Source organism: Pseudomonas sp. W2-17, assembly GCF_041060445.1.
Taxonomy (GTDB): Bacteria; Pseudomonadota; Gammaproteobacteria; order Pseudomonadales; family Pseudomonadaceae; genus Aquipseudomonas.
This window is the reverse complement of sequence record NZ_JAUFNS010000001.1, coordinates 284,052-514,737: the sequence shown is the minus strand read 5'-3', so window position 1 is coordinate 514,737 and position 230,686 is coordinate 284,052. Positions and strand designations below refer to the sequence as shown.

General features: G+C 61.1%; 177 protein-coding genes, 2 tRNA genes, 2 pseudogenes and 1 riboswitch (2 of these 182 only partly in view). Of the genes and pseudogenes, 99 read left to right on the top strand and 82 right to left on the bottom strand.

Annotated features, from left to right (window positions below; translation table 11 throughout):
• The 12 genes from QWI20_RS02290 to hemE all read left to right on the top strand — a co-directional run.
• Positions 1 to 636 carry the 3' portion of a pilus assembly protein PilM gene (locus QWI20_RS02290; RefSeq protein WP_074890782.1) on the top strand. 429 nt of this gene lie to the left of the window's left edge, so the window shows 636 of its 1,065 coding nt (coding positions 430-1,065); its start codon lies off the left edge, out of view; the stop codon is at positions 634 to 636.
• The gene (locus QWI20_RS02285; protein WP_133774734.1) at positions 636 to 1,205 is read left to right on the top strand and encodes a PilN domain-containing protein; all 570 of its coding nucleotides are present in this window, start codon (positions 636 to 638) and stop codon (positions 1,203 to 1,205) included. Before QWI20_RS02290 ends, QWI20_RS02285 begins: the two co-directional genes overlap by 1 nt.
• A complete protein-coding gene (gene pilO / locus QWI20_RS02280; protein WP_192171213.1) occupies positions 1,202 to 1,849 on the top strand; it encodes a type 4a pilus biogenesis protein PilO in 648 nt (215 codons plus the stop codon). Before QWI20_RS02285 ends, pilO begins: the two co-directional genes overlap by 4 nt.
• On the top strand, positions 1,846 to 2,373 hold the full coding sequence (gene pilP / locus QWI20_RS02275; protein ID WP_369303971.1) for a type 4a pilus biogenesis lipoprotein PilP: 528 nt from the start codon (positions 1,846 to 1,848) through the stop codon (positions 2,371 to 2,373). The genes pilO and pilP overlap by 4 nt, the downstream gene beginning before the upstream one ends.
• Positions 2,374 to 2,426: 53 nt before the next feature.
• On the top strand, positions 2,427 to 4,511 hold the full coding sequence (gene pilQ / locus QWI20_RS02270) for a type IV pilus secretin PilQ (RefSeq protein WP_282368776.1): 2,085 nt from the start codon (positions 2,427 to 2,429) through the stop codon (positions 4,509 to 4,511).
• Positions 4,512 to 4,515: 4 nt separating this feature from the next.
• Positions 4,516 to 5,034, top strand: coding sequence for a shikimate kinase AroK (gene aroK, locus QWI20_RS02265; RefSeq protein ID WP_192171211.1), 519 nt, complete (start codon positions 4,516 to 4,518; stop codon positions 5,032 to 5,034).
• Positions 5,035 to 5,164: 130 nt separating this feature from the next.
• Positions 5,165 to 6,268, top strand: a complete 1,104-nt coding sequence (gene aroB / locus QWI20_RS02260) for a 3-dehydroquinate synthase (RefSeq protein WP_369303970.1) — start codon at positions 5,165 to 5,167, stop codon at positions 6,266 to 6,268.
• Positions 6,269 to 6,278: 10 nt separating this feature from the next.
• Positions 6,279 to 7,916, top strand: coding sequence for an SPOR domain-containing protein (locus QWI20_RS02255; RefSeq protein WP_369303969.1), 1,638 nt, complete (start codon positions 6,279 to 6,281; stop codon positions 7,914 to 7,916).
• 358 nt (positions 7,917 to 8,274) lie between these two features.
• Positions 8,275 to 12,720, top strand: coding sequence for a glutamate synthase large subunit (gene gltB / locus QWI20_RS02250; RefSeq protein ID WP_369303968.1), 4,446 nt, complete (start codon positions 8,275 to 8,277; stop codon positions 12,718 to 12,720).
• Between the two features lie 121 nt (positions 12,721 to 12,841).
• Positions 12,842 to 14,260 (top strand): FAD-dependent oxidoreductase, encoded by a 1,419-nt coding sequence (locus QWI20_RS02245; protein ID WP_369303967.1) that lies wholly within the window; start codon positions 12,842 to 12,844, stop codon positions 14,258 to 14,260.
• A 306-nt stretch (positions 14,261 to 14,566) separates the two neighbouring features.
• The gene (locus tag QWI20_RS02240) at positions 14,567 to 15,331 is read left to right on the top strand and encodes a trypsin-like serine protease (RefSeq protein WP_369303966.1); all 765 of its coding nucleotides are present in this window, start codon (positions 14,567 to 14,569) and stop codon (positions 15,329 to 15,331) included.
• Between the two features lie 132 nt (positions 15,332 to 15,463).
• The gene (gene hemE / locus QWI20_RS02235) at positions 15,464 to 16,528 is read left to right on the top strand and encodes a uroporphyrinogen decarboxylase (RefSeq protein WP_237253542.1); all 1,065 of its coding nucleotides are present in this window, start codon (positions 15,464 to 15,466) and stop codon (positions 16,526 to 16,528) included.
• A gap of 54 nt (positions 16,529 to 16,582) precedes the next feature.
• Here hemE and QWI20_RS02230 read toward each other — a convergent pair whose 3' ends face one another.
• Positions 16,583 to 16,882: a HigA family addiction module antitoxin gene (locus QWI20_RS02230; protein WP_369303965.1), complete on the bottom strand. Its 300-nt coding sequence runs from the start codon at positions 16,880 to 16,882 to the stop codon at positions 16,583 to 16,585.
• Positions 16,883 to 17,190: 308 nt separating this feature from the next.
• Positions 17,191 to 18,456 (bottom strand): MFS transporter, encoded by a 1,266-nt coding sequence (locus QWI20_RS02225; protein WP_369303963.1) that lies wholly within the window; start codon positions 18,454 to 18,456, stop codon positions 17,191 to 17,193.
• A gap of 115 nt (positions 18,457 to 18,571) precedes the next feature.
• Here QWI20_RS02225 and QWI20_RS02220 point away from each other — a divergent pair, with 115 nt between their 5' ends.
• Positions 18,572 to 19,462, top strand: coding sequence for a LysR substrate-binding domain-containing protein (locus QWI20_RS02220; protein ID WP_369303962.1), 891 nt, complete (start codon positions 18,572 to 18,574; stop codon positions 19,460 to 19,462).
• Between the two features lie 905 nt (positions 19,463 to 20,367).
• Here the strand turns inward: QWI20_RS02220 and QWI20_RS02215 are convergent.
• The 21 genes from QWI20_RS02215 to QWI20_RS02115 form a co-directional block, all read right to left on the bottom strand.
• Entirely contained in the window at positions 20,368 to 20,814 is a 447-nt protein-coding gene (locus QWI20_RS02215) for an excinuclease (RefSeq protein WP_369303961.1), read from the bottom strand.
• A gap of 97 nt (positions 20,815 to 20,911) precedes the next feature.
• Positions 20,912 to 22,138, bottom strand: a complete 1,227-nt coding sequence (locus QWI20_RS02210) for a beta-ketoacyl-ACP synthase (protein WP_369303960.1) — start codon at positions 22,136 to 22,138, stop codon at positions 20,912 to 20,914.
• On the bottom strand, positions 22,138 to 22,866 hold the full coding sequence (gene fabG, locus QWI20_RS02205) for a 3-oxoacyl-ACP reductase FabG (RefSeq protein ID WP_369303959.1): 729 nt from the start codon (positions 22,864 to 22,866) through the stop codon (positions 22,138 to 22,140). Before fabG ends, QWI20_RS02210 begins: the two co-directional genes overlap by 1 nt.
• The gene (locus QWI20_RS02200; protein ID WP_369303958.1) at positions 22,859 to 23,332 is read right to left on the bottom strand and encodes a 3-hydroxylacyl-ACP dehydratase; all 474 of its coding nucleotides are present in this window, start codon (positions 23,330 to 23,332) and stop codon (positions 22,859 to 22,861) included. Before QWI20_RS02200 ends, fabG begins: the two co-directional genes overlap by 8 nt.
• Positions 23,329 to 24,525: a beta-ketoacyl-[acyl-carrier-protein] synthase family protein gene (locus QWI20_RS02195; protein WP_369303957.1), complete on the bottom strand. Its 1,197-nt coding sequence runs from the start codon at positions 24,523 to 24,525 to the stop codon at positions 23,329 to 23,331. The genes QWI20_RS02200 and QWI20_RS02195 overlap by 4 nt, the downstream gene beginning before the upstream one ends.
• Complete coding sequence (locus tag QWI20_RS02190) at positions 24,522 to 25,010, bottom strand: hypothetical protein (RefSeq protein ID WP_369303956.1); 489 nt, start codon at positions 25,008 to 25,010, stop codon at positions 24,522 to 24,524. The genes QWI20_RS02195 and QWI20_RS02190 overlap by 4 nt, the downstream gene beginning before the upstream one ends.
• The gene (locus QWI20_RS02185) at positions 25,007 to 25,753 is read right to left on the bottom strand and encodes a class I SAM-dependent methyltransferase (RefSeq protein WP_369303955.1); all 747 of its coding nucleotides are present in this window, start codon (positions 25,751 to 25,753) and stop codon (positions 25,007 to 25,009) included. The genes QWI20_RS02190 and QWI20_RS02185 overlap by 4 nt, the downstream gene beginning before the upstream one ends.
• Entirely contained in the window at positions 25,750 to 26,997 is a 1,248-nt protein-coding gene (locus tag QWI20_RS02180) for an NAD(P)/FAD-dependent oxidoreductase (RefSeq protein ID WP_369303954.1), read from the bottom strand. Before QWI20_RS02180 ends, QWI20_RS02185 begins: the two co-directional genes overlap by 4 nt.
• A complete protein-coding gene (locus tag QWI20_RS02175) occupies positions 26,984 to 28,159 on the bottom strand; it encodes a sodium:proton antiporter (protein ID WP_369303953.1) in 1,176 nt (391 codons plus the stop codon). The genes QWI20_RS02180 and QWI20_RS02175 overlap by 14 nt, the downstream gene beginning before the upstream one ends.
• Positions 28,156 to 30,516, bottom strand: a complete 2,361-nt coding sequence (locus tag QWI20_RS02170; protein ID WP_369303952.1) for an MMPL family transporter — start codon at positions 30,514 to 30,516, stop codon at positions 28,156 to 28,158. The genes QWI20_RS02175 and QWI20_RS02170 overlap by 4 nt, the downstream gene beginning before the upstream one ends.
• On the bottom strand, positions 30,506 to 31,108 hold the full coding sequence (locus tag QWI20_RS02165; RefSeq protein ID WP_369303951.1) for an outer membrane lipoprotein carrier protein LolA: 603 nt from the start codon (positions 31,106 to 31,108) through the stop codon (positions 30,506 to 30,508). The genes QWI20_RS02170 and QWI20_RS02165 overlap by 11 nt, the downstream gene beginning before the upstream one ends.
• Complete coding sequence (locus tag QWI20_RS02160) at positions 31,105 to 31,530, bottom strand: acyl-CoA thioesterase (RefSeq protein WP_369303950.1); 426 nt, start codon at positions 31,528 to 31,530, stop codon at positions 31,105 to 31,107. The genes QWI20_RS02165 and QWI20_RS02160 overlap by 4 nt, the downstream gene beginning before the upstream one ends.
• A complete protein-coding gene (gene hutH, locus QWI20_RS02155) occupies positions 31,523 to 33,067 on the bottom strand; it encodes a histidine ammonia-lyase (RefSeq protein WP_369303949.1) in 1,545 nt (514 codons plus the stop codon). The genes QWI20_RS02160 and hutH overlap by 8 nt, the downstream gene beginning before the upstream one ends.
• Entirely contained in the window at positions 33,048 to 33,992 is a 945-nt protein-coding gene (locus QWI20_RS02150) for a glycosyl transferase (RefSeq protein WP_369303948.1), read from the bottom strand. The genes hutH and QWI20_RS02150 overlap by 20 nt, the downstream gene beginning before the upstream one ends.
• Positions 33,989 to 34,723 carry a glycosyltransferase family 2 protein gene (locus QWI20_RS02145; RefSeq protein ID WP_192171187.1) on the bottom strand — a complete coding sequence of 245 codons (735 nt, stop codon included), beginning with the start codon at positions 34,721 to 34,723 and terminating at the stop codon, positions 33,989 to 33,991. Before QWI20_RS02145 ends, QWI20_RS02150 begins: the two co-directional genes overlap by 4 nt.
• 29 nt (positions 34,724 to 34,752) lie before the next feature.
• Complete coding sequence (locus QWI20_RS02140) at positions 34,753 to 36,432, bottom strand: AMP-binding protein (RefSeq protein ID WP_369303947.1); 1,680 nt, start codon at positions 36,430 to 36,432, stop codon at positions 34,753 to 34,755.
• Positions 36,429 to 36,974: a hypothetical protein gene (locus QWI20_RS02135; RefSeq protein ID WP_369303946.1), complete on the bottom strand. Its 546-nt coding sequence runs from the start codon at positions 36,972 to 36,974 to the stop codon at positions 36,429 to 36,431. Before QWI20_RS02135 ends, QWI20_RS02140 begins: the two co-directional genes overlap by 4 nt.
• Positions 36,971 to 37,225, bottom strand: a complete 255-nt coding sequence (locus QWI20_RS02130) for an acyl carrier protein (RefSeq protein ID WP_369303945.1) — start codon at positions 37,223 to 37,225, stop codon at positions 36,971 to 36,973. Before QWI20_RS02130 ends, QWI20_RS02135 begins: the two co-directional genes overlap by 4 nt.
• A gap of 9 nt (positions 37,226 to 37,234) precedes the next feature.
• Entirely contained in the window at positions 37,235 to 37,495 is a 261-nt protein-coding gene (locus tag QWI20_RS02125) for a phosphopantetheine-binding protein (RefSeq protein ID WP_192171183.1), read from the bottom strand.
• Positions 37,470 to 38,282: a lysophospholipid acyltransferase family protein gene (locus QWI20_RS02120; RefSeq protein WP_369303944.1), complete on the bottom strand. Its 813-nt coding sequence runs from the start codon at positions 38,280 to 38,282 to the stop codon at positions 37,470 to 37,472. Before QWI20_RS02120 ends, QWI20_RS02125 begins: the two co-directional genes overlap by 26 nt.
• Complete coding sequence (locus QWI20_RS02115; RefSeq protein WP_369303943.1) at positions 38,258 to 39,013, bottom strand: beta-ketoacyl synthase chain length factor; 756 nt, start codon at positions 39,011 to 39,013, stop codon at positions 38,258 to 38,260. The genes QWI20_RS02120 and QWI20_RS02115 overlap by 25 nt, the downstream gene beginning before the upstream one ends.
• A gap of 320 nt (positions 39,014 to 39,333) precedes the next feature.
• Between QWI20_RS02115 and QWI20_RS02110 the strand changes: the two genes are divergently transcribed.
• The gene (locus tag QWI20_RS02110) at positions 39,334 to 40,116 is read left to right on the top strand and encodes a ParA family protein (protein WP_369303942.1); all 783 of its coding nucleotides are present in this window, start codon (positions 39,334 to 39,336) and stop codon (positions 40,114 to 40,116) included.
• 3 nt (positions 40,117 to 40,119) lie between these two features.
• On the opposite strand, the gene QWI20_RS02105 is transcribed toward QWI20_RS02110, so the two are convergent.
• Both QWI20_RS02105 and trxC read right to left on the bottom strand, forming a co-directional pair.
• Positions 40,120 to 40,497, bottom strand: coding sequence for a PAAR domain-containing protein (locus QWI20_RS02105; protein ID WP_369303941.1), 378 nt, complete (start codon positions 40,495 to 40,497; stop codon positions 40,120 to 40,122).
• A 136-nt stretch (positions 40,498 to 40,633) separates the two neighbouring features.
• The gene (gene trxC / locus QWI20_RS02100) at positions 40,634 to 41,068 is read right to left on the bottom strand and encodes a thioredoxin TrxC (protein WP_369303940.1); all 435 of its coding nucleotides are present in this window, start codon (positions 41,066 to 41,068) and stop codon (positions 40,634 to 40,636) included.
• A 266-nt stretch (positions 41,069 to 41,334) separates the two neighbouring features.
• Between trxC and QWI20_RS02095 the strand changes: the two genes are divergently transcribed.
• The 5 genes from QWI20_RS02095 (at position 41,335) to QWI20_RS02075 (ending at position 44,724) form a co-directional block, all read left to right on the top strand.
• Positions 41,335 to 41,625, top strand: a complete 291-nt coding sequence (locus QWI20_RS02095) for an AbrB/MazE/SpoVT family DNA-binding domain-containing protein (protein ID WP_369303939.1) — start codon at positions 41,335 to 41,337, stop codon at positions 41,623 to 41,625.
• The gene (locus QWI20_RS02090; RefSeq protein WP_369303938.1) at positions 41,625 to 41,987 is read left to right on the top strand and encodes a type II toxin-antitoxin system PemK/MazF family toxin; all 363 of its coding nucleotides are present in this window, start codon (positions 41,625 to 41,627) and stop codon (positions 41,985 to 41,987) included. Before QWI20_RS02095 ends, QWI20_RS02090 begins: the two co-directional genes overlap by 1 nt.
• A 252-nt stretch (positions 41,988 to 42,239) precedes the next feature.
• Positions 42,240 to 43,211, top strand: a complete 972-nt coding sequence (locus tag QWI20_RS02085; RefSeq protein ID WP_369303937.1) for a hypothetical protein — start codon at positions 42,240 to 42,242, stop codon at positions 43,209 to 43,211.
• Positions 43,212 to 43,334: 123 nt separating this feature from the next.
• Positions 43,335 to 43,784 (top strand): hypothetical protein, encoded by a 450-nt coding sequence (locus tag QWI20_RS02080; RefSeq protein WP_369303935.1) that lies wholly within the window; start codon positions 43,335 to 43,337, stop codon positions 43,782 to 43,784.
• Positions 43,785 to 44,061: 277 nt separating this feature from the next.
• Positions 44,062 to 44,724, top strand: a complete 663-nt coding sequence (locus QWI20_RS02075; RefSeq protein ID WP_369303934.1) for a hypothetical protein — start codon at positions 44,062 to 44,064, stop codon at positions 44,722 to 44,724.
• Here QWI20_RS02075 and selO read toward each other — a convergent pair.
• Genes selO through QWI20_RS02060 form a run of 3 tightly spaced genes read right to left on the bottom strand, consistent with a single transcriptional unit; the run spans position 44,708 to position 51,367 of the window.
• Positions 44,708 to 46,171: a protein adenylyltransferase SelO gene (gene selO / locus QWI20_RS02070; protein WP_369303933.1), complete on the bottom strand. Its 1,464-nt coding sequence runs from the start codon at positions 46,169 to 46,171 to the stop codon at positions 44,708 to 44,710. The genes QWI20_RS02075 and selO overlap by 17 nt on opposite strands.
• A gap of 48 nt (positions 46,172 to 46,219) precedes the next feature.
• A complete protein-coding gene (gene mscK, locus QWI20_RS02065) occupies positions 46,220 to 49,588 on the bottom strand; it encodes a mechanosensitive channel MscK (RefSeq protein WP_369303932.1) in 3,369 nt (1,122 codons plus the stop codon).
• 36 nt (positions 49,589 to 49,624) lie between these two features.
• Positions 49,625 to 51,367 carry a potassium/proton antiporter gene (locus QWI20_RS02060; protein WP_192171172.1) on the bottom strand — a complete coding sequence of 581 codons (1,743 nt, stop codon included), beginning with the start codon at positions 51,365 to 51,367 and terminating at the stop codon, positions 49,625 to 49,627.
• A 269-nt stretch (positions 51,368 to 51,636) separates the two neighbouring features.
• On the opposite strand from QWI20_RS02060, the gene QWI20_RS02055 reads away from it, so the two are divergent.
• Both QWI20_RS02055 and QWI20_RS02050 read left to right on the top strand, forming a co-directional pair.
• A complete protein-coding gene (locus QWI20_RS02055; protein ID WP_369303931.1) occupies positions 51,637 to 54,228 on the top strand; it encodes a DUF6543 domain-containing protein in 2,592 nt (863 codons plus the stop codon).
• A gap of 96 nt (positions 54,229 to 54,324) precedes the next feature.
• Entirely contained in the window at positions 54,325 to 58,896 is a 4,572-nt protein-coding gene (locus QWI20_RS02050; protein WP_369303930.1) for a DUF6543 domain-containing protein, read from the top strand.
• A 16-nt stretch (positions 58,897 to 58,912) separates the two neighbouring features.
• On the opposite strand, the pseudogene QWI20_RS02045 reads toward QWI20_RS02050, so the two are convergent.
• Positions 58,913 to 59,053, bottom strand: a pseudogene (locus QWI20_RS02045) (acyl-CoA dehydrogenase C-terminal domain-containing protein); the annotation flags it as partial.
• Positions 59,054 to 59,232: 179 nt separating this feature from the next.
• Here QWI20_RS02045 and QWI20_RS02040 point away from each other — a divergent pair.
• On the top strand, positions 59,233 to 62,616 hold the full coding sequence (locus QWI20_RS02040; protein ID WP_369303929.1) for a DUF6543 domain-containing protein: 3,384 nt from the start codon (positions 59,233 to 59,235) through the stop codon (positions 62,614 to 62,616).
• 56 nt (positions 62,617 to 62,672) lie between these two features.
• On the opposite strand, the gene QWI20_RS02035 is transcribed toward QWI20_RS02040, so the two are convergent.
• Positions 62,673 to 64,475, bottom strand: coding sequence for an acyl-CoA dehydrogenase (locus tag QWI20_RS02035; RefSeq protein ID WP_369303927.1), 1,803 nt, complete (start codon positions 64,473 to 64,475; stop codon positions 62,673 to 62,675).
• A 223-nt stretch (positions 64,476 to 64,698) separates the two neighbouring features.
• On the bottom strand, positions 64,699 to 68,652 hold the full coding sequence (gene putA / locus QWI20_RS02030) for a trifunctional transcriptional regulator/proline dehydrogenase/L-glutamate gamma-semialdehyde dehydrogenase (protein WP_369303926.1): 3,954 nt from the start codon (positions 68,650 to 68,652) through the stop codon (positions 64,699 to 64,701).
• 431 nt (positions 68,653 to 69,083) lie between these two features.
• Here putA and putP point away from each other — a divergent pair, with 431 nt between their 5' ends.
• Complete coding sequence (putP, locus tag QWI20_RS02025; protein ID WP_369303925.1) at positions 69,084 to 70,568, top strand: sodium/proline symporter PutP; 1,485 nt, start codon at positions 69,084 to 69,086, stop codon at positions 70,566 to 70,568.
• Positions 70,569 to 70,625: 57 nt separating this feature from the next.
• Here putP and QWI20_RS02020 read toward each other — a convergent pair whose 3' ends face one another.
• The gene (locus QWI20_RS02020; RefSeq protein WP_192171166.1) at positions 70,626 to 71,297 is read right to left on the bottom strand and encodes a polysaccharide lyase family 7 protein; all 672 of its coding nucleotides are present in this window, start codon (positions 71,295 to 71,297) and stop codon (positions 70,626 to 70,628) included.
• A gap of 316 nt (positions 71,298 to 71,613) precedes the next feature.
• Between QWI20_RS02020 and QWI20_RS02015 the strand changes: the two genes are divergently transcribed.
• The 3 genes from QWI20_RS02015 to QWI20_RS02005 are packed head-to-tail and all read left to right on the top strand — an operon-like array spanning position 71,614 to position 74,641.
• On the top strand, positions 71,614 to 73,755 hold the full coding sequence (locus QWI20_RS02015; protein ID WP_369303924.1) for a putative bifunctional diguanylate cyclase/phosphodiesterase: 2,142 nt from the start codon (positions 71,614 to 71,616) through the stop codon (positions 73,753 to 73,755).
• A 39-nt stretch (positions 73,756 to 73,794) separates the two neighbouring features.
• Complete coding sequence (locus QWI20_RS02010) at positions 73,795 to 74,313, top strand: M48 family metallopeptidase (protein ID WP_346626883.1); 519 nt, start codon at positions 73,795 to 73,797, stop codon at positions 74,311 to 74,313.
• A gap of 31 nt (positions 74,314 to 74,344) precedes the next feature.
• Entirely contained in the window at positions 74,345 to 74,641 is a 297-nt protein-coding gene (locus QWI20_RS02005) for a helix-turn-helix domain-containing protein (protein WP_065986572.1), read from the top strand.
• 113 nt (positions 74,642 to 74,754) lie between these two features.
• On the opposite strand, the gene QWI20_RS02000 is transcribed toward QWI20_RS02005, so the two are convergent.
• On the bottom strand, positions 74,755 to 75,213 hold the full coding sequence (locus QWI20_RS02000) for a GNAT family N-acetyltransferase (RefSeq protein WP_192130954.1): 459 nt from the start codon (positions 75,211 to 75,213) through the stop codon (positions 74,755 to 74,757).
• Between the two features lie 205 nt (positions 75,214 to 75,418).
• Here QWI20_RS02000 and QWI20_RS01995 point away from each other — a divergent pair, with 205 nt between their 5' ends.
• Complete coding sequence (locus tag QWI20_RS01995) at positions 75,419 to 76,156, top strand: substrate-binding periplasmic protein (protein WP_369303923.1); 738 nt, start codon at positions 75,419 to 75,421, stop codon at positions 76,154 to 76,156.
• Here QWI20_RS01995 and yccS read toward each other — a convergent pair.
• From yccS to QWI20_RS01935, 12 genes are all read right to left on the bottom strand, one after another.
• Positions 76,137 to 78,344 (bottom strand): YccS family putative transporter, encoded by a 2,208-nt coding sequence (gene yccS / locus QWI20_RS01990; RefSeq protein WP_369303922.1) that lies wholly within the window; start codon positions 78,342 to 78,344, stop codon positions 76,137 to 76,139. The two genes, QWI20_RS01995 and yccS, sit on opposite strands and share 20 nt — an antisense overlap.
• A gap of 320 nt (positions 78,345 to 78,664) precedes the next feature.
• Positions 78,665 to 79,843, bottom strand: coding sequence for an NAD(P)/FAD-dependent oxidoreductase (locus QWI20_RS01985; RefSeq protein ID WP_369303921.1), 1,179 nt, complete (start codon positions 79,841 to 79,843; stop codon positions 78,665 to 78,667).
• Between the two features lie 214 nt (positions 79,844 to 80,057).
• A complete protein-coding gene (dbpA, locus tag QWI20_RS01980; RefSeq protein ID WP_074893676.1) occupies positions 80,058 to 81,437 on the bottom strand; it encodes an ATP-dependent RNA helicase DbpA in 1,380 nt (459 codons plus the stop codon).
• 86 nt (positions 81,438 to 81,523) lie between these two features.
• Entirely contained in the window at positions 81,524 to 82,966 is a 1,443-nt protein-coding gene (gene mdtD, locus QWI20_RS01975; protein WP_369303920.1) for a multidrug transporter subunit MdtD, read from the bottom strand.
• A 244-nt stretch (positions 82,967 to 83,210) separates the two neighbouring features.
• Complete coding sequence (locus tag QWI20_RS01970; RefSeq protein ID WP_369304002.1) at positions 83,211 to 84,536, bottom strand: TldD/PmbA family protein; 1,326 nt, start codon at positions 84,534 to 84,536, stop codon at positions 83,211 to 83,213.
• Entirely contained in the window at positions 84,536 to 85,978 is a 1,443-nt protein-coding gene (locus QWI20_RS01965; protein WP_369303919.1) for a TldD/PmbA family protein, read from the bottom strand. Before QWI20_RS01965 ends, QWI20_RS01970 begins: the two co-directional genes overlap by 1 nt.
• Before the next feature lie 283 nt (positions 85,979 to 86,261).
• Positions 86,262 to 87,965, bottom strand: a complete 1,704-nt coding sequence (gene betA / locus QWI20_RS01960; RefSeq protein ID WP_369303918.1) for a choline dehydrogenase — start codon at positions 87,963 to 87,965, stop codon at positions 86,262 to 86,264.
• A 166-nt stretch (positions 87,966 to 88,131) separates the two neighbouring features.
• Positions 88,132 to 89,604 carry a betaine-aldehyde dehydrogenase gene (gene betB, locus QWI20_RS01955; RefSeq protein WP_369303917.1) on the bottom strand — a complete coding sequence of 491 codons (1,473 nt, stop codon included), beginning with the start codon at positions 89,602 to 89,604 and terminating at the stop codon, positions 88,132 to 88,134.
• A gap of 74 nt (positions 89,605 to 89,678) precedes the next feature.
• Positions 89,679 to 90,272, bottom strand: a complete 594-nt coding sequence (betI, locus tag QWI20_RS01950) for a transcriptional regulator BetI (RefSeq protein WP_122533875.1) — start codon at positions 90,270 to 90,272, stop codon at positions 89,679 to 89,681.
• Positions 90,273 to 90,469: 197 nt separating this feature from the next.
• Positions 90,470 to 91,651 carry a choline ABC transporter ATP-binding protein gene (choV, locus tag QWI20_RS01945; protein ID WP_369303916.1) on the bottom strand — a complete coding sequence of 394 codons (1,182 nt, stop codon included), beginning with the start codon at positions 91,649 to 91,651 and terminating at the stop codon, positions 90,470 to 90,472.
• Complete coding sequence (gene choW, locus QWI20_RS01940) at positions 91,648 to 92,496, bottom strand: choline ABC transporter permease subunit (RefSeq protein ID WP_369304001.1); 849 nt, start codon at positions 92,494 to 92,496, stop codon at positions 91,648 to 91,650. The genes choV and choW overlap by 4 nt, the downstream gene beginning before the upstream one ends.
• A 64-nt stretch (positions 92,497 to 92,560) precedes the next feature.
• On the bottom strand, positions 92,561 to 93,508 hold the full coding sequence (locus QWI20_RS01935) for a choline ABC transporter substrate-binding protein (RefSeq protein WP_369303915.1): 948 nt from the start codon (positions 93,506 to 93,508) through the stop codon (positions 92,561 to 92,563).
• A gap of 476 nt (positions 93,509 to 93,984) precedes the next feature.
• On the opposite strand from QWI20_RS01935, the gene QWI20_RS01930 reads away from it, so the two are divergent.
• From QWI20_RS01930 to QWI20_RS01920, 3 genes are all read left to right on the top strand, one after another.
• Positions 93,985 to 95,361, top strand: coding sequence for an L-serine ammonia-lyase (locus tag QWI20_RS01930; RefSeq protein ID WP_369303914.1), 1,377 nt, complete (start codon positions 93,985 to 93,987; stop codon positions 95,359 to 95,361).
• A 462-nt stretch (positions 95,362 to 95,823) separates the two neighbouring features.
• Entirely contained in the window at positions 95,824 to 96,927 is a 1,104-nt protein-coding gene (locus tag QWI20_RS01925; RefSeq protein WP_282371699.1) for a GlxA family transcriptional regulator, read from the top strand.
• Between the two features lie 346 nt (positions 96,928 to 97,273).
• On the top strand, positions 97,274 to 98,239 hold the full coding sequence (locus QWI20_RS01920) for a halovibrin HvnA (RefSeq protein ID WP_369303913.1): 966 nt from the start codon (positions 97,274 to 97,276) through the stop codon (positions 98,237 to 98,239).
• A 41-nt stretch (positions 98,240 to 98,280) separates the two neighbouring features.
• Here QWI20_RS01920 and QWI20_RS01915 read toward each other — a convergent pair whose 3' ends face one another.
• Positions 98,281 to 98,547, bottom strand: a complete 267-nt coding sequence (locus QWI20_RS01915) for a hypothetical protein (protein WP_369303912.1) — start codon at positions 98,545 to 98,547, stop codon at positions 98,281 to 98,283.
• Positions 98,548 to 98,877: 330 nt separating this feature from the next.
• On the opposite strand from QWI20_RS01915, the gene QWI20_RS01910 reads away from it, so the two are divergent.
• On the top strand, positions 98,878 to 99,717 hold the full coding sequence (locus QWI20_RS01910) for a 23S rRNA (adenine(2030)-N(6))-methyltransferase RlmJ (protein WP_369303911.1): 840 nt from the start codon (positions 98,878 to 98,880) through the stop codon (positions 99,715 to 99,717).
• Positions 99,718 to 100,056: 339 nt separating this feature from the next.
• Here the strand turns inward: QWI20_RS01910 and msrA are convergent, their stop codons facing one another.
• From msrA to aceE, 4 genes are all read right to left on the bottom strand, one after another.
• Positions 100,057 to 100,719 (bottom strand): peptide-methionine (S)-S-oxide reductase MsrA, encoded by a 663-nt coding sequence (gene msrA, locus QWI20_RS01905; protein WP_369303910.1) that lies wholly within the window; start codon positions 100,717 to 100,719, stop codon positions 100,057 to 100,059.
• 131 nt (positions 100,720 to 100,850) lie between these two features.
• Positions 100,851 to 103,544 carry a putative bifunctional diguanylate cyclase/phosphodiesterase gene (locus QWI20_RS01900; RefSeq protein WP_369303909.1) on the bottom strand — a complete coding sequence of 898 codons (2,694 nt, stop codon included), beginning with the start codon at positions 103,542 to 103,544 and terminating at the stop codon, positions 100,851 to 100,853.
• A gap of 368 nt (positions 103,545 to 103,912) precedes the next feature.
• Positions 103,913 to 105,592, bottom strand: a complete 1,680-nt coding sequence (aceF, locus tag QWI20_RS01895) for a dihydrolipoyllysine-residue acetyltransferase (RefSeq protein WP_369303908.1) — start codon at positions 105,590 to 105,592, stop codon at positions 103,913 to 103,915.
• Positions 105,593 to 105,738: 146 nt separating this feature from the next.
• Positions 105,739 to 108,384, bottom strand: coding sequence for a pyruvate dehydrogenase (acetyl-transferring), homodimeric type (gene aceE / locus QWI20_RS01890; RefSeq protein WP_369303907.1), 2,646 nt, complete (start codon positions 108,382 to 108,384; stop codon positions 105,739 to 105,741).
• 385 nt (positions 108,385 to 108,769) lie between these two features.
• Here aceE and glnE point away from each other — a divergent pair, with 385 nt between their 5' ends.
• From glnE to QWI20_RS01850, 8 genes are all read left to right on the top strand, one after another.
• The gene (gene glnE, locus QWI20_RS01885; protein ID WP_369303906.1) at positions 108,770 to 111,721 is read left to right on the top strand and encodes a bifunctional [glutamate--ammonia ligase]-adenylyl-L-tyrosine phosphorylase/[glutamate--ammonia-ligase] adenylyltransferase; all 2,952 of its coding nucleotides are present in this window, start codon (positions 108,770 to 108,772) and stop codon (positions 111,719 to 111,721) included.
• A gap of 252 nt (positions 111,722 to 111,973) precedes the next feature.
• Positions 111,974 to 113,008 carry a lipopolysaccharide heptosyltransferase II gene (gene waaF, locus QWI20_RS01880; protein WP_369303905.1) on the top strand — a complete coding sequence of 345 codons (1,035 nt, stop codon included), beginning with the start codon at positions 111,974 to 111,976 and terminating at the stop codon, positions 113,006 to 113,008.
• A gap of 1 nt (position 113,009) precedes the next feature.
• Positions 113,010 to 114,074 carry a lipopolysaccharide heptosyltransferase I gene (gene waaC / locus QWI20_RS01875; RefSeq protein ID WP_369303904.1) on the top strand — a complete coding sequence of 355 codons (1,065 nt, stop codon included), beginning with the start codon at positions 113,010 to 113,012 and terminating at the stop codon, positions 114,072 to 114,074.
• Positions 114,074 to 115,198 carry a glycosyltransferase family 4 protein gene (locus tag QWI20_RS01870; RefSeq protein ID WP_369303903.1) on the top strand — a complete coding sequence of 375 codons (1,125 nt, stop codon included), beginning with the start codon at positions 114,074 to 114,076 and terminating at the stop codon, positions 115,196 to 115,198. Before waaC ends, QWI20_RS01870 begins: the two co-directional genes overlap by 1 nt.
• Entirely contained in the window at positions 115,195 to 116,001 is an 807-nt protein-coding gene (gene rfaP, locus QWI20_RS01865; protein ID WP_369303902.1) for a lipopolysaccharide core heptose(I) kinase RfaP, read from the top strand. Before QWI20_RS01870 ends, rfaP begins: the two co-directional genes overlap by 4 nt.
• Complete coding sequence (locus tag QWI20_RS01860) at positions 116,001 to 116,735, top strand: lipopolysaccharide kinase InaA family protein (RefSeq protein ID WP_369303901.1); 735 nt, start codon at positions 116,001 to 116,003, stop codon at positions 116,733 to 116,735. The genes rfaP and QWI20_RS01860 overlap by 1 nt, the downstream gene beginning before the upstream one ends.
• Positions 116,732 to 117,487, top strand: a complete 756-nt coding sequence (locus QWI20_RS01855; protein WP_369303899.1) for a lipopolysaccharide kinase InaA family protein — start codon at positions 116,732 to 116,734, stop codon at positions 117,485 to 117,487. The genes QWI20_RS01860 and QWI20_RS01855 overlap by 4 nt, the downstream gene beginning before the upstream one ends.
• 80 nt (positions 117,488 to 117,567) lie before the next feature.
• Positions 117,568 to 119,019: a lipopolysaccharide kinase InaA family protein gene (locus QWI20_RS01850; protein ID WP_369303898.1), complete on the top strand. Its 1,452-nt coding sequence runs from the start codon at positions 117,568 to 117,570 to the stop codon at positions 119,017 to 119,019.
• A gap of 3 nt (positions 119,020 to 119,022) precedes the next feature.
• Here the strand turns inward: QWI20_RS01850 and QWI20_RS01845 are convergent, their stop codons facing one another.
• Entirely contained in the window at positions 119,023 to 125,073 is a 6,051-nt protein-coding gene (locus QWI20_RS01845) for a DUF6543 domain-containing protein (RefSeq protein ID WP_369303897.1), read from the bottom strand.
• Positions 125,074 to 125,601: 528 nt separating this feature from the next.
• Here QWI20_RS01845 and QWI20_RS01840 point away from each other — a divergent pair.
• From QWI20_RS01840 to QWI20_RS01825, 4 genes are all read left to right on the top strand, one after another.
• Positions 125,602 to 127,359, top strand: a complete 1,758-nt coding sequence (locus QWI20_RS01840) for a carbamoyltransferase (protein ID WP_369303896.1) — start codon at positions 125,602 to 125,604, stop codon at positions 127,357 to 127,359.
• Positions 127,343 to 128,473: a glycosyltransferase gene (locus QWI20_RS01835; RefSeq protein WP_369303895.1), complete on the top strand. Its 1,131-nt coding sequence runs from the start codon at positions 127,343 to 127,345 to the stop codon at positions 128,471 to 128,473. Before QWI20_RS01840 ends, QWI20_RS01835 begins: the two co-directional genes overlap by 17 nt.
• Positions 128,474 to 128,551: 78 nt before the next feature.
• Complete coding sequence (locus tag QWI20_RS01830) at positions 128,552 to 129,760, top strand: O-antigen ligase family protein (protein ID WP_369303893.1); 1,209 nt, start codon at positions 128,552 to 128,554, stop codon at positions 129,758 to 129,760.
• Positions 129,747 to 130,640 carry a lipopolysaccharide core biosynthesis protein gene (locus QWI20_RS01825; RefSeq protein WP_369303891.1) on the top strand — a complete coding sequence of 298 codons (894 nt, stop codon included), beginning with the start codon at positions 129,747 to 129,749 and terminating at the stop codon, positions 130,638 to 130,640. Before QWI20_RS01830 ends, QWI20_RS01825 begins: the two co-directional genes overlap by 14 nt.
• On the opposite strand, the gene QWI20_RS01820 is transcribed toward QWI20_RS01825, so the two are convergent.
• Entirely contained in the window at positions 130,609 to 131,250 is a 642-nt protein-coding gene (locus QWI20_RS01820; protein ID WP_369303890.1) for a lipopolysaccharide kinase InaA family protein, read from the bottom strand. The two genes, QWI20_RS01825 and QWI20_RS01820, sit on opposite strands and share 32 nt — an antisense overlap.
• A 121-nt stretch (positions 131,251 to 131,371) precedes the next feature.
• On the opposite strand from QWI20_RS01820, the gene msbA reads away from it, so the two are divergent.
• The 7 genes from msbA (at position 131,372) to QWI20_RS01785 (ending at position 139,689) form a co-directional block, all read left to right on the top strand.
• Entirely contained in the window at positions 131,372 to 133,192 is a 1,821-nt protein-coding gene (gene msbA / locus QWI20_RS01815; protein WP_369303889.1) for a lipid A export permease/ATP-binding protein MsbA, read from the top strand.
• Positions 133,186 to 134,082: a GNAT family N-acetyltransferase gene (locus QWI20_RS01810; protein WP_369303888.1), complete on the top strand. Its 897-nt coding sequence runs from the start codon at positions 133,186 to 133,188 to the stop codon at positions 134,080 to 134,082. Before msbA ends, QWI20_RS01810 begins: the two co-directional genes overlap by 7 nt.
• A 1-nt stretch (position 134,083) precedes the next feature.
• The gene (locus tag QWI20_RS01805) at positions 134,084 to 135,493 is read left to right on the top strand and encodes a PIG-L deacetylase family protein (protein WP_369303887.1); all 1,410 of its coding nucleotides are present in this window, start codon (positions 134,084 to 134,086) and stop codon (positions 135,491 to 135,493) included.
• Positions 135,494 to 135,626: 133 nt separating this feature from the next.
• Entirely contained in the window at positions 135,627 to 137,051 is a 1,425-nt protein-coding gene (hldE, locus tag QWI20_RS01800) for a bifunctional D-glycero-beta-D-manno-heptose-7-phosphate kinase/D-glycero-beta-D-manno-heptose 1-phosphate adenylyltransferase HldE (protein ID WP_369303886.1), read from the top strand.
• Between the two features lie 73 nt (positions 137,052 to 137,124).
• Positions 137,125 to 138,099 carry a glycosyltransferase gene (locus tag QWI20_RS01795; RefSeq protein ID WP_369303885.1) on the top strand — a complete coding sequence of 325 codons (975 nt, stop codon included), beginning with the start codon at positions 137,125 to 137,127 and terminating at the stop codon, positions 138,097 to 138,099.
• The gene (locus QWI20_RS01790) at positions 138,099 to 138,809 is read left to right on the top strand and encodes a hypothetical protein (protein WP_369303884.1); all 711 of its coding nucleotides are present in this window, start codon (positions 138,099 to 138,101) and stop codon (positions 138,807 to 138,809) included. The genes QWI20_RS01795 and QWI20_RS01790 overlap by 1 nt, the downstream gene beginning before the upstream one ends.
• A 67-nt stretch (positions 138,810 to 138,876) precedes the next feature.
• Positions 138,877 to 139,689: a hypothetical protein gene (locus QWI20_RS01785; RefSeq protein ID WP_369303883.1), complete on the top strand. Its 813-nt coding sequence runs from the start codon at positions 138,877 to 138,879 to the stop codon at positions 139,687 to 139,689.
• A gap of 8 nt (positions 139,690 to 139,697) precedes the next feature.
• Here the strand turns inward: QWI20_RS01785 and QWI20_RS01780 are convergent, their stop codons facing one another.
• The 4 genes from QWI20_RS01780 to QWI20_RS01765 all read right to left on the bottom strand — a co-directional run bounded on the left by QWI20_RS01780 (position 139,698) and on the right by QWI20_RS01765 (position 143,079).
• Positions 139,698 to 140,663, bottom strand: coding sequence for a metal ABC transporter ATPase (locus QWI20_RS01780; protein WP_369303882.1), 966 nt, complete (start codon positions 140,661 to 140,663; stop codon positions 139,698 to 139,700).
• Between the two features lie 36 nt (positions 140,664 to 140,699).
• Positions 140,700 to 141,509 (bottom strand): aldo/keto reductase, encoded by an 810-nt coding sequence (locus QWI20_RS01775; protein ID WP_369303881.1) that lies wholly within the window; start codon positions 141,507 to 141,509, stop codon positions 140,700 to 140,702.
• Positions 141,506 to 142,681, bottom strand: a complete 1,176-nt coding sequence (locus QWI20_RS01770; RefSeq protein WP_369303880.1) for an NAD(P)/FAD-dependent oxidoreductase — start codon at positions 142,679 to 142,681, stop codon at positions 141,506 to 141,508. The genes QWI20_RS01775 and QWI20_RS01770 overlap by 4 nt, the downstream gene beginning before the upstream one ends.
• A gap of 65 nt (positions 142,682 to 142,746) precedes the next feature.
• Positions 142,747 to 143,079, bottom strand: coding sequence for a multidrug efflux SMR transporter (locus QWI20_RS01765; protein ID WP_133774590.1), 333 nt, complete (start codon positions 143,077 to 143,079; stop codon positions 142,747 to 142,749).
• 164 nt (positions 143,080 to 143,243) lie between these two features.
• Between QWI20_RS01765 and waaA the strand changes: the two genes are divergently transcribed.
• Entirely contained in the window at positions 143,244 to 144,518 is a 1,275-nt protein-coding gene (gene waaA, locus QWI20_RS01760; RefSeq protein ID WP_369303879.1) for a lipid IV(A) 3-deoxy-D-manno-octulosonic acid transferase, read from the top strand.
• A 137-nt stretch (positions 144,519 to 144,655) separates the two neighbouring features.
• On the opposite strand, the pseudogene QWI20_RS01755 reads toward waaA, so the two are convergent.
• From QWI20_RS01755 to QWI20_RS01745, 3 genes and pseudogenes are all read right to left on the bottom strand, one after another.
• Positions 144,656 to 144,874 (bottom strand): annotated as a pseudogene (locus QWI20_RS01755) (type II toxin-antitoxin system RelE/ParE family toxin); the annotation flags it as partial.
• Between the two features lie 31 nt (positions 144,875 to 144,905).
• The gene (locus QWI20_RS01750) at positions 144,906 to 145,133 is read right to left on the bottom strand and encodes a ribbon-helix-helix protein, CopG family (RefSeq protein WP_074892231.1); all 228 of its coding nucleotides are present in this window, start codon (positions 145,131 to 145,133) and stop codon (positions 144,906 to 144,908) included.
• Between the two features lie 77 nt (positions 145,134 to 145,210).
• Positions 145,211 to 146,650: a TolC family outer membrane protein gene (locus QWI20_RS01745; RefSeq protein ID WP_369303878.1), complete on the bottom strand. Its 1,440-nt coding sequence runs from the start codon at positions 146,648 to 146,650 to the stop codon at positions 145,211 to 145,213.
• A 182-nt stretch (positions 146,651 to 146,832) separates the two neighbouring features.
• Positions 146,833 to 146,937, top strand: a riboswitch (TPP riboswitch).
• 170 nt (positions 146,938 to 147,107) lie between these two features.
• On the opposite strand from QWI20_RS01745, the gene thiC reads away from it, so the two are divergent.
• The gene (gene thiC / locus QWI20_RS01740) at positions 147,108 to 149,024 is read left to right on the top strand and encodes a phosphomethylpyrimidine synthase ThiC (RefSeq protein WP_369303877.1); all 1,917 of its coding nucleotides are present in this window, start codon (positions 147,108 to 147,110) and stop codon (positions 149,022 to 149,024) included.
• 162 nt (positions 149,025 to 149,186) lie between these two features.
• The gene (gene cytX, locus QWI20_RS01735) at positions 149,187 to 150,479 is read left to right on the top strand and encodes a putative hydroxymethylpyrimidine transporter CytX (protein ID WP_369303876.1); all 1,293 of its coding nucleotides are present in this window, start codon (positions 149,187 to 149,189) and stop codon (positions 150,477 to 150,479) included.
• Between the two features lie 53 nt (positions 150,480 to 150,532).
• Here the strand turns inward: cytX and QWI20_RS01730 are convergent, their stop codons facing one another.
• From QWI20_RS01730 to QWI20_RS01720, 3 genes are all read right to left on the bottom strand, one after another.
• Complete coding sequence (locus tag QWI20_RS01730) at positions 150,533 to 151,159, bottom strand: GAD-like domain-containing protein (RefSeq protein WP_369303875.1); 627 nt, start codon at positions 151,157 to 151,159, stop codon at positions 150,533 to 150,535.
• Between the two features lie 4 nt (positions 151,160 to 151,163).
• A complete protein-coding gene (locus QWI20_RS01725; protein WP_369303874.1) occupies positions 151,164 to 152,522 on the bottom strand; it encodes a DUF6861 domain-containing protein in 1,359 nt (452 codons plus the stop codon).
• A 249-nt stretch (positions 152,523 to 152,771) separates the two neighbouring features.
• Positions 152,772 to 153,518 (bottom strand): RsiV family protein, encoded by a 747-nt coding sequence (locus QWI20_RS01720; protein ID WP_108119071.1) that lies wholly within the window; start codon positions 153,516 to 153,518, stop codon positions 152,772 to 152,774.
• Between the two features lie 219 nt (positions 153,519 to 153,737).
• Between QWI20_RS01720 and QWI20_RS01715 the strand changes: the two genes are divergently transcribed.
• The 9 genes from QWI20_RS01715 to QWI20_RS01675 all read left to right on the top strand — a co-directional run bounded on the left by QWI20_RS01715 (position 153,738) and on the right by QWI20_RS01675 (position 163,142).
• Positions 153,738 to 154,355 (top strand): NUDIX domain-containing protein, encoded by a 618-nt coding sequence (locus QWI20_RS01715; protein WP_192171113.1) that lies wholly within the window; start codon positions 153,738 to 153,740, stop codon positions 154,353 to 154,355.
• Positions 154,346 to 154,798, top strand: a complete 453-nt coding sequence (locus QWI20_RS01710) for a DUF1249 domain-containing protein (RefSeq protein ID WP_065987826.1) — start codon at positions 154,346 to 154,348, stop codon at positions 154,796 to 154,798. Before QWI20_RS01715 ends, QWI20_RS01710 begins: the two co-directional genes overlap by 10 nt.
• 120 nt (positions 154,799 to 154,918) lie before the next feature.
• Entirely contained in the window at positions 154,919 to 155,728 is an 810-nt protein-coding gene (gene cpdA, locus QWI20_RS01705; protein ID WP_369303873.1) for a 3',5'-cyclic-AMP phosphodiesterase, read from the top strand.
• Between the two features lie 142 nt (positions 155,729 to 155,870).
• Positions 155,871 to 156,488 carry a YqiA/YcfP family alpha/beta fold hydrolase gene (locus tag QWI20_RS01700; RefSeq protein WP_369303871.1) on the top strand — a complete coding sequence of 206 codons (618 nt, stop codon included), beginning with the start codon at positions 155,871 to 155,873 and terminating at the stop codon, positions 156,486 to 156,488.
• Positions 156,489 to 156,576: 88 nt separating this feature from the next.
• Positions 156,577 to 158,481: a DNA topoisomerase IV subunit B gene (parE, locus tag QWI20_RS01695; protein ID WP_369303870.1), complete on the top strand. Its 1,905-nt coding sequence runs from the start codon at positions 156,577 to 156,579 to the stop codon at positions 158,479 to 158,481.
• The gene (locus QWI20_RS01690) at positions 158,481 to 159,458 is read left to right on the top strand and encodes an esterase-like activity of phytase family protein (protein WP_369303869.1); all 978 of its coding nucleotides are present in this window, start codon (positions 158,481 to 158,483) and stop codon (positions 159,456 to 159,458) included. The genes parE and QWI20_RS01690 overlap by 1 nt, the downstream gene beginning before the upstream one ends.
• Before the next feature lie 35 nt (positions 159,459 to 159,493).
• A complete protein-coding gene (locus QWI20_RS01685; protein ID WP_369304000.1) occupies positions 159,494 to 159,976 on the top strand; it encodes a TIGR02281 family clan AA aspartic protease in 483 nt (160 codons plus the stop codon).
• 10 nt (positions 159,977 to 159,986) lie between these two features.
• On the top strand, positions 159,987 to 162,254 hold the full coding sequence (gene parC, locus QWI20_RS01680; RefSeq protein WP_369303868.1) for a DNA topoisomerase IV subunit A: 2,268 nt from the start codon (positions 159,987 to 159,989) through the stop codon (positions 162,252 to 162,254).
• A 180-nt stretch (positions 162,255 to 162,434) separates the two neighbouring features.
• Entirely contained in the window at positions 162,435 to 163,142 is a 708-nt protein-coding gene (locus QWI20_RS01675; protein WP_369303867.1) for a membrane integrity-associated transporter subunit PqiC, read from the top strand.
• Positions 163,143 to 163,196: 54 nt separating this feature from the next.
• Here the strand turns inward: QWI20_RS01675 and QWI20_RS01670 are convergent, their stop codons facing one another.
• Positions 163,197 to 164,726 carry a histidine kinase gene (locus tag QWI20_RS01670; RefSeq protein WP_369303866.1) on the bottom strand — a complete coding sequence of 510 codons (1,530 nt, stop codon included), beginning with the start codon at positions 164,724 to 164,726 and terminating at the stop codon, positions 163,197 to 163,199.
• A 130-nt stretch (positions 164,727 to 164,856) separates the two neighbouring features.
• On the opposite strand from QWI20_RS01670, the gene serB reads away from it, so the two are divergent.
• The gene (gene serB, locus QWI20_RS01665; RefSeq protein ID WP_369303865.1) at positions 164,857 to 166,074 is read left to right on the top strand and encodes a phosphoserine phosphatase SerB; all 1,218 of its coding nucleotides are present in this window, start codon (positions 164,857 to 164,859) and stop codon (positions 166,072 to 166,074) included.
• Between the two features lie 43 nt (positions 166,075 to 166,117).
• Here the strand turns inward: serB and QWI20_RS01660 are convergent, their stop codons facing one another.
• The 4 genes from QWI20_RS01660 to QWI20_RS01645 form a co-directional block, all read right to left on the bottom strand.
• The gene (locus tag QWI20_RS01660; protein WP_369303864.1) at positions 166,118 to 167,902 is read right to left on the bottom strand and encodes a molecular chaperone; all 1,785 of its coding nucleotides are present in this window, start codon (positions 167,900 to 167,902) and stop codon (positions 166,118 to 166,120) included.
• A gap of 286 nt (positions 167,903 to 168,188) precedes the next feature.
• Entirely contained in the window at positions 168,189 to 169,058 is an 870-nt protein-coding gene (gene asd / locus QWI20_RS01655; protein WP_192171473.1) for an archaetidylserine decarboxylase, read from the bottom strand.
• Positions 169,059 to 169,111: 53 nt separating this feature from the next.
• Positions 169,112 to 169,927 carry a rhodanese-like domain-containing protein gene (locus QWI20_RS01650; protein ID WP_369303863.1) on the bottom strand — a complete coding sequence of 272 codons (816 nt, stop codon included), beginning with the start codon at positions 169,925 to 169,927 and terminating at the stop codon, positions 169,112 to 169,114.
• A 46-nt stretch (positions 169,928 to 169,973) separates the two neighbouring features.
• Positions 169,974 to 171,509 (bottom strand): HDOD domain-containing protein, encoded by a 1,536-nt coding sequence (locus tag QWI20_RS01645; RefSeq protein ID WP_369303862.1) that lies wholly within the window; start codon positions 171,507 to 171,509, stop codon positions 169,974 to 169,976.
• Positions 171,510 to 171,722: 213 nt separating this feature from the next.
• Here QWI20_RS01645 and motA point away from each other — a divergent pair, with 213 nt between their 5' ends.
• Together motA and motB are read left to right on the top strand one after the other, a co-directional pair.
• Complete coding sequence (motA, locus tag QWI20_RS01640; RefSeq protein WP_037015764.1) at positions 171,723 to 172,574, top strand: flagellar motor stator protein MotA; 852 nt, start codon at positions 171,723 to 171,725, stop codon at positions 172,572 to 172,574.
• Between the two features lie 3 nt (positions 172,575 to 172,577).
• Positions 172,578 to 173,633, top strand: a complete 1,056-nt coding sequence (motB, locus tag QWI20_RS01635; protein ID WP_369303861.1) for a flagellar motor protein MotB — start codon at positions 172,578 to 172,580, stop codon at positions 173,631 to 173,633.
• Between the two features lie 133 nt (positions 173,634 to 173,766).
• Here motB and rsgA read toward each other — a convergent pair whose 3' ends face one another.
• A complete protein-coding gene (gene rsgA, locus QWI20_RS01630) occupies positions 173,767 to 174,798 on the bottom strand; it encodes a small ribosomal subunit biogenesis GTPase RsgA (RefSeq protein WP_369303860.1) in 1,032 nt (343 codons plus the stop codon).
• 113 nt (positions 174,799 to 174,911) lie between these two features.
• On the opposite strand from rsgA, the gene orn reads away from it, so the two are divergent.
• A complete protein-coding gene (gene orn, locus QWI20_RS01625; RefSeq protein WP_065987811.1) occupies positions 174,912 to 175,448 on the top strand; it encodes an oligoribonuclease in 537 nt (178 codons plus the stop codon).
• A gap of 117 nt (positions 175,449 to 175,565) precedes the next feature.
• Complete coding sequence (locus tag QWI20_RS01620) at positions 175,566 to 176,177, top strand: trimeric intracellular cation channel family protein (protein ID WP_122533826.1); 612 nt, start codon at positions 175,566 to 175,568, stop codon at positions 176,175 to 176,177.
• A gap of 12 nt (positions 176,178 to 176,189) precedes the next feature.
• Here QWI20_RS01620 and queG read toward each other — a convergent pair whose 3' ends face one another.
• Positions 176,190 to 177,308 (bottom strand): tRNA epoxyqueuosine(34) reductase QueG, encoded by a 1,119-nt coding sequence (gene queG / locus QWI20_RS01615; RefSeq protein ID WP_369303859.1) that lies wholly within the window; start codon positions 177,306 to 177,308, stop codon positions 176,190 to 176,192.
• Between the two features lie 62 nt (positions 177,309 to 177,370).
• Here queG and QWI20_RS01610 point away from each other — a divergent pair, with 62 nt between their 5' ends.
• The 12 genes from QWI20_RS01610 to QWI20_RS01555 all read left to right on the top strand — a co-directional run bounded on the left by QWI20_RS01610 (position 177,371) and on the right by QWI20_RS01555 (position 192,479).
• Positions 177,371 to 178,867 (top strand): NAD(P)H-hydrate dehydratase, encoded by a 1,497-nt coding sequence (locus tag QWI20_RS01610; RefSeq protein WP_369303858.1) that lies wholly within the window; start codon positions 177,371 to 177,373, stop codon positions 178,865 to 178,867.
• Positions 178,855 to 179,325 carry a tRNA (adenosine(37)-N6)-threonylcarbamoyltransferase complex ATPase subunit type 1 TsaE gene (tsaE, locus tag QWI20_RS01605; RefSeq protein WP_192171096.1) on the top strand — a complete coding sequence of 157 codons (471 nt, stop codon included), beginning with the start codon at positions 178,855 to 178,857 and terminating at the stop codon, positions 179,323 to 179,325. Before QWI20_RS01610 ends, tsaE begins: the two co-directional genes overlap by 13 nt.
• Before the next feature lie 13 nt (positions 179,326 to 179,338).
• On the top strand, positions 179,339 to 180,778 hold the full coding sequence (locus QWI20_RS01600) for an N-acetylmuramoyl-L-alanine amidase (RefSeq protein WP_369303857.1): 1,440 nt from the start codon (positions 179,339 to 179,341) through the stop codon (positions 180,776 to 180,778).
• A gap of 26 nt (positions 180,779 to 180,804) precedes the next feature.
• Complete coding sequence (mutL, locus tag QWI20_RS01595; RefSeq protein WP_369303999.1) at positions 180,805 to 182,760, top strand: DNA mismatch repair endonuclease MutL; 1,956 nt, start codon at positions 180,805 to 180,807, stop codon at positions 182,758 to 182,760.
• Positions 182,760 to 183,731, top strand: coding sequence for a tRNA (adenosine(37)-N6)-dimethylallyltransferase MiaA (gene miaA, locus QWI20_RS01590; RefSeq protein WP_369303856.1), 972 nt, complete (start codon positions 182,760 to 182,762; stop codon positions 183,729 to 183,731). The genes mutL and miaA overlap by 1 nt, the downstream gene beginning before the upstream one ends.
• A gap of 105 nt (positions 183,732 to 183,836) precedes the next feature.
• On the top strand, positions 183,837 to 184,097 hold the full coding sequence (gene hfq / locus QWI20_RS01585) for an RNA chaperone Hfq (protein ID WP_019691505.1): 261 nt from the start codon (positions 183,837 to 183,839) through the stop codon (positions 184,095 to 184,097).
• A gap of 12 nt (positions 184,098 to 184,109) precedes the next feature.
• Positions 184,110 to 185,411, top strand: a complete 1,302-nt coding sequence (gene hflX / locus QWI20_RS01580) for a ribosome rescue GTPase HflX (protein ID WP_369303855.1) — start codon at positions 184,110 to 184,112, stop codon at positions 185,409 to 185,411.
• A 96-nt stretch (positions 185,412 to 185,507) separates the two neighbouring features.
• Positions 185,508 to 186,689 (top strand): FtsH protease activity modulator HflK, encoded by a 1,182-nt coding sequence (hflK, locus tag QWI20_RS01575; RefSeq protein ID WP_369303854.1) that lies wholly within the window; start codon positions 185,508 to 185,510, stop codon positions 186,687 to 186,689.
• Entirely contained in the window at positions 186,689 to 187,558 is an 870-nt protein-coding gene (gene hflC / locus QWI20_RS01570) for a protease modulator HflC (RefSeq protein ID WP_122533818.1), read from the top strand. The genes hflK and hflC overlap by 1 nt, the downstream gene beginning before the upstream one ends.
• Before the next feature lie 289 nt (positions 187,559 to 187,847).
• Positions 187,848 to 189,035, top strand: a complete 1,188-nt coding sequence (locus tag QWI20_RS01565; protein WP_369303853.1) for an ATP phosphoribosyltransferase regulatory subunit — start codon at positions 187,848 to 187,850, stop codon at positions 189,033 to 189,035.
• Positions 189,036 to 189,089: 54 nt separating this feature from the next.
• Positions 189,090 to 190,382 carry an adenylosuccinate synthase gene (locus tag QWI20_RS01560; RefSeq protein WP_122533816.1) on the top strand — a complete coding sequence of 431 codons (1,293 nt, stop codon included), beginning with the start codon at positions 189,090 to 189,092 and terminating at the stop codon, positions 190,380 to 190,382.
• A 162-nt stretch (positions 190,383 to 190,544) separates the two neighbouring features.
• A complete protein-coding gene (locus tag QWI20_RS01555; protein ID WP_369303851.1) occupies positions 190,545 to 192,479 on the top strand; it encodes a methyl-accepting chemotaxis protein in 1,935 nt (644 codons plus the stop codon).
• A gap of 72 nt (positions 192,480 to 192,551) precedes the next feature.
• On the opposite strand, the gene QWI20_RS01550 is transcribed toward QWI20_RS01555, so the two are convergent.
• Positions 192,552 to 192,638: transfer RNA gene (locus QWI20_RS01550), tRNA-Leu, on the bottom strand.
• A gap of 194 nt (positions 192,639 to 192,832) precedes the next feature.
• A tRNA-Leu gene (locus tag QWI20_RS01545) sits at positions 192,833 to 192,919 on the bottom strand.
• A 213-nt stretch (positions 192,920 to 193,132) separates the two neighbouring features.
• On the opposite strand from QWI20_RS01545, the gene rnr reads away from it, so the two are divergent.
• The 11 genes from rnr (at position 193,133) to QWI20_RS01490 (ending at position 209,929) form a co-directional block, all read left to right on the top strand.
• A complete protein-coding gene (gene rnr, locus QWI20_RS01540) occupies positions 193,133 to 195,751 on the top strand; it encodes a ribonuclease R (RefSeq protein ID WP_369303850.1) in 2,619 nt (872 codons plus the stop codon).
• On the top strand, positions 195,748 to 196,497 hold the full coding sequence (gene rlmB / locus QWI20_RS01535; RefSeq protein WP_133774531.1) for a 23S rRNA (guanosine(2251)-2'-O)-methyltransferase RlmB: 750 nt from the start codon (positions 195,748 to 195,750) through the stop codon (positions 196,495 to 196,497). The genes rnr and rlmB overlap by 4 nt, the downstream gene beginning before the upstream one ends.
• 258 nt (positions 196,498 to 196,755) lie before the next feature.
• The gene (rpsF, locus tag QWI20_RS01530) at positions 196,756 to 197,178 is read left to right on the top strand and encodes a 30S ribosomal protein S6 (RefSeq protein WP_065987796.1); all 423 of its coding nucleotides are present in this window, start codon (positions 196,756 to 196,758) and stop codon (positions 197,176 to 197,178) included.
• Positions 197,179 to 197,206: 28 nt separating this feature from the next.
• Complete coding sequence (rpsR, locus tag QWI20_RS01525) at positions 197,207 to 197,437, top strand: 30S ribosomal protein S18 (protein WP_037015707.1); 231 nt, start codon at positions 197,207 to 197,209, stop codon at positions 197,435 to 197,437.
• A 38-nt stretch (positions 197,438 to 197,475) separates the two neighbouring features.
• Positions 197,476 to 198,372 carry a hypothetical protein gene (locus tag QWI20_RS01520; protein ID WP_346629330.1) on the top strand — a complete coding sequence of 299 codons (897 nt, stop codon included), beginning with the start codon at positions 197,476 to 197,478 and terminating at the stop codon, positions 198,370 to 198,372.
• 19 nt (positions 198,373 to 198,391) lie between these two features.
• Complete coding sequence (rplI, locus tag QWI20_RS01515; RefSeq protein WP_122533812.1) at positions 198,392 to 198,838, top strand: 50S ribosomal protein L9; 447 nt, start codon at positions 198,392 to 198,394, stop codon at positions 198,836 to 198,838.
• Positions 198,839 to 198,987: 149 nt separating this feature from the next.
• Entirely contained in the window at positions 198,988 to 200,385 is a 1,398-nt protein-coding gene (dnaB, locus tag QWI20_RS01510; protein ID WP_065987793.1) for a replicative DNA helicase, read from the top strand.
• Between the two features lie 168 nt (positions 200,386 to 200,553).
• Complete coding sequence (locus tag QWI20_RS01505; RefSeq protein ID WP_369303848.1) at positions 200,554 to 202,854, top strand: YgiQ family radical SAM protein; 2,301 nt, start codon at positions 200,554 to 200,556, stop codon at positions 202,852 to 202,854.
• A 247-nt stretch (positions 202,855 to 203,101) separates the two neighbouring features.
• Entirely contained in the window at positions 203,102 to 206,395 is a 3,294-nt protein-coding gene (locus tag QWI20_RS01500; RefSeq protein ID WP_369303847.1) for a DUF2126 domain-containing protein, read from the top strand.
• A gap of 136 nt (positions 206,396 to 206,531) precedes the next feature.
• Complete coding sequence (locus QWI20_RS01495) at positions 206,532 to 209,033, top strand: circularly permuted type 2 ATP-grasp protein (protein ID WP_369303846.1); 2,502 nt, start codon at positions 206,532 to 206,534, stop codon at positions 209,031 to 209,033.
• Positions 209,033 to 209,929, top strand: a complete 897-nt coding sequence (locus tag QWI20_RS01490; protein ID WP_369303845.1) for a transglutaminase N-terminal domain-containing protein — start codon at positions 209,033 to 209,035, stop codon at positions 209,927 to 209,929. Before QWI20_RS01495 ends, QWI20_RS01490 begins: the two co-directional genes overlap by 1 nt.
• A 147-nt stretch (positions 209,930 to 210,076) precedes the next feature.
• Here QWI20_RS01490 and QWI20_RS01485 read toward each other — a convergent pair whose 3' ends face one another.
• Positions 210,077 to 210,307 carry a hypothetical protein gene (locus QWI20_RS01485; RefSeq protein ID WP_192171083.1) on the bottom strand — a complete coding sequence of 77 codons (231 nt, stop codon included), beginning with the start codon at positions 210,305 to 210,307 and terminating at the stop codon, positions 210,077 to 210,079.
• A 425-nt stretch (positions 210,308 to 210,732) separates the two neighbouring features.
• On the opposite strand from QWI20_RS01485, the gene azu reads away from it, so the two are divergent.
• On the top strand, positions 210,733 to 211,179 hold the full coding sequence (gene azu / locus QWI20_RS01480) for an azurin (protein WP_369303844.1): 447 nt from the start codon (positions 210,733 to 210,735) through the stop codon (positions 211,177 to 211,179).
• Here azu and QWI20_RS01475 read toward each other — a convergent pair whose 3' ends face one another.
• The 4 genes from QWI20_RS01475 to QWI20_RS01460 form a co-directional block, all read right to left on the bottom strand.
• Positions 211,180 to 212,208, bottom strand: coding sequence for a DUF1338 domain-containing protein (locus tag QWI20_RS01475; RefSeq protein ID WP_369303843.1), 1,029 nt, complete (start codon positions 212,206 to 212,208; stop codon positions 211,180 to 211,182). It lies immediately after the preceding gene.
• A gap of 151 nt (positions 212,209 to 212,359) precedes the next feature.
• Positions 212,360 to 213,187: an ammonia-dependent NAD(+) synthetase gene (nadE, locus tag QWI20_RS01470; protein ID WP_369303842.1), complete on the bottom strand. Its 828-nt coding sequence runs from the start codon at positions 213,185 to 213,187 to the stop codon at positions 212,360 to 212,362.
• Positions 213,188 to 213,247: 60 nt separating this feature from the next.
• On the bottom strand, positions 213,248 to 214,447 hold the full coding sequence (pncB, locus tag QWI20_RS01465) for a nicotinate phosphoribosyltransferase (protein ID WP_192171079.1): 1,200 nt from the start codon (positions 214,445 to 214,447) through the stop codon (positions 213,248 to 213,250).
• Positions 214,448 to 214,887: 440 nt separating this feature from the next.
• Positions 214,888 to 215,793, bottom strand: a complete 906-nt coding sequence (locus tag QWI20_RS01460; RefSeq protein WP_369303841.1) for a LysR family transcriptional regulator — start codon at positions 215,791 to 215,793, stop codon at positions 214,888 to 214,890.
• A gap of 156 nt (positions 215,794 to 215,949) precedes the next feature.
• Between QWI20_RS01460 and QWI20_RS01455 the strand changes: the two genes are divergently transcribed.
• The 8 genes from QWI20_RS01455 to QWI20_RS01420 all read left to right on the top strand — a co-directional run bounded on the left by QWI20_RS01455 (position 215,950) and on the right by QWI20_RS01420 (position 225,929).
• Positions 215,950 to 217,440 carry an aldehyde dehydrogenase family protein gene (locus tag QWI20_RS01455; protein ID WP_369303840.1) on the top strand — a complete coding sequence of 497 codons (1,491 nt, stop codon included), beginning with the start codon at positions 215,950 to 215,952 and terminating at the stop codon, positions 217,438 to 217,440.
• 188 nt (positions 217,441 to 217,628) lie between these two features.
• Positions 217,629 to 218,912, top strand: coding sequence for an NAD(P)/FAD-dependent oxidoreductase (locus tag QWI20_RS01450; RefSeq protein ID WP_369303839.1), 1,284 nt, complete (start codon positions 217,629 to 217,631; stop codon positions 218,910 to 218,912).
• A gap of 356 nt (positions 218,913 to 219,268) precedes the next feature.
• On the top strand, positions 219,269 to 220,405 hold the full coding sequence (locus QWI20_RS01445; RefSeq protein WP_192135310.1) for an ABC transporter substrate-binding protein: 1,137 nt from the start codon (positions 219,269 to 219,271) through the stop codon (positions 220,403 to 220,405).
• Positions 220,406 to 220,587: 182 nt separating this feature from the next.
• Positions 220,588 to 221,502 carry a branched-chain amino acid ABC transporter permease gene (locus QWI20_RS01440; RefSeq protein ID WP_037015668.1) on the top strand — a complete coding sequence of 305 codons (915 nt, stop codon included), beginning with the start codon at positions 220,588 to 220,590 and terminating at the stop codon, positions 221,500 to 221,502.
• A 2-nt stretch (positions 221,503 to 221,504) separates the two neighbouring features.
• A complete protein-coding gene (livM, locus tag QWI20_RS01435) occupies positions 221,505 to 222,800 on the top strand; it encodes a high-affinity branched-chain amino acid ABC transporter permease LivM (protein WP_369303838.1) in 1,296 nt (431 codons plus the stop codon).
• Complete coding sequence (locus tag QWI20_RS01430) at positions 222,800 to 223,675, top strand: ABC transporter ATP-binding protein (RefSeq protein WP_192171073.1); 876 nt, start codon at positions 222,800 to 222,802, stop codon at positions 223,673 to 223,675. The genes livM and QWI20_RS01430 overlap by 1 nt, the downstream gene beginning before the upstream one ends.
• A complete protein-coding gene (locus tag QWI20_RS01425) occupies positions 223,672 to 224,388 on the top strand; it encodes an ABC transporter ATP-binding protein (protein WP_065987777.1) in 717 nt (238 codons plus the stop codon). Before QWI20_RS01430 ends, QWI20_RS01425 begins: the two co-directional genes overlap by 4 nt.
• Before the next feature lie 770 nt (positions 224,389 to 225,158).
• Positions 225,159 to 225,929 carry an SDR family oxidoreductase gene (locus tag QWI20_RS01420; protein ID WP_065987776.1) on the top strand — a complete coding sequence of 257 codons (771 nt, stop codon included), beginning with the start codon at positions 225,159 to 225,161 and terminating at the stop codon, positions 225,927 to 225,929.
• 337 nt (positions 225,930 to 226,266) lie between these two features.
• Here QWI20_RS01420 and QWI20_RS01415 read toward each other — a convergent pair whose 3' ends face one another.
• From QWI20_RS01415 to QWI20_RS01390, 6 genes are all read right to left on the bottom strand, one after another.
• Positions 226,267 to 227,403 (bottom strand): AGE family epimerase/isomerase, encoded by a 1,137-nt coding sequence (locus QWI20_RS01415; protein ID WP_369303837.1) that lies wholly within the window; start codon positions 227,401 to 227,403, stop codon positions 226,267 to 226,269.
• A 275-nt stretch (positions 227,404 to 227,678) separates the two neighbouring features.
• On the bottom strand, positions 227,679 to 228,251 hold the full coding sequence (locus QWI20_RS01410; RefSeq protein ID WP_369303836.1) for a HupE/UreJ family protein: 573 nt from the start codon (positions 228,249 to 228,251) through the stop codon (positions 227,679 to 227,681).
• A gap of 49 nt (positions 228,252 to 228,300) precedes the next feature.
• Positions 228,301 to 228,915: an urease accessory protein UreG gene (ureG, locus tag QWI20_RS01405; protein WP_369303834.1), complete on the bottom strand. Its 615-nt coding sequence runs from the start codon at positions 228,913 to 228,915 to the stop codon at positions 228,301 to 228,303.
• Between the two features lie 58 nt (positions 228,916 to 228,973).
• Positions 228,974 to 229,648: an urease accessory protein UreF gene (locus QWI20_RS01400; protein WP_369303833.1), complete on the bottom strand. Its 675-nt coding sequence runs from the start codon at positions 229,646 to 229,648 to the stop codon at positions 228,974 to 228,976.
• On the bottom strand, positions 229,645 to 230,145 hold the full coding sequence (gene ureE, locus QWI20_RS01395; RefSeq protein WP_369303832.1) for an urease accessory protein UreE: 501 nt from the start codon (positions 230,143 to 230,145) through the stop codon (positions 229,645 to 229,647). Before ureE ends, QWI20_RS01400 begins: the two co-directional genes overlap by 4 nt.
• 208 nt (positions 230,146 to 230,353) lie before the next feature.
• Positions 230,354 to 230,686 carry the 3' portion of a TetR family transcriptional regulator gene (locus QWI20_RS01390; protein WP_369303997.1) on the bottom strand. Its footprint extends 300 nt past the window's final position, so 333 of the gene's 633 nt are visible here — the last part of the coding sequence; its start codon lies off the right edge, out of view — the gene reads right to left on this strand; the stop codon is at positions 230,354 to 230,356.

Here is a 230,686-nt window from a genome sequence, read left to right as displayed (position 1 = left end):
GCCGCCTGCCGCAAGGAAAACGTCGAAGTGCGCGAAGCTGCTCTGGCACTGGCCGGGCTGACCGCCCGCGTGGTCGATGTCGAAGCCTATGCGCTGGAGCGCTCGTTCGGTCTGTTGTCTGCGCAGTTGGGCCAGGACCACGAACAGCTGACGGTCGCGGTCATCGACATCGGCGCGACGATGACCACCCTCAGCGTGCTGCACAACGGCCGCATCATTTATACCCGCGAACAATTATTTGGCGGTCGCCAGTTAACCGAAGAAATCCAGCGCCGTTATGGTTTGTCCGTCAGCGAGGCCGGGCTTGCGAAGAAGCAGGGCGGGCTCCCCGACGACTACGTCATGGAAGTCCTGCAGCCGTTCAAGGACGCCGTGGTGCAGCAGGTGTCCCGTTCGCTGCAGTTTTTCTTTGCGGCCGGCCAGTACAACCGCGTCGACTACATCATGCTGGCCGGCGGGACCGCCTCTATTTCCGGTCTTGATCGGCTGATCCAGGAGCGCCTCGGCACGCCGACGCTGGTGGCTAACCCCTTTGCTGACATGGCACTGAGCGTCAAGGTCAACGCCGGCGCGCTCGCCAGCGATGCTCCCGCACTGATGATCGCTTGCGGTCTGGCCCTGAGGAGCTTTGACTAATGGCACGGATCAACTTACTTCCCTGGCGCGAACAGCAACGTGAGGAGCGCAAGAAGCGCTTCATCCTGGCGCTGGCGGGTGTGCTGGTGCTGGGCATCGGCGCCATTCTTTTGGCTGATCAATATTTGAGCAGTGCCATCGCCCACCAAAACGCCCGCAATCAATTCGTCAGGACTGAAATCGTCCAGCTCGACGCGCGCATCAAAGAGATCAGCGAGCTCAAGGCGCGTCGCAAACAATTGCTGGAGCGGATGAAGATCATCCAGGACCTGCAGGGCAACCGGCCGATCATCGGGCGCATCTTCGATCAGATGGCCCGCACCCTTCCCGATGGCGTCTATTTCAACGACGTGAAGATGACCGGGCAGATGATCAGCATTTCCGGCGCTGCCGAATCCAATAACCGGGTTTCGGATCTGCTGCGTAATCTGGATGCGTCTGACTGGCTTGAGTCGCCGAGTCTGACCGAGGTCAAGGCAAACACTGCAGCGGGTGGCGTGGATCAGACCAACACCTTCCAGTTGACGGTGCGCCAGACGCAGCCGGCGGTTGAGGGGGTCAGGCCATGAACATGAATGATTGGCTCGACAGCCTGAAAAAGATCGACATCAACGACCTGGACATCAATAACCTGGGTTCCTGGCCCGCCGCGGTGAAGACCATTGCCGGCGCGCTGTTGCTGGCGCTGGTGTTGGCCGGTGGGTATTTCTTCTATATCCAGGACATGCAGACTCAGCTCGATCAGGCCCGTGGCGAAGAGACCGCACTGAAAGAGCAGTTCGCGACCAAGGCGTATCAGGCTGCCAACCTCGCGGCTTACAAGAGCCAGATGGTGGAGATGGAAAACACCTTCGGCGCCTTGCTGCGGCAGCTGCCAAGCGACACCGAAGTCCCCGGCTTGCTGGAGGACATCACCCGCACCGGTCTGGGCAGCGGCCTGGAGTTTGAGGAGATCAAACTGCTCCCCGAAGAGGCCCAGCAGTTTTATATTGAATTGCCGATTCAGATTACCGTGACGGGCAGTTATCACGACCTCGCGACCTTTGCCAGCGGCGTCGCCAGCCTGCCGCGCATCGTGACCCTGCATGACTTCGAGATCAAACCGCTGGACGCCAAGTCCCCCGGGAAGCTGCGCATGAGCATCCTTGCCAAGACCTACCGCTATAACGACAAAGGTCTTCAGAACGTCGACACGAAAGGGCCAGCGAAATGAGGGCGATGCATTGGTTGTGCGTCGGCGTCACGCTGATGGGGCTCGCGGGTTGCGACAGCTCGAACGAATTTGACGATCTCAAGCAGTTCATGGCCGAGGTGCGCGCGCGGCCGGTGGGCACCATTGAGCCGATGCCCAAATTTCGGCCGTATGAAGCCTTTACCTATGCGGCGGCCAGTTTGCGCAGTCCGTTTCAGCCGCCGATCAAGATTGATCTGGTCAACCGTCCAAAGGGCTCGCACCTGGTGCAGCCTGATCCGACGCGGGTGAAGCAGTTCCTCGAAGGCTTCAACATCGACTCCTTCGAAATGGTCGGCACGTTGAGCAATGAAACCGGCACGTTCGCGCTGCTTCGCGGGGCGGGTGGCGTGCATCGGGTGAAAGTGGGCGATTACCTGGGACGTAACGATGGTCGGATCACGGCGATCACCGACTCGGCAGTGCAAGTGATGGAAATCGTTCCGGATGGCGAGGGGGCATGGCTTGAGCGTCCGCTCAGTATCTCCCTCAAGGAGCGCTCATGAAGACGGCAAGCAAGCGAAGCACCTTCGGATCGGCACAGTGGTGGAATGTGAACATGAACAGGATTCTCTCGATTATCGGCCTGTCGCTAGGGATGGCGATGCTTTCACCGGTTGTCCAGGCGGCTAACCTCAAGACGCTGGATGTCGCCGCATTGCCGGGGGATCGAGTCGAACTGAAACTGTCCTTCGACGGTCCGGTGGCGGCGCCGCGCGGCTACACCACCGAGCAGCCGGCGCGCATTGCGCTGGACCTGCCGGGCGTGACCAGCCAGCTGGCGATCAAGAGCCGTGACCTGGGTTCAGGCAATGCCCACAGCGTTGTGGTCGTCGAAGCCAAGGACCGCACGCGGGTGATCATCAACCTCACCACGCTTGCGCCCTACAGCTCGCGTGTCGATGGCAACAACCTGTTCGTGGTCGTGGGCCAGGGCGCCGCTGCGGCCCAGGGCTCACAGCCGAGCACTGCCATGGGCGCGGCGCGAGTCAGTGTGCCGAGCGGACCTGCCGCGCAATCCAAGCCCGTTGCCCGCTCGTATGCGCCAGGCCCGCGGTCGGTGAAAAACGTCGACTTCCAGCGCGGCGAGTTGGGTGAAGGCAACGTCATCATCGAGCTGAGCGACACCGGCATTGCCCCTGACATCCAGGAGCAGGGCGGCAAGATCCGCGTCGACTTCGCCAAAACGCAGTTGCCTGAGCCGCTGCGCGTGCGTCTGGACGTGAAGGATTTCGCGACCCCGGTGCAGTTCGTTAATTCCAGCGCCACGGGTGACAAGGCCAGTATCTCCATCGAACCGTCCGGTGCGTTCGACTACTCCGCCTACCAGACCGACAACAAGCTGACCATCAGCGTGCGTCCCCTGACCAACGAAGATCAGGAGCGCCGCAACTCGGAAAAACTGGTCTACACCGGCGAGAAGCTGTCGCTGAATTTTCAGGACATCGACGTGCGTTCGGTGCTGCAACTGATCGCTGATTTCACCAACCTCAATCTGGTGGCGAGCGACACCGTTCAGGGCGGCATCACCCTGCGCCTGCAGAACGTGCCATGGGATCAGGCGCTGGATCTGGTGCTCAAGACCAAAGGCCTGGACAAGCGCAAGATCGGTAACGTTTTGCTGGTCGGTCCGGCTGACGAGATCGCCGCGCGGGAGCGTCAGGAGCTGGAATCCCTCAAGCAGATTTCCGAGCTGGCCCCGCTGCGTCGCGAGTTGCTGCAGGTGAACTACGCCAAGGCCGCCGACATTGCCAAGCTGTTTCAGTCGGTGACCAGCGCTGAATCCAAGACCGATGAGCGCGGTTCGATCACCGTCGATGAGCGCACCAACAACATCATTGCCTACCAGACCCAGGATCGTCTGGACGAGCTGCGCCGCATCGTTTCGCAACTGGACATCCCGGTACGGCAGGTGATGATCGAGGCGCGCATCGTTGAAGCCAACGTCGATTACGACAAGGCCCTGGGCGTGCGTTGGGGTGGTTCGAGCAACAAAGGCAATTTCACCACGGGCGGTAATGGCACGGTCTCGGGCGCATCAGCGACCAATGGTCCTTACGTGGATATGGGTGTGACCGACGCCACCTCGTCGATCGGCCTGGGCTTCCTGACCAACAACACGATTCTCGACCTTGAGCTGACGGCGATGGAGAAGAGCGGCAACGGCGAAGTGGTCTCGCAGCCGAAGGTCGTCACGTCGGACAAGGAAACCGCGAAAATCCTGAAAGGTACGGAAGTGCCTTATCAGGAAGCCAGTTCGAGCGGTGCGACGTCGGTGTCGTTCAAAGAGGCGTCGCTGTCGCTGGAAGTGACCCCGCAGATCACCCCTGACAACCGCATCATCATGGAGGTCAAGGTCACGAAAGATGAGCCGGACTACGTGAACACGGTGCTGGGTGTGCCGCCGATCAAGAAAAACGAAGTGAACGCCAAGGTGCTGGTGGCCGACGGCGAGACCATCGTAATTGGTGGCGTGTTCTCGAATACGCAGAGTAAAGTCGTCGACAAGGTGCCATTTTTAGGCGATGTGCCGTATGTTGGCCGCCTTTTCCGGCGCGATGTGGTTTCGGAGTCAAAATCCGAGCTGTTGGTGTTTCTCACTCCGCGTATCATGAATAACCAGGCGATTGCTGTGAGTCGTTGATTCTGTGCGAAATTTAATTCTTGTGGGGCCGATGGGCGCTGGCAAAAGCACCATCGGTCGCTTGCTGGCCAAAGAGCTTCGACTGCCGTTCAAGGATTCCGACAAGGAAATCGAGCTGCGAACGGGTGCCAATATTCCCTGGATCTTCGACAAGGAAGGTGAAGCGGGCTTTCGCGATCGTGAGCAAGCGATGATCGCCGAACTCTGCGCGCTGGATGGCGTGGTCGTCGCTACCGGCGGTGGCGCGGTCATGCGCGAAGAAAACCGTCGCGCCCTGCACGCCGGCGGTCGGGTGGTGTATTTGCACGCGTCGGTTGAGCAGCAGGTGGGCCGAACCTCACGAGATCGTAATCGCCCCTTGCTGCGTACGGCTGACCCGGCGCGCGTACTGCGTGAGCTGCTGGAGATCCGCGATCCGCTGTACCGCGAGATCGCCGATGTCATCATCGAAACCGATGAGCGGCCGCCGCGAATGGTGGTTATCGACATCCTCGCCCTGCTGGCCGAGCTTCCTCCCCGTTAAAGCGCAGACGGAAATGCGCTATCCTCGGCGACCATAAAAAGTGGGGTCGCTACATGGCCTTGCGCCATAGCCGGTGTCGGCGTTTTTCAAGACCCGCACAGGCAACCAATTGTTAACAGCGTGGGGACACATGCAGACACTCAAGGTCGAGCTTGGCGAACGCAGCTACCCGATCCATATCGGCGAAGGCTTGCTGGATCAGCCCGAGTTGCTCAAGCCGTACATAGCCGGAAAACAGGTGGCGATCGTTTCCAACGCCACCGTCGCGCCGTTGTACATGGACCGCCTCACCCGATCCCTCGCCGGTTACAGCGTCTTGCCGATCGTGCTTCCCGACGGTGAAGCCTTCAAGAACTGGGAAACACTGCAAACCATCTTCGACGCGCTGCTCACTGCACGCCATGATCGCCGCACCACTGTGATTGCGTTGGGCGGCGGCGTCATCGGTGACATGGCCGGCTTTGCCGCTGCCTGTTACCAGCGCGGCGTCGAATTCATTCAAGTGCCGACCACGTTGCTGTCCCAGGTCGATTCCTCGGTCGGTGGAAAAACCGGCATCAATCACCCGCTGGGCAAAAACATGGTGGGCGCCTTCTACCAGCCTAACGCGGTGCTGATCGACACCTTGTCGCTGAACACCCTGCCTGAGCGCGAGCTGTCCGCCGGTCTTGCCGAGGTCATCAAATACGGTTTGATCTGTGACGAACCTTTCCTGACGTGGCTCGAAGAGAATGTCGACAAGCTGCGCGGGCTGGATCAGGCCGCGCTGACCACGGCGATCGAGCGTTCCTGCGCCGCCAAGGCTGCGGTTGTTGGCGCCGATGAGCGAGAGTCCGGCGTGCGTGCCACGCTGAACCTCGGTCATACCTTTGGCCACGCTATCGAAACCCACATGGGCTACGGCGTGTGGCTGCACGGCGAGGCGGTGGCAGCGGGCACGGTGATGGCGCTGGAAATGTCGGCGCGTCTAGGCTGGATCAGCGAGCAGGAGCGCGACCGTGGCATCCGTATTTTTCAGTGCGCCGGCTTGCCGGTGGTTCCGCCGGAAGACATGACGCCCGAGCACTTCCTCGAGCACATGGCGGTGGACAAAAAGGTCATTGACGGTCGTCTGCGCCTGGTGCTGTTGCGTCGCATCGGTGAAGCAGTGGTAACTGACGAATATCCACAAGAAGTACTACAGGCCACACTGGTCGCGGATTACCGCGCCTTGGTGGATCAGCTTAGAGGTTAATGAGAAATCCATGACTAGTTTGCACGCCGATGAGGCCTTCCTCGGTCATTACCAGTTGAGTCATGACCCCTTTGCAACGCGGGTTCCCGGCTTCAAATTCTTCCCGGCACAGCGCAAGCCCGTGCTGGGTCAGCTGCACCATCTCGCGCGCTACAGCCAGTTGCTGTTGGTCGTCACCGGGCCTCAGGGCAGCGGCAAGACGCTGCTGCGTCAGGCACTGGTGGCGAGCACCAACAAGCAATCGGTGCAGAGCGTGGTGGTGTCGGCGCGTGGTGCAGGGGATGCGACGGGCGTGTTGCGTCAGGTTGCCCAGGCGCTGAACGTCGCTCAAGCGGAAATGCGCCCGATCCTGGCGCAAGTCGTGCAGTTGGCGCTGACCGGTCAGGAAGTCTACATCCTGGTGGACGATGCCGAACAACTGGGCGAATCCGCACTCGAAGCGTTGTTGGGATTGGCAGCAGGCACCCCGGAAGGGCGTCCGCATGTCTTCCTGTTCGGCGAGGCTTCGATCATTGATCGCCTGGATCAGCTGTGCGCCGAGAGCGGTACCGAGGAAGAGCGCTTCCACGTTATCGAGCTCGCGCCGTATACCGAAGAAGAAACCCGTGAGTATCTGGCTCAGCGTCTCGACGGCGCAGGGCAGGGCGTGGAGTTGTTCAGCGCCGCACAGATCACTGATATCCACGAGCAGTCCGGTGGATGGCCAGGCGCGATCAATCAGGTCGCGCGCGATTCGATGATCGAAGCCATGATTGCCAGCCGCTCTGCGGTCAAGCGTCCAAGTATGGGGTTCAAAATGCCTAAGAAACACGTGTTGGCTTTGGGTGGGGTTGTTGTCGCAGCCGTTCTCGCGGCGTGGCTGATTCCAGGCCGCAGCAACGCACCTGCCACTGCGCCAGCCAACTCCCAGGCTCAACTGCCTCTGGGTCAGGGCCAGGCGCCGGCGCAACAATCGAACAACGGTGGCCCGGCCATCGAATTCGCCGGTAATTCGCAGCCGATGCCGCTGCCGATGAACGGCTCGCAACCGGCGACCCGCGCGCCGCTGGCTGAAGCTGCGGGCTCGGGCGAAGGTGATGGCGAAGATGGCGGCCCGGCAGCCAACCAATCGCTGCAGCCACCGACCGTGACCACCACTGCGCCACCGGCGGGCGCGACGGCAAGTCCTGCTCCGACCATGGCGCAGCAGCCGGTTCCGACACCGCGTCCGGCCCCGGCCGCCAAGCCAACGCCTGCTCCGGCGGCTGCTGCGAAGCCTGCGCCAGCGCCGACGCAAGTGGCAACCGCCAAACCTGCCCCGGCTCCGGCTCCGGCTCCGGCTCCGGCGGCCAAGCCAGCAGCTGCAGCGTCCGGCGCTGCGGGCAGCGGCTGGTACGCTGGTCAGGCACCGACGCATTACGTGGTGCAGATCCTCGGCACCAGCTCTGAAGCCACCGCTCAGAGCTACGTGAAAGAGCAGGGCGCCGAGTACCGTTACTTCAAGAAAACCCTGCAGGGCAAGCCCCTGTTCGTGGTGACGTACGGCAGCTTCGCTGACCGCAATGCGGCACTGACCGCTATCAAGGCCTTGCCAGAGAAGGTTCAGGCTGGTAAACCTTGGCCTCGTACTGTCGGCAGTATCCAACAGGAACTCGCCGCCGCCCGCTGATGACGCAGGGATCTTATCCAGGTCCTTCGCTTGGCCCTCCCGATATCACGCATGAGCGTGCTGCCAACGAGCAGCGCGCCTTGCGGTGTCTGCGTCTCAGACACGCATTGATCTTCGGGCTCTCATTGGTCAGACTCGCAAAAAAGCTCTGGCTAGCACGAGAATCGATATAAAACCTTTCATTAATGCGACATAAATTTGCGACACTTCGTCGTCAAATTTGTGAGGACTTGTGTCGCTGTGTACAATGACCTCCCTTTTGCTCCCGCAAAGCCGGCATACGTTCGGCGTGGATGGTAAATGGTTGAATTGAAAAGAAATTTGTCTCGTTAAGAGGCAGCCTGGTGAGAATGTGTCTATGAAAGCAGGTCTGTACCATCCAGAAGAATTCAAGGATAACTGTGGTTTCGGCCTGATCGCCCACATGCAAGGCGAGCCCAGTCATCACCTGTTGCAGACGGCTATCGAGGCCCTGACCTGCATGACCCACCGTGGTGGGATCAACGCCGACGGCAAGACCGGTGACGGTTGCGGGCTGTTGATGCAAAAACCTGACACCTTCCTGCGTGCGGTGGCCACCGAGCACTTCGGCGTAGAGCTTCCGCGCCAGTATTGCGCAGGCATGGTCTTCCTCAATCAGGACGACACCAAGGCTGAAGCCGCCCGCGAGAACATGAACCGTGAAATCCTCGCGGCCGGCCTGACCCTCATCGGCTGGCGCCAGGTGCCGATCGACACCAGCGTTCTGGGTCGTCTTGCCCTCGAGCGTCTGCCGAAGATCGAGCAGGTGTTCATCGGTGGCGAAGGCCTGAGCGATCAGGAATTCGCGATCAAGCTGTTCTGCGCACGTCGTCGCTCCTCGGTGGCCAACGCCGCTGACACCGACCACTACATCTGCAGCTTTTCCCACAAGACCATCATCTACAAAGGCCTGATGATGCCGCGTGACCTCACGGCATTCTTCCCGGACCTCAACGACGAGCGCCTGCAAACCGCGATCTGCGTGTTCCACCAGCGTTTCTCGACCAACACCCTGCCGAAATGGCCACTGGCTCAGCCATTCCGCTTCCTCGCCCACAACGGCGAGATCAACACCATCACCGGTAACCGCAACTGGGCCCAGGCCCGTCGCACCAAGTTCACCAACGACCTGATGGACCTCGATGAGCTGGGCCCGCTGGTCAACCGCGTGGGCTCCGACTCTTCGAGCATGGACAACATGCTCGAGCTGATGGTGACCGGCGGTATCGACTTGTTCCGTGGCGTGCGCATGCTCGTGCCGCCGGCGTGGCAGAACGTCGAGACCATGGACCCGGATCTGCGCGCGTTCTACGAATTCAACTCCATGCACATGGAGCCGTGGGACGGCCCGGCCGGCATCGTCATGACCGAAGGTCGTCACGCCGTCTGCCTGCTTGACCGCAACGGCCTGCGCCCTGCGCGCTGGGTCACCACTAAGAACGGCTATATCACCCTCGCGTCGGAAATCGGCGTGTGGAACTACAAGCCGGAAGACGTTATCGCCAAGGGCCGTGTCGGTCCTGGCCAGATCTTCGCCGTGGACACCGAGACCGGCCAGATCCTCGACACCGATGCCATCGACAGCCGTTTGAAGTCGCGCCATCCGTACAAACAGTGGCTGCGCAAGAACGCCCTGCGCATTCAGGCGACGCTGGAAGACCATGACCACGGTTCGGCCTTCTACAACCCGGATCAGCTCAAGCAGTACATGAAGATGTTCCAGGTCACGTTCGAAGAACGTGATCAGATCCTGCGCCCGCTGGGTGAGCAGGGCCAGGAAGCGGTCGGCTCCATGGGAGATGACACGCCGATGGCGGTGTTGTCCCGTCGTGTCCGCACGCCGTACGACTATTTCCGTCAGCAGTTCGCGCAGGTCACCAACCCGCCGATCGATCCGCTGCGTGAAGCCATCGTCATGTCGCTGGAAGTCTGCCTCGGTGCCGAGCGCAACATTTTCCAGGAGTCGCCGGAGCACGCTTCCCGCGTGATCCTCAGTTCGCCGGTCATTTCCCCGGCCAAGTGGCGCTCCCTGATGACCCTGGATCGTCCGGGCTTTGATCGTCAGATCATCGACCTGAACTACGACGAAGCCATGGGCCTGGAAGCGGCCGTGCGCAATATCGCCGATCAGGCTGAAGAAGCCGTGCGTTCGGGCAAGACCCAGATTGTCCTGAGCGACCGTCATATCGCGCCGGGCAAGCTGCCGATTCATGCATCGCTGGCCACTGGCGCGGTGCACCACCGCCTGACCGAAAAAGGCCTGCGCTGCGACAGCAACATTCTTGTCGAGACAGCAACGGCTCGCGACCCGCACCATTTCGCGGTGCTGATCGGCTTCGGCGCGTCGGCGGTCTATCCGTTCCTGGCGTACGAAGTGCTGGGCGACCTGATCCGTACCGGCGAAGTGCTGGGCGATCTGTACGAAGTCTTCAAGAACTATCGCAAGGGCATCACCAAGGGCCTGCTCAAGATCCTGTCGAAGATGGGCATTTCGACCGTCGCTTCGTACCGCGGCGCGCAGCTTTTCGAAGCCATTGGTCTGTCGGAAGAAGTCTGCGACCTGAGCTTCCGTGGCGTGCCAAGCCGCATCAAGGGCGCGCGTTTCGTCGACATCGAAGCCGAGCAGAAAGCCCTCGCTTTTGAAGCTTGGAGCGCGCGCAAGCCGATCCAGCAGGGTGGCCTGCTGAAGTTCGTCTACGGCGGCGAATACCACGCGTACAACCCTGATGTGGTGGCGACGCTGCAAGCCGCCGTGCAACAGGGCGATTACAGCAAATTCAAGGAATACACGGCGCTGGTGGACAACCGTCCGGTGTCAATGATCCGCGACCTGTTGAAGGTCAAAGAGCTCGACACGCCGTTGGGCATCGATGAAATCGAGCCGCTGGAAGGTATTCTCAAGCGCTTCGACTCGGCGGGCATCTCGCTGGGTGCATTGTCGCCGGAAGCCCACGAAGCGCTGGCCGAGGCGATGAACCGCCTGGGCGCGCGCTCCAACTCCGGTGAGGGCGGCGAAGACCCGGCGCGCTACGGCACCATCCGCAGCTCCAAGATCAAGCAGATCGCGACCGGCCGTTTTGGCGTGACGCCTGAATACCTGGTCAACGCTGACGTGCTGCAGATCAAAGTCGCCCAGGGCGCCAAGCCGGGTGAGGGTGGGCAATTGCCGGGCGGCAAGGTCAACGGCCTGATCGCCAAGCTGCGTTATGCGGTGCCCGGCGTGACGCTGATTTCGCCGCCGCCGCACCACGACATCTACTCCATCGAAGACTTGTCGCAGCTGATCTTTGACCTCAAGCAGGTCAACCCGGCCGCGCTGGTCTCGGTCAAGCTGGTGGCTGAAGCAGGCGTGGGCACGATTGCGGCCGGTGTGGCCAAGGCCTATGCCGACCTCATCACGATTTCCGGCTATGACGGCGGCACCGGTGCATCGCCACTGTCGTCGATCAAGTACGCGGGCTCGCCGTGGGAAATCGGCCTGGCTGAGACCCACCAGACCCTGCGCGGCAACGACCTGCGCGGCAAGGTTCGGGTGCAGACCGACGGCGGCCTGAAAACCGGGCTGGACGTGATCAAGGCGGCCATCCTTGGCGCCGAAAGCTTCGGCTTCGGTACCGCGCCGATGATCGCGCTGGGCTGCAAATACCTGCGCATCTGCCACCTGAACAACTGCGCCACCGGCGTGGCGACCCAGAACGACAAGCTGCGCAAGGACCACTACATCGGCACCGTCGACATGGTGATCAACTTCTTCACCTACGTGGCTGAAGAAACCCGCGAGTGGCTGGCCAAGCTGGGCGTACGTTCGCTGGAAGAACTGATCGGGCGTACCGATCTGCTGGAAATCCTGCCCGGTGAAACCGCCAAGCAGCAGCATCTGGACCTGACGCCGCTGCTGGGCAGCGACCACATTCCGGCCGACAAACCGCAGTTCAGCCAGGTGGATCGCAACCCGCCGTTCGACAAGGGCCTGCTGGCCGAGAAGATGGTCGAACTGGCGATCTCCGCCATTCAGGCCAAGAGCAGCGGCGATTACGAACTGGACATCTGCAACTGCGACCGCTCCATCGGCGCGCGGATTTCCGGCGAGATCGCCAAGCTGCACGGCAACCAGGGCATGAACGATGCGCCGGTGACCTTCCGCTTCAAGGGTACGGCCGGGCAGAGCTTTGGTGTGTGGAACGCCGGCGGCCTGAACATGTACCTGGAAGGCGACGCCAACGACTACGTCGGCAAAGGCATGACCGCCGGCAAGCTGGTCATCGTGCCGCCAAAAGGCAGCCCGTTCAAAACCCAGGACAGCGCCATCATCGGCAACACCTGCCTGTACGGCGCGACCGGCGGCAAGCTGTTCGCGGCGGGCACGGCGGGCGAGCGTTTCGCGGTGCGCAACTCCGGCGCCCATACGGTTGTGGAAGGCACGGGCGACCACTGCTGCGAATACATGACCGGCGGTTTCGTCTGCGTGCTGGGCAAGACCGGCTACAACTTCGGCTCAGGCATGACCGGCGGCTTCGCTTACGTGCTCGATCAGGACAACACCTTCGTTGACCGGGTCAACCACGAGTTGGTCGAGATTCAGCGCATCAGCGGTGAAGCGATGGAAGCCTATCGCAGCCACCTGGAGCGCGTGCTGGCCGAATACGTGACCGAAACCGACAGCGAATGGGGCCGCAACCTCTGGGAAAACCTGGACGACTACCTGCGCCGCTTCTGGCTGGTGAAGCCGAAGGCCGCGAGCTTGAAGTCGCTGTTGTCCAGCACCCGCGCGAATCCGCAGTAAAGCAGCTGCGAGCGGCAAGCTTCAAGCCGCACGCTAACGGCAGCGCGCGAGTGCCTGCGAACATGATTTTCTTGCAGCTTCAAGCTTGGCGCTTGAGGCTGTAGTCAGGAGTTTTAACACCATGGCTGAACGTCTCAGTAACGACTTCCAGTTCATCGAAGTCGGGCGTAAAGACCCGAAAAAGAAACTGCTGCGTCAACGCAAGAAAGAGTTCGTGGAGATCTACGAACCTTTCAAGCCTCAGCAGTCGGCCGATCAGGCGCACCGTTGCCTGGGTTGCGGCAACCCGTACTGTGAATGGAAATGCCCTGTGCATAACTTCATTCCCAACTGGCTGAAGCTGGTGGCCGAGGGCAATATCCTCGCGGCCGCCGAGCTGTCGCACCAGACCAACACCCTGCCGGAAGTCTGCGGCCGCGTGTGCCCGCAGGATCGTCTGTGTGAGGGCGCGTGCACCCTCAACGACGGCTTCGGCGCGGTGACCATCGGTTCGGTAGAGAAGTACATCACCGACACAGCCTTCGCCATGGGCTGGCGCCCGGACATGTCCCGCGTCGTGCCGAACGGCAAGCGCGTGGCAATCATCGGGGCAGGCCCGGCGGGTTTGGGCTGCGCTGACGTTCTGGTGCGCGGCGGCGTGAAGCCGGTGGTGTTCGACAAGAACCCGGAAATCGGCGGTCTGCTGACCTTCGGGATCCCCGAGTTCAAGCTCGAGAAGAGCGTGCTGAGCAATCGCCGCGAAGTGTTCACCGGCATGGGCATCGAGTTCCGCCTCAACACCGAGATCGGCAAGGACATCACCGTCGAGCAGTTGCTGGAAGAGTACGACGCGGTGTTCATGGGCATGGGCACGTACACCTACATGAAGGGCGGCTTCCCCGGTGAAGACCTGCCTGGCGTGCACGATGCGCTGGATTACCTGATCGCCAACGTCAACCGCAACCTGGGCTTTGAAAAGTCGCCGGAAGATTTCGTCGACATGAAAGGCAAGAAGGTCGTGGTACTGGGCGGCGGTGATACGGCGATGGACTGCAACCGCACGTCGATCCGCCAAGGCGCCAAGTCAGTGACCTGCGCCTATCGCCGCGACGAAGAAAACATGCCGGGCTCGCGCAAGGAAGTGAAGAACGCCAAGGAAGAAGGCGTGAAGTTTCTCTACAACCGTCAGCCCATCGCCATCGTTGGTGAGGATCGGGTCGAAGGCGTGAAAGTCGTCGAAACGCGTTTGGGCGAGCCGGATGCACGAGGCCGTCGCAGCCCCGAGCCGATCCCGGGTTCCGAAGAGATTATCCCGGCGGATGCCGTGGTCATTGCATTCGGTTTCCGGCCAAGCCCGGCGTCGTGGTTCGATCCGCAGGGTATTCAGATGGACAGCCAAGGCCGCGTCGTGGCACCGGAGCAGGGCCAGTTCAAGCACCAGACCAGCAACCCGAAGATCTTCGCCGGTGGCGACATGGTGCGCGGTTCTGATCTGGTGGTGACGGCGATCTTTGAAGGCCGGAATGCGGCTGAAGGGATTCTGGATTATCTGGGCGTCTGATGACGCCTGCGGCAAGCTGCAAGCTGCAAGCCACAAGCTAGAAGCAGACGCGATCTGCTTCTACTTGAAGCTTGCCGCTTGAAGCTGATCCAGTCTTGCAACTGCTTCCACATCTGTTTCGTTACCTTCCTCGACTCTCCCGTTCGTGAAAACGTCAGGCACCGCTACGAGTGTCATTACTGACAGTTCCCAACACGATTCAATAAGCTTCTAATTCGGCAAGGTCTCGAACGCTAGCGAGCCTTTCTGAAATTGAATGGAAGCACGGGCCGGTGTCTGGCGGCCTGTTGGATCACGGAGCGAAAAATGAACAAGTTAGTTTGCTGTCTTGGCCTTGCGGCTTTTTTGACCGGTTGCGGTGAATGGGCCGGTGTGAATGAAGGCAAAAAAATCGTCGGAGGAGAGCCAGCCCCGAGAGGGCAGTACCCGTTCTTTGCAGCAATTGTCAAAGAGGATGGGTCGCACCTCTGTGGCGCTGCATTGATTGCGCCGCGGTGGGTACTGACTGCTGAACACTGCATCGACGGCCAGGCGCCTCACTCCGTGAGCATTGGCCTGGAACAATACCGGCCGACTGTCGTCGAGAAGGACCGGGTCAGGATCCAGGCCACCTACGGGCATCCGCTGTTTGATCACAGCGGGCGATACGATATTGCATTGATCAAGCTGGAGCGCGCGGCCAACAGTACCGATTTCCTTGAGTTCGACGGGGCCGAGTCTGTGATGGAGCCGGGGGTTGGCTACCCCGTGACGCTGATCGGGTTTGGGAGAACCGAGACGGGATACGGGCCAGATGTGCTGTATCAAGGCCTTGGCGAGACGCTGGAGGACAAGGCGTGTATCGAAGTGCCTCCCGGCTACCCGGCCACCCACTTCGATCCATTGGTCAACCTCTGCGCCGGATACAATCAGGCGTCTGGCGATTCCGGAGGGCCTCTGCTCTACAAGTCAGGCAGCCACTACCTTGAAATCGGACTGGTCAGTCGTTCGTTGTGGATGAATGCCGGTCAGTACACCAGAGTCGCGTACTTCGCCGACTGGATCAAAGAGACGATGGCGGCCAACCCATAGGGCGTCGACGTCAGAAAAGCCGGCAGGGCATTGATGCGACAAATCGCCACGATAAATAAATGGCACGGCACCGACCGTGCCTTTTGCGTTGGTGTCTGAGAAAATGCCCGCACTTTTTTTCCGGATGCCGACATGACTGCCCTGAAGAACGACCGTTTCCTTCGCGCCCTGCTCAAGCAGCCTGTTGACGTCACGCCTGTATGGATGATGCGCCAGGCCGGCCGCTATCTGCCGGAGTACCGCGCCAGTCGCGCCAAGGCCGGAGACTTCATGAGCTTGTGCATGAACCCGGCGTTCGCCTGTGAAGTCACCCTCCAGCCGCTTGAGCGCTACCCGCTCGATGCCGCCATTCTGTTTTCCGATATCCTCACCGTTCCCGACGCCATGGGCCTGGGCCTGTACTTCGAAACCGGCGAAGGCCCGCGCTTCCGCAAAACCGTCACCACGCTTGCTGATATCGAAGCGCTGCCGATCCCTGACGCCCAGAAAGATCTCGGCTATGTCATGGACGCAGTCAGCACCATCCGCCGCGAGCTTAACGGACGCGTTCCGTTGATCGGGTTCGCCGGTAGCCCGTGGACCCTGGCGACCTACATGGTTGAAGGCGGCTCGTCCAAGGACTTCCGCAAGTCCAAGGCCATGCTCTACGACAACCCGCACGCCATGCACCTGCTGCTCGACAAGCTGGCGCAATCGGTGACGGCGTACCTGAACGGCCAGATCCTGGCGGGCGCCCAGGCGGTGCAGATTTTTGACAGCTGGGGCGGCAGCCTTTCGGCCGCGGCGTATCAGGAGTTTTCACTGGCCTATATGCGCAAGATCGTCAACGGCCTGATCCGTGAGCACGACGGGCGCAAAGTGCCGGTCATTCTGTTCACCAAAGGCGGCGGCCTGTGGCTTGAAAGCATTGCCGACGCTGGCGCCGATGCGCTGGGCCTGGACTGGACCTGCGACATCGGCGAAGCCCGCCGTCGCGTCGGCAACAAAGTCGCGTTGCAGGGCAACATGGACCCGACCGTGCTCTACGCCAACCCAAATGCCATCCGCCAGGAAGTCTCGAACATCCTCGCCAGTTACGGCAGCGGCACCGGCCACGTCTTCAACCTCGGCCACGGCATCACCCCCGAAGTCGACCCGGCCAACGCCGGCGCCTTCATCGAGGCGGTGCACGAAATGTCGGCCAAATACCACCAGTAAGCAGTTCGCAGACCTGAAAACGCCCGGCACATGCCGGGCGTTTTTGTGTGGGGTTCAGGCTGCAGTGATCGTCGGTGCGATATACAACGGCGTTATGGGCGGCTGCTCCCGGTGCTCGGCCTGCCAGAGGTCGTGGCTCATCTGTAACGCCAGCCACATTCGTGCAGTGCTCAGACCGGCGCGTTCCAGGCGGACGGCCAGATCCGGGCTGACCGGCGCACGGCAGTTGATAACCCGAGATAACATCTCACGAGAAAAGTGAAGCCGCCGTGCCATTTCGGAAATTTTGATATTCATCTCCGGCAGCATCTCCTGGATGATTTCGCCAGGGTGGGGAGGGTTGTGCATTCTCATGCGGGAGTCCTTTCTCTTGTTGGGCTGTATAGCTTGCGGTGAGCTCCGATTGCGAGCACTCAGCGCGTGCCGTCAGTGAGAGTGGCTGTGAACGCAAATGTAGGACTGGCTTTAGCCGGGAAGACGTCAGGCGTCACAATACAAAATTGACGGCGCACATAAGGGCCTCTTCCCGGCTGAAGCCGGTCCCACTAAAACGGCGCGCGCATTGCCCGAGATGGTGCTTTCCCACGCGGAGCATGGGAACCATCAACACCAAGCTTTGTGCACGAATTCTCTTTTAAAGAATGCCCGATGTGATCCTTGCCTCAAACCTGCACATTCACCGCCAACGGCTTCACTTTCGCCAGTTTCAGTGCGACGGCGAGGGCGATCAGCAGGAGGGTGCCGATGAAGGCGCCGATGCCGTTCCAGCCGGCGTAGTGCCAGAACACGCCGCCGCCGGTGCCGGCGACGCTGGAGCCTACGTAGTAGCTGAACAAGTAAAGCGACGACGCCTGGCCTTTGGCTTTGATGGCGCGGCGGCCGATCCAGCTGCTGGCGACGGAGTGGGCGCCGAAGAAGCCGAAGGTGAACATCAGCACGCCGACGATCACCACCACCAGGGGGGTGAACATCGTCAACGCCACGCCGACGAGCATCAGCACAATCACGGCCCACAACACGTTGCGCCGGCCCAGTTGATCGGCCAGTGCGCCGATCTTCGCCGAACTGTAGATGCCCGACAGGTACACCACCGAAAACAGGCCTACCACTGCCTGGCTCAGGTTGTACGGGTCGGCCAACAGGCGATAGCCGATGTAGTTGAACAGTGTCACGAACGCGCCCATCAGCAGGAAGCCTTCGAGAAACAGCCACGGCAGCCCGGCATCACGGAATTGCAGGACGAACCCTTCCAGCAGGCTTCGGCCATTGAGCGGTCGTGCGCTGAAATTGCGCGACGGCGGCAGGATCTTCCAGAACACCCCCGCCGCGCCCAGCGCAATGATGCCCATGATCAACAGTGCCGTGTGCCAGCTGACGTAATCGCTCAAGACCCCGGTGATCACTCGCCCACTCATGCCGCCGATGGCGTTGCCGCCGATGTACAGGCCCATCGCCAGGCCGATGTGCTGAGGGTGAATTTCTTCGCTGAGGTAGGTCATGGCGACGGCGGCCAGCCCGCTCAGCGACAGCCCCACGAACGCCCGCGTGATCAGCACGCCCTCCCAAGTGGGCATCAATGCGCTGGCGATGGTGAACAGGGCGGCCGAGAACAGCGAGAACACCATCACCGACTTGCGCCCGAGGCGGTCGGAGATAGGGCCGGTGATGAGCAATCCGATCGCCAGCGTCGCGGTGGACACCGACAGAATCATGCTGCTCTGGGCGGCATTGATGGAGAAGTCCCGCGACAGCACCGGCATCATCGGTTGCACGCAGTACAGCAGCGCGAACGTCGCAAAACCGCCGGAGAACAGCGCCAGCACCGTGCGGATGAAAGCGGGCGTGTCCTTCTCGATGTAGGAATCGCCCAATGGGATGGCCGCTGTGGCGAACTCGGCAGAAGCGACAGGGGATGCAGCAGTATTCACAGGTGACCTCAGACGGAAGAGCGGACGCAGTGGCAAAAGAATATAGCCGGCTAACGATTGCTTCCAATATATTGTTCGACCTGTTTGATAGGTTTGACGACCTAATGGAATGACCGTGGAATTACGACACCTGCGTTACTTCATCGCTGTCGCTGAAGAGCTGCATTTTGGGCGCGCTGCTCAGGCGCTCGGGATCTCGCAACCGCCTTTAAGCCAGCAGATACAGGCGCTGGAACAGGAGCTCGGGGCGCGTCTGTTTGAGCGAACCAATCGACGGGTGGAACTGAGCGAAGCGGGCCGGTTGTTCCTCGACGAAGCCCGCCTGGTGCTGGCGCAGGTCGAGAAGGCGTCGGACGTGGCTCGGCGAGCGCAGCTGGGAGAACTGGGCGAACTGAAAATCGGGTTCACGGCATCCGCGCCGTTCACCTCCAGCATCCCGCAGGCCATCTTCGCGTTTCGCCAGCGCTATCCGGCGGTGCACCTGGCACTTCAGGAAATGAGCAGTCGGGAAGTCGCCGAGCGGCTCGAGAACGAGTCCATGCAAGTGGGCATCATGCGGCCGCTGCCGTTGCCGGATTCACTGGTCGCCGTGGAGCTGCTGCACGAACCCTTGGTGGCAATCCTGCGCTCTGAACATCCACTGGCCGAAGGCTCGGAACGCGGCATTCATCTGCGGGAACTGGCCAGTGAGCCGTTTGTGTTCTTCCCGCGCAGTTACGGCAGCGGGCTCTACGCACAGTTGCTGGATCTGGCGCGGGAGGCGGGCTTCAGCCCGTTGTTTACTCAGGAGGCAGGGGAAGCCATGACCATCATTGGTCTGGTGGCGGCGGGATTGGGCGTGACGGTGTTGCCGGCGTCGTACCAACGCATGCGCATCGACGGGGTGGTGTACCGGACGCTGCTGGACGCGCAGGCTACGTCAGCGGTGTGGCTGGTGCAGCGCAAGGATCAGAAATCGCCCATGGCCAAGGCGTTTGTCGAACTGGTGACGCGCAAGGCGGGATAACTGACCCAGAGCAAAGCAGATGGGTTTGTGGCAGTGGGCTTGCTCACGAAAGTGGCATTACAACCACTGAAGATGGGGTGAATGTACTGACCTCTTCGCGAGCAAGCTCGCTCCCACAGGACCTGCGTCGCTCAGTGATCCGTGACGAATGCAATATGACGACCCCCATCGTTCTGACACCGCGCTCGGCTGCGGCAAACGGCGCTCATGTGGGAGTGAGCTTGCTCACGAAAGTGGCATTACAACCACTGAAGATGCGGTGAATGTACTGACCTCTTCGCGAGCAAGCTCGCTCCCACAGGACCTGCGTCGCTCAGTGATCCGTGACGAATGCAATATGAAGACTCCCCATTGTTCTGACACCGCGCTGGGCTGCGGCAAACGGCGCTTATGTGGGAGTGAGCTGGCTCACGAAAATGGGCATTACAACCACTGAAGATGGGGTGAATGTACTGACCTCTTCGCGAGCAAGCTCGCTCCCACAGGGCTTGCGTCGACCAGTGATTCGTGACGAATGCAAATATGAAGACTCCCCATCGTTCTGACACCGCGCTCGGCTGCGGCAAGCGGCGCTCATGTGGGAGTGAGCTTGCTCACGAACGTGGCATTACAATCACTGAAGATGGGGTGAATGTACTGACCTCTTCGCGAGCAAGCTCGCACACCAGGGCCTGCGTCGCTCAGTGATCCGTGACGAATGCAAATCTGATGACTCCCCATTGTTCTGACACCGCGCTGGGCTGCGGCAAACGGCGCTCATGTGGGAGTGAGCTTGCTCACGAAGACTCAGGTGGGGCGCCGATGATTTGTCGGTTGAACGACCTCTTCGCAAGCAACCTCCTTCCCACACCGCAGCCGTCCAGGCCAGTGAGCGAGGCAAGACGCCTCAACTCACTGGCAAAAACTTACTGCACCTTCGCCAGATCACCCTTCAACGCAACGCCTGCCATGATGGCGCCGGCGTGGCATTCATACGTAGCCGGGTCTTTGCGTTCGATCTTTTTGTAGTAGCTGGCGATGTTGACCACCGCGTTGGCGCCTGCGCCTTTTGCGGCCTCGTTCAACTGCAAGATGGCAGACTGCAAGACCCACTCGCAGGCCTCGTTGTCGCTCTTGTTGAAAGCATTGGTTTTCTTGTTGGTCACCACATTGGGCGACAGCACGGACACCTTGCCTTTTGGCTGTACGCCAGCGAGGTAGAACTTCACGCTGCCGTCGAGTTTCTTCTCCTGAGTCATCTGTGCGACCACCTTGTCGAACGGCAAATACAGCGCCGTGTCCCGAGCCTGGCTGATGCCCGGCAGTGTGCACAAAATGACGGCGGCCGTTGCTGCCCAGACTTTCAATTTCATGGTTTCGCTCCTTGAGGTGTTAACGGGTGTAGAAGATCAGTGAAGTGCCCCGCCGGAAGCGTCTTCCGTTGCGCCGGCGGGTTGAACGATTACGGGGTCAAGACCAACGCCGGAAGATCAACGATGTGTTGACCCCGCCGAACGCAAAATTGTTGTTCATCACGAACTCGTGGCTCATGTGGCGGGGCTCGCCGCGCAGGTAGTCCAGTTCGCCGCAGCGACTGTCGACCTCGTCGAGGTTGAGCGTGTGGATATAGCGGTCGCGGTTCATCATCTCGATGCTGAACCAGGATTCCAGCGCACCGCAGGCGCCGAGGGTGTGTCCCAAAAAGCTCTTCTGCGAACTGATCGGCATGCGCGAGCCGAACAGGCTTTGCGTGGCAAGCGTCTCGGCGATGTCGCCCTGTTCCGTCGCCGTGCCGTGGCCGTTGACGTAGCCGATGGCGTCGGGCGGCAGGCCTGCGTCTTCCAGCGCCAGTTCCATGGCCCGGCGCATGGTCACTTGTTCAGGGCGGGTGGTGTGCACGCCATCGGCGTTGCTGCCGAAGCCGACGACCTCGGCGTGAATCTTCGCCCCACGCGCCAGCGCGTGTTCCAGCTCCTCAAGCACCAGCATGCCGCCGCCTTCGCCGATCACCAGACCGTCACGCCCATTGTCGTAAGGGCGAGGGCTGGTGTGCGGCGCATCGTTCTTCAGGCTGGTCGCGTACAGCGCGTCGAACACCATGGCTTCGGTGGGGCACAACTCTTCGGCGCCACCGGCCAGCATCAACGGCAGACGCCCGAACTTGATCGCTTCATAGGCGTAGCCCACGCCCTGGCTGCCGCTGGTGCAGGCGCTTGAGGTCGGGATCAGACGGCCGGTGAGGTTGAAGAAGATGCTGATATTCGCCGCCGTGGTGTGCGGCATCATGCGCACGTACGAGTTGGCATTGAGGCCTTCGGCCACGGAGTTCAGCAGCATGTTGCCGAACGCCTTGATTTCGTCGGTGCTGCCGGTGGATGAGCCGCAGGCCACGCCCATGCGCCCGTCACGAATGATCGGGTCGCCCAGCAGGCCGGCGTCTTGCAGTGCTTGTTCTGCGGCGGCGACCGCCAGTCGCGACACCCGGCCCATGCTGCGCAGCTGCTTGCGCGTCCAGTACGAAGGCACCGCGAAGTCATCGATGGGGCCGGCCAGACGGGTGTTGAGTTCGGTGAAGCGATCCCATTCATCCATGCGCCGGATGCCGCTGCGATTGCCGCTGAAATTGGCCTCGATGCTGGCCCAGTCGCTGCCCAGTGAGGTAATGCCGGCCATGCCGGTGACGACAACGCGTTTCATCAGCACAGGCCCCCATTGACGGCCAGCACCTGGCGCGTGATGTAGGAAGCTTCCGCCGACATCAGGAAATTCACCGCGCCGGCGACCTCTTCCGGCGTGCCCATGCGTTGCGCGGGAATCATCTTCATCAGTTCATCGACCGGCACGTTTTCGTCGAGCATGGCCGTGTCGATCAGCCCGGGCGCGACGCAGTTGACGGTGATCTTGCGTTTGCCCAGCTCGATGGCCAGCGCCTTGGCCGCGCCGATCACGCCCGCTTTCGATGCGCTGTAGTTGACCTGGCCGCGATTGCCGATCAGCCCGGACACGGACGTGATGCAGACGATGCGCCCGGCAGCACGGCGGCGGATCATCGGCATCATCACCGGATGCAGCACGTTGTAGAAACCGTCGAGATTGGTGCGAATGACCATGTCCCAGTCGTCATCGGTCAGCGCCGGAAACGCGCCGTCACGGGTCAGGCCGGCGTTGCAGACCACGCCGTAATAGGCGCCGTGGGTGTCGACGTCGGCTTCAAGGATGGCCTTGCACGCAGCACGGTCGGCGACGTCGAATTGCAGCACGCGCGCCTGACGCCCGAGCGCCTCGACTTCACGCTGTACAGCGTCGGCTTCAGCGCGGCCACTGCGGCAGTGCAGCACGATGTCGTAGCCGGCCTGGGCCAGGCGCAGCGCAATGGCGCGCCCGATACCGCGGCTTGAGCCTGTGACCAGAATTGAGTCAGTCATTTACGGCTCCTTCGGCCAGATAGCTCGCCGATTGCGGCGGGCAATAAACATTGAGTCGGGCGCTGACCTGAATGCCGGCACCGCTCAGAGAGCACTCGAACAAGCCCATGCCGCTGTCATCCTGCAACGACCGCCGCGCATGGATGATCAGCTCGCTGCCGACCGGGAAGTGCTCGACATTGCATTCGAATTTGCGCGTGCCCAGCAGGAAACCCAGCTCGACCGGGTCACCCTTCACCCGTGCCTGACAGCCGGCAAACGCCGCAACGCTTTGAGCCATCAGCTCGACGCCGACCCAGGCCGGCAGGCTGCCGTCGGGGCGATTGAACAGCCCGCCGGGCCGAACGATGACGCGGGTGTGGATCTGCTCTTCGTCGAACGACAGCACTTCGTCGATGAGCACCATGTCGCCGGCGTGGGGCAGTAAATCAGCCGGCGGCCACGGGCATGAAGGTGCAGCGGTCATGGGTGCTCCCCGATGATCAGGCTGACGTTGTTGCCACCGAAGGCAAAGGAATTGCTCATCATCCGGCGTGGTGAATGGGGATGCAGGGTGTCGTTTGCCTTGACCCAGTTCAGCGCGGGCAGGCTTGTATCGGCTTCGCCATCCCACACATGAGGCGGCAGCTGATCCTCATTATTTTCAGGGACCAGCACCAGCCAGCAGAACGCGGCTTCCAGCGCCCCGGCGGCGCCCAGGGTGTGGCCGCTCATGGGTTTGGTCGACGAGCACGCCACACCATCGGGAAAGAGCGCGCTGACGGCCAGACTTTCCATCGCGTCGTTGTGCTGGGTTGCGGTGCCGTGCAGGTTCACGTAGCCGATGTCGCCGGCGGTCAGGCTCGCACTGTCCAGCGCCTTTTGCATTGCTTGCCGAGCGCCGCGGCCACTCGGTTCGGGGGCGGAAATGTGGTGGGCGTCCGAAGAGGCCCCGGCGCCAAGCAAGGCAATGCGATGATCGTCTGCTGGCTCGCGCGTCATCAGAAACAGCACGGCCGCTTCGCCAATATTGATGCCGTTGCGATTGCGCGAGAACGGGTTGCAGCGCTCGTTCGACACCGCTTCAAGGGACGAGAAGCCGTTGATGGTCAGCTTGCACAGGCTGTCGACGCCGCCGCACAACACCGCGTCGCACAGGTTCATGTCGAGCAGCCGGCGCGCGCTAAGCAGGGCGCGGGCGCTGGAGGTGCAGGCGGTGGAAATCACGTAGGCCGGGCCGCTGAGGTCCAGCCACGACGCGAGAAAATTGGCCGGAGCGCTGAGCTCCTGTTGGCGGTAGTCGTAGCTGTCCGGGAAGGTTTGATCGGCCAGATAGCTGGCGATCCCGCGGCTCGCTTCGTCGATGCCCGAGGTGCTGGTACCCAGAATGACGCCGATACGGCCACGACCATAACGCGCGATCGCCTGTTGAATATCCGGTTCGATCTGCAGGGCGGCGGCAAGCAACAGCTGGTTGTTGCGACTATTTTGTTGGCCTAGCTCGGCTGGAATGGTGGGCAGGGGGCTTTTCACGCCCGCGACCGGCACCGAGCGATCAGGTATCCAGCCGCTTTCCGTGCGCATGCAGGAGGCGTCCCCGGCGAACAGCGTCCGGGCCACGCTCTGGCGGTCATCGCCCAGTGCGCAGATCAGCCCCAAGGCATTGAGGTATGCCGTCATTGACTCGCCTTGCCTTCGAGCGGGCTGACGACGTATTTCAGTTCGCCGCTTTCCATGCTGATCTTGAAGAAGCCCTCGGAGGCGTAATCGACGAACCAGCGATCATCCAGACTGCGGCCATAGGGACGCAGCTCGACGCCAGGGTATTCAAAGCGCACTTCTTTCAGTGACGTCAGGGCAAACAGCACGGCCGCGAACAACTCGCGCGCTTCAGGATTGGGCGGCAGCAGACCGTCGGCCTTCCAGCGATCTTCGCGAAGCTGCTGGCGCGCCACCGGAATACCGAGGGGGTCCATCAACGAGAAGCGCAGGCCGTGACGTTCCTTCTGGATCACCATCACCCAGTCCTGGCGCTGACCCGCCTGTTCGCGCTGCACATGCAGCTGCACCGGGAATTTGATGTGGGGCGTTTGCGCAGGCAGTGGCGCGTGGCTGGCGCAGCCACTCACCAACAGGACGCAGAGCAACAGAAAGGCGCGAATCATAAGGCTTTACCTTCTAGGGTGGCCGAGAGAGGTTTGCGTGCGACGACATTGATCAGCGTCTCTTCACGTTCCCCAAAGGGCTTGGGTTTGACCAGTTTCAAACGTTCCAGCAGACCGAAATCTTTGGCCCGGCTCCACCAGAGGTAGGGGTATGAAACGTTGTGCGCAGTGAAATGAAAACCTTCATTGCCCAGCATGTCCAGGTATTGCGCGGCGCTTTTCTGGACGTGCATCGGATGACGGAAGAGCCAGCGAATCACCCACGTGTCGATGTAGGCCTCGGTGGACTCGGCGAACAGCAGGTAGCCGCCGGGTTTGAGCACCCGATAAAACTCGGCGAGGGATTTTTCCTGTTCGACCAGATGATGAAAGGTCTGGTGGCAGAAAACCATGTCGACGCTCCCGTCCGCCAGTGGCAAGGCTGCGCAATCGCTGCCGATCAGCTCGACGTTCAAGCCGCGACGCTGGGCTTCTTCAGCGCTGAGTTGCAGGCTAAGCGGGTCGGCATCGATGCCGAAAATCTTCGCCGGATTGAACGCGCGATGCAGGTACTGAAACGACTTGCCCTGGCCGCAACCGGCGTCCAGCAACACCGGGTTCTCTGGCAGCGGCTCACTGAACAGGCTGCGCAGGTCGTCGATGGCCACCCGCAAAACACGGTGCTGCCACGTGTGACTGCGCAGAAACAGAAACCCCAGGCGCGTTTCTTCGACGTAGTTGTCGCTGAAATACTGGCCGCTCATGGGCGAGGGCTCGCGCAGATTTCGGCGAGCATGCGCAGGCGACGCTTGGGCTCGGCGACGAACGGGTTGCGCTCATCCCAGGCGTACCCGGCCAGGATCGAGCTGATCATGCGGCGTATGTCGGGTTGGCTGTCCGGATAGAAAATCACATCCTGAAAACTGCCCTCGTACCAGCCTTCAACGTAAGCGCGGAAGGTGTCCACACCGCGTTTCAGCGGCGCTGCGAACTCGCTATCCCAGTCAACGCGCTCGCCTTGCAGCTGACGATGCAGAACACCGGCCGCCATGCTCGCCGAGCGCATGGCGATGGTCACGCCGGACGAAAACACCGGGTCGAGGAATTCCGCCGCGTTGCCGAGCAAGGCAAAGCCTTGGCCGTGCAGGGTTTTGACGTTGGCCGAATACCCGCCGATGCTGCGCGCCGGGGTGTCCCAGACAGCGTTTTGCAACACGCGGCTCAGGCTAGGGGTCTCGTCGATGAACGCGCGCAGACAGGCGTCGAGGTCATCGGGCTTGCCCGCGAAACGCTCGGCAGACGCCACGACGCCGACCGAACAACGACCGTTACTGAACGGAATCGACCAGAACCACACGTCCTTCAGGGTTGGGTGCACCGTCACCAGAATCTTTTCGCGATCAAAGCGTGGGTCGTCGATGCGGTCTTCGACGTGGGTGAACACCGCCTGACGCAGAGGGAAGTTCGAGGGTGCTTCCAAGTCCAGCAAGCGTGGCAGCACTCGGCCATAACCACTGGCGTCCAGGACGAACGTCGCTTGCACGCGGTAGGCCGTGCCGTCGTCGCGCTGCACGTTCAGGGTCGGCTGCCCGCCGGAGAAGTCCGCGGCGGTGATGGTTTCCCGGTAGCGAACTTCAACGCCCTGGCGCTCGGCTTCGTCGGCCAGCAGTTTGTCGAAGTCGGCGCGCTGCACCTGAAAGGTCGTGGGCTTGCCGTCGCTGAAGGTGTCGCCGAAGTCGAAGGCGCTGTATTGCTCACCGCAGGCGAAGGCCGCGCCGTTTTTCATCTGGAACCCGGCGGCGTTGACCGCTTCCAGCATGCCCGCTTCTTCGACGAAATCCAGGCAATGGGACAGCAGGCTCTCGCCGATGGAGAAGCGCGGGAATTCCTGGCGCTCGATGATCAGCACATCGTGGCCCTGACGTTTGAGCAATGCAGCGGCGGTGGCTCCGGCTGGACCGGCGCCGATCACGACGATCTGGCGACATTCCATTTCAGCTATTGGCACAAGGTTTCCTTTTCGAGTGTTCGACGACATCGATGTCATGCAAATCAAGAGGGCGGTTCATGCCCAGGAGGGCAGGCAACAGGGTGGCGATCAGGCTCATGAGCATCAGCGCGAAATACAGCGACGGGCTGATCAGCCTCTGTTGCAACAGCAGATTGAGAAAGACGATTTCGCTGAGCCCACGGATGTTCAGCAGCAGCGCTTCCTTCCAGCGCACCGCGCCCGCAAACGAAGGCGCCGCCCAACGCACGCCGATCCAGTTGCCCAGCAGTTTGCTGGCGATTGGCAGCACGATCAGCCCCAGCAGAGTCAGCCAGCCCAGTTCGCCGATGGCGCTGTGAATATTGATCTGGACGATGCCGAACGTGAGGATCAGCGGGATCGCCACGCAGTGCTGCATCGCCTTGAACCAGGCGGCTCGCAGCGGCAGGGCGAAGGGTTGTTTGAGCGCGTTCATGCACAGCAGATAGCCGATGCCGACGATGAGCGCGTTGAGGCGGTAGTGTTCGGCGAACATCAGCAGCACGAAGAAAACAGCCCCGTAAACCCTTGGCTGGCGAACCTGCAGCAGCCGTAACAGCAGCGGCACGCCGGCGAGCAGCAGCGGGACAACCAGACTGCTCAGGTGCAGGCTGCCCTGGGCCAGTCCGAACAAGCCCCAGCAGGCCAGATCGATGAGGATCGCGGTTTGCACCAGACGTCGCGTGGCGTGCAGCGGGTAGCCGATGTGATTGAGATAGAGATACAGCACCGGAATGGCGGTGATGGCGAACACCAGTCCCAACGCCAGGCTGCTCAGCCAGCTCGACGCCGGCAAAAGCCACACGGCGCAGGCGACGCCACAGAGAAACGGAACGCAGAAGCTGGGCAGCGCGACTTTCAGGCTCTGCGGGTCGAGACGCACATCGATCACGTCGCTGAGGATATGCCCGAGCACGACCGCGAAACTCACGCCGTACAGGGTTTTCAGCCAGACCGGCGCGACCAGTTGCGCGCCGGTGAGCTGCCACTGCGGCTCGACGAGGAACAGCATCAGCAGCGGGATGGCGAACGTCGCCAGCAGCAACTGGCTGACGATGGGGATCAGGTTCAGCCGGGCGCCGAGTCGGCTGGCCAGTGCGAACAGCCCGAGCACCAGCGCCCAGAACGCGACGATCATCACAAGCGTTTCTCGTGCTGGTTGCTCGCGGCGCTCTCATCCTGACGCGCCGCATTCTCATGCTGACGCCCTGCCCAAGGCGCCAGAATGAAGCTGAAGGCCAGTCCGAGGCTCACCGACAGCCCGAAATTGCTTACCGCCGGGGTGCTGGAGATCGCCAGCAGGCCGAACGACAGCCACGTGGTCGCCGCCGCCAGCAGCGTACCCAGCAGGCTGACAGCCGCGCCGCCAATCTGCTCGCGCATGAGGATCGCGTAGTCGACGCTGATCGCGGTGACCAGCAACAGACCGAACAGGCTGAACAGCGTCAGCGGCTGACCCAGCCAGCCGAGGCTCGCCAGACTGCACACCGCCGCCAGTAGCGGCAGGGCAATCACCCGCAGCGCCCCGCGCAGACCGAATGGCAAAATCAGCAGCAGAACGATCAGTACGCACGACGCCAGCTTCAGTTCGGCGGCGCTGATCTGGGTGGCAGCGAACACCTTGTTCAGATCGCCCAGACGGTCCACCAACTGCACCCCCGGAAGATCCTGCGCTTGCTCGCGCAGCAGCGCCGCATCGTTCAGACCTTGCAGGCTGACGATTCCGGCCACGCCTTCAGCGTTGCTGCCCAGCCACAGCAGGCGCCAGGGTTCGCCCAAAGGCCCGGCCAGAACAGCGTCGATACTTTGAACGGGAAGGGCGCGCAGGTTTGCCAGTTCGTTATTGAGCACCTCCGGTGGCACACCCAATGCGAGCAACGGCTGCCAATGGGCAGGCAGCGTGTCGAGGGCGGCGCGCGCCGCCTGTTGTTCGGCAGGTGTTGCCACCAATTGGTTGAGGGACAGATAACCCTGCAGCTTGCCCTGGGTGACCAGTTGATCGAGCCGCTGGCTCAGCGCGGTCTGACGTTCCAAGAGCTGCTGCTGATCGGCGCCCCGCACCAGGAAGAACTGGCTGGTGGGTTGATAACCGGTGATGCGCGCCACGGATCTGGCCTCGTCGGTCAGGCTCTGCGGCGCGGCGATCCACTGGCGGATGTCATTCCTGGTGGTCAATTGCAGCAGGCCGGCTGCGCAAAAAATGAGCAACGCCCCCAGCAGCACCGGCGTGCCCACGCGAGTGAGCAGTCGGGCGCGTGCGTTCATCAAGGCTTCAGCGATCTTCAGCGGCCATTGCGCAGGGCGCAACTCGACACCGTTGAGCAGCGCCGGCAGCAGGCACACCGCTGTCAGATAGGCGCCGACCAGACCGGCCGCCGAGAACACGGCGATCTGGGTCAGGGCGGGGAAGGGTGTCCAGGCGAGGGCCAGATAGCCGATGCAGCTGGTCGCCAGACTCAGGCTCAGGCCCGACAGCGTCAGACGCAACGCCTGCCAGCTACGCCAGGGTTTCAGGCTCCAGCTTTTGGAGAGGTAGTGCAGCGGATAGTCCACCGCCACGCCGATCAGGCTTGAGCCCAACACCAGCGTCATGACGTGCATCTTGCCGAACAGTGCGACGCAGGCCGTGGCGCCGAACAGCATGCCGACCATCACCGGAATGAACGCCAGCAACACGCGCCAGCGTTTGAACGCCAGCAGCAGCAACAACAGAATGCCCAGCGTGGCACCGCCACCGACCCAGGTAATTTCTCGCGTGGCCTGTTGCTGGCCGTGGGCGGCGTACAGCAGTCCGCTGGCGGCCAGCAGTTGTGCGTCGCTGGCGCTCGCCTGTTGGCGCGCCTCGTCCAGCAGCGCGGAGACATGCAGCGGCAAGCGCATGTCGAAGGCGTCGGCGCGGGTCCGGGCGCGGAGCAGGACCCAGCTTTTGCCGTCGGCCTTGGCGATCAGCGCGCCGCTGCCGATGTCCAGTTGCACCGAGCCGTGCATCGGCTGGCCGTTCTGAATGCGCCCTGTCAGCCCGAGCCAGTCTTCCTGGCTGGGCACCAGACTAAAACCGCCAAACGGATCGAACAGGCTTTGCACGCGCTGCTGAATAAACGCTTCGGGGTGTTCGATGAGTTCGGTGCGGTCCTTGGGCGGCAGCATCGCCAGACGACCGCGCAGCAATTGTTCACGCAGCGCCGGAAGATCGGCCTGCACGTTCCACTGGACCTTTTCGAAGAGCCCGCTGGCCTGCCATTTGTCGCTCAGCTGCCGCGCCAGCTCGACGGCCTTTTCGGCATCGGCGTGACCCACCAGCACAAGCATTTCGCGGTTCATCGGCTCCTGAATGCGCTGTTCAGCGCGCAACTCCAAGGCGTCCGGCGTGCTGCCGGGGACCAGTTCCATGAGGTTGGCCGACAGCGGCGCGCCATGACGCCATTGCCAGCCGGCGAGCGCGAGCACGGCCAGCAAGGCAATCAGGAAAAGGCGCGGCAGCAGGCGTTCAATCGGCAAAGTCAGCGCGCTCCGAATCGCTCAGCGGCTGGGCACTGGAGCTGTCGATCATCTTCAGCAGCGTGCTGTCGCCTTGGGTTTCAAGCAGCTCGATACGCTGCACCAGTGCGCCGCCATTGATGTTGATCTGGTTGAACACCTGTTTCAGCAACATTGAGCGCGGCACCAGGGTCAGTTGCCAGGCTTGGGCGTCACCACTCAACTGCACGTCAAAATCACGCTGCAGGCCGCTGCTGTCGCCCTGTAGAACCGCGAGAAACAGCCGGTTCTGCTCGGCGCCTGCGCTTTTGCCCGGCAGCATCTGCCAGCCGCCATCGGCGTCGCGACGGGCAATGCCGGCGGCGGTGATGCGGTAATCCTGTTTGAGCGGCGTATCGAGCAGCCAGAGCAGGCCTGAATCTTTGGCCAGCACGAAATTGCCTTTGCTGATCAGCGGCTGGGGCAGGGAACGCAGGTGTTTTTCCTGCACGAAGGCGCCGTGGATGACGGCAGGTTTGGCCAGTTGATCGCTCAGTTGTTGCAGATCGAAGGCGTGGGCCAGCGAGGTCAGCGTGAGCAGCATCAAGCTGAGGAGGACTTTGAAGGCACTCATTTCAAAGCTCTCTCGACCGCTTCCACAAACACCTTGGGGCACGCCAGTTGCATCTCGCGGGTGCTCACGTCGACGGCCACTTGCACGGTGCTGGCGCGGGTCAGCCGCTCGCCGTTCGCGATGTCGGTGATCAGGTAGTCGATCTTCAAGCGGTTCTCCCACTCCACGAGGCTGGCGCGCACGTTGATGCGCTGGCCGAACACCGCGCCGCGCACATAGCGCAGTTGCAGGTCGATGACCGGCCAGGCGTAACCCGAATCGAGCATGTGCGTGTAGTTGTGGCCGAGTTTGTCGAGCAGCGCGCAGCGCGCCACTTCCAGGTATTTAACGTAGTGCCCGTGCCAGACGACGTGCATCGTATCGACGTCGAAAAACGGCACCAGGATTTCGGTGTCTTCGTGAATCACGCCTTTGCTACGCATGCAGCCTCCAGTGATGTTCGGCGATACGTTTCAGGCACAGCCGCAGCTCGCCTTCCAGCGCGCGGTCTTCGATCACCGGCGGGAAGTCCTCGCGCAGTTGTTCGTGCATCGCGGCGAGTGCGGGCGGCAGCGGGCGCGCATCGGCATCGCGGCTGCGCAACCAGACGCCCTGATTGGCGGCGATCAGCGCGGCGGCAGCAACCTGCTCGGTCAGCTCCAGCACGCGAATGGCGTCGCGGGCGGCGATGGTGCCCATGCTCACCTTGTCCTGGTTATGGCATTCGGTGGAGCGGGAAAACACGCTGGCCGGCATGGTGTTTTTCAGCGCTTCGGCGGTCCAGGCGCTGGTGCCGATCTGCACGGCCTTGAAGCCATGGTTGATCATTGCGCGGTCCGCCGGGGCGCCGGACAGGTTGCTTGGCAGGCCGTGGTTGTAACGCTCATCCACCAGCAACGCGAGCTGGCGGTCCAGCAGGTCGGCGACGTTGGCAACGAGATTCTTCAGGCTGTCCATGGCGAACGCGATGTGGCCGCCATAGAAGTGACCGCCATGCAGTACGCGTTCGGCTTCGGCGTCGATGATCGGGTTGTCATTGGCGCTGTTCAGCTCGATTTCGATGAAGCTGCGCAGCCAGTTCAGGCTGTCCGCCAGCACGCCGAGCACGTGGGGCGCGCAGCGCAGGGAGTATCGGTCTTGCAGGCGATGCAGCGGGGCGGTCGGCGCGTCAATGGCCAGATCCTTGCGCAGCCAGGCGGCCACTTGCATCTGCCCCGGATGCGGTTTTGCAGCAAACAGGCGCTCGTCAAAGTGCTCGGGATTACCTTGCAGCGCCACGACGTTCATCGCGGTAATGCGGGTTGCCAGTTGCAGCAGATAATCGGCGCGGGCGAAAGCCAGGCATGCCAGACCGGTCATGACCGCGGTGCCATTCATCAAGGCCAGGGCTTCTTTAGGCCGCAGCACCAGTGGGTCCCAGCCCAATTGACGATGCACATCGGCAGACTGCCGACGCTCGCCGTTGAACAGCACCTCGCGCTCGCCGGACAGTGTCGCGGCAACGTAGGAGAGCGGCGTCAGATCACCACTGGCGCCCACCGAACCTTCTTCCGGAATCAGCGGCAGGATGTCGTGGTCGAGAAAGGCTTGAAGACGCTCGAGCAACTCGACGCGCACGCCGGACACGCCGTGGCACAGCGAGCGCAGACGCGCGGCCAGCACCGCGCGGGTGGCTTGGGCATCGAGCAACTTGCCGAGCCCGCAACCATGAAAGGTGTACAGATGACGAGGCAGCGCTTCGACATGTTGCAGCGGCACCGCGACCACGCACGAATCGCCGTAGCCGGTGGTCACGCCGTAGATCACGCCTTCCTTGTCCAGCAACGAATCAAGAAACTGCGCGCCCTTGGCGATGCGCTGGCGGTAGGCGCTGCCGTTCTGCAACGCCGTTGGCCGCTGGCGGTTGGACAGCGCCAGTACGTCTTCGATGCGCAGGTGGCCTTCGCCGAAAATAATGGGCTCAGGTGCTTGGTTCGTCATCGGATTTCCAGAACGGGTAGAAGTTGAACCACTGCTGCGGCGCTTGCACGCAGTAGTGCGCCAGACGGTCGGCGTAGCGTTGGGTCCATTGGGTGATCACTTGCTGGCGATCGCTGCGCCGCCATTCGATGGCCATGGCGAACGGTTCGAGAATGACCCGGTAGCCGGTCGCGCCCTTGAGGCAGAAAATCAGGTTGATCGGGCATTTCAGCAAGCCGGCCAGCAGCCATGGGCCTTGGGGGAACGCCGCCTGATGGCCGAGAAAATCGACCCGCGCGTTGCGCCCGCCGTGCAGCGGGACCCGGTCACCGGCGATGGCCAGCCATTCGCCGCGATCCAGGCGCTGACTCAGCTGCAGCATGATCGCCGGGTCCAGTTCGCTGACCTGAATCAGCCGCAAATTGGTCGCGCCGGCTTCGCCCAACAGACGGTTGAAACGCTCGGCGTGCTTGGTGTGCACCAGCACGTTCATGGTGACTTTTTCGCCCAGCTCGGCCAGCGCCCGACAGACTTCAAGGTTGCCCAGGTGCGCGCCCACCAGCATCTGCCCGCGCTCGCCGCGCAACTGGTCACGCAAGTGCGCGTCGTCGATGATTTCGATCTGCTCCAGACCGAGCTTGCCGTTCCACACGTCCAGCTTGTCGAGCAGGGCGTCGGCGAACGCCATGAACTGCCCGAACACGCGCCAGTGCGTGGGTCGCAGCTCCGGCTGCTGGGTCCAGTCGGCCAAGTGCTGTTGGTACTGCCAGGCGCTGCGGCGAGCGCGGCGGCCGAACAGGAAAAAGTACAGCACGATGCCGTGCAGGATCGGGCTGAGCACCCGACGCCCCAGGACTTTGACGCCCCAGGCGGTGAGCTTCATCAGCAGGAAACTGCCACGCTCTTCGTGGGCTGCCCAGTGCTGCTTCTGATCGGCATCACTCATGGCAACCACCGCCGCCAGAGGATCAGCGGAAAGCGCCCGAGCATGCCGAAGAACAGCTTGGCGTGCATCTTCGAGATGAGGGCGTTGTCGTGAAACAGCCGAAAATGCGAGAGGCCGTCCTGGGGGTAGTGAACCTTGGTCGGGAGCCAGCGCATCGGCTGATTGCGCCACGACAGGCGCACCAGGATTTCCGGGTCAAAGTCCATGCGCTTGCCCAGATTCACAGTGTCGATCAGGTGCAGCACCGGTTTAAGCGGGTAGACCCGAAAGCCGCACATGGAATCGGGAATCTGCAGTGACAGGCTGTTGATCCAGACCCAGACGTGGGTCAGGTAGCGCGCATACAAGCGGCCTTTGGGCACGCTGGCGTCGTACTGCGGATAACCGCAAATCAGCGACGTCGGGTGCTCGCGGGAATGATCGAGAAACACCGCGATGTCGTTCAGATCGTGCTGGCCGTCGGCGTCGACTTGCAGGGCGTGGCTGAAGCCCAGTTTCGAGGCTTCGCGCAGGCCGGCCATGACCGCGCCGCCCTTGCCCTGATTGACCGGCAGCTTCACCAGAAAGACATTGGCCTGTTGGGCGAGGGATTCAAGCACGGCGGCGCAGGCCGGGCTGCTGGCGTCGTCCACCAGCACGCAGGGCAAGCCGGCGTGCAGCAACTCCTGAACCACGGCCGGTACGGCGAGTTCGTGGTTGTAGACCGGGATTACGGCGCAGGGGTTATGCATAAGCGACCTCTTCCTTGAATGTGCAGAGCTCATGCATCCGCGTTCACCAGTAAAATCCGCCCGCTGGAGCAGGCCGCTTCGCCGTTGCGATAGGCAAAATGCAGCTTGCTGCGGTCGGGGTCGAAACGCAGGGTCAGGTTGAGGCGATCGCCGGGGCGCACCAGTTGTTGAAACTTCAGCACTTCCATGCCGGCAAAGCGCGGCGGCAGGTCCATCAGGCGCTGAGACAGGTTCATCGCCCAGTCGACCTGCACCACCCCGGGCAAAATCGGCGTCCCCGGGAAGTGGCCGGGGAAATGCGCGAGGTCCAGAGGGACGATCAACTCCAGTCGCCACTCATCGTCGTGCTGCTCCTGGGCGACCAGATCAGGGGCCTGAGTGCGCGGCGACACCAGCAGGGTCTCAATCAGCGCTTGCGGCAACTTGCCCTGGGCATTGAGGGGCAGATGGCTCAGCAGCCGCCAGCGACGGGGCAATGCCAGCGCTTCGCAATGCGGCACCAGATGCTGACGCAGCGCCTGGGTCAGCGCCCGCCGACCCTGATTGCGCAACGCGTGCACGCCGCTGGCGCTCAACACCACCAATGCGCCCAGCGAAGCCCGGTTTTCCCGGACCACGCCGAGGCGTGCTTCGCTGACCCACTCATGGGTCGCGAGCGCTTGCTCCAGAAGCGGCAGGGAGATGCGCTTTTCTTCCAGCTTGACGATGCGGTCCAGTCGGCCCAGCAGCTGGAAACGACCGTCTTCCAGAAAACGCACCGCGTCGGCTGTCTGCTCGACATGGCCGCTCGGCAGGTACGGCGACTCGATCCGCAGGGCGCCGTCGTCATCCTGGCTCAAGGTGACGTCGTCGAAAGCGCGCCACAGCGGGTCGCCCTGGCGCCAGGCGATGCCGCCGGTTTCGGAGCTGCCGAGTATTTCGCTCGGCCACTGCCCAAGCCGCTGATGCAGGCTCGCAGCGGCGTCGGCTGGCAGCGCACCGCCGGAGGAGAACACCCGGCGGACGGAGCTCAGGTGGGGCCAGTCGAGATTGTCGCCCATGCGTTTGAGCAGTGCAGGGCTCGCCACCCAGGCGAAGGATTCATGATCGCGGCTGGTGCGTTGCAGGTCTTCGGGAAACGGCAGTTGCTGGCGCACGAAACTGCGTCCGGCGCACAACGGCCACAACACCCTGAACAACAGGCCATAAATGTGCTGCGCCGCCACGCTGCCGATGATGCAGGCATCGCCCAGGTCGGCGCCCCACAAGCGTTCGAGTGCGCTGACTTCGTTGGCCAACTGGCGCAGCCGCTTCTCGATCAGCTTGGGTTCGCCGCTGGAGCCGGACGTGCACAGGCTCAAGCTGCACTCATCCAGATCGAGCGCGGCAGGGGGCAGCGGATCGGCGTTCAGTTGAGCGAGGCGAGTGTCGTCCGGCATATCCGTCAGCCACAGGTCGACATGATCTGCCCAGCGCTGTCTCGTTTGCGCCTGCAAATCCGAAGGCAGCAGCACCGCCACGCCAGCGCGCCAGGCCGCAAACAGCGCGATGGCCAGTTCTGCGGCGTCTTCGAGATGGACCGCCAGGCGTGTCACGCCACGCTGCTGCAATGCCGCGGCGACACACAGCGCGCGTTCCTGCAACGCGGCATGGCTGAACGCCGGAGCATGGGCAACGACGCGCTGTGGATGAGCGTCAAGCAACAAGTGTTCGAGATCGATCCAGCTCATGCCCGACCCCGGACGCGCTGACGAACGATCCATTCACCCGCAAACAGCAGGCCCATCAAGCCGTAGGCAATGAGCCCCGTGTATAACGTCCACCAGCTCAACGGTGCCCAGAGGGTCAGCGCGGCGGCGGCAAGGCCATTGAACAGGAAAAACAGGCACCAGACGCGGGTAACCTGCCGCGTGTAGCGGACCACGACGGGCGGCAGGTCGGGCTCCGTCAGGCGCGCCAGTCGCTCGATCAGCGGCATGCCGCGCATCAGGCTCAGTCCGAACAGGGTCAGCATGAAACCGCTGATCAGCACGGGGTACCAGCGCAGCAATTGCGGGCTGTTGAACAGCCCGAGCAGCAGGCAAAAGCCCATCGCCGTCAGCGCCATCGACACACCGCCCGGACGTCCCTCGCTGGTCAGCGCACGCACCGCCCATAGGGCACCAAGCAGCAGCGCGAATTGCCAGGGGGCGAAGTGGCCCATGCCGAAGTAGACGGCAAACGGGTACAGCACACCTGCGAGCACCAGGACCAGGCCAATCAGTCGACTCATGCGGCGCTGTGGACCAGGCGATAGACCGCCTCGACGACATCGCCCACGGTGCGCACCGACTTGAATTCTTCGGCGGCGATCTTCTTGCCGGTCTTGCGCTTGATGTGGTCGATCAGGTCCACGGCATCGATGCTGTCGATTTCCAGGTCCTGATACAGGTTGGCTTCGAGGGTGACGCGCTCGGGCTCGAGCTCGAACAGCTCAACCATCGACGAGCGCAGGGTGTCGAAGATGTCTTCACGGGATTGCATGTTCTGTCCTCAAGCCACTTGGCGCGCGCTGACGAATGCCGCGAGGCTGTCGACGCTGGTGAAGTGATTGCGAGTGTCTTTGGCGTCGGCGTCGATCTTGATGCCGTAGCGTTTCTGGATGGCCAGGCCCAATTCCAGCGCGTCGACCGAATCCAGCCCCAGGCCTTCACCGAACAGCGTCTGGTCGTTGCCGATGTCGTGGGTGCTGATGTCTTCGAGGCCCAGGGCATCGATGATCAGCTGTTTAATGTCCTGGTGCAGATCGCTCATCTGTGGCGAGCTCCTTGGTGAAGTGTTGATGCAGATAGTCGTTGAGCTTGCGCGACGCCACAGGGGCCGGGCCAAGCGCGGCAAAGGCCGCTGGATCGATATCGTTGCCCACGCGCAGGTGAAAATGCGGGCGGCGCAGGGGAATGCGGTACCACGGCTCGGCTTTGGTCAGGGTGGTCGGCGACACATGGATGGTCACCGGCGTAATGACGTGGGCGCCACGCAGGGCAATGGCCGCAGCGCCGCGATGGAAGGCGGGCGCATGGCCTGGCTGGGTCCGCGTGCCTTCGGGGAAGATGATCAGGGTTTGCCCGGTTCGCAGCAGATGCGCCGCTTGCTCCAGCATGTCAGCGCTGCCGTCGTTGCTGACGTAGCCGGTGGCCCTGACCGGGCTTCGGGTGAATACGTTTTGCCACAAGCTCTGCTTGACCACGCAATTGGCGTCACGCACCAGCCCGATGAGAAACACCACGTCGATCAGCGACGGATGATTGGCAATGATCATCTGCCCCGGGCGGCCCAGGCGCTCGGCGCCCTGGATTTCATAGGTCAGCACGCCGGCGTTGCTCATGATGCGGATAAATGCCCAGAACAGGCGGCTGATGGTCCGCCGGGCGCGGCGTTGGTGGCTGCAGGTATCGCCGGGCAGCAGCGCCAGCAGGGGAAAGACGAACACACGCAGGCACAGCCCGCCCACACCGAACAGGGCAAAGCTCAGGGCCGTGGCCAGCAGGCGCCAGTAATAGGCGTCGCGGCTTTTGCTCAGCGGTTGTGTTGCCAATGCCATAGCCGATTTTTCCAGGGATGTTGCAGAGCGCTCTGTTGTGTCGACAGCGCACGTAAAAGGTTGAGCGCGTGGGGCCATTGACTGCGCTCGGAATCTGTCTCGATCGGTTCGCGGGTCGTCAGCGAAAGCTGCCACTCATCCCCCGGCGTCAGCAGCAGGCCGAGCGCATAGGGAAACGGCACATCGTCGATCCACGGCGCGTACGCGGCAGGCGGCTGCTCCTCGGTGATCACCAGCAATACCGCCGGCGCACCTTCTTCAAGCAGAGACGCGGCCTCGACGACGCCATGTTCGAGCCCGTCGCCCGCACAGGCGAGGGCCGTCATCTCGCTGGTCTCGCCGCGCAGGATCGACCACAGGCCGATGACGGCGTTGTGCACGGACAGGCTGAACTGAGTGGGCGAGAGCGGCTCGTCTGTGGCCAGATCGCTGAGGATGTCGAAGGTCCGGGGCGTTTCGCCGTGGCGCGACACGAACACCAGCGGCAATCGCTCCAGACCCTCCGCCAGCGGCCAGCCTACGCCGAAGGCCATGCGGGCCAGACGGCTCAACCGGCGGCGCTGCATGGCCGGCAAAAATGAAACGTCCGGCGCTGCGTCCGTCGGGGCGGGAATCACGGGTTCGTGGCTCCATTGGCGCCACTCTTCGACCGACGTTAGCCCCGGCGCCCACGCGCGCCACTGTGCAATATTGAACTTGATCACAAAATTATCCTGCCCTGACACGGGCATACTTCCGGGCTTCGAGTCTCCGAAGTGGCACCAGCCATGGCGCGGCGCTATCACCGAGTGGCGGGCATTATCCCGATGCCCACGCACCGAGGCAAACGTTGAAACAAAAGGTTTGTTTACTGGCGATTATTCTTACTGGTAGGGCAGCGGCGTCTGACACTGTTTTGTAGGATCAATAGGACTGTATGCGTTGCAGGCTTCGCCCTTGCAGTCAGATTTTTCCTGGACACTCGCCCTACTCATCGCGATTGCCTAGACTCGGGACCATTCATCGGGTCGCTGGCGATCCTTCACGGCTAGACAGCAACAGGGAGTCTTACATGCGGCGTGTGGTGTTCAATCAGAAGGGCGGCGTTGGCAAGTCCAGCATCGCCTGCAATCTGGCGGCTGTCAGTGCTCATGAGGGTTATCGGACGCTGTTGATCGATCTTGATGCCCAGGCCAACTCGACGCAGTACCTCACCGGTCTGACCGGCGACGAGATTCCCATGGGGATCGCCGATTTCTTCAAGCAAACCTTGTCTTCCGGGCCTGGCGCCAAGAAGAATCAGGTCGACATCTATGAAACGCCTTTCGACAACCTTCATGTCGTGACCGCCACGGCGGAGCTGGCGGATCTGCAGCCCAAGCTGGAAGCCAAGCACAAGATCAACAAGCTCCGCAAACTGCTGGATGAGCTGAGCGAAGACTACGATCGCATCTACCTGGACACGCCCCCGGCCCTGAATTTCTACGCGGTATCGGCATTGATCGCAGCGGATCGTGTGCTGATTCCGTTCGACTGCGACAGTTTCTCCCGCCAGGCGCTGTATGGGTTGCTCAAGGAAATCGAAGAGCTCAAGGAAGATCACAACGAAGATCTGGAGGTGGAAGGCATTATCGTCAACCAGTTCCAGGCGCGGGCGAGCCTGCCCCAGCAGATCCTTGATGAGCTCATCGCTGAAGGGCTGCCGGTGCTGCCGGTCTACCTCACCAGCTCGATCAAGATGCGTGAATCCCATCAGGCCAATATGCCGCTGATCCATCTGGAGCCGCGGCATAAGCTGACTCAGCAATTTGTCGAGCTGCATCACTTGCTGGAAATGGGTGCGGGTAATCGGTAGCTGCTAGGCGAGCGGTTCGGGGCTCTCTCGACGGGCTCGCGTCATCTGCTTGGCTCGTTTGCGCGCCTTTTCGGCCATGTCCTTGGGAATGTCGATGGTCGCGTCCATGTCGGCCCGAAGCTGATCCTGGCTGGCGATCAACCGGTGGGTGCCTTCCGCGCAGCCGCAGCGCACCGCCTGGCCGTGCGTCGCCACGGCCACGAGTTCGTCGATGAAGGTCGGATTGCCTTGGGCAATGAAGCCGATCTGCGCACACCGCTCACACCAGACCGGATCGCCCATGCGCGCCAGGCGCCGGTCCTCCCATGTGTGCGAGCCTGAACCGCGCAAAACCACGCCGCCGGTTGTCGTTGAATCGCCCTCTCTGACCACGTATGTCATTGCTAACCACTCCAGGGTGCCGATAGGAATGGCGAAGCCTAGACGCAGAATTCGACGAATTCGGGGCAAAAGAGCACTTTCAGAACATACCTACAGCGCTGGCTGTCACGCACTTCGATCGCTGAAGAAACGCCCCTCATATTCCCTGACTGGTCAGCCAGGCCATCAACTGTTGCAACGGCATTGCGCCACTCTGCCGGGCAATTTCACGGCCGTCCTTGAACAGGATAAGACTCGGGATCGAGCGAATTCCCAGCTGCGCGGAAAGCTGCTGATTAGCCTCGCTGTCCAGCTTCGCCAGCCGAACGCGCCCGCTCAGCTGAGTGGCCGCTTGCTCGAACGTCGGCGCGAACGATTTGCAGGGGCCGCACCATTCCGCCCACACGTCCACCAGCAACGGCAGATCGCCCTTGATCTGGCTGGCGTAATCGCCCTGCGTCAGGTTGAACGGTTTACTTAGCAAAACCGGCTGCTTGCAGCGCCCGCATTTCGGCTGGTCGGACAGCCGCCCGGCAGGGATGCGATTGAGCCCGTTGCAGTGTGGGCAGGGGATCAGCAGTGGGTCGGACATGGGAGAGACCTGAGTAGGATTGATGACTGTTACGTGGAGTCTGGGGGATGGGTTATCAAGCTTTACAGGCTCCACTCTATTGCGGCAGCGATGCTTTACATGGATTGGTTAAGGCGACCGGGGGGATTCAGCGAATTCCTACGAACTTGGTCGTGGCGTCCGATTGGTGAAAAATCGGCTTGTGGGTATGCTTCGCCCCTGCCCCCATCGCTCGCATTGAGATGTAGCGAGTGCTACGTTCGTAGCACTTCTGGTGAGGCCCTGCTATGAATCGAAAGAGAAATAAGATGACGATGAACTCCACAATTAGGCGCCAGGGTGGCGCAGCAGTCATGACCATTCCGCCCGCGTTTCTCAAGCTGCTTGACCTGGACATCGGATCTCAGGTCGAGCTGAGCGTGGAGTCAGGAGGCTTGGTCGCAAAGCCCCTCACGCACATTGCACGCAAACGGTACTCGGCTACCGAGCTGCTCAAAGGCGCAGAGCATGTGGCTGAGCTCAACAGTGAAACGGCATGGGCCAGAGAGGGCGACTCGGTAGGAAGGGAACTGACCTGATGATTCGTCGCAAGGCACCTCGTCAAGGTGACGTGTACTGGATAGACCCAAATCCGGTTTCAGGTCGTGAAATGAAAGGGCGGCACCGCTTCGTCGTTATCACCTCCCAGCGTATTAATCAGTTGGGCCTGTGTATGGCTGTTCCGGTAACCAGTGCTGGCGTGCATGCGCGAGAGTCAGGGCTGGCAGTCGCCATCGGCGGTCACGAAACAAATGGCGTCGCGGTGTGTAATCAGGTGCGGAGCTTTGACATAGAAAGCCGGGTGCAAATGGGGTCCGCAAAGTACATTGAAAGTCTGGACAGGATCACGACCAACGACATCGTCTCTAAAGTGCTGAGTGTCATCGACTTGCAAGATTGATTGATTGATTGATTGAGCTGAGCCGAGGTGCGACCTACTGCAGCTTTCACCGCTCGTTTAAGCACCCACGCCCAATAAAAGCTCAAACCTGAAGACGCAACGAATTCCCCTTTGACCCTTCGTACCAGCCCCTGACTGCGCGGGTCAAGCCAAATCCCCGAGCGCTGATTACCCGAAAGCACCACCCGTTCGCCCAACTGTTCGCCCTGCCTGGCCGTCGCTAGTGTCGACGCCAGGGGCTGACTGACGAACATGCGCGTCGGCCCCTGTCATCTCATAGCCAGGGAGTCGCCCATGATCAGCCAGATCCAGGCCGCGGTTGCAGCGGTTGTCGCGAACAAAAAGCCAGTCGTTGACGCCGCCCCAAACAGCGAGCCCAAAACCGTCGACAAGGCCGCTCCGACGGTTACCGACAAGGCGACGTTTTCGACACTGGCGGCACAACTGAACGAAAGCGCAGCGCGATCCCAGAAGAGGGACGCGGTGATGACCCACACCGAGTTGGGGCAGTACGGGCGTAATCGCATCAATGAGTTTTTGATCGAAGGCCGCACAGTCAACAGCGGCACCCGGGCCATGGAAGTGCCCAAGACCAACGACCCTGAATTGCTGGACCGTGCGCGCGAGGCCAGTGCGTTCGTGACCCGGACACTGGCCGGCGACAAAGCCGCCAGGAGCCCGTTCGAGAACCTGTCACGCGAGCAACTGAACCTGATCGCCTTTGACGACAGCGGAGCCTTCACCTTGAACGAGCGGCGCGCGGCCTGGCAGGGCGTGCAGAAGATGGACGAGGACTGGCGCAAGGTGGCGATAAACGAGGGGGTGATCGAGCAAGCCCGAACGGGGAAGGCCACCCGGTTCTACAACGACGCGCTGAGCTACCTCAAGTCGCTGCCAGCGATTGAGAGGGCGGTGAGCTATCCCAAAGGAGCGGAAGCCATTCTGGAAGCGCGGATCAAGAGCGACCTGACGCTGCCCAGCCTGCCGGGCGCTTTTGGACGTCAGGCGGCGGACCGCAAACTGACCCTTTACGACATCCTCGCCGGCATCGTCGACACCACCAAAGACAAGAAAGCTGACCCAAACAACATCGCCTACACGAAGAAGTACGCGCCCCGTACTTCCCCGGTGCCGACTACCGCGGCTCAGGGGATTGAAAAGCCAGCGGTTTCGAGTGCCGGTACGCAAGGTTCTGTTTCACCGAAGCCTGCAGCTAAAGCCTGATCACCGAGGGTGCCTGCCGCGCTCGCTCGGCGCGCTCTAAAGTAGCTATCCGTTCGGGTAGTAGGAATCTAGCGTGATGCCTGATTAGCTTTTTTTAGATCTAATAAAAAGGAGGATCTGAAAATGAAATCTAAAAATAAAGTTAATGCTGTGTTGCTGTTTTCTACTTTGGTTACGGTTGGAATGGTGAGTGCAGGACCTCAGGTCACCGTAAACTTTAAAAATGAAACCGATGAAAATGCAGTTTATGTGCGTGGAAGTAGCAGTAATGAACTGACCACATACTCGAACGCATCACCCAAACCCGACGCCGTGGCGGCAGGCGCCTCGACCAGCTTCAACGTTCGTCCAAGCGGTGCGTCTCCAATCAGCTACGCCACCGTGCGATATCAAGCGGGGTTCAAAACCTGCCAATTTACAACCAGCTATTTAATGAGCTCTACACCGGGAGGTGTCCGCACGCCCAAGTGGAATAGAGGTGCGATATCGGGCGGCGGTGCCAAATGCGACGTTACTGTCACCTCTGTCAATTACTCCAACCACAATTGGGTGGTGGACTTCATCATGCGCTGATGACGCAAACATGAACCGGAGCTGCCTATTAGTGGCAGCTTCGGCTACGCGTGATATCAGAAAAGGGATTTCCATGCTTTCCACTATAAGTTCGGCCACACGAGGTCCTTTGAGTGCAGGCGAAGTTGAAAAAACGCCGTCTGCCGGGTTGCCAGTCTTGGACACTGAGCCGGCGCCAACTGCCTCACTAATATCTCAATCCGAGGTCGCGAGCGTGTCAGTTCTGGGGCGGCAGCTAAGCGACAGTGCGGAGCGGGCGAGTCAGCGAGAACTGACGATGTCCCGCGATGAGCTGGCGGCTTATGCGGCCAAGCAAAAAAACAGGTTTTTGTTCGATGGGTATCAAGCCGGAAAAGCCCGGCATGATCTGGAGACACCGCAAACCGATGATCCCGAGCTTCTAAATCGCGCCCGGCAAGCTACTGAATACGTGAACCGTTCCAGAGCTGGCGACTTGAACACGAAAAGTCCCTTCGCGGGCCTTTCACGGGATCAGTTGATCCTGATTGCCTATGACGACCAAGGCGGCTACACCATCAATGAGAGGCAAGCCGCTTGGCGCGGCAGTGCGCAAATTGAATATAAGTGGGCGCAAGGCGCCATTGCCCGTGCTCAACTCGAAAGCAGTATGACCGGCAAGGCGCCAGTCTTTCTGAGGGAGGTCCTGGAGTATTACAAAGGCCTCCCGATGATCGAAAGGGTTCAGGACCGTTATCCCTGGAATTACGAGGCAGAAATGGAGGCGAAAATCGCAGAAGAGCTAGCCCTGCCTGCGGGAGGGAAGCGCGAACCTCAAACGCACATACTCAACCTCTACGACATTCTCGCTGCCATGACTGATCCGGAAAAAAAGCGCTTAGAGCGCGAGGATCCGGCATTGCCCGAAACGGTGGATGTTTCGCCTGACCTCAACTCACCCCCACTCACGACGAACAACTGATCTCCAGATGCTTCCCCCAATCCGGCGGACGCTGTGCATAACTTTCCATTCCGGGCTGTTCGTCGAACGGCTTGCACAGCACCTGATGCAGGCGGCGGACTTCGCTGTCGTCGCCCTGTTCGGCCGCTTCGATGGCGCGTTGGGCCAGGTAGTTGCGCAGGATGTACAGCGGATTGACCGCATGCATGCGCGCACGGCGATCCTCTTGGCTGGACTCGGGCTCGCGGGCGATGCGGGCTTTGTAGGCGTCGGCCCAGGCGTCGAAGCCAAGCATGTCGACGAAGTCGTCGCGCAACGTGCCTGCCGCGACTTCGGCTGAATCCTCCCCCAAATGGCGGAAAAACAGCGTGTAGTCGACGCCGCTGTTCTGCATCAGTTGGAGCAAGCGCGCGATCAGGTCAGCGTCATCGTCTTCAGCCGTTGTCAGCCCCAGCCGTCGGCGCATCAGGTCCAGGTAATGCGCCTGATACAGCGGCAGGAACAGGTCCAGCGCCTCACGCAGAGCCTCGACGCTGATGAAGGGTGTCAGCGCCTGGGCGAGCGCGCTGAGGTTCCACTGGCCAATCGGCACCTGGTTGCTGAAGGAGTAGCGGCCTTCGTGATCGGAATGGTTGCAGACGAAATGCTGGTCGAAGTCATCCAGAAACGCGAACGGGCCAAAATCGAAGGTGATGCCGAGAATCGACATGTTGTCGGTGTTCATCACGCCATGACAGAACCCATAGGCCTGCCATTTGGCGATCAATTCGGCCTGACGCTCGACGATCACGCGAAACATCGCCAGGTGCGGTTCGGGCTGTTCCAGGCACTCGGGGTAGTGCAAGGAGAGCACGTGATCGGCCAGTTGCTTCAACTGTTCCGGCTGTTTGGTGTAGAAGAAATATTCCAGGCTGCCAAAGCGCACGTGGCTTTGCGCCAGTCGCAGCACCATCGCCGCACGCTCCTGGGTTTCGCGCCACACCGGGGTGCTGGAGCCGATCACACAGGCCGCGCGACTGGTCGGGATGCCCAAGGCATGAAGGGCCTCGGAGGCCAGAAACTCGCGGATCGACGAGCGCAAGACAGCCCGACCATCGCCCATGCGCGAATACGGCGTTTGCCCGGCGCCCTTCAGGTGCAGATCCCAGTGTTCGCCGGCGTCGTTGTACACCTCGCCGAGCAACAAACCGCGGCCATCACCCAGGCGCGGGTTGTACGAACCGAACTGATGACCGGAGTAAACCATCGCCCGCGGATCGGCCTCGGCCCACAGTTTGTGGCCGCTGAAAATTTCAGCAAACAGAGGTTGTTCTGCCTGAGCGAGGTCCAGATCGAGCAACGCGAGGGCCGCTTCGCTGGAAACCACCAGCCGCGGGTCGGCGATGGGCTCGGGCAGCACGGTGGTGGAAAACGCATCGCCCAGACGGGCAAAGCGATTATCGAAGGTCAGCTCGTCGAGGGCTTTCAAGGGATGCCTCCAGCAGAATGTCCGACCATTCTGCTGGGTTTTTCCCGGTCAGTCGAGCCTGGCTTCGGGCGGCTCCGGTGCATCTTTTGGCGCCGGGGGCACAGCAGCGGGCGGTGTGATGGTTTTCTGCTCGGGCTCGACAGGCACCATCTTGTACTCCTGTCCCTGCATGTTTTTGAGGTAAACCTCCATCTGCCGGAACGAGATATTGATGTGCTGCTTCTTGAATTCCTTGTTGATGAACCGGTTGATCTCGTCGAGCACCGGGTTGCGGTCGCCCAGGTCACGCACGTGCATGCGCAGCTCGTGATCAAGAGTGCTTTCGCCAAAATTGAGGAAGTAGACAATCGGCTCGGGCTCTTTCAACACTCGAGGATTGTCACGGGCAGCCTTGAGCAGCAGGTTGCGCACCAGGTCCAGATCCGAGCCGTAATCCACGCCCAGCTTCAGCGTCACGCGGGTGATCGTGTCGGTCAGCGACCAGTTGATGAGTTGCCCGGTGATGAACGTTTTGTTCGGGACAATGATGTCCTTGCGATCGAAGTCGGTGATGGTGGTCGCACGGATGCGGATCTTGCTGACCGTGCCCGACAGCGCGCCGATAGTGATGGTGTCGCCGATCCGCACCGGGCGCTCGAACAGGATCATGATCCCGGAGATGAAGTTGGCGAAGATTTCCTGCATGCCGAAACCCAGGCCCAGCGATAGCGCCGCCACCAGCCATTGCAGCTTGTCCCAGCTCACCCCGAGGGCCGATAGCGTGGAGACAAAACCCACGCCGACGATGGTGTACGACAGCAACGTGGTGGTCGCGTACGAACTACCTTGTTTGAGGTTGAGCTTCGACAGCACCAGCACTTCCAGCAGGCCCGGCAAGTTGCCGGCCAGCACGAAGGTAATGCCGATGATCACCAGGGCGCCGATCAAGTCGCCGAGGCTGATCGGCACCATGCTGATGTTGGCGCCGGTACCGCTGGTGTACTCGTACAGCGTGATGTTATCGAGGTATGAGAACACCGAAATCAGGTCGGCCCAGACGAAGTAGAGGGCGCCGATGAAGCCCGCAATCAGCGCCAGACGAATCAGTCGCAACGACTGCTGGTTGACCTGCTCGATGTCCAGCGTCGGCTCCTCGATCAGGGTCTCGCCTTCGCCGGCTTCTTTCGCCGCCTGACGTTTGCTCAGCGCGCGCTGGTAGGCCAGACGGCGCGCGGCCACGCTCAGCCCGCGTACGAAAGCGGCTTCGATCACCAGCCACAGCATCAGCAGATACAGCGTGTCGATCAGGCGATCACTGAGTTTCAGCGCGGTGTAGTAGTAGCCAAAGCACACGGCGACGAACAGCGCGACGGGCAGGGCAGTGAAGGCCAGACCGACGGCGCGGCGAAACAGCGAGGCGCTGTGGTGGGTCGGGCTGGTGAGCAGCAGGCGCGCGAGCAGCCAGGCCATCAGGGCGTAGCAGGTCAGCACCACGGCGATACCGATGACGTCGTCGGCCAGCGCCGAAGGCTCGTGTTCGGCCACGGCAACCACCGTCACCAGCGCCAGCACCACCAGCCCCAAGCGGCGGATCCAGCCGCGCAGGAATTCCACTTGTGGTTTTTCCCAGCGGAAGTGCAATTGCGCCACGCCGCCCGGCGCGAGAATCCGGTAAGCGGTGTAGAACACCAGCCAGGCCAGCGCTACTTGTAGCAGCGCTGAACCCAAGTTGACGTTTTGCCCGCGGGCGTCGATCTGCAACGCGAACGCGCACACCGCGAGGGTCAGCGACAAGGGCATTGCCAACAACACGTTGATGAAAATCGCCAGCGGCGTCTGCCATTGCCGGTCACGCTTGAAGTGGCCGATGTCGGCGTGCAGGCGATTGAGCTTGTCGTACAGCGCCTTGCGTTTCCACATCAGCGCGCCGATCACCAGAAACAGCGGCAGGAAGATCAGTGGACGCTGGGTCAGCCCGTCGTAGAGTTCGCTGACGCTGGACGTCCAGGGCAGGGTAGTGACCTGTTTGACGAGTCTCGGCTGGACGCGCTCGAACCACTCCAGGTCCAGCGGCTTGTTACTCGGAATCCAGAACATCTGCTCATCAAGGGTGGCCCGCAGGCTGTTGGCCGTGCTGACCAGCTGTTTCTGATTGAGCTGCAAGGTGATGGATTCGTTGAGCAGCGCACTCAGCTCGCGATTCAGCCGCTCCAGCAGGTCGCTGCGCGTGGTGGCCAGATCAAGCAACGTCTTGCGCAGCGCCGGTGTGACGTCCTCCGGCTTCTGCGTCGCCAGCAGCGTGTCGACGTAGGCGCTCGGGCTGCTCATCTGTTCGCGCTGCTGATTGACCTCGAACTGGTAGAGGCGAATGTCGGCGATTTCGTCGGCCAGGCCGCTGTCGAGCTTGAGCTTGGGTAAGGATTGCTTCTGTTTGTAGAGGATTTTCGACAGCAGCAGACTGCCGCTCAACACGTTGATCTGCTCGTCGAGCGCCTGATCGGTTTGCGTGATGGCATCCAGCTGGGTCTTGGTCTTGAGGTTCTGCTGGGTCAGCTCGTTGAGGCGATCGGTGCCACGCAGCAGGTAGTCGGAGAGCTTGAGGTTGGCGGCACTTTCGGTCGCCAGCAGGCTGCTGCCGCCAGCTTTCTGCGCTTCAAGGGACAACTGCGTGACGGTTTCCTGGGACTGGGCGCGACGCTTCTCGTTGATCAGCGTCTGCAGGTCCTGGATTTCCTGATCCTGTCGATTGACCTTTTCCGTGAGCAGGTCGCGCTGGCTGCCGCCCAGGTCCTGCAACTGGCTGTTGCCGGCGAGCTCCTGACGACGCAACGCAATCAACGCGTTCAATGAGGCCTGTTCCGCGTTCAACGCGTTGCGCTGGTCGGCGTTGATGGTTTTGCCGCCGTCTTTGCCCGACTTGAGGATGCCGTTGATGGCCTGAATGCGGGTCTGGCTGCTGCTGATCTCGGCCTGGGCACGCTCGGGCCGGGTTTGCGCGGTGATGGTCAGGCTGTTGGCGTCGTTGAGGGCTTTTTGCAGATCAGCCTGCTGGGCGCTGCGCTGGCTCAGCACTTGCTCAAGCTGCGGGACGTCCAGATTGGCGTAACGCTGGGCGACCGGAATGACTTTACTGGCCTTGAGCTTGGTCAGCTCGCGCTGGTTTTCGGCGGTCTGACGGGGCGCGTCGGCGAGCTGCTTTTTCAGGTCTTCCAGCTTCTGCTGGTTGTCCTTCTGGCTGGACAGGAACGTCAGCGTCTGTTCCAGCACCTGCTGCAGGGCTTTCTGGTCGTCAGGGGTCAGTTTGCGGTCGGCGATCTTGTCCAGACTGCGCTGAACGGCCTCGCTGGACAGGGGAGGCGTATCGGCGGCAAGCGCCGGTACGGATGACAGGCAAAGCCCAAGCAGGGCCGAGGCAAAAAAGTTACGCAGCGTGAACATAGACACCGGGTCGAGCGAGCAGAAATGGGGGGCAGTTTAAAGGAACAGCGCGGGCCCCGGGCTGCTTCCTTCGGGGAATCTGACGCCCACTTTGAGGATCTTGTTCCCGTCCATAACGGCAACCGTCCAAATAGTTCCATTCCATTCGATCTGGTCGCCCACGATCGGCGCACCGCGATTCTTCTGAATGATGAACTGACTCAGCGGCATGCCCGGGTCCAGCCCGTCGAGTTTCAGACCGTAGAGTGCCGCGACAGCCCCCAGCTCAGCGTCTCCCTCCAGCACAAAGTCACCGAAGAAGCGCAGGTCCAGACCGCGTTGCGGCGCTTGGCTGAACAGCTTGCCGAGGGCGGGAAGGTCATGTTCGTGACCAATGACGCACAGCAGATCGCCGACTTCCAGCACCGTACTACCCGACGGGTGGAGCAGTTGCTGACCACGAAAAAGGGCTGCGATCCGAGTGCCTTCCGGCATTTTCAGCTCACGCAACGCGGCGCCGATGCACCACTTTTCGGCGCCCAGGCGATACACGAACAGCTCCCACTCGCTGGTGACATGCACCTCCAGCGCCGCGCGGGAAATCGGCGCCGGATCAGGTGGTACCGTCACTTTCAGCCATTTCGCCACCCACGGCAGGCTCGTGCCCTGGACCAGCAGCGACACCAGCACGATGAAGAACGCGAGATTGAAATACAGCTGCGCGTGGGGCAGACCGGCCATCAGCGGGAACACCGCCAGAATGATCGGTACCGCGCCGCGCAGCCCGACCCAGGCGATAAAGGCTTTTTCGCGACCATGGAACACTCGGAACGGCAGCAGGCCCGCCAGTACCGACAGCGGCCGCGCCACCAGAATCATCCACAGCGCCAGGCCCAGGGCTGGCAGCGCGATCGGCAGCAAATCGTGGGGCGTGACCAGCAGGCCCAGCACCAGGAACATGCCGATCTGCGCCAGCCAGGCCATGCCGTCGAGCATGTGCAGGATGCCGTGGCGGCTGCGAATCGGCTTGTTGCCCAGCACCAGACCGCACAGATATACCGCGAGGAAGCCGCTGCCGTGAATGGCGTTGGTCAGTGCGAAGACCACCAGACCGCCGGCAACCACCAGAATCGGGTACAGACCATTGGCCAGATTAATCCGGTTGACCAGCTGTAGCATGATCCAGCCACCGCCCAGCCCGATAATCCCGCCGATGCCGAATTCCTGAACCAGATGGCCCAGCAGGCTCCAGTGCAGGCCGGTCTGACCGCTGGACAGCATGTCGATCAGCGTGACCGTGAGAAATACCGCCATCGGGTCGTTGCTGCCGGATTCGATCTCGAGACTGGCCGTCACCCGTTCGTTCAGGCCTTTGCCGCCCAGCAGCGAGAATACGGCGGCGGCGTCTGTGGAACCGACGATCGCGCCGATCAGCAGGCCTTGAATGATGTTCAGGTCGAACAACCAGGCGGCGACCATGCCGGTCAGCCCCGTGGTGATCAGCACCCCGACTGTCGCCAGCGACAAGGCTGGCCAGAGTGCAACCCGGAAACTCGCCACCCGCGTGCGCAGGCCGCCGTCGAGGAGGATGACCGCCAGCGCGAGGTTGCCGACCAGATAGGCCGTTGGGTAGTTATCGAAGATGATGCCGCCGCCATCGACGCCAGCCACCATGCCGACGGCGAGGATGATCACCAGAATGGGAATGCCAAGGCGGGAGGACAGCGAACTGACCAGAATACTTGCACCCACCAGCAACGCGCCGATCAGGAACAGGCTGTTGATGGTCGTGGCATCCAAGGGCGGTACTCCATAAAACGAATTCGAACAAACGAGGGCGCGAACTGACCATGCAGTCCGCGTGCCAAGGGATTTAACCTGTTGAATTGCATGGCTGTCAAAGCGTAATTCCCAGGGAGCGGCCTCATGGCAGCCGCGTTGCGCGGTCTGATCCTCCCAGGCTGCGGGGTGCATACGTTACTCAGACGACAGCGGTAATACATATTTATGCCAGTCAGCGCTGCGAACTCTGATCACCTCTGGATTCTATTTCAGGATTAGTGATCACCATGAACGCACAAGCCCACCCATTACCCGAGTCGGATGAACGTCAGCTCAAGAACATGGCGAGCCGTTACGTCACCGATTACCCCGATCTCAATGCGCTGGCGAGGTCCGCTGCGCAAAGCATCATTTTCAGGCACACGGGGAAGCATCTGGACCCCGATCAGGTGTATTGGCATCGGTTCTCCAGCGCCAGCAGCAGTTCACGGTCCTTTACCGGATGGCAGCACGCTGGCGCTACGGTGAAGTCGATGACGATGACCGAACTGGTGATTCGTCGTTTCAACGTAAGCGAGCAGCGAGCCCCGGACGAACTGGCGGTCTATGGCGGCTTCTACACCGACGGCCCGGAACATGGCTTTTATGACGAACGGAATGAAGTGCGCATGCTCCCGGCGGAGGTGCTCAACGATTTCTGGGCCCTTGATTTCAGTGCGGGCTACAGACGCCAGATGGACAGGTTCTGGGCGCAGCACAGCGACAACTTCTGCGTGCTTGCCAAGGTTCGATACCTGGCTTCTGCGGGAGAAAGCCTGAGCAGAAACCAGCTGTCGGCGACGGATTTCGACATGCTGCGCAGCGTCCTGGCGACCGGGCCGGGACCTGCAACGCTCGCGCAGCTGCGTGAGCCAATGCCTGCGACGTCAGCGGTGTCGGTGTTCCATCTGGAACTGGGCGCGTTCAAGGCCCGGGACATTCTGCGTATCGTCGATGAAAACGGACGTCAGATCCTGTATGTCTGCGGTGCGCAAACGCCGTTCTACTGCTTCGATACCCACCACCAACTGTACGAATGGTTGAAGGCGCAGTTCCTTTCCATCAGGACTCGAGAAGCCTTTTGCGCCCGCTTCCTGCATTCGGCGAGTGACTGGGAGACGCACCGCGCTGCATTCCAGCGCGATGTGGCTCAGCTGCTGAGCAATGATCACGACGACGCTGGGGCCAATCGACTCGTCAATCGCGGGGCGGAGCCGATTCCGGGGGATCCGTTTGTCTATCTGCGGGATGTCGCCCGTCACGACATGACGTCCGACGCCACCACCCTGCTGACCGATAACAGCGATCTCCGCAAGCAGATCTGGCTTGGCTATCTGAACGCCTTTCTGTCCGTGTTCGGCAATCTGGCGCCGCTCGGCTGGCCACTGGCATTGGCCGTGGTGGGCGCGAGTCTGATCAGCACGGGGTTGAATATCGATCAGGCGGTCAACGGTAAAAGCGCCGAACAACGCAGGCGGGGTATCGTGGGTGCCATCGCCAGCGCTATTTATCTGTGCTTGAACCTGCCGCTGCTGTCGCGCATGGGAGCTGATGTCAGGGAACCCATGAAGGCACCCAGCCCGATGGGGCCAAACGCAGGTGCCAATGCAATACCCACTCTTCTGGCGACCGATCCGTTGTCGGGCATGAGCGACAACGCTGTCCTTGAATCGCTGACGCCAGTGTCGGAGGAAGGGCCCTATCAAGGGGCATACCGGCTGAGCAATGGCGAAACATGGGCGATCATCGAAGGGCAGGCGCATCGTTTGAATTTCGATGAGAGCCTGGGCAGCTGGGTCATGGTCGATCCCCATAACCCGTTCGCGTTCAATGGCAGATGCCCGGTTCGATTCGACGGGCAAGGCCAGTGGGAACGGCTTCCAATCCCGGGCCTGTCTGGCGGTGCACCCATGGATGCCGGCGCCGTGACGATCAGTCCGCCGCCCGCCACGCCCGTTGCCAATGTGCAATCGGCGTTCTGGGATCGCTTCATGCAGCTCAACCTGTTTGATGAGCAGCTTTATTCCGAGGCGGCGCTGGCGCGGCAACAGGCAGCGGTCGAGGTGTTCTGCATGGAACCGCATGAAATTATCACCACCGACTCCGAGGGTGAAGACGTGCATTTCGACCAGTGGGGCGCCAGACACCGCGTGTTCAAAACCGCAGACGGTGAATTTGTCGGCTCTTCCATCACGCACTACACCCATGAAGACGATGCGTATAACCAGTTTTTGCGAACCGGCGTGGCGATCTATTCCGATCAAGTCGCGCTGGTGCAAAGGCTCGCCGAGGACGTCACCACGCTGGGGTACAACAATGATGTCGCGCTATACCGGGGCGGTAGTGGGGCGCGGGGTACGTCGGGCGCCTTTTTCCGTACCGGCGACGTCACCGTGGGTGATGTGCTGGTCAATACCGACATCACCTCATTCAGCGAAAACCCTTATCAGGCGCGCACCTTTGCCAGCAGTCAGGCAGGCGTCCATGCCTCTGCCACCGATGCGCCGATCCGCTTTGACGACACCAGCGTGGTGTTCGTGCTGCCGGAAAAAAACTACTTGAGCGCAGCACCGATCGCGCCGTTTTCTGCGAGTCCGGAAGAGGCCGAGGCTATTTTTTTACCCGGTCACTACTTTCAGATCGACAGCATCGAACAAGTCGTCGGGACGTTTTACCGGTTCATGAAAGTCCAACTGCGCGAAGTGACCGGGCCAGTCCCGGGCCGAAAATTGCTCGACATGCGGACCGCTGAGCCTTTCATTCGCCAGAATTATGCGGCGCGACTGGGAGGCGCCGGGCGGGTGCTGGTCGATCGTTTTTTTCCGATTCAACAACCCTGAACAGCCTGCTCATTTCGTAACCAATAATTATCTATAGCGGCCCTGAATGCCTGTCGGTGGACTCTACGGGCTCACTCGCTGACAGGATGTCGGGTTATGAAAGACAGAAAGGATACGACCGCTCTGGAGCGCAGAGCTAACGAGCTTCGGCGCAGTCGCGACAGCTCGCGAGTCGCGGGCTGGCGTGACCAGAGAGGCGAGGACTGGGAAGGCAGTGGCTGGAATGAGCCACGTGTGCCGCGCGACGAAAACGGGTGGCCCATCGAGCCGGCCCCCGGGAAAGAAGTCGATGCTGATGCCATGCTGCTGAGCGACTGGCTCGGTCAGCAGCACGTGCGCTACGAATCTCCCCGCGAGTTGGCGCACAGCCGGGCCGCAGATTTCGTTAGGCAGCACCTGCTCGACCTGGATCCCGATGACCTGCTCATCGCCACGTTGTACCTGAATACGCTCGACACAGCGCCCCAACGCGCCAACATCGGTCACTCATTCACGCTGACCGACGCGCTGATGCATAACTGGCAGCAGGAGGGTAACGGCGACTGGTTCGATCATCTTGGTCACTTGCAGGCGTATCGGGAGGGCGGTTATCCCGCACGCGTCTCGCCGACGCCCCTTAACCTGCCGGATTGCTTCGCCTATGAAGCCATTTACCGCAGAACTTCCCCTCAGCGATTTGATGCCTCTACTCACACGTCCATCGATCCCAAAGCGTTCAAGGCCTTCGTATGGGATAACGCATTGCTCGATCACTACGAGAGCATGCTCAATACGTTCTGGGAAACGCATGGCAGTGACTACAACCTGCTTATCAAGGCTGCCTTCCTCAAGTCGGCATACATCCAGTACTCCGAAGGCTCGATGAGCCTGGAAGACAAAACGCTGGTGCTCAAGTCCTTGGGCTTCGATCCGGCGCAGCCCTGGGAAAGGCTGACGTTCGAAACATTTCGCGATGCACCGCTCGCTTCTACGGTCACGTTCCGCGAGCTCATTTTGTATCGCTACACAGCAACCGACATCATTGTCATCAGGGATGAACAGACAGGCCGGTTAGTGGTTTATATCCCCGGCAACTCGTCGCCTTTTCATGGGTTCGAAGATCTCGTAGCGTTTCAGAACTGGATCGCGCTTCAGTGCAGAGACACCCGCAAACGGCAGGCCCTGGAGCGTCATTTCAAACTTGAAGACGACAGCGACGGACTTTTTCTGAGCGGTCTTCAGACGACTCTGGCAGGTCTTGCGGTCTTTCCGCATCTGCTGAACGGCGCGACAGGGAGCTGGCCGCCTTACAGGGAAATCTCGCTCGGTGCCGCACTTTCTCCTTGGCCTTTTTCCCATTTTCGCCAAAGTCTGCAGGATCGGCAGCGCTCTGATGCCGCGCTGAGTATCCGCACGCAAAGCGACTATCGCAAAGAAGCGCTTGCACAAGGGTTGTCCACCGCCATCAACGTCACGGGAGCCATCGCCATGGTCGTGCCCGAGCTGTGGTTGCCATTGGCGGCCATGTCGGTCGCGCTTCTGGGCCTGGGGGCAGACGAGGTGGTTGAAGGCAAGAGCTACGAAGAAAGGAAAGCCGGGGTTGGCCGTGTTGTCTTCGGTGTTTTGAATGCCGTACCCGCCATTGCCCAGGGAGCCGGCGAGATTATCGACGCAGCCGCTGCAGCGCAGCGTGCAGGCGAAGTCATTCCGGGTGCTGCAGACGAAGTGGGGCAGGTGATCGAGAGTCGGAGCGCCGAGCAGAAAGCTGCAGCGTCTGCACAGCAGCAAGAGATCGATGAAGAGATGGCGCAGCAGGCGCGCGCGCGCGCCGACGAGGATGCCAGCGCACGGGAGGCGCGATTGGCGCAGGAAGAGCAGAGTCGCCTACTGCGCAAGGCTCAACACGAAGCGGGTTATGACAGCGCGAAGGCGTTTGGTGTCGAGCCTGAGGGCCTTCGATCATTACCCCCACTTTTACGTGCTGAACTGGCCAGGTTCGAGTACAGCGAGCCCCTTGATCTTTCGGGCAGCTGGACACGCGATGACTTCGGCGCCGTGTACAAGGCCGTCGATCCAGCGTCAGGCGAGGCCGTTTATTTCGCCAGGATTCATTCAAGGATCTACCGGGTTGAGCGGGTCGATTCGGTCAAGCAGTACCGAATTTTCTCTCCCGAAGATGCGGCCATCAAAGGTCCTTATATCAAGCGTCTGAATGGATTCTATTCAGACCTGGATCTGAGGCCTGGTCTGCGTGGAGGGGAAGGCTATGGCGATGCCGTCGCAGCGGCGTCTGCGAAAGACGAGGGTGTGACTGCACCTGTCGAACGGGTTCGGGCACAACCGCGGGTTCAGATCGATGTGCCGATGGACGGAATTGAGCAAAGGACGCTGACTGACAGCTCTGGTCATCAGGTGCATCGGTTCTACGCCATGAACAGGCCGGAAGGTACAGGCGTTTATTACGATGCTGACGTCGCGTGCTGGAGAAATAAAATAACCGAGGAGCTGCTTTGGCTGGATAACAACGGCAAGTGGAGCGTGGGGGACGAGCGTCGTTATCTGAGCGTCAAAAGCCGCCTTCGCGCCGGTGTGAATGACACGGTTTACACGTTTCCGCGGCTGCCAGGCGTGTCTGCGAAGTCTTTGCCCATTGATCGCACGATTCATCAGATCTGGTTAGGCGATGGATTGCCCGGACCGCACCTGATCGAGACGATCAAACAAAATATCAGGACCAGTCCGGATCTGAAGTTTGCACTTCATATCGATATCGACTACTCCGCAACAGTGGACGGCTTGACCGCCGAGCAGCAATTGCAGGCTGAATTTGCCAGCTTTCCCCAGATGACCATTTCAAGCCTTCAAGACGAGCAGTTCTTCGATGGGTTTTCCCTGTACGAGCAGGAAAGTGCCGAGCCCTATGCCTACTTCCGCCACGGCCAGAACCAGAACCTTGCGGCGGCTGCGGATGTGCTCAGGTATCGGCTGATCAGGGAGTACGGGGGCATCTACATGAATTGCGATGACGTCCTGGCCCAGTCGTTCAAGGGGCAGGAGCTTGCCGCAGGCCCTTCTGATGTGCTGGTGGGCCGACCACTTAAATCCGAAACATTCATGCATCCGGGCCCTGCAAACAGCCACTTTGCCAGCCATCAAGGTAACCCGGTGCTCAGAGCAATGGAGAAGGAGCTGCATCAGCGATTCAAACTGGGAGAAGAGGCGTTGGGCGCCCTCAGACATTCATCCAGAGACACCCAACCTTATCTCACCGGAGTTTCTCGTATGACGGGATCCGGTCTGTTCCTGGACGTCATTAAAAAGTCTCGACCCGATTACGCAGGGCTACTGACCGGGCGCTATCGGACAACAGGCAACATACTCTCCGCCACCTATTCAGAACGCTTGGAGGAAGTGGAAAAATTCTATCTACCCTTCGCCAACCGACTGAAAATCGAGTCGGGTGGGGAGAACTTTCGGGGAGATGGGTCGGGCGTCACAGAGGATGTCTCTCCTATTGAGATCCCCGAGATCCTGCCACCGGCCCAGAGTGGTTTCTTGCAGCCGGATGCTCCCGCTATCAAGGTGGCGATTCCCATCGACGGCGTCAGTGAATCTGGCGGGCGTTACTCGATCATGCTCGATGGCAGACAGCGCGGGGTCATTTACGATGACGACGCGAAAACCTGGAAGCTTTCGGGCACCGAATCGAGAGGGCTGAGGCTGGACCAGAATGGAGACTGGCAAGCGCGAAGCGTGCTCGATGAGCCGCAGCCTATCAATCCGAACGCTAGCCTGGAGGTTGTAGAGCTGCCTCGGCTGCCCACCATGCCCAATAACCTCAGGCCGATACCGAGAAAGATTCATTACATCTGGGTTGGCAGCAAGCCGCTGGGAGAGGCGCGGATGGAAAACCTCATCAGAAACGCTAATCGCAGCCCCGATTTTCAATCCGTTTTGCATGTGGATGTGGACAGTCAGGAAGCGTTGGATCTTATCCGCGCAAGCGTAAAAAACCGTGCGCCGTCGCTGGCGGTGTCAAACCTGCATGATGAAAACTTCTTTGCCGCTTTCCTTCGCGGCAGGCATCAGGCGCTGTATCACAAGGCAAGACATGCAGCGGGCAAAAGCTATGCTGCCGCCTCCGACATCCTCCGCTACCCCCTGATCGACACCTATGGCGGCATCTACATGGATTCTGATGATGTGCTGACCTCTGCTTTCAGTGGCGTTCATCTTGAGGCGGCCCATGGCGACTTGCTGCTCGGCAAAGCGGTTGCCGTGCCCTCGCTGGAGTTTCGCGGCTATAACAACAGCCTCTTCGCCAGTCATGCGGGGAACCCTGTCCTTGCTCGCCTTGGCGAAGAGCTTGCCGTGCGAAACGATGCGCAGCCTGCGTTTTTTGAGACGCCTCCTCCTCAGGTTGATCATTCCACGCCAGTCAGCGAGTTGCTGACCTCGCAGGCGATGAAGCAATACCGCAAGACGGTGTTCGAGCTGACGGGACCAACGCTGTTCAATGATGTGTTGCGAGAGCAGCGGCCGGACTACTACCACTTGGGCATCGATCCGCCCGGCAACCTGCCCGTTCGCTGCGCAGCGTTTCAGCGGCAGCTGGAAACGTTGCAGGATCATTTCTTCCCATTCCAACGCAAGGCGCCTGTCGAAATCGGAAATGGCCATGACTGGTAGCGGGTGAGCGCAACACTCAGAACCAGGCGTCTTGCATTGCCAGACACGCATCATCCCGGCGCTCGAGGATCGCCAGTTCATGATGGCAACCCGGTACTTCCCATGTCAGGAAGTACCGGGCGGCCTGCAATCTTCCCTTGTAGAAGTCAGTGTCGGCTTCGTTGTCAGGGTTATGCGGCGCGACTGGGAAGTGCCGGGCGGGCGCTGGTTGATCGTTTTTTCCCCGTTCAACAACCCTGAACAGCCTGCTCATTTCATAAGCAATAATTATCTATGGCGGTCCTGCGTGCCTGTCGGTGGACTCTAAGGGCTCACTCACTGACTGGATGTCGGGTTATGAAAGACGGAAAGGATATGACCGCTCTGGAGCGCAGAGCTGACGAGCTTCGGCGCAGTCTAGACATTTCGCGAGTCGCGGGCTGGCGTGACCAGAGAGGCGAGGACTGGGAAGACAGTGGCTGGAATGAGCCACGTGTGCCGCGCGACGAAAACGGGTGGCCCATCGAGCCGCCCCCCGGGAAAGAAGTCGTTGCTGATGCCATGCTGCTGAGCGACTGGCTCGGTCAACAGCACGTGCGCTATGAATCGCCGCGTGAGTATGCACGCACCCAAGCTCAAGCCTATCTTTTCCAGCACCTCCTGGAAGAGACCGATCCGGACGAATTGCTGATCACCACGCTGTATATCAATGGTCAGGATGCTGCGCCCCAGAGGGCTAATATCGCGTATTCCATGACGCTGACCGACGCGCTGATAAGCAATTGGCAGCAGAGTGGCAACGGGCAGTTCCTCGAGCACCTCTCGACCCTGCGCGATTACCGGGACGGCGGCTATCCGGTGCGGATTTCCGCCGAACCGCTGGAGCTGTGGGACTGCTTCGCCTACGAAGCTATCTACCGAAAAACCAGCCCCCAGCGCTTCGACGCTTCCACCCACGTGGCGCTGGATCCGCTGACGTTCAAGGCCTACGTCTGGGAGGTGGATCTGCAGGCGCACTACCAGGCCACACTCACGCACTTCTGGGCCGAGCATGGTGCCGACTACAACCTCTTGATCAAGGCCGCACTCTTGAGGTCAGCGTATGTGCAGCACGCCGAAGGCTCACTGAGCACTGAGGACAAGTCGCTGGTATTGCGCGGACTCGGGCTCGCTCCTTCCCAGACCTGGGAGGCACTGACCTTCAAACACTTTGCCGATGCGCCGCTTCCCCACGACATTACCTTTCGTGAGCTTGTCCTGTACCGATATGTCGCCACTGACATCATCGTGCTGAGAGATGAACAGACTGACCGGCTCGTGATGTACGTCCCCGGCAATTCGTCGCCCCTGCACGGATTTTCAAACCTGCCCGCACTGCGCGCCTGGATCGCGCTGCAGTGCAAGGATGCGCGCCGACGCAAAGCACTGGAACGCCACTTCAGGCTTGAAGACGACCCGGACGGGATCTTTTACAGCGGCATCCAGAAAACCTTGGCAGGCCTGGCGGCATACCCACATTTCCTCGATCAAGCGACCGGTTACTGGAACCCCTCCAACGAGGTTCATCTCGGCGCGGCGCTCTCGCCCTGGCCGTTTTCGCACTTCAAAACCGCTCTGCAAGCCCGCCTCCAGGCGGATGGCAATCAACTTATTCGCAACCGCGCCGACCACAACAAGGAGGTGGCGGCCCAGGCCTTAAGCAATGCAATAGCCGCCACAGGCGCGATCGCTATGGTGGTGCCTTACTTGTGGGTGCCTTTGGCGGCGATGTCGCTGGCGTTGATCGGTCTGGGCGCTGATGAGGTGATCGAGGGCCGGACGCTTGAAGAGAAGAAAAATGGCACGGGCCGCATCGTCTTCGGCGTTTTGAATGCCGTACCGGCGCTTGCCGAAGGTGCTGTGACAGCCGGCAGTTTGCTGGGCGCAGCCGCGCGTGCGGGGGATCAAGCCATACCGGGAGCGGCGGATGAAGTCGCAAGCATGACCGGAGCTCGGACCGAGGCCGAGCGAAGTGTGGCGCGTGCCCGGCAGCAAGATGCCCACGCACAACAGGCTGAAGAGGCCGTTGAGCACGCCAGCGAATCGTCTGATGAAAGGGCCGCGCGCCTGATCGTGGAAGAGCACCAGAGGCTGGCAATCAAAAGCCAGCACGCGGCACGCTACGACAGCGCGATTGCCTTTGGGGTTGAACCGCAAGGACTGCGAGCACTTACCCCGGAACTTCGCACGGCGCTCGCCCGATTCGAATACAAGGCGCCACTGGATCCGTCAGGCACCTGGAAAACCGATGAACTAGGCGCCGTGTATGACGTGAGCCGCCCTGGAACGGGTGAACCCCGTTACTACGCTCGCGTGCATTCAAAGCTCTATCCCGTCGAGCGCGTCCAGGGGGCCGGCCAGTACCGGATTTACGCGCCTGACGATGCCCGGCTCAAGGGGCCTTACGTCAAGCGGGTCAAAGGCTTTTACTCTGACATTGACCTGCGGCCCGGCCTGCGGGGCGGCGACAGTTTCATTGAAGAGTTGCCCCCGGTGCCACTGCCAGTCGGGAAGGACGGAATCGTGCTGACGCGCGCCCAGCCACCCGTGACGATCGAGATGCCCATGGACGGTATCGAAACGAGGTGGGTACAGGACCAGGAAGGAAATCGAATACCCCGGTACTTCGCCAGCAACGTTCCCGAAGGGACGAAGGTCATTTACAACGCTGAGATAGCCTGCTGGGAGTCGGGCACCAACAAACTGCTCTGGCTGGATAGCAAAGGGCGTTGGCGTTCAGGAACCGAGGAGGCCTACCTGAAAGTCAGGGACAAATTGAGACCGAGCGTGGGTAACGTCTTTTACACCTTTCGGCGCCTGCCGGGCTTTCCTGCCAATCCGCAGCCCATCGAGCAGCTGGTGCACCAGGTCTGGCTGGGCCGGCGGTTGCCGGGCGAAAAACTGATCGAAAACATCAAATCCAACATGCGCATCAGTCCCGGGCTGAAGTTCACGATGCATGTGGATATTGACGACACGGCAGCGCTGGATGGTTTGTCCCCTCAAGCGCAGCTGCAAAATGCATTCGCCGACTTTCCCAACATGACCATTTCCAGGCTGCAGGATGAGCCTTTCTTCGAGGGCTTCATGGGCGATCCCCATACCTCGACAGCGTTTTCCTGCTTTCGCCGAGGAGAATTGGAAAACTTCGCCGCAGCCTCGGATATCTTGAGATACCGATTGATCAGGGAGTACGGCGGCATCTACGTGGATTGCGATGACGAAATAGGTCAATCATTCTCGGGAGCCGAGCTGCTGGCCGGGCCCCATGACGTGCTGGTGGGCAGCACGGTGGAAAGCCCGATTTTGTCATTCAAAGGGCCCAATAACAGCCATTTTGCGAGCCTCCCGGGCAATCCGGTGTTCAGGGAAATGGAGCAGGAAATTCATACCCGCTTCACCAGGCAGCGTGCCGCCCTGGAAGCATTGTCACCCTCCCGACACCAATCCAGCACGGCGATGGCTGCCTACATGACGCAGATATCGGAAGTCACCGGTCCCACGTTGTTTCTGGACGTGCTCAAAGAGACCCGTCCCGATTATGCCGACCTGCTCGACGACGGGTTCAAGATCGATACCAACGTGTACTCGTCCGAATACTTCGAGCGGCTGAATCGGGTGAAAGACTTTTATCGCCCATTCGCCTCACGGTTCAGGATATTTCCGGGCGCCGAAAACTCCTGGAACGCACCCGGGGCGTGATTCACACCTTGTCGCAGTTTGACTGCTGACGGTTTCGCCCTTGTTAGGTGGCGAGCTTAAAACCATTCGTCCTGCATCGACAGGCACGCATCATCCCGCCGTTCCAGTATCGCCAGTTCATGGTGACAGCCCGGTACTTCCCACGTCAGGAAGTACCGGGCTGCCTGCAACTTGCCCTTGTAGAAGTCGGTGTCGGCTTCGTTGTTCTTCTCCAACCCCTCTTGGGCGCGGATCGCCTGCTCCAGCCAGCGCCAGCCAATCACCGCATGCCCGAACGCCTTCATATACAACGCGGAGTTGGCCAGTGTTGCATTGACCTTGCCCTGGCTCAGATCGGTCAGCAGACCGAGGGTCACCGTTTGCAGGCGGGCGACCAGTTGCTCCAGCGGTTGCCGCAGTTCGGTCAGCGATTCATGGGCCTGGGCGCGCTCACAGGTGTCAGCGATCAAGCGAATCAGTTGCTTGAGCCCCGCGCCGCCGTTCTGTGCCAGCTTGCGCCCCAGCAGATCCAGCGACTGAATGCCGTGGGTGCCTTCATGAATCGGGTTCAGGCGGTTGTCGCGGTAGTACTGCTCCACCGGGTAATCGCGGGTATAACCATGGCCGCCGAGAATCTGGATCGCCAGTTCGTTGGCCTTCAGGCAGAACTCCGAAGGCCAGGACTTGACGATGGGCGTCAGCAGATCAAGCAGCTCGTGGGCGTGTTTGCGCACGTCCTCGCTGTCGCCCGTCTGCGTGTCGTCGAACAGCCGAGCGGCGTACAGGCCCAGGTCAAACGAACCCTCGACGTAGGCTTTTTGCGTCAGCAGCATGCGTTTCACGTCGGCGTGCTGAATGATGGAGACCGGCGCGCCGTCCGGTGACTTGCTGTCAGGCAGTCGGCCTTGCGGACGTTCGCGAGCGTATTCCAGCGAGTACAGGTAACCGGCATAACCCAGCATCACCGCGCCCATGCCGACGCCGATGCGTGCCTCGTTCATCATCTGAAACATGCAGCTCAGGCCCTGATGCGGCTTGCCCACGAGATAGCCGACGCAGTTGCCGTTGTCGCCGAAATTCAGTGCCGTGGAGGTGGTGCCGCGCCAGCCCATCTTGTGAAACAGCCCGGCCAGAATGACGTCGTTGCGCTCACCGAGACTGCCGTCGTCGTTGACCAGAAACTTCGGGACGATGAACAGGGAAATGCCTTTCACCCCCGCGGGTGCGTCGGGCAGTTTGGCGAGGACCAGATGGACGATGTTTTCGGACAGTGGGTGATCGCCCCCCGAGATAAAAATCTTGTTGCCGCGCAGGTGATAGCTGCCGTCTTCCGCAGGCTCGGCGCGTGTGCGGATGTCCGACAGCGACGACCCGGCGTGGGGTTCGGTCAGGGCCATGGTGCCGAAAAAGCGGCCCTCGATCATCGGTTGCAGAAAGCGCTGCTTTTGCTCGTCGGTGCCGAAGTTTTCAATGAGATTCGCCGCGCCCATGGTCAGGAAGGGGTATGACGCCGTCGCGGCATTGGCGGACTGGAAATGGGCAAAACAGGCTTGGGACAGCAATGTGGGCAGCTGCATGCCGCCGGCCTCGAAATCCCGCGCTGCGTTTAGAAAACCTGCTTCCAGAAACGCGTTCACAGCAGGTTTTACTTCCGGTATCAGTACTGCTGCGCCGTTCTCGAAGCGCGGCTCGTTCTCGTCATTTTTGCGGTTGTGGGGCGCGAAGTATTTCTCCGCGATGTTGCGCGCCGTGCTGATCGCTGCATCGAAGGTTTCCCGGCTGTGCTCGGCAAAACGTTCGCGTTGGGTCAGCGCCTCTGCGTCCAGCACTTCATACAGCTCGAAAGCCAGATTGCGGGAACTGAGCAGCGTCTCGGACATGGCGGCGTACCTTTCTTGGGAATGCCGTCGAGTCTAGGGGCGAGGAGAAGGGGTGAACAGGATGATTGATGCGGGTGATGGGGCGCTCAAACGGCGACCAAACGGCAAGAATGCATCGGCGCCACCGCAAAACGGATGGCGCCCACACTGGCCTCTTCCCGGCTGACGCCGGTCCCACTGAACAGCGCGCACTGAGTGGGACTGGCTTCAGCCGGGAAGGCCTCTAGCCGATTGTCATGAGGCTCGCGTTACCGCCCGCTGCTGCGGTGTTGACGCTCAGAGCACGCTCGATCACCAGACGCTCCAGCGCGATGTTGGTTTCGCCTTTGGACAGACCGTGCACACCGACGATCGCGCCGCTGCGTTGAGCGACCTGTTCGCAGATGGCGCGCAGCTGATCGGAATCACCGTGGTGCAATACCGCGTCAATGGCGACCTCGTCCTTGTTCCAGTCGGCGACCAGCTTGATGCGCGACTGAACGTCCTTCGGCAGGCGGTTGCGCAGCGACTTGCCCGGCTCAAAGTCCGGCACGATCGCTGTACTGCCCACCGCCATCACTGCGGCCAGTTGCGCCAGCAGATCCGTCTCGTCCTCGGCCAGGCACAACACGTGTTCACGCGGCAGGATGCTGTAGCTGTTGCGCTCGCCGGTCGGGCCCATGAGTGTGCGGGTCACGCCGCTTTGGGATTGCTCGGCGAACTGGCTGCACAGAGTCTCCAGGTCGCTGAGTTGCTGACCGCCCGCCCAGGCCCTGAGCGCATTCAGCGGCTTGAGCATCGCCTCTTGCATGCGGGTGTCCGGCGCCTGTTGCGCATCGCGGGCGGCGAAGGATTTTTGCACGGCATCGGCGGGACGCGTCGACAGCAAACGGTACAGGTACAGCGGACCACCGGCTTTCGGACCGGTGCCCGACAAACCTTCGCCACCAAACGGCTGCACACCCACCACGGCGCCAACGATGTTGCGGTTGACGTACATGTTGCCCGCGTTGACGTTGTCGATCACCTTGGCGATGGTCTCGTCGATGCGTGTGTGTACGCCCAATGTCAGGCCATAACCGGAAGCGTTAATTTGCGCGATCAACGCGTCCAGCTCCCGGCGCTTGTAGCGGACGACATGCAGTACCGGGCCGAAGATTTCCCGTTGCAGCTCGTCGAAGCTGTCCAGCTCGATCAGCGTCGGCATCACGTAGGTGCCGCGCTTGATCTCGTCGCTGTCGGCAATGGCGACTTGATACACATTACGGCCTTTGTCGCGCATGGCCTGAATGTGTTTCTCGATACCGGCCTTGGCTTCCTGATCGATCACTGGGCCGATGTCCACCGACAGGCGTTCCGGGTTGCCCAGACGGCTTTCAGCCATTGCGCCTTTAAGCATCTCGATGACGCGGTCCGCGGAATCTTCCTGCAAGCACAGCACACGCAGTGCGGAGCAGCGTTGGCCGGCGCTGTCGAACGCCGAGGACACCACGTCGATGACCACTTGTTCGGTCAGCGCCGAGGAGTCGACGATCATCGCGTTCTGGCCGCCGGTTTCAGCGATCAGCGGAATCGGCCGGCCTTGGGCATCGAGGCGGCCGGCGACATTGCGTTGCAGCAAACGGGCAACCTCGGTGGAGCCGGTGAACATCACGCCCTTGACGCGATCATCGCCGACCAGCCGTGCGCCGACGGTTTCACCGCGGCCCGGCAGCAGTTGCACCACGCCTTCGGGAATACCGGCTTCGAGGAGAATGCGGACGGCCTGCGCGGCAATCAGCGGTGTCTGTTCCGCAGGTTTGGCGAGCACCGGGTTGCCGGCCGCCAGGGCTGCAGCCACCTGACCGCTGAAAATGGCCAGCGGGAAGTTCCACGGGCTGATGCACACCACAGGGCCCAACGGGCGGTGAGCGTCGTTGCTGAAATCGTTGCGTGCCTGTACCGCGTAGTACCGCAGGAAATCCACAGCCTCGCGCACTTCGGCAATGGCGTTGGCGAACGTCTTGCCGGCTTCGCGGGCGAGCAAGCCCATCAACGGTTGTATCTCGGCTTCCATCAGGTCGGCGGCGCGCTCAAGGATTGCGGCACGTTCGGCGGGCGGCGTCGCCTGCCAGATCGGTCCGGCGCTGAGGGCGCTGAGCAGGGCGTTATCGACGTCTTCCAGGCTGGCTTCCTGTACGTGGCCAACGACGTCACGCAAATCGGACGGGTTCAGGACCGGCGTTTCAGTGCCAGCGCTGACCGGGCTGCCCAGCATCGGGCCGGCCTTCCAGTCGTTGTGCGCCGTGGCGAGCAGGGCAGAAGACAGCGATGCCAGACGATGTTCGTTGGCCATATCGATGCCGGCGGAGTTGGCGCGCTCACTGCCATACAGGTCGCGCGGCAGCGGAATGCGTGGATGCGGCAGGCCGAACCCGCCTTCCTGGGTGGCCATGCGCTCGATGCTGGACACTGGGTCGGCAACCAGTTCCTGAATGGATATCGATTGGTCTGCAATGCGGTTGACGAAGGACGTGTTGGCGCCGTTTTCCAGCAGTCGACGCACCAGGTACGCCAGCAGCGTTTCATGGGTGCCGACCGGTGCGTACACGCGGCACGGTCGGTTCAGCTTGCCATCGGCGACTTTGCCCACGACCTGTTCATACAAGGGTTCGCCCATGCCGTGCAGGCACTGGAACTCGTACTGACCGGGGTAATAGTTCTGTCCGGCGATGTGGTAGATGGCCGACAGCGTATGGGCGTTGTGGGTCGCGAACTGCGGGTAGATGACTTCCGGCACCGAGAGCAGTTTGCGTGCGCAGGCGATGTAGGAAACGTCGGTGTAAACCTTGCGCGTGTAGACCGGGTAGCCTTCCAGGCCCTCGACCTGCGCGCGCTTGATTTCGCTGTCCCAGTACGCGCCTTTCACCAGACGGATCATCAGGCGATGGCGGCTGCGGCGGGCCAGGTCGATGACGTAGTCGATCACGTAAGGGCAGCGCTTCTGATACGCCTGGATCACGAAACCGATGCCGTTCCAGCCGGTCAGTTGCGGTTCGAAGCACAGGCGTTCGAGCAGGTCCAGCGACAGCTCCAGGCGATCGGCTTCTTCGGCGTCGATGTTCAGGCCGATGTCGTATTGCTTGGCCAGCAAGGTCAGCGACAGCAGGCGCGGGTACAACTCGTCCATCACGCGCTCGTACTGCGCCCGGCTGTAACGCGGGTGCAGCGCGGACAATTTGATGGAGATGCCAGGGCCTTCATAGATGCCGCGACCGTGGGAGGCTTTGCCGATCGAGTGGATGGCCTGCTCGTAGGACGCCAGGTATTTCTGCGCGTCATGCTCGGTCAGGGCCGCTTCGCCGAGCATGTCGTAGGAGTAACGGAAGCCTTTCGCCTCGAACTTGCTGGCGTTGGCCAGAGCTTCGGCGATGGTCTCGCCGGTGACGAACTGCTCGCCCATCAGGCGCATGGCCATGTCGACGCCCTTGCGGATCATCGGCTCGCCGGACTTGCCGATGATGCGGCTCAGCGAGGAGGTCAGGCCTGCCTCGTTGTGGGTGCTGACCAGTTTGCCGGTCAGCAACAGGCCCCAGGTGGCGGCGTTGACGAACAGCGACGGGCTGTTGCCCAGATGCGGGTGCCAGTTGCCGGTGCTGATCTTGTCGCGGATCAATGCGTCGCGGGTGCCTTTGTCAGGGATGCGCAGCAGGGCTTCGGCCAGGCACATCAGCGCCACGCCTTCCTGCGATGACAGCGAGAATTCCTGCAGCAGGCCCTGGACGATGCCGGCGCGGCCACCGGCGCTCTTCTGGTTGCGCAGCTTTTCAGCGATCGACGCCGCGAGCTTGTGCGTAGCGTCGGCCATCGGGGCCGGCAGGCGAGCCTGCTCAATGAGCATGGGCACCACTTCAGGCTCGGGGCGGCGGTAGGCGGAGGTGATCGCGGCACGCAAAACCGACTGGGGAAGGATGCTTTCGGCGAATTCGAGGAACGCCTGATGGCCGTTGTCCGCGGGCAGGTCACCCTGGTCATCGGCGTCTTTGCTACCCTGACCACTGAGTTCATTCAGGGTCGCACCGCCCTCGAGCTTCTCCAGATAATTGAAGATTGCCTGCTTGATCAGCCAGTGGGGCGTCCGGTCGATAGACTGCGCCGCCGCTTTCAATCGCTCACGGGTGGGGTCGTCGAGTTTGACACCGAGGGTGGTGGTGGCCATTTCTTATCCTCATGACAGCCACGGTCATGTGGCTTAGCTGCGGCAAGATTAGCCGCGGGATTGAAAGGGTGCAACCGGGTGCAACCGCTTTTTTCAAAGTGTTTCCAAAGTGCCCTGTATTGAGTCGAACTGGCCTGGCCTCGCCCGGTTCGGGTGCCTGCTTGGCCAAGGCTCTAGCTGGCTGTTACCCTGCAAATACGGGGTATATGGCACTTTGATCTAAATTGTAAAAAAGCCATGGAATGGCGTTTTTCGGGTTGCACCTGCGCCAGAGTGTCCTCTAGGATGCGCCGCTTTGGTGCATTCAAGCGGTGTGCAGCGGCGAGGTTCTCGCCAGCCCGCAACACACGCGAGCGGCCAATCGCGAACCTGATGCCTCAGGGGGACTTCGCTCTGCTCGCGCCTATAAAAACAACGCCGGAACCTAACCGATGAGTGTCAGCAACCCTACCTTGATCACTTTCGTGATCTACATCGCCGCGATGGTCCTCATAGGGCTCATGGCCTACCGTTCCACCAATAATCTCTCGGACTATATCCTCGGCGGGCGCAGCCTCGGCAGCGTGGTCACGGCGCTTTCGGCCGGTGCGTCGGACATGAGCGGCTGGCTGCTCATGGGCTTGCCGGGCGCGATCTACATGTCCGGTCTGTCGGAAAGCTGGATCGCCATCGGGCTCATCATCGGCGCCTACCTGAACTGGCTGTTCGTTGCCGGTCGCCTGCGGGTACAGACCGAACACAACGGCGATGCGCTGACCCTGCCGGATTATTTTTCCAGCCGCTTCGAAGACAACAGCGGCTTGCTGCGGGTGATTTCCGCCATCGTGATTCTGGTGTTCTTCACGATCTACTGCGCTTCCGGCATCGTCGCTGGCGCGCGGCTGTTCGAGAGCACCTTCGGCATGTCCTACGAAACCGCGTTGTGGGCAGGCGCTGCGGCGACGATTGCCTACACCTTCGTCGGCGGCTTCCTGGCGGTCAGTTGGACAGACACCGTGCAAGCCACCCTGATGATCTTCGCGCTGATCCTTACGCCCATCATCGTGCTTCTGGCGACCGGTGGGATCGACACCACGTTCATGGCGATCGAAGCCCAGGACCCGAGCAACTTCGACATGCTCAAAAACACCACCTTCATCGGCGTTATTTCGCTGATGGGCTGGGGCCTGGGCTACTTCGGTCAGCCGCACATCCTGGCGCGCTTCATGGCCGCTGACTCGGTCAGGTCGATCGCCAAGGCCCGTCGCATTTCCATGACCTGGATGATCCTCTGCCTGGGCGGCACCGTTGCCGTCGGCTTCTTCGGCATCGCCTACTTTTCGGCGCACCCGGAGGTGGCAGGTCCCGTCACTGAAAACCACGAGCGCGTCTTCATCGAGCTGGCCAAGATCCTGTTCAACCCGTGGATTGCCGGCGCTCTGCTGTCGGCCATCCTTGCGGCGGTCATGAGCACGCTGAGCTGTCAGTTGCTGGTGTGTTCGAGTGCGCTGACCGAAGATTTCTACAAAGCCTTTCTGCGCAAAAGCGCGTCCCAGGTTGAGCTGGTGTGGGTCGGCCGGGCCATGGTGCTGTTGGTGGCGCTGATTGCGATCGCCTTGGCGGCGAACCCGGAAAACCGCGTGCTGGGTCTGGTCAGCTATGCCTGGGCCGGCTTTGGCGCCGCGTTCGGGCCGGTGGTGCTGATCTCGGTGATCTGGAAAGGCATGACCCGCAACGGCGCACTGGCGGGGATTCTGGTCGGCGCAATAACAGTGGTGGTGTGGAAGCATTTCGAACTGCTGGGCCTGTACGAAATCATCCCCGGCTTCATCTTCGCCAGCATCGCCATCGTGCTGTTCAGCGTAATCGGCAAACGCCCTACGCCGGGCATGCTGACGCGCTTCGAAGCAGCGGAAAAAGAATACAGGGCGGCGTAACGGCTGCCTGCTCAAGAGCCCGAGCGACACAAGCGCTCGGGCTCCCTTGTGCGCGCATCAGCTCTTGTTGTGGTCGGCGTCCAGGTTGAAGAACATGGTCTTGCCGCCTTCGCTGGTGTAGCCCGTGTTGTCCTGGGTGTAGACCCCGGCCTTGAAGTACAGCTGCTGTTTGCTCCAGGTGGCGCTGATCCGGTCGTTCCAGGCCATGCCGTGGGCGGTCACGCTGAGCAACCCGGCTTTATTGAGGTGGATGACGTAATTGAACGTCTCGTTCAGGCTCACGTTTTCCGCCACCGTGATCACGCGCGCTTTTTTGTCGGTGGGGTGGTAGCGGACCTTGGCGACGATGTTGCCCATGTGCGTCGCTTCCAGGTACTGATATTCGAGCTTCAACAGCGGCTGCGTGCTGTCGTAGACGTGGATCTGACCGATGACGACCCTGCCTGAAGATGGCACCTGGAGAACCTTGAGTTTGGCATTCAGATAATTGTCGGCGTCCTGGTAGTACCAGTTGTGCAGCGTGCCGTTGGACCAGGTCTCGCGTAATTCGGTGCGCGGGTAGATCGCGTTGGCGGTCTTGCTTCCGGTAACCGGAGCCCAGAATGTGATGTTCGATGAGCCGGACTTGAAGTATTTGCCGTCGTAACCTTGAAGCAGTTGTTGTGTCTCGATGGTGGCGGGGGGCGAGCCCACTGGAATGCTCAGATTCCACGTTCCCAAATCAATCATGTCTAGTCGTCCGATATGTCTCATTGCCAGCAAAGTTGCGGGCGAAAGGGGGTTGGGGGCGGCTTTTTATACGGTTCCACGACGCATTTGTTAACGCGAATCTGTCGGATGGTTGACGTCAAAGTGCCGCTATCTTTGCTGCAGCTCAGGGTGTTCCTGACATTGAGCGCCGTTACCGTTAGTCGGTTGGATGGCACTTTTCGAATCGCACTACTATGGCTACCTTCTTTTTTCTCCAATCGAAGCTAGAGTAATGGCCAATCAGTCCATCAGCGGGGCCATTCCCCGGGCAGTAAAGTGAATGATGAGTAGCAGCATGGAATGCGTGCAGTCCCTGCCACCCAGTGGCAAATCAGTATTGTTGGTTGTTGATGATTATCCGGAAAATCTGGTGACCATGTGCGCGGTACTGCAGCGCCAGGACCGGGAAATCATCACCGCCGCCTCAGGCATGGAAGCGTTGGGTATTTTGCTGGACCGAGATGTCGATCTGGTGCTGCTGGATGTGCAGATGCCGGACATGGATGGCTTCGAAGTTGCCCGCCTCATGCGCGGCAGTCTGCGAACGCGATTGACGCCGATCATCTTCCTCACCGCCAACGAACAATCCCGCGACTCGGTGCACAAGGGTTACGCCAGCGGCGCAGTCGATTACCTGTTCAAGCCCTTCGACCCCAATATTCTCAGGCCCAAGGTTCAGGCGCTTCTGGAGCAGCAGCACAATCGGCGTGCCCTGCAGAAGCTGAGCCGCGAGCTGGAATCGGCGCGGGCGTTCAACGCCTCGGTGCTGGCCAACGTGGCCGAAGGCATCCTTGTCGTCACCGAAGACGGCGTCATCAGTTTCGCCAATCCGGCGATCTGCCGGTTGCTGGGCATGACCGACGGCGAGCTGCGCGGGACCGGGTTGTGCACTTACCTGCACGAGCCCAGCGTTGGCGAATGGACAGATTCCGGCTTTTATCATCACTATCGCCGTGCCGACACCTACCGCGTCCACGACGCCGTGCTGCGAACGCCGGAGGGGCGTCAGGTCCCGGTTGCGTTGTCCTGCGCGCCGCTGCCCGCCGAACAGCGCGCGATGGTGCTCAGCGTGCTCGACATGTCAGTGGTGCGTGACCTCTATCGTCAGCTCGAACATCAGGCCGTGACCGACTCCCTCACCGGCCTGCTCAACCGCCGCGGCTTCTATCAGACGGTCGAAGGGATGCTGCTGCGCAACGAACACGCGGGCAAGTATCTGGTGGTGTTGTACCTGGACCTCGATGGCTTCAAGGATGTGAATGATTCGCTGGGTCATGACGCCGGCGATCAGGTCTTGCAGTGGGTCGGCGCGCAATTGAAGGACTGCCTGCGCCCTTATGACGTGCTCGCGCGCATGGGCGGCGACGAGTTCGTGGTGGTCATCGACGGGCTGGACTTCCCCGAACACGCTGCGAAGGTGGCCGAAAAGCTGATCGAGAGGGTATCTGCCCGGCGCATGATTGACGGGGTCGAAGCCACACTCGGCGCGAGTATCGGCATCGCGGTCTACCCGGACTGCGGCACCAATCTGGATGGCCTGCTGCGCGCGGCGGACATTGCGATGTACGAAGCCAAGCGCGCAGGGCGTCAGCAATACCGCTTCTTCGATCAGTACATGAATGGCCGCGCACGCTCCCGTCTGATGCTCGAAGAGAGTGTGCGCACGGCGATCGATGGCAAAGACTTTTCCATGGTCTACCAGCCGCAGGTCAACGTGGTCACCGGCAAGACGCGGGGTTTTGAAGCGCTGCTGCGCTGGCATCATCCGGACGCGGGCGATGTCCCGTCAGGGGTATTCATTCCGCTGCTGGAGGAGACGCGTCTGATCAACAAGCTCGGCAGCTGGATTTTCGAGCAGGGTGCGGCGCAGCGCCAACGCTGGAGCGATGTATTCCCCGAGGATCTGGTCATGAGCGTCAGCGTGAGCCCTGCGCAATTCAGCCTGCCGAATCTGGCGGCCGAGTTGCAGCGCGCGATGCAGATTCACGGCCTGAAACCCCGGCAATTGGAAGTCGAGATCACCGAGCCGTCGCTGCTCCACAACCTGGTTCACAGCCGCAAGCAACTGCAGGACCTGCATGACATCGGCGTGCGTGTGTCGCTGGACGATTTCGGCGCAGGCGACAGCTCCCTTGCCCATCTGCGCAACCTCGATCTGGACACGCTGAAGCTCGATCGGCACTTCATTGGTGGCATGCTGGGATCGTCGCGAGATCTGGCCGTCGCACGCAGCATCATTGACCTGTGTCGCATGCTCGACATCGAGGTGATTGCCGAAGGCGTCGAGACCTACGAGCAGTATGAGTGGCTGGTCGACAACGGCTGCCAGATCATTCAGGGCTTCCTGATTGCTCACCCGATGCCGCCATTGGAAGCAGAGCGTTTTGTCGAGCCGGTCGATCTGCCGGTCGCGTTACAGCTGCTCGGGCAGGACTGACGCGGTAGACTCGCATTTTTCCCGCGACCCGATCCGACCATGACTGTCACTCCCCCCATGCCGCTCAAATACCTGCAGGCTTATCCCGAAGGCCTGCAGGATCAGGTTCGGCAGCTGATCTCGCAGGACCGGCTCACGGATTATCTGCAGCAGCGCTACCCGGATCGTCACGAAATCCAGAGCGACAAGGCGCTGTACGCCTATGCGCTGGCGCTCAAGCAGGAATACCTGCGCAACGCGCCGAACATCGACAAAGTGCTGTTCGATAACCGGCTGGACCTGACCCATCGCGCGCTGGGCCTGCACACCACGGTGTCGCGGGTGCAGGGCGGCAAGCTTAAATCCAAGAAGGAAATCCGCGTGGCTGCGCTGTTCAAGGAGGCCGCGCCGCAGTTTCTGAAGATGATCGTGGTCCACGAACTGGCGCACTTCAAAGAGTCGGACCACAACAAGGCGTTCTATCAGTTGTGCGAACACATGCAACCGGGCTATCACCAGCTGGAATTCGACCTGCGCATCTACCTGACCTGGCGGGACATGCAGACGGCCGTGCGCTGATCAGCCGCTAGCGCTTTTCAAGGAAGTTTTAATGGAAGTCAGCAAGACCAAGAGCAGTTTCTACCGCCGCCTGTATGTGGCGTATCTGATCGACAGCGGCATCGCCAGCAGCGTACCGGCCTTGACCGACGTCACCGGCATGCCCCGTCGCACCGCCCAGGACACCATCGCGGCGCTGGCTGATCTGGATATCGTGTGCGAGTTCGAACAACTCGATGGCGCCCGCAATCATGCCGGCGGTTACCGGATTCGTGATTGGGGCGCGATTGACCGCCGCTGGATCGAGGGCAATCTGCAGACCATCAAGACAGTGCTGGGGTATCCCTGACGGCGTGTCAGGGTTTGTTTATTTAAGGGCTTCCCGGCTGAAGCCGGTCCTACAAGGGGTCCGAGTCCGGATGAATCCGGTCCAACAAGGACCATCGGGGTTCAGATGCCGGATCAGTCGAGATCGCGGCGCATGCTGATGTGGGGAATGCCGTCCTCGACGTACACCTCGCCCACCGGATTAAAGCCGTAGCGGCTGTAGTAACCCTGCAAATGCGCCTGGGCCGAGAGGAATATCGGCTGGTCCGGCCATTGGAGTTCCGCGTGTTTCAGCGCCTGAACCATCAATTCATGGCCCATTCCCTTGTTGCGCATTGACGGTGCAGTCACCACGCGGCCGATGGTCACGTCACCGTTCTGCTGGATCGGGTCCAGCAAACGCAGGTAAGCGACCAGCTGATCATCCTGCCACGCCATGAGATGGCAGGTATCGCCCAGCAAATCCTGGCCATCGACGTCCAGATACCAGCATTTCTGCTCCACCACGAACACCTGCGCCCTCAGTTGCAGAATGGCGTACAGCTGCTCTTTTCCAAGGTCGGTATGGTGTTTGCAAATCCAGTTGATAGACATGACGCCGGCCTGCGAGAAGAAGTGGATGCCGGATACTAAACGCATATCGGCGCAAGCCCAAATTCGCGGCGAGCAGCACTAGACACTCATTCAATCAGCGGTGAGTCATTTTGTTGAACTGCGGCACAAACATCGCAGTGTTATGAGTTGTGCAAAGCGCAAAATGAGTCTTCACTGAAGGCCAGTTGCCACAAGGAAGCTGAGCATGTCGCGTTTGCTGTGCGCCGCAGGGCTGTTGGGAATGATGCTGATAGCCCAAGGCGCGGTCGCGCAGACATTGCGTCTCGCTGGCGATGCATGGGCGCCCTATGCCGACGTGTCATTGCTTCACGACGGCCTGTCCACTGACCTGATTCGCACAGCGCTGGGCCGCGCCGGTTATGACACCGAATACGAGCAGGTCCCCTGGGCGCGGGCGATACTCGGGCTGAGCGAAGGGCGATACGACATCGTTATCAACGCCTGGTACAGCGAAGACCGCACGCGCATCGGGGTTTTCTCCGCGCCGTACCTGATCAACCGCTTGCGTTTCCTGAAGCGCAAAGACGCCTCCATCGACTTTCAGAGCCTGTCGCAGCTGCACGGCTATTCCATTGCCGTCGTGCGTGGCTACGCCTATTCGCCCGAATTCGATGCCGATGCCGAGCTGAAAAAGGTGCCGGTGGCGGGTTTCTCGACCGCCGTCAGGATGCTCGCAGCGGGCAGGGTCGACTTGACGGTGGAAGACGAGTACGCGGCGCGATTCGCCCTCAATCGCGAGCCGGCTGACGTACAGGCCAGCGTTGAATTCCTGCCCAAGTCATTGAGCGAAAACAGTCTGCACATGCTGGTCAGCCTCAAGCGCGCGGATCATCAGCAGATCGTTCTGGATTTCGACAAGGCTATCGCCGACATGAAAGCCGACGGCACTTACGACAAGCTCATCAAGCTGCACGGTCTGTGAGGTCGGGTTCTTTGACGGGATCTTTGATCAAGTGCGCTGCCAGGGTGCGCAACGGCCCCAACTGACGGCAGATCAGCGCAAGCTGGGTTTGCACCAACCGCTGGCCTTCGTCGATTTCTTCCGGCATCTGTTCCAGGCTCGTCGCCAGCGCCTCCTCTGCGTCGCTTTGCACCGCCACCGGCTCACGCATCGCCAGGCTCTGGGCGATTTCATCGATGCTCGCGGCAAGGCTGGCCCCGGCGCCCTCGATCAGTTGCTCGCGCACTTCGGGCGGCAACGGTGTTTCCCGATGCGCCCCCAGGCCCGACAGGTAACTGAGCAGGGTGTGCGACAGCACCAGGAAGCGGAAACCCACGTCGGCCTCTTTGCGGAAATGTCCGGGCTCCATGAGCATGTTGGCCAGCGTGGTGGACAGCGCCGCATCGGCGTTGTGGGCGTTGCGCCGGGCCAGTCGATAGGCCAGATCGTCGCTCTTGCCGTTCGCGTATTGCTGCATGATCTGGCGCAGGTAAATGCTGTTGCACGACAGCGTGTTGGCCAGCACCTTGTTCAGTCGACGACCTTGCCAGTCCGGCAGGAACAGGAACACCGCCAGGCCGGCGATCAGGCTGCCCAGCAGCGTGTCCAGCAGGCGCGGCAGGAACACGCCGTAACCGTCGCCGACCTGATTGAAGCAGAACAGGATCATCACCGTGATCGCCGCCGTCGACAGCGTATAGCGCGTGGTGCGGTTGACGAAGAACACCACGCCGGCCAGCACCGCGCACATCGATTGCAGGACCGGCGTGGTGATCAGGTCGAACAGAATCCAGCCCGCCGTCAGGCCAATGGCGGTGCCGATGATGCGCTGCCCGAGTTTGCGCCGCGTGGCGCCGTAGCTTGGCTGGCAGACAAACACCGTGGTGAGGATGATCCAGTACCCCTGGGACGGGTGGATCAGGTGAACCATGATGTAACCGATGACCAGCGCCAATGGCAGGCGCAGGGCGTGACGGAACAGCAGCGAGGTCGGCGTCAGTTGCAGCCGCAGGCGCGTCCAGACGTCCTTGAGGTTGCGCGGCGAGCGGTCCAGCAGGCTGCTGTCGGTGGCGTCCGCCAAGGCGTCGGGGTTGCTCGCATCGCTGAGCAGCCGGTCAAGGGTGCCAAGGTTATTGGCCAGCGCCCGCAACGAACGCAGCAGCCCGCGCCACGCCGGATTGCTCTGAATGCGCAGGTGTTCGAGGGAGGCGCGCAGATCATTCAGCGCGTGGGCGAAGCTGTCGTCATAGATGAACGGCTGGCGCAGCTGGATCGACGCCGACAGGTCACGGCAGGCGCGACCTTGCTGGCGCAGCAGGCGCTGGCAGCGAAACAGTACGTCGCTGTGGAAGAACGCTTCGGCCAGGGAGTTGTAGGGATAGTGCGACGAACTGGCACGTTCATGGATGTCCTGGGCCAGAAAATACAGCTTCAGGTAGCGACTGACCTTCGAGCCGGGGCGGCCACTGCCCACACGGTTAAGGATGATTTCCTTGGTCACGTTGAGCGCGCCGACGACCTTGCCATTCTGCTTGGCAAGCTCCAGTCGCTTGGCTTCGATATCCAGGGTGCGAATCGGCTCGAACAGCTCTGATTTGAGCTTCAGGTAAAGGCCTAACTCACGAAACAGTCGGGCCAGGGCCTGCTGCACCGGCTGATTGGAAAACAGCATCTGCCACAGCACCGACAGCAGGCCGTACCACGCCGCGCCCGCGACCAGCAGCATGGGTTCGTGCCAGAAATCAGTGACTTCGCCGCCGCGCTGGTCGACGCCGATCATGGTGTAGACCGAGAGAATCAACGTCGCGTAGGCAATGGCGCCATAGCGCTCGCCCAGCGCACCAAGCATCGTCAGGCAGAACGCCGCGAAAGCAAACGCGCAGATGAACACCACGGGGTAGGGGAACAGCAGTTCCACGGACAGCGCCGCAATGCTGAAGCACACCAGCGTCACGGCCAGCGCATTGAGGCGGCCTTGCCAGCTGTCATCGGTTTCCGACAGGGCGCTGGCGATAATCCCGAGGAACAGCGGGATCAACTGGGACATCTCGTTCTGGTACCAGCACAGCGCCATGCTGCCGGTCAGCGCGATGAAAACCCGCACGCTGTAGGAAAACTTGTCCAGCGCCCAGAGACGGCGGAATGTATTGCGCAACGATGTCGATGCCATGAACGCTGACGGCCTTGTTCGCGATTGATTTTGCTGAGGGATATGTACAGCGCCGGATGCGCGCTGTACATCCGGTTAGCAAAATTTATTCCGGGGCGGATGCCAATACCTCAAAACGCACCTTGACCCCAAGGGTGCCTCTCTCATTTGCAACACGCACTTGTAGGAGCAATCGGAGGTAACGACGGTCGCGAAGGCGCAAGGTCAGGCACTGAATGTGTATTGCCTGACCCGGCCTCTTCGCGACCGTCGTAAACTCCGATTGCTCCTACAGAGATCGCGTGCGTGTGTGACGTTGTAGGGTTGCTCGCAACGACTGCTCAGACGAACTGCGCCGCCGCATAGGCCGAGGCCCAGGCCCACTGGAAGTTGAAGCCGCCCAGATGCCCGCTGACATCCAGCACCTCACCAACGAAGTACAAGCCCGGCGATTTCAGGGACTCCATGGTCTTCGACGACACTTCACGGGTGTCGATGCCGCCCAGTGTCACTTCCGCGGTGCGATACCCTTCGGTGCCCGCCGGTACCACTTGCCAGCTCGCCAGTCTGGTGGCGATGTCGGCCAGTTCAGCGTGGGTGTACTGCTTCATCGGCTTGGACACAAACCATTGCTCGGCAATCAGGTTGGCCATTTTTTTGGTGAAAATCTCGCCGAGCAGCGTCTTCAGCTCGCTGTTCGGGCGTTCGGCCTGTTGCTCGGTCAGCCAGCTGTGGGCGTCATGGTCGGGCATCAGATTGATTTCGACCGTGTCGCCGGGCTGCCAGAAGGAAGAGATCTGCAGAATCGCCGGCCCGCTCAAGCCACGGTGGGTGAACAGGATGTTTTCGCGAAAGCTGACGTCGTTGCAGCTCACCAGGCAATCGACCGCCGTACCGGTCAGCTCGGTGCACAGCTCTTTCAACTGATCGGTGATGGTGAACGGCACCAGGCCCGCCCGGGTGGGCAAAAGGGTGTGGCCGAACTGCTTGCCGACCTGATAACCGAAACCGGTCGCCCCCAGCGTCGGAATCGACAGCCCGCCTGTGGCGATCACCAGCGACTCGCAACGGAGTTCGCCCAGGGTTGTTTTCAGCAGGTAACCGCTGTCGGTTTTCTCGATGCTCTGCACCGAGGTGTCCATGTGCAGGCTCACGCCGGCGGTGTCGCATTCGGCCAGCAGCAGATCGAGGATGTCGCTGGACTTGTTGTCGCAGAACAGCTGGCCGAGTTTCTTTTCGTGGTACGGCACGCTGTGCTTGCCCACCAGCTCGATGAAATCCCACTGGGTGTAGCGGGCCAGTGCGGATTTGCAGAAATGCGGGTTCTGCGAGAGGAAGTTGGCGGGCTCGGTGTACATGTTGGTGAAGTTGCAGCGACCGCCGCCCGACATGAGGATTTTCTTGCCCGGCTTGTTGGCGTGATCGATCAACATGACCTTGCGCCCGCGCTGGGCCGCAGTGAATGCACACATCAAACCTGCGGCGCCGGCGCCGATGATCACAACGTCAGTAACGGGCAAAGCGGTGTCCTCGGAATATCGGGAAGAAGATCGTGCCAACGCTCTGCGTTGGTATGCATACCGTGACGCTCGGCGTCACGCTTGGGCGCAGAGCGCCCGGCCCGGCGTTACCACGCAGAGCGTGGGAACGATCAATAAGCTCACTCCGACAGGTTGCGCGGCCTTGTAGGAGTGAGCTTGCTCGCGATCAGGGGGCGACGCTGTACTGGGTGGATTAAAGAATCCGCACGCGCAACGATTTGCCCTTGATCTTGCCGTTGTTCAAACGCTCCAGCGCCTGCTTGGCCATGCTGCGTTCCACGGCGACGTAGGCCTGGAAATCAAAGATCGCGATCTTGCCCACCTGAGTGCCGGGAATGCCTGCTTCGCCGGTCAGCGCGCCCAGAATGTCGCCGGGGCGCAGTTTGTCTTTGCGGCCGGAACCGATGCACAGCGTGGTCATGGGTGGCAGCAGCTTGCCGCCTTCCTTGCGTTCCAGCTGGTCGTACTGCTGCCAGTTGAGCGGCGCTTTCTGCAGTTCTTCAACGGCGCGGGCGCGTTGGCTTTCACCGGGGGCGACGAGGCTGACGGCGATGCCGGTCTCACCCGCACGACCGGTACGGCCGACGCGGTGGATGTGGATTTCCGAATCCCGCGCCAGCTCGACGTTGAGCACCATGTCCAGACCATCGATGTCCAGACCGCGCGCAGCGACGTCAGTGGCCACCAGCACCGAGGTGCTGCGGTTAGCGAACATCGCCAGCACCTGGTCGCGGTCACGCTGTTCCAGATCGCCATGCAGGCCGACGGCAGACATGCCCTTGGCGGTCAGGTGATCGACCACTTCCTGAACCTGCTGCTTGGTGAAACAGAACGCCACGCAGGACTGCGGACGGAAATGATCGAGCACGCGGACCACCGCTTCGAGGCGTTGCTCGGGGGCGATTTCGTAGAAGATCTGCTCGATCTGGCTGTCGGCGTGGAGCGCTTCGACCTTGACGGTCTGCGGATCGCGCATGAATTTCGAGGACAGTTGCTTGATGCCGACCGGGTAGGTGGCCGAAAACAGCAGGGTCTGGCGACGCTTGGGCGTCTGCTCGATGATGTCGGCGATGGCGTCGTAGAAGCCCATGTCGAGCATACGGTCGGCTTCGTCCAGCACGAGCGTGTTCAGGCCATCCAGCACCAGCGAACCCTTGCGCAGATGCTGCTGAATGCGACCCGGCGTGCCGACGATGATGTGCGCGCCGTGTTCCAGCGAGCCGATCTGCGGGCCGAAAGACACGCCGCCGCAGAGGGTCAGGACCTTGATGTTGTCTTCGGAACGGGCCAGACGACGGATTTCCTTGGCCACCTGGTCGGCCAGCTCACGGGTCGGGCAGAGCACCAGCGCCTGGCAGCCGAAGTAGCGCGGATTGATCGGATTGAGCAGGCCGATGCCGAATGCAGCGGTCTTGCCAGAGCCCGTCTTGGCCTGGGCGATCAGGTCCATCCCCTTGACGATCACCGGCAGGCTCTGCGCCTGAATCGGCGTCATCTCGGCATAACCAAGGGACTCCAGGTTAGCCAGCATGGCGGCGGAAAGGGGCAGTGAGTTAAAAGCGGTGTTAGTCACGGGACGGGCCTGCAAAACAAAATGTCGCGCAGTGTATCAGGTCGCGACCCCTGCCTTGGGGCCGCGCGCGATAAATGGTGAGTAGGTCACGCCTCGATCTCGGGCTCCGGTTGCGGTTTGCGCGGTGGCGCTTCGGGGGCCATGCGGGGCGACAGTTGCAGGAAGATCGACGCTGCCAGCATCGCCAGCACGCCGACACACAGGAAAGTCAGCTGAAACGCGCCGAGCACGTCGCTGACGTCGCCCGTTGCCACGTCGTCGCTGAATCCGCCCAGCAACGCGGCCGCGCAGGCGACACCGAGACTCAAGGACAACTGCGCGACCACCGACAGCAGACTGTTGCCGCTGGCGGCACTGGCGTCATCGAGATCGATCAGCGTCACAGCGTTCATCGCCGAGAACTGCAGCGAGTTGACCCCGCCCAGAAACGCCAGATGAATGAGCAGCAGCCAGTACGGCGTGTTGGCCGTGACCAGCGCCATGCTCGCCAGCAGAATACCCAACAGCAGCGTGTTACCGGTCAGCACGATGCGATAACCCAGTCGCTCGATGGCCTTGGTTGCCAGCGGTTTGGCGAACATCGCCGCGAGGGCCAGGGGAATCATGCTCATGCCCGCATGTGACGGTGAGTAACCCAGCGCGACTTGCAGCATCAACGGCAGCAGAAAGGGCAGGGCGCCGCTGCCCAGGCGCGCGAACAGATTGCCCATGATGCCCACCGCGAAACTGCGGGTCTTGAACAACTGCGCCGAGAACAACGGCGCCTCCACGTGACTGGCGCGCAGCCAGTACGCCGCCAGACAGGCCATGCCGCCGAACAGCAGCATCACCACCCGCAAGTGCGGCAAGTGCAGTTCGCCCAGGCCTTCCAGGGCAATGGTGATGAGCACCATCGACGCGCCGAATAAGCCGAATCCCACCAGATCAAAGCGCGTACGGCCGCCGCCCTGAAGATCGGGGATGAATTTGCGCACGGCAAAACAACCCAGAATCCCCACCGGAAGGTTGATCAGGAAGATCCAGTGCCAGCTCAGGTATTCCACCAGCCAGCCGCCGACCGTCGGGCCCATCAGCGGGCCGAGCAGGGCGGGCATGGTGATGAAGCTCAACGTGCGCACCAGCTCGGTCCGGGGGTAGGCACGTAGCACGATGAGCCTGCCGACCGGCATCATCAACGCACCGCCGAGGCCCTGAACCACCCGCGCGCCCACCAGCATGCCGATGGAGTTGGACACCGCACACAGCAACGAGCCGAAACTGAACAGCAGGATGGCGCTGAAGAAGATCCGTTTGATGCCAAAGCGGTCGGAAATCCAGCCCGACGCCGGGATCAACAGGGCGATGGTCAGCATGTAGGCGATGATCACTGACTGCATGCGCAATGGGTCTTCCGCCAGCGAACGGGCCATGGACGGCAGCGCGGTGTTGAGAATCGTGCCGTCCAGGCTTTGCATGAAAAAAGCGATGGCGATGACCCATGGCATCCAGCGCAGGGTGCGGGCGTCCAGCTGCGGTGTTGAGGTCGGCATGTGGATCGAGGGTCCTTATGGGTTGTGCGGGTAACGGGCCAATTATTTCTCAGATGTCACTGCATGGAGCACGATCCCGGTGCAAGCTCTCACTGCTGGGACACGGTCCCGGTAGAAGGTCTCACTGCCTGGAACGCTTGCCCTGTGGGAGTGAGCTTGCTCACGAAGAGGCCTTTACAGCCGCTGCATCTCTATCGCCAGCATTCGCGAGCAAGCTCGCTCCCACGGAGGGTAATTCCAAGCCTTACAACGTCAGCGTCAACCCACTCAGCAGCGCACCCGGCAGCAGATTCGAGGCGGTCTGGCGCTGACTGTAGGTGCTTGTCGACAGCAGGAGTTCCCTTTCTGTGGTCAGTTGTTCCAGTGCCGTGCCCAGCAGGCTGAAAATGCTGTCGTCGAAGCGCATGGTGTTGACCGGCGCCTTGATCTGCCCGTCCTCGACCCAGAACGTGGCAAAGCGCGTCATCCCGGTGATGCGCCCGGCGGTGCGGTCCGAGAAATTCAAGTACCACAGATTGCTGATATACAGGCCCGTGCCCAGCGCTTTCAACACCTCATCCAGCGCCAGCGAACCGCCTTCCATGCTCAGCGCGCTCGGCGACTCGCCCCAGCCTGCGCCATTGGCGACAAGGCCATATTCGGCGGCGCTGCGCGAGTCGATCATGCGATCCCGAGCCACGCCTTCGGCCACCAGCGACAGGTCCATGCGCGGATAACCCTCGCCGGAAAACGCAGGGGACAACGAGCCGCTGACCTGCTCGTTCAAACTCACCAGCGGACTCAGCGTGGATTGGCCGTCGTACAGCCGCTGCAAGGGACTGGTCTTATCCGCCAGCGACTGCGCGGAGAAACCACCCCAGCACAGCATTCCGATGACTTCCTCCAGTGCGGCAGGTGCCAGATAGGCACGGTATTTCCCGGGCGCGAGAGCGTGGGCAGGGCGTCCAAGAAACGTCAGTTGCTCACGGGCCAGCCCAAAGCGCCGTGCAAAGCCTTCGTCCGTCCACGTATGCCCGGCGTAATTGGCTTTTACCGCCTGGCCGTTCTCGTGGAACAGGCTCCAGTCGAAATTGAAACTGTTGGCCTGGTGCCAGCCCAGCGCACCGCTTGAACTGGCGAAGCCGCGATAGATCGGCCCGGCGGCGTAGATGCCGACCAGATCCAGCCCCTCGCCCAGTTGCGCGATCTGCTCGACGACATGGGCGCTGTCCGGCAATGGCGTTTCCTGCACGTTGCTGCTTTGCCAGTCCTCTTCGTTCAGCTGCAGATAAGGATCTTCCGGCAACAGCGTCAGGGTCTCGCGCAACTGAGTCAGGGCTTCGCTCAGGCGCTGTCGATCCACCTCGGCATCGCCCGACAGCGTGAGATTCAGGTTGGCGTGACGGCCTGCGGCGATCAGCTTGAAGGTCACGCTGGCCTGCTGCACGTGGCCGGCCTGACGCACCTTGGCGTGGTTGAAGCGAATGAAGTCCGACGCTTCGGCGTCATAGCTGAGGGTATAACGCTCGTCCGCTGTGACCGCGGCGTGCAGCCATTCGGCCAGGGCCTTGAATTGCGCTTGATGGGACATCATACGTCACCTCCGAAAACATCAACGCTCGCGAACACGCACGCGGGCGAGGCGTGCCCCACGCGGATCACTTGATTGGGCTCGCCTTTGCCACAGTTTGGTGTGCCGAGGACCTTGAAGGTGCTGGCGTCGCCGACCGCGCTGAGGTTGCGCCAGAACTGGGCGGAGATCGCGCGGTAGTTCGGGTTTTTCACCACACCCTTGAGCTCGCCGTTCTCGATCAATTGGCCCCACTCACAGCCGAACTGGAATTTGTTGCGCGCATCGTCGATCGACCACGAGCGGTTCGTGCTCATCAAAATGCCGTGCTCGATGCCGCCAACAAGCTGCGCCATCGACTGGTCGCCCGGCTCGATATTCAGGTTGGCCATGCGGTCGATGGGTGCGCGGTTCCAGCTCGACGCGCGGCTATTGGCGACGCCTTCCATGCCGCTGCGGTATTGCGACAGCGCGCCGCCCAACGGCCTCACCAATACGCCGTCCTTGATCAGAAACTGCTTGCTCGCCGGTGTGCCGTCGTCATCAAAGCCGTAGCTCGCCAGTTGCTCGGGGATCTCGGGATCGAAGGTCACGTTGAGCAGCCTTGAGCCGTATTGCAGGCTGCCGAAGTCGCTGGTTTTGACGAAGCTGGTCCCGGCGTAGTTGCGCTCATCGCCGAGGATGCGGTCCAGCTCCAGGGGGTGGCCGATGGATTCGTGGATTTGCAGGGTCATCTGGTCGGGCGTGAGCAGCAGGTCGCGCGGCCCGGTGGGCGTATTCGGCGCCATGACCAGTTGCAGCGCCTGATCGGCGACGTTGACTGCGGCGCCAATGATCCCGCAGGACGTGATGACTTCTGCGCCGCCTTGCTGGCCGAAGTTCTCGCGACCCAGGCTGCGCGTCTGGCTGTCCTGGCCGTCATAGGCCGTGACGGTCAGCCCGGGAAAGACGAAGCGCTGGGTCTGACGAATCTCGGCGCCGGCGTTGTTCAAGTAGATCTGCTCGACGTTCTCAAGGCCCAGACTCACCTGCCAGTTGACCAGCCGCTCGTCCCTGGGCACCGACGCCGATTCGGCGTTGAGCAGGGCATAGCAATCGCTGAGCGAAGGAAATGCGCTGTGCAGGTTAGGCGAAAGGTAGTCGGCACGGGCGGTGGCGACAGCATGGTCGTGCAGGTCGAGGAGAGAATGCGGGGCCAGTTGCCGCGCTTGAATCTCCGCCTGCTCCAGCGCGGTCTGAAGCCCGCGCTGTGAGATGTCGTTGGTGGCCGCGTAGGCTTCCACGCCATTGATGCGCACGGTGAGCATCGCGCCTTCGTCGATGCTCAATTGCGGCGGCTCGGCGACGTTCTTGCGCACCGACAGATGCTGGCTGGTCTGTTTGACGTAACGCAGGGAGAAAAACGGGGCGCTGCTCTGCAGGGCGGCGAACCGCTGTTTGAGCTGAGCGGAAAAGTCGAACATGCAGGAAGGCTCCTTGGCGATTCGGACAGGCAACGGCCCGAATCATAGCGCGGATGATCACTGCAGAGGGGAGGGATGCCGGTGGAGGCACGTCGGCGCCGGAGATGTATCTAGTGAGATATGGACTGGTGGGAGCGAGCTTGCTCGCGAAGAGGCAAGAACATCCGCTAAATTTGCGGCGGTAATAATGCCTTCTTCGCGAGCAAGCTCGCTCCCACATGGTCCGGGTGTGCTGCACGATTGCACAGCATCCCGAAGGAATCTCCAAGAGCGCTGGCGTTTGTTACTGCGCCAACGGGCCCACTTCGCGCATCGGCTTGCCACGCACCGGCGCGTCGCCGGCGACGTAGTAATCAGCAGTGCTGCGCGGCAGTGGAGCACGACCGCGGATCTTGTCGGCGATTTTTTCGGCCATCATGATCGTCGGCGCGTTGAGGTTGCCGGTGGTGATCAGCGGCATGATCGACGCATCCACCACACGCAGCCCTTCCATCCCGTGCACACGGCCCTGACTGTCAACGACCGCCATTTCATCGGTGCCCATCTTGCACGAGCAGGACGGGTGATACGCCGTCTCGGCATGTTCGCGGATAAACGTGTCCAGTTGCTCGTCGCTCTGCACGTCGATGCCCGGGCTGATTTCGCGGCCACGGTACTGGTCCAGCGCCGGCTGCTGCATGATCTCGCGGGTCAGGCGAATGCCGTCGCGGAATTCCTGCCAGTCCTGCTCGGACGCCATGTAGTTGAAAAGAATGCTCGGGTATTCGCGGGGATTCTTCGATTTCAACTGCACGCGGCCACGGCTTGGCGAACGCATCGAACCCACGTGCGCCTGGAAGCCGTGCTCCTGCACGCCCTTGCTGCCGTTGTAGTTAATCGCGACCGGCAGGAAGTGGTACTGAATGTTCGGCCACTCGAATTCTTCGCGCGAACGAATGAAACCGCCCGCTTCGAACTGGTTGCTGGCGCCGATCCCTTTACCGAGGAACATCCACTCGGCGCCGATGGCCGGCTGGTTCCACCACAGCAGCGACGGGTACAGCGAGACCGGCTCTTTGCAGGCGTACTGCAAATACATTTCCAGGTGGTCTTGCAGGTTCTCGCCTACGCCCGGCAGATCATGAACGACCGGAATGTCGAGCTTCTTCAGTAACGGCGCAGGGCCGACGCCGGAGCGCTGCAGGATCTGCGGCGAAGCAATGGCGCCGCCACACAGCAGGACTTCCTTGCGAGCGCGCGCTTCGATGCGGGTGTCGCTGTCGCCGACCATGTAGGCCACGCCGACGGCGCGCTTGTTGTCGAACAGAATTCGATCGGTCAACGCGTGAGTGACGATGGTCAGGGTCGAGCGCTTCTTCGCTTCGTCCAGGTAGCCACGGGCGGTGCTGGCACGACGGCCGAATGGCGTGACGGTGCGGTCCATCGGGCCGAAGCCTTCCTGCTGATAACCGTTGAGGTCGTCGGTGCGCGGATAGCCGGCTTGCACGCCTGCTTCAACCATCGCAGCGAACAGCGGGTTGTTGCCCGCTTTAGGTGTGGTGACGCTGACCGGGCCTTCGCCGCCGTGGTAGTCGTTGGGGCCGATGTCGCGGGTTTCGGCCTTGCGGAAGTACGGCAGGCAATCGAGGTAAGACCAGTCTTCTAGCCCCGGGTTTTTCGCCCAGCCGTCGTAGTCCATGGCGTTGCCGCGGATGTAGCACATGCCGTTGATCAGCGACGAGCCACCCAGGCCCTTGCCGCGACCGCATTCCATGCGGCGGTTGTTCATGTGCGGCTCTGGCTCGGTCTCGTAGGCCCAGTTGTAGCGACGGCCTTGCAGCGGGAACGCGAGGGCGGCCGGCATCTGCGTGCGGAAATCAGCGCGATAGTCCGGGCCGCCTGCTTCAAGCAACAGCACGGTGACGCCGGCGTCTTCGGTGAGACGGGCTGCCAGGGTGTTACCGGCCGAGCCGGCACCGATGATGATGTAGTCGTATTCCTGGGACATTTGAAATGCTCCCTCTTGAAAGTAGTCGGAGGTGCGCAAGTCCTGTAGGAGTGAGCTTGCTCGCGATGAGGTCATAGCCCCAATGTTGCTGGCGGCTGACACTCAGCAATCGCGAGCAAGCTCGCTCCTACAGTGAAATGCGTGTTGCCGGTGCGGCTTTACAGGATCAGAACACCGACGCGTAATCGCCCAGCTCGACCTGCACAGACTTGATCCGGGTGTACTGCGCCAGCGAGCTGATACCGTTTTCGCGGCCCACACCCGACTGCTTGTAGCCACCGACCGGCATCTTCGCGTCGGACTCGCCCCAGGCGTTGATCCAGCAGATACCGGCTTCCAGTTGATGGATCACGCGGTGCGCGCGGTTCAGGTCCTTGGTCACGATGCCGGCGGCCAGACCCATTTCGGTGTCGTTGGCGCGGCGGATCACTTCTTCTTCGCTGTCGTAGCTGAGGATGCTCATGACCGGGCCGAAGATTTCCTCTTTGACGATGGTCATCTCATCGGTGCAGTCGGTGAAGACCGTCGGTGCAACGAATGCGCCGTTGCCCAGCTCGCCCTCGGTCAGACGGTCGCCGCCGATCAGCAGTCGGGCACCTTCTTCCTTGCCCTTGTTGATGTAGCCAAGCACGTTTTCCATGTGCGCGAAGCTCACCAGTGGGCCGAAGTTGGTGTTGTCGTCCTGCGGGTTGCCGACGCGGATGCGTTTGACGCGCTCAAGGATTTTCGCCTCGAACGCTGATTTCAGTGCGCTCGGCACGAACACACGAGTGCCGTTGGTGCAGACCTGACCCGAGCTGTAGAAGTTGGCCATCATCGCAATGTCAGCCGCGCGGTCCAGATCGGCGTCGTCGAAAATGATCAGCGGAGACTTGCCGCCCAGCTCCATGGTCACCTCTTTGAGCGACGAGCTCGACGCGCTGGCCATGACTTTCTTGCCGGTCTGCACGCCGCCGGTAAAAGAGATCTTTTCGATGCGCGGGTGCTCGGTCAGCCAGCTGCCGACGTCGCTGCCGGCACCGGTCAGTACGTTGAACACGCCGTTCGGCACGCCGGCTGCGGTGTAGATTTCTGCCAGTTTCAGCGTGGTCAGCGAAGTGACTTCGCTTGGCTTGAAAATCATTGCGTTGCCGGCGGCCAGCGCAGGGGCGGACTTCCACAGGGCGATCTGGATCGGGTAATTCCACGCGCCGATGCCGACGGTGACGCCCAGCGGCTCGCGGCGGGTGTAGACAAACGAGGTATCACGCAGCGGAATCTGCTCGCCTTCGATCGCAGGCACCAGGCCGGCGTAATACTCCAGCACGTCAGCGCCGGTGACGATGTCGACGTACTTGGTTTCGGAGATCGCTTTGCCGGTGTCCAGGGTTTCCAGTTCGGCCAGTTCATCGTTGCGTTCACGCAGGATGTCGACGGCACGACGCAGGATGCGCGAGCGCTCCATGGCGGTCATGGCGGCCCAGATTTTCTGGCCTTTCTCCGCGCTGACGACCGCGCGTTCGACGTCTTCTTGGGTTGCGCGCTGAACCTGGGCCAGGACTTCGCCATTGGCCGGATTGATGGCGTCGAAAGTCTTGTCGCTGCTGGCGTCCACGTAGCCGCCGTCAATGTAGAGTTTTTGCAATTCGAAACGGGCCATAAAATCCTCGCAGTAATCTGGGTGGGTGACGACCGAGTGCGCCGTGCGCTGCCTTGATCGTGGTGCCGGCTGCTTCAGCTCGGCGCTTTTGCCAGTTGAAAGTCCATGTACTCGTAGGCGATCCGTTGCGCTTGTTCGGTGTCGAAGGCGTCGCCCGAAAGCGCGCCGCGCAGCCACAAGCCGTCGATCAATGCCGCCAGCCCCCGGGCTGCGCTGCGTGCTTCATCCAACGGCAATGCGCGACGGAACTGGCAGCAGAGGTTGGAATACAGGCGGTGATCGTTGATCCGCTGCAGCCTGTGCAGCGAGGGCGAATGCATGCTGGTTGCCCAGAAGGCGAGCCAGGTTTTCATCGCCGGACCGTTGACCTGACTGGAATCGAAGTTGCCTTCTATGATCACTTTCAAGTGAGCCCGCGGGCTGTCATCGTTCAATGCCCGGCGCCGCTCGGCGACGCTGGCGATCAGCGCATTCATCAGGTGGCGCATCGTCGCTGCGATCAGGCCGTTCTTGTCCTGAAAGTAGTGACTGATGATGCCGTTGGAGACCCCCGCCAGTTTGGCGATCAGCGCAATGCTGGCATCGCCCATCCCGACCTGATCGACCGCCGTAAGGGTGGCCTGGATCAACTGTTGACGCCGAATGGGTTGCATACCGACCTTGGGCATCTGTAGGGCTCCTTGATGTGCCAGGTGATCGTGAGTGGCTGTAAACGGCGTCCACTGTAAAGCTTTTTAATTGAACGTTCAATCAACAAAAAAGTGCGGGCGCAGGAAAACAGCCGCAAGCGCCAAGTTTCAAGCTGCAAGAATGGGCGTGGAAACCCTGCTCTTGCAGCTTGCTACTTGCTACTTATAGCTGACTCTCAGCCGTGATTCTTGCCCAGCAACGCGTGGTACAGCTCGCTGTCGCCGAGGATGCCGACCAGCTGGTTGTTCTCCTGGAGTACCAGCTTGTTGCCGGTGTGATAGCGGATCTGCAAGGCGTCGCGCATGCCGATGTCGGAGTGAACAACCGTCGGTTTGCGCCCGAGGGTTTCCACCGACTGGCCTGGCTCCCAGCTTTGCAGATCAAGGGCCGCGCCATGCTGGTGGGCGCCGGTGATTGCGTTGCCGTCGGACAGATCAATCCATGTGTCGTCGCTCGGGTCCAGGCAGACCTGAGAACCGTTGATGCGCGTGCACTGGGTGATCGGACGCATCAGGCTGCGGCCGCACAGTACGTTGAGGGGGTTGGTGTGGGCGACGAACGTACGCACGTATTCGTCGGCGGGGTTGAGCACGATCTCTTCCGGCACGCTGTACTGAATGATCCGGCCGTCCTTCATGATCGCGATGCGGGTGCCGAGCTTGAGCGCTTCGTCCAGGTCGTGACTCACGAAGACGATGGTCTTGTTCAGCTTCTTCTGCAGCGCCAGCAGTTCATCCTGCAGGCCCTGACGAATCAGCGGGTCGAGGGCCGAAAACGGCTCGTCCATCAGCAGAATGTCAGCGTCCATCGCAAGTGCCCGGGCCAGGCCGACACGCTGTTGCATGCCGCCCGACAGCTCGTCCGGCTTCTTGTTGCGCCATTGGGTCAGGCCGACCAGCTCAAGCTTTTCGTCCACCAGCGCGCGCCGCTCTTTCTCGGGGCGGCCCTGCATTTCCAGACCGAAACTGATGTTCTCGCGCACCGTCAGCCACGGCATCAGGGCGAACTTCTGGAACACCATCGCGATGCGTTTGGTGCGCATCATCTTCAGCTCGGCGGGGGTGCAGGCGGCGATGTTGATCTGCTTGCCTTCGTGCTCGACGAACAGTGAGCCGCGGCTGACCGTGTTCAAGCCGTTGATGCACCGCAGCAAGCTGGATTTGCCCGAGCCGGACAGGCCCATCAGCACGCAGATCTCGCCTTTGTTGATCTCCAGCGTGGCCTTTTCGACGCCGACGATCTGGCCGGTTTTCTTGAGGATTTCAGCCCGCGTAAGGCCTTGGTCCAGCAGTTTGAGAGCCTCACGCGGGTCTTTGGAGAAGACGACGTCAACCTGATCGAATTTGATGATGCTCATGCGTCGGCCCTCACTTTGGCGTCCGGTTGTTTGCAGATCCGGTCGAGCATGATCGCCAGCAATACGATCGCCAGGCCTGCTTCGAAGCCCAATGCGATATCAGCAGTGTTCAGTGCGTTGACCACAGGTTTGCCCAAGCCGTCCGCACCCACCAGCGCGGCAATCACCACCATCGACAGCGACAGCATGATGCACTGGGTGATGCCGGCCGCGATGCTCGGCATGGCATGGGGCAGTTCGATACGGGAGAGCAGTTGACGGCGCGAGCAGCCGAAGGCTTTGCCGGCGTCGAGGAGTTCTTGCGGGACATCACAGATGCCCAGGTAGGTCAGACGGATTGGCGCGGCGATCGCAAACACCACCGTCGAAATCAGGCCCGGTACTACGCCGAGGCCGAACAGGGTCAGGGTCGGAATCAGGTAAACGAACGTAGGAACCGTCTGCATCAGGTCGAGGACGGGGCGCATGCAGGTGTAGAACATCGGCTTGTGGGCGGCAATGATCCCCAGCGGCACGCCGATCACCACGCAGACCGCCGTGGCGAACAGCACCTGCGCCAGGGTCTCCATGGTTTCCTGCCAGTACCCCAGATTGAGGATCAGCAGAAAGGAAATGATCACAAATGCGGTCAGGCCCCATTTGCGCTGAATGAAGTGGGCAAGCAGGGCAATCAGGCCGATCAGCACGAAGGGGTTGAACCAGGTCAGCCCGCCGGTCAGGCCGTGAATCATGGTTTCCAGTGACGAAGCGATGGCGTCGAAGGTGCTGGCGCCGTGCTGCGTCAGCCATTCGACAAAGCCGGCGATGTACTGGCCCAGGGGGATTTTATGATCAGTCAGCATGATGTCGGTTGTCCGCGTGCGGGATGAAAAGAGGACAACAGGCGGGCGTACCCGCCTGCCTGTCGAGTTACTTCGTCAGCTCGGCTTTTGCGGCTTCCAGGCCAGGTTTTCCGTCCACGGTGGTGACACCCGCCAGCCAGGTGTCGAGTACTTGAGGGTTGGCTTTCAGCCACGCTTTGGCGGCCACTTCAGGCTTTTTCTTGTCGTCGAGGATATTGCCCATCAGCGTGCTTTCCATCGGCAGGGTGAAGGACAGATTTTTCAGCAATTGACCGACGTTACTGCACTCGGTGGTGTAGCCCTTGCGCACGTTGGTGTAGACGGTGGCTTTGCCGAAGTCGGGGCCGAAGAAGTCATCGCCGCCGGTGAGGTACTGAATTTTGAAGCGGGTGTTCATCGGGTGCGGTTCCCAGCCCAGAAACACCACGTCGGTGTTGCGTCGCGAAGCGCGGTCGACCTGGGACAGCATGCCCGCTTCGCTCGATTCGACGACCTTGAAGCCTGCGTCTTTCAAGCCGAAGGCGTTCTTGTCGATCATGCTCTGGATCAGGCGGTTGCCGTCGTTGCCCGGCTCGATACCGTAGATTTTGCCGTCGAGTTCTTTCTTGAATTTGACGATGTCGGCGAAGTCGTGAAGACCCTTGTCGTACAGAGCCTGGGGAACGGCGAGGGTGTACTTGGCGTTCTCGAGGTTGGCGCGGACGGTCTCGACGGTGCCGGCGTCGCGGTAGGCCTTGATGTCGTTTTCCATGGTCGGCATCCAGTTGCCGAGGAAGATGTCCATGTTCTTGCCATCGGCCAGCGACTTGTAGGTCACGGGCACAGAAATCATCGTGGTTTTGGTTTTGTAGCCCAACGACTGCAGCACGACGCTGGTGACGGCGGTGGTCGCCGTGATGTCGGTCCAGCCCACATCGGAAAAATTGACCATCTGGCAAGCGGCAGGCTCTGCGGCCTGGGCCAGGATCGGAAGACTCAGCGCAACGCCCAGCAATAGCCTTTGTGAACCTTTCATGTTGGACTCCTTTGGTGTTTTCTTCTCGGCATCAACCGCAGCTGATGCGTTTTCTGGTGTCGGCGAGTCAAGTTGGAAAAACAGCTCCATCACTGCGTCTGGCGATTGAGTCGACAACGATCATGTAACAGGGAAAAACAAACGCCTACAGGGGGCGTCGTATCCAGTACACAGGGCGTCGTATCCAGTATCAGTGACGTCGCTTACAGGTTTTTTCCCTGCTCGCCGAATGATTCCCGGGACAAAAGCAGAGTGACGATACGGCAAAAAGTGCCGGAATCGGCAGCCGATCGTGTTCATGTACCGGTTAAAGCAGACGCGACGTTGGTGGGCATGGGTGAGTCGGTGTGAGACGCCGCCCTGCAAAACAAAAGGCTGATGATGCCGCCATCTCGATGGATCGCTGCTTGAGCGTAGCAGCTCCATCGCCGGCCGCGTGGCGCGCCGGGAGCCCTGTTTTCGGAGGTTTGCGGTCAATGGCAATCAGCGTGTTCGACCTGTTCAAGATCGGTATCGGCCCTTCCAGTTCCCACACCGTCGGCCCCATGCGGGCTGCCGCATTGTTCGTCCAGGGCCTGCGCGAACGCGATCAGCTGGAGCAGGTGAACCGCGTTGAGGTACGGCTCTACGGTTCGTTGTCGGCGACTGGCGTCGGCCATGGCAGCGACAGCGCCGTGATCATGGGCCTGATGGGCGAGTGGCCCGACGCGATCGATCCGTCGCTGATCGGCCAGCGCATCGCCGAGCTGCGTGAAACCGACACATTGAAGCTCAATGGCAATCACCCGATTTCTTTCGTCTGGCAGCGCGACATGCTACTCATCGACGAAAACCTGCCGTTCCATCCCAATGCCATGACGCTTGTCGCGTTCAGTGAGCAAGGCGAATTTCATCGCGACACCTATTACTCAGTGGGCGGCGGTTTTGTCGTCGATGAAGCCCAGGCCGCCAGTGGCGTGCTTGATCGCGACGAAACACTGCTGCCCTATGATTTCTCCAGTGCGGACGAACTGCTGATGCTCTGCGAAACCCACGGCCTGCGGGTGTCGCAACTGATGATGGAGAACGAGAGGGTCTGGCGCAGCGAAGATGAAATCCGCGCCGGGCTCATGCACCTGTGGCGGGCCATGCAGGCGTGTGTCGAATTGGGCTTGAAGCACGAGGGCATCCTGCCGGGCGGCCTGAACGTGCGTCGTCGGGCAGCGCGTCTGCACCGCAGCCTTCTCGAGCTGAACAAGCCGAACGTGATTGGCTCGACGTTGAGCGCGATGGAGTGGGTCAACCTGTTCGCGCTCGCGGTCAACGAAGAAAACGCCGCGGGAGGGCGCATGGTCACGGCGCCCACCAACGGCGCGGCGGGAATCATTCCGGCGGTGCTGCATTACTTCGTCAAGTTCAGTGATGAGGTGAGCGAAGCCAATGTGGTCGACTATCTGCTGGGCGCCGCGGCCATCGGCATTCTGTGCAAAAAGAACGCATCGATCTCCGGCGCCGAAGTCGGCTGTCAGGGCGAGGTCGGTTCCGCATGCGCCATGGCGGCCGCCGGCCTGGCGGACATCCTGGGTGCCACCCCGGCGCAGCTGTGCAACGCGGCCGAAATCGGTCTGGAACATAACCTGGGCCTGACCTGCGATCCGGTGGGTGGGCTGGTTCAGGTGCCGTGCATCGAGCGCAACGCCATCGCTGCGGTGAAAGCCATCAACGCTGCGCAAATGGCCCTGCGTGGCGACGGCCAGCACTTCATCTCGCTGGACCGGGTCATTCGCACCATGCGCGACACCGGCGCCGACATGCACGACAAGTACAAAGAGACGTCCCGCGGCGGGCTGGCGGTCAGCGCCGTCGAATGTTGAGTCGATAACGCCCGCTTGCCGGGATAGAAGCAGGTGCATACGCAGCCGCCTGCTCGCTTTTCGCCCACGCCGCACTGAGCCCGCTACGTTTTGGCGCGCGCTTCCCCTTGAGCTGGCGCGATGCCATCTGAATCCGTAACCCATCGCTACCCGCCGAGCACCCCGTGCGTCGGGTGACACTCCCGGACCGCCTGCCGATTCGATGGTTCACACAAGTGCTACGGAATTGCTCATCCCGCCCGCCGCGTCTGCGGCTCAGCGTCCCTCGGGGTCGCGATTTGAATCGTCATGTCGCTGCCGAATAGACGCTTCGCGACGTCGCAATCAGGGGTTGTTGAATGCTCATTCAACTTTAGGCATGGCATTTGCGTTGCAATGACAAAGCTCTCCACAGATGAGGGCGATACAACAAGAGCCTCCTGCCGGGGCCATCAACCGTTTTACGCGTGAGGAGAAATTGTGATGACTTCGTTCAACTCCGGGGCTCAACCCCAGAACCGTGCGCCCCAATCCATCGGCTTCCTGCTGCTGGACAACTTCACATTGATCTCCCTCGCGTCAGCGGTCGAGCCACTGCGTATGGCGAATCAGTTGTCAGGCCGCGAGCTGTATCGCTGGACCACACTGACAGCGGACGGTGGCCAGGTATGGGCCAGCGATGGTCTGCAGATCACCCCCGACGCCGCCATGCACAAGGCGCCGGTGCTCGACACCGTGATCGTCTGCGGTGGCGTCGGCATTCAGCGCACTGTCACCCGCGAACACGTCAGCTGGCTGCAGAGCCAGGCGCGTCAGTCCCGTCGTCTGGGCGCGGTGTGCACCGGCAGTTGGGCATTGGCCTGCGCAGGTTTGCTGGACGGATTCGATTGCAGCGTGCATTGGGAATGTCTGGCCGCGATGCAGGAAGCTTTCCCCCGCGTTGCCATGAGCACGCGCCTGTTCACCCTCGACCGCAACCGCTTCACCAGCTCGGGCGGCACCGCACCGCTGGACATGATGTTGCACCTGATCAGCCGCGATCATGGTCGTGAGTTATCCGCCGCCATCTCGGAGATGTTCGTCTACGAACGCATCCGCAACGAACAGGATCACCAGCGTGTGCCGCTCAAGCACATGCTTGGCACCAATCAGCCGAAGCTGCAGGAAATCGTTGCGCTGATGGAGGCCAACCTGGAGGAGCCGATTGATCTGGACGAACTCGCGGTGTATGTCGCCGTGTCCCGGCGTCAGCTGGAAAGGCTGTTCCAGAAGTACCTGCACTGCTCGCCATCGCGCTATTACCTCAAGCTGCGCCTGATCCGCGCCCGCCAGTTGCTCAAGCAAACGCCGATGTCGATCATCGAAGTAGCGTCGGTGTGCGGGTTCGTGTCCACACCGCACTTCTCCAAGTGCTACCGCGAATACTTCGGCATCCCGCCACGGGACGAACGCGTCGGCTCCAACACCGCGCAGCAGGTGGGTATGTTGCCGATCCCGCAGTCGATCGTTCTGGCGCCGTTGTCCGGGCCGCTGTCGGCGCTGAGTCAGGCGCGTAATGAATCGACGTTTGCGAGCGTGCGATTGTGAGGCGATGATTTAGCCAGACGCCATTGGAAAAACGCTAGAACCCCGGATAGGAGCGCGCTCGCGATGTGCCGATTCAGACGATTAGGACATCGTCTGAGCCGTGCTTTTGCGGGCAAGGTTCTTATCGAGCTCGTAAATGGGCAGCCTCATTAAAAGATTATTTTCCGCTTTACGCCCTCGCGCTAAATCCTCCCGTTTTAGATTTATTTGAACCTGTCCGCTTCTGTTTATAACTGCCTTGCCGCGTCGGTCGCGGGGAGTCCTATTGTTAAGTTGTGGCAGTTACTGTCATTTCTGCCAGTTTACGCGCCTGAGCGGCCCGACGTATAAAGTCAGCAGGATCTCCGTGGCTCAGTTTCTTAAGGATTGCTCATCGAGCAAGGATGCTGAAATGAAAACATATGGCCTGATTTTTTTGATGGCGCTTATTCTGGGATGTACTAACAATCCGGATATTTCTTCCGGGTCGCGACAAGTCAATGCAGTAGATGGCAACGCCGTAGCGGCCTCTATCCAGCTTGCGTACCAGGATACCCGGCATGATTGTGGCAACGCGTCGAAGCCAGCCTTTTTATGCGCAGGCGTGCTCTTTAGAGGCACGAGCACTTCCGGTGCCCATCACGCCTGGAACCCTGCGCCGGGGAAAACCGGTGTTTCGTTCTCCTACGTGCGCAAGGACGCTAACTTTGACCATCTCGCCGTGGGTACTGATAACGGGTTTATCTTTTATCCGATTCTTTCCGCACCGTCTGGAAAAGATCATATGTATGTCCTGTGCTCGTTTCCTATTGACGGTTATACCTGGATACGGGCCCAGCCAGGTTGCGGAGAAAGCTCTCGATATCCCGGCGTGAGCGGGCGTTGCCAGTCTCAGGGCATTTCCACCGCAGATCAGTGGAAAGCCCATTTCGACAAGGGACCATCAGGTGCAGACAGAGAGCTAATCTACGGTTATGTCTGTGCTTTTGATGTAAGCACTGAGATGAATGCCTTAGGTGCCGAGTCTTTTTATCAGTCACTGAGGGCCATGCATCTTTTGCCTGCTGAACTAAAGCACCGTTACAATGAGTTAATTGTTCAAGCGTGGGCTCAGGACATTCCGGCAAAGCTTCCCATTCAAGCGTTTTTTTATACTTCTGTCAGTGGGTTAGTAAGCGCAAAGCACAATCAATGGGATTTTTTCAATAACACAGGTGGAATCTTCGTTCCGATCATTCATATGACGCTGCCAGCAGTTGTCACTGGCGACGCGACATTTACTTATAACCCGGCAGACCAATATTGCCAGCCTGATGCAACTTCCTGCTTGTGACGGGCGTTGTAAGTTTGCCGTGTTAGTACGTTAGCCAGAGCTCAAACTAGCGGGGCATTGTTTCTGTATATCGCGAGCGCCGGCAACAGCTGCTGATCAATCGCCTGGCGCACGGCTGGCAAAATCGTTGCGCTGCCGCTCAGCAGTTTCTCCACCAGTTGCCGCAATGCCCGAGCGCGATCTTCATTGAGGCCGCGCACCGCCTGTGCGCACGCCTGTTCCGCGCTGAGGCCGGAGGGTACTTCGAGACCGATCGCCCTGAGTTGGCTGATCAGGTCGTCCTGGTCGATGAGGTCTGCGTGCATCATGACGTGCGCTCCGTTCTTGAGGTTGGCCTGATTCTGGTGGTGCGCGCGTGAGCTCGGCAAGCGCTCGCGTCGCTGATGTCTGGCATACGCATCACCGTGTCGTTTTCGGCTATGTAACTGTTTAGTTCATTTGGCATAATCGCCTCACTTACATTGCACGGGGTACGGTTTGGTCACCCTCTGGCCCGCGCAGATGCCTCACCCCGGTTTTGTAACGGCTTAACCGGGGATTTTTTTGCCTGTCGTTTGGGCTCCCACGAGCGGCAGGGCATGAGCGGTCTGCGCAACGTCGGATGGTTTGATAAACTCCGCAGCCTTCCAGGAGCCGCCATGAACTACCGTCACGCCTTCCACGCCGGCAACCATGCCGACGTCTTCAAACACATCGTTCTGACTCGCTTGATCGCGCTCATGTCGCGCAAAGAACAGCCACTCGCTTACCTCGACACTCACGCGGGCATCGGCCTGTATGACTTGCAGGGCGATCAGGCCACGCGCACCGGCGAATGGATCGAAGGCATCGGCCGTCTGTGGGATGCCGAAGACGTGCCTGAAATGGCGGGCGGTTACATCGACGCGATCCGTCACATGAACCGCAAGACCGGCGAACTGCGTTACTACCCGGGCTCTCCCGAACTGGCCCGCCGCCTGACCCGCGAACAGGACCGCGTGCTGCTCAACGAAAAGCACCCGGAAGACGGCGCGCTGCTTAAAGACAACATGAAATACGACCGCCGCGTCGCCGTGCACCTGGGCGAAGGCTGGCACGTGCCCCGGGCCTTGCTGCCGGTTCACGAGAAGCGCGCAGTGATGCTGATTGATCCGCCGTTTGAGCAACTGGACGAGATGAAGCGCTGCTCCGTCGCCCTCAAGGAAACCATCGCGCGGATGCGCCAGACCGTCGCCGCCATCTGGTACCCGATCAAGGACCAGCGCGCGCTCAAGCGTTTCTATCAGGACCTGGCCGAAACCGGCGCACCGAAACTGCTGCGGGTCGAGTTGTTCGTGCACCCGCTGGACACACCAAACAGCCTCAACGGCTCCGGCCTGGCAATCGCCAATCCGCCATGGGGGCTGGAAGAAGAACTGCGCGAGTTGATGCCATGGCTGGCGAAGAAGCTCGGCCAGACGCAAGGTGACTGGAAGATGGATTGGCTGATTGCGGAGTAACCGCTCTTGGTTTCTGCGGCGTGACGGCTTACGTCTTCCCGGCTAAAGCCGGTCTCACTGAGAGCACGCGTAGTGTCAGTGGGTTCAGCTTTAGACGGGAAGGGGCCATGAAGTGATGCAGCGGACACCGTTCATGTGGGAGTGAGCTTGCTCACGAAGGCGGCATCTCAACCGCTGACTATTCAGCGGATGTAATGGCCCATTCGCGAGCAAGCTCGCTCCCACAATTCGTTCATCTGCCGGAGGATCGGCGATGTCTGCCTCCCCCGGCCAAGGCAGCCTTTGCCGATACCAGGGATGCCAGCGGGTCCAACGCGGCCGATCCCTCTATGGGGTAACTCAGTTCCCCGCCAGACTCGGCGGCATGCAGACGCCGGTGCCGCCAATACCGCAGTAGCCCTGGGGATTCTTCGCCAGGTATTGCTGGTGATACGCCTCGGCGAAGTACACGGTGGGCGCCTGGTCGATTTCGGTGGTGATCTCCCCGAGACCGGCCTTGGCCAGTTCGGCTTGATACACCTCGGCACTGGCCTTGGCCGCCTGCAGTTGCTCAGGTGTTGTCGCGTAGATCACCGAGCGGTATAGGGTGCCGATGTCGTTGCCTTGGCGCATGCCCTGGGTCGGGTTATGCAATTCCCAAAACATCGCCAGCAGTGCTTCGTAGCTGACCTTCGCGGGTTCGTACACCACGAGGACCACCTCGGCATGGCCCGTCAGGCCTGAGCAGACTTCTTCGTACGTCGGGTTCGGCGTGAATCCCCCCGCGTAACCCACAACAGTGCTGACCACACCTTCTTTCTGCCAGAAGCGACGTTCCGCACCCCAGAAACAACCCAGGCCAAAGATGGCGAACTCGACGTCATTGAAGAACGGCCCAAGCAGCGGCGTGCCGTTGACGAAATGGGTTTCGGGCAGGGTCATGGGTGTTTCGCGCCCAGGCAGTGCCTGCTGAGCGGTGGGGAGAGCGTTTTTATTCACAAGAATTTCCGAGCGCAAGACCATGAGGCACATCCTCTCTGGGGCAGGACAACCAACATGCGTTGTCAGTGAAAACCGTATATGGGGTCAGCATCGGCTGATGCAAATGCAGGGCGGCAAGTGTGCCGCACTGATGTGATGCGGGGAAGGGGGACTCAGGCCAGTGGGCCGCGCGGGTAACGACGCAACTTCTCGATCAGCTCTTCGCCCGGAATCGGCTTGTCGAACAGATAGCCCTGACCGACATCGCAGCGATGGCGACGAAGAAACGCCAGCTGTGCCGCCGTCTCGATGCCTTCGGCGACCACGGTCAACTTGAGGTTGTGGGCCATGGCGATGACCGCGGAGGTGATTTCCATGTCGTCCTGATCATCCGGGATGTCCCTGATGAAGCTGCGGTCGATCTTGATCACGTCGATGGGGAATTTCTTCAGGTAACTGAACGACGAATAACCCGTACCAAAGTCATCCATCGCCAGGGTCAAGCCGAGGGTCTTCAGCGACTCAAGTTGCAGGCGCGTGTCTTCGGTTGCCTCCAGCAGCAAGCCTTCAGTCAGTTCCAGTTCCAGCAGCGACGGGTCGAGCTGTTCGTCACGCAGGATGCTGGCCAGCGAGGAGACCAGCTCCGGATCGGAAAACTGCTTCGGCGACACGTTGATGGCCACATGCAGTTTGCCGTAACCGGCGGCGGTCAGTTGCTTGCTCATGCGGCAGGACTGGCGCGCGACCCACTTGCCGATCGGGATGATCAGGCCGGTCTCTTCGGCGACGCTGATGAACTGGTCCGGGCGGATCATGCCTTTTTCCGGATGATTCCAGCGCAGCAACGCTTCCATGCCCAGCAGACGGCCACTGCGCAGGCACAGTTTGGGCTGGTAAAAGACCTCAAGTTCGTTCTGCGTCAGCGCGCGGCGCAGGTTGTTCTCGACGAACAGCTTGTAACTCGCTTCGGCGTTCAGGGCTTCGGTGAATACCTGCACCTGATGCTTGCCGTTGGCCTTGGCCTTGTGCAGCGCCAGGCCTGCGTTCTTCATCAGCGTCTGCGGGTCGCGGCCATGGATCGGCGCGCAGGCCAGCCCCACCGAACCGGTCACGCTGATCAACTGATTGTCGACAAACATGGGCTTGTCCAGCGTGCTCAGCACCTGGCTGGCGACCCGTTGGCCTTCTTCGGGACTGGTGTCGTCGAGCAGTACAGCGAATTCGTTACTGGCGAAGCGCGCCAGAATGCCGGTCGGGCTCAGGCTGTTGCGCAGGCGGCGAGCGAGGCTGATCAGCAGCTTGTCGCCAGTCTGGTGGCCGAGGCTGTCGTTGATGCGTTTGAAGTTGTCGATATCCACCAGCAAAAGACTGATCGGCGTCGCGACGTCCCGGGCAAAGTGCTCGTCCAGGGTTCGGATGAACGCCGGACGGTTGCCCAGACTGGTCAGATTGTCGGTGTACGCCAGACGCTCGATCCGCTGCTGGGAGAGCTTGGCCTGGGTGATGTCCTCGTAGATGCCGATGTAATGGGTCAGCTCGCGGTTGTCGCCGTAGACCTTGGAAATCGACAGCTGGCCCCAGTACGGTTCCAGATTTTTGCGTCGGCTCTTGAACTCGCCCTGCCAGCTGTTTCCGCTGACCAGACTCGAATTCGCGTCGAGCAGCAGCGCGCTGAGGTTTTCCAGCGCCGGCAGCTCCGACAGGCGATGCCCGTGAACCTCATCGGCCGGGTACTGGGTGATCTCGGTGAAGCTCGGGTTGACGTACTCAACCACGCCGTCGCGGTTGACCAGCAAAAACGCGTTGGCGCTCTGCTCCACGGCACGCTGAAACAGGTGCAGGGCGCTGGTGGCGGTGCGGCGGTTGTGGTTGTTGATGGCGTGGGCAAACTGATCGGCCAGCTCACCGGCAAAAGCAATCTCATCGGACTGCCATTCCCGTGGCGTACCGGTTTGCTCGAGACACAGCACGCCCACCACCTGGCCATCGATGCGCACGGCGGCGTCGAGAATGGCGGTGATGTCCTGGGTCCGCAGTCGCTCAACCAGCTCGCGCGTACGCGGATCCTGCTCGACATCGTTGACGTCGATGGCGCGGCTGGTGTGCAGCACGTCCAGGTAGCTGGGGAATTCGCTGATGTCGATCGCGTCGGTCTTGGGGAACGTGCTGGTATCGCGGCGATACTCGGCAATAGGCTCAAGGGTCTTGCCGCTGAGGTTCCACAGGCTGGCGCAGGAGATGTTGTAGATCTCGCAGGCGCTTTTGGTGATCAGCTCTGCGGCTTCCTGCAGCGAATTGTTCGAACTGTAGCGATGGCGCGCCAGGCGCAGAATCAGGCTTTGCTGTGCGCGGACCCGCTCGAGATGCAGCAACTGTTCGCGCTGGGCGCGTTGATTGAGCTCCAGCGCAATCTGCAGACGGGAGTTCTGTACTTCCAGATCGGGGCCGATGATCAGTTCGCCGGGCTCGATCTGCCCATCAACCACCATCAGGTAGCCGCGCAACAGATGCCGGGTGTGTTGCTTGTATCCCTCACCGATTTCCACCAGATTCAATGGGCCGCGCGTCGTGTGCAGGGTGTAGCGGATCAGGTAATGGGCGCTGCCGGCCAGCTGCATCTGCACGGCGTCGTGCAGTTGATAGCGCGCTTCGGGCTCCATGAGGCTGGCGTAAGGCGTGCCCACCAGCGCGCAAAGTTCGACGGCGGGCATGCTGAATTGCTTTTCGCAGTTAGGATCCAGATAGAGCATGGCCCAGCTGGGTTCATTCAGCCGCTCGAAACGCAGCATGCCGAGCCGCGAGGGCACCGGTAATTGCGTCACGACCTCGGCCGCCGGTCTACCGGCAGCATCAGGTTGGCTTTTCATGAAGGAACTCGCTTTCAGGGTGCTGTCGCGCACGGGCAAGGAGCCCGTCTTTAAGTCGCGTGCCGCAAGGTTGCATCATGGCGAACGGGCTGACAAGTCAGCGCGATGGCTTAGTGCTATAAATCTGTCGGCAGACGGTTGATTTACTGGAGGTAATTGATCGGATTGTCGGGATGAGGGTCGAGCGGCTGGTGTTTGTGCATGATCCGTTATCGGCAGCGCGACCGAATACTGTAGGGCCTTTGGAGCTGCTGATGAATCCATTTTAAAAGCGCAAAAAAAGCCCCGCCGGTGAGCGGGGTTGAGGTACGAGCGTGGCAGCTCGAGAAAACGAAGGCCCGTTTCGCGAGAAACGGGCCTTTTACGGCTTACAGCAGGATCGTGCGGATGTCCGCCAGCAATTCGCTCAGACGCTTGGTGAAGCGCGCCGCGGCGGCGCCGTTGATCACGCGGTGATCGTAGGACAGTGACAGCGGCAGCATCAGGCGAGGCTGGAATGCCTTGCCGTCCCAGACCGGCTGCATGGTGGCCTTGGACACACCAAGGATCGCCACTTCCGGCGCGTTCACGATCGGCGTGAAGCCGGTGCCGCCAATGTGGCCGAGGCTGGAGATGGTGAAGCAGGCGCCCTGCATGTCGTTGGCCGACAGCTTTTTGGAGCGTGCCTTTTCCGCCAGCTCGGCCGCTTCAGCTGCCAGTTGCAGCAGGCTCTTCTGGTCGACGTTCTTAATCACCGGGACCAGCAGGCCTTCCGGCGTGTCCACCGCGAAGCCGATGTTGAAGTACTTCTTGCGAATGATGGCTTTGCCGCTTGGCGCCAGCGAACTGTTGAAGTCCGGCAGCTCCTTGAGCATGTGCGCGCTGGCCTTGAGCAGCAGCGGCAGAATGGTCAGCTTGACGCCAGCTTTTTCAGCCACGGCTTTCTGCGCGATACGGAAAGCTTCCAGATCGGTGATGTCGGCCTGGTCGAATTGCGTGACGTGCGGAATGTTCAGCCAGCTGCGATGCAGACCGGTTGCGCCCAGTTGCATCAGACGCGTCATCGGCACTTCTTCGGTTTCGCCAAAACGGCTGAAATCGACTTCCGGAATCGGCGGGATGCCCATGCCGCCGGCAGCGCCGCCAGCAGCAGGCGCGTCCTTGGACTTGGTCATGATCGATTTGACGTACGCCTGGACGTCTTCTTTCAGCACGCGACCGTGTGGGCCGGTTGCCGAAACAGCGTTCAGCTCGACGCCGAACTCGCGTGCCAGCTGACGAACAGCCGGGCCAGCGTGAACCTTGGCGCCGTTGTTCGCAGGTGCAGCGGCTGGAGCAGCGGGCGCAGGGGCGCTTTCAGCTTTTGCAGCCGGGGCAGCAGCGGGCGCCGGAGCAGCCGCTTCCGCCTTGGCCGGAGCCGGGGCAGCAGCTTGTGCAGGCGCCGCAGCCGGTGCAGCACCCGCCACTTTCAATTTCAGGATCAGGTCGCCCGTGCCGACCTCGTCTTCGACCTTGACGCTGATGCTTTCGACAACGCCTGCCGCGGGAGACGGGATCTCCATCGAGGCTTTGTCGGATTCCAGGGTGATCAGGGATTGATCAGCTTCGATGCTGTCGCCCACTTTGACCATCAGCTCGATGATGCGAGCCTTGCCCGACGAACCGATGTCCGGAACGTGAATGTCCTGAACGGTATCCGACGCCGCAGGTGCAGCCGCTGCGGCAGGCGCCGCTTCGGCTTCTGCTGGCTTCTCGGCTGGCTTTTCAGCAGCAGGGGCAGGCGCGGCAGCAGCAGGTGCAGGTGCAGGTGCAGCAGCAGGCTCGGCCGCCGCTTCACCTTCTACTTCCAGCTCAAACAGTTCGTCGCCTTCTTTCAGGCGGTCGCCCAGCTTCACTTTCATCGCCTTGATGACACCGGCTTTAGGCGCAGGGATTTCCATGCTTGCCTTGTCCGACTCCAGCGTCAGCACGCTCTGGTCAGCTTCAATGCGATCACCGACCTTGACCATCAACTCAATAACTTCACCTTCACCGTTGCCGATGTCGGGTACGCGAATTAACTCACTCACAATGTCTCTCCTTAGGAGAACCTGTTCCTCGACTGCGCCGATTCATCTGCGACGAAACAGCCTGGATGCTCATTTACCGAAGTAAATTCCGCATCGGCGGCTGTTTCGCGCACCTTTCAGCGCTCTATTCGATCGTTACGCAGACCTTAGCAGTCCAGCGGGTTGCGCTTTTCAGGATCGATGCCGAACTTGGCAATGGCTTCCGCCACGACTTTAGGTTCGATATCGCCGCGATCGGCCAAGGCTTCCAGGGCGGCCAGCACCACGAAGTGACGGTCAACTTCGAAGAAGTTGCGCAGCTTCTTGCGGCTGTCGCTACGGCCGAAACCGTCGGTGCCCAGAACTTTGTATTCCTTGGTCGGAACCCACTGACGGATCTGGTCAGCGAACAGTTTCATGTAGTCGGTCGAAGCGATCACCGGACCTTTACGGCCGTTGAGGCATTCCTCAACGTAGCTCAACTGTGGCTTCTGACCCGGCTTCAGGCGATTGCTGCGCTCTACGGCCAGGCCGTCGCGACGCAATTCGTTGAAGCTGGTGACGCTCCAGACGTCCGCACCGATGTTGAACTGTTCGCGCAGGATCTTCGCCGCCTCGCGCACTTCACGCAGGATGGTGCCGGAACCCAGCAGCTGCACGTGGTGCGCGGCTTCCTCGGTGTCTTCTTCCAGCAGGTACATGCCCTTGATGATGCCTTCCTCGGAACCGGCCGGCATGGCAGGTTGCGTGTAGGACTCGTTCATCACGGTCAGGTAGTAGAAGACGTCCTGTTGTTCTTCGAACATCTTCTTCATGCCGTCCTGAATGATCACCGCCAGCTCGTAGCCGTAGGTGGGATCGAAGGTGCGGCAGTTCGGGATGGTCGAGGCCAGGATGTGGCTGTGACCGTCTTCGTGCTGCAGACCTTCACCGTTCAGGGTGGTACGACCGGCGGTGCCGCCGATCAGGAAGCCACGGGTGCGGCTGTCGCCTGCTGCCCATGCCAGGTCGCCGATACGCTGGAAACCGAACATCGAGTAGAAGATGTAGAACGGAATCATCGGCTGGTTGTGGCTGCTGTACGAAGTACCCGCAGCGATGAACGACGACATCGCGCCGGCTTCGTTGATGCCTTCCTCGAGGATCTGACCCTTCTTGTCCTCGCGGTAGAACATCACTTGTTCTTTGTCGACCGGCTCGTACAGCTGGCCTACGGAAGAGTAGATGCCCAACTGGCGGAACATGCCTTCCATACCGAAAGTACGGGCTTCGTCCGGGATGATCGGAACGATGCGCTGACCCACTTCCTTGTCCTTGACCAGTTGGGTCAGGATGCGCACGAACGCCATGGTGGTGGAAATTTCGCGGTCGCCGGAGCCGTCAAGGATCGCCTTGAGGGTTTCCAGTGGCGGGGTCGGCAGGCTGAAGCTCTGCGCACGACGCTGTGGCACGAAGCCGCCCAGTGCAGCACGACGCTCGGCCAGGTAACGCGCTTCGGCGCTGCCTTCTTCAGGCTTGAAGAACGGCAGGGCTTCGAGCTGATCGTCTTTGATCGGGATGTCGAAGCGGTCACGGAAGTGACGCAGGCTGTCGACGTCGACCTTCTTGGTGTTGTGCGCGGTGTTTTTCGCTTCACCGGCGCCGGTGCCATAACCCTTGATGGTCTTGGCCAGAACCACGGTCGGCTGGCCCTTGTGGTTCACCGCTGCGTGGTAGGCCGCGTAGACCTTGTACGGGTCGTGGCCGCCACGGTTGAGTTTCCAGATTTCGTCGTCGGACATATCCGCAACCATCGCCTTGAGTTCTGGCGAGTTGAAGAAGTGTTCGCGCACGAAAGCGCCGTCTTTGGCTTTGTAGTTCTGGTATTCGCCGTCAATGACTTCGTCCATGCGGCGTTGCAGGATGCCGTCGACGTCTTTGGCCAGCAGTGGGTCCCAGAAACGGCCCCAGATGACTTTGGTCACGTTCCACTGAGCACCGCGGAACACGCCTTCCAGTTCCTGGATGATCTTGGCGTTGCCGCGAACCGGACCGTCCAGACGCTGCAGGTTGCAGTTCACGACGAAGATCAGGTTGTCGAGCTTCTCGCGACCGGCCAGGGCGATGGCGCCCAGGGATTCCGGCTCGTCGGTCTCGCCGTCGCCCAGGAAGCACCAGACTTTCTGCTTGCCTTCCGGGATGTAACCGCGGTGCTCCAGGTACTTCATGAAGCGCGCCTGGTAGATCGCCTGAATCGGACCCAGACCCATGGAAACGGTCGGGAACTGCCAGAAGTCTTTCATCAGCCACGGGTGCGGATAAGACGACAGACCGTTGCCATCGACTTCCTGACGGAAGTTGTTCATCTGGTCTTCGGTGATGCGCCCTTCCATGAACGCACGAGCGTAGACGCCTGGCGATGCGTGACCCTGGAAGTAGATCAGGTCGCCGCCGTGTTCGTCGGTCGGGGCCTGGAAGAAGTAGTTGAAGCCGATGTCGTACAGAGTTGCACTGGAAGCGAAGCTGGAGATGTGGCCGCCCAGGTCCGGGTCGCCGATGTTGGTCTTGACCACCATCGCCAAAGCGTTCCAACGTACCAGCGAGCGGATGCGGCGTTCCATGAACAGGTCGCCGGGCATGCGTGCTTCGTGGGTAACGGGGATGGTGTTGCGGTAAGGCGTGGTGATGGCGTATGGCAGCTGCGAACCACTTCGTGTGGCCAGCTCACCCATACGGGTCATCAGGTAATGAGCACGGTCTTCGCCTTCTTTGTCGAGAACCGATTCCAGGGCGTCCAGCCATTCCTGGGTTTCGACGGGATCGAGGTCTTGCATGGCTTGCTCCAGGGCGGAAAGGCTTCCAGAATCGGTTGCCTGAGTTTGTTGCGACTGGCCTTGTGGGCAGACGATATAAAATTCTTGGATGACCGGATGGGTCCCCGGCGTTGTGTAGTTTTACTACAAATCTCGGGCTAATTCAGCTTTTTGACTTGTATATACAGTAGTAAAACTACAGCTGAGCGACGTTTTCACTCGTGGTGCAGTGTCCGTTAAAGCAGTGTTCTCAGTGTAAAAATCTGACGAATCGTCGGACCTATCACGTTGAAAACCAGAAAATACCCGTCATCAGCAATTTTTAACCTTTGTTCGACAGTCCGTCCGTTGCGTGTATACAACCGCCGTGGCGGGCTGCCATTTGAACGCCGATCAAGGATAGACCATGAGCCTTCCCCTGCTGGCCGAGCTGCCGGCTGTCCTTCTGCCGTTGGTCACTCGTGCGCGTCAATCCTGGCGCACCGCTCTCGATGCCCTCACAGATGACGCCAGGCATCCATTTCAGGCTTGGCCCGAGGCGCGGCTATTGGCGTTCGATCGTGTATGTGCGGCCAGCGACTTCGTCGCCGATCAGGTTTCACGCGATCCGCTGATGCTGCTCGACCTCGCTGAATCCGGTGAGCTGGAGCGCAGTTTTGCGCCCGGCGAGCTGCTTGGGCACATCGCCAATGCCGTCATTCAGGCTGCCAGCGACGATGAACTGGGGCGTAATCTACGTCGTCAACGCACGCGCCAGCAAGTGCGAATTATCTGGCGGGATCTGACCCGACAGGCTGATCTGGTGGAAACCTGCCGCGATCTCTCGGACATGGCAGATGGCTGCATCGATCTGGCTTACAAGTGGCTGTACGAGCGGCATTGCCAGCAATTCGGCACGCCGACCGGCCGTCGGACAGGCGAGCCGCAGCAGATGGTCATCCTCGGCATGGGCAAGCTGGGCGCCGTCGAGCTGAATCTATCGTCCGACATCGATCTCATCTTTGCCTACCCCGAGGGCGGCGAAACCCAAGGCGTCAAACGCCCGCTCGATAATCAGGAATTTTTCATCCGCCTGGGTCAGCGATTGATCAAGGCGCTGGACCCGGTCACGGTCGACGGCTTTGTCTTCCGGGTCGACATGCGCCTGCGCCCGTATGGGTCTTCCGGTGCACTGGTGCTCAGCTTCAACGCGCTGGAGCAGTACTACCAGGATCAGGGCCGCGACTGGGAACGCTACGCCATGATCAAGGCGCGTGTGGTGGGCGGCGATCAGGAGAAGGGCAGCGAGTTGCTCGACATGCTGCGGCCGTTTGTCTATCGCCGCTATCTGGACTTCTCCGCCATTGAAGCGCTGCGCACCATGAAACAGCTGATCCAGCAGGAAGTCCGGCGCAAGGGCATGGCCGAGAACATCAAGCTGGGGTCCGGCGGCATCCGCGAAGTCGAATTCATCGCTCAGGCGTTTCAGTTGATTCACGGCGGTCGCGATTTGAGTCTGCAGCAGCGGCCCCTGCTCAAGGTGCTGAAAACCCTTGAAGGCCAGGGCTATCTGCCCGCTGCCGTCATCGATGAGCTGCGTGAGGGCTATCAGTTTCTGCGCTACACCGAACATGCCATTCAGGCGATTGCGGATCGGCAGACGCAAATGCTTCCGGACGACCCGCAGGATAAAGCGCGCATCGCGTTCATGATGGGCTTTGCCGATTGGGCGAGTTTCCACGAACAACTGATGTACTGGCGTGAGCGCGTCGCGTGGCACTTTCGTCAGGTTATCGCTGACCCGGACGAGGAAGAAGGCGAGCAGGACCACGGCGACGAAATCGTCGGCGGAGAGTGGCTGCCGCTGTGGGAAGAGTCGCAGAACGAGGAAAGCGCCTGCCTTCAGTTGCAGGAGGGCGGTTTCGCCGATGCGCAAAAGGCGCTGAAAAACCTGAGCAACCTGCGCAACAGTTCGCAACTTCGCTCGATGCAGCGTCTGGGGCGCGAGCGGCTTGATGCCTTTATTCCGCGCCTGCTCGCTCAGGCTGTCGAACACGACAATCCAGATCTGGTGCTGGAGCGCGTGCTGCCGCTAGTGGAAGCGGTGGCGCGTCGCTCGGCGTATCTGGTCTTGCTCACCGAAAACCCCGGCGCGTTGCGTCGATTGCTCACCCTGTGCGCCGCCAGCCCGTGGATTGCCGAGCAGATCGCCCGTTTCCCTTTGCTGCTCGATGAGCTGCTTAACGAAGGTCGCCTGTTCAGCCCGCCCCAGGCGCTAGAACTGGCCGCCGAGCTGCGCGAGCGTCTGACACGTATTCCCGAGGACGACCTGGAACAGCAAATGGAAGCCCTGCGCCACTTCAAGCTGGCTCACCGTCTGCGCGTGGCTGCGTCGGAAATCACCGGCAGCCTGCCGCTGATGAAAGTCAGCGATTACCTGACCTGGCTGGCCGAAGCGATTCTGGAGCAAGTGCTGGCGCTCGCCTGGCGCCACACCGTCGCCCGTCACGGTGCACCGCGCCGACCGGATGGCACCTTGTGCGACCCCGGTTTTGTCATCGTCGGCTACGGCAAGGTCGGCGGCATCGAGCTGGGTCACGGCTCGGATCTGGACCTGGTGTTCATTCACGATGGCGATCCCCAGGCTGAAACCGACGGGGCCAAGCCGATCGATGGCGCGCAGTTCTTCACCCGGCTCGGTCAGCGGATCATTCACCTGATCACCACCCAGACCAACTCGGGCCAGTTGTACGAAGTCGACATGCGCCTGCGTCCGTCTGGCGCGTCGGGACTGCTGGTGAGTTCCCTCGGGGCGTTTTCCCGCTATCAGGAGAACGAGGCCTGGACGTGGGAGCATCAGGCCTTGGTGCGCGCGCGGGTGCTGGTGGGCAGCACCGATGTCGGCCGGCAGTTCGAGGCCGTGCGCGCCTCGGTGCTGGGGCGGGAGCGGGATCTGCCGAAGCTGCGTCAGGAGGTCAGCGAGATGCGCGCCAAGATGCGCGACAACCTCGGCACCCGCACAACGTCGGCAGGCAAGGGGGCGAATGCGTTTGAGCCGACGGCGCGGTTCGACCTCAAGCAGGACGCCGGAGGTATCGTCGATATTGAATTTATGGTGCAATACGCGGCCCTGGCGTGGTCCAGAGAGCATTCCGCGCTGCTTCGTTACACCGACAACATCCGTATTCTCGAAGGCCTTGAGGAGGCCGGTCTGATGGCCGCCGCCGATGCCGGTCTGCTGCGTGAGGCGTATAAGGCCTACCGCTCGGCCGCTCACCGACAGGCGTTGCAGAACGATCCGGGCGTTGTGGCCGGCGACCATTTCGCCACCGAACGGCGCGAAGTGATGCGGATCTGGGGAGCGTTGGGGCTGAGTTGATTGCCATGACGTTGGATGGCAGCAGGACCGGCCCCTTCGCGAGCAAGGTGGAGCGCCACCCCGGTCGCTCCCACGTTAGGTGAGCGATCCTGTGGGAGCGAGCTTGCTCGCGAAGAGGTTGATGAGAACACTGCAGGGTTCGGATCTAACGGATCTATATAAAGCTATGACAGGGAGGCGTCAGGCGGCGTGTGCAAGCATCACGCAGTCTGATGGGCCTCCCTGCTCGTTTCTGGTCGTTTTTGGATGAGCATGAGAATTCTGATCGTAGGGCCCAGCTGGGTCGGTGACATGGTGATGGCGCAGACGCTGTTCCAGTGCCTCAAGCAGCGTCACCCGCAGTGCGAAATCGATGTGCTGGCGCCCGAGTGGAGCCGGCCGATTCTTGAGCGCATGCCCGAAGTACGCACGGCCTTGAGCTTCCCGCTCGGCCATGGCGCGCTGGAGCTGGCCACGCGCCGGCGCATCGGCAAATCCCTCAAGGGCCAGTACGATCAGGCGATTCTGCTGCCAAACTCGCTGAAGTCGGCGCTGGTGCCATTCTTCGCCGGTGTTCCCAAACGCACCGGCTGGCGTGGCGAATTTCGCTATGGCTTGCTCAACGACGTGCGCACCCTCGACAAGCAGCGCTACCCGCTGATGATCGAACGCTTCATGGCGCTGGCCTACGACAAAGGCGCCGAGTTGCCGCACCCTTATCCTAAACCCAGCCTGCAAATCGAAACGGCCAGTCGCGACGCGGCGTTGGCCAAGTTCGGTCTGAGCCTTGACCGGCCGGTGCTTGCGCTGTGCCCGGGCGCCGAGTTCGGTGAATCCAAGCGCTGGCCTTCTGAGCACTACGCCAAAGTCGCCGAAGCGAAGATTCGTGAAGGCTGGCAAGTCTGGCTGTTCGGCTCGAAAAACGACCATGCCGTGGGCGAAAGCATCCGCGAGCGGCTGATCCCGGGCCTGCGCGAAGAATCCACGAACCTCAGCGGCGGCACCTCACTGGCCGAAGCCATTGACCTGCTGTCCTGCGCGGACGCAGTCGTCTCCAACGATTCCGGGCTGATGCACGTGGCCGCTGCGCTGAATCGCCCACTGGTGGCGGTCTATGGTTCAACCTCGCCGGGCTTCACGCCGCCGCTGGCCGACGAAGTCGAGATCGTCCGCCTCGGCATCGAGTGCAGCCCGTGCTTCGAGCGCACCTGCCGCTTCGGTCATTACAACTGCCTGCGCCTGCTGGAGCCGGATTCGGTGATCCAGGCCCTCGGCCGTATTGGCGCCGCGCCGGTCGAGGTCGCCTGACTTGCGGGTACTGCTGATCAAAACCTCGTCACTGGGTGACGTCATCCACACCTTGCCCGCGCTGACTGACGCCATGGGCGCGCTGCCGGGCATCCAGTTCGACTGGGTGGTGGAAGAGGGCTTCGCCGAGATTCCGACCTGGCATCCGGCGGTCGCCAATGTGATCCCGGTGGCGATCCGTCGCTGGCGCAAGAACCTCTGGCAAACCTTCAAAAATGGCGAATGGCGCCGGTTCAAGCAGCGCCTGCGCGACACCCGCTACGATCTGGTGATTGATGCCCAGGGCCTGCTGAAAAGCGCCTGGCTGACGCGATACGTCAAAGCGCCTATCGCCGGGCTGGACAAGACCTCGGCGCGCGAGCCCATGGCCGCTCGTTTCTACGATCGCCCCTACGCCGTTGCCCGCGGCCAGCATGCAGTCGAGCGCTTGCGTCAATTATTCGGTCAGGCGCTGGGTTACCAGGTGCCTGCGGGACTGGGCGATTACGGCCTCGATCGCAGCCGCTTGCTCACTGCCACAAACGACGCGCCGTTTGTGCTGTTCCTTCACGGCACCACCTGGGACACCAAACATTGGCCCGAGCTGTACTGGCGCCAATTGGCCGAGCGCGTGATCGGCCTAGGGCTTGAAGTGCGACTGCCGTGGGGCAATCCGGCCGAGAAGGCGCGGGCCGAACGCATTGCCGATGGCCTTGATAATGCCGTCGTGTTGCCCAAACTCAATCTGGCAGGGGTTGCTCGCGTACTGGCGAGCGCCCAGGGTTGCGTCGCGGTGGACACCGGTCTTGGTCATCTGGCTGCAGCGCTGGACGTACCGACCCTGTCGCTGTTCGGCCCGACCAATCCGGGCCTGACCGGCGCGTATGGCCGGTCGCAGGTGCATCTGGCGGCCGATTACCCCGCTTGCGCGCCGTGCCTGCAAAAGAAATGCACCTATCGACCGACGCCTGAAGATCAGCGTCAGGTCGATACCGAACGCGAGTGGCCCATGTGCTTCACTCGCCTGAATCCCGAGCGGGTAGCGAACCAGTTAGGCGCGCTATTGCTGGCAAAGGAACATCCCTGATGCAACTGGCATTCGTGCTTTATAAATACTTCCCGTTCGGTGGCCTGCAGCGCGACTTCATGCGCATCGCCCTGGAGTGCCAGCAGCGCGGGCATAAAATCCGTGTCTACACGCTGATCTGGGAAGGCGACGTGCCGCCCGGCTTCGAAGTGCTGGTGGCGCCGGTCAAGGCAATCTTCAACCACCGTCGCAACGAAAAGCTCACCGACTGGATGAACGCCGACCTGGCCAAGCGTCCCGTGGACCGGCTGATCGGCTTCAACAAGATGCCCGGACTGGACGTGTATTACGCCGCCGACGGCTGCTACGAAGACAAGGCCCAGAACCTGCGCCACGGCCTGTACAAATACTGGGGCCGCTACCGTCACTTCGCCGACTACGAACGCGCGGTGTTCGCCAAAGACGCAAAGACCGAAGTGCTGATGATCTCCGAAGTGCAGCAGCCGCTGTTCATCAAGCATTACGACACGCCGCTGGAACGCTTTCATCTGTTGCCGCCGGGGATCTCCCAGGACCGTCGCGCGCCGCCGGATGCCGCCGAAATTCGCGCCGAGTTTCGTCGGGAATTCAAGCTGGCCGACGATGACCTGCTGCTCGTGCAGATCGGCTCCGGCTTCAAGACCAAGGGCGTGGATCGCAGCCTCAAGGCACTGGCCGCGCTGCCTGCTGAATTGAAAAAACGCACGCGCCTGTTTGTCATCGGCCAGGACGACCCCAAGGTATTCCAGGTGCAGACCACGACGCTGGGCCTGGGCGATCACGTCACCTTCATGAAAGGGCGCAGCGACATTCCGCGTTTTCTGTTGGGCGCCGACCTGTTGATTCACCCGGCTTACAACGAAAACACCGGCACCGTGCTGCTTGAAGCGCTGGTGGCAGGGCTCCCGGTGCTGGTCAGTGCAGTGTGCGGCTACGCCCATTACATCGCCGAAGCCGACAGCGGTCTGGTGCTTGATGAGCCGTTCGAACAGAACCAGCTCAATCAATACCTGGCCCGCATCCTCAAGGACGACACCGCGCGCAGCACCTGGAGCCGTAACGGGCTGGCATTCGCCGACACGGCTGATCTTTACAGCATGCCGCAGCACGCTGCGGATGTGATTCTGGCGGAGCACCACGGATGAAACTGATCCTTGTTGAACCCTTCAAGACCCTCTGGGCCGGGCGCGATGCGTTCGAGGCCGTCGAGGCGCTGGAAGGCCAGGTCTATCGCGAACTCGAGAACCGGCGCACCTTGCGCACGGAGGTCGACGGCCGCGGATATTTCGTCAAGATCCACCGCGGCATCGGCTGGGGTGAAGTGGCGAAAAACCTGCTGACCGCCAAATTGCCGGTGCTCGGCGCGGGTCAGGAGTGGGACGCGGTCAACCGTCTGCATGAAGTCGGCGTGCCGACCATGACCGCCGTGGCCTACGGCGAGCGCGGCAACAACCCGGCCATGCAGCATTCGTTCATCATCACCGAAGAGCTGGCGCCGACCGAGAGCCTGGAAGACGTCAGCCTGAACTGGCGCAACGAGCCGCCCGAGCCCCGCATGAAGCGCGCGTACATCGCTGAAGTGGCGCGGCTGGTCGGGATGATGCACCGCGCCGGGGTCAATCACCGCGACTGCTACATCTGTCATTTTCTGCTGCACACCGACACGCCGGTCACGCCCGACAGCTTCCGGCTCTCGGTGATCGACCTGCACCGCGCCCAGACCCGACCTGCGATCACCCAGCGCTGGCGCAACAAAGACCTGGCCGCGCTGTATTTCTCGGCCATGGACATCGGCCTGACCCGGCGCGACAAACTGCGGTTTCTCAAGGGCTACTTCCAGCAGCCGCTGCGGCAGATCCTGGCCCAGGAATCGGCGCTGTTGAGCTGGCTTGAAGGCAAGGCCGAGAAGCTCTACCAGCGCAAACTGCGCTACGGGGACGCGCTCTGATGGCGGGTTGGAATCTGGAGCCTGGCTACGCCGCGCTGACGAATGACTTCGGCACCCTCGACGCGGTGTTCGCCCTCAAAGGCGAGCGCCTGACCCGCGATCCGTTGTCCGAAGTCATCCGCGTCGAGCGCGGTGGTGTGAATTACTACGTCAAGCGCTACGTCGCGGCGGGCAAGGGTTTGCGCCGGTATCTGGGACGGCCACGGGTCAAGTCCGAATGGCAGAACCTCAAGCGCTTCGCCAAGTGGGGCATCCCGACGGCAGAAGTCGTCGCCTGGGGCCTGGAGCGCAATGGCGCTGCCTATGATCGTGGCGCGTTGATCACCCGCGAACTGCCGCGCACCGAAGACCTGTCCGAACTGGCACGGGTCAACGACACGCGCCTGGACAGCCGCTCATGGGTCAATGGCGTCAGCCAGCAGGTCGCGCGCTACACGCGGACCATGCACGATCATCACTTCACCCATAACGATCTGAAGTGGCGCAACTTGCTGGTGGACGACCAATCGACGGTGTTTCTCATCGACTGCCCCAACGGCGCGTTCTGGGTCAGCTTCATGCTGCGTTACCGGATCACCAAAGACCTCGCGTGCCTGGACAAGGTCGCCAAATATCACCTGTCGGCCACCCAGCGCCTGCGGTTCTATCTGCAATATCGTGGTCGTGAACGCTTGAATGATTCTGACAAGAAGCGCATCCGCCACATCGTCAGTTTTTTTGAGGGTCGCGAATGAGTGTTTTCATTGCTGACGCCGACCGGGGGCTGCTCGAACGGCACGGTCTGGCGGACTTCGATGCGTTGTGGAACGTAGAGCTCGATGCGGTGGATGAGCCCAACACCGGCCGTGGCGGCTGGAGCAGTGTGTTTCGCCTGGAGCTGGAAGGCTCCGGCTATTACCTCAAGCGCCAGAGCAATTACCTGACGTATACCCTGCATCACCCGTTCGGCGAGCCGTCTTTCTCCCGTGAGTTTCGCAACATCAGCCTGTATCAGAAGCTGGGCATTCCGGCGCTGCATGCAGTGTTCTACGCGGATAGGAAAGTCGACGGCGAGCGCCGCGCAATCCTGATGACCCGCGCGCTGGATGGCTGGACCGATCTGGACACGCTATTGCAGGACTGGCACGAACGGCCGGCCACTGAGCGTCTGGCGATTCTGCAAGCGTGCGGGCAACTGGCGCGCACGCTGCACAAGGCCGGTCAGGTGCACGGTTGTTTCTACCCCAAGCATATTTTCATGCGGGCCCGGGGCGGTGAGTACATGGCGCAGCTGATCGACCTTGAGAAGACGCGCAAGTCGATCTTCGGCCAGCGCGACCGGGTCAAGGACATCGAGCCTCTGCTACGCCGCGCACCGGTCTGGAACGAAACGGAAATCCGCGAGCTGCTCGCCGCTTATCTTCATGCCCCGACCGACAGCGGGTTAGTCGACGCCTGGTGGCAGCGTGTCGCCAAACGGGGCAGTCACAAGCGCCGGGATCGGTGATTTCCGGTTTTTGATGCACACGAGATTTACTGCCTGTCAGATCTGCGATCTGGATTTGGGCTTGATCAAAGAGGGCGCCGATGCGTTTGTCTGAACTGAAAAACGCCGGTCGCACCCCGGCGCTGCCGATGAACGTCGCGCTGGAGGATGCGGCCGGTCCTGCCGAGCTGCAATTGCTCAGCCTGCTGCGCGTCCTGCCTGGTCAACGTTACGTCGGCGCCGGCATCTGGCGCGGGCGCACGGTGCTGGCGAAATTACTGGTCGGTCCCAAAGCCCCTCGGCATTTCCAGCGTGAACGCGACGGCGTACAGGCGCTGGCGAAACAGGGCTTGCCAACGCCGTTGCTGTTGGCCGACGGGCTGCAGGAAGGCGAGGGCGGCTGGCTGTTGTTCGAGTTTCTGGATCAGGCTCAAAGCCTGGGCGATGCCTGGAAATCAGTGGAAAACCTTCCACCGCTGGCCGATGAACAGCAGTCAGTGCTCGGCGATGCCCTGGCCGCTGTGGGTCAGATGCACGCCAAAGGCCTGTGGCAGGAAGACCTGCACCTCGACAACCTGCTGCGTCAGGGCTCGACCTTGTACCTGATCGATGGCGCGGGCATTCGCGTCGAAGAGGCGGGCAAGCCGTTGTCGCGGCAAAAGGTGCTGGAAAACCTCGGCGTGTTCTTCGCCCAGTTGCCCAAGTCGCTGGAGCCGTTCACCGAAGAATTGCTGGTCTATTACCTGCTGAGCAACGGCGAGCACGGCTTACCGGTCGAGGCGCTGCAAAAGCAGATCGACAAGGTGCGCAGTTGGCGCTTGCGGGATTACCTGAACAAGATCGGCCGTGAATGCAGCCTGTTCAGCGTTGAAGACGGGCCGTTTGCCCTGCGTGCGATTCGTCGTGAGGAAGTCGCCGGAATGCTGCCCGTGCTGGAGCAGGCCGACGCGCTGGTTGATGGCGGTCATCTGTACAAGACCGGGGGTGCGGCCAGCGTCGCCAAGGTAGACGCCGCCGGCCGCGAGTTGGTGATCAAACGCTACAACATCAAGAACCTGGCCCACTGGCTCAAGCGTTTCTGGCGACCGTCCCGTGCCTGGCACTCGTGGCGTGAAGGCAATCGGTTGCGCTTCCTCGGCATCGCCACGCCCAAACCGCTGGCGCTGCTGGAAAAACGCTTTTTATGGCTGCGCCGCGAGGCGTATCTGGTGACCGACTTTCTGCCGGGGCCCGACATCATCGAGCGCTTTGCGCCCTACGTCGCCTCGGGCGATGCGCCGGAAGCCGAGTTGCAGGCGCTGGATGCGCTGTTTGCGCAGTTGATCCGTGAGCGCATCAGCCACGGAGATCTCAAGGGTCACAATGTGTTCTGGCAACAGGATCGTTGGTCGCTCATCGATCTGGACGCCATGTGCCAGCACGGCTCCCAGACCTCGTTCGCGACGGCGTTCGCCAAAGACCGCGCGCGGTTCATGCGCAACTGGCCGACGGACAGCGCGCTGCACCAAGTGCTGGAGCAGCGCCTTCCGACGGTTTCAAAGACGCCGGACTGACCGTCAGTCCGCGTGCTTGAGGTTCATCTCCACCAGTGCGTCGATCAATGCCTGCACGTTATCGAACGGCTGGCGATGAACCTGCGGCCACGACTCGCGCTCGACGTAGGCTTTGCCAGCGGTATTGAATCGCACCGGCGTGTGCTTGAGGGTGCGATCCCTTGAGCGATGCACGATCGTTGGCCGCAAAGGCGCGGATTCATCGAGCATGAACATGCCCGGACTGTGCAGTCTGCCGCCGACGGGCGCGGCGAGCTGAGGACGTGGCGGCAGTTCGATCTCTACGCGGAAATCATTCTTCACCCGCACGGTCTCGTGCCCCAGCGCCGCCGGGACCTGTTCGCCCGGATCGATCATGATGCCGTGGCCTTTGCCCTGCGCCACGTCCATCACCCGCACGCCAATCCCCTGTTCCAGCTCGGCAATGCCCGGGACGCTGTTTTTGAAAGTGTTGGCATGGGTTTCACCCACCAGCGCCATCCACTTGTGCGGCCCCATCACCTCCTGATGCTTGCGTATCGTGCGGGATGCAAAGTAGCTGAGCACCTGCTGGCGCGTGGTGCCGGAGTGGGTGGGCAGATGGCGGATGAAGTAACTGGCGGCGCAATCGATCGCGCGGATTTCAATGCCGTGCCGCCTGGCCTGGACCACCAGCCGTTCGAACGAGTACAGGCCTGTCGGGTCGGTCCGGAACGTCTGGTCCATGCGCTTGAGGTCGTGCAGCAGACGTTTGCTCATCAGCCCCGTTTCAGCGAAGCGGTCCAGGTCGGCCTGATGGACGTCCGTCAGCAAATGCTCCATGTACAGCGTCTTCACGTCCTGGCGCGCCAGATGCTCCATGTTGTCGAGGATGAAGCGCTTGCTGGCGCGTGCCGAATGGGATTCGCCGATGACCACACCGGATGTGTTTTCGTACAGCTCTTCGATGAACATGCTCAACGGCGTGTCGGCTTTTACCTCAGGCAGAATCACCCGTTCAGGGAGGGCGAGGTTGAGCACCGAGCGCGCATCTTTTTGCAGCGTGTTCGCCAGTTCGAAGAACTTCTCACGCACCTCCACCAGATGACTTTCGATGAAAAAGTAATCGGGGTTGAGGCCTCTGTGACGGAAGTTGGCCAGGTCATGAAAGATGCTCTGCATGTCGGCAGGCATCTGGTAGCGGTTGTCGATCAGCGATTGCTGAATGGCGCCCAGGGGGTAGTCGTTGCTCCAGGTCGCGGCATCGGCGCGGGTCCAGTAGCCGGCCGGATTCCATTCAAAACCGTGATCACCGGCATAGGGGTTCACCTCGCTCCGGCGGTGGGAAACGATGGCGCGGCGATTCGGGTCCAGACCCCACTCCAGGGGCGAACGTCGTTCGAAGAAGCCATACAGCGCATCGTCCATTGATGTGCCGGATGGGCTGACGGGCGAGGCTGCGCCGGCCCCGTTATCGATATTCGGATTGCCGATCTGTGCCTTGAAATCCGCGCGCGACGCCGCGCTGCTGATGACCGCATCGCTGTCCACGGATATCTGGATCGGCTTCCCCAACGGCACGTCTTCGACGCGCAGGCTGAGTACGCCTTGCAGTTCACTGATGCCTGGTTGTTGCTGCCAGGTGTTGGCGGTGCGGTGGTCGAGCAGCGCGATCCAGCGCCTGCCGGGGTGCTGCTGCACATCGCCGCTGATCACTTTGTGACCAAAGAACACCGCCATCTTTTGTGGCGCGAGGGCATCACCTGCAGCGGATGCCACTTCGTTGCCCGCGTAGTCATAGCTGACCGAGGAACTGAACGGTCGAACGTCGATGCCGTGTCGGTGGGCCGCTTTGATCAGGTGGTAATAGTCGTATTTTTCGCTGCCGTTCTTGAGCGCGCCCTCGTTCACGGTCTCCAGATAGTGCTTGATCATGTGGGAGCCGCTGCGTGTCTTGCTGCCGAGTGCCTTGTATTTCTGCAGCTTGTGCGTGTGCTGGTCGGTCTGCAGATGCTCGATGTACAGCACCTCGACCTTGCGCTCCGCCAGCAACGGCATGTTGTCGATCAGCAGTTGTTTGCTGGCGATGGACGTCGGTGCTTCGCCAATGACCAGGCCGTTGGATTTTTTCAGTGCGGCATCGAAAAAGGCTTGAGTCGTCACGTCATCGGCCAGCACCGGCAACTCGGGTTTACCCGGAAGGGGGGGCTGCTCGAAGAATGCTTTTGCATCGCGGTACAGATTCTGGCGCAACGTCCTGTAGGTCGAACGACCGCCCCGGAAAATGTCATCGAAAAACTCATGCAGACCAAACGGGCCTTCCTCAAAGTGTTCAGCCTGCTTTCGGCTGACGATGCCGAAGACGTAGGGCTGCAGCGATTCCGGCATTTCGTAATCGCTCACGTCGCCCACCGCCGTGGCGGGGCCTGCGGGGGTTTCGTCCAGTCGGCTGAACGAAGGCAGAACGCCGCCTCGCAAGTGCGCTGGCTCAAGCAGCTGCCACTGGCCCTGGCGGTTGAGGCGCACCGTCTGGCGGCCAAAAAAGGCGAACGGGTTGCGCGGATCGACGATCTGCCAGACGGCCAGCCTGGCGTCGTATTGGACCTGGTACGTCTGGCCCTGCATGGCGATGTAAAAGTTGCCACGAACGACGCTGACACCTTGCCCGTGCGGGCGGCTCAGGGGTATGGCATCTGTCAGCGACACATCCACCGCGTGCAGCGGAGGTGCGACGGTATTTGCTGCGACCCGCACCGGCGGGTTGTCCTGCTGCAATGCCCTCCATACGCCGGTCACATCGGTTTGCGCATAACGCCCGGTGGGCTGAAGGGTGTCGGGGATCAGCGCGTGGGTCCGGTACAGCGGGACATGGCGGTTGGCAGACTGAGGCGCGGCCCAGAAGAGTTCGTTCTCCACCGCGACCGGCTGCAGCGTCTCATCGGTGGCATGGGCAACCGAGCGGGCGTACCTGCCAGCGGTTTTTTGTCCGGTCAGGTCCTTTAAAATGCCGCCCAGCCCTTTCATTCCAGAGTGCAGATCGCCCGCAGCGCCCGCCGTGTTGAGCCAGGCGCTGAGCACGTAGAAGCTGGCGGTCGCGTGATCCCGCTCGTCGAGGGATCGCAGCGCGCGATAACCATCAGCGCTCGCGATGATCATGCCGACGGCAAAGCTGGCAGGCGGGAAGGGCAAGGTGACGGCGGTCGCGATTAGCTCAAGGCTGCTCCAGACCTGCCGACAGAGCATGTCCGCGCGACCGGTCTGGGTGTCCTCGACATCCTGGATCTTGCGCTCGATCACCTGGTTGAAGCACACGTCATACAGGTTGCTGAACGGCGCCTTCGGCAGTGCGGGTTTGCGACCGCTGCCTTTCTTCAGTTCAGCCAGGGCGAATGCCAGCGGCATGCCGGCCTTCACCCGGGCGCGGCTCAGGTAGTAATCGCCCATGCCTTCGCTCAGCAGCGTGTTGCTGAACGCGCTAAGTGGTCGGAAGGCGCGGCCGTCCGGTGCCTGCGGCGTATACAGCAGAACCTGCTCCAGCGTGCCCGCCTCAGGCGGCGCGAGCAGGAAGCAGTCGTGAATGACCTCTGCACGAGACGCGATTGCCATCACGTCCACGTTCAATTGCAGCGGATAGACCGGATAGCGCAGGCGGTCTGCCGGGCTGCTCTGATGCATGTTGACGATGGAGAGGGTGAGCCAGTGCAGCTGGGTGGCGTCGATGTGGCCTTTGAGAAAGCTGCGCAAGGCGTCGGCGCGCATTTGCAATTGCGTCAGCAACAGGCTCTGTTGACGGCGCCAGTCGTAGCCCTCGCTGGCAGGCGCCAGCAGTTGCCCGCGAATCATCGCGATGTATTGATCGGCCACCCATTGACCGCGAACCGAGCCGGCGACCTTCTCCGGGCTCAGTGGTGTGAGATCGACGCCCTCGGGGCCGCTGAAGGTGGCGGTGGTATCGGCCGCCGGGTTGAGCAGGCCAAGGGTGTCGTCGTAACCGTCGCGCAGCATCTGGGTGTAGGACAGGGTTTCGCGGGGCGTGTGAATGATGATCCGGTCAGGGTCCACCGTATCCGGCGGCAGGCCGAGCAGCGTGTTGATCTTGCGACTGGCAGTCTGATGAACGTAGGCGTTGAAGTCGATCACCCGGGTGTGTGGAGCGGCTTGGTAGATTTCACCCGCCGCCACGATCGTATCCTCCAGTGCCACCATTTGCTGACGCTGCTCGGCGGATGCCCGCAGGAACCAGTCCGGGGTGTGCAGCCGTTGCTCGGAGAGCATTACCTCCACGCGCGCCGACACCAGCGTACGCAAACCGCTGCTGTAATCGGGGAGGGTTGCGTAGCTGATCCAGTCCTGGGCAGGCGCTGGCTTTTCGCTCAAATCATGCAGTTGGTCTTTCAGGGCGGCTCTTCTGCCGGCGGTGATCTGTTCCAGCAGGAAGTGGTTCATGTCGGCGGACCGGCTCCAGCTCACCAGCTCACCGAGCAACTGACGCTCGTTGTCGAAGCGCTGGAAATGCCGGGCGCGTGGGCTGTCCGGGGTGAACATCAGCAACCCGTCCGGCTGGCCCGAAGCGTCCAGCTTGCGCAACAGCAGCACGCTGCTCAATACGTCGTGACCGTTCAGCTTGATCTGCTGCACGGTCACGGCGGGATTTCGTGGGGCGGCGGTGTCCGGATTCAGCGACTCGATCAGGCTCAGGTCCGAGGGTTGAATGTGGCCTTGCAGCTCTGCCCCGCGGGCCTGGACGATGAGCTGATGATGCATCGCTTCGCCCATCAGGCGCTGGATGGTCGGCGAGCCGAGCGCCTGGCGTTGCGCGGGGCCGAAACGCGTTCGCAGGTCTTGCTCGTTGATGACGTCGGCGAGGTAGGCCGGCGTCAAGTCGCTGTATTCAGGCTCAAGCGGCAGGCCGTTGCAGGTGATTCGACTGTGGATCTGGAAGGCCGAATCTGACGCTGTGTCGCCGGGATGCAGGCCGTAAAGTGCCAGATGCGTCAGTGTTCGGCGGATGGAGAAGGTGTCACCGGTGATGGGTTGCGTCCGTTCGGTGCTGATCAGGACCTCGTCGGGATCGAGGTCAATACCCAGATCATTGGCCAGTCGCGCGCGCAGACGGCTTCGCGCGAATTGTTGCGGGGGCGCGGCGCCGTCCATGACGCTCATCAACGCATTGCGCGATCGCTCGTAATCCATCAGGCCCGAGGCGTAACGCTCACGTTGCTCGGTGCTGGCCATTTCCAGCCAGTCGGGGCGTGCGCGGCGCTCATCGCGGTGGGCGCGACGATCCTGCGCAGCGGCTATGGCGCCGCCCGGGCCCCAGGATTTCGGCTGGTGGAGCAGGTCTTCGAGTCGGGCCTGAAGGGTCTGAGGCGACAGGTTGTGGGCGTTACCGAACAGCGCGTCGATGTCCACACGCTGCTTGGCCAGCAAGCGATCAAAGGCATGGTCGTAGGGCGATCCCTTGATCGGCTGCAGTCGAAAGTCCGAAGGATGGGTGGGCTCAAGAAATACATCACCGCCGGAGGCAATCTCGAGCCAGGCGTCGCGCGTGCTGTCCTGCATCAGGCGCAAGAGTGGCAGGCGCAGGAGTGGGTGATTGATGCGGCGGGCGAGTTCTTGCTGCAATGCCTCGTTCGACACGAAGCCTTCGACGGCCTGGCCGGGCAACCCGAGCAAGGTCTGCCCCGGCTGGGCGGTTGCGACCAGCGCCCCGGCCAGCTCGATGCGACGTTCTGCATCAAGGTGCAGCTCGAGCGCGCTGAACACCACATGCTCCTGGGCGTCCATGCCCGGCAGACAGCGCGCATAGTCGCGGTGCAGCTCGCCTTCTTCGATGTTCAGCAACAGGTCATCGCGCAGGGTCAATTCGATGCAGGTCACGAAGAGCTCGCGGCGTGAAATATCACGGGCACTGGCCTCGGCCCAGAAACGAGTAATGGCCGAGTGCAGCAGCGTTTTCTGCTCCGGGCTCACTGGCAGCGGCGGGGTGTTGAGGCAGGCCTTAGCATCCGGAAGATGCTGGCATTCGGCGTCGAGAACAGCGGCGAGCGTCGTCAGCCGATCAAGCGCAGGCGGGTTGGGTGAAAAGGTTTCCATGGCGTACAGCATTCCTGAGTGATCTCCGCGCAACGAACTTGCGCAAGAGCCGGGCAAGCAGCCCGATGATTCGTCGAGCGATCAATCAATCAGAACGCCGGGGCGCGTGGTGCTAAATAGTTAACGCACGAGATGAGGCGCAAACGTGTAGAGACCGGCTTCAGTTGGGAGGGCGTCATTCGACACGCCGCAAGATTGAGGGTGCACACGTGGGCCTCTTCCCGGCTAAAGCCGGTCCCACTAAAACAGCGAGTTCAGTCAGTGAGATGGGGTGAACGCGGAGGTAGGACCTGCTTCAGCCGGGAAGGCGTCATTCGACACGCCGCAAGATTGAGGGTGCACGTGCGGGCCTCTTCCCGGCTAAAGCCGGTTCCACCGAGGCATCGCGCGGCAGTTCATTCGCTGCGACCACTTCCAGAGCCATTACGCTATAATCCCGCCCTTTAGCTGTCTGCCGCCGTGGCGCCAGACACACCTTATTTGTCAGGCGCGTGATGCCTGCATGCAGACTTAAGAGGCTAGACCCTAGTGGCATTGACGATCCTTGGCCTGTCCGGCGCCCTTAGCCATGATCCTTCCGCAGCCCTGTACATCGACGGCAAGCTGGTTGCTGCGGCCGAAGAAGAGCGTTTCGTTCGCGACAAGCATGCCAAGAACCGCATGCCCTACGAATCAGCGAAGTTCTGCCTCGAACAAGCGGGCATCAAGCCTTCCGACGTCGACGTCGTCGCCATTCCTTTCGCGCCCATCAGCCTGTTCGGCGAAGCGCGCTGGCACTACGCCAAACGTTACTGGTATGCCCCGGACCGTGCCCTTGACGCGATTCTGATGGGCAACCGCCGCTACAAGCGCTATCGCAACAAAATCGTCTGGTGCCTGGAACAACTGGGTTTTGATCCGAAAAAGATCAAGATCGAACCTGTCGAGCACCACCTTGCCCACGCTTCCAGCGCCTACCACTGCTCCGGCTTCCAGGAGAAAACCGCGATCCTCGGGATCGACGGCAAGGGTGAGTACGCCACCACGTTCTTCGGCTACGGCGAAAACGGCAAGATCCACAAGATCAAGGAATTCTACGACCCGGATTCCCTCGGCGGCCTGTATGGCGCGATCACCGAATTCCTCGGCTTCGAGATGCTCGACGGCGAATTCAAAGTCATGGGCATGGCGCCGTACGGCGATGCGACCAAATACGATTTCTCGCGTCTGGCCACCTTTGAAAACGGCGAACTGGTGATCAACACCGAATACGCCAACGTCATCGGCCTGCGTCGCTACAAAGAGAAGGGCAAAGGCTTCTACTTCTCGCCGAAACTGATCGAGTGGCTGGGCCCCAAGCGCGAAGGCGACATCGCCGACGAGCCGTACATCCATTACGCCGCCAGCATGCAGGCGCTGTTCGAGAAGCTGTCGCTGCAGATGATCGACCACTATCTGGGTGACATCCTCAAGGAAACCGGCAAGCTCGCCTTCGCTGGCGGCTGTGCGCTGAACGTCAAGCTGAACCAGAAAATCATCGCGCGCCCTGACGTCAAGGAGCTGTTCGTTCAGCCCGCGTCGGGTGATGCCGGCACTGCCGTCGGCGCTGCCGCGTATGTTTCCCACGCCCGCGGCGTGCCGGTCGAGAAGATGGAGCACGTCTACCTCGGCCCGTCCTATAGCAACGAAGACGTGATCGCCGCCTGCGCCCGCCACCCGAGCAAGCCGGCCTGGCGCCAGATTGACAACACCCCCGAGCGCATCGCCAAAATCATGGTCGCGGGCAACCCGGTGGCCTGGTTCCAGGGCCGCATGGAATTCGGTCCTCGCGCCCTCGGTGGTCGGTCGATCATCGGCTGCCCGAGCATTGCCGGCGTCGCTGATCGCATCAACCATCAGATCAAGTTCCGCGAGCGCTGGAGGCCTTTCTGCCCGTCGATGCTCGACACCGTCGCCCCGCAGATGATCAAGATCGATCACCCGGCGCCGTTCATGACCTTCACGTTCGAAGTGGCGGAAGAGTGGAAAACCCGTGTGCCGGAAGTCGTCCACGAAGACGGCACCTCCCGCGCCCAAGTGCTCAAGCGCGAATACAACCCGCGCTACTACGACATGATGAAGGCGCTCGAAGACCTGACGGGCAACGGCGTCTCGCTCAATACGTCGCTCAACCGTCGCGGCGAGCCGATGATCTGCTCGCCGACCGATGCGCTGAATATGTTCTTCGGCTCCGATCTGGAGTACCTGATCATGGAAGACATTCTGGTGGTCAAAGACGGCGTGGACACCCATGACACGCTCAGCTGAGCGCCATGTTCTCCAGTTCTGCCACGGCTATGACGGGCCGTTCCTCGACTGCGCCCGTCAATACGCCAGCCTGTTCGTGGGCAGGGGATACCGTGTCACCACGGTATTCCTGACCGGCGCCGCCGATGCCGAGGTTGCAGCCAGCTGCGCGTCGGACGAAGTGCTGTTCATGGAGTACAGCTCCAAGGCCATCGGCGGCATGAAGGTGGGAGCGATCCGCGATCTGCGCAAGATCGCGGCATCTCGCAGTTTTGAGTTTTGCATCACCCACCGTTTCAAGCCGACCTACATCGCACTGGTCGCGACCCGCTTGCCGGTGATCGGCGTCCATCATGCGTTTGGTGATTACCGGCGCCGCAGCCGCAAGGTGCTGGCGAACCTGTTCCGCTCCCGCCTGAGCCTGCTGGGCGTGTCCGATGCCGTGCGCGATGACATTCGCGCCTGCCTGCCGAAATGGCCGGTCGAGCGTATCCAGACCCTCTATAACCGCATCGATGTTGATCAACTGAGCGCCACGCTGTTATCCCGTGAGGAGGCCCGAGACGCACTGGGCCTGGCGCAGGATGCGTGGGTCGTGGGCAATGTCGGGCGGCTGCATCCCGACAAGGACCAGTCGACGCTGCTGCGCGGATTCGCCCAAGCGTTGCCGAACCTGCCCGCCGACAGCCAACTGGTGATTCTCGGTCAGGGTCGGCTGGAACAGGACCTCAAGCACCTGGCGGCCGAACTGGGTATCGGCCATGAGGTCATGCTGGCGGGGCAGGTGACTCAGGCCAGCCGCTACTTCAAGGCCTTCGACGTGTTCGCACTGAGCTCCGATCACGAACCCTTCGGCATGGTGCTGCTGGAAGCCATGGTGGCCGGCGTGCCTCTGCTGGCAACCGCCTGTGGCGGCGCGAAGGAAGTCGTTGAAGGCGTGGGCATACTGTTTCCCCTGGGCGGAGCCGAGTCTCTGGCTCAGGGGCTGATCCACCTTTCGCGGATGGACGCCGAGCTGCGGCAGTCCTGCGCGGATGCGATGCTGCAACGGCTGCACGACCGTTTCAGCGATGAGGCGGTAAAAGCAGTTTTCTGGCAATTGCCACAAGTTGTCGCGCTTACCTCGGAAACCTGATTTCATTCGAACCGCTGGCAGCCATTGGCCTCTGATAGCAATGAACACCCGGCTGCATAGCACAGGATATGGATTGGAATGGTTGTAAAAAATTTGCCGGCACGTGCGGGTTACATTGCGGGTTTACTGCTTGCAGTGGTGATGCTGATCATATTTCTCGGGCCGTTCTGGTGGCCCGGTGAGTCAAGTTCCTGGGCTGCGTTCATTCGCGCGGCACTGGTCGTTGCCTTGCTTTGCGCAGCGCCGGCGCTGAGTCGGCGATCATTTTCAGTCAGTCCGCTGACCAACACCGTCCTGCTGCTGTTCGCCTATCTGCTGATCAACAGCCTGATGTCTGACGACGACATGAAATCCTTGCGTCGGCTTCTGCTCATCCTTGTGTTTTTCATCGGCGTCGGCGTGATTAAGGCAAGGGGCACCTTCGACTGGGAAAAAATCCTCAAGCTGTCGGTCGTAGTGGTCGCGCTGTTCGCCACATTTTCCATGCTCAATCTCGCCATCCACGGTGCGTTCGTCCTGGGCTATCGACAGATGTCACTCGCCGGCTCGGGCGTAACCGATGTGGCGGACTTCGGCAACACCATCGTTGCCGGCATGAACTACGGCTTGTTTCTGCTGGCCGGTATCTGGCTGACATTACGCTCAAAGCGCCGTGCCGAAATCGGCCTCTGGCTGCTGTGCTGCGCCCTTATCGCCACGTACATCTACTTCACGTTCGCGCGCAGCGCCTGGCTGGCTTCATCGGCCGGCGGGCTGGTGCTGCTTGGCACGATGACTAGTGGCAAGCTGCGTCGCAATATCCTGATTCCTGCGGCCATCGTAGTCGCGCTTGTGCTCATTTTCGGCTTCAGCGAGCTCGCTTACGAAGTGCAGACCCGCGGTGTGACCGGGCGCAACGAAGTCTGGCTTGCAGTGTTCGAGCGTCTGGCCGGCCATTGGTGGTTCGGGGTTGGCGCGGGTACGCCACTGGGCGAGGTTCACCTCTCGACCGGGCAAATCGTGCGCAACACCCACGGCCTGTATTTCGAGGTGCTCTACCAGTTCGGCATCGTCGGTCTGGCGCTGCTGCTGGCGACGATGCTGCATGCTGGCGCGTGTCTGGCCCGAGCGCGCAAGACCTCGGAGATCGCTCGGCTCTGGCTGGCGATCCTCTGCGCCGGCGGCGTGGTCATGACCGTGGAACTGCACACCTTCGTTGGGTCACCCAATCTGGTATGGGAATGGCTCTGGCTGCCGCTGGCCGGCGCGGTGGCGATCTCCCGGGAGGCGCGGCGTGCTGAGGGTTGAAGCACGGGGCGAGCAACGCTGGCTGGTAGGGCATGATCTGGAAGTGTGCCTGCAGGACTTTGCGCAATCCCGCGGGTCTGTCACAGGGCCGGTGTTGCTGCTGGCGTCCGGACCTTCGGCGAACGAATTCCCGCTTCAACGTTACCGGAGCCTGCCGGTCGTCGCCATGAACGGTTCGATCGTGCGCTGCGTCGACGAGGGCATCCGGCCTTTCTACTACCTGTGCGACGATCCGAATTTCGTCATCGGCCGGCCGGCGCTGGCGCTGATGGGGCTCAGCCACGGCGAGCATCTGGCGATGAGTCTGGATGTGCTTCAAGCCATTCATTCGGCCGACGCCGCTGCCCTGAACGGGAAAAAGATCTATCTGCTGGAGCGGGTTAATCGCCAGGAAGGCAAGGCCGTCATGTCGGATCGAGCCTATGCGTGGTCAATCCGCAACGACGACGAGCTGATCTCCAACTTTTCCCTGCTGCGTCGCAAGCCCAACCGCATCGGCTTCAGCCTGAACCTCAAACGAGGCTACTTCGGCAGCCGAACCATTCCCTTCGGCGCCTTGCAGCTGGTCTGCCATCTGGGGTTTCGTCAGGTGTTCGTGGTCGGCATGGACCTGCGCCAGGGTGGGGGGCGTTTTTACGAGAAGGGAGAAGCGGCTTTGCCCAGCAGCCTGGACGAGGATTTCGAGCAATACATCCTGCCAAGCTTCGCGTTGATGGCCCGCAAGATCCTGCCCCGAACCGGCATGCAGGTTTTCAATCTATCCAGTGCCAGTCGGATGCCGGAGCGGGTCATTCCCAAAATCACCCCGCATCGCCTCGACCAGCTGCTGGGCGTTCAACCCGATCCTTCTACGCAAACAGCGCCTGCAAGCGCGCAGTGAAGTGGGCGCTCCGGCCTTGGGTGTAAGCTGAAATAAAGGCCGTGCCCCCATCGCTTTCAACTAGCCACGCGCGGTCTTCCTTGTACCTGAGCAGGTGCTGGAAATTGCGCAGCCGCTTCGAATCGCTCAGCGCGCGACGCTGGCACTTCATGTCAGAGATATCGATGAGCCCCAGTTTCGCCTCCGGGGTGAGGATCACATTGCCCATGTGCAGCGAGCGAAAGTAGACGCCGCAATCATGCAGGTGGGCGATAAACGTACCCAGTTCAGCCCGCAGTGGCGCGCTTTCACCGTGCTCTTTCAGCACCTGGCGGATGGTCAGGCCGGGCAACGGCGTGTAACGCACGGCATCGCGGCTGATGCTGGCAATTCGGTAGGTGGCGATGACGTCGGGGCAGGGAATGCCACGCTTTTTGAGGGCGTCGATGTTGTCGGCGAAGCGTTGCGCGTAGGGAAACAGCAAGGCCGAGCTGATCAGGCGCTTGCGGCGGAACAGTTTGAGAATGGTGCCGTCCTCAAGTAACAGAACCTTGTCCCCGGATCCGTCCGCTTCGAGCACGGTGGCGTTTTCTCGCAAGGCCAGATAGGCGCTGTGTTCCATTGGGTGCATCGGCATACTTACCTGAACAAATGCGGCATGTTACCCGAGTCGGCCCCGCTTGGGTCGCGGCAGGGGTCGACAAATATGGGTTGTGCTACCATGCCCGCCTAATTTTTTCGTGCGGATTCCCATGAGCAGTCCTGATCCTCAAGCTAAAACGACCCTGGCGATTTACTTTCGTCTATTGACCTATGTGCGGCCGTATATAGGCCTTTTCTGCTTGAGCATTGTCGGCTTTCTTATCTTTGCGTCCACCCAGCCGATGCTCGCCTACATCCTCAAATACTTCGTCGATGGCCTGGCCAATCCCGAAGCCAGCCTGTTCCCCGGCAACCCTTATATTGGTCATCTGCAATTGCTGCAGGCGGTGCCGCTGATGATCGTGCTGATCGCGGCCTGGCAGGGCGCCGGCTCCTATTTGGGCAACTTCTTCCTGGCCCGCGTTTCCCTCGGGCTGGTGCATGACCTGCGCGTCGTGCTGTTCAACAAATTGCTCACGCTGCCCAACCGCTTCTTCGACAACAGCAACTCAGGGCATCTGATCTCGCGCATCACGTTCAACGTGACCATGGTCACCGGTGCTGCCACTGACGCAATCAAGGTGGTGATTCGCGAAGGCATGACGGTCATTTTCCTGTTCGGCGCGCTGCTGTGGATGAACTGGAAACTGACCCTGGTGATGCTGGCGATACTGCCGCTCATCGCCGTCATGGTGAACAGCACCAGCAAGAAGTTTCGCAAGCAGAGCAAGAAGATTCAGGTGGCCATGGGCGACGTGACCCACGTAGCGTCCGAGACCATTCACGGCTATCGCGTGGTCCGCAGCTTTGGCGGCGAAGACTACGAAAAGGCCCGCTTCGAAAAGGCCAGCCGCAGCAATACCAAAAAGCAGTTGGCGATGACCAAGACCGGCGCGGTTTACACGCCGATGCTGCAATTGGTGACCTACAGCGGCATGGCCATCGTGATGTTCCTTGTCCTTTATCTGCGCGGCGATTCCTCTGCGGGCGATCTGGTGGCCTACATCACCATGGCCGGCCTGCTGCCCAAGCCGATCCGTCAGTTGTCCGAAGTCAGTTCCACCATCCAGAAAGGCGTCGCCGGTGCGGAGAGCATCTTCGAGCAGCTGGATGAGCCGACTGAACAGGACCTGGGCACGGTAGAGCGTGACAAGGTTTCAGGCCGTCTGGAGGTCAAAAACCTCACGTTCACCTACCCAGGCACGGAAAAGCGCGTGTTGAACGACGTGAGTTTTGTCGCCGAAGCCGGCCAAATGGTCGCGCTGGTGGGCCGCTCCGGCAGCGGCAAATCCACCTTGGCGAGCCTGATTCCGCGTTTCTACGATCACGTGCAGGGCCAGATTCTTCTCGATGGCGTCGAGACTCAGGACTACACCCTGCGCAGCCTGCGTCGTCAGATCGCGCTGGTGAACCAGAACGTCACGCTGTTCAACGACACCATCGCCAACAACATCGCGTATGGCGATCTGGCGGGCGTGCCGCTGGAAGAAATCAAAAAAGCCTCAGCCGATGCCTATTCCGACGAGTTCATCGACAAGTTGCCTCAGCAATATCAGACCCTCGTCGGCGAGAACGGCGTGCTGCTGTCCGGGGGCCAGCGTCAGCGTTTGGCGATTGCCCGGGCACTGCTGAAAAACGCGCCGCTGCTGATTCTCGACGAAGCGACCTCGGCGCTGGATACCGAGTCCGAGCGCCATATCCAGAAAGCCCTGGAGAAGGTCATGCAGGGCCGCACCACGCTGGTGATCGCCCACCGCCTGACCACCATCGAAAAAGCCGACGTCATTCTGGTCATGGACGAAGGCCGCATTGTCGAGCGCGGTTCCCATGCCGAGCTGCTGGCGCAGAACGGTTACTACACGCGCCTGCATGCCAAACAGTTCGAAGAAGACGAGCCTGTCGAAATCGACCGGGCAGTCGATGCATGCTGAGTCACTTGCGCGCATGGCGTGAGCGAGGCTGGACCCCGATTGATGCGACCACCTACGCCACCACGTGGCAGCAGTTCGGCGGCAGCGTTGCCACGCACCCGCAGGTGATCGAGCGCCTGGCCGGGCTGGCTGACATTCCGGTTCGGTATCTGGGTTGGCTGCAAGACGGCAACGTCGTTGCTGCGGTGGCCTGCTGGGGCCGGGATCTGGCGTTGGCCAAGAACGTGCTGAAGCAGCGTAATCGGCGTGTGTTCGATCTGGGTAACGCGGAAATCATTCTGCCGATTGCGCCCGGTGCAACAGTGCCGGTACGCCAGCGCATGAGTTATGTGTCTGAGTTGAACGCCGGTCAGATCGGCACCCTCAAGCCGCAAGCCGAGAGCCTGGCCATCGCCCGCGCGCCTGAGGACTATTCCAAGAAGTTTCGCTACAACCAGCGCCGCGAGCAGCGTTTGCTTGAGGAGGCGGGCGGGGTCGTGCAGCCGATGCTGGATTTCACGTCCGAGGAACAAGCCCGCATTTACTCCAGCCTGTTTCATGCGCGTTGGGGCTTCGACGTGCCGGGCAAGGACCATCTGGCCAGGGTGTTCGAGCTGATGCGCGAGTTCATGACCGGCTCGATGATTCTGCTGGAGGGCAAGCCCATTGCCGCTCAGGTGCTGTACAGGGTCGAGTCGCCACACTGGGTGTCCGTCGAATACATTAACGGCGGTGTCGATCCGGCCCATCAGGCGTTGAGCGCCGGCAGTGTGCTGAGCTTCGTCAACACCCAGAACGCCTGGGCTGATGCGAGGGCGGTGAACAAGCCATTGCGCTATTCCTTCGGCCGTTCCGATCGCGAATACAAAGACCGCTGGTGCCAGACGGTACCTGTCTACAAGGTTGGATGACATGTCCGGGCGCAAGCAGCAGCTTCTGAAACGACATCGGCGCAACAAGCGTCTGGCGCTGATCATCGGTCTGGTGCTGCTGATCGGCATTGGCATCTGGGTCGCGTGGTGGCTGGTGCCGTTGCTGATACTTGCCGCCTGGATTGCCCATGAGGCCTGGTTCTCCGACCATCTGTTTTATTCGCCCAAGAGCGATTACCACTACCAGTTTCCTGACGCGGTCCAGGCGCAGCCTGTTTCTGTCGTCAATGGCATGCTGCAACTGAGCGAGCCGCTGGGCGAAGGCGAAACCCTGCTACTGGAGCTCGATTTGCGCAGCACCTGGCTCGGTCGCTGGCTGGACCCGTATGTGCTGGCAGGCGACGACCGCCAGGATTTCGAGCGAGGTTTTGCCGGGCGTCGCTACGTGAACCTCACCGGGCAGCGGGACGTCGTCGCGGACAGCACGTTGCGCCTCAAAGGCGGCTTCTGCCGCATCGCCAGCGCCGCCCGCTTATACGTATTGAGCAACCCGGATTACCGCCAGCAACGGTTGATGATCCTCGCGCCCCACGCCGACGACGCCGAACTGGCAGCCTTTGGCCTGTACAGCCAGGCGGCGGATTGCAGCATCGTTACGGTGACCCAGGGCGAAATCGAGGCCGAACGCTACGAACAACTGGGGCTGAACCGCGTCGATGCTGCCCGGCTCAAGGGGCGTTTGCGTACGTGGGACAGCCTGGCGATTCCACTGTGGGGCGGTGTGCCCCAGAGTCAGTGCGTGCAACTGGGCTACTACTGCCTGCAATTGCCGGCCATGGCCCAGTCGCCGGATCAGCCGTTTGGTTCTCGCGAATCGGCAGAGACCGATACCCGCAGCGCGCGGCAGCACAACTCTTTGCTTTTGCCGGGGGATCAGGACGGCGCGCCGACCTGGAACAATCTCGTGGCCGATCTCGCTGCGCTGCTCGACGCTCACCGGCCGGACGTCATTGTCATGCCGCACCCGCAACTCGACCCTCACGCTGACCACATTGCGACGACCCAGGCGTTATACCAAGCGGTGAGCAGAAGCGCGCACACACCCGAGGTGGCGCTGTTCTACGCCAACCACCTGCACGACAACGACCGCTGGCCCATGGGTTTGGCCGGTAAAGGCGTCGCGCTGCCGCCGTTTGTTGAAGCGCCGTCGGTGGATCAGCTCTGGAGTACGTCGCTCAGTTCGGACGTGCAACTGGATAAGGCCATGGCCCTGGCGATGCAGCACGATCTCCAGGGACCGCCACCCCTGAAGAAGCGCCTGCGCCGGCAGATTCAACGCTGGCTGGCCGGTCGCGAATGGCCGCTGACGGGAGACGACGAATTCTTCCGCAAGGCCGTGCGCCGTCACGAGGTGTTCTGGGTGCGCCGCTTTCCGCGCCCTGAGTCGTAACAGTCGATGCACCCTTTAAAGCGCCATCTGAAGCGCTGTTTCAAGCACTAAGGGATTCGAGGCCAACCGGCCAGCCAGCGCTGATCGCTGTGCTAAGATTCCGTCCTTGTCCATTTCTGCCACGGGTTGTTCGATGAAGTTGTCCATGCCGCGTTTTGATCAGGCTCAAGTGTTAGTTGTCGGCGATGTCATGCTCGACCGCTACTGGCACGGTGGCACTTCCAGAATCTCCCCTGAAGCACCGGTGCCGGTGGTCAAAGTTGACCAGATCGAAGACCGTCCGGGCGGTGCTGCCAACGTGGCGTTGAACATTGCAGCGCTGGGCGCCAAGGCGTCCCTGGTTGGTGTCACCGGCACCGACGAAGCCGCCGACAGCCTGAGTAACAGCCTTAAGGCCGCTGGCGTGATCGCCAGCTTCCAGCGCATCGCCCATCAGCCCACCATCGTCAAATTGCGCGTCATGAGCCGGCACCAGCAGCTCCTGCGCATCGACTTCGAAGAACCCTTTGCCACTGACCCCGAGGCCCTGAGCCGCGAGGTTGATGCCTTGCTCGACGGTATCAAGGTGCTGGTCCTGTCCGACTACGGCAAAGGCGCGCTGAAGAATCATCAAGTCCTGATCAAGGCAGCCCGGGACCGTGGTATTCCCGTGCTCGCCGACCCCAAGGGCAAAGACTTCGCGATCTACCGTGGCGCCAGCCTGATCACTCCCAACCTCAGTGAATTCGAAGCCATCGTCGGCCATTGCGTCGACGAGGCAGAGCTGGTCGCCAAAGGCGCCGCGTTGATGAAAGACCTCGATCTGGGTGCGTTGCTGGTCACCCGTGGTGAACATGGCATGACCCTGCTGCGTCCGGATCAGCCAACGCTGCATCTTCCGGCCCGCGCACGGGAAGTCTTCGACGTGACGGGTGCTGGGGATACGGTCATTTCCACGCTGGCAGCCGCCATTGCAGCGGGGGAGGAATTGCCTCACGCGGTCGCGCTGGCGAACCTTGCGGCTGGCATCGTCGTGGGCAAGCTCGGCACGGCGGCGATCAGCGCGCCCGAGTTGCGTCGCGCCATCCAGCGCGCCGAAGGCTCCGAGCGCGGCGTGCTGACCCTTGATCAACTGCTGCTGGCCATCGACGACGCCCGTGCCCATAACGAAACCATCGTGTTCACCAACGGCTGCTTCGACATTCTCCACGCGGGCCATGTCACCTACCTGGAACAGGCCCGCGCCCAGGGCGATCGGCTGATCGTGGCGGTCAACGATGACGCGTCGGTGAGTCGCCTGAAAGGCCCGGGCCGCCCGATCAACAGCGTTGATCGGCGCATGGCCGTGCTGGCCGGTCTGGGCGCGGTGGACTGGGTCATCAGCTTCCCCGAAGGCACCCCGGAAAACCTCTTGACCCATGTGCGTCCGGACGTGCTGGTAAAGGGCGGGGACTACTCGGTTGACCAGGTCGTCGGCGCGGACATCGTCGCCTCTTATGGCGGCACCGTGAAAGTGCTGGGACTGGTTGCCAACAGCTCGACGACAGCCATCGTCGACAAGATCCGCAGTCAGGACTGATCCGACGCCCGCAGCGCAAAGTGGCACCCCTTGCCGCTGCCATTTTTGTATTCGCAGTTCGGTATATGAACGTATGAAAGTCATGTTACTGGTGATGGATGAACAGCGCGTCATACTGGACGGTTTGTACGAAACCGTGCGGCAGCATTGTGACGACTGCGTCATCTTTCGCCTGAGCAAGCAACAGCAGCTGAATCTCGGGCCGTTTCTGGCCTCGGTCGACTATCAGCGCTACGACCGGGTGGTGATCTTCTCCCGGGTCAAACGGCTTGCTCGCCAGCGCGCAGTGCTCAAGTGCATTCCGGGGCTGATTTTTCTTGAGCACGATGCGTATCAGAACTACATGAGCGCCAGCAAATACCACGGCATGTATTCACGCTTGTACCGGCAGCTGCCGTGGAGTCGCGCACTGGTTTCCGGTGCGGTTGTCGCGCGGCGCATGCGCGGCGAGGGCCTTGATGCGGTATTCGTGTCCAAGGGCTACGACCAGGAAATGCTGCGCAATCTCGGCCAACCCCGAGACATTCCGGTGGGTTTTCTGGGCAGCCTGAAAAGCCGCGAGTATTCCCGGCGCAAGCAACTGGTGGAAAACCTCGCGCAGCGCGCCGGCATGCTGGTGACGCGCACGGCCTCTGGCGCCGAGTACCTTGAAACCCTCAATCGCATCAGGGTTTTCGTCAGTGCCGACATCGGCATGGGCGAGTTCATGATCAAGAATTTCGAAGCCATGGCCTGCGGTTGCGTGCTGCTCGCATGGAGCCAGGGTGAAGAGGATGATCTGCTGGGTTTCGAAGAGGGGCGCAACGTCATGTTCTACCGCTCCGAAGACGAAGCCGTCGAGAAGATCCGCCTGCTGCAGAGTGATCCCGAGCTTGCCGCGCGCATCGCCAGCGAAGGGCAAAGATTTGCCGAAGAGCGCTATGCCTTTGCCCGTGTGGGCCGCGATCTGGCCGATGAAATTCAGCGGCCGATGCGGCCGTGGCGGCGTCCATCCGCGCTGACCCGTGCCTGGGTCAAATGGCGCCATGGCATGCAGGTGCCGGCCTGATGACGTTGCCGTCAAACCACGACAGCGCCGCGCCCAGTGAACCCCTTGTATTGCCGGGCGCCGATCAGGACGTGTTTGGCACGCTTCCCGCACCGCTGCGCCAGTGCCTGGCGAACGCTGCACGGGTCATCCTGATCGCCAACAATCCAGCCATCACCCCAGCCGATTTCGATGCCTTGGGCGTGGGCGCCGATGATGTGGTGGTCAGCTTCAATCTGTGCATCAAGGCCGCTTTGTTGAAGCCTGAAAGCGTCAACCTGTTCGTCCACGGCTTCAATGCGCCAGACCGTTACTTCTTTGGCCTGCCCGCCACCGCTGACGTACAGAAGCTCGTTGCCCGGCCTGACTCGCGCTGCTTTACGCTGCTGGTAGGATGCGCCGTGCCGCTGTGCCCGCTGCCTGACGTTGCGCTGTATTGGGACCGCATTCCGTTGCCGGCGCTGGCCGAGCATTACCCGGTCGATCGTCCCAACGGCAAGCGCTTCGTGGGTCCCTCCACAGGGTTCAACGTGCTGGTGCTGCTCGACTGGCTGCGCGCTCATGCCGGTTACCGCTACAGGCTCATGACCCTCGGTTTTTCCAACGAAGCCGGCAAGCTCTGGGGCGGCCACGCCTGGGACTATGAGCGCAACTGGCTGCTGGGCGCCGACGTCGAAGTGATCGCCCTCAAGCCCCGGAGTTGGTGGCGCACGCTGTTGTTTCGTAAATGAACGAGGCCGTCCGCCGCTTGCGCGCGCGTGTCCAGGCGCATCGCCATTGATCCCGGAGAGTTTGTCAGTGCTGAACATTGCGGTCGCGTTTTTTGGTATCCCGCGCAACTCGGAAATCTGTTTTCCCTCCATAGAGGAAAACGTCCTTGGCCAGTTGCCGAAGGGCAGCAACGTCAAATGCTTTTACCACCTCTACAAAATTGACGAAGTGCACAACCAGCGCTCGGCGGAGAAGGGCGAGCTGACGGCCAATAACTACGACGTTTTCAAGCCGATGACGGGGGTTCTCGAACCCACGGATGGCGTGCTGGAGCGCTGGGATTTCGAGCGGGTCAAGGCGATGGGCGACACCTGGGGCGACGAGCACGTCTCTCTGCGCAACCTGATCTATCAGCTCAATTCCCTGCACACGGTCACGGGCATGATGGAGTCGTTCGATCCGGACTTCGTGGTGTTCGTGCGCCCGGACAATTTCTTCCATTCGCCGCTGCCGGGCTATGTCTTTCATTCGCCCCACGCACGACGGCTGAACGCCTATATTCCGGACTGGCAGTGGTGGGGCGGGTTGAACGATCGCTTCGCCATCTGCGGCCGCGACGTGTACCGCGCCTATGGCAAGCGGGTCGAGCGCATCTTCCAGTTCTGCGAAGCGACAGGTCGCAAGCTGCACTCGGAACGCTTGCTCAAGTACGCATTGCTTGAGGCGGACGCCCGGGTGTGCACGCTGCCGACCACTGCTTCGCGAGTGCGCATCACCGGCGCCTTCGCTGAAGAGTCGTTCTCACCGAAGCGCGGGATGGGCAAGCGTGAGAATCGCTATTTCCACTTCTTCGCCCGTCTGCGCACCTGGCGTGACAAACGCCTCTCCGACAAAGGCTAAGCGGCGGCCTATTTGTGCAGGCCGCTGCGAACCAGCCTGACCAGTCGCCGCGCCTTGATTCGCAGCTTGGTCAGTCCTGATTTGGGCTTCTTCTTCGGTGTGAGGCCCTGCTGCACCAGCCAGTCCTTCCAGCGAATCCGCTCCTCGCGCACCACCCAGCCTTCTTGCGGGGCGAAGCTCTCGGCCAGATACAGGCCGCGCGTACCGGCAGGGGAAAGCTTGTCGTTCTTCAGGGTGTACAGCTCGGGCAGGGGCGAGCCGTTTTCCAGCGGCATCAGGTACAGATCCGGTTTGCTGCGATTGAGGCGCGCCACCAGCTCGTTGTTCTCCAGGCTTTCATCGACGTGAAACAGGCTCAGCGGGCGAGCTTCTTTCGGGACCTCCAGGCGCATGTCGTAGATCAGTTGCAACGACGCCGTCGGCAAATGCACGTAAGCGCGGGGCCGTTCAATCAGGGTCAGGCTCCCGCAACGTACAGGGCGTGCCGCGCCGGAAAGCGGCGTGAGGCGAAAGGGCATCGCTTCGCGGTAATGCAACGCTGCCGCATAAGGCGCTGGCAGCCAGGTTTCATTGAAGCGCCCACCGAGCCAGCCTTGCGGCGTCTCGATCAGGCATTCCTCGGCGACTTCCTGCACCGCCGTGTGCAACGGCAGGTTGAGTTCGTGGGCGGGAACGTAGCCGGAGATCAGCTTGAGCACCACATCGCCACGGTCCTGACGGCGCTGGCGAACCAGCACCCAGTAATCGCGGTTTTGCCAGCGCAGGGTCAGGCGCACCGAGACGCCGAGATTGGCCAGTTCGGTGGAAAACCGTTCGCTGTCCTCCACGTCGATCTTGCGACGCCGGGCCAGGGTCTGGGTGAAATTCAGCGGCATCCCGATGCTCTGGTAGGTCAGGCTTTCCGGGGTGGCTTCGACAAATAACGGCAGGGTCTTGAAGTTGCTGGGGTTCTTTCGAATCAGGGTTCGCGGCATATCGGCTCCTTCTTGCGTTGGGGTCGGCCGTTTGTCTCAGGGCTGACGACGGATCACGGCAGCGGCGGTTGCCACGTTATGGGCCAGATGCAGCGGGTTGATGGTGCCGACGATAGCACCGGTGACGCCGGGATGTTCAAACAGCAGCTCGAAACTGGCACGCACAGGATCGACACCGGGGCTCAGGCAAACGTGCCCGCTGGCCAGCGCTTTTTTGACCAGCACCCCTTTGCCGTGTGCAGCAGCGTAGTCGAGGACCGGCTTTTCGCCCTGTTCGTTGAGGTTGTAGGTGACCATCGCGCAGTCGCCGTCCTGCAACGCCAACAGCCCGCCTTCGACGGTCTTGCCGGAGAAACCGAACCCGCGAATCTTGCCCTCAGCCTTGAGTTCGGCCAGCGTTTGGTAGACGCCGCATTCGTTGAGCACGTGCAGGTCGTTGCCGTCGGAATGCACCAGCACCAGATCGATGAAGTCGGTTTCCAGGCGCTGCAGGCTGCGTTCCACCGACAACCGCGTATGTTCGGCGCTGAAATCATGCCGAGACTGGCCGGCTTCGAATTCCTCGCCGACCTTGCTGACGATCACCCAGTCCTTGCGCTGCCCGCGCAGCAGCGGGCCGAGGCGCTCTTCGCTGCGACCGTACGCCGGGGCGGTGTCGATCAGGTTGATGCCCAGATCCCGCGCCAGCTTCAGCAGCATCTGCGCTTCGACGTCGTCGGGAATCGTGAAGCCGTTGGGGTACTTCACGCCCTGATCGCGGCCCAGCTTCACCGTGCCCAGGCCCAAGGGGGAGACGTTGATACCGAGGCTGCCGAGCGGCCGATGCAGATCGTGCAGGGTCTTCATGGCAGCAGTTGATCCCAGACAGGAATGGCGAGGGGCGGCTTGGGGAAGTCGGTGTGCGGCGGCTGCGGGGTCGGGTGAATGTCATCCCGGGACAACGAGGCCAGCACGCGATCGGCGAAGTCGGGGGCCAGCGCCAGTTTGGTAGGCCAGCCGACCAGCAAGCGACCCTGCACGTCGACAAAGGCGTTGTCCGGGCGCACCAGACCGCTTTGCTGCGGCTCGGCGCGGTCCACGCGGAGGGTGGCGAACTGCGCCTCGCTGAGATCGACCCAGGGCAGCAGATTCGCGAGCTCTTTTTTCGCGGCGGCGATCTGCTCGGCAGGGTCACGGGCGACGCCTTCGGCTTCGGCAATGTCGCCGCCCAGGTACCAGACCCACTGGCCGTCTGCCGCCGGATGCGTTGTGACAGTGATTCGTGGTTTCGGCCCGCCACCCAGGCAATGCGCGTACAGCGGTTTGAGCGTCGGGCCTTTGACCAGCACCATGTGCAGCGGGCGGCGTTGCATGGCTGGCTGGCTCACGTTCAGCGCCTTGAGCAAATCGGCCATGCCTTCGCCGGCACTGAGCACCACACGCTGGGCGTTGATGTCGCGGCCGTCGACGCGCAGGCCGACCAGTTCGCCGTCGCGGCGCAGCGGCTCGATGTCCTGACCCGCAAGCAGGCTGTCGCCCGCCAGCTCCGCCAGTTTTTTCACTAGACTGGGGATGTCGATGACCAGTTCGGCCAGCCGATACACCTTGCCTTTGAAGCGCGGATCCTGGAGCGCAGGGGGCAGGTCGCTGCCCTTGACCTGATCAACGCGCCCGCGCACGGCCTTGCTGGCGAAGAAGCTGGTGAGATTGCCGGCGAGGGTGCCGGGCGACCACAGGTAATGGGCTTCCGAAAGCAAGCGTACGCCCGACAGGTTCAGCTCGCCTTTGCCGGCCAGAGCCTCGCGCCAGCGGCGGGGCATGTCAGCGATCGCTTCGGAGGCGCCGGACAGCGCGCCGTGCAGGGCGTATTTGGCGCCGCCGTGAATGATCCCCTGGGATTTTAATGTCTGGCCGCCACCCAGGCTGGCTTTTTCCACCACCACCGTCGAAAAGCCCTGATGCCGCAGCCGCGCGTTGAGCCAGAGACCGGCAACGCCCGCGCCGACAATCAGGACGTCAGTGGAAATAGCAGATGACATGGGCACCTCAAATGGCGAAACGAATGCCGGCATTATAGGGGAAGGCACTTTTCAGTAACCCCCCCTTAATGACCGGCCGTCTTCGAGAACAGCTGGATGACCACGACGCCTGCGACGATCAGGCCCATGCCGGCGATGGCAGGCAAGTCCAGTTTCTGCCCATAAATAAACAGCGCGGCGATGCTGACCATGACGATGCCCATGCCCGCCCACACGGCGTAGGCCACGCCAACCGGGATGGTGCGAACCACCAGCGTGAGCATCCAGAACGCAATGGCGTAACCGACGATCACCAGCAGCAGCGGGATCGGCGTGCTCAGGCCTTTGACGGCTTTCATGGACACGGTGCCGATGACCTCGGCACAGATGGCGATGGCCAGCAGGTAGTACGCAGACATGGTGTTGCTCCTTTTCAATGGCCGTCATTAAAGCGGCTTTACCCGGTACTGAACAACCGGCGCCTTTCGGGCTGGCGGGGTGGCGGCTGGCGAAATGCGCCGGGCAAGATATGTGCGAAGCTCGATGGAAATCTGACAGCGTTTGGCTGATAAACTCCGCGCCCATGAATAGAACCCTCTACAGCATCCTGTTCCACCTCGGCCTCCCATTGATCGCCCTGCGCCTGTGGCTGCGTTCGCGCAAGGCGCCGGCCTACGCGCAACGGGTCGGCGAGCGCTTCGCCATGGGCTTGCCCGCCATGCAGCGCGGCGGGATCTGGGTGCATGCCGTGTCGGTGGGCGAGAGCATCGCCGCTGCGCCGATGATTCGCGCCTTGCTGGCCCGCTATCCGCAATTGCCGGTCACCATCACCTGCATGACGCCGACCGGCTCGGAGCGCATTCAGTCGCTGTTCGCCCACGAGCCGCGCGTGCAGCATTGCTACCTGCCCTATGACTTTCCGTGGGCAGCCGGGCGTTTTCTCGATCACATCCAGCCGAAGATCGGCGTGATCATGGAAACCGAGCTGTGGCCCAATCACATTCATCAGTGTGCGAAGCGCGGCATACCAACGGTGCTGGCGAACGCGCGGTTGTCAGAGCGTTCGGCTCGCGGCTACGGACGCTTCGCCGGGCTGACTCGGCCGATGCTCGCCGAGATGAGCCTGATTGCCGTGCAGACCGAAACCGAGGCCCAGCGCTTCCGTGACCTGGGCGCTCGGCCCGAGTGCGTCACCGTGACGGGCTCGATCAAGTTCGACCTGACCATCGATCCGCAGCTGCTGGAGCGTGCCGCTCAGCAGCGTGAGCAATGGCAGACCTTGCAGCGTTCGGTGTGGATTGCCGCCAGTACCCACGCGGGCGAAGACGAGGTGGTGTTGGCGGCCCATCGCACGGTAATGGAAACCCATCCCGGCGCGCTGTTGATTCTCGTGCCCCGTCACCCCGAACGGTTCAATGGCGTGTTTGAGCTGAGTCAGCAGCAGGGATTCTCCAGCGTTCGTCGTTCGACGGCCGACCCGGTAACGCCGGAGACCTCGGTTCTGGTGGGCGACACCATGGGTGAGTTGCTGTTTCTGTATGCGCTCGCCGACATCGCGTTTGTCGGCGGCAGCCTGGTGCCCAACGGCGGCCATAACCTGCTGGAGCCTGCGGCGCTGGATAAGCCCGTTCTCAGCGGTCCGCACCTGTTCAACTTCCTCGAAATCGCCGCGATGCTGCGTCATGCCGGCGCGTTGGAGGAAGTTAGTGACGCGGCCGCATTGGCCGCAACGGTACGTGATTTGATCGACCAGCCCGAGAAGGCCAAGGCAATGGCCGATGCCGGAATGGCCGTGATGAAGGCCAATCAAGGGGCGTTGCAGAGGTTGCTGGATGGGATTGGAAGGTTGTTGGGCTGATGTTGGCGAGCAAGCGGTCATCTTGAGGGCTTGCGCATAACGACATCGTGCGTTCCGCGCAAATCCAATGCATGAGCGCGCTTGCCCGGGACTTGGCGCGAAGCGGTAGCAGAGTGGTTGAGCGGGACATGAAGGTGCTACCGGTAAACCTCCCGACGATTGCCCAGTTCGATGACCAAAATGGTTAGCTCGCCGTTTTGGATATCGCAGATTACTCGTAGATCCCCAATTCGATAGCGCCACAGCCCGCCCTTGGGACCTGTTAGCCCTTTCCCCACGCTGCAAGGGTCGTCTCTGACAGCCACCCGTTCGTCCATGAAGTCAAGCACGCGCCGGGCGGTTTGCTTGTCGAGCTTCTTGAGCTGTTTCTATGCCGTCTCGGTGTACTTAATCGTCCAGGCCAAGCTCTTTCCTTACATCGCTGGATGAATAAGTGGCTTCCTTGCCCTTTCGGACGCGTTCGAGTACGTCCGCTGCCAGGTAATACTCTTCAAGCTCAGGTAAACCTTGCTCGATAATTTCACGCAAATAAAAGGCTTTGGTCCGGCCGGTGCTAGCCGCGAGAACGTCGAGACGTGCTTCAGTCTCGGGGGTGAGGCGAATTGAGGTAGGCATGCGACTTCTCCGCAATACATGTATTCACTGTATCGCGCGGATGCTACTCGGGTCGCCGGATCCTTTCAATCGGCCTGTCACCGCTCCGTCGGCCGCTCGAAGTTCTTCGCCGCTTCTTTCGCCAGGTCCGGCGGCAGGAAGTCTTTGTCGGGGTTGTAATCGGCCTTCAGGAAGCGCGAAAGATCCTGCAGATCCCCAGGACTCAATGTGCCGGCAGCCTGCTTCAGACGCAGGTTGTCGAGGATGTAGTCGTAACGGGTGTTGTTGTAGTCGCGCACCGACGCGTACAGCTGACGCTGTGCATCGAGCACGTCGACGATGTTGCGCGTGCCGACCTGATAGCCGATTTCCGTGGCTTCCAGTGCGCTCTGGTTGGAGATGATCGACTGTTTGCGCGCCTGCACCTGCTCGACATCGGTGTTCACCGCGCGGTGCAGGTTGCGGGTATTTTCCACCACCTGGCGGCGCAGTCCTTCACGCTGCTGCTCGCTCTGACCGAGACGAGCGTAAGCCTCGCGGACCTGAGAACTGGTCAGGCCACCGCTGTAAATCGGGATGTTCACCTGCAGGCCGATGGTGCGTTGCTCGACGCTGCCGTGGAAACTCTGGCCGGTGTAGTTCGGGTTGGTGAAACCCAGCGGGTCGTTGTCGCCCTTCTCGTACTGCGCCACCGCGTCGACGGTGGGTGCGTGGCCTGCCTTGCGTTGACGCAGGGTTTCTTCGGCGGCGCTGACGGCGTAGTTGCTGGCCAGCAAATTCAGGTTCTGCTGCGTTGCCGTGTCGACCCAGGCCTTCGCGTCGTTGGGCGTTGGCGCGAGCACCGGCAGGGTGTGCACGATGCCTTCAATGGAGTTGTAGTCACGGTTGGTCAGGGTGATCAGCGCCTGAAAGGCATCGTCCACCTGGCGCTTGGCGACGATCCGCGCAGCGCGGGCGGTGTCGTAACTGGCTTGGGCCTGGAGCACGTCGGTCTTGTCCGACAGGCCGACGTCGAAGCGTTCATTGGCCTGATCGAGCTGGCGCTTGAACGCCGCTTCCTCTGCTTTGGTCGAGGCCAGATTGTCCTCTGCGCGGAGCACGGCGAAGTAGTCTTCGGCGCTTTGCAGAATCAGGTTCTGCTCAGTGGCCGAGAGCTGCAGGATCGCCTGTTCGTTGACGTCCTTCGCGGCCTTGAGCTGGAACCAGCGGTCAGCACGGAAGATCGGCTGACTCAAGGTCGCGCGATAGACCGTGCCACTGCGGCTGATGACGGCAGAGGGCTGGTCAATCGAGGTGCGGGTGGCATTGATGTCGGCGCCGCCGGAGATGTTCGGCAACAGACCGGCGCGTGCCTGAGGCACGATTTCCTTCTGCGCGTCGTAGCTGGCGCGGGCTGCAGCAAGGTCGGCGTTATTGTTGACCGCTTCCTGATACACACTGACCAAACCGGTCCTGGTCGGCAGCGGCATGTCTGCTGCCCCGGCCATCGCATTCGAAGCACACGACACGGCAATGGCCAGTGAAAGTTTGCGCAGCATAGACATTCCCTAGTAATTCAAGCGGTATGAAGACGGTGACGTTGCGTCTGATCCAGATGGCTTTGGCGACGCGTAGCGAGTGTAGTTCCAGCGGGTAGGGACAACAATCGGGCAAATCAGCCATTTAACGCGCGTTTGAATTCCGCGCTTGGCGTTTGGCCTGCGCCGCGACTAGACTGACGCCGTTCTTGTCGGGGTGCCTTGATATGAGGCTGAGATCGGATAATCCGGATCCCGTTGAACCTGATCAGGTTAGCGCCTGCGTAGGGAACAAGATTTCTCGTCTCCCGGCGAGTCCTCTTGAGTGTCGTCCGGGGTCGTCTTTGTTCATTTTCTGAACAGTCCGCGCCTTTCGATTCTCAGCATCCATGCCGTCTCAGGGTGCATCCGTCCGTGTTCATCAGGCTCAAGCTCCGACAATTCATTCCGCTGCTGGATGATGTCTGGAGAGCCCGTGATGAGTACAACACTAAAAAACGCCAATCTGAGTGAATCCGCCCAAGTCGACTCGGGGTCGGTTCAACCGTTTACCCGCTCGCAGAAAATCTACGTCCAGGGCTCGCGTCCGGACATCCTCGTGCCCATGCGCGAGATCAGCCTGGACGTCACGCCGACTGCCTTCTCTGAAACAAAGAGCTCTGGAACAAACAGCGGCGGCGAGATCAACGCGCCGGTCTGTGTGTACGACACCTCCGGCCCGTACACCGACCCCAACGTCATCATTGACGTGCGCAAGGGCCTGGCCGACGTGCGCTCTCCGTGGATCGAGTCCCGCGCTGACACCGAACGCCTGCCGGGACTGACCTCGAACTTCGGTCAGCAGCGCTTGGCCGATGCCGAACTGACCCGGCTGCGTTTCGCCCATGTGCGCAATCCGCGTCGGGCAAACGCGGGCGCCAACGTCAGCCAGATGCACTACGCGCGTCAGGGCATCATCACCGCCGAGATGGAATACGTCGCCATCCGCGAGAACATGAAGCTGCAGGAAGCCCGCGCCGCTGGTCTGCTCATCCAGCAGCACCCCGGCCACAGCTTCGGTGCGAGCATTCCGAAAGAGATCACCCCTGAGTTCGTGCGCGAAGAAATCGCCCGCGGTCGCGCGATCATCCCTGCCAACATCAACCACGTTGAGCTCGAGCCGATGATCATCGGGCGCAACTTTCTGGTGAAGATCAACGGCAACATCGGCAACAGCGCGCTGGGTTCGTCCATCGAAGAAGAAGTGGCGAAACTGACGTGGGGCATTCGCTGGGGTTCGGACACGGTCATGGACCTGTCCACCGGCAAGCACATTCACGAAACCCGCGAGTGGATCATCCGCAATTCGCCCGTGCCCATCGGCACCGTGCCGATTTATCAGGCGCTGGAAAAGGTCGGTGGCGCGGCCGAAGACCTGACGTGGGAGCTGTTCCGCGACACGCTGATCGAGCAGGCGGAGCAGGGCGTCGACTATTTCACCATTCACGCCGGTGTACTGCTGCGTTACGTGCCGCTGACCGCCAAGCGCGTGACCGGGATCGTCAGCCGCGGCGGTTCGATCATGGCCAAATGGTGCCTGGCCCATCACAAGGAAAACTTCCTCTACACCCACTTCGACGACATCTGCGAAATCATGAAGGCCTATGACGTCAGCTTCTCCCTGGGCGACGGCCTGCGTCCGGGGTCGATTGCCGACGCTAACGACGAAGCGCAGTTCGGCGAGCTGGAGACCCTCGGCGAGCTGACCAAGATCGCCTGGAAACACGACGTGCAATGCATGATCGAAGGCCCGGGCCACGTGCCGATGCAGTTGATCAAAGAGAACATGGACAAGCAGCTCGAGTGCTGCGACGAGGCGCCGTTCTATACGCTCGGCCCGCTGACCACCGACATCGCACCGGGTTACGACCACATCACGTCGGGGATCGGCGCGGCCATGATCGGCTGGTTTGGCTGCGCGATGCTGTGTTACGTCACGCCCAAGGAGCATTTGGGATTGCCGAACAAGGATGACGTCAAGACCGGGATCATTACCTACAAGATCGCCGCCCACGCAGCGGACCTCGCGAAAGGACATCCCGGTGCGCAGATTCGTGACAACGCGCTGAGCAAGGCGCGGTTTGAATTCCGCTGGGAAGACCAGTTCAACCTCGGGCTGGACCCGGACACCGCGCGCGCCTACCACGACGAGACGCTGCCGAAAGACTCGGCCAAGGTCGCGCATTTCTGCTCCATGTGCGGGCCGAAATTCTGCTCGATGAAGATCACCCAGGAAGTGCGCGAGTACGCCGCCAACCAGAAGATCACCGCGGTGGACGTGTCGGTCGACGAAGGCATGCGCGAACAGGCCGAGCGGTTCAGGCAGGAAGGCAGTCAGCTTTACAAGAAGGTCTGAGCGGCAAGCGGCAAGCGGCAAGCGGCAAGCGGCAAGTCACAAGTTGCAAGGAAAAGCAGGCCGCGATCACGCTCTGCGTGGTAATGCCACCCCTGACGCTCTGCGTCACTTAGGACGCTGAGCGTGGGCACGATCAATCATAAGTTTCAGCGAGACACAAAAGTGAACACACCCGGCACCTATTCACCCGACGCCCCCGTACCCGCCGCCAAGCGGGTTTTTGGCGGGCGCGATCTGTTCTCTCTGTGGTTTTCCCTCGGCATCGGCCTCATGGTCCTGCAGACCGGCGCGTTGCTTGCGCCGGGATTGGGTATGTCCGGCTCGATGCTGGCGATCCTGCTCGGCACATTGGTCGGCGTATTGCTGCTCGCCGCGGTTGGCGTCATTGGCAGTGACACCGGCCTGTCATCGATGGCGGCGCTCAAGCTCAGCCTCGGCAGCAAAGGCGCAGGCGTTCCGGCGATTCTCAATCTGCTGCAACTGGTGGGCTGGGGCTCCTTCGAAATCATCTTCATGCGCGACGCCGCCAGCCTGTTGGGCGCGGGCGCTTTTTCCGAAGGCAGCCTCTGGGCCAACCCCATGCTCTGGACCCTTGTGTTCGGCGCCCTCGCGACCCTGCTGGCGGTGAGTGGTCCGTTGGCCTTCGTTCGGCAAATTCTGCGCAAATGGGGCATCTGGCTGCTCTTGGCGGCGTGCGCCTGGCTGACGTTTAACTTGTTCAGCAAGGCCAATTTAACGGCCCTGTGGTCGCGGGCGGGAGATGGTTCGATGCCGTTTGCCGTCGGCTTCGACATTGCCATCGCAATGCCGCTGTCGTGGCTGCCGCTGATTGCGGACTATTCCCGCTTCGGCAAGCGCGCCGCCGGCGTGTTCGGTGGCACAGCGCTGGGCTTCTTCATCGGCAATTTCTGGCTGATGTCCCTTGGCGTGGCGTACACCCTGGCCTTCGCGCCAAGTGGTGAAGCCAATGCGCTGTTGCTGGCGCTCGCGGGTGCGGGGATGGGCATTCCGTTGTTGCTGATCCTGCTGGACGAATCGGAAAACGCGTTCGCCGACATTCACTCCGCTGCCGTGTCGAGCGGGATTTTGCTTAAGGCCAAAGTCGAGCACCTGGCACTGGCCATTGGCGTCATCTGCACGCTGATCGCCTGCTTCGCGCCGCTGGCGCAGTACCAGAACTTCCTGCTGATGATCGCTTCCGTGTTCGCGCCGCTGTTCGGCGTGGTGCTGGTGGATCACTTCATCCTGCGTCGCCGTCGTCAGGGCGTTGCGACAGCGGGCTTGCGCTGGATGACGCTACTGGCGTGGATCGGCGGGATCTGCACTTACCATCTGCTGGCGAACCTGTATCCGGACATCGGCGCAACGCTGCCCGCACTCGTTGTGGCGGGTGTGTTGCAATGGGTTTTGGCGCGGGGGAGGTCGCCTGCATTCGAGGCCGATGTGCGGCATTAACTCAGCGGGCCGGGCCTGGAACAGAACAACCAGGCTCAGGGCTGACGGGCGACTCAAAGCGAGTCGAGGTCCGGGAATCCCCAGTCTGTCAGCGGAGTGAGCTGGGACAGAAACGTGAGGTGCTCGATTGTCTTGACCTTCTGTAGATGCTTTAGATCGGCCGGGCCGCCGAGTGCGATAGCCGGGACAAAACCGTACATCTCATCGGGCTCCAGCGGTCCGAGTGCTGTTAGTGCTTTTTCAAACAGATCTTCAAAGTCGTTCGACGTGTGATCAAAGGACGCAAAGAAGATTTTGATCTCGTCATCAAAACGTTCGGCGGGTATGTGTCGAGTGGTCCGCATATATCTGGCATAAACGGCATTGACCGTTAGCCAGCTTCCGGTTCCTTGCTGCCACATGTAGATATCACCAAATGCTCCTCTTGCGATCACATGATAGGTCTCAGGATGTGGAATGCCTGACTCCGACAGCCAACAGCGCATGGTTACTTCGTACTCGGCCGGGTTGACGCACCAAAATACTCCATTTCCGTAGCCGCTCCAGCCATACCGATGCCAATGTAATAACAGTTGCGATGGCAATACCCCTGTGTACTTTTCCATGGATGATAATGGAGCTTCCCTTCTATGTATTTCCGGGCCGACTTCTTCAATCAAGCAAACGTAATATTCGTCCATACCCCTATTTACACCTTTCCAGTCTTGCGTTGATTTTTGCGCTGTCACGCATATCTACGCTCGTTGTGCTCGCGGCGTGATCCAATCCGTCTATTCTGCCTCGCCACTGCGCGCCAATACTTGAATTGACACGTGCATCTCCGAAGTCAGAGATGACGTCTTTCCCTCCTGCAAACAAATCGGGGTTATGCAAAGCGGCAAGGATGCTCATCTTTTCTCGCGCTATGATTTTCGCCGCGCGTCTCGCTCCGAGTAGCGGGGTATCGTCTGGCTTCATTTTGGCCATGGCGTCTTTAATCAAGCCTTCTTCCAGAGCCTTTCTGGCGAGCCGGGCCACCCCCGGATCCCTAACCTTATCACCCGCGTTGAACGCCTCCCGCCCCCGCAGATACTCAGCCACGGTCAAATCATTCAACCCTTTTTCCTGTCCACCCAGCTGCCTGTCGAACTCGGGAATTTTGCTGTAGTGCAGGTTGCTCGCGTTAAAGCATGGCACCTTGTATTCCGGCATGCCCAGCGGTTTTTTCCCGCCTGGTCGATCGGTTTTCCGATGGCTGTCGGATCTAGGCTCCGGTGTGGTCGGCCCACCTGCCCGAGCCCCGGCGGGCTGCAAGTCAGGCCGCCCTTTAAGGCCCTCTTCATGCTTGACCATCCACTGCGCCAGCCGCGCGCCTTTGCTGCTGGCGCGCATCTGACCGGCGAGTAGCGCCATGTTGCCGCGCCCTCGGGTCAAATACTCAACCACCGCGCCGAGCAGCAGGACCACCACTTCGGCATGCCCGCGGGCGATGTGGTGTGCCGCTTGATCGACAACCCACGGGTCGTCCTGTGTGATCGGGTTCAGCCCATCGTTGCCTCGGGTCCCGTCCCAAGCGACCTGGATACCGCGCACGTAGTGGTCCAGCAGCGCGGGCAGACCTTGTACGAAAAACTCAGCGACCGATGCCAGCCCAAGCACCCCGAGAATCCAGCTGCTGGCTTGCAACCCGATCGCCATCCCAGCGAATGCGCCGGGCCCCGCGCCTATGCCACCCGCCAGGGCGCCTACCCCCGCACCCATCGCGCCTCCGGCCAGGGCGCTCCCCGCAATGATCATGGCCATGTCGCCGACGACGCCCATCAGATCGAAGAGCACGTCGGCTATGTCGATTTCCGCGAATCGCTGGCGCAGTAATGCGCTGGCTTCAAATTCGGCGCGGTAAAAAGCAGTTCTGATGTTGTCGACACGACGCAATACAAGTTCGACCGAAAGCGCCTGTTCATTCAGATAACTTCTGAAGTGACCTTGGCCTCTGCTGTTGATTTCATCTCTTAGCCGGTCTTCAATCTCAAACCATGACGGCAGGATATTCCATAAGCGCATCCCGTCTCCCTGACAGTTCCAAAAAGTTCAGGGCGGAACTTAATGATTAAGTCAGGATAGCGTCAATAAACAAGAAGTTTAATAATGGCGCGGTCGGGAAATGTATCTGTTTAAAGTATTAGTTTGCGGGTGGGAAAGTGTATGTGGGAAGTGGCGAGGTATAAGAGTTATTTAAATGAGGCGTTTGCAAGAAGGGGCGTTACAAGATAAAGCCGGCGCCTTTTCGAGCGCCGGCCCAGGTTCTACCGATCAGCTCCGGCCCGGAAACAGCTCAGGCTTGATGATGCCGTTCAACTGCGGATACGGGATCTTCAGCTCGATGTGGCCCATGGCGTAGGGGGCGATGGTTGTCACCGGGTACTTGAGGATCACCGCACCGTACGTCAGAGCAATGTTGGAAGTTTGCTTGAACGCCCACATGTTCTGGAACTCGGTGTCCTTGTCCAGCTTGCTGCTGATCAGCCAGGCCTGATGAGCCAGGCGGGCCTTGTCCCAGAATGCAGCTTCCTGACCCGGGATCAGCATGTCCGCGAGTGTCAGCACGCGCTGCTGCTGGCGCGAATAGTTGATGAACGCGCGGCCCGGATTACCCTGGCCGCTGCCTGAATCAACGTAACTGGACAGTTCAACGACCACGATTCCGTCATGCTGCTCACGTACTTTGGCCTGCAGGTAGCTGCTATTGCGCGCCGGCGCGCGGCTCAGGTATTGCTCCTGATAAGCCTTCAGCGTTGGCGGCACCGGACCATCGCTGTCGCTGCGGGTCAGTTGCAGCAGCGTGCGCTGGACGATCTCGTCAAGTTTCGGCTCATCGGGGAAATGCACGGTGTCGATGTTTACCAGCGGGCAATCATCGGTGGTGCAGCCGGGCTTGATCAGCTCGGAGGCGTCACGCTGAACGGTCAGCGGACTGCGCAGATTGGGTTGGAACAGGCTTTGGCAGGCGCCCAAAATCAGGGCCACGCAGGCCAGTGAAATGATCTTCAGAAAAGACATGTTGATCCTTGGCATCGGCATAAGGGGGCGTCACGTGGGAGGTAACGGCAACGTCCTTCGACTGTAGGTGGCGCAATCAGTTCGCCATCGGGCGGATTAGAGTGCTTTCCCCGGCAGTCGTCTACCCCGGTGACCGGTTTTGCGAACTCAAAGGGCTGCATCCCGCACCACAGCGCGTTAGGATGGGCCCGGACACAGTGCTCAAGCAGTGAGAAACCTATGACGGACAGCAACAGATCGACGCCGACGAATTACGAAATTAAACACCGTGAGACCTGTTTCAAAGGGTTTTACCAGCTCGACCGTCTTCAGTTGCGCCACGAATTGTTCGCGGGCGGCATGGGCCCGGAAATCAAGCGCGAACTGTTCGTTCGCCACGATGCGGTCTGCGTGCTGCCCTACGATGCCAAACGCGATGAAGTCGTGCTCATCGAACAGTTCCGCGTCGGCGTCATCGGCAAGCATGAAAACCCCTGGCTTATCGAAATGGTCGCCGGCCTGATCGATAAAAAAGAGGAACCCGAGGAGGTTGCTCACCGCGAGGGACAAGAGGAAGCTGGGCTAACGTTCAACGCCCTTTGGCCGATCACCAAATACTTTCCATCGCCGGGCGGCAGCAACGAGTTCGTGCATCTGTACTTGGGCAAATGCGACAGCGAGGGGGCAGGTGGGCTGCACGGGCTGGTCGAAGAGGCCGAGGACATTCGGGTTTCGGTATGGTCATTTGACGACGCGATGCAAGCCGTCAAAGACGGGCGCATCGTCAACGCCGCAACTATTATTGCCATGCAATGGCTGGCGCTCAATCGCGCTGAAGTAAGGGGGCTATGGTCGTGAATCTTCTGCGCGAGCGCTACCGTGTCGACCTCGCCGGGCTGCAAGCCGCCTGCGAGGCGAACTACGCGCGCTTGATGCGTTTGCTGCCCGATATGCGCAATCAACAACGCTCCCGCCGGGTCGCCGTGACTCAGGGAGACCAGATGCTGGGCGTGCTGGCGGTCGAGGTTATCCTCGATTGCCCTTACACCACCACGCTGCAAGTGCGCCAGGAACACAGCCTGCCGTGGCTGCCGGTGCCCGTGCTCGAAGTGCAGGTCTACCACGACGCCCGCATGGCCGAAGTCATCGGCGCCGAACATGCACGCCGCTTTCAGGGCATTTATCCCTATCCCAACGCCGACATGCACCAGCCCGACGAAAAGGCCCAGCTCAACGTGTTTCTGGGTGAATGGCTGAGCCATTGCCTGGCCTGCGGGCATGAGTTTGAGGCGGTTCGCTGAGGCGGCGCGACGCTGCGGCCGGACGTTCTGTGCGCAGATGAGAACCAGGCCTCTTTCCAGGTTTGCCGCCGCACCGATCTCACACCATAATCCGGCCACATCCGCTCAAGGAGATGGCCATTGTCGAGCGCATCCTCTCATTCCTCATCCGTGTTGGTCGTTCAACTGACCGACAGTCATCTGTTCGCCGAAGCAGACGGCGCGCTGCTGGGCATGCCCACGCGGGCCAGTCTGGATGCGGTGGTCGAACTGGTGCTGAGCGAGCAGCCGGCGATCGATCTGGTGCTGGCTACCGGTGACTTGTCTCAGGACGGCACGGTCGAGTCGTATCAGGCGTTTCGCGACGCGAGTGACCGCCTGAATGCGCCCGCGCGCTGGATTCCGGGGAATCACGACGAGCTGAGGGAGATGGCGATTGCTGCGCAGAACAGCGACTTTCTCGAACCTGTCGTCGATGTCGGTCACTGGCGGATCACTTTGCTTGATTCTGCTGTTTCCGGGTCTGTCCCCGGCTATCTGCAAGACGGCCAGCTTCAGTTGCTCGCTCAGGCCTTGAGCGAAGCGCCGGAGCGGCATCATCTGGTGTGTCTGCATCATCATCCGGTGCCCATCGGGGCGGCATGGATGGAGCCCATCGGTTTGCGCAATCCCGAGGCGCTTTTTTCGGTGCTGGATCGGTTTCCCCAAGTGCGCGCGGTGCTCTGGGGTCATGTGCATCAGGAATTCGACCAGCTTCGCGACGGCGTGCGGCTAATGGCTTCGCCTTCAACCTGCATCCAGTTCGCACCGAACAGCATAGATTTCGGCCTTGACGACCTTGCGCCTGGCTATCGCTGGCTGCGTCTTCACGATGATGGCCGGATCGAAACCGGTGTTTCACGCATCGCCCCCGACCTGTTCGACGTCGACATCAATGGCGCGGGCTATTGAAAGACATTTCCTTGATGTGCAGCGATTCATCAACAGGCGAGTCTTTGGGCAGTTGACCCTGTAAACTGCGTGGCTTTGCCCTGATGAGCGCCGACAGGCAGCCCGTCCGGGATGTATCGATTGCCGTTTGGGAGGCAACTGCGTGAACCAGGATCGATCGACGCTTCTTTATATTCACGGCCTGAACAGCTCGGCCAGGTCGCAGAAAGCCACACAGCTGACGACGCTGATGGCGCGTTTGGGTTTGAGCGAATACGCGCGCGTGCCCGAGCTGCATCATCATCCGCGGCAGGCGCTGGTTCAGTTGGAGGCCGCGATCGAAGAGCTCGGTCGGCCGCTGCTGGTCGGCAGCTCGCTCGGCGGCTACTATGCGACTCACCTGGCTGAGCGCCACGGCCTCAAGGCTGTGCTGATCAACCCGGCGGTCAATCCGCATCAGCTCTTCGATGGTTTTCTCGGCACCCAACAAAACCTTTATACCGGCGAGAGCTGGGAGCTGACGCACGACCACGTAACGGCGCTGGCCGAGCTGGAAGTGCCTGCTCCACAGGATCCGCAGCGTATTCAGGTGTGGCTGCAAACGGGCGACGAAACGCTGGATTACCGTCGCGCCCAGAGCTTCTATCGGGCCTGTGCGCTGCGCATCGAAGCAGGCGGCGATCACGGCTTTCAGGGCTTCGCTGCAAAAATGCCAGCGCTGTTGAGCTTTGCCGGGTTCGCCCCCGCCTTGCTCCAGGGCGTTGATCTGAGCGGGCTCTGACCCGAGCCATTGCTGCAACAAATATGTAGAACAGTCTTTTAACCAGTGCTACTCCGAAATTTCATGAACGACTTGATGACGAGACCCCATGGCCAATCCCAGCGCTAGCTCTTATAACGCAGACGCCATCGAAGTCCTCTCGGGCCTCGACCCGGTCCGCAAACGGCCGGGCATGTACACCGACACCTCACGCCCCAACCATCTGGCGCAGGAAGTCATCGACAACAGCGTCGACGAAGCGCTGGCAGGCCACGCCCGCTCCGTGCAGGTCATTCTGCATGCCGACAACTCGCTGGAAGTCTCCGACGATGGTCGCGGCATGCCCGTGGACATCCACCCGGAAGAGGGCGTGTCGGGCGTTGAGCTGATCCTCACCAAGCTTCACGCCGGCGGCAAGTTTTCCAACAAGAACTACCAGTTCTCCGGGGGGCTGCACGGCGTCGGGATCTCCGTGGTCAACGCGCTCTCGACCGAGGTACGGGTACGGGTCAAGCGCGATGGCAACGAATACGAAATGACCTTTGCCGATGGCTACAAGGCCAGTGATCTGGCGGTGATTGGCACCGTCGGCAAGCGCAATACCGGCACCAGCGTCTATTTCGCGCCGGACCCCAAATACTTTGACACCCCGAAATTCTCCGTCAGCCGCCTCAAGCACGTGCTCAAGGCCAAGGCCGTTCTGTGCCCGGGCCTGCTGGTCAGTTTCGAAGACAAAGGCACCGGCGAGAAAGTCGAGTGGCATTACGAGGACGGCCTGCGCTCGTACCTGCAGGACTCGGTGGTCGATTTCCTGCGTCTGCCGGACGAGCCGTTCTGCGGCGTGTTCGCAGGCAACAAAGAGGCCGTCGACTGGGCGCTCCTGTGGTTGCCCGAGGGCGGCGACAGCGTTCAGGAAAGCTACGTCAACCTGATCCCCACCGCCCAGGGCGGCACCCACGTCAATGGGCTGCGTCAGGGCCTGCTGGACGCGATGCGTGACTTCTGTGAGTTCCGTAATCTGCTGCCGCGCGGCGTGAAGCTGGCACCCGAAGACGTCTGGGAGCGCATCGCTTTCGTGCTGTCGATGAAGATGCAGGAGCCACAGTTCTCTGGCCAGACCAAAGAGCGGCTGTCGTCCCGCGAGGCGGCAGCGTTCGTCTCCGGTGTGGTGAAGGATGCCTTCAGCCTGTGGCTCAATGCGCACCCGGAACTGGGCATGCAACTGGCCGAACTGGCGATCAGCAACGCCGGTCGCCGTCTCAAGGCGAGCAAGAAGGTCGAGCGCAAACGCATCACGTCAGGCCCGGCACTGCCGGGCAAGCTGGCGGATTGCGCGGGTCAGGACCCGATGCGCTCCGAGCTGTTTCTGGTCGAGGGTGACTCCGCGGGCGGCTCCGCCAAACAGGCGCGGGACAAGGAATTTCAGGCCATCCTGCCGTTGCGCGGGAAGATCCTGAACACTTGGGAAGTCGACGGCGGCGAAGTGCTCGCCAGTCAGGAAGTGCACAACATCGCCGTGGCGATCGGGGTCGACCCGGGGGCTGCAGACATCAGCCAACTGCGTTACGGCAAAATCTGCATCCTGGCCGACGCCGACTCCGACGGCCTGCACATCGCGACGCTGCTGTGTGCCTTGTTCGTTCAGCATTTCCGCCCGCTGGTGGATGCCGGTCATGTCTACGTCGCCATGCCGCCGCTGTACCGCATCGACCTGGGCAAAGACATTTATTACGCGCTGGACGAAGCCGAACGCGACGGCATTCTCGACAGACTTGTGGCCGAGAAGAAACGCGGCAAGCCGCAGGTCACCCGATTCAAAGGCCTGGGTGAGATGAACCCGCCGCAGTTGCGCGAAACCACCATGGACCCGAATACCCGTCGACTGGTGCAGTTGACCCTGGATGACTTCGCCGCCACGTCGGAAATGATGGACATGCTGCTGGCCAAGAAACGCGCGGGCGACCGCAAGAGCTGGCTCGAATCCAAAGGCAATCTGGCCGAGGTGCTGGTCTGATGCGGGGCTGGTTTGCAGCGCTGTTGTTGATCGTCACGCCTGTTTTCGCTGCGCCATTGCCCGAGCTCAAGCTGCTGTCGGAGCATCCTGTGGACGACATGATCGGCGGCAACCTGTCCGGGCTTGCGTCCTGCAACGGCGTGCTGTGGACCGTTTCGGACCGCGACGACACCCTGCTTTACAGCCTCGACACCTCGGCAACGGTCTGGAAAGCCAAGGCGCAGACGCTGGAAATCCCGCCGATCCCGGACAGCGGCTTGTCCGCCACCTTGCGCAGCATGGCCAAAGCCTCGGCGCTGATTCGTGGCGGCGATCTGGACTTTGAAGGTGTGAGTTGCGACGCGGCGGGCAACCGTTACCTCGTCAGTGAAGCCTACGCCGCCGTGCTGGAGGTGCCAGTCGAAGGCGCGCCGGTCTGGCTGGATCTGCCCAAGAAGATCGTCGAGGAAGCACAGACGGCCGGGATGCTGCAGCATTTCAACGCCATCTTCGAAGGCATCGCGGTCAACCCGGCAGGCGATCAACTATGGCTCGCCGCCGAGCGTGACAAGCGCGGCCTGCTGACTGCCAGTCTTGGCAAGGACGGCTGGGCCTGTGATGCCAGCTGCATCCTTCGAGTCGACGCGGGCAATGACATTTTGCCGCCTGAGCTGGGTGGCAAGGCGGTCTCCAAGGACTATTCCGACATCTCGCTGTACAAGGGCAAGCTGTTCACCCTGGAGCGCGCGGCTTACCGAATCTGCCGCCGGACGCTGGCGACAGGTCAGCTGGAAACCTGCTGGTCCTTCGCCAAAGAGGCGCTGCAGCCCAACCGGCTGTATGACCAGAAATACGGCCTGACCGAAGCGCTGATCGTTGACGAGAAAGGCGCATGGGTCGGTACGGACAACAACTTCGGTGCCCGCGCCGATGGCGAAAAACGTCCCGTCGTCTGGCGCTTTGCTGCGCCCGAGGGTGGCTGGAGCGGCAAGCCTTGACCCAGGCACTTCCCGGCAAACGCGCCGGGCGGCTGATGATGATCATCGCCTGGGCGGCGGCGCTGTTTCTGGCGACGCGGTTTTTTGGCGAGTGGGAGCAGCGGCAGGAAAATCCGAATACCATCGTCGCCTCCGAACATGGGGACGGCTATGTCGAGGTGACACTGGCGAGCAATCGTGACGGGCATTTCGTCATGACCGGGCAGATCAATACCCGCCCCGTGCAGTTCATGCTCGACACCGGCGCGACCAATGTCGCCGTGCCGGAGAGCGTCGCGCAGACGCTGCGCCTTGAGCGCGGCGAGCGCGTTCAGGTGAGCACGGCCAACGGACGCACCGATGCATTCCGGACCACCCTGCAACGGTTGCAGATTGGCGACATCGTCCTGAACAACGTGCGCGCCCTGGTGGTGCCCGGTCTGGACGGTGAACAGGTGCTGCTGGGCATGAGCGCCGTGAGACAACTCGAATTCACACAGCGCGGCGGCACATTGTTGCTGCGCCAGACGACAAAATGATGAGGCCCGCATGAGCGACTCCCTTGACCTCAGCCTGGATGGCGTAGAACGCCGATCGCTGGCTGACTTCACCGAACAGGCCTATCTCAACTATTCCATGTACGTGATCATGGACCGGGCGCTGCCGCATATCGGTGATGGCCTGAAGCCTGTGCAGCGACGCATCGTCTACGCGATGAGCGAGCTGGGCCTGGACGCTGACGCCAAGCACAAGAAGTCGGCACGTACCGTCGGTGACGTGCTCGGCAAGTTTCACCCCCACGGCGACTCGGCCTGCTACGAAGCCATGGTGCTGATGGCGCAGCCCTTCAGCTATCGCTACACGCTGGTCGACGGCCAGGGTAACTGGGGTGCGCCGGACGATCCCAAGTCATTCGCGGCCATGCGCTACACCGAAGCGCGTCTGTCGCGTTACTCCGAAGTGCTGCTCAGCGAATTGGGGCAGGGCACTGCGGACTGGGTGCCGAACTTCGACGGCACGCTGGACGAGCCCGCCGTTTTGCCCGCGCGCCTGCCGAACATCCTGCTCAACGGCACCACCGGCATCGCCGTCGGCATGGCCACCGACGTACCGCCGCACAACCTGCGGGAAGTCGCGACAGCCTGCGTGCGTTTGCTCGATGAGCCCAAAGCAACGGTCGAACAGCTCTGTGAGCACATCCAGGGCCCGGACTACCCGACCGAAGCGGAAATCATCACGCCCCGCGCCGACCTGCTGAAAATGTACGAAACCGGCAAGGGCTCGGTGCGTATGCGCGCCGTGTACCACATCGAAGACGGCGACATCATTGTCACCGCGCTGCCGCATCAGGTGTCCGGTGCCAAGGTGCTGGAGCAGATCGCGGCGATGATGCAGGCCAAGCCGTCCAAGGCCCCGCAGATCGCTGACCTGCGTGACGAATCCGACCACGAAAACCCGTGCCGGATCGTGATCATCCCGGGTGCCCGCAAGCATTTCGACCACGATGCGCTGATGCAGCACCTGTTCGCCAGCACCGACCTGGAGTCGAGCTACAGGGTCAACATCAACATCATTGGCCTGGACGGCAAGCCGCAGCTGAAAAACCTGCGCGCACTGCTGGTCGAATGGTTGGAGTTCCGGGTACAGACCGTGCGTCGCCGCCTGCAATTCCGCCTCGACAAGGTTGAGCGTCGCTTGCACCTGTTGGATGGTTTGTTGATCGCTTACCTCAATCTGGATGAAGTGATTCACATCATCCGCACCGAGGAGCACCCGAAAGCCGCGCTGATCGCGCGTTTCGCCCTGAGCGAAATCCAGGCTGATTACATTCTCGACACCCGTTTGCGTCAGTTGGCGCGACTGGAAGAAATGAAGTTGCGTGCCGAGCAGGATGAATTGCTCAAGGAACAAGCCAAGCTGCAAGCCCTGTTGGGCAGCGAGGCCAAGCTGAAGAAACTGGTGCGCACCGAGCTGATCAAGGATGCCGAAACCTATGGCGACGACCGTCGTTCGCCTATCGTCGAGCGTACCGAAGCCAAAGCCCTGACCGAACATGATCTGCTACCGAACGAGAAAGTGACGGTCGTGCTGTCGGAAAAAGGCTGGGTTCGCTCCGCCAAAGGTCATGAAATCGACGCCACCGGGCTCTCTTACAAGGCCGGGGATGGCTTCAAGGCCCTGGCGCCGGGTCGTTCCAACCAGTTTGCGGTGTTTATCGACTCCACCGGTCGCAGCTATTCGGTGCCGTCCCACACCTTGCCATCGGCCCGTGGCCAAGGCGAACCGCTGACCGGTCGTTTGACGCCGCCGCCCGGTGCGACTTTCGAATGTGTGCTGATGCCGGAAGACGATTCGCTGTATGTGGTGGCGTCCGACGCCGGCTACGGTTTCGTGGTCAAGGGCGAAGACCTGCAGGCCAAGAACAAGGCCGGCAAGGCGCTGCTGAGTTTGCCGGCCGGGGCGAAGGTGATCCTGCCGCGTCCGGTGCCGGATCGTGAACACAACTGGCTCGCCGCCGTGACCACCGAGGGCCGTTTGCTGGTGTTCAAAATCAGCGATCTGCCGCAGCTGGGCAAGGGCAAAGGCAACAAGATCATTGGCATTCCGGGCGAGCGCGTTGCCAGTCGGGAAGAGTACGTGACTGATCTGGCCGTAGTCCCCGACGGCGCCACGCTGGTGCTGCAGGCGGGCAAGCGCAATCTGTCGCTCAAGCCTGACGATCTGGAGCACTACAAGGGCGAACGCGGACGACGGGGCAACAAACTGCCCCGTGGTTTCCAGCGCGTCGATGCGCTATTGGTGGAAACCGCGGGCTAAAGCGGTTGGTTCGGCGGTCGCTCTTCGTTTCGTCACGAGAGCGACGCAGAATCGCTGGAGTCAACGCGCATATTCACGGATGATATGACGTCCTCTGGCGCCGCCATGGCGGAATGCCTTCATGTTTTCAAAGTATTTAACAGCGTGGACGCGTTACACGGCGTTCACTTGGAAGGGATGATGAATTTTCTACGTGTTCCCTGTGTGCTGTTGTTGACCGGCGTTCTGGGTTTGGCCGGTTGCAGCGTTCATCAGCCCACGTCGCTCTATCAGCTGGACAGCGGCGATCCCGGGCAACCGAAACACACCGGCGGGGTCGCCGTTTTACTGGGCCCTGTGGCGATTGCTGACTATCTGCAACGTGAAACATTATTGCAGCGCCAGCCGGACGGCAGTCTCAAGGCCTCTACCGACGGTCGCTGGGCTGGCAGCCTGTCTGCCGATATCGATCAACTGCTTCTGCGCCAACTGGCCTGGAAGCTCGACAGTCAACGCGTGGTGATGGCGCCGGCCGCTGCCAACTTCACGCCGGATGTCCAGGTGGTGTTGTCCATCACCCGCCTGGATTCAGGCGAGAAGCAGCCGGCGGTACTGGATGCCCAGTGGCGCTTGCTCGACCGTCGCGGCAATGTGCGCGACAGCAAGCTGGTTCACTTGGAAGAGCCACATGAAGGCTCCTCAGCCGCGCAGGTCAAGGCTCAAGGGATTCTGCTGCAACGCCTGGCGGACAAGCTGAGCGTGGCGGTCAAGCCTATCGCCAGCCAGCCGTATGTGGCAGACATGCCGAAGAAGGCCGCAGCGCCGGCAAAAACCCGGACTGATCAGGACAAGCCAAAGATCCCGATGGCATCACCGATTCGCACCGATCTGGAAGTGTTCCGCTTCTAGAATCAGCGCCCACAAAAAAGCCCGCAGCGATGCGGGCTTTTTTGTGGCTGACGCTTAGACCTTGCGCGCCTCGTGCATGCGCGCCAGTTGGCGTTCCAGCATTGACGGATACGGCTCCATCAGACGCTCCACACAGCTGGCACCTTCGGGGCTCGCAATCGGGCGAATGCGCGCGCGCTGGCGGATGGTCGGGTCTTCGCTGATCTTGCGCTCTACCAGCAGCAGGTTGCGGCTGTGTTGCGACAGGGCCAGGGCATCCTGGGCGGTTTCGGTCAGCAGCAGATCGATCTGGTTCATGCCGTGCAAGCCTTCGCCGAGTGTCAGGCCCAGCTGCAGTTGCAGGGTGATGCCGCTGTCGGCGACTTCGATCTGCAGCGCATGGCTCAATGCACGCAGCAATTCGCCACAGCAGATGGCGTTGGTCAGGTAGTCATCGCCGCTGTCCTGGGTGCTGAACACCATCAGCGAACTGCCGTCGTTCAGGGTGTGCAGTTCGCTGTCGTAGAGCGAAGCGGCCTGATCGATGCAGTCACGGTAGCGCTCGAGCAATTCGGTCAGGCGCGTGCGCGGCAGTCGGCGAAGTTGCTCCTGCGAGCCCAGCTGCACGGCCAGCACGGCGCTGTACTGCGGCTGCGATGGAACGACCGGGAGGATCGGACGCGGCGCAGGTTTTGCTGCGGCAGGGGAGTGATCGCGAAGGTCCGCGAACGGATCCTCCTCGTCGTCTTCATCTTCCTCGGCGACGATACGTCGCGCCGGGATGACCGTCGCGCGTGGCTTTGGCGCGTCGTCGAAGTCAGGGTCGCTCAGGTCGCTGCTATCGAACTCGGGGGAGCCGTCGTCTTCTTCCTCGACCTGTGCAGGCTCGGGAATGGGCGCCGGTTCCGGTTCTGGCGGCGCGTAGGAAGTCTTCAGCTGGCGCGCCAGATCGCCGATCTCGTCCTGACGATCAGTGGCCGGCGTGTACGGATCGATGTAGCGCAGCCACATGCGCAGTTGCAGCATCGGCGTGGAGATATGGCGCCCCAGGCGCAAGCTCAAGGCCAGCGCCAGTGCCAGCAGGATACCGGCCAGAATCGCCATGCTCTGAAGGCTGATGGTCAGCGGCTGTTGAAACTGAGCCATGTCCAGGCTGATACGCAGCGTGCCGGCGACCACGTCCTGGAACGTGATCTTGATCTCGTAGAGACCTTCCGCCTCGCCCAGCAAGCCGTTTTTCGGACGCTGACCGGCTTCGGCAAGAATGCGGTTGTCGGGGCTATAAATAGCCGCGTGGGCCACCAGCGGGTTTTTCACCAGATTGCCCAGCAGCACGTTGAGGCTGAGGATGTCGTTGGACACCAGCAGTTCAGTGGCGGACGTGGCGGTCTGCGTGGTCAGGGCTTGCCCCAATGCGTCGGCCTGTTCGTGCATGGCTTGCTTGAATTGCAAACCCATGACGCAGGCGTAGATCACCAGAGCCAGCGCGACGAGGATCACGTTATGGCTGGCGATGCGCAAAGCAATCGGTACACGTCGATGACGCAATGCCCGGAAGATCAGCAAGAAGAAATTATCGGTTTTTACTGGCGTGGGCCGGTTCACTGAGCACGGCTCTCTTGGTGAAGTTGGGGCGCAGTATAGCGAGCGACCCTGTAGCGGCAAAGCGCTGGCTGTGCCCGGCGGTCACTGAAAGTGCGTAGAATGCGGTTTTTTTCCACTGCGGGGGTGCGCCTTGCGCGAAATCGTCCTGATAAACATCACCGGTGAAGACCGTCCGGGTCTCACTGCGGCCATCACCGGTGTACTGGCCCAAGGCGGCGTGAACATTCTCGACATCGGTCAGGCGGTGATTCACGACGCGCTGTCGTTCGGCCTTCTGGTCGAAATCCCCGACACCGAGGCAGGCGCGGCAGTGCGCCATAATGTGCAGGCGACAGTCGACCAACTGGGTCAGCAAGTGCGCTTCACCCACGTGTCCGAAGCTGATTATCAGCACTGGGTCGACGGTCAGGGCAAGGCGCGGCACATCGTGACGCTGCTGACCCGCAAGGTAACCGCCGAGCAACTGCAAACGGTCAGCGCGATCACTGCCAAATATGGCTTGAACATCGACCGCATTGATCGTCTTTCCGGGCGTATGCCGCTGGACATGCCCACCGAGAAGAGCAAGGGCTGCATCGAGTTTTCCGTGCGCGGCGAGCCGGTCGATCCCCAGCAGATGCAGGCCGAATTCCTCCACGTTGCCCAGGAGCTGAACGTTGATATCGCGTTCCAGCAGGATTCACTGTTCCGCCGCAACCGGCGTCTGGCGGTATTCGACATGGATTCGACGCTGATCGAGGCCGAGGTCATCGATGAACTGGCCAAGGCCCACGGCGTCGGCGAGCGCGTGTCGGAGATCACCGAGCGCGCCATGCGGGGCGAACTGGACTTCCGCGCCAGTTTCAAAGAACGACTGGCGCTGCTCAAAGGCCTGGACGTGAAGGTGCTGGACGAGATCGGCGCCTCGTTGCGTTTGACCGAAGGCGCAGAAACGCTGTTCGCCGAACTCAAGCGGCTGGGTTACAAGACCGCGATCCTGTCAGGCGGTTTTACCTACTTCGCTCGCCAGTTGCAGGCCAAACTGGGCATCGACTACATCTTCGCCAATGAGCTGGAGGTGGTGGACGGCAAGTGCACGGGCAACGCGATCGAGCCGATCGTCGATGCCCAGCGCAAGGCCGATCTGCTGCGCGAACTCGCCAGCAAGGAAGGGTTGAGTCTGGAGCAGACCATTGCAGTGGGCGATGGCGCCAATGACCTGCCGATGCTCGCCATCGCCGGCCTGGGTGTGGCGTTCCGCGCCAAGCCGCTGGTCAAGCAGTCGGCGAAGCAGGCTATCTCGACGCTGGGCCTGGACGGCGTGCTGTATTTACTGGGTTTCCGCGACCGGGAAGGGCGCAGCGCTTAACAAGCGTGGAGGTTGAGGCATCTGCAACGGATGCCTTGATAGCTCAGAGCACTGTCCACAACGAATCGAATTCCTGCTCCGGGCCGCCGGCGTCTGGCGTCGCAACCTTCTTCGGTCCTTCAAGAATCTGATACTCAAACTGGTTGTAGCTGCCCGTCGTCGCCCGACGGTTGCTCAGGCTCGCGCGTCGCTGTTCGCCACTGGTATTGATCAGCACCTTGGAGCCGTCCTCGAACGGCAGGCGCGGAGCGATGACCGTCGCCGGCACGTCGATGGCGCGAACTTCCGGCAACAGCAACGCCCGTAAAAACTGACTGCTCTGCTCGGCACGGGTCAGCTGCATGCCACATGCCTGAGCGAAAGGGGCTATGAGTTCGACACCCATCTGCATGCCACCGCCACGGACCTGCCGCACCCAGCGCACCACCGCGATGCTCCAGCCGTGGCCATGGTCCTGAATGCCGATCATCTCACCGGCCTGCAACTGGTCCGGGACTTCCTTCGGCCAGGCCAGGCAGTAGCCGCCCGGACTGTGATTGACGATGTGCAGCGCGTACGTCGGAAAACTCTTTTGCCCGTCGGACGCCGCATTGCCTTCAGCGTCATCACGTTTGTATTCGATTTCCTCGAACGGCAGCATGCTGCTCGATGTGCCATTGCGTTGCGCGTCCGCCGTCTGCGCCCACGGATCACGCTTCACCGGCTTCAAAGGCTGCAGCGTGTATTCGGCGACTTTGGACAGGGTCGACATTTGCAGCAGGTCGCTGAAAGACTGCTGGCCGCCGACGTAATAATGCAGAGCGCTCATGCCCACGCAGACGGTGAGAGTGCCTTGCCCCGGGGTGCGTTGAAACGCACGTTCTGACACATCACCCCAAGCAGCGGCCAGGTGCTGCAGGACGTCGATGGACAACCCCGGCGGCACTTTCAGCGCGGATTTCGAGCGTTCTTCAACAGGCGTTTCGGTGTAGCGTTCCAGAGCCGCCGACAGAGGACGGGGGTCGATGCCGAGCAGGTTCGGTCGCTGATCGTCGTCGTACAGCGCGGCGTAGCGCGGTGCCGTGTCCGTACCCGGCGACACCGCGTACAGGCTGTTGCTGTCCAGCGGCTGCTGCAGCGTGACCATCGCGCTCCACGCATCCAGCGCCTCGGCCAGCTTGCCGATATTGTGCTGGCGCATCTGATTGCAGCGCGAACAACCCATCAGCAGCGCAACGACGTAAGTCTGTTCAACGCTCATCGCCTGGGTATTGTGGGCGAGACTGTCGGCGACCGGCACGGTCTGCAATTGATGCTGGCGGGCGATCTGATAGATCTGGTGCAGCTCAAGCCACAGGCCGTCCTGTACCGGGCAGTAAAGCTGATTGGCGCGGATCAGCGGGCCGTTCAGGCAGCTGAGCGCGCGCTGAAGGGCGGTGGTCAGCAGGCCGATGCGGTCTTTGCTGAGCTTGACCGCGACCCGCGCGATGATCTGTTTGTAGCCGATGGCGAGGTGGTTTTGCAGGGCCTGGCACAGATTGGCGACCTTGCGCGGACGTTCTTCGAGAACCACGGACTGGTTCAGGAAGTGACGCTCCAGATGCTTGCACACGAAAAAGACTTCCGGGCGAAGCAGTTCAAGGAGCTGCATACGGTTGTCGCTGGGGGTGAGCAACTGGTTCAGCTCGCCGAGCCCTTGATAGAGCTGGCGGGCCATTTCACCGAGATTGGCCTTGGGCAGCGTAGCGATCCAGCGCTTCAAGTCTTTGGGCGTCGCGTCACAGAACGACAGGCTCGACTGCGTCGGCACAGGTGCGCGCAACAACAGTGGGAGACTTAAATTACTCATGTGACCGGCAAACTCCAACAACGACAGGCCTGAACGGCGGCGTCCAACTCCGGGGGCAAGCACCCTCGCCGAGCGAAAAGAGCACGTTTACGTCCACTGAAAGCGAAGTTTCCTACAGCGCTGACTACTGGACTTTAGCAGCATCCTGCAACGGTCGCAGCCTGGGCACATTGTCCTGCGCCCAGCCCCGGCAATCCCTGGTGAAGCGTGATGTGGCGCGACGGCTAAAAGCAGTTCGCGCCAGAAAAACAGCATCACGCCTCTCAGGAATGAGTTAAGGCAAGAATCAGGCCTGCAATGGCAGCGCGATGCCCTGACCCATCTGCACGGCCGAACCGGCCGCCAGCAGCTCGGACCACTTCACCTGATTGGGTCCGAACAGCACGATGGCCGTAGAACCCAGTTTAAAGCGACCCAGCTCGGCGCCTTTTTCCAGATGAATGGGCGCGCGCGCTGCCTCGTCATAACGGAAGGTCTTGAGCTCGCGCTTCGGCGGCGTGACCAGACCGGCCCAGACGGTTTCGATCGAGGCAACGATCATGGCACCAACCAGCACGACGGCCATCGGGCCGCGTTCGGTGTCGAACAGGCACACCACGCGTTCGTTGCGGGCGAACAGTTCTGGTACGTTTTCCGCCGTTGTCTGGTTCACCGAGAACAACCGGCCCGGTACGTAAACCATTTCGCGCAGGGTGCCGGCCAGCGGCATGTGGACGCGGTGATAGTCCTTCGGCGACAGGTAAACGGTCGCGAATTCGCCACCCATGAACGGCGCGGACAGGCGCGCATCGCCGCCGAGCAGTTCCAGTACGCTGTAGCTGTGGCCTTTGGCCTGGAAGATGCGGCCGTGTTCGATTGGGCCCAGTTGGCTGACCGCGCCATCGGCGGGTGAAAGGATCGCGCCCGGCGTTGGGTCCAGTGGACGCGCGCCCGGTTTGAGGGCGCGGGTGAAGAAGTCGTTGAAGTGCGGGTACCCGGTGATGTCCTCGACCTGAGCCTGGGACATGTCGACCTGATAGCGTCGCGCAAACCATTGGGTGAAGGCATTTTTGAACCAGCGCACGCGGCATTCGGCCACGCAGCCCGCCAGTTGCGACAGCAGATGATGGGGAAGCAGATACTGGAAAAGGATAAACAGACGCTGTTTCATCAAGATTCCTAAAACGTTTGAAAAGGGAATACGGATCGGCGCCACGTCGGGCGCCGATTTTATTTTTCGACTGGGGTGTCCGGATGGTTGCCCCACTCGCCCCACGAGCCGGCGTAGCCCTTGACCCTCGGATAACCCAGCGCCTTGGCCACCAGATAGGTGAAGCCCGAACGATGATGAGTCTGGCAATGGGTAATGATTTCTTTCTCCGGGGTAATGCCCAGGTCTTTGAGGATCTGCGGCATGTCCTTGCGGATGCGCAGGTGGCGTGCCTGGTCCATGCCGGCCGTCCATTCGAAGTTCACGGCGCCGGGAATGTGACCTCCCTTTGCGGCGACGACTTTCTCGCCGGAATATTCAGTTGGCGCGCGAGCGTCCCAGATCGCCAGGTCATCGGCGCCGAGGCGGCTTTGCACGTATTCGCGGGTGGCCGTGGGCTCGTCGTGCAAGGTCAGCGAAACAGGGCCCCCCACTGCTTGTGGCACTTCTGACGACAGCGGCAAACCTTCGGCCTGCCAGGCGAGCAGGCCTCCGTCGATATAGTGATACTTTTTGTGTCCGATGACGTCGAGCAGCCAGATGAAGCGGCCGGCCCAACCGCCGCCTTCGTCGTCGTAGACCACGTACACAGCGTCGGGGTTGTGGCCCAGCTCGCCGAACAGCGCTTCGAGATGGGTGTGCGAGGGCAGCAGCCCCGGCGCAGGTGGCAGGCCCAGTTGCGTGCGTTTTGGATCGACGAATCGCGCGCCGGGAATGTGGCCCGCCTCGTAGCGGGCCGGGCTGGTCAGGTCGACCAGAATCAGCTCTGGCGCGCTGAGGCGTGCTTGCAGGTCTGCGGGCTCGATGACCAGCGGCAAGCTTGAAAAGGCAGACATCTAGCGTCTCCGGATCGCGAAAAGGTTGCGAATTGTAGCTCAGCCGTCAGCCATTGCGATGGCTAAAGGTGGTGAGGGCTTTCTCGATGCACTGACCGGTTTTTCCGAACGCCTGGACGGACACTTCGGAAAATGGTCCCCCGCCCTGATCAGCCACCACCATCATCACCACACGGCCATTGCTGGCCAATGAGCGAATCAGCAGGTTTTCCCCGCTGAACAGATTGCGCAGCTGCGGCGGCAGCAGCGCCGAGAACTGAGCGTTGTTGGCCGGTGTCAGGCGCAATTGCGTGGGTTGGGCGAGCAGGCGTTGCAGCACGGTGCTGTCTTTGTAGGGCACCAGCAACGCAGCGGCCGACTTGTCCACGCCCGCGATCTGATGCACGCGCAGGCTGTCGGTCTTGCGATCAGTCATCAGCAACACCACTCGCTGCATGCCCGCCGCCACCAGTGCATCCCGGGCGCAGGTGGTCAGGTGTATGGCGTTGATGAAAATGCCGGGCTCTTTCAACAGATCGGCGCAGTGCTTGCGCCACAGCTGCAAGGCGTCGGGCGAGGGGGGCGGGGCAGGCAGCAAGCCTTTATGTACTCGTCGTGCACTCCACGGCCAAAGCAAAGCCTGCGCCGGGTGCCAGATATCCGGACCGGAATGCTGGCGAGCGCTGGCCGCCGCATTCTGGTGAGCCTGCTGTTGCAGATCATCCAGTGACTGTTGCAGATACAAGCTGGTCAGCAGTTGCCAGCGCAGGCTATGCGGCGTGTCCCAGGCCTGGTGCGCCGACAGCGCGAGGCCGTTGGCCAGCAGAATTGTATTGGCGGGCTGGTTAAGCCAGCGCCGCAGCGCCAGATCGGCGTCGAGCTGCTGTTGCTGCTTGAGTGGGTCGTTGTTGCTGTGGGCGATGCGCAACACTTTCACCAGATTGCGTTGCTGGGAGGTCAGCAGTTCGTAGCCCTGGGTCACCCAGATCGGCAGGCGCCAGTGCTGCGCCAGCCCCTGACACAAATGCACCAGCCGCACGCCAAACAGTGCCTGCTCCACGGTCTTGGCAGACTCGCCCTTGTGGATAACCCGCAATTCCCATTCTTCCAGCAGTTTGGGGTGGGCCAGCGCCAGCGGCCAGAGGGGCGAGAGAAACAGCAGGCTGCCCAGATGGATGTCCTGCCACAGCCGGGCCAGTTGATTGGCGAACAGGCCGTAAGCCTGTTGCATGGCGTGCTGACTGATCAGCTGTATCTGACGTAGCGCCATGGGGATATCCCGTGCATCGACACTCGGCAACCGCGCCAGCAGCGCCTCGGTACGCGCCAGACCCAAGCGGTTGATGGCGACTTCAAGACTTTCCGCAGGCTGAGCCGTGGCGGGGCTGTTCAGGTTGGCTTCGCGCAAAACGTTGAGCACCAGCGCCGGGCTGTCCTGCATGAGATCGGCAATATCGCGCAGCGAGCGGCGGCTGTCGGTCAATGCCGCCTGCACGCGCTGATACGCCAACGCGGGCACCGGCAAGGCGATGCTGTCGAGCTGCTTTATCCAGGTATCGAGGGTGCGCGGAACAGGGAGCGAAGTAGCTTTATCTGGTTGCATTCACAACACCCGTACGGCTGGGAGGTTTTGATCAATGTCGGGTACTGGCATCATGCTGGCCCTCATGGACGCAACGTCCTGCGCCACGCATCGGTCAGCATTTTCCTGTGATCTGACTATAGTCTGGCGCATTCATGCCGATAAGCAGGACAAGAGTTTCAAGCGCTTCTCGCACAATGACCATGAACCCGACTCAGTAAGTATTCTCTACCTATGGCAAAAATTATCGGCATCATCGTCGTTTTCGCGAGCGTTCTCGGCGGATACGTACTGTCCCACGGTCAGATCGCTGCGTTGATCCAGCCTTTCGAGGTCATGATCATCGGCGGTGCGGCGCTGGGTGCATTCCTGCAAGCCAACCCGGGCTATATGACCATGCTGGTCATCAAGAAGTCCTTGAAGATGTTCAGCACCCGGTTCACCCACGGCTACTACCTCGAAGTGCTGGGCCTGGTCTACGAGATCCTCAACAAGAGTCGCCGCGAAGGCATGATGGCCATCGAAGGCGACATCGAAGAGCCCGAGAACAGCCCGATTTTCGCCAAATACCCTGGCGTGCTCAAAGACACCCGCATGATCGCTTTCATCTGCGATTACCTGCGCATCATGTCTTCCGGCAACATGGCCCCCCACGAGCTGGAAGGCTTGTTCGACATGGAACTGCTGAGCATGAAAGAAGAGCTCGAGCATCCGTCTCACGCAGTGACCGGTGTTGCCGACGCCATGCCGGGTTTCGGTATCGTTGCTGCGGTACTGGGTATCGTGGTGACCATGGCCTCCCTGGGTTCCGGCGACAAAGCCGCAATCGGCATGCACGTAGGCGCGGCGCTGGTGGGTACCTTCTTCGGTATTCTTGCGGCGTACGGTTTCTTCGGTCCGTTGGCCACTTCCCTGGCCCACGATGCCAAGGAAGAAATGAACGTCTATGAATCGATCAAGGCTTCGCTCGTAGCGTCAGCGTCCGGCGTGCCGCCTTCGCTGGCCGTGGAGTTCGGTCGCAAGGTTCTGTATCCGGCCCATCGCCCCAGCTTCAGCGAGCTGGAACAAGCTGTCCGCGGTCGTTGATCCATGGAAAATAATCAGCCGATTATCATAAAGCGCGTCAAGCGCTACGGCGGTGGGCATCACGGCGGCGCCTGGAAAATCGCCTTTGCCGACTTCGCGACGGCGATGATGGCGTTTTTCCTGGTGCTGTGGCTGATGTCGTCGGCCACTCCCGAGCAACTGCTTGCCATCGCCGGTTACTTCAAGGACCCGGTCGGTTTTTCCGACAGCGGCTCGCCCTACGTGATTGACCTGGGCGGTTCGCCGGAAATGTCCCCTAACCAGACGCTTAACCCGGAGGTGCAATCCACGCCGGCCCCGGATCGCGTGCCGGTCGATGCGGACCAGCAGGATGCCGCCGCCGAGCAGGTCGAGCAGGACCGTCTGGAGATGCTGATGCAAGAGCTGCAGACCAAGATCAACGAGAATCCGCAGCTGGCGAAGTTCAAGGATCAGATTCTGTTCGAGATTACCCAGGACGGCTTGCGTATCCAGATCACGGATGCCGAAAACCGCCCGATGTTCGACATCGGCAGTGCGAAGCTCAAACCGTATTTCGAAGACATCTTGCTGGCCATGGCCGACACCATTAAAGCGGTGCCGAACAAGGTCAGCATCAGCGGACACACCGACGCGACGCCTTTTGTCGGTAACAATGGCTTCGGTAACTGGGAGCTGTCGGCCGGTCGGGCAAACGCTGCTCGCCGGGCGCTGCTCGCCGGGGGGTACCCGGATCAGCAAGTGGCGCGCGTAGTGGGTTATGCGTCTTCAGCACTGTATGACAAGGAGCACCCGCAAAACCCGATCAACCGTCGCATCGACATTGTGGTGATGACCAAGAAAGCGCAGCAGCGGATCGAAGGTGCGCAGAATTCAGGTGAAGCACCGCAAACGCCGGAGGCCCCTGGAGCCGCTGCGCCGTCGACAGGACCTGGCGCTACAGCGCCGGACAATCAGCCGGGGGCTTCGACGTCCACACCTGCCGTTGATCCACAGGCTTATGCCCAGCCCCACGAGATTCGGCAGAAGCTGAACATCTTCGACCAGGGCCAGCTGAAGATCGACGAAACCAAGAACTGATACTGGGTTGCAGACACAAAAACGCCGCGATGATCGCGGCGTTTTTGTGTGCGCGTTTCAATTAACGGGAACGTAGTCAGTAGGACCGGCTTCAGTCGGGAAGGCCTGAATCGGATTGGCCACTACCGCTGAATCAATAACTGCTTTCCGGCAAGCTCGCGATGATCGAGCGATAGCTGTTCATGCGCTGCTGCTGCACGCGGCCGTCTGCCAGGCCCTGCAACAAGGCACAGCCGGGTTCGCGGTCATGCTTGCAGTCGCGGAAGCGGCAGCGACCGAGCAGGTCGTTGAACTCGATGAAGCCCGCTTCAACGTTTGCACGGCTGACGTGACCGAGGCCGAATTCACGAATACCCGGTGAGTCGATCAGGTCGCCGCCGCGCGGGAAATGGAACAGGCGCGCGGTGGTCGTGGTGTGCGTGCCTTGGCCCGAGTACTCCGACAAAGGCCCGACGCGCGTGCCGACTTCCGGCAACAGGCTGTTGACCAGCGAGGATTTGCCAACGCCCGACTGGCCGACGAACACACTGATGTGGCCATCCAGTTGGTCCTGTAACTGCTGCATGCCATCGCCGTGGTGGGCCGACACTTCCAGCACCGGATAACCCAGCGTGCGGTACACCGCCAGCAGCGCATTGAGCGCCGGGGCGTTCTGATCGTCGATCAAGTCAAACTTGTTCAACAGCAGCAACGGCCGAATACCGGCGTGCTCGGCAGCCACCAGATAACGATCGATCAGGTTGGCATGGGGTTCGGGCATCGGTGCGAAAACAATAACGATCAGGTCGACGTTGGCGGCGACCGGCTTGAGCTGGCCTCGGCTGTCCGGGCGGCTCAGTTCTGTATCGCGGGGCAGTTGCGCAACGATCACGCCGATGCCCTGATTGCCCGCGCGCCAGACGACTCGATCGCCGGTGACCAGCGCCGGCAGGTTGGCGCGCAAGTGGCAGCGGAAAACCTGACCCTGCAGCTCGCCGTCCTGCGCTTCGACTTCGACCTGTACGCCAAAATGCGCGATGACCAGACCCGTTTGTTCGGGACCGAGATCGCCGCCTTCCAGCGTTTCGAGAGCGGTTGATTCACGTTTGGCGGCCCGCGCTGCGCGTTCGCCCTGAATCTTTTCGATGCGCCAGTTCTGGCGGCGATTGAGTTGGCGTTTGGCCATGGGTGTTCAGTGTTCCGTTTGAAGACGCATAAAGGTGCTGATTTGATAAATCGCGAGCGAGTCTAGCACGCCCGGGTGGGCTAAACTGCGCGGCAACGCTGAGGAGCCGACATATGCAGAACAAACAGAATCTGATCTGGATCGACCTGGAAATGACCGGTCTGGACCCTGATAACGACGTCATCATCGAGATGGCAACGATCATCACCGACAGCGAACTCAATACCCTGGCCGAAGGCCCGGTCATCGCGGTTCATCAGAGCGATGAGCTGCTAAACGGCATGGACGAGTGGAACACCCGTCAGCACGGTGGCTCCGGTCTGACCCAGCGCGTGCGCGAAAGCAAGATTTCCAACGACGAAGCCGAGGCCATGACGCTTGAGTTCATCAAGCAGTGGGTGCCCGAGCGCAGTTCGCCCATCTGCGGCAACAGCATCTGCCAGGACCGTCGCTTCCTGTACAAGCGTATGCCCACGCTGGAAAACTACTTTCACTACCGCAACCTCGACGTCTCGACGCTCAAGGAGCTGGCCGCACGTTGGTCGCCTGATCTCAAGTTCAAGAAGGGCAGCACTCACCTGGCGCTGGACGATATCCGTGAGTCGATCGCCGAGCTGCGTTTCTATCGCGAGCACTTCATCAAGTCCTGATGACAGGGCGCCGGCGGCCGAGCGCGGTCGCCCGGAGAGGGCGCAAAGCTTAACGCTCTCTTTTGGTGCCCCGGTCGAGTGGTTAGACTGCGCCCCTTTCTCGCAGGGACTGCCGCCATGTTGTTGATGCTCTACCTGATCGCTATTACGGCCGAGGCCATGACCGGCGCGCTGTCCGCAGGCCGTCGCGGCATGGACTGGTTCGGTGTGGTGCTGATCGCGTGCATCACGGCGCTGGGCGGCGGTTCGGTTCGCGACGTGCTGCTGGGGCATTACCCGCTGACGTGGGTCAAACACCCGGAATATCTGATCCTGACCAGTGTCGCGGCGCTGGTGACGATTTTCATCGCACCGCTGATGCGCCATCTGCGCTCGCTGTTTCTGGTGCTCGACGCCTTGGGGTTGGTGGCATTTACCCTGATCGGCTGCATGACCGCGCTGGACATGGGCTTGAGCATGACCGTCGCCGCGGTGAGCGGGGTGATCACCGGCGTGTTTGGCGGGATCCTGCGGGATATTTTCTGCAACGACATCCCCCTGATCTTCCGCCGCGAACTGTATGCCAGCGTGTCGTTCGCCGCCGCATGGTGTTTTTTGCTGTGTCAGTACGCCGGCTTGCCGGTGGAGCAGGGCACGCTGATCACCCTGTTTGGCGGGCTGTTGCTGCGGTTGCTGGCGATCAGGTTTCGCTGGGAAATGCCGAAGTTTGTTTACAAGGATGGGCATTGAGCCAGCGCGTTATTACAGCAAGCGCCCTGCGGCCCTGGCTTCGTGCTGCCGCAACGCCCACTCCACATGCTCGCGCACCATCTCCGACGGATGCTCCCGCCGCACTTTCAGCGCTTCGATCACGGGGATTGTCGACGGCGCATTGCCCAGCCCCACGGCCAGATTTCTGAGCCACCGCTCATACCCGGCGCGCCGCAACGGTGAGCCTTCGGTGTTGCTCAGAAATGTCGTCTCATCCCACAAAAACAGCGTCGTCAATTCGGCGTTATCAAGGCCGTGGCGGGGTTTGAAGTCTGTCTGATCGGTTGGCCGGGCGAAGCGATTCCACGGGCAGACGATCTGGCAGTCATCGCAGCCAAACACCCGATTGCCGATTAACGCACGCAAGTCTTCGGGGATCGACGTCTTCAGCTCAATGGTCAGGTAGGAAATGCACTTGCGCGCATCCAACACGTAGGGCCCGACGAACGCATTGGTCGGGCAGACGTCCAGGCAGGCGGTGCAGCGCCCGCAATGCTCGGTGGCGTGTGGCGCGTCTACCGGGAGCGGCAGGTCGACGAACAGTTCGCTGAGGAAGAAATAACTCCCGGCCTTGCGATTGAGCACCAAGGTGTTCTTGCCGATCCAGCCCAGCCCCGCCTTTTCGGCAATGGCCTTCTCCAGCACCGGTGCGCTGTCGACGAACGCGCGAAACCCGAACGGCCCAATCGCCTGTTGAATGCGGTCCGCCAGTTGCTGCACGCGCTTGCGGATCAGCTTGTGGTAATCACGGCCCAGCGCGTAACGGGAAACGTAGGCTTTCTCGGGCTGCCCCAGCAGTTGGGCCATCTGCGTGTCGCCGGGCAGATAGTCCATGCGCAACGACACCACGCGCAGCGTTCCTGGCACCAGTTCGTCCGGATGCGAACGTTTGCTGCCATGCGCTGCCATATAGTCCATCTCGCCGTGGTACCCGGCGTCGAGCCATCGCTCCAAGTGCTGCTCGTGCTCAGCCAGGTCCAGCCCCGAGATCCCGACTTGCTGAAAGCCAAGCTCGCGCCCCCACTCCTTGATCGATTGGGCAAGGTCGGTAAGCCCGGCCGCCGAGAGGGGCGTTGAGGCTGTGGATGGATCTACAGTTATCGCGGACATGCAAGGAGGACACCGGGGCGCAGGTGCGTATAATTCTGCCAGACATCGGAGCCCAAAGACGCATGTTGCACAGCAAACCCCCATTTCCCGACGCACTGTACAGCGCCGCTCAGGTGCGCGACCTCGATGCGCGCCTGATTGCCGCCGGCACGCCAGGCTTCGAGCTTATGCAACGCGCCGCCCATGCCGCGTGGCGGGCAATACGCCGCCGCTGGCCCGAGGGCAAACAACTGACTGTAATGACAGGTCGCGGCAATAACGCTGGCGACGGCTATCTCATTGCTGCGCTGGCCCGGCGTGCCGGTTGGCAAGTTAACGTGCTGGCCGTGGGCGATTGCGACGCGCTGGCCGGCGATGCCCGTTCGGCCTATGAAGAAGCAGTTGCCGCCAACGTCGACATTCAGCCCTGGCAACAGCAAGCGCTGCGCGGGATTGTTGTCGATGCGCTGCTGGGCACCGGACTGACAGGTGACGTGCGGGCGCCTTACGCTGCTGCCATTGAAGCCGTCAACGACAGTGGATTGCCCGTCGTGGCCGTCGATCTTCCTTCAGGACTGTGCGCAGATACGGGGCGAACCCTCGGCTGTGCCGTTCACGCCGATCTGACCGTCACCTTCATCGGCCTCAAGGTCGGGCTGTTCACCGGCGATGCACCCGAGCTGGTGGGCGAACTGGTGTTCGATGACTTGCAGGCGGACGCCGCGATCATTCGGCAGACGCCACTGAGCGTCAGACGGCTGGATACTTTCAATCTGCCCACCCTGGCGCCTCGCTCACGCACTGCGCACAAGGGCATGTTCGGCCGCGTGCTGGTGGTGGGTGGCGATCGGGGCTTCGGTGGCGCTGCATTGCTCGCCACTGAAAGCACGCTGCGCAGCGGCGCCGGCATGGTCACGCTGGCAACGCGGCCGGAACATGTCAGCGCCGCGCTGACGCGATTCCCCGAAGTCATGAGCGCCGGCATCAGTTCGGCCAACCAGCTGCGCGCCTTGATCGAGCCCGCGTCGGTGCTGGTGGTCGGTCCGGGGCTCGGTCAGCACAGTTGGGGGAAAAGCCTGCTGTCTGCGGCCGCCAACGCGACGTTGCCGCAGGTCTGGGATGCTGACGCGCTTAACGAGTTAGCGACCGGCGCGGTGCAACTGCCCGAGGGCTGTGTGATCACCCCGCATCCTGGCGAAGCCGCGCGCCTGCTGGGCACCGACACCAAACAGATTCAGGCCGATCGTCCGGCTGCGGCCCGAGCGCTGGCTAAAAAATTTAACGCTGTATGCGTTCTAAAAGGCAGCGGCAGTCTGATCGCCAACCCGGCAGGTGAGCTCTCACTGGCCGATCACGGCCATCCGGCGATGGCAACCGGCGGGCTGGGCGATGTGCTGTCCGGTGTCATCGGCGCGCTGATGGCGCAAAAGATGAGCGCCTACGACGCTGCCTGTCTGGGCGTCTGGCTGCACGCACTCGCGGGTGAGCAATGTGGCGCCAGCGGGCGAGGGCTCGCTGCCGCTGATCTGATTCCTGTTATTCGCCAGCTTCTGGAGGAGCACCAACCGTGTCTGAGCTAACCCTGGAGCTCATGGGTGAAGAGGCCATGACCCACTTCGGCGCACGTATTGCCCAAGTGACTGAAAGCAATGGGATTATTTTTCTGGAGGGCGACCTGGGGGCGGGCAAGACCACGCTGTCCCGAGGGATCATTCGCGGCCTCGGCCATACTGGCGCGGTTAAAAGTCCGACGTTTACGCTGGTAGAACCTTACGAAATTGGGAGAAACCGCGCGTATCACTTTGATCTCTACCGACTTGTTGATCCAGAAGAGCTAGAATTCCTCGGCATCCGGGACTATTTCGAAGGCGATGCCCTTTGTCTCATCGAATGGCCCAATCTTGGTGCAGGCTTTTTGCCAAAGCCTGACCTGATCATTACCATAAGGCCGCTCGATCAAGGTCGAGCGCTGACGCTGAGCCCTAAAAGCTCCCGTGGTGAGCAGTGGTGTGCCGCTTTGGCGCCGTCGTTTAAATAGACATTCAATAGATATGGGGTTTGGTATGCGCATGCGCGCGCTGGTTACTGTGATTGGACTGCTGCTGGCGACACTGGCTGTCGACGCGTTGGCCGCTTCACAGGTACGAAGTGTCCGCTTATGGCGTGCTCCGGATAACACTCGACTGGTTTTCGACCTGTCTGGCCCCGTTCAGCACAGCGTCTTCACGCTGCAGTCCCCTGATCGTCTGGTCATCGACATCAATGGCGCCACCCTGGGTGGCGCGTTGAACGTGCCGACGGCCAATACGCCGATCACCAGCATGCGCTCGGCGCAGCGCACGCCTGACGACCTGCGCGTGGTCATCGACCTGAAAAAGGCGGTGACACCAAAGAGTTTCACCCTCGCGCCGAACCAGCAATACGGCAACCGTCTGGTCGTCGATCTGTACGACAACGCTGCCGATGCCAATCCGCCGCCATCGGTTGCTGATACCCCGGCCACCGCTGCTCCAGCGACGCCTGCGGTGCCGGTCAGCCCGTCCAAGCCTGAAATCAAACTCACCCCTGTGCCGAATGGCAAGCGTGACATCGTCGTCGTCATCGATGCGGGTCATGGCGGTGAAGACCCGGGCGCATCCGGCGGCCGCGGTGAGAAAGAAAAGAACGTCGTGCTCGCGATTGCCAAGGAGCTTCAGCGCCAGATCAACGGCGAAAAGGGCTACCGCGCAGAGTTGACCCGTACGGGCGACTACTTCATCCCGCTGCGTAAGCGCACGGAAATTGCCCGCGCCAAAGGGGCTGACCTGTTCGTGTCCATTCACGCCGACGCGGCGCCTTCTTCCGCGGCCTTCGGGGCTTCGGTGTTTGCCTTGTCCGAACGCGGCGCGACTTCTGAGACCGCACGCTGGCTGGCGGACAGTGAAAACCGTTCCGACTTGATCGGGGGCGCCGGGGCCGTGAGCCTCGATGACAAAGACCGCATGCTCGCCGGCGTACTGCTCGATCTGTCGATGACCGCGTCGCTGACCTCAAGCCTGAACGTTGGCCAAAAGGTTCTGACCAATATCGGCCGCGTGACCTCGCTGCACAAATCTCGCGTCGAGCAGGCCGGCTTCATGGTGCTGAAGTCGCCGGACATCCCGTCGATCCTGGTCGAGACCGGCTTTATCTCCAACGCGGCGGAAGCGAACAAGCTGGAAGGTGCAAGCCACCAGCAGGCGTTGGCGCGTTCCATTACCGCTGGCGTTAAGCAGTTCTTCCAGCAGAATCCGCCCCAAGGCACCTACATCGCCTGGCTGCGGGACAACGGCAAACTGGCCATGGGTGCGCGCGAGCATACGGTCCGTCCCGGCGAATCGCTGAGCATGATCGCGGCGCGCTACGACATGACCATGCCGATGCTTCGCACCGCCAATCATCTGAGTTCTGACGAATTAAAAGTCGGCCAGGAACTGAGAATTCCCAGCGCAGAACTGGCAGGTGAGCCGTGACTGACCTGTTGCTCGGTGACCAGGAACTGGATGTCAGCGTAAGCCCCGATTTACCTGCGGCAGAAGCCGCACGTATCCAGTTGCTCAGCCCACGGCTTGCCAACCAGATTGCGGCGGGCGAGGTCGTCGAGCGGCCGGCTTCGGTGATAAAGGAACTGCTGGAAAACAGCCTCGATTCCGGCGCGCGCCGTATCGATGTCGACGTTGAGCAGGCCGGCATCAAGCTGCTGCGTGTTCGCGATGACGGCGGCGGCATTTCTTCGGATGACTTGCCCCTGGCGCTGGCCCGGCATGCCACCAGCAAGATCCGCGACCTGGAAGACCTTGAGCGCGTCATGAGCCTTGGCTTCCGGGGCGAGGCGCTGGCGTCGATCAGTTCCGTGGCCCGTCTGACCCTGACGTCGCGCACACGCGGTGCCGATCAGGCCTGGCAGGTCGAGACCGAAGGCCGCGACATGGCTTCGCGCGTTCAGCCTGCTGCGCACCCTGTCGGCACCTCCGTGGAAGTGCGCGACTTGTTCTTCAACACCCCTGCGCGGCGCAAGTTTCTCAAGGCCGAGAAAACCGAGTTCGATCATCTCCAGGAAGTCATCAAGCGCATGGCGCTGGCGCGGTTCGACGTGGCCTTTCATTTGCGCCACAACGGCAAGACCGTCCTGAGCCTGCACGAAGCCCGGGATGACGTATCGCGTGCGCGACGGGTTTCGGCCATCTGCGGCCCCGGGTTTCTGGAACAGGCGCTGCCCATCGAGGTCGAGCGCAACGGGCTGAGGTTGTGGGGATGGGTTGGATTGCCGACGTTCTCACGCAGTCAGGCCGATCTGCAGTATTTCTTCGTCAACGGCCGTGCGGTGCGCGACAAACTGGTTGCCCACGCCGTGCGTCAGGCTTATCGCGACGTGCTGTTCAACGGCCGGCATCCGACCTTCGTCCTGTTTTTCGAAGTCGATCCAGCGGTCGTCGACGTCAACGTTCACCCGACCAAGCATGAAGTGCGGTTCCGCGACGGGCGCATGGTTCACGATTTCCTGTACGGCACGCTGCATCGCGCTTTGGGTGATGTACGACCTGAAGATCAGCTTGCTGGCACCACCTCGGTCACCGCGCTGGTGCGCCCAAGCGGGCCGGATGCTGGCGAATTCGGGCCCCAGGGCGAAATGCGCCTGGCCAATAACGTGCTCGAAACGCCGCAAGGTCAGGCCTGGAGTCTGTCGGCCGGATCCGCGCCGGGCTCTGGCAGCGGCGCGGGTTATCAGTATCAGTACACGCCGCGGCCATCGTCGGTGCTCCCGGCCGAAGAGGCGCGTGCCGCTTACAGCGAATTCTTTGCCCCGTTGCCCGGCGCGCAGGCCCCGGTGGGCGCAGGCAGTGTCTCGTTACCCGACTCTCAGGGCGATGTGCCGCCGCTGGGTTATGCCTTGGCTCAGCTCAAAGGCATTTATATCCTCGCGGAAAACGCCCACGGCTTGGTGCTGGTGGACATGCACGCGGCCCACGAGCGGATCATGTACGAACGTTTGAAGATCGCCATGGCCAGCGAAGGCCTGAGCGGTCAGCCGCTGCTGGTGCCGGAGTCCATCGCGGTTAGCCAGCGAGAGGCCGACTGCGCCGAGGAGCACATGGCGACCTTCCAGCAACTGGGCTTCGAATTACAGCGCCTGGGGCCAGAGACGCTCGCGATCCGGCAGATTCCCGCACTGCTCAAGCAGGCTGAGGCGAATCGACTGGTGCACGACGTGCTGGGCGATCTGATGGAGTACGGCACCAGCGACCGCGTTCAGGCGCACATGAATGAGCTGCTGGGCACCATGGCGTGCCACGGTGCGATTCGCGCCAATCGCCGGCTGGCCATCCCGGAAATGAACGGCCTGTTGCGTGACATGGAAAATACCGAGCGCAGCGGTCAATGCAACCATGGGCGGCCCACCTGGACCCAGCTGGGTCTGGATGATCTGGACAAACTATTCCTGCGCGGTCGCTGATGAGTGCGCTTCCTCCGGCCATCTTCCTGATGGGGCCGACCGCCGCCGGCAAAACCGATCTCGCTATCGAGCTGACCAAGGTGCTGCCGTGCGAACTGATCAGCGTGGACTCCGCGCTGGTCTATCGCGGCATGGACATCGGCACTGCCAAGCCATCAAAAGCGCTTCTGGACACGTATCCGCACTGGCTCATCGATATCCTCGACCCCGGCCAGAGCTACTCTGCGGCGGATTTTCGAACCGATGCCTTGCACGCCATGGCGGAAATTACCGCCCGGGGAAAAATTCCCCTGCTGGTGGGCGGCACGATGTTGTATTTCAAGGCTCTACTGGAAGGCCTGGCCGATATGCCTGCGGCTGACGCCGAGATTCGTGCGCAGATTGAGGCGCAAGCGGCCAGTCAGGGTTGGCAGGCGTTGCATGATGAGCTGGCGAGCATCGATCCGGTGTCGGCAGCGAGAATTCACCCCAACGATCCTCAGCGGCTGGTTCGCGCGCTGGAAGTTTTTCGGGTTAGCGGAATGAGCATGACCGCGCACCGTGAACAACAAAGTGCGCAAAGTGCTCAAGCGAGCGCTTCGGGGCTTCATCAATTGCCCTATACTGTCGCAAATCTCGCGATCGCACCGACGGATCGCAAGGTGCTCCACGACCGAATTGCTGTGCGTTTCAGGCAAATGCTTGATGAAGGATTCGTTGAAGAAGTCGTAGCGCTACGTTCGAGGGGTGATCTGCACTCGAATTTACCGTCTATAAGAGCTGTAGGGTATCGCCAGGTCTGGGATCATCTGGACGGCAAGCTGACTCGGGACGAGATGCAGGAGCGCGGCATCATTGCCACGCGCCAGCTGGCCAAGAGGCAGTTCACCTGGCTACGCAGCTGGCAGGATTTGCACTGGTTGGACAGCCTGGCTTGCGACAATCTGCCACGCGCCTTGAAATACCTGGGGTCGGTCTCCATATTGAGCTGAGTCCTTGCAATAGCCGTCTATCCTTGGGGGATAGCCTTCGGGAGGTAGCGGCCCAAGCCAACGTTTTCGAAATTTATTCTATTGATCCTTAAAGGAGTGCGGCACATGTCAAAAGGGCATTCGCTACAAGACCCTTACCTGAACACTTTGCGTAAAGAAAAGGTTGGGGTTTCGATCTATCTGGTAAACGGTATCAAGCTGCAAGGCACTATCGAATCCTTTGACCAGTTCGTTATTTTGCTGAAGAACACTGTCAGCCAAATGGTCTACAAACACGCCATCTCGACTGTCGTTCCCGTTCGCCCGATTCGTCTGCCTAGCGCTACCGAATCCGAGCAGGCTGACGCCGAGCCAGGTAACGCCTGATAGGAGTCTGCTTTGTTCTTTGAGCGCCACAGTGGTGGTGAGCGGGCGATCCTCGTTCACTTGGATGGTCAGGACCCTGAGGCGCGCGAAGATCCGCAGGAGTTCAGGGAACTGGCGCTGTCGGCCGGTGCCGATATTGTCTCGTTCGTCAACGTGCCAAGACATCGGCCTACGGCCAAATATCTGGTGGGCAGCGGCAAGGTCGAGGAATTACGCGACCTGGTCAAAACCGAAAAGTCAGATATTGTCATCTTCAATCATGTCCTTACACCCAGTCAGGAACGTAACCTCGAACGTGTTTTCGAGTGTCGCGTGCTTGACCGTACGGGCCTGATTCTCGACATCTTCGCCCAACGGGCGCGTACCCATGAAGGCAAGCTGCAGGTCGAACTGGCCCAGCTTGAGCACATGAGTACGCGGCTGGTCCGTGGCTGGACTCACCTTGAGCGTCAGGGCGGTGGTATCGGTCTGCGCGGCCCGGGTGAAACCCAGCTTGAAACGGACCGACGTCTGTTGCGTGTGCGCTTGCGTCAGATCAAGGGCCGGCTTGAAAAAGTCCGCAGTCAGCGTGATCAGGCTCGTCGTGGCCGGTCCCGCGCCGATATCCCTACGGTGTCGATCGTCGGCTACACCAACGCCGGCAAGTCAACGCTGTTCAATGCGGTGACCGACTCCGACGTCTACGCGGCGGACCAACTGTTCGCGACCCTCGACCCGACCCTGCGCCGCCTTGAAGTCAAAGACCTCGGGCCGATTGTGCTGGCCGATACGGTGGGTTTTATCCGCCATTTGCCGCACAAGCTGGTCGAGGCCTTTCGGGCTACGCTCGAAGAATCGAGCAACTCCGATCTGCTGCTGCATGTGATCGACGCTCACGAGCCCGATCGCCTTGAGCAGATCGAGCAGGTCATGGTGGTGCTGGGCGAGATTGGCGCCCGGGACTTGCCGATGCTTGAGGTCTATAACAAACTCGATCTGCTCGAAGGGGTGGAGCCGCAGATTCAACGCGATGCCGATGGCAAGCCGCAGCGGGTCTGGGTTTCTGCCCGAGACGGACGCGGTCTGGATTTGCTCAGGCAAGCCATCGCCGAAGTATTGGGCAATGATCTCTTTGTGGGGACGTTGCGCCTGACGCAGGAGTTCGCCCGGTTGCGTGCCCAGTTTTTCAACCTGGGTGCGGTGCAGAGCGAAGGACACGACGAAGAAGGCCAGAGTCTTCTGGCTGTTCGGTTACCCCGAGTTGAATTCAATCGCCTGGTGAGTCGCGAAGGACTGCAGCCGCTCGAATTCATCGAGCAACACACTTTGCAATAAAAGCCTGACAAAGCGGTTGTACCGCTTTGACGGGCATTCTGTAGCATTGGTCGGCGCGCCGCGGGCGCGTCTTTGCTTTATCAGATGGAGAGCGCTATGGCTTGGAATGAGCCGGGTGGCAACTCGAATAATCAGGATCCTTGGGGTGGTAAGCGCAAGGGCGGCGACCGCAAGGGGCCACCGGATCTCGACGAGGCCTTCCGTAAGCTGCAGGAAAGCCTGAATGGGTTGTTCGGTGGTGGCAAGAAACGCAGTGGCGATGGCGGCGGCAGCGGCGGTGGATCGAGCAAGGGCGGTGGCCTCGGCCTGCTCGGCATCGGTCTGGTCGTGCTGCTCGCCATTTGGCTGTACAACGCAATCTATGTGGTCGACGAGCAGGAGCAAGCCGTTGTGCTGCGCTTTGGCAAGTACTACGAAACCGTCGGGCCGGGTCTGAACATCTATTTCCCGCCGTTCGATCGCAAGTACCTCGAAAACGTCACGCGCGAACGTGCGTACAGCAAGCAGGGCCAGATGCTCACCGAAGACGAGAACATCGTCGAAGTGCCACTGACCGTGCAGTACAAAGTCACCAACCTGCAGGATTTCGTGCTGAACGTTGATCAGCCTGAAGTCAGCCTGCAGCACGCTACCGAAAGTGCCTTGCGTCATGTGGTCGGTTCAACCGCCATGGATCAGGTGCTGACTGAAGGTCGTGAGTTGATGGCCAGCGAAATCAAGGAGCGGCTGCAGCGCTTCCTCGATACCTATCGCACCGGCATCACCGTGACTCAGGTCAACGTGCAGAGCGCTGCGGCGCCACGCGAAGTCCAGGAAGCGTTCGATGACGTGATCCGCGCCCGTGAAGACGAGCAGCGCTCACGTAACCAGGCTGAAACCTACGCCAACGGTGTGATCCCGGAAGCCCGCGGTCAGGCTCAGCGTATCGTCGAAGACGCCAACGGTTATCGTGACGAAGTGGTCTCTCGGGCCAAGGGTGAGGCAGATCGCTTTACCAAGCTGGTGGCCGAGTACCGCAAGGCACCGGAAGTCACGCGTGAGCGTCTGTATCTGGACACCATGCAGGAAGTCTTCAGCAACACCAGCAAGGTACTCGTGACCGGCGACAAAGGTCAGAACAACCTGCTTTACCTGCCGTTGGACAAAATGATCGATAGCAGCCGTAACGGTTCCAATTTGTCTACCGCCGGCGGCGCTGCTGCTGCACCGGCAGACCCGGGCTCACGGGCAGCGGACATGCAACAGCAGCGTGACACGCGCACTAGGGAGACTCGCTGATGAGCAATAAATCTCTGGTTGCCCTGATTGTCTGCGTCGTGTTGGCCGTAGTCGCCTGGAACAGCTTCTACATCGTCGCTCAGACCGAGCGCGCGGTGCTGCTGCAGTTCGGTCGCGTGGTTCAGGCGGATGTTTCGCCAGGCCTGCACGTGAAGATTCCTTACGTGAATCAGGTGCGCAAGTTCGATGGTCGCTTGATGACCCTTGATGCGCCGACTCAGCGTTTCCTGACGCTGGAAAAGAAAGCCGTAATGGTTGATGCCTACGCCAAGTGGCGTGTGAAGGACGCTGAGCGTTTCTACACCGCGACATCCGGCCTGAAGCAGATCGCCGATGAGCGTCTTTCCCGTCGTCTCGAGTCCGGTTTGCGTGACCAGTTCGGCAAGCGCACCCTGCACGAGGTGGTTTCGGGTGAGCGTGACGCGTTGATGGCTGACATCACTGCGTCGCTCAACACCATGGCCGGCAAAGAGCTGGGCATCGAAGTTGTCGATGTTCGGGTCAAGGCTATCGATCTGCCGAAGGAAGTGAACCGCAGCGTGTTCGAGCGCATGAGCACCGAGCGTGAGCGTGAAGCCCGCGAGCATCGCGCCAAGGGTAACGAACTGGCTGAAGGCATCCGTGCCGACGCCGATCGTCAGCGCCGCGTTCTGTTGGCCGAAGCGTATCGCGAGTCTGAAGAGGCACGCGGTGATGGTGATGCTCAAGCGTCCGCGATCTACTCCAAGGCCTACGGTCAGGATCAGGAGTTCTACGCGTTCTACCGTAGCCTGCGCGCCTACCGTGAAAGCTTCGCCAACAAAAGCGACGTGATGGTGCTGGACCCAGGCAGCGAGTTTTTCCGCTACCTGCAAAAATCCAAGCCGTAATCGCATCAGCACCTGATCACTCCGCCGGGCGGCAAAACTGCCCGTCGGGGTGATCACGCGACAAAACGTGTGTATGATGCGGCAGCCGGGAAATTCCCGGCTTTTTTGCGTCTGCACGATTGATTGGCCGTGGCGTGTTCCGTGCGCGGCAGTTTTTTCGAGGACAGTGTTCACGCAATTGCGGCGCATCGGGCAGGGGATGTTTCCTGCCCTGCGTCTGCAGAATGCTGTCTGCTTCACTCAAGGCTTGCCCAAGGGCCGGCCGCCCGGATCATAGGGGAAAGGCGTAATGGCAACGGTTGACCGCTGGCTGCTGCCGGATGGCATCGAAGAAGTACTGCCGCCGGAAGCTGCGCGTATTGAAGTCGCGCGTCGTCAGGTGCTGGATCTGTTTCAGAGCTGGGGCTACGAGTTTGTCGTCACCCCGCACATCGAATACCTCGAATCACTGCTCACCGGTGCGGGCCAGGATCTGGATCTGCGCACCTTCAAGGTGGTCGACCCGCAATCGGGTCGGCAGATGGGTTTCCGCGCGGACATTACGCCGCAGGTCGCTCGCATCGACGCCCATACCTTGCGTCGCGAAGGCCCGAGCCGTCTCTGCTACGCAGGCAGCGTGCTGCATGCCCAGCCGCGTGCGTTGTCTTCCTCGCGCAGCCCGATCCAGCTGGGCGCCGAGCTGTACGGCGATGCGAGCCCGAGCAGCGACGTCGAAGTCATCAGCCTCATGCTGGCGATGCTGCAACTGGCCGACGTGCCGGACGTCCATATGGACTTGGGCCACGTCGGGATTTACCGCGGTCTTGCACGCGCTGCCGGGTTGTCCGGCGAAGTCGAGCAACAGCTGTTTGATGCACTTCAGCGCAAGGCCATCGACGAGGTCATTGCGTTGACCGAAGGTCTGCCTGCGGATCTGGCCAGCATGCTGCGCGCGCTGGTTGATCTGTGTGGTGACCGTAGCGTGTTGGCACAGGCCCGCGACCGTCTGGCGAATGCCCCGGCGCCGGTCATCGAAGCGCTGGATGATCTGCAGGAAATCGCCGAACGTCTGTCGGCCCGTTTTCCTGAGCTACCGTTGTATTTTGACCTCGGCGAATTGCGCGGCTACCACTACCACACCGGTGTGGTGTTTGCGGTGTTCGTCCCGGGTGTTGGCCAGTCGATCGCCCAGGGCGGTCGGTACGATGACATTGGTGCCGACTTCGGTCGTGCGCGCCCGGCAACGGGTTTTTCCACCGATTTGAAAACCCTGGTCACACGCGGTCAGGCGCAGATCGAGTTACCGTCTGGCGGTATCTGGATGCCGGACAGCACTGATGCGGTGCTGTGGCAGGAGGTCTGTCAGCTGCGCGCTGAAGGTCAGCGTGTGGTTCAGGCCTTGCCAGGCCAACCGGTTTCAGCGGCGCGAGACGCCGACTGCGATCGGCAATTGATTCAGCAGGGCGAGCGTTGGCAGGTAATGCCGCTGGCCTCTTGAGTTTCCCCGCCGGCCGCTGCCGGTACCAAGTTTGCGCGAATGAGGACAAGTGTTATGGGTAAGAATGTCGTAGTCCTGGGCACCCAATGGGGTGATGAGGGCAAAGGCAAGATCGTTGATCTGCTGACCGAACATGCAACCGCGGTAGTGCGCTATCAAGGCGGCCACAACGCTGGCCACACGCTGGTGATCGACGGCGAGAAAACCGTCCTGCACCTGATTCCGTCCGGCGTCCTGCGCGAAGGCGTGCAGTGCCTGATCGGCAACGGTGTGGTTGTTGCGCCTGATGCACTCATGCGCGAGATCACCAAGCTGGAAGAGAAAGGCATTCCGGTGCGCGAGCGTCTGCGCATCAGCCCTTCCTGCCCTCTGATCCTGTCCTATCACGTGGCCCTTGATCAGGCGCGTGAAAAAGCCCGTGGCGAGCACAAGATCGGTACAACCGGTCGCGGCATCGGCCCGGCCTACGAAGACAAGGTTGCGCGTCGTGGCCTGCGCATCGGTGATCTGTTCCACCGCGAGCGCTTCGCCGCCAAGCTGGGCGAGCTGCTGGATTACCACAACTTCGTTCTGGTGAATTACTACAAAGAGCCGGCCATCGACTTCCAGAAGACACTCGACGAGTGCATGGAATACGCCGAGCTGCTCAAGCCGATGATGCTCGACGTGACCGCCACGCTGCACGAAATGCGTCGCGCCGGCAAAGACATCATGTTCGAAGGTGCCCAGGGTTCGTTGCTGGACATCGACCACGGTACCTACCCGTACGTCACCAGCTCGAACACCACTGCCGGCGGCATCGCTACCGGTTCGGGCATGGGGCCGATGTACCTGGATTACATCCTGGGCATCACCAAGGCCTACACCACTCGCGTGGGTTCGGGTCCGTTCCCGACTGAGCTGTTCGACGACGTCGGCGCGTTTCTGGCCAAGCGTGGTCACGAGTTCGGTGCAACCACCGGCCGTGCCCGCCGCTGTGGCTGGTTCGACGCCGTTATCCTGCGTCGCGCTATCGACGTCAACAGCATCTCGGGCATCTGCCTGACCAAGCTGGACGTGCTTGACGGTCTCGAGACCATCAACATCTGCGTGGGCTACAAAAACGAGAACGGTGCAGTGATCGACGCCCCAACCGACGCTGACAGCTACATCGGCCTGGAGCCCGTGTACGAAGAAGTGCCGGGCTGGTCCGAGTCGACCCTGGGTGCCAAGACCCTGGAAGAGCTGCCTGCCAACGCTCGCGCATACATCAAGCGCCTCGAAGAGCTGGTCGGTGCACCGATCGACATTATTTCGACGGGCCCTGACCGCAACGAGACGATCGTTCTGCGTCACCCGTTCGATTGATAAGTCGTTGAAACACAAACAAAGGGTCGCTTCGGCGGCCCTTTGTTTTGCCCGTTGGCTTGCACCTCCAATCAGACCCGCCACTGCGGCACGACCCTTGCTGTGATTCCACGTATTACGCGATGCCATCATTTTAATGGCGTGTGTTGTGGGGGATTTCCTGTGTCGGCTGTTACTTCTCTTCTGCGCAGTCGCTTGCTGCGGCCTGTATTCATTGCTCTTGGTATTGCACTTGTGGTGCAGGTGCTGGTTGCCGTCGCCCTTACTCGGAGCACGGTTACCGCGCTCGAAGCTGAACTGGCGGCGCGGCTGAGTGTAGATTCGCAACACTTGACCGGCGAGTTGGAACAGGCAAGCCGCGACGTAACGTCCAGTCTGGACACTCTTTCGCAAAATACACGTCAGCGCCTGAGCGCCGGCCTGTCGACGCGTCTGAAAGATGAACAGAAGCAACTGCGTGCGACGCTGGAGAAAGACCTGCGGGATTCAGCGACGGACATGGCCGAGCTGCTGGCTGCTGTGGCGCCACGGGCGATGTGGGATGGCGATACGCCGACGCTGTCGGAGTTCGCGCGCCGTGCGCAACGCAATCCGAATGTGCTTTTTGTGGTCTACGACGATGCTCAAGGGGAGCACCTGACGCGTTATCTGAACCGCGAGAACGAATCGATCAAGGCCCTGCTGGCGAAAGGCGAGGGCGAGCGTGCCATGGACAAGGTCCTGAATGCGGCGCAGAAGGATCCTTCGGTTTATTACGTCGAGGCGTCGATCAGCCCCAACGGTGTGGAAATCGGCAAAGTACGCATGGGCGTATCGACCACGTCGGTGGAAGAGAATCTGGCGGCGCTGGACAAGCGCTTCGTTGCGTTGATCGGCAGCGGTGATCAACTGGTCTCGGAAAGCCTGGGTGGCGCTGCGGCCGAGAGCTCTGCCGCGTTGCGCTCGCGTCTGCAAACGGCGCAATCGTCGGCCACCGCGATGGCAACCAATACCAGCTCCGCCGTACAGGAGGCTGCGTCCACGTTGCGCTGGAGAATCGGCGTCGGGCTGTCTCTGGTGGGGCTCGGTGTGCTTGTGGTGTTGGCCATCGTGCTGGGGCGCCGCGTCGTGTTGCGCTTGCAGCTGCTCAATCGTGCGCTGGATGATCTGGCCGCAGGCGAAGGCGATCTGACCAAGCGCGTCAAACTCAACAGCAACGATGAGATAGGCGATATGGCTGCGGCGGTGAACCGCTTTGTCGACAAATTGCAGCCGATCGTTCGAGAGGCGGGCGATGTGGCGCAACAGACGGGGGTTGAGATCGGCGCCATGAGCAAACGCAATGCGGGCGCCGGCGCTGCCGCCGAGTTGCAGCGTGATGAAGTGGCTGCCAGCCTTCAAGCGCTGGCGCAGATGGCTGACGAGGCGCAGGCCGAGAGCCAGGCGATGCAGGCAGCATTGCGGCAGGTGGTGGATATTCGCCAGGCGACCAATGAAAACACACGCACCTCCAATCAGGTGGGCAGCCTGATCGAGGCGCTGGCCGGGCAGGTGGAGACCGGTTCCCAGGTCATCGAGCGGCTGGCGCAGCAAAGCCAGCAGATTGAAGTGGTGCTTGAGGTGATCCATGGCATCGCCGAGCAAACCAACCTGCTGGCCCTCAACGCGGCCATTGAAGCAGCGCGCGCGGGCGAGACCGGTCGAGGTTTCGCCGTTGTCGCCGATGAAGTGCGCGCGTTGGCGAGCAAGACGCAAAGCTCAACGGGCGATATTCAGGAACACATCGCCAAGCTGCAATCCGGGGCGCGCGAGGCGGTGGCAACGATTGGTCTGGCCGGGCGTCAGGCCAAAGAAGGCTTGGCGGTATTGAAGGACAGCGCGCGGCTGCAGCAGTCGGTGCAGGTGTCTGTCGAGCAGGTTCATGCGGCGATTGGTCTGGCGACTCGCGCGGCAGAGCATCAGGCTCAGGGCGCGCAAGCGGTGCGGGGGCGTGTAGAAGTCATTCACGCTCAAGCCGAGAAGGCTGCGCAGGCCGTGGTGGAAACGACCGCCAGCGGCAGGACGCTGGACAGGCTTGCTGCTCAGCTCAAGGCGAGTCTTGGGCAGTTCCGCGCGTAGTCGCCTGCACGGATGGGGTATTGCAGCCCCCCGGAAAACACAAAACCGAGCACTTGGCTCGGTTTGTTTGTTTGGTGCCCAGAAGAAGACTCGAACTTCCACGACCTTGCGGTCACCAGCACCTGAAGCTGGCGTGTCTACCAATTTCACCATCTGGGCATGGCGCTGATTTAATTAGATTTTTCGTGGGAGTGCAACTGAATTTTTGAATTTCTTCGGGAGGCGGTTGAGCGATTCAGTTGCCGCGTGGGACAGGGCAGGGGAAGTGATCTAGGCTGAGGGCTGTTTTGCCAGGCTTGACTTTTCAAGCCGCAAAATGCACAAAACCGAGCCTAAGCTCGGTTTCGTTGAATTGGTGCCCAGAAGAAGACTCGAACTTCCACGACCTTGCGGTCACCAGCACCTGAAGCTGGCGTGTCTACCAATTTCACCATCTGGGCAGTTCGTTGATTTCATTCGATATTTCGTTTGATTTCAACTACAACTTGGCAGTGCCGTCGTTGTGGGGCGCATCTTACGGAGGAGATTGAAGGCTGTAAAGCCCCCGTGCAAAAATAATTTGAAATAGCGAAAAGTCCCAGCAAACGCTGTCTTCGCGTTTCAATCTGGTATATGCCAAACTAATTACATCCAGATAAGGTGAACTCATTCTAATGGCCGATTGGCAGTCCCTCGATCCCGAGGCCGCTCGTGAAGCGGAAAAATACGAAAACCCCATCCCTAGCCGTGAGCTGATTCTGGCGCACCTTTCCGAGCGCGGTTCGCCCGCCGCCCGTGAGCAGTTGGTGGAAGAGTTTGGCCTCACGACTGAAGATCAGATCGAGGCCTTACGGCGTCGGCTCCGTGCCATGGAGCGAGATGCGCAACTGATTTACACCCGCCGCGGTACGTACGCGCCGGTCGACAAGCTGGACCTCATCCTGGGTCGCATCAGCGGGCACCGCGACGGCTTCGGCTTCCTGGTTCCGGATGACGGCTCCGACGACCTGTTCATGAGCCCTGCGCAAATGCGTCTGGTGTTCGACGGCGACCGTGCACTGGCGCGCGTCTCGGGTCTGGATCGTCGCGGTCGCCGCGAAGGCGTGATCGTCGAGGTCATCTCCCGTGCACACGAAACCGTGGTGGGTCGCTACTTCGAAGAAAGCGGCATCGGTTTCGTCCAGCCGGACAACCCAAAAATCCAGCAGGAAGTGCTGATCACCCCGGGCCGTAACAACGGCGCCAAGGTCGGTCAGTTCGTCGAGGTGAAAATCACCCACTGGCCAACCCCGCGTTTTCAGCCGCAAGGCGACGTGGTTGAGGTCGTGGGTAATTACATGGCGCCCGGTATGGAGATCGATGTCGCGCTGCGTACCTATGACATCCCTCACGTCTGGCCCGAGGCCGTGCTCAAAGAAGCCGCCAAGCTGAAGCCGGAAGTCGAGGAGAAAGACAAGGAAAACCGCGTCGACCTGCGTCACCTTCCGTTCGTGACCATCGACGGTGAAGATGCCCGCGACTTCGACGACGCCGTTTTCTGCGAAGCCAAGCCCGGCAAGCTGCGCCTGTTCTCCGGCGGCTGGAAGCTCTACGTGGCGATCGCCGACGTATCGAGCTACGTGAAGCTCGGTTCGGCGCTCGACGCTGAGTCTCAGGTGCGCGGCAACTCGGTGTATTTCCCCGAGCGCGTGATCCCGATGCTCCCTGAGCAGCTGTCCAACGGCCTGTGCTCGCTGAATCCGCTGGTTGATCGTCTGGCAATGGTTTGCGAGATGACCATCTCCAAGACTGGCGAGATGACCGACTACGTGTTCTACGAAGCCGTCATTCACTCACATGCGCGTCTGACCTACAACAAGGTCAGCTCGATGCTGGAGCATCCGAAAGCCGCCGAAGCCAAGCAGCTGCGCGAGCAGTATGGCGACGTCGTGCCGCACCTCAAGCAACTTTATGCGCTGTACAAAGTGCTGCTGGGCGCCCGGCATGTTCGCGGTGCAATCGATTTTGAAACCCAGGAAACCCGGATCATTTTCGGTTCCGAGCGCAAGATCGCCGAGATCCGCCCGACCACTCGCAACGATGCGCACAAGCTGATCGAAGAATGCATGCTTGCGGCGAACGTGGCGACTGCAGCGTTTCTCAAGAAGCATGAGATCCCTGCGCTATATCGCGTCCACGACGGTCCGCCGCCTGAGCGTCTGGAAAAGCTGCGTGCCTTCCTCGGCGAGTTGGGTCTTTCCCTGCACAAGGGCAAAGACGGCCCAACGCCGAAGGATTACCAGGCCCTGCTTGAAACCATCAAGGACCGTCCGGATTACCACCTGATCCAGACTGTGATGCTGCGTTCGTTGAGTCAGGCGGTGTACAGCTCTGATAACCATGGCCACTTCGGCCTGAATTACGAAGCATATACCCACTTCACCTCGCCGATTCGACGCTACCCGGACTTGCTGACTCACCGCGCGATCCGCAGTGTGATCCGCTCCAAGCAGGAAACGCCGCACGTTCGTCGTGCTGGTGCTCCCGTCATTCCGAAAGCGCGCATCTACCCGTACGACGAAGCGATGCTTGAGCAGTTGGGCGAGCAGTGCTCGATGAGCGAACGCCGTGCCGATGAGGCGACCCGCGATGTCACGAACTGGCTGAAATGCGAGTTCATGAAAGATCGCGTTGGCGAGTCGTTCCCGGGCGTGATCACGGCTGTGACCGGCTTTGGTCTGTTCGTCGAGCTGACCGATATCTATGTCGAAGGCCTGGTTCACGTCACCGCCTTGCCAGGTGACTACTACCACTTCGATCCGGTCCACCATCGTCTGGCCGGCGAGCGCACAGGCCGTAGCTTCCGCCTTGGCGACACCGTTGAAGTCCGTGTCATGCGTGTTGATCTTGACGAGCGCAAGATCGACTTCGAAATGTCCGAGAAAACCACCAGCGCGCCGATTTGCCGCAAGCGTCGGACGTCAGAGCCTGCCGCGGCAGAGAAGGGCAAGGATTCCAAGGAGTCCTCGTCTGCTTCCAAGTCGGGTCGCCGGACCGCGAAAGAGCCTGTTGCCGAGGCTTATCGGCCAAGTGATGCGGCTGCCAAGAACGCAGAAGTGCGCAAAAGCCGTGAAATGAAGAAAGCGCTGCTGACTGAAGCCAAGGGTGGTAGCAAGGCATCGTCGGGAAAGTCGACGAGTGATTCCGCTGGCGCTTCCGGTAAGTCGAGCAAGCACCGCAAGGGTTCGTCGAAATCGGGCTCGGCTTCTTCTGCAAGCAGTGGCAGCGTTCGCAAACCTAAGGCCAAGTCATGAGTCAGCTGGAAAAAATCTACGGTGTTCATGCCGTAGAGGCGCTGTTGCGTCATCACCCGAAGCGGGTCAAGCAGATATGGCTGGCTGAAGGGCGCAGCGATCCGCGGGTTCAGGTGCTCATCGAGCTCGCTGCGCAGAACCGCGTGTCGGTGGGTCAGGCTGAGCGCCGCGAGATGGATGCCTGGGTTGAGGGCGTTCACCAGGGCGTGGTGGCGGATGTCAGTCCGAGCCAGGTCTGGGGCGAGGCGATGCTCGACGAGCTGCTCGACCGCACCGAAGGTCCGCCGCTGATTCTGGTGCTGGATGGCGTCACCGATCCGCATAACCTGGGCGCCTGCCTGCGGACTGCCGATGCGGCCGGTGCGCTGGCGGTGATCGTGCCGAAGGACAAATCTGCGACTTTGACGCCAACCGTGCGGAAAGTGGCGTGCGGCGCGGCAGAGGTTATTCCTCTCGTGGCCGTGACCAACCTGGCGCGCACGCTGGAAAAACTCCAGCAACGCGGCCTGTGGGTTGTCGGTACCGCAGGTGAGGCCGAACAGGAGTTGTATCAGCAGGACCTGACTGGCCCAACTATCCTGATCATGGGGGCTGAAGGCAAAGGCATGCGCCGCCTGACTCGCGAGCATTGCGACTATCTGGTACGCCTGCCGATGGCGGGGAGCGTCAGCAGCCTTAACGTTTCGGTCGCGACAGGCGTCTGCCTGTTCGAAGCCCTGCGCCAGCGCGCCGCTGCCAGGAAGTAGTTGTCAGTAGCAAGCTGCAAGTCTCAAGCTCGAGCCAGTCACGCTCCGGCTTGTAGCTTGTAGCTTGTAGCTTGTAGCTCAAAGCCATTGTTCAAATATTCACCAATCTCCTTGCGCCCCTCCTACCCCTTCTCTACAATCGCGTCCCTTGCTGTCATGGCAGGCGCTCATGTGCCTGTTCCTGTGCAAGATAAACCAGTGTTATTCACTCCTTGTCTGACCGCTTTGGCGGCAGGCTACAACCCGTAAGGAGCATTCATGCGTCATTACGAAATCATCTTTCTGGTTCACCCGGACCAGAGCGAGCAAGTCGGCGGCATGGTAGAGCGTTACACCAAGCTGATCGAAGAAGACGGCGGCAAGATCCACCGTCTGGAAGATTGGGGCCGTCGTCAACTGGCCTACGCAATCAACAATGTTCACAAGGCTCACTACGTGATGCTGAACGTTGAGTGCACTGGCAAGGCTCTGGCCGAGCTGGAAGACAACTTCCGTTACAACGATGCCGTGATCCGTAACCTTGTCATCCGTCGCGACGAAGCTGTTACTGGCCAGTCCGAAATGCTCAAGGCTGAAGAAAACCGCAGTGAGCGCCGTGAGCGTCGCGACCGTCCTGAGCACTCCGACGCCGATGGCGCCGATGGTGATGACAGCGACAACAGCGATAACGCTGACGAGTAATCCACGGACCTTTTGAGGAGCCCATTACATGGCACGTTTCTTCCGTCGTCGTAAATTCTGCCGCTTCACAGCTGAAAATGTGAAGGAGATCGATTACAAAGATCTCAACACCCTGAAAGCCTACGTATCTGAAACCGGCAAGATCGTTCCTAGCCGCATTACTGGTACCAAAGCTCGTTATCAGCGTCAGCTGGCTACCGCTATCAAGCGCGCCCGCTTCCTGGCCCTGTTGGCCTACACCGACAGCCACGGCCGCTGAGACCAGGTAGTCGACAAACGCAGTAAGGGATAGATCGCATGCGCGCCATGGCTGAATTCATCATGCGCGGCCGCATGCAGGCCACTCTCGTAGTGGTTGGATGTGCGGCATTGCCGCTGTTGTTCTGGTTGAGTGCTGCCGCAGGTTGCCTTGTGCTCCTGCGACGCGGGATGAGTGACGCCTTAGGCGTCCTCGCCTGGGCTCTGCTGCCGGCTTTGGTCTGGTGGTATTTCGGTGAACCCCGCACCCTGATGGTGTTGCTGGGTTCTTGGGGGTTGGCCGCCGTGTTGCGTGCCAGCGAGTCCTGGGTCCGCGTGCTGCTGGTCAGCGTGGCGGTTGGATTGTTGTATGCAGTGGTTCTGGGCGCGGTGTTTCGCGAGCCCATCGAAGCCATGGCGGGAGAGCTGCAAAAGCTCTTGCCCCACGTCTTCGGTGATGTCTACCAGCAGATGTCGGTAGAAGAGCGAGCGCGTCTGGGGGCACTGATTACACCCGTCCTCAACGGCCTGATTGCAGCGTTGTTGCAGATCGTCAGCGTGGTATGCCTGATCCTTGGGCGGTACTGGCAGGCGTTGTTGTATAACCCGGGCGGTTTCGGGCGCGAATTTCGCAGCCTGAAACTCCCGCGGGCACCGATGCTGGTGCTGCTGGTGTGCATGTTGGTGGGGCCGAACTTCGGTCCTCAACTGGCGATGCTGACACCGTTGTGCAGCGTACCGCTCATGTTCGCGGGCCTGGCCCTGATTCACGGTCTGGTGGCTGCAAAGCGCCTGACACGGTTCTGGCTGGTGGGGTTGTACGTCACGCTGTTGCTGTTCATGCAGCTGATCTATCCGTTGCTGGTGGTGATTGCCATTGTCGACAGCCTGATTGATTTTCGCGGCCGTCTGGCGTCGAAAGATGCCGATAACGGTTCTGCGAACGGTGAAGGTTAAAGTTAAGAGGTTTTACCAAATGGAACTCATCCTGCTGGAAAAAGTCGCCAACCTGGGCAACCTGGGCGATAAAGTAAACGTTAAGGCTGGCTACGGTCGTAACTTCCTGCTGCCTTTCGGCAAAGCCACCGCTGCAACCGCTGCCAACGTGGCCGCGTTTGAAGAGCGTCGTGCAGAGCTGGAAAAAGCTGCCGCCGAGAAGAAAGCTTCTGCTGAAACTCGTGCTGCTCAACTGGCTGAGCTGGAAGTGACCATCACTGCCACCGCTGGTGACGAAGGCAAGCTGTTCGGTTCGATCGGTACTCACGACATCGCTGACGCACTGACCGCCTCTGGCGTTGAAGTGGCCAAGTCTGAAGTTCGTCTGCCGAACGGCACCATCCGTAACGTTGGCGAATACGACGTAGCCGTGCACCTGCACAGCGACGTTGAAGCTACCGTTCGCGTTGTTGTTGTAGCTGCTTAAGCAGTCGGGTTTCTGCGCTTCGGTGCAGAAGTCTGACCGACTGACGACTCGCTCCTCGGTCGGTTAGCATTGGGCACGTTCCTGTTCGCAGGTCGTGCCCTTTGTCATTTCTGAGTATCCTGATTCAACCCCCTGATTTCCGTGTGGCCATGAACGACATCTCCGCTCCCGAGCAATATGACCTGCAAACCGCTGCCCTGAAGGTGCCGCCGCATTCCATCGAGGCCGAACAGGCCGTGCTCGGTGGTTTGATGCTGGACAACAATGCCTGGGAGCGCGTGCTTGATCAGGTGTCGGATGGCGACTTCTATCGTCATGACCACCGTCTGATATTCCGCGCCATCGCCAAGCTGGCCGATCAGAACCAGCCGATCGACGTCGTCACCCTGGCCGAGCAGCTCGACAAGGAAGGCCAGACCTCCCAGGTCGGTGGCCTGGGTTACCTGTCGGAACTGGCGAAGAACATCCCGTCCGTCGCGAACATCAAGGCCTATGCCCAGATCGTTCGTCAGCGCGCAACGTTGCGCCAGTTGATCGGCATCAGTACCGAAATCGCTGACAGTGCCTTCAACCCGGAAGGGCGTACGGCCGAAGAGATTCTCGACGAGGCCGAACGGCAGATTTTTCAGATCGCCGAAGCGCGGCCCAAGACGGGCGGCCCGGTCAGCGTCAACGACCTGCTGACCCGTGCGATTGACCGCATCGATACGCTGTTCAACATCGGCGACGGCATCACTGGCCTTTCCACGGGCTACGCCGACCTGGATGAAAAGACCAGCGGTCTGCAGCAGTCTGACCTGATCATCGTTGCAGGCCGTCCGTCGATGGGTAAGACCACCTTCGCGATGAACCTTGTGGAAAACGCAGTGCTGCGCAGCGACAAGGTGGTGCTGGTCTACTCGCTGGAGATGCCAGGTGAATCGCTGATCATGCGTATGCTTTCATCGCTGGGTCGTATCGACCAGACCAAGGTACGTTCCGGTCAGCTGGATGATGATGACTGGCCGCGCCTGACGTCGGCGGTCAACCTGCTCAACGATCGCAAGCTGTTCATCGACGACACCGCCGGCATCAGCCCGTCGGAGATGCGTGCGCGTACGCGGCGTCTGGTCCGCGAGCACGGCGACATCGGCCTGATCATGATCGACTACCTGCAGCTGATGCAGATCCCTGGCTCGAGCGGAGATAACCGGACGAACGAGATTTCCGAGATCTCCCGTTCCCTCAAAGCGCTCGCCAAGGAATTCAACTGCCCGGTGGTCGCGCTGTCCCAGCTGAACCGCTCCCTCGAGCAACGTCCGAACAAGCGCCCGGTGAACTCCGACTTGCGGGAATCCGGAGCGATCGAGCAGGACGCCGACGTCATCATGTTCGTGTACCGGGATGAGGTGTATCACCCCGAGACCGAACACAAGGGCATCGCTGAAATCATCATCGGCAAGCAGCGGAACGGCCCGATCGGGTTCATTCGGCTTGCGTTCATCGGCAAGTACACCCGCTTCGAAAACCTCGCGCCGGGCAGTTACAACTTTGATGATGATGAATAGGTAGGGCTCTGGATCGCGACTTTGATGCCGGAAGGGCTTTAGAGTCGCGAGTCACGCCGATCGCTTATCCGACTGCCGTCGTCGGATTTGATCAAAATTTGTGCTATTCTCCGCGCCCGCGAATTTCCAAGCGAAAATCGCCCCCAGACACGAACACTGGTCATCGATATGCAAGCAGCCAAGCCGTTATTTGACTATCCGAAGTACTGGGCCGAATGTTTCGGACCAGCGCCTTTCCTGCCCATGAGCCGGGAAGAAATGGATCAGCTTGGCTGGGATTCCTGCGACATCATCATTGTCACGGGTGATGCCTACGTCGATCACCCTTCGTTTGGCATGGCAATCATCGGCCGGCTGCTGGAGTCCCAGGGCTTCCGCGTCGGGATCATTGCGCAGCCTGACTGGAAGTCAAAAGACGACTTCATGAAGCTCGGCGAGCCGAACCTGTTCTTCGGCGTCGCGGCTGGCAACATGGATTCGATGATCAACCGCTACACCGCCGACAAAAAGATTCGCTCCGACGATGCTTACACGCCGGGTGGTATGGCGGGCAAGCGTCCGGACCGTGCGAGTCTGGTTTACAGCCAGCGTTGCAAGGAAGCCTACAAGAACGTGCCGATCGTTCTGGGTGGCATCGAAGCATCGCTGCGCCGCATCGCTCACTACGACTACTGGCAGGACAAGGTTCGCAACTCGATCCTGATCGACGCCTGCGCCGATATCCTGCTGTACGGCAACGCCGAGCGCGCCATCGTCGAAGTGGCCACCCGCCTGTCCTATGGCGAAACGATCGAAAGCATCACTGACGTGCGCGGCACGGCATTCATTCGTCGTGATACGCCGGAAGGCTGGTACGAAGTCGACTCCACGCGTATCGACCGTCCAGGCAAGATCGATAAGATCATCAACCCGTACGTGAACACTCAAGACACCCAGGCCTGTGCCATCGAGCAGGAAAAGGGTGATGTCGAGGATCCGAACGAAGCGAAGGTCGTGCAGATTCTGGCGAGCCCGCGCATGACCCGCGACAAGACGGTCATCCGTCTGCCGTCGATGGAGAAAGTCCGCGGCGACGCGGTGCTCTATGCCCACGCCAACCGCGTGTTGCACCTGGAAACCAACCCGGGTAATGCCCGCGCGCTGGTCCAGAAGCATGGCGAAGTGGACGTCTGGTTCAATCCGCCGCCCATTCCGATGACCACCGAAGAAATGGACTACGTGTTCGGCATGCCCTACGCGCGCATTCCGCACCCGGTGTACGGCAAGGAGAAGATCCCGGCCTACGACATGATCCGTTTCTCGGTGAACATCATGCGTGGCTGCTTCGGCGGCTGTACGTTCTGTTCGATCACCGAGCACGAAGGCCGGATCATCCAGAACCGTTCCCACGATTCGATCATTCGCGAAATCGAAGAGATCCGTGACAAGGTCCCCGGCTTCACCGGCGTGATTTCCGACCTCGGCGGTCCGACAGCAAACATGTACCGCATCGCTTGCAAGAGCCCGGAAATCGAATCGGCGTGCCGCAAGCCGTCGTGCGTGTTCCCTGGCATCTGCCCGAACCTGAACACCGATCACTCGGCGTTGATTCAGCTGTACCGCAGCGCCCGCGAACTGCCCGGCGTGAAGAAGATTCTGATCGCCTCCGGTCTGCGTTACGACCTGGCCGCTGAGTCGCCCGAGTACGTCAAGGAACTGGTGACGCACCACGTCGGCGGTTACCTGAAGATTGCGCCTGAGCACACCGAAGAAGGTCCGCTCAACCAGATGATGAAGCCGGGCATTGGCAGCTATGACAAGTTCAAGCGCATGTTCGAGAAGTACTCCAAGGAAGCGGGCAAAGAGCAGTACCTGATTCCTTACTTCATCGCGGCCCACCCGGGCACGACCGACGAGGACATGATGAACCTCGCGCTGTGGCTCAAGGGCAATGGCTTCCGTGCGGATCAGGTGCAGGCGTTCTATCCGTCGCCGATGGCCAGTGCGACCGCCATGTACCACTCCGGCAAGAACCCGCTGCGCAAGGTCACGTACAAGAGCGACTCGGTCACCATCGTCAAGAGCGAAGAGCAGCGCCGTCTGCACAAGGCGTTCCTGCGCTACCATGATCCGAAGGGATGGCCGATGCTGCGTGAAGCACTGGAGCGAATGGGCCGTGCCGATCTGATCGGGCCGGGCAAGCATCAGCTGATTCCGCTGCACCAGCCGGAAACCGACACCTATCAGAGCGCGCGCCGCAAGAACTCGACGCCGGCCGGTAGCCACAAGGTTGCCAGGACCACCAAGATCCTGACGCAGCACACCGGCTTGCCACAACGCGGCAGCGACGGCAGCAAGCCTTGGGACAAGCGCGAAGAGGCCAAGGCCGCGGCGGCTGCTCGTAACAAGCAGGCAGCCAAGGATCGCTCGGATGCGGCCAAACCCGGTAAAGGCAAGAAGCCAACGCGCCAGCCGGTCTTTCCACGCTAAGGCCCTCGCGTCAACGCTTCTTCGCTCCAACAAAACGCCAGCTTTCGAGCTGGCGTTTTGCATTCCAGTGCAAATAACCCCACCCGCCTCATTTCCGTGCGACCCTTGCACCATTCGTTGAAGCGGGCGCGATTTTGGTGCTGTGCTTGGCTGAACACGCTACCTCCACGCCGGAGGCGCCTGATTTGCCGGGGTGGCATAAGTCTTGCGCAGCTCCGTTACCGTCCAGGCTCGCAGGAGGCACGCCGTGTCGATTCACATTGCCTTGCACCATGTCACGCATTACCGCTACGAACGCGCGGTTGAGCTGGGTCCGCAGATTGTCCGTTTGCGCCCGGCGGCCCACAGCCGTACGCGCGTGTTGTCGTATTCGCTGAAAGTCCTTCCTGAAAACCACTTCATCAACTGGCAGCAGGACCCGCAGGGTAATTACCTGGCGCGGTTGGTGTTCCCGGAAAAGACCAACGAGCTGCGCATCGAAGTGGACCTGGTCGCCGAAATGGCGGTGTTTAACCCCTTCGATTTCTTCCTTGAGCCCTACGCCGAGAAGATCCCGTTCACCTATGCCCGCGAAGAGCACCACGAGCTGCAGCCCTATCTGGAAAAGCTGCCGCTGACCCCAAGATTCCAGGCGTATCTGGACAGCATCGACCGCACGCCGATTCCGGCGATCGACTTTCTGGTGGGTCTTAACCAGCGTCTGGCCAATGACATTGGTTACCTGATTCGTATGGAGCCGGGCATTCAGACGCCGGAATACACCCTCGAAAACGCCTCCGGCTCGTGCCGTGACTCGGCCTGGCTGCTGGTGCAATTGCTGCGTCACCTGGGCCTGGCCGCGCGGTTTGTGTCCGGGTATTTGATTCAGCTCAAAGCCGATGTGAAGGCGCTGGATGGACCGTCCGGCACCGACGTTGATTTCACGGATTTGCACGCATGGTGCGAGGTGTATCTGCCAGGCGCTGGCTGGGTGGGCCTTGACGCCACGTCCGGCCTGTTTGCCGGTGAGGGTCACATTCCGCTGGCGTGCAGCCCCGAGCCGTCTTCGGCGGCGCCGATCAGTGGCATGGTCGAGCCCTGCAACACCGAGTTCACCCACGAGATGTCGGTGCAGCGCATCTGGGAGGCGCCCCGCGTCACCAAGCCCTACACCGAAGAGCAGTGGCAGGACATTCAGACGCTGGGCCGGCAGATTGATAACGACCTGATGGCACACGACGTGCGCCTGACCATGGGCGGCGAGCCGACCTTTGTGTCCATCGACGACCGTGACGGCGATGAATGGAACACCGCCGCACTGGGTCCGAAGAAGCGTCTGCTCTCGGCCGAGCTGTACCAGCGCATGCGGGACCATTACGCGCCCCAGGGCATCGTTCATTTTGGTCAGGGCAAGTGGTACCCCGGTGAGCAATTGCCGCGCTGGTCGCTGAACTGCTTCTGGCGTAAGGACGGGCAACCGGTGTGGAGCAACAACGCGCTGGTCGCTGACGAAACCCGGGACTATGGCGCCGACAGCGAGATGGCGGGCAATTTCCTGCGCAGCGTGGCCGAGCGGCTGAAGCTGCCGGCGCGCTACGTTTTCCCGGCCTACGAAGACCGTTTCTATTACCTGTGGCGTGAGGGCGCGCTGCCCAAGAACGTCAGCGCCGAAGCTTCGCGCCTTGAAGACCCGCTCGAACGCGCGCGCCTGCGCAAAGTGTTTTCCCAAGGGCTGGACACGGTCATCGGCCACGTGCTGCCGCTGGCGCGAACCGCCGCCGACGATCACTGGCAGAGTGGTCGCTGGTACCTGCGCGACGAGCATTGCCGTCTGGTGCCGGGGGACTCCGCGCTCGGCTATCGCCTGCCGCTGGCCTCGCAGCCGTGGGTCAAGGCAGCGGAATACCCGTACATCCATCCGACTGATCACAACCAGGCATTTGCCGAGTTGCCCGACCGCGACGAGGTTCAGTCGCGACTGGACGGCCTGGCAGAGCAGAGCGACCCTGGCGTCGAGCGCGAACCCGAGATCGACGAGTCCGCCGATTGGCTGACCCGCACCGCCTTGAGCGCCGAAGCGCGGGGCGGGCGGTTGTATCTGTTCATGCCGCCGCTGCAATCCCTTGAGGCCTATCTGGAACTGGTCGCCGCCATCGAAGCGACGGCAGAAGACATGCGCTGCCCGGTGTTGCTGGAAGGGTATGAGCCGCCGAGCGATCCGCGTCTGGCGAACTTCCGCATCACCCCGGATCCGGGCGTGATCGAAGTGAACGTGCAGCCGTCGTCCACCTGGGATGAGCTGGTCGAACGCACCGAATTTCTCTACGAACAGGCGCGCCTGACCCGGCTGACCACCGAGAAATTCATGATCGACGGGCGGCACACCGGCACCGGCGGCGGCAACCATTTTGTCCTCGGTGGCGCAACGCCGGGCGACTCGCCCTTCCTGCGCCGGCCGGATCTGCTGCGCAGCCTGTTGAGTTACTGGCATAACCACCCGTCGCTGTCATACTTGTTCTCTGGATTGTTCATCGGCCCGACCTCCCAGGCGCCGCGGGTCGACGAAGCGCGCAACGACTCGTTGTACGAGCTGGAAATCGCCTTCTCGCAAATGCCCGAGCCGGGCGAAGAATGCGCGCCGTGGCTGGTGGACCGGTTGCTGCGCAATCTGCTGATCGACGTGACCGGGAACACCCACCGCGCTGAGTTCTGCATCGACAAGCTTTACTCGCCGGACGGCGCCACCGGCCGGCTGGGCCTGCTGGAGCTGCGTGCGTTCGAGATGCCGCCCCACGCGCGCATGAGCCTGGCGCAACAGCTGTTGCTGCGGGCGCTGGTCGCGCGTTTCTGGCGCGAGCCCTATGCACCGGCGAAACTGGCGCGCTGGGGCACCGAGCTGCACGACCGCTTCATGCTGTCGCATTTCATCGAGCAGGATTTCGCCGACGTCATCGCCGAGCTCAACAGCGCCGGTTATCCCGTGCGCGGGGAGTGGTTCGCGGCGCATCTGGAGTTTCGCTTTCCGAAGGTCGGCGATTACACCGTCAGCGGTATCGAGCTGGAGCTGCGCCAGGCCCTGGAGCCTTGGCACGTGCTGGGCGAGGAGGGTGCAGCGGGTGGCGCGGTTCGTTATGTGGACTCATCACTGGAGCGCTTGCAGCTGAAAGTCACCGGCCTACCGCCGCAGCGTTACATGCTCACCTGCAATGGCGTACCGGTGCCGCTGCGGCCGACCGGGCGCGTGGGCGAGTTCGTCGCGGGAGTGCGTTATCGCGCCTGGCAGCCGACCAATGCCCTGCAGCCGACGATCCCGGTGCATGCGCCGCTGGTCTTCGACATCCTCGACACCTGGATGCAGCGCTCGCTGGGGGGCTGCGAGTATCATGTCGCCCACCCTGGCGGGCGCAATTACGAAACCTTGCCGGTGAACGCCAATGAGGCGGAAAGCCGACGTCTGGCGCGGTTCTTCCGGGTGGGCCACAGCCCCGGCAAACTGGACGTCCCCACGCTAACCCTCAACGATGAACTGCCGATGACCCTGGACCTGCGCCTGCATCGGTAGCTGCGCCGGCGACCTGACGTGGAGTCAGTTCGCCGTGCTGCACGTTTAAAACATGGAGAGCGCCCTGCGTGTCATGTTGTCTGCGCTACTCTGAGCGCAGTTGATTCGAGTCCTTTTGTTGTCTGCCGAGCCTTCCATGCCTGACCTGCTTGACCACTATCCGCTCACCCCGGGTACCTACCACGAGATGCTGGATGCCAGCGGCGCCGTTCGGCCGCATTGGCAGCGGCTGTACGAGCATCTCCAGCGCAGCACACCTGCGCAGCTCATCCAGCGTCAGGCGCTGCTCGCCCGGCAGATTCAGGAAAACGGCGTCACCTATAACGTCTACGCCGACCCCAAGGGTGCCGATCGGCCCTGGGAGCTGGACATGCTGCCCCACGTGATTCCGATGGAAGAGTGGCAGCCACTGGCGGCCGGCATCGCCCAGCGCGCGCGTTTGCTCAATGCCGTGCTGGCTGATCTCTATGGCCCGCAGGAGCTGATCGCCGAAGGTTTGCTGCCGGCGGAGCTGGTGTTCGGCCACAACAACTTTCTCTGGCCATGCCAGGGCGTAAAGCCGCCTGAAGGCACTTTTCTGCATGTGTACGCGGTTGACCTGGCGCGCACGCCCGACGGTCGCTGGTGGGTCACCGCCGACCGGACTCAGGCACCGTCGGGTGCCGGTTACGCGCTGGAAAACCGGCTGATCGTGTCGCGGGCGTTTCCCGAGTTGTACCGGGATCTGCAAGTCCAGCACCTCTCGAATTTCTTCCGGTCGCTGCAGGAAACCCTCGCGCGCCAGGCACCTACCAGCCACGAAGCCCCGCTGGTGGTACTGCTGACACCTGGGCGTTTCAACGAGAGCTATTTCGAGCATCTTTATCTGGCCGGTCAGTTGGGTTATCCACTGGTGGAAGGCAGCGACCTGACCGTGCGCGACGCGACGGTGTACCTGAAAACCCTCAGCGGGTTGCGTCGTGTTCACGCGATCATGCGCCGTCTGGACGACGATTTTTGCGATCCACTTGAACTGCGCACGGATTCCGCGCTGGGCGTGCCGGGCCTGCTGCAAGCGGTGCGACAGGGCCGCGTGCTGGTCGCCAATGCCCTGGGCAGCGGCGTGCTGGAATCACCGGGGCTGCTCGGGTTTCTCCCGAAGATCAACGAGCACCTGTTTGGCGAAGAGCTGCTGCTGCCGTCGATCGCCACGTGGTGGTGTGGCGAACCGCCGGTGCTGGCCCAGGCCTTGGAGAAGATGCCGGAGCTGCTCATCAAGCCTGCGTTCCCGTCCCAGAGTTTCGCCCCGGTGTTCGGCCGCGATCTCAGAGACGATGACCGCCAGGCCCTGGCCGCGCGTATGCAAGCCCGGCCTTATGCCTACGTCGCGCAGGAATTGGCGCAGTTGTCCCACGCGCCAGTCTGGCAGGGCGAGGACAGTCAGCTGCAGCCCCGCGCCATTGGCATGCGCGTGTACGCGGTGGCAACGGCCGATGGCTATCGCGTCCTGCCGGGCGGATTGACCCGCGTGGCCGCTGATGCCGACGCTGACGTGGTGTCGATGCAGCGCGGCGGGGCGAGCAAGGACACCTGGATCCTCGGTGAGCGCCCGCTGGGTAGCGAACCGTGGAAGAATCGCCATTCGCTGGGCGTGCATGACCTGATTCGTCGCGACCCGTATCTGCCGTCTCGGGTCGTGGAAAACCTGTTCTGGTTCGGCCGTTATTGCGAGCGCTGCGACAACAGCGCGCGCCTGCTGCGGATAATGCTCACGCGTTATGTCGACGGCGATGATCCAGTCGCTTTGCAAGCAGCGGTCGAGCTGGCTGAGCGACTTCATCTGCTGCCGCTCCAGGACGAAGAAGAGCCGAGCGAACTGCATGAGCGTTTGCTTGAAGCGCTGTTGGGTGATGACTGGCCGTTCAGCCTGCGCTCCAATTTGCAGCGCCTGCAATGGGCGGCGTCCCAGGTGCGCGGCAAGTTGTCCCGCGAGAACTGGCAGGCGCTGGTGGAATTGCAGCGTGAAGCCATGAGCCTGGAAGCCGAGACCCCTGATTTCGGCGAGCTGCTGGATTTTCTCAACCGACTGGTGATGTCGCTGGCGGCGCTGTCCGGTTTCGCCCTTGACGACATGACCCGCGACGAGGGCTGGCGATTCCTGATGATCGGGCGGCGCATCGAACGCTTGCAGTTTCTGTGCACGACACTGGCGGCCTTCCTGCGCAGCGAGGCAGTGTTTCACCAAGATGCTCTAGACGGGCTGCTTGAACTGGGCAACAGCGGGATCACCTACCGCTCGCGCTATCTGGCCCTGCCGCAGTTGATCCCGGTGCTCGATTTGCTGGTGTTGGACGATCAGAACCCCCACGCGGTGTTGTTTCAGCTCAAGCTGGTGGCCCGCTCGGTGAAGCGCATGAACGAGGATTTCGGCGTGCCCCAGGACAACAGCCTCGCGGCGCTGATCCAGCGGCTGTCGGTCTTTGATCTGGGCTGCCTGGAGGAAGGGTTGTTCGGCGAGAGCAGCGTCAAGGCGGCGCTGGATGGGTTGGCGGATTTGCTGCAAACCATCGGCGAGACCAGCGGCCACGTTTCGGACCGGCTCGCGCTGCGTCATTTCGCCCATGTCGACGACGTCAGTCAGCGCACGGTGTCGGTCTGATGAACAGCGCCCAGTATCAGATCCTTCACGACACGCATTACAAATACGACAGCCCGGTTTCCCTGGCCCAGCAGCTCGCCCATCTGTGGCCACGGCGCAGTCCCTGGCAGCGCTGCCTTGAGCAGCATCTGGTCATCAGCCCGACCCCGACCACCCGCCGTGATGAGCTGGACGTGTTCGGCAATCCGCTGACGCGCCTGGCATTCGAACGTCCCCACGATGAGCTGCAGGTCAACGCGCGCCTGCGCATTGAAGTACTGGAACGGCCGCGGCTGGATTTCAATGGGTCCGCTCCATGGGACGAGGCGCAGCGTCGGCTGACGTACAGCGCGTCCAGGATGGCGCCGGACATCCTTGATGCCTGCCGCTATCGGTTCGAATCGCCTTACGTGCATTTGAAGCAGACGTTTGTCGAGTTCTCCGCCAGTTGCTTTCCCGCCGGGCGGCCGATGCTGCTGTGCGCGCAGGCGCTGATGGAGAAGATATTCGAAGAGTTCACGTTCGATGGCGAGGCGACTCAGGTGGCCACGCCGCTGGTGGAAGTGCTGGAAACCCGCCGTGGCGTCTGTCAGGACTTCGCTCATTTGATGCTGGCCTGCGTGCGTTCGCGCGGGCTGGCGGCGCGGTATGTCAGCGGCTATCTGCTCACACAACCGCCGCCCGGGCAGCCACGGCTGATTGGCGCCGATGCGTCCCACGCGTGGGTGTCGGTGTTTTGTCCGGTGTTGGGGTGGGTGGATTTCGATCCGACCAACAACGTTCAGCCTGCGCTTGAGCACATCAGTCTGGCGTGGGGGAGGGATTTTTCTGACGTGTCGCCATTGCGGGGGGTGATTCTGGGGGGCGGGAGCCACGATCCGGAAGTGCGGGTGACGGTGATGCCGATTGCGGGATAGGCGGGCGTTGGTATCGACGGGGCTATTAGCGCGCTTGCGATCTCTGGGTGTCAGTCAATGGATGGATCATGGCGAAAATCCCATCGTGAGCAAGCTCACTCCTACAGGTTTTCGCGTTCATCCATCCCATTGCGCTGAATCAGATGATCACTCAGCAGGCTTTTCTTCGGCGGAGCCTTTTACTTCGGTGGAGCCTTCAGCATCGGTAGAGTGCTCAGCTTCGGTGGCGCCTTCGGCATTTTCGCCGTCTACGACTGCACCTTCTCCAGCCTCTGCTTCAGCCTTCTCGGCCTGCTTGCGCTGTGCTTTTTCCTCTTTCTTTTGCTCTTTTGCCAGATCACGTTGGCGTTTGGCGAAGGAATAGTTGGGTTTGGCCATGGGCAGTCCTCGAGGCAGACGATAAGTCAGCACATTCTGCCTGAGAATGGTGCAAAACCGGCGGGGTATTTTTCCTCACCCAATCATCAATCCCGGTCAGTCGCCCGCCATTACAGGTCTCAGCCGCTGGAAACCGCGCGCTGATAGACGCCGTAGGCCTGGCTGGCGCGGTCGTAACTACCGGATGCGCCACAGGCGTAAGCGGCGAGCAGGCTGCGAAAAATGCTGGAGAGTTGCATGGGATCGTCCTGAAGATGGGTGACAGGGCGATCTTATGCAGCCATCGTAGCGCTGACTGTTTGATTGTCTCGATGGCCCTGATAGAGGCCGCTCAGAGGTGCTCAGTAATAGCGGTTGATACATTGTTCTAATTTAGGGCAGTCTTTGTATACAAAATCAGAGATTACCCCACCAGGAGACGCATAATGATTCGCAAGCTTGTCGCTGCATCCGTTCTGACTTTGGCCAGTGGGCACCTGCTGGCGGCCGACTGCTCGGTCGAAGTCGATTCCACCGACCAGATGACGTTCACCACCAAGGCCATCGAAATCGACAAGAGCTGCAAGCAGTTCACCGTCAACCTGAAACATACGGGCAGCCTGCCGAAGGCGGTCATGGGCCACAACCTGGTCATCAGCAAATTCGATGACATGTCGCAGATCGCCACTGACGGCATGAGCGTCGGCATTGACAAGGATTATCTGAAGGACGGTGACGCGCGCGTTATTGCCCACACCAAAGTCATCGGCGGAGGCGAGTCGGATTCAGTCACGTTCGACGTCTCCAGGCTGGATCCGGCTCAGGCATACGGCTTCTTCTGCTCGTTCCCGGGTCACATCGGCATGATGAAAGGCACTGTCACGCTGAAGTGATCACTGGGCCTGCTTCGAGTCGGTCATCTTGAAGATGCCCTGGGCGTTGCTGCTATCGAAGTTGAGATCGATCTTGCCGTTGTCAGGGTCGATCTTGCGCTGAATGAACTCCACGAATGAGCCCGGCACCTCGTGTGCCACCACGAAACCCTCGGCATTCAACAGCCCTCGGCTTACGGTGCAGGCCTTGTACGCGGTCTGCATGACCCTTCCCGAACCTGACACCTCGATGCTGTCCTTCATCGGCCGCTCGCGCCGATGCTGTTCAGCGACCGTCGCTTCCAGATCCACCACCCGATCGGTCAGGTGATTGAAGCTGTTGCCCTCGGTGGCGATCCACGCCATTTCCGCGCTTTCGCTCAGCAGTTGGCGATAGTCATCTTCCCGAACAACGCCGTGTTGGCGGCCAAATCCGCGATACAGCGCCGGTAGCAGCTGAGTGGCTTCCATGAGGCTGCAATGCCGGGTCGTGCGCAGGCGACTCAGAACGCTCAAGTCTTCAGGGCTCAACGGGTCGCGGCTGGAACCGACGACACGGCTGACCGCCTCTTGAAACGACTGACTGAGCCGGCCGGGGTGCAGTTCGGAAACGAAGAACTGCGCGATGTCTTCCGGCAGGTCCATCTGGCGATAGCCCCAGCCGGTCATGTTCAGTTTGGTTAGCGGATAGGTGCGCACATCGGTGAAACCCAGCGGCTCCAGCAGGCGCGAGAAGGCCTGACGCCCGCGCGGCAATTCGCCGTTGTCCGCCCAATCGACGGTGCGGATGGCACCGTGGTCGAACACCACTTTGCGGCCGCCCTCGGATTGCTCGTCCACATAGCGACGCCCGTCTGGCACGGCCTCTACCAGCTTGTGGAACAGGCACAGGTTCAACGCTTCGGCGAGCCAGACCCGATGGACCGCTTCGTCAGACCAGGAAAACCTGCCCAGCGCCTGGGGCACCTCGACGCGGTGTTCGAGCCACGCCGCAGCGGGCTGGCCGACGGTGGACGCAACGAGGGAGAAGAGGCCTTGGAAAGCAGTCATGGATAGCGGCTCTGGGCGGGGAAGTCAGAGCGCTATGTAAGCCGTGATGGCGAGCGCCATCAAGCGAAAAGAAATAACGGGTTCATTCCGTTTTTGAATGCTGCCCGATGGATTTTCATCCAAACCCATCGGGCATCTTCATTACCGAGCCTTACGGCGCGTATGGCAGATCCCGTTTGTGCTGGGTCTTGCGGTAGGTGCTGACAATGATCTCGGCGGTTTCCGGCTTCACCGGCTCGCCGTGCAGGAAGGCGTCGATCTCTGCGTAACTGATGCCGTGGGCCGCTTCGTCCGGTTTGCCGGGCACCAGCTCTTCGAGGTCGGCGGTAGGGACTTTCTCGACGAGGTTGTGCGGGGCGCCGAAGCTGCGGGCGATCGCGCGAACCTGGTTTTTCACCAGACCGCTCAACGGCGCCAGGTCGCAGGCGCCGTCGCCGAACTTGGTGTAGAAGCCCATGACCGCTTCAGCGGCGTGGTCGGTGCCGATGACCAGACCGCCTTTCACACCGGCAATGGCGTACTGCGCGACCATCCGCGTCCGGGCCTTGATATTGCCTTTGACGAAATCCACGGCACTGGCGGCCTGGCCTTCGAAGGCTTTGATCTGATCAACCAGCGCTTTCACCGAGGGCGCGATGTCCACCGTGTGGCGCTCGTCCGGGTTGATGAAATTCACCGATGCCGTGGCTTCATGTTCGTCGTGCTGGATGTGGTACGGCAGGCGCACGGCGATGAAGGTGTAGGCATTGTCGCCGGTGCTCTCACGCAGCTCGCGGATGGCGCGTTGGGCCATCAAACCCGCTGTCAGCGAATCCACGCCGCCACTGATGCCCAATACAAGCACTTTCAGGCGGGCGTTATGCAGGCAGTCCTTGATGAATTGCACGCGGCGGCTGACTTCCGCCTGCAGCGCTTCGTCGTTGGCGAAAGGCGGCTGGACGTTGAGCTGCCGGGCGATCTCGCGCTGTTCGTCTTGCATGATTGACTCCTTGAGCAAAAAAGGAATGGCATGGAAAAGGGGCGGCGGTCGGTGCTCGACTCAGGCTGGCACCTTGAATACGTGGCGCAGGTAGGACACGAACTCCGGGTCCTTGCACTGGGTTTTGCCGGGCTCGTCGGAAATCTTTGCCACGGGCTGGCCGGCGCAGGCGGTCATTTTCAGCACGATGCTCATCGGCTTGATCCCCGGAATGTCGGCGGTCAGGTTGGTGCCGATCCCGAAACTGACGTTGATGCGGCCCCGCAGCGCGCGGAATATTTCCAGCGCCTTGGGCAGGTTCAACCCATCGGAGAACACCAGCGTCTTGCTCATCGGCTCGATGCCCAGCTTCTGATAATGCCGGATGCATTTTTCGGCCCACTGCACAGGATCGCCCGAGTCATGGCGCAGGCCGTCGAAGAGCTTGGCAAAGAACAGGTCGAAATCACCGAGGAAGGCATCGGTGGTGATGCAGTCGGTCAGCGCAATACCCAGCAGGCCGCGGTACTCGCGCACCCAGCAGTCGAGCGCGGCAATCTGGCTGTCGATCAGGCGCGGGCCGAGTTGCTGATGGGCCATGATCCATTCGTGAGCCATGGTGCCGAGGGGTTTGAGGTCGAATTTGCGCGCCAGGTGCACGTTGCTGGTGCCGACGAACTGGCCAGGGAAATCCTTTTTCAACACCGAAACAACGTCTTCCTGTACCGCGTAGGAGAAGCGCCGGCGCGTGCCGAAGTCGGCCACCTTCAATTCCGCCAGTTCATCGGCGGTGGCGGTGGCGGTCAGCCAGTCGAATTTGCGGTACAGCTGATCGCGGGCCTGGCTGAGCAAGGTTTCCGGGTTGCGGTGGCGGTTGCGGACTTCGCTGACGATGGCCAGGACGGGCACTTCGAAGAGGATCACGTGCAGCCATGGGCCAGACAGGCGGATGCACAGTTCGTCGTTTTCGATGGTGGTCTGGACGTAGCGCAGGTTGAAGCGGAACAGCCCGAGGAAACGCAGGAAGTCGGGCTTCATGAAGTTGATGCGTTCGAGGAAACCGGTCTCCTCGATGCTCAGCGACAGTTCGCAGAGCTGCTCGATCTGATGGCGGATTTCGGCCAGATACGGCCTGAGGTCTTCACCGTTGCGGCAGCGAAACTCCCACTCGACTTCGACGTTGGGGTAGTTGTGCAGCACGGCCTGCATCATGCTCAGCTTATAGAGGTCGGTATCGAGCAGGTTCTGCACGATGCGGTCCGCGAAAGCGCTCTCACTCATTGTGTCGCTCCAGCCAGCAGTGGCCGCCAAGGTGCGGCCCGGGATTCAATTGGGTGTCGCATACAACCTTGCGGTAGCGCTGTGGCGGTACGTCCGGTTTGTTATTGACGATGGCCGACATAATGCCAGTCGTCGTGGAAGAGGGGCAGAAATGTTTCAGCGATTGTGGGACCGGCTTTAGCCGGGAAGGCGTCGGTGGTCACGCCGCAGATGTGACCGTATGCAAAAGGGCCTCTTCCCGGCTGAAGCCGGTCCCACTAAAAGCATCGCGTGCACCCAATGGGACTGGCTGGAACGCCAATTTGTGGGACCGGCTTTAGCCGGGAAGGCGTCGGTGATCCCACCGCAGATTTGATGGTGCGCAAACCGGCCTCTTCCCGGCTGAAGCCGCTCCTACGAACACCGCGTGCATCCAATGCGGCAGGCGGGGACTCCCTAACTCACTGCGGTGTTGGCTCGTTGAGCTGTTCGAGCATCCATTCCACAAACACGCGAATCTTCGGCACTTCGGCCGCGTGCTCCGGGTAGGCGAGGTAATAGGCATCCTGACTGGGCAGGGCGTGGGGCCATGGGATGATCAGCTTGCCGTCAGCCAGTTCTTCTTCGACCAGAAACCGGGGCAGCAGCGCGACGCCGCATCCCACTTGCGCCGCGCGAATGCACATGTAGATCGTTTCGAAACGCGGGCCGTGGTAGCTGTGCTCGGTCTGGTAGCCCTGACTCTCGAACCAGTCATGCCAGGCCTGGGGACGATGCGCGTTTTGCAGCAGAACCAGACCGGTCAACTGCGTAGGATCGGTGAATGGGGCGTCGGGCAGGCTGCCGGGTGCGCAGACCGGGATCAGCTCTTCGCTGAACAGCCTCACGCTTTCGGCACCGGGCCGGGCGCCACCGCCGAAATAGAACGACAGGTCGCAGCGGCTCTGCGCCAGGTCATCGCTTTCCTGTTCGTTGACCAGATCCAGATGAATGTGCGGATGACGCATGCGCCAGCCCTTGAGCCGCGGCACCAGCCAGCGGGCACCGAAGGTTGAGGGCGTCGACACCCGCAGGACTTCGGTCTCACCGCCGTAGGAGCGCAGGAAGTGCGTCGACATTTCCATCTGCGTGAGCACTTTGCGCACTTCGCCCAGGTACAGCGCACCGGCTGGCGTCAGTTGCAGACGGCGACGAACCCTTCGGAACAACAGGTGCTGCAACAATTCTTCCAGCTGGGCGACCTGCTTGCTGACCGCGCTCTGAGTGAGGTTCAGCTCCTCGGCCGCGCGGGTAAAACTCAGGTGGCGGGTCACCGCTTCAAAACATTGCAGCGCGGTGACCGACGGGAGATGGCGTTTGCTCAGCATATTCGGCTCGTTCAGCGTCAGCATGAAAAAACGGAATGATATCTCGCTTAATCGTCGTTTGTTGCAGTGTCGCCCGCCAGCTATTACTAGAGGCTGACGAAATAACCAACATTTGGCATTCCGCTTTCGCGCTTACGATCAGTCTCAGGAGAAACCATGCTCAACGATCTGCTTACCCGACTCGGTGTCGATGCCGCGCTTTACCAACAGGGCGACAAGCCTGTTCACACGCCGATCGATGGCAGCCGGGTAGCGTCGGTGAGCTGGGAAAGCGCCGCTGAAGTCGAGCAGCGCATCACCCGCGCCGACCACGCCTTCGAAGCGTGGCGCAAAGTGCCTGCGCCCCGGCGTGGCGAGCTGATCCGCCTGTTTGGCGAAGCGCTGCGCAAGCACAAGGCCGACCTGGGCGAGCTGGTGTCGTGGGAGGCCGGCAAGATCACTCAGGAAGGGCTGGGTGAAGTGCAGGAAATGATCGACATCTGCGACTTCGCCGTCGGCCTGTCGCGTCAGATGTACGGCCTGACCATCGCTTCCGAGCGCCCGGGCCACCACATGCGTGAAACCTGGCATCCGCTGGGCGTCGTCGGCGTCATCAGCGCGTTCAACTTCCCCGTTGCGGTCTGGTCGTGGAACACCGCACTGGCGCTGGTCTGCGGTAACTCGGTGATCTGGAAACCGTCGGAAAAGACCCCGCTGACCGCGCTGGCCTGCCAGGCACTGTTCGATAAAGTCGCCGCTGAGTTTTCCGACGCGCCTCAGTACCTCACCCAGTGCATCGTTGGCGGCCGCGAAGCCGGTGAAGCGCTGGTCGATGACGCTCGCGTCGCGTTGATCAGCGCTACCGGCAGCACGCGCATGGGCCGCGAAGTAGCGCCGAAACTCGCCGCACGTTTCGCCCGCAGCATTCTGGAGTTGGGCGGCAACAACGCGATGATTCTGACCCCGAGTGCTGATCTGGACCTGGCCGTGCGTGCCGTGCTGTTCAGCGCTGTCGGCACAGCGGGCCAGCGTTGCACCACCCTGCGCCGTTTGATCGCGCACTCGTCGGTGAAGGCGGAGTTCGTCGAGCGCCTGAAAGCGGCGTACGCCAAAGTACGCATCGGGCATCCGCTGGAAGGCAATCTGGTCGGTCCGCTGATCGACAAGCAAAGCTACGAAAACATGCAGGAGGCGCTGGAACAGGCCTTGAGCGAAGGCGGCAAGGTATTTGGCGGCAAGCGCCAGTTGGAAGATACATTTCCCAACGCTTACTACGTTTCGCCGGCCATCGTCGAAATGCCGGAGCAGAGCGAGGTCGTGCGCAGCGAAACCTTCGCGCCGATTCTGTACGTCGTGGGCTACGAGGAATTCAGCGAGGCGGTGCGTCTGAATAACGACGTGCCCCAAGGTTTGTCGTCCTGCATCTTCACCACTGACGTGCGCGAGGCCGAGCAATTCATTTCGGCGCTGGGCAGCGATTGCGGCATTGCCAACGTCAACATTGGCCCGAGTGGTGCAGAGATTGGTGGCGCGTTTGGTGGCGAGAAAGAAACCGGCGGCGGCCGCGAATCCGGCTCGGATTCGTGGAAAGGCTACATGCGTCGCCAGACTGCCACGGTGAACTACTCCCGTGAACTGCCGCTGGCGCAGGGGATTACGTTTGATTGATGCCATCAGGTCGAGCGCGTTCTGACAGATGATCGTACCCACGCTCTGCGTGGGCACGCCGTCGATAGGCGCTCGGCGCCCGTTATTAGTGACGCGGAGCGTCGCTAGCTGCATTACCACGCGGAGCGTGGGAACGATCAACAGTGTGGGAACGATCAGGTCTGGCTGTCTCTTTCCGAGGGTTTGCGATGCCGCTACGCGAAGAATGTCTGTGGGAAACGCTGACGCCGCAAAGACCGGAAGCGCCCGCGTTGAGCGGGGAAGTCACTGTCGATGTGTGCGTCATCGGCGCAGGCATCACGGGTTTGTCGGCGGCCATTCATCTGCTTGAACAGGGCAAGACGGTCGCGCTCGTCGAAGCCCATCGCACCGGGCAGGGCGGGTCCGGCCGGAACGTAGGACTGGTCAACGCCGGCCTGTGGATTCCGCCTGACGAAATTGAAGCCGGCTTCGGCGAAAAAGTCGGCAGCCAGCTCAACACCATGCTCGGCAATGCACCGTCGCTGGTGTTCAGCCTGATCGAAAAATACGGCATCGAGTGTCAGGCGACGCGTAAAGGCACGCTGCACATGGCCCACAACGCCAAGGGTGAGCTGGACCTGCGCAGCCGGGAAGAACAATGGAAACGTCGCGGCGCGCCTGTGGAATTGCTCACCGGCAAGGCTTGTCAGGAAGCGACCGGCACCATCGAGATCACCTCCGCCTTACTCGATCACCGCGCCGGCACCATCAACCCGATGGCCTACACCAGCGGGCTGGCGGCGGCCGTCACGCAATTGGGCGGTCAGCGTTTCGATCACTCGCCGGTCATGCGCCTTGAACGCCAGGGCTCGCGCTGGTGCGTGATCACCGAAAACGGCGCGGTGCTTGCCGAGCAAGTCGTCATCGCGTCCAACGCCTACACCGAGGGCGAGTGGACGGAGCTGCGACGCAATTTCTTCCCCGGTTACTACTATCAAGTGGCCTCGGCGCCACTGACCGAAGACGCTGCCCGGCAGATTTTGCCGGGCGGGCAGGGTTCCTGGGACACGCGGCAGGTGCTCAGCAGTATTCGTCGGGATGCGGATGGCCGGCTGTTGCTGGGCAGTCTGGGCAATGGCAATCAGAAGCCCGGCTGGTTTTTGAAGGCGTGGGCCGATCGCGTGCAACAGCATTATTTCCCGTACCTCAAACCAGTGGAGTGGGAATCCACATGGACCGGCTGCATCGCGTTTACGCCCGATCACTTGCTGCGAATGTTCGAGCCTGCACCAGGACTGGTCGCTGTCACCGGTTACAACGGACGCGGCAACACCACAGGGACGGTGGTTGGCAAAGCCTTCGCCGATTATCTGTGCAGCGGCAACGCCAGTGTTCTACCCATCCCCTTTGCGCAGATGCAGCCGCTGGCGGCCGTTGGACTGCGCAGCTCTTTGTACGAGGCTGGCTTTTCGCTATACCATGCGGGCCAGTGCCTTAGAATCGTGATCTGAAAAGAATTTTCTCTTCAAAACAACGCTTGTTGCTGCATCCACTACCCTCAAATGGTGCGTCCCGTAGCGGATCCGCACCGACGGTGTGCAGTTCGGTGACGCAGGCTGTAACAACAGGGTTGTACAGGTAAGGGCGGCGCGGTTGCGCGCCTGCTTCCCTGCGGTTGCTCTTTTAAAGTCGCAAGGTTGCACCTTGTGCGGTTTAGACGGTTGCACGCCCCGTGAAAAAGGGCAGAAATCAGTCGGATAGCGACAAAACGACGAGTTTCTCAAGAATAAAAAACCGATGGCACGCCACTTGCTCGCAGCAGCGCTGTGGTCGCAGTGCTAATTAAAAAACCCAGGAGCACCAACTCATGTCGCAGACGTTCTACAGAAAAGGCTTTCTCGCACTCGCCGTGGCTACAGCCATGGGTGCGGCTTCATTTGCGCAGGCAGCTGACATCAAGATCGGCGTTGCTGGCCCGATGACCGGCGCCAATGCCTCGTTCGGCGAGCAATACATGAAGGGCGCTCAAGCAGCTGCCGATGCCATCAACGCTGCGGGCGGCGTCAACGGCGATAAAATCGTCCTGACCGCCTACGACGATGCGTGCGAACCGAAACAGGCCGTTGCCGTTGCCAACAAGGCCGCGTCTGACAAAGTTGCCGGCGTTGTCGGTCACTTCTGCTCCTCCTCGACCATCCCGGCGTCGGAAGTCTATGACGAAGCCGGCATCATCGCGATCACCCCTGGCTCCACCAACCCGACCGTCACCGAGCGCGGCCTGAGCGCCATGTTCCGTATGTGCGGCCGTGACGATCAGCAAGGCGTCGTTGCCGGCGACTACATCGTTGACGTGCTCAAGGGCAAGAAAATCGCCGTCATCAACGACAAAGACACCTACGGCAAAGGCCTGGCAGACGCCACCGCTAAGCAGTTGACCAAGCGTGGCGTGAAGCCTGTACTGGAAGAAGGTCTGACCCGTGGCGAGAAAGACTTCAGCGCCCTGGTCACCAAGATCCGTTCCGTTGGGGCTGACGTCGTTTACTTCGGCGGCCTGCACCCGGAAGCCGGTCCACTGGTTCGCCAGTTGCGTGAACAAGGCCTGAAAGACGTGAAATTCATGTCTGACGACGGCGTCGTGACCGACGAACTGGTCACCACCGCTGGCGGCGCGCAATACGTCGACGGCGTGTACATGACCTTCGGCGCCGACCCGCGCATGCTGCCAGACAGCAAGGCTGTGGTTGAGCAGTTCCGCAAATCCGGCTACGAGCCTGAAGGCTACACCCTCTACGCTTACGCTTCGGTTCAGGCCCTGGCCGCTGGCTTCAACGGCGCCAAGTCGAACAAAGGCGAAGACGCTGCCAAGTTCCTGAAAGCCCACCCTGTCAAAACCGTTATGGGCGAGAAAGCCTGGGACACCAAGGGCGACCTGAAAGTCTCTGACTACGTGGTTTACCAGTGGGACAAGGACGGCAAATACCACCAGCTCGAAAAGCAGAAGTGAGTTAAGCGCTTAGTCGGATCGGTTGTTTCCCGGGGGTGAGCCGGGAAGCAGTCTGATCCGGTAATCGGCGCTGTCTGACGGCGGCGCCGGATTTCTTCTGTTGCCACTGTGCGCCGCTCTATTCCTCACGAGGGAATGGTCGCGCGCGCCAGGTCGGCCTTTCAAGTTCGTGAGCGTGCGTGATGGACGGTATTTTCCTGCAGCAAATGGTCAACGGCCTGACACTGGGCTCGGTCTATGGCCTGATCGCCATCGGTTACACGATGGTCTACGGCATCATCGGCATGATCAACTTCGCCCACGGCGACGTTTACATGATCTCCGCCTACCTCGCAGCCATCGGCCTCGCTGTGCTGTCGTTCTTCGGCGTTGAGTCATTCCCCTTTCTGATTCTCGGCACACTGATCTTCACCATTGTGGTGACCGGTGTGTACGGTTTCGTCATCGAGCGAGTGGCGTACAAACCGCTGCGTAACTCGACCCGTCTGGCGCCACTGATCAGCGCGATCGGCATCTCCCTCATTCTGCAGAACTACGCGCAGATCGCTCAGGGCCCACGCCAGCAAGGCGTTCCGACCCTGCTCGAAGGCGCCATGCGCTTCGATGTCGGCAGCGGTTTCGTACAGATCACCTACACCAAAATCTTCATCCTGATCGCCGCATTCGTCGGCATGGGCGTACTGACCTACATCATCAAGTACACCAAGCTGGGCCGGATGTGCCGCGCCACGCAGCAGGATCGCAAGATGGCCTCGATCCTGGGCATCAACACTGACCGGGTGATTTCCTACGTGTTTGTCATTGGTGCGGCCATGGCGGCATTGGCCGGCGTGCTGATCACCATGAACTACGGCACCTTCGACTTCTTCGCCGGCTTCGTCATCGGCATCAAGGCGTTTACCGCAGCGGTACTCGGCGGAATCGGTTCGTTGCCGGGCGCCATGCTCGGCGGCCTGATCCTGGGGGTTGCCGAGTCGCAGTTCTCCGGCCTGATCAACTCCGACTACAAAGATGTGTTCAGTTTCGGCCTGCTGGTAGTGATTCTGATCTTCCGTCCCCAAGGCCTGCTGGGTCGCCCACTTGTGGCGAAGGTATAACCATGTCTGCACCTACTAAACCCATTGATATCAAACAAAGCCTGATCGACGCGGTGATCGCCGGGCTGCTGGCGCTGATCGTGTTCGGCCCGATTGTCGGCATCGTGCTGGACGGCTATGGCTTCAACCTGCAACCGGGCCGCGTCGCCGTGCTCGTCGGCGTTGTCGTTGTCGGTCGTTTCTTCATGAGCCTGTTCCTGCAGACGCCGAAGGGCGTGGCCATCGCGCAGAGTTTCGAAAGTTCGGGTTCCGGCGTGCACGTGCTGCCGCCGGGTTACAAGACGCGCCTGCGCTTTATCATTCCGCTGATGATCCTGATCGCAGTGATCTTCCCGATCTTCGCTGACAAGTACGTGCTGACCGTGGTGATCCTCGGCCTGATCTACGTCCTCCTGGGCTTGGGCCTTAATATCGTGGTCGGCCTCGCCGGTCTGCTCGATCTGGGTTACGTGGCCTTCTATGCGATTGGCGCGTACGGCCTGGCGCTGGGTTATCAGTATCTGGGCCTGGGGTTCTGGTCGGCGTTGCCGCTGGCAGCGATTGCAGCGGCACTTGCCGGTTGCATCCTCGGCTTTCCGGTGCTGCGCATGCACGGGGATTACCTGGCGATCGTGACCCTGGGCTTCGGCGAGATCATTCGTCTGGTGCTCAATAACTGGCTGTCGTTTACTGGCGGACCCAACGGCGTGGCAGTGCCTTCGCCGACTTTCTTCGGCCTGGAATTCGGACGTCGCGCCAAAGACGGCGGCATCCCGATCCACGAGTATTTCGGCTTCGAATACAACCCGGACCTGAAATTCATCTTCATCTACACCGTGCTGTTCCTGGTGGTGCTGGCGGTGCTGTACGTCAAGCACCGCCTGACCCGCATGCCGGTCGGCCGCGCGTGGGAAGCGCTGCGTGAAGACGAGATCGCCTGCCGCTCCATGGGCCTGAATCACGTGCTGGTCAAGCTGTCGGCCTTCACCATCGGCGCGTCGACGGCCGGTCTGGCGGGGGTGTTCTTCGCCAGTTATCAAGGCTTCGTCAACCCGACCTCGTTCACCTTCTTCGAGTCGGCGCTGATTCTCGCTATCGTCGTGCTCGGCGGCATGGGCTCGACCGTCGGCGTGGTCATCGCGGCCTTCGTGCTGACCGTCGCACCGGAACTCTTGCGCAGCTTCGCGGAATATCGCGTCTTGTTGTTCGGCATCCTCATGGTGCTGATGATGATCTGGCGTCCGCGTGGCCTGATCCGCATCAGCCGTACCGGCGTACAGCCACGCAAAGGCGTGCTGGCCAAAGTGGAGGGTGCGTGATGAGCGACGAAATCGTTCTGTCCGTCGAAAACCTGATGATGCACTTCGGCGGCATCAAGGCCCTCAGCGACGTCAGCCTGCAAGTGCGGCGCAACTCGATCTTCGCCCTGATCGGCCCGAACGGCGCCGGCAAGACCACGGTGTTCAACTGCCTGACCGGTTTTTACAAAGCCACCGGCGGGCGCATCGAGCTCAATGCGCGGGGCAAGAAAACCAACGTCATTCAACTGCTGGGCGAGCAATTTCGTGCTGCCGACTTCGCGTCGCCCAAGCGCTTCGGCAGCCGGCTGTACTACAAGATGTTTGGCGGCACGCACCTGGTAAACCGTGCAGGGCTTGCGCGAACTTTCCAGAACATTCGCCTGTTCAAGGAAATGTCCGTCGTCGAGAACCTGCTGGTCGCACAGCACATGTGGGTCAATCGCAACATGCTCGCCGGCATCCTCAACACCAAGGCCTATCGCAAGGCCGAAGACGATGCCATGAACACAGCGTTCTACTGGCTCGAAGTGGTGGATCTGGTGGACTGCGCCAACCGTCTGGCCGGTGAGCTTTCCTACGGTCAGCAACGCCGTCTTGAGATCGCGCGGGCGATGTGCACGCGTCCGCAGGTCATCTGCCTGGACGAACCGGCAGCAGGCCTGAACCCTCAGGAAACCGAGGCGCTGAGCGGCATGATTCGCCACTTGCGCGACGATCACGACATGACCATCGTGCTGATCGAGCACGACATGGGCATGGTCATGGGTATTTCCGACGACATCGTCGTGCTCGACCACGGCAACGTGATCGCCAAGGGCAAACCGGAACAGATCCGCAACGATCCGAAAGTGATCGCCGCATATCTGGGCGCTGATGAAGAGGAGTTGGTATGAGTAAGCCGATCCTCGAACTTAAAGAGATCGACGTGTATTACGGGCCGATCCAGGCCCTGAAGAAAGTCTCGATGCACATTGATGAGGGCGAGACGGTGAGCCTGATCGGCTCCAACGGCGCGGGCAAATCCACGCTGCTGATGTCGATCTTCGGCCAGCCACGGGCGGCCAGCGGCCAGATCATCTATCAGGGCACCGACATTACCCACAAGTCGTCCCACTACATCGCGTCCAACGGCATCGCCCAGTCGCCGGAAGGCCGCCGCGTGTTCCCGGACATGTCGGTGGAAGAGAACCTGATGATGGGCACCATCCCCATCGGCGACAAACACGCCAGCGAAGACATGCAGCGCATGTTCGAGATGTTTCCGCGGCTCAAGGAGCGTCGTAACCAGCGGGCAATGACCATGTCCGGCGGCGAGCAGCAAATGCTCGCCATCGCGCGCGCGTTGATGAGCCGTCCCAAGCTGCTGTTGCTGGACGAACCGAGCCTGGGTCTGGCGCCGATTATCGTTAAGCAGATCTTCGCGACGCTGCGTGAGCTGGCGCAGACCGGCATGACCATCTTCCTGGTCGAGCAGAACGCCAACCATGCGCTGAAGCTGTCGGACCGCGCTTACGTGATGGTTAACGGCGAGATTCGTCTGACCGGCACGGGTAAGGAATTGCTCACCAACGAGGAGGTCAGGAACGCCTATCTCGGCGGTCATTGATCCCTGGTCCTGCTGTTAAAACAAGCCCCGGGTGGATAACTTCCGGGGCTTTTTTATGCGGGATCCGAATTGTGGAAAACAATTTTGGGCAGTTGCGAAAACGCGACATATAGCCGCTGCAAATCGCTGTTTTGTCACGCTTTTGACTTGTTCAGTTTTACTGTGGAGGTGACTGTGTATAAGTTGTCAGCAGCTGGCTGCAGGCCTTTGTTTACGTGGCTTTCAGCCTTCTGATCAATTTATGATCAGTCGTTTCGGCCGGTATTTTGCGGGGGTTTGTCAACGTTGTTCTGGCTGGTTTTTTATACAGTCTTTATGCAGCGCCCGCCTGTGGATAAGTCTGTGCGCAACCGTTGGAAAGACCGCCGCAGATAGCGCAATCTATGGCCTCGATGCATCATTCCTGTCCGAGCACCCAAGTCCTGGGGGAATTGGACGGCAGATGGTCCATGGCCGGTCAAGTAAAAACATCGTTCGAGTTACCCACACGCCCCGTATGCTGGGACTCTCGGCGTTTCGAGTTGCCCCCAGAAAATGGTTGCCTGACTGTGGATAAGGTGGGCAAAAGTGTCTGCAGGCCAGATGGCATAAGGCCTTGGAGCGTTTGGTTGTTTTTTATACAGCAAAGCAGTTGTATGACGATGTTGCTGATGGTGCTTGATCCCGCCCTGTCTGCGCGGGCATTCTCCAGAACCTTCCTACACGCAACGCAGCTTGCGTGACATTCCCGCTTGGCTTGATAAGCCCGCATCGTTAGTCAGGAGAAAGAAATGACCTCTACCGTATTCATTACCGGGGCCACTTCCGGGTTTGGCGAAGCCTGCGCCCGTCGTTTTGCCGAGGCGGGCTGGTCGCTGGTGCTGACCGGTCGCCGTGAAGACCGCTTGCAGGCGCTGAGCGCTGAATTGTCGAAACAGACCAAAGTGCACACGCTGACGCTGGACGTGCGCGATCGCGCAGGCGTGGAGCGCGCTGTGGAAAGCCTGCCGGCTGAATTCGCGAAGATCCGTGGCCTGATCAACAACGCTGGCTTGGCGCTGGGGATCGATCCTGCACCCAAGTGCGATCTGGATGACTGGGACACCATGATCGACACCAACATCAAAGGGCTGGTTTACACGACGCGCACGCTGCTTTCGCGTCTGATCGCCTACGGCCGCGGCGCCAGCATCGTCAACCTTGGTTCGGTGGCGGGGAATTATCCGTACCCGGGCGGTAACGTGTATGGAGGCACCAAGGCGTTCGTCGGACAGTTTTCGCTGAACCTGCGCAACGACCTGGTCGGCACCGGTGTACGCGTGACCAACCTTGAGCCGGGGTTGTGTGAAAGCGAGTTCTCGCTGGTGCGCTTCGGTGGCGATCAGGCCAAGTACGACGCCACCTATGCAGGCGCCGAGCCGATCCAGCCCCAAGACATCGCCGACACTATCTTCTGGATCATGAACACGCCGGCCCACGTGAACGTCAACAGCCTGGAGCTGATGCCTGTGAGCCAGACCTGGGCCGGGTTTGCGATTGATCGCAGTCGTGGTGAGAAGTAAGTAGGGTTTTAGGCAATTAGCGTCGCCCGGCACGCGGCGCGTTTTAGAAAGCAGCGCCGTCCATGTGGGAGTGAGCTTGCTCACGAAGACGGCATTTCAATCGCTGAATCTTTAGCGGATGTACCTGCCCATTCGCGAGCAAGCTCGCTCCCACGGGGTTGAGTAAGGCGCAGAATCAGGTGCCGAACGCTGTCAAATTGTGGGAGTGAGCTTGCTCACGAAGACGGCATTTCAACCGCTGAATATTTAGCGGATGTACCTGCCCATTCGCGAGCAAGCTCGCTCCCACAGTTGATCATCCCAAGGCTTTGTGTGGAGATGATCATTGGGGCTCGATTCAGGCGTTGAAATACTCGGCCAGCCCGATGTAGCACGTCGCCAGGTGGTACGGCGTCGTTGACGGCATGTCGCTGCGGCTGATCTGCCCACGGCTGTCGAGGCACTCGTTCCAGCCGGTGGGGTGCAGGAACTGCGCTTGCAGCGCTTTTAACTGGCGCGCCAGTAATCGCTCGCTCTCAGGCCGTAACGTCAACGCGCGCAGGTATTCAGCCTGGGCCCAGATGCGCTGCGTGCCGTCTTTCACGGAACCGTCTACGCCCAGCATCGCCGCGACCGCTCCAGTGGTTTGATCGACGCCCTGTGCTTCGGCGTGGGCAAACGCGGTCTCCAGCGAACGATACAGCGGCGTGCCCCGCAGCCGCGCGGAAGACGCCAGCAAGTAGAACCATTCGAACTGGTGACCCGGCTCGGACCAGTTATCCGCAGCGTCCAGCGGTTTCTCCAGCATCACACCGTGCTCGACATCGACAAAGCGTCGCTGCATCGCTTCCACCAAGGCATCCAGCGCCGCCTGCGTGTCAGCGTCGTCGCGTACGGCCAGCGTGCCGAGGAAGGCTTCGGCCAGATGCATCAGCGGGTTCTGCAGCGGGCCGGCGTTCAGCGAAGCCCAATCCTCCGCCAGCACGGACTCGTACAAGCCGTCGCCATCGGCGAAGCGTTCGGCGACCACGTTCAGGGCGGCATTGAGCACCGACTCCACCAGCGGCTCACGGACTTTGCCCCAGTAATGGGCGCAGGCGAAGACGATGAAGGCGTGGGTGTAGAGGTCCTTGCGGCGATCCAGCGGCGCGCCCTGTGGATCAATGCTGTAGAACCAGCCGCCATGCTCGGCATCGTGAAAATGCTGCTGCAACGAGCGAAACAGCGCGGCTGCGCGGGTAGCGGCGTCGGGCACGTCGGGGTGATCGATCAGGCTTGAAAACAGAAACAGCTGACGCGCACAGGCCATGGCCCGGTAGCGCTGCGGCAGCAGAGGCCGATGCCGGGCGTCGACCGCCTCAAACGGCAGCGCCATCTCGGCATTCCACCCCGGGCCCTGCCACAACGGCACGACCACGCGCATGAAGTGCTGATGCAGCTCAGTGAACAGGGCGGACAGTTCAGACTTGGCGGTGGGGAGGGAAGCGTCAGGCATTGGATGGCGTCACGGCAGTGGCAAATTGCGCGACATGGTAGCAGGAGGTGAGGCGGGCGGGGCAGCGGGGATCGATTGATCCCCGCCAAGCCCTATCGGAAATGCCTGCCGTTCAACGCAAAACGCGATCCCTGTAGGAGTGAGCTTGCTCGCGAAGACGGTATTTCAACCGCTGAAGATTGAGCGGATGTTCGGACCTCTTCGCGAGCAAGCTCGCTCCCACAATTGACCTGTCGGTAGACATATACTGCGGTCTGGTTTTATCGCAGCGTCATTCAGCCCGCAAACAACCAGACGCCGGTCGCCGCCGACAACGCGCCAGCAACCCGGACAACCGGTGCCGCCGCCGATGGCAGGAAGCGCACGACGGCATAACCCGCCGCATGCAACGCAGCGGTCGCGCCGACAAAGCCGAGTGCGTAGCCCCACGGGCTCGACATCTCCGGCAGCTCCAGACCATGGGCCACGCCGTGGAACATCGCAAACAGCGCCGTCGCCGCCACGGCCACGAACAGTGGCGGACGCACCGCCAGCGCCACCGCGAGGCCCAACGCAAACACCGAGGCCGCAATCCCGCTTTCCAGTGCAGGCAGCGCCAGCCCTTCAAACCCGAGCAAGCCGCCGATCAGCATGGTGCCGACAAACGTGCACGGCAGCGCCCAACGCGCGGCGCCTTTTTGCTGTGCAGCCCAGAGCCCGACAGCAATCATCGCCAGCAGGTGATCGATACCGCCCAATGGATGGCTGATGCCGGCCACAAGACCGCTTTCATCGTGGCCGGGGTGAGCGAATGCCAGCGCCGGAGCGAGGAGCAGCGCCAACGCGCCAAATAGTTTTTTGCCGTTCATCAATGAATTCCTTGCTTCACTTGGGTATGAGCCATTTGGGTGGACGAAATCAGGCAGCAGTCAGCAGGCCTTGGCGCTCGATGAACGCGACGATATGCTCCAGCCCGTGACCGGTTTTCTGGTTGCTGAACACGAACGGCTTGTCGCCGCGCATCTTCTTCGTGTCACGGTCCATCATCTCCAGCGAGGCACCCACCAGCGGCGCGAGGTCGATCTTGTTGATCACCAGCAGATCGGATTTGCAGATGCCGGGGCCACCCTTGCGCGGCAGCTTGTCGCCCGCCGACACGTCGATCACATAAATGGTCAGGTCCGACAGCTCCGGGCTGAAGGTCGCAGACAGGTTGTCGCCCCCCGACTCGACGATGATCAGGTCCAGCCCCTCGAAGCGCCGATTGAGTTGGTCGACGGCTTCCAGATTGATCGAAGCGTCTTCGCGGATCGCCGTGTGCGGGCAGCCGCCGGTTTCCACGCCGATGATGCGCTCGGGTGCCAGTGCTTCATTGCGCACCAGAAAGTCAGCGTCTTCACGGGTGTAGATATCATTGGTGACCACCGCCAGGTTGTAGCGATCGCGCAGGGCCAGGCACAACGCGAGCGTCAGCGCGGTCTTGCCTGAACCGACCGGACCGCCGATGCCGACGCGCAAAGGTTGGCTGTTCATTCGTTCTCTCCGTTAAGCATGTTGTGCGGTTCGAGGGGCTGCGCCGATGGCGGCCACCTCATGATCGGAACAGGCGGCTGTACTGCCGCTCATGGTTCATGCTCGCCAGCGCCAGACCGAATGGCGCGCTGCCGATGTGTTCAGGGTTCAGTGCAGTCGTGTGTTGCTGGGCGTTTTGCAGCAGCGGCAATAACTCGCTGGTCAGGCGCTGCGCGGCTTGCTGCCCCAGTGGCAGGGTTTTCATCAGCACCGCCAGCTGGTTTTCCAGCCAGCTCCAGAGCCAGGCGGCGAGCGCGTCCTGAGGACTGATCTGCCAGGCGCGCGCAGCCAGCGCCCAACCCAGCGCCAGATGTGGCTCGCCCATGCGCTGTAGAAAATCCCGCGCAGGCTGATCCATTTCCGGCAGGCCGTTGAGCAATTGCTGCAGTGAATAGCCCATTTGTCGGCTCTCCAGGTGCAGTTCGCGGGTTTCGCGGCTGGCGCGGTGTGCTTCGCTCAATTGCAGCAGCGTCGCCCAGTCGTCTTCGGCAGCCGCTGTGCAGTGCGCCAGTAAAAGCGGCGCTTCGAATCGCGCAAGGTTGAGCAGCAACTGGTCGCCAATCCAGCGGGCAGCGCTGGCCGAATCGTGAACGGTGGATTGCTCGACCGCCATTTCCAGGCCCTGGGAATAGCTGTAGCCGCCGATGGGCAGTTGCGGGCTCGCCAGACGCAGCAGCGCCCAGGCGGCGTTCACGTGCGCACGCCAAATTGATGAATGCGCGGCGCGTAATTGAAGTCTTCTTCACCGGCGCGGGAGTGGTGATGGCCGCCACCGTAGGCCCCGTGCTCGGGCTGGAAGGGCGCTTCGATGGATTCGGTGGTGGCACCCAGTTGATCGAGCATGGCCTTGAGCACGTAGTCGTCGAGCAGACGCAGCCAGCCGTCGCCCACTTGCAGCGCTACGTGGCGGTTGCCCAAGTGATACGCCGCTCGGGTCAGCTCGAAAGCGTTGCTGCACGTCACGTGCATCAGTTGTTCAGGGCGAGCGCAGACGCGCACGATCCGGCCGTCTTCAGCCCTGAGAAAGTCGCCATCACGCAGCGGCGGTTGGCCCCGTTCGAGGAAAAGCCCGACGTCTTCACCCTCGGCACTGAAACAGCGCAGCCGGCTTTTGCTCCGGGCCTCGAAAATCAAATGCAGCTCTGCGGCCCATTCAGCCTGAGGTTCGGTTCTTTGATGAATGACGAGCATCAGAAAGCTTCCAGCAATGTGCGATGCAAGGGCTAGAGCAAGTGCCTTGCCAACAGGCGTGCAGCGCAAAAATTGCCTGAATACGGTGCAGCGAGGATTGGATCGAGCCAACGGATGCGTTTTATCGGTGCATCGATCGTGGCGACGCACTTCGGTGGTGCGGGTTGGTCGGGGGAGGGCGTAACGCAGAGCAGTGAACGCCCGCGGGTCACTCGGTACTGCCCAGCCCCTGCCAGCGCTTGGCGCCGATGAAGATGAAGCGCAGCTGTTGGGTGATTTTCGCGCGGGGGGTCAGGTGCGCGGCCAATGCGGGGGGAGGCGGGTCGATCAGCTCGGGGAGCATGGCGAACACGCTCTTGACCACCAGGTCGGCCATGACCGAGAGGTCGTCGGTGTTCAGGTGCTGGAATTTGGACATCGACGCCAGGTCGGTCGCGAGGTCGGCGATGATGCCTTCGCGCAGCGCACCAAGCGCCTGACGGACTTTCAGCGAGCCGCCGTATTGCTCGCGCGCCAGAAACAAAAACTGCGAGCGGTTGGC

Bases quoted from the DNA above. Each gene is read 5' to 3' on its own strand.
- QWI20_RS02285 (WP_133774734.1), top strand. From the start codon at position 636: ATGGCACGGATCAACTTACTTCCCTGGCGCGAACAGCAACGTGAGGAG.
- pilO (WP_192171213.1), top strand. From the start codon at position 1,202: ATGAACATGAATGATTGGCTCGACAGCCTGAAAAAGATCGACATCAAC.
- pilP (WP_369303971.1), top strand. From the start codon at position 1,846: ATGAGGGCGATGCATTGGTTGTGCGTCGGCGTCACGCTGATGGGGCTC.
- pilQ (WP_282368776.1), top strand. From the start codon at position 2,427: ATGAACAGGATTCTCTCGATTATCGGCCTGTCGCTAGGGATGGCGATG.
- aroB (WP_369303970.1), top strand. From the start codon at position 5,165: ATGCAGACACTCAAGGTCGAGCTTGGCGAACGCAGCTACCCGATCCAT.
- QWI20_RS02255 (WP_369303969.1), top strand. From the start codon at position 6,279: ATGACTAGTTTGCACGCCGATGAGGCCTTCCTCGGTCATTACCAGTTG.
- gltB (WP_369303968.1), top strand. From the start codon at position 8,275: ATGAAAGCAGGTCTGTACCATCCAGAAGAATTCAAGGATAACTGTGGT.
- QWI20_RS02245 (WP_369303967.1), top strand. From the start codon at position 12,842: ATGGCTGAACGTCTCAGTAACGACTTCCAGTTCATCGAAGTCGGGCGT.
- QWI20_RS02240 (WP_369303966.1), top strand. From the start codon at position 14,567: ATGAACAAGTTAGTTTGCTGTCTTGGCCTTGCGGCTTTTTTGACCGGT.
- hemE (WP_237253542.1), top strand. From the start codon at position 15,464: ATGACTGCCCTGAAGAACGACCGTTTCCTTCGCGCCCTGCTCAAGCAG.
- QWI20_RS02230 (WP_369303965.1), bottom strand. From the start codon at position 16,882: ATGAGAATGCACAACCCTCCCCACCCTGGCGAAATCATCCAGGAGATG.
- QWI20_RS02215 (WP_369303961.1), bottom strand. From the start codon at position 20,814: ATGAAATTGAAAGTCTGGGCAGCAACGGCCGCCGTCATTTTGTGCACA.
- QWI20_RS02210 (WP_369303960.1), bottom strand. From the start codon at position 22,138: ATGAAACGCGTTGTCGTCACCGGCATGGCCGGCATTACCTCACTGGGC.
- fabG (WP_369303959.1), bottom strand. From the start codon at position 22,866: ATGACTGACTCAATTCTGGTCACAGGCTCAAGCCGCGGTATCGGGCGC.
- QWI20_RS02200 (WP_369303958.1), bottom strand. From the start codon at position 23,332: ATGACCGCTGCACCTTCATGCCCGTGGCCGCCGGCTGATTTACTGCCC.
- QWI20_RS02195 (WP_369303957.1), bottom strand. From the start codon at position 24,525: ATGACGGCATACCTCAATGCCTTGGGGCTGATCTGCGCACTGGGCGAT.
- QWI20_RS02190 (WP_369303956.1), bottom strand. From the start codon at position 25,010: ATGATTCGCGCCTTTCTGTTGCTCTGCGTCCTGTTGGTGAGTGGCTGC.
- QWI20_RS02185 (WP_369303955.1), bottom strand. From the start codon at position 25,753: ATGAGCGGCCAGTATTTCAGCGACAACTACGTCGAAGAAACGCGCCTG.
- QWI20_RS02165 (WP_369303951.1), bottom strand. From the start codon at position 31,108: ATGAGTGCCTTCAAAGTCCTCCTCAGCTTGATGCTGCTCACGCTGACC.
- QWI20_RS02160 (WP_369303950.1), bottom strand. From the start codon at position 31,530: ATGCGTAGCAAAGGCGTGATTCACGAAGACACCGAAATCCTGGTGCCG.
- hutH (WP_369303949.1), bottom strand. From the start codon at position 33,067: ATGACGAACCAAGCACCTGAGCCCATTATTTTCGGCGAAGGCCACCTG.
- QWI20_RS02150 (WP_369303948.1), bottom strand. From the start codon at position 33,992: ATGAGTGATGCCGATCAGAAGCAGCACTGGGCAGCCCACGAAGAGCGT.
- QWI20_RS02145 (WP_192171187.1), bottom strand. From the start codon at position 34,723: ATGCATAACCCCTGCGCCGTAATCCCGGTCTACAACCACGAACTCGCC.
- QWI20_RS02140 (WP_369303947.1), bottom strand. From the start codon at position 36,432: ATGAGCTGGATCGATCTCGAACACTTGTTGCTTGACGCTCATCCACAG.
- QWI20_RS02135 (WP_369303946.1), bottom strand. From the start codon at position 36,974: ATGAGTCGACTGATTGGCCTGGTCCTGGTGCTCGCAGGTGTGCTGTAC.
- QWI20_RS02130 (WP_369303945.1), bottom strand. From the start codon at position 37,225: ATGCAATCCCGTGAAGACATCTTCGACACCCTGCGCTCGTCGATGGTT.
- QWI20_RS02125 (WP_192171183.1), bottom strand. From the start codon at position 37,495: ATGAGCGATCTGCACCAGGACATTAAACAGCTGATCATCGATGCCCTG.
- QWI20_RS02120 (WP_369303944.1), bottom strand. From the start codon at position 38,282: ATGGCATTGGCAACACAACCGCTGAGCAAAAGCCGCGACGCCTATTAC.
- QWI20_RS02115 (WP_369303943.1), bottom strand. From the start codon at position 39,013: ATGCCCGTGTCAGGGCAGGATAATTTTGTGATCAAGTTCAATATTGCA.
- QWI20_RS02110 (WP_369303942.1), top strand. From the start codon at position 39,334: ATGCGGCGTGTGGTGTTCAATCAGAAGGGCGGCGTTGGCAAGTCCAGC.
- QWI20_RS02105 (WP_369303941.1), bottom strand. From the start codon at position 40,497: ATGACATACGTGGTCAGAGAGGGCGATTCAACGACAACCGGCGGCGTG.
- trxC (WP_369303940.1), bottom strand. From the start codon at position 41,068: ATGTCCGACCCACTGCTGATCCCCTGCCCACACTGCAACGGGCTCAAT.
- QWI20_RS02095 (WP_369303939.1), top strand. From the start codon at position 41,335: ATGAATCGAAAGAGAAATAAGATGACGATGAACTCCACAATTAGGCGC.
- QWI20_RS02090 (WP_369303938.1), top strand. From the start codon at position 41,625: ATGATTCGTCGCAAGGCACCTCGTCAAGGTGACGTGTACTGGATAGAC.
- QWI20_RS02085 (WP_369303937.1), top strand. From the start codon at position 42,240: ATGCGCGTCGGCCCCTGTCATCTCATAGCCAGGGAGTCGCCCATGATC.
- QWI20_RS02080 (WP_369303935.1), top strand. From the start codon at position 43,335: ATGAAATCTAAAAATAAAGTTAATGCTGTGTTGCTGTTTTCTACTTTG.
- QWI20_RS02075 (WP_369303934.1), top strand. From the start codon at position 44,062: ATGTCCCGCGATGAGCTGGCGGCTTATGCGGCCAAGCAAAAAAACAGG.
- mscK (WP_369303932.1), bottom strand. From the start codon at position 49,588: ATGTTCACGCTGCGTAACTTTTTTGCCTCGGCCCTGCTTGGGCTTTGC.
- QWI20_RS02055 (WP_369303931.1), top strand. From the start codon at position 51,637: ATGAACGCACAAGCCCACCCATTACCCGAGTCGGATGAACGTCAGCTC.
- QWI20_RS02050 (WP_369303930.1), top strand. From the start codon at position 54,325: ATGAAAGACAGAAAGGATACGACCGCTCTGGAGCGCAGAGCTAACGAG.
- QWI20_RS02040 (WP_369303929.1), top strand. From the start codon at position 59,233: ATGAAAGACGGAAAGGATATGACCGCTCTGGAGCGCAGAGCTGACGAG.
- QWI20_RS02035 (WP_369303927.1), bottom strand. From the start codon at position 64,475: ATGTCCGAGACGCTGCTCAGTTCCCGCAATCTGGCTTTCGAGCTGTAT.
- putA (WP_369303926.1), bottom strand. From the start codon at position 68,652: ATGGCCACCACCACCCTCGGTGTCAAACTCGACGACCCCACCCGTGAG.
- putP (WP_369303925.1), top strand. From the start codon at position 69,084: ATGAGTGTCAGCAACCCTACCTTGATCACTTTCGTGATCTACATCGCC.
- QWI20_RS02020 (WP_192171166.1), bottom strand. From the start codon at position 71,297: ATGATTGATTTGGGAACGTGGAATCTGAGCATTCCAGTGGGCTCGCCC.
- QWI20_RS02015 (WP_369303924.1), top strand. From the start codon at position 71,614: ATGGAATGCGTGCAGTCCCTGCCACCCAGTGGCAAATCAGTATTGTTG.
- QWI20_RS02010 (WP_346626883.1), top strand. From the start codon at position 73,795: ATGACTGTCACTCCCCCCATGCCGCTCAAATACCTGCAGGCTTATCCC.
- QWI20_RS02005 (WP_065986572.1), top strand. From the start codon at position 74,345: ATGGAAGTCAGCAAGACCAAGAGCAGTTTCTACCGCCGCCTGTATGTG.
- QWI20_RS02000 (WP_192130954.1), bottom strand. From the start codon at position 75,213: ATGTCTATCAACTGGATTTGCAAACACCATACCGACCTTGGAAAAGAG.
- QWI20_RS01995 (WP_369303923.1), top strand. From the start codon at position 75,419: ATGTCGCGTTTGCTGTGCGCCGCAGGGCTGTTGGGAATGATGCTGATA.
- yccS (WP_369303922.1), bottom strand. From the start codon at position 78,344: ATGGCATCGACATCGTTGCGCAATACATTCCGCCGTCTCTGGGCGCTG.
- mdtD (WP_369303920.1), bottom strand. From the start codon at position 82,966: ATGCCGACCTCAACACCGCAGCTGGACGCCCGCACCCTGCGCTGGATG.
- QWI20_RS01970 (WP_369304002.1), bottom strand. From the start codon at position 84,536: ATGTCCCATCAAGCGCAATTCAAGGCCCTGGCCGAATGGCTGCACGCC.
- QWI20_RS01965 (WP_369303919.1), bottom strand. From the start codon at position 85,978: ATGTTCGACTTTTCCGCTCAGCTCAAACAGCGGTTCGCCGCCCTGCAG.
- betA (WP_369303918.1), bottom strand. From the start codon at position 87,965: ATGTCCCAGGAATACGACTACATCATCATCGGTGCCGGCTCGGCCGGT.
- betB (WP_369303917.1), bottom strand. From the start codon at position 89,604: ATGGCCCGTTTCGAATTGCAAAAACTCTACATTGACGGCGGCTACGTG.
- betI (WP_122533875.1), bottom strand. From the start codon at position 90,272: ATGCCCAAGGTCGGTATGCAACCCATTCGGCGTCAACAGTTGATCCAG.
- choV (WP_369303916.1), bottom strand. From the start codon at position 91,651: ATGAGCATCATCAAATTCGATCAGGTTGACGTCGTCTTCTCCAAAGAC.
- QWI20_RS01935 (WP_369303915.1), bottom strand. From the start codon at position 93,508: ATGAAAGGTTCACAAAGGCTATTGCTGGGCGTTGCGCTGAGTCTTCCG.
- QWI20_RS01930 (WP_369303914.1), top strand. From the start codon at position 93,985: ATGGCAATCAGCGTGTTCGACCTGTTCAAGATCGGTATCGGCCCTTCC.
- QWI20_RS01925 (WP_282371699.1), top strand. From the start codon at position 95,824: ATGACTTCGTTCAACTCCGGGGCTCAACCCCAGAACCGTGCGCCCCAA.
- QWI20_RS01915 (WP_369303912.1), bottom strand. From the start codon at position 98,547: ATGATGCACGCAGACCTCATCGACCAGGACGACCTGATCAGCCAACTC.
- QWI20_RS01910 (WP_369303911.1), top strand. From the start codon at position 98,878: ATGAACTACCGTCACGCCTTCCACGCCGGCAACCATGCCGACGTCTTC.
- msrA (WP_369303910.1), bottom strand. From the start codon at position 100,719: ATGGTCTTGCGCTCGGAAATTCTTGTGAATAAAAACGCTCTCCCCACC.
- QWI20_RS01900 (WP_369303909.1), bottom strand. From the start codon at position 103,544: ATGAAAAGCCAACCTGATGCTGCCGGTAGACCGGCGGCCGAGGTCGTG.
- aceE (WP_369303907.1), bottom strand. From the start codon at position 108,384: ATGCAAGACCTCGATCCCGTCGAAACCCAGGAATGGCTGGACGCCCTG.
- glnE (WP_369303906.1), top strand. From the start codon at position 108,770: ATGAGCCTTCCCCTGCTGGCCGAGCTGCCGGCTGTCCTTCTGCCGTTG.
- waaF (WP_369303905.1), top strand. From the start codon at position 111,974: ATGAGAATTCTGATCGTAGGGCCCAGCTGGGTCGGTGACATGGTGATG.
- QWI20_RS01870 (WP_369303903.1), top strand. From the start codon at position 114,074: ATGCAACTGGCATTCGTGCTTTATAAATACTTCCCGTTCGGTGGCCTG.
- rfaP (WP_369303902.1), top strand. From the start codon at position 115,195: ATGAAACTGATCCTTGTTGAACCCTTCAAGACCCTCTGGGCCGGGCGC.
- QWI20_RS01860 (WP_369303901.1), top strand. From the start codon at position 116,001: ATGGCGGGTTGGAATCTGGAGCCTGGCTACGCCGCGCTGACGAATGAC.
- QWI20_RS01855 (WP_369303899.1), top strand. From the start codon at position 116,732: ATGAGTGTTTTCATTGCTGACGCCGACCGGGGGCTGCTCGAACGGCAC.
- QWI20_RS01850 (WP_369303898.1), top strand. From the start codon at position 117,568: ATGCGTTTGTCTGAACTGAAAAACGCCGGTCGCACCCCGGCGCTGCCG.
- QWI20_RS01845 (WP_369303897.1), bottom strand. From the start codon at position 125,073: ATGGAAACCTTTTCACCCAACCCGCCTGCGCTTGATCGGCTGACGACG.
- QWI20_RS01835 (WP_369303895.1), top strand. From the start codon at position 127,343: ATGACACGCTCAGCTGAGCGCCATGTTCTCCAGTTCTGCCACGGCTAT.
- QWI20_RS01830 (WP_369303893.1), top strand. From the start codon at position 128,552: ATGGTTGTAAAAAATTTGCCGGCACGTGCGGGTTACATTGCGGGTTTA.
- QWI20_RS01820 (WP_369303890.1), bottom strand. From the start codon at position 131,250: ATGCACCCAATGGAACACAGCGCCTATCTGGCCTTGCGAGAAAACGCC.
- msbA (WP_369303889.1), top strand. From the start codon at position 131,372: ATGAGCAGTCCTGATCCTCAAGCTAAAACGACCCTGGCGATTTACTTT.
- QWI20_RS01810 (WP_369303888.1), top strand. From the start codon at position 133,186: ATGCTGAGTCACTTGCGCGCATGGCGTGAGCGAGGCTGGACCCCGATT.
- QWI20_RS01805 (WP_369303887.1), top strand. From the start codon at position 134,084: ATGTCCGGGCGCAAGCAGCAGCTTCTGAAACGACATCGGCGCAACAAG.
- hldE (WP_369303886.1), top strand. From the start codon at position 135,627: ATGAAGTTGTCCATGCCGCGTTTTGATCAGGCTCAAGTGTTAGTTGTC.
- QWI20_RS01795 (WP_369303885.1), top strand. From the start codon at position 137,125: ATGAAAGTCATGTTACTGGTGATGGATGAACAGCGCGTCATACTGGAC.
- QWI20_RS01790 (WP_369303884.1), top strand. From the start codon at position 138,099: ATGACGTTGCCGTCAAACCACGACAGCGCCGCGCCCAGTGAACCCCTT.
- QWI20_RS01780 (WP_369303882.1), bottom strand. From the start codon at position 140,663: ATGCCGCGAACCCTGATTCGAAAGAACCCCAGCAACTTCAAGACCCTG.
- QWI20_RS01775 (WP_369303881.1), bottom strand. From the start codon at position 141,509: ATGAAGACCCTGCACGATCTGCATCGGCCGCTCGGCAGCCTCGGTATC.
- QWI20_RS01770 (WP_369303880.1), bottom strand. From the start codon at position 142,681: ATGTCATCTGCTATTTCCACTGACGTCCTGATTGTCGGCGCGGGCGTT.
- QWI20_RS01765 (WP_133774590.1), bottom strand. From the start codon at position 143,079: ATGTCTGCGTACTACCTGCTGGCCATCGCCATCTGTGCCGAGGTCATC.
- waaA (WP_369303879.1), top strand. From the start codon at position 143,244: ATGAATAGAACCCTCTACAGCATCCTGTTCCACCTCGGCCTCCCATTG.
- QWI20_RS01750 (WP_074892231.1), bottom strand. From the start codon at position 145,133: ATGCCTACCTCAATTCGCCTCACCCCCGAGACTGAAGCACGTCTCGAC.
- QWI20_RS01745 (WP_369303878.1), bottom strand. From the start codon at position 146,650: ATGCTGCGCAAACTTTCACTGGCCATTGCCGTGTCGTGTGCTTCGAAT.
- thiC (WP_369303877.1), top strand. From the start codon at position 147,108: ATGAGTACAACACTAAAAAACGCCAATCTGAGTGAATCCGCCCAAGTC.
- QWI20_RS01730 (WP_369303875.1), bottom strand. From the start codon at position 151,159: ATGGACGAATATTACGTTTGCTTGATTGAAGAAGTCGGCCCGGAAATA.
- QWI20_RS01725 (WP_369303874.1), bottom strand. From the start codon at position 152,522: ATGCGCTTATGGAATATCCTGCCGTCATGGTTTGAGATTGAAGACCGG.
- QWI20_RS01720 (WP_108119071.1), bottom strand. From the start codon at position 153,518: ATGTCTTTTCTGAAGATCATTTCACTGGCCTGCGTGGCCCTGATTTTG.
- QWI20_RS01715 (WP_192171113.1), top strand. From the start codon at position 153,738: ATGACGGACAGCAACAGATCGACGCCGACGAATTACGAAATTAAACAC.
- QWI20_RS01710 (WP_065987826.1), top strand. From the start codon at position 154,346: ATGGTCGTGAATCTTCTGCGCGAGCGCTACCGTGTCGACCTCGCCGGG.
- parE (WP_369303870.1), top strand. From the start codon at position 156,577: ATGGCCAATCCCAGCGCTAGCTCTTATAACGCAGACGCCATCGAAGTC.
- QWI20_RS01690 (WP_369303869.1), top strand. From the start codon at position 158,481: ATGCGGGGCTGGTTTGCAGCGCTGTTGTTGATCGTCACGCCTGTTTTC.
- QWI20_RS01685 (WP_369304000.1), top strand. From the start codon at position 159,494: ATGATGATCATCGCCTGGGCGGCGGCGCTGTTTCTGGCGACGCGGTTT.
- parC (WP_369303868.1), top strand. From the start codon at position 159,987: ATGAGCGACTCCCTTGACCTCAGCCTGGATGGCGTAGAACGCCGATCG.
- QWI20_RS01675 (WP_369303867.1), top strand. From the start codon at position 162,435: ATGAATTTTCTACGTGTTCCCTGTGTGCTGTTGTTGACCGGCGTTCTG.
- QWI20_RS01660 (WP_369303864.1), bottom strand. From the start codon at position 167,902: ATGAGTAATTTAAGTCTCCCACTGTTGTTGCGCGCACCTGTGCCGACG.
- QWI20_RS01650 (WP_369303863.1), bottom strand. From the start codon at position 169,927: ATGTCTGCCTTTTCAAGCTTGCCGCTGGTCATCGAGCCCGCAGACCTG.
- QWI20_RS01645 (WP_369303862.1), bottom strand. From the start codon at position 171,509: ATGCAACCAGATAAAGCTACTTCGCTCCCTGTTCCGCGCACCCTCGAT.
- motA (WP_037015764.1), top strand. From the start codon at position 171,723: ATGGCAAAAATTATCGGCATCATCGTCGTTTTCGCGAGCGTTCTCGGC.
- motB (WP_369303861.1), top strand. From the start codon at position 172,578: ATGGAAAATAATCAGCCGATTATCATAAAGCGCGTCAAGCGCTACGGC.
- rsgA (WP_369303860.1), bottom strand. From the start codon at position 174,798: ATGGCCAAACGCCAACTCAATCGCCGCCAGAACTGGCGCATCGAAAAG.
- orn (WP_065987811.1), top strand. From the start codon at position 174,912: ATGCAGAACAAACAGAATCTGATCTGGATCGACCTGGAAATGACCGGT.
- QWI20_RS01620 (WP_122533826.1), top strand. From the start codon at position 175,566: ATGTTGTTGATGCTCTACCTGATCGCTATTACGGCCGAGGCCATGACC.
- queG (WP_369303859.1), bottom strand. From the start codon at position 177,308: ATGTCCGCGATAACTGTAGATCCATCCACAGCCTCAACGCCCCTCTCG.
- QWI20_RS01610 (WP_369303858.1), top strand. From the start codon at position 177,371: ATGTTGCACAGCAAACCCCCATTTCCCGACGCACTGTACAGCGCCGCT.
- QWI20_RS01600 (WP_369303857.1), top strand. From the start codon at position 179,339: ATGGGGTTTGGTATGCGCATGCGCGCGCTGGTTACTGTGATTGGACTG.
- miaA (WP_369303856.1), top strand. From the start codon at position 182,760: ATGAGTGCGCTTCCTCCGGCCATCTTCCTGATGGGGCCGACCGCCGCC.
- hfq (WP_019691505.1), top strand. From the start codon at position 183,837: ATGTCAAAAGGGCATTCGCTACAAGACCCTTACCTGAACACTTTGCGT.
- hflK (WP_369303854.1), top strand. From the start codon at position 185,508: ATGGCTTGGAATGAGCCGGGTGGCAACTCGAATAATCAGGATCCTTGG.
- hflC (WP_122533818.1), top strand. From the start codon at position 186,689: ATGAGCAATAAATCTCTGGTTGCCCTGATTGTCTGCGTCGTGTTGGCC.
- QWI20_RS01565 (WP_369303853.1), top strand. From the start codon at position 187,848: ATGGCAACGGTTGACCGCTGGCTGCTGCCGGATGGCATCGAAGAAGTA.
- QWI20_RS01560 (WP_122533816.1), top strand. From the start codon at position 189,090: ATGGGTAAGAATGTCGTAGTCCTGGGCACCCAATGGGGTGATGAGGGC.
- rnr (WP_369303850.1), top strand. From the start codon at position 193,133: ATGGCCGATTGGCAGTCCCTCGATCCCGAGGCCGCTCGTGAAGCGGAA.
- rlmB (WP_133774531.1), top strand. From the start codon at position 195,748: ATGAGTCAGCTGGAAAAAATCTACGGTGTTCATGCCGTAGAGGCGCTG.
- rpsF (WP_065987796.1), top strand. From the start codon at position 196,756: ATGCGTCATTACGAAATCATCTTTCTGGTTCACCCGGACCAGAGCGAG.
- rpsR (WP_037015707.1), top strand. From the start codon at position 197,207: ATGGCACGTTTCTTCCGTCGTCGTAAATTCTGCCGCTTCACAGCTGAA.
- QWI20_RS01520 (WP_346629330.1), top strand. From the start codon at position 197,476: ATGCGCGCCATGGCTGAATTCATCATGCGCGGCCGCATGCAGGCCACT.
- rplI (WP_122533812.1), top strand. From the start codon at position 198,392: ATGGAACTCATCCTGCTGGAAAAAGTCGCCAACCTGGGCAACCTGGGC.
- dnaB (WP_065987793.1), top strand. From the start codon at position 198,988: ATGAACGACATCTCCGCTCCCGAGCAATATGACCTGCAAACCGCTGCC.
- QWI20_RS01505 (WP_369303848.1), top strand. From the start codon at position 200,554: ATGCAAGCAGCCAAGCCGTTATTTGACTATCCGAAGTACTGGGCCGAA.
- QWI20_RS01495 (WP_369303846.1), top strand. From the start codon at position 206,532: ATGCCTGACCTGCTTGACCACTATCCGCTCACCCCGGGTACCTACCAC.
- QWI20_RS01490 (WP_369303845.1), top strand. From the start codon at position 209,033: ATGAACAGCGCCCAGTATCAGATCCTTCACGACACGCATTACAAATAC.
- QWI20_RS01485 (WP_192171083.1), bottom strand. From the start codon at position 210,307: ATGGCCAAACCCAACTATTCCTTCGCCAAACGCCAACGTGATCTGGCA.
- azu (WP_369303844.1), top strand. From the start codon at position 210,733: ATGATTCGCAAGCTTGTCGCTGCATCCGTTCTGACTTTGGCCAGTGGG.
- QWI20_RS01475 (WP_369303843.1), bottom strand. From the start codon at position 212,208: ATGACTGCTTTCCAAGGCCTCTTCTCCCTCGTTGCGTCCACCGTCGGC.
- nadE (WP_369303842.1), bottom strand. From the start codon at position 213,187: ATGCAAGACGAACAGCGCGAGATCGCCCGGCAGCTCAACGTCCAGCCG.
- pncB (WP_192171079.1), bottom strand. From the start codon at position 214,447: ATGAGTGAGAGCGCTTTCGCGGACCGCATCGTGCAGAACCTGCTCGAT.
- QWI20_RS01460 (WP_369303841.1), bottom strand. From the start codon at position 215,793: ATGCTGAGCAAACGCCATCTCCCGTCGGTCACCGCGCTGCAATGTTTT.
- QWI20_RS01455 (WP_369303840.1), top strand. From the start codon at position 215,950: ATGCTCAACGATCTGCTTACCCGACTCGGTGTCGATGCCGCGCTTTAC.
- QWI20_RS01450 (WP_369303839.1), top strand. From the start codon at position 217,629: ATGCCGCTACGCGAAGAATGTCTGTGGGAAACGCTGACGCCGCAAAGA.
- QWI20_RS01445 (WP_192135310.1), top strand. From the start codon at position 219,269: ATGTCGCAGACGTTCTACAGAAAAGGCTTTCTCGCACTCGCCGTGGCT.
- QWI20_RS01440 (WP_037015668.1), top strand. From the start codon at position 220,588: ATGGACGGTATTTTCCTGCAGCAAATGGTCAACGGCCTGACACTGGGC.
- livM (WP_369303838.1), top strand. From the start codon at position 221,505: ATGTCTGCACCTACTAAACCCATTGATATCAAACAAAGCCTGATCGAC.
- QWI20_RS01430 (WP_192171073.1), top strand. From the start codon at position 222,800: ATGAGCGACGAAATCGTTCTGTCCGTCGAAAACCTGATGATGCACTTC.
- QWI20_RS01425 (WP_065987777.1), top strand. From the start codon at position 223,672: ATGAGTAAGCCGATCCTCGAACTTAAAGAGATCGACGTGTATTACGGG.
- QWI20_RS01420 (WP_065987776.1), top strand. From the start codon at position 225,159: ATGACCTCTACCGTATTCATTACCGGGGCCACTTCCGGGTTTGGCGAA.
- QWI20_RS01415 (WP_369303837.1), bottom strand. From the start codon at position 227,403: ATGCCTGACGCTTCCCTCCCCACCGCCAAGTCTGAACTGTCCGCCCTG.
- QWI20_RS01410 (WP_369303836.1), bottom strand. From the start codon at position 228,251: ATGAACGGCAAAAAACTATTTGGCGCGTTGGCGCTGCTCCTCGCTCCG.
- ureG (WP_369303834.1), bottom strand. From the start codon at position 228,915: ATGAACAGCCAACCTTTGCGCGTCGGCATCGGCGGTCCGGTCGGTTCA.
- ureE (WP_369303832.1), bottom strand. From the start codon at position 230,145: ATGCTCGTCATTCATCAAAGAACCGAACCTCAGGCTGAATGGGCCGCA.